Source organism: Pseudomonas khorasanensis, assembly GCF_014268505.2.
In the GTDB taxonomy this organism is placed as follows: domain Bacteria; phylum Pseudomonadota; class Gammaproteobacteria; order Pseudomonadales; family Pseudomonadaceae; genus Aquipseudomonas; species Aquipseudomonas khorasanensis.
In genome coordinates this window covers 1-219,124 of the sequence record NZ_JABWQP020000008.1, presented here as the reverse complement: position 1 = coordinate 219,124, position 219,124 = coordinate 1, and the positions used below count along the sequence as shown (strand labels likewise).

Annotated in this window: 201 protein-coding genes and 2 pseudogenes; 93 read left to right on the top strand and 110 right to left on the bottom strand. The window is 60.0% G+C overall.

The annotated features are described in order from the left end of the window. Positions 1–297, top strand: a pseudogene (locus HU727_RS18010) (RHS repeat-associated core domain-containing protein); the annotation flags it as partial. A gap of 81 nt (positions 298–378) precedes the next feature. Here the strand turns inward: HU727_RS18010 and HU727_RS18005 are convergent. After that, positions 379–1,098, bottom strand: coding sequence for a tellurite resistance TerB family protein (locus tag HU727_RS18005; RefSeq protein ID WP_186532864.1), 720 nt, complete (start codon positions 1,096–1,098; stop codon positions 379–381). Positions 1,099–1,277: 179 nt separating this feature from the next. After that, on the bottom strand, positions 1,278–1,463 hold the full coding sequence (locus HU727_RS18000) for a hypothetical protein (RefSeq protein WP_186532863.1): 186 nt from the start codon (positions 1,461–1,463) through the stop codon (positions 1,278–1,280). A gap of 404 nt (positions 1,464–1,867) precedes the next feature. On the opposite strand from HU727_RS18000, the gene HU727_RS17995 reads away from it, so the two are divergent. Next, entirely contained in the window at positions 1,868–3,496 is a 1,629-nt protein-coding gene (locus tag HU727_RS17995; RefSeq protein WP_186532862.1) for a glucan biosynthesis protein D, read from the top strand. A 177-nt stretch (positions 3,497–3,673) separates the two neighbouring features. Here the strand turns inward: HU727_RS17995 and HU727_RS17990 are convergent, their stop codons facing one another. The 3 genes from HU727_RS17990 to HU727_RS17980 form a co-directional block, all read right to left on the bottom strand. After that, the gene (locus tag HU727_RS17990; RefSeq protein ID WP_186532861.1) at positions 3,674–4,780 is read right to left on the bottom strand and encodes an NADH:flavin oxidoreductase/NADH oxidase; all 1,107 of its coding nucleotides are present in this window, start codon (positions 4,778–4,780) and stop codon (positions 3,674–3,676) included. Between the two features lie 245 nt (positions 4,781–5,025). Next, positions 5,026–6,735 (bottom strand): single-stranded-DNA-specific exonuclease RecJ, encoded by a 1,710-nt coding sequence (recJ, locus tag HU727_RS17985; RefSeq protein WP_186532860.1) that lies wholly within the window; start codon positions 6,733–6,735, stop codon positions 5,026–5,028. Positions 6,736–6,788: 53 nt separating this feature from the next. After that, entirely contained in the window at positions 6,789–7,331 is a 543-nt protein-coding gene (locus HU727_RS17980; protein ID WP_186532859.1) for a YaeQ family protein, read from the bottom strand. Positions 7,332–7,477: 146 nt separating this feature from the next. Here HU727_RS17980 and HU727_RS17975 point away from each other — a divergent pair, with 146 nt between their 5' ends. After that, positions 7,478–8,677: a CaiB/BaiF CoA transferase family protein gene (locus HU727_RS17975; RefSeq protein WP_186532858.1), complete on the top strand. Its 1,200-nt coding sequence runs from the start codon at positions 7,478–7,480 to the stop codon at positions 8,675–8,677. A gap of 1 nt (position 8,678) precedes the next feature. Next, positions 8,679–9,578, top strand: coding sequence for a TIGR02285 family protein (locus HU727_RS17970; protein ID WP_186532870.1), 900 nt, complete (start codon positions 8,679–8,681; stop codon positions 9,576–9,578). 176 nt (positions 9,579–9,754) lie between these two features. Here the strand turns inward: HU727_RS17970 and HU727_RS17965 are convergent, their stop codons facing one another. The 12 genes from HU727_RS17965 to ffh all read right to left on the bottom strand — a co-directional run bounded on the left by HU727_RS17965 (position 9,755) and on the right by ffh (position 20,811). Beyond that, the gene (locus HU727_RS17965; protein WP_186532857.1) at positions 9,755–10,036 is read right to left on the bottom strand and encodes a DUF3509 domain-containing protein; all 282 of its coding nucleotides are present in this window, start codon (positions 10,034–10,036) and stop codon (positions 9,755–9,757) included. Between the two features lie 162 nt (positions 10,037–10,198). After that, positions 10,199–10,606, bottom strand: a complete 408-nt coding sequence (locus HU727_RS17960) for a response regulator (RefSeq protein WP_186532856.1) — start codon at positions 10,604–10,606, stop codon at positions 10,199–10,201. A gap of 117 nt (positions 10,607–10,723) precedes the next feature. After that, on the bottom strand, positions 10,724–12,097 hold the full coding sequence (locus HU727_RS17955; RefSeq protein ID WP_186532855.1) for a transporter substrate-binding domain-containing protein: 1,374 nt from the start codon (positions 12,095–12,097) through the stop codon (positions 10,724–10,726). Positions 12,098–12,218: 121 nt separating this feature from the next. Then, positions 12,219–13,628, bottom strand: a complete 1,410-nt coding sequence (gene thrC, locus HU727_RS17950) for a threonine synthase (protein WP_186532854.1) — start codon at positions 13,626–13,628, stop codon at positions 12,219–12,221. 104 nt (positions 13,629–13,732) lie between these two features. Beyond that, the gene (locus HU727_RS17945; RefSeq protein ID WP_186532853.1) at positions 13,733–15,037 is read right to left on the bottom strand and encodes a homoserine dehydrogenase; all 1,305 of its coding nucleotides are present in this window, start codon (positions 15,035–15,037) and stop codon (positions 13,733–13,735) included. Positions 15,038–15,168: 131 nt separating this feature from the next. Next, the gene (dsbC, locus tag HU727_RS17940) at positions 15,169–15,900 is read right to left on the bottom strand and encodes a bifunctional protein-disulfide isomerase/oxidoreductase DsbC (RefSeq protein WP_186532852.1); all 732 of its coding nucleotides are present in this window, start codon (positions 15,898–15,900) and stop codon (positions 15,169–15,171) included. 247 nt (positions 15,901–16,147) lie between these two features. After that, positions 16,148–17,044, bottom strand: coding sequence for a site-specific tyrosine recombinase XerD (xerD, locus tag HU727_RS17935; RefSeq protein WP_186532851.1), 897 nt, complete (start codon positions 17,042–17,044; stop codon positions 16,148–16,150). Between the two features lie 135 nt (positions 17,045–17,179). Further along, the gene (rplS, locus tag HU727_RS17930; protein ID WP_003175895.1) at positions 17,180–17,530 is read right to left on the bottom strand and encodes a 50S ribosomal protein L19; all 351 of its coding nucleotides are present in this window, start codon (positions 17,528–17,530) and stop codon (positions 17,180–17,182) included. 45 nt (positions 17,531–17,575) lie between these two features. Beyond that, on the bottom strand, positions 17,576–18,328 hold the full coding sequence (gene trmD / locus HU727_RS17925) for a tRNA (guanosine(37)-N1)-methyltransferase TrmD (protein ID WP_038860625.1): 753 nt from the start codon (positions 18,326–18,328) through the stop codon (positions 17,576–17,578). 2 nt (positions 18,329–18,330) lie between these two features. Further along, the gene (gene rimM / locus HU727_RS17920) at positions 18,331–18,867 is read right to left on the bottom strand and encodes a ribosome maturation factor RimM (RefSeq protein WP_186532850.1); all 537 of its coding nucleotides are present in this window, start codon (positions 18,865–18,867) and stop codon (positions 18,331–18,333) included. 5 nt (positions 18,868–18,872) lie between these two features. Continuing rightward, positions 18,873–19,124: a 30S ribosomal protein S16 gene (rpsP, locus tag HU727_RS17915; RefSeq protein ID WP_003185073.1), complete on the bottom strand. Its 252-nt coding sequence runs from the start codon at positions 19,122–19,124 to the stop codon at positions 18,873–18,875. A 310-nt stretch (positions 19,125–19,434) separates the two neighbouring features. After that, on the bottom strand, positions 19,435–20,811 hold the full coding sequence (gene ffh / locus HU727_RS17910) for a signal recognition particle protein (protein WP_008081630.1): 1,377 nt from the start codon (positions 20,809–20,811) through the stop codon (positions 19,435–19,437). 210 nt (positions 20,812–21,021) lie between these two features. On the opposite strand from ffh, the gene HU727_RS17905 reads away from it, so the two are divergent. The 3 genes from HU727_RS17905 to HU727_RS17895 all read left to right on the top strand — a co-directional run bounded on the left by HU727_RS17905 (position 21,022) and on the right by HU727_RS17895 (position 24,772). After that, positions 21,022–21,834, top strand: a complete 813-nt coding sequence (locus tag HU727_RS17905; RefSeq protein WP_016771539.1) for a cytochrome C assembly family protein — start codon at positions 21,022–21,024, stop codon at positions 21,832–21,834. Between the two features lie 12 nt (positions 21,835–21,846). Continuing rightward, positions 21,847–23,079: a transporter associated domain-containing protein gene (locus tag HU727_RS17900; RefSeq protein WP_186532849.1), complete on the top strand. Its 1,233-nt coding sequence runs from the start codon at positions 21,847–21,849 to the stop codon at positions 23,077–23,079. Positions 23,080–23,455: 376 nt separating this feature from the next. Further along, positions 23,456–24,772 carry an MFS transporter gene (locus HU727_RS17895; protein WP_186532848.1) on the top strand — a complete coding sequence of 439 codons (1,317 nt, stop codon included), beginning with the start codon at positions 23,456–23,458 and terminating at the stop codon, positions 24,770–24,772. A 91-nt stretch (positions 24,773–24,863) separates the two neighbouring features. On the opposite strand, the gene purT is transcribed toward HU727_RS17895, so the two are convergent. The 5 genes from purT to HU727_RS17870 all read right to left on the bottom strand — a co-directional run bounded on the left by purT (position 24,864) and on the right by HU727_RS17870 (position 28,053). Next, the gene (gene purT, locus HU727_RS17890; RefSeq protein ID WP_186532847.1) at positions 24,864–26,045 is read right to left on the bottom strand and encodes a formate-dependent phosphoribosylglycinamide formyltransferase; all 1,182 of its coding nucleotides are present in this window, start codon (positions 26,043–26,045) and stop codon (positions 24,864–24,866) included. Between the two features lie 100 nt (positions 26,046–26,145). Beyond that, positions 26,146–26,613, bottom strand: coding sequence for a preQ0 transporter (locus HU727_RS17885; RefSeq protein ID WP_186532846.1), 468 nt, complete (start codon positions 26,611–26,613; stop codon positions 26,146–26,148). 56 nt (positions 26,614–26,669) lie between these two features. Then, entirely contained in the window at positions 26,670–26,885 is a 216-nt protein-coding gene (locus HU727_RS17880; RefSeq protein WP_186532845.1) for a DUF1289 domain-containing protein, read from the bottom strand. Continuing rightward, positions 26,882–27,406: a gamma carbonic anhydrase family protein gene (locus tag HU727_RS17875; protein WP_186532844.1), complete on the bottom strand. Its 525-nt coding sequence runs from the start codon at positions 27,404–27,406 to the stop codon at positions 26,882–26,884. Before HU727_RS17875 ends, HU727_RS17880 begins: the two co-directional genes overlap by 4 nt. Positions 27,407–27,453: 47 nt before the next feature. Then, positions 27,454–28,053: a CoA pyrophosphatase gene (locus HU727_RS17870; protein ID WP_186532843.1), complete on the bottom strand. Its 600-nt coding sequence runs from the start codon at positions 28,051–28,053 to the stop codon at positions 27,454–27,456. A gap of 147 nt (positions 28,054–28,200) precedes the next feature. Here HU727_RS17870 and HU727_RS17865 point away from each other — a divergent pair, with 147 nt between their 5' ends. The 7 genes from HU727_RS17865 (at position 28,201) to nagE (ending at position 36,807) form a co-directional block, all read left to right on the top strand. Further along, entirely contained in the window at positions 28,201–28,752 is a 552-nt protein-coding gene (locus HU727_RS17865) for an NUDIX hydrolase (RefSeq protein WP_186532842.1), read from the top strand. A gap of 104 nt (positions 28,753–28,856) precedes the next feature. Continuing rightward, positions 28,857–29,372 (top strand): L,D-transpeptidase family protein, encoded by a 516-nt coding sequence (locus HU727_RS17860; protein WP_186532841.1) that lies wholly within the window; start codon positions 28,857–28,859, stop codon positions 29,370–29,372. A 283-nt stretch (positions 29,373–29,655) separates the two neighbouring features. Beyond that, complete coding sequence (locus HU727_RS17855; protein ID WP_186532840.1) at positions 29,656–30,387, top strand: GntR family transcriptional regulator; 732 nt, start codon at positions 29,656–29,658, stop codon at positions 30,385–30,387. A 23-nt stretch (positions 30,388–30,410) separates the two neighbouring features. Continuing rightward, entirely contained in the window at positions 30,411–31,517 is a 1,107-nt protein-coding gene (gene nagA / locus HU727_RS17850; RefSeq protein ID WP_186532839.1) for an N-acetylglucosamine-6-phosphate deacetylase, read from the top strand. Further along, on the top strand, positions 31,498–32,520 hold the full coding sequence (locus HU727_RS17845; protein ID WP_186532838.1) for an SIS domain-containing protein: 1,023 nt from the start codon (positions 31,498–31,500) through the stop codon (positions 32,518–32,520). Before nagA ends, HU727_RS17845 begins: the two co-directional genes overlap by 20 nt. Positions 32,521–32,554: 34 nt before the next feature. Further along, positions 32,555–35,068 carry a phosphoenolpyruvate--protein phosphotransferase gene (gene ptsP, locus HU727_RS17840; RefSeq protein WP_186532837.1) on the top strand — a complete coding sequence of 838 codons (2,514 nt, stop codon included), beginning with the start codon at positions 32,555–32,557 and terminating at the stop codon, positions 35,066–35,068. A 23-nt stretch (positions 35,069–35,091) separates the two neighbouring features. Next, positions 35,092–36,807: an N-acetylglucosamine-specific PTS transporter subunit IIBC gene (gene nagE, locus HU727_RS17835; RefSeq protein WP_186532836.1), complete on the top strand. Its 1,716-nt coding sequence runs from the start codon at positions 35,092–35,094 to the stop codon at positions 36,805–36,807. 422 nt (positions 36,808–37,229) lie between these two features. Here nagE and HU727_RS17830 read toward each other — a convergent pair whose 3' ends face one another. Together HU727_RS17830 and purL are read right to left on the bottom strand one after the other, a co-directional pair. Further along, positions 37,230–37,541 carry a YqfO family protein gene (locus tag HU727_RS17830; RefSeq protein ID WP_186532835.1) on the bottom strand — a complete coding sequence of 104 codons (312 nt, stop codon included), beginning with the start codon at positions 37,539–37,541 and terminating at the stop codon, positions 37,230–37,232. Between the two features lie 5 nt (positions 37,542–37,546). Then, entirely contained in the window at positions 37,547–41,443 is a 3,897-nt protein-coding gene (gene purL / locus HU727_RS17825; RefSeq protein WP_186532834.1) for a phosphoribosylformylglycinamidine synthase, read from the bottom strand. Positions 41,444–41,728: 285 nt separating this feature from the next. Here purL and mltF point away from each other — a divergent pair, with 285 nt between their 5' ends. Beyond that, positions 41,729–43,189 (top strand): membrane-bound lytic murein transglycosylase MltF, encoded by a 1,461-nt coding sequence (mltF, locus tag HU727_RS17820; RefSeq protein ID WP_186532833.1) that lies wholly within the window; start codon positions 41,729–41,731, stop codon positions 43,187–43,189. Between the two features lie 127 nt (positions 43,190–43,316). Here the strand turns inward: mltF and pdxJ are convergent, their stop codons facing one another. The 8 genes from pdxJ to lptF all read right to left on the bottom strand — a co-directional run bounded on the left by pdxJ (position 43,317) and on the right by lptF (position 51,721). Next, entirely contained in the window at positions 43,317–44,060 is a 744-nt protein-coding gene (gene pdxJ, locus HU727_RS17815; RefSeq protein WP_186532832.1) for a pyridoxine 5'-phosphate synthase, read from the bottom strand. Positions 44,061–44,101: 41 nt separating this feature from the next. Further along, positions 44,102–44,791, bottom strand: a complete 690-nt coding sequence (recO, locus tag HU727_RS17810; RefSeq protein WP_186532831.1) for a DNA repair protein RecO — start codon at positions 44,789–44,791, stop codon at positions 44,102–44,104. 166 nt (positions 44,792–44,957) lie between these two features. Then, positions 44,958–45,860 (bottom strand): GTPase Era, encoded by a 903-nt coding sequence (gene era / locus HU727_RS17805; protein ID WP_007909024.1) that lies wholly within the window; start codon positions 45,858–45,860, stop codon positions 44,958–44,960. Next, the gene (gene rnc / locus HU727_RS17800) at positions 45,853–46,542 is read right to left on the bottom strand and encodes a ribonuclease III (RefSeq protein ID WP_024011703.1); all 690 of its coding nucleotides are present in this window, start codon (positions 46,540–46,542) and stop codon (positions 45,853–45,855) included. The genes era and rnc overlap by 8 nt, the downstream gene beginning before the upstream one ends. Before the next feature lie 169 nt (positions 46,543–46,711). After that, positions 46,712–47,566 (bottom strand): signal peptidase I, encoded by an 855-nt coding sequence (lepB, locus tag HU727_RS17795; RefSeq protein ID WP_186532830.1) that lies wholly within the window; start codon positions 47,564–47,566, stop codon positions 46,712–46,714. 9 nt (positions 47,567–47,575) lie between these two features. Then, complete coding sequence (gene lepA, locus HU727_RS17790) at positions 47,576–49,372, bottom strand: translation elongation factor 4 (RefSeq protein ID WP_186532829.1); 1,797 nt, start codon at positions 49,370–49,372, stop codon at positions 47,576–47,578. Between the two features lie 173 nt (positions 49,373–49,545). Then, on the bottom strand, positions 49,546–50,607 hold the full coding sequence (lptG, locus tag HU727_RS17785) for an LPS export ABC transporter permease LptG (RefSeq protein ID WP_186532828.1): 1,062 nt from the start codon (positions 50,605–50,607) through the stop codon (positions 49,546–49,548). Beyond that, the gene (gene lptF / locus HU727_RS17780) at positions 50,600–51,721 is read right to left on the bottom strand and encodes an LPS export ABC transporter permease LptF (protein ID WP_186532827.1); all 1,122 of its coding nucleotides are present in this window, start codon (positions 51,719–51,721) and stop codon (positions 50,600–50,602) included. The genes lptG and lptF overlap by 8 nt, the downstream gene beginning before the upstream one ends. Positions 51,722–52,027: 306 nt before the next feature. On the opposite strand from lptF, the gene HU727_RS17775 reads away from it, so the two are divergent. The 5 genes from HU727_RS17775 to rlmF all read left to right on the top strand — a co-directional run bounded on the left by HU727_RS17775 (position 52,028) and on the right by rlmF (position 58,648). Continuing rightward, positions 52,028–53,518 carry a leucyl aminopeptidase gene (locus HU727_RS17775; RefSeq protein WP_186532826.1) on the top strand — a complete coding sequence of 497 codons (1,491 nt, stop codon included), beginning with the start codon at positions 52,028–52,030 and terminating at the stop codon, positions 53,516–53,518. Positions 53,519–53,578: 60 nt separating this feature from the next. Further along, the gene (locus tag HU727_RS17770) at positions 53,579–54,007 is read left to right on the top strand and encodes a DNA polymerase III subunit chi (protein WP_186532825.1); all 429 of its coding nucleotides are present in this window, start codon (positions 53,579–53,581) and stop codon (positions 54,005–54,007) included. Positions 54,008–54,015: 8 nt separating this feature from the next. Then, on the top strand, positions 54,016–54,399 hold the full coding sequence (locus HU727_RS17765; protein WP_186532824.1) for a DNA polymerase III subunit chi: 384 nt from the start codon (positions 54,016–54,018) through the stop codon (positions 54,397–54,399). Between the two features lie 217 nt (positions 54,400–54,616). Further along, complete coding sequence (locus HU727_RS17760) at positions 54,617–57,463, top strand: valine--tRNA ligase (protein WP_186532823.1); 2,847 nt, start codon at positions 54,617–54,619, stop codon at positions 57,461–57,463. A 165-nt stretch (positions 57,464–57,628) separates the two neighbouring features. Further along, entirely contained in the window at positions 57,629–58,648 is a 1,020-nt protein-coding gene (gene rlmF, locus HU727_RS17755) for a 23S rRNA (adenine(1618)-N(6))-methyltransferase RlmF (protein WP_186532822.1), read from the top strand. A gap of 188 nt (positions 58,649–58,836) precedes the next feature. On the opposite strand, the gene HU727_RS17750 is transcribed toward rlmF, so the two are convergent. Continuing rightward, positions 58,837–59,118, bottom strand: a complete 282-nt coding sequence (locus HU727_RS17750; protein ID WP_003221909.1) for an HU family DNA-binding protein — start codon at positions 59,116–59,118, stop codon at positions 58,837–58,839. A 395-nt stretch (positions 59,119–59,513) separates the two neighbouring features. On the opposite strand from HU727_RS17750, the gene yejK reads away from it, so the two are divergent. Both yejK and HU727_RS17740 read left to right on the top strand, forming a co-directional pair. Further along, on the top strand, positions 59,514–60,518 hold the full coding sequence (gene yejK, locus HU727_RS17745; protein WP_186532821.1) for a nucleoid-associated protein YejK: 1,005 nt from the start codon (positions 59,514–59,516) through the stop codon (positions 60,516–60,518). Further along, positions 60,518–60,868, top strand: coding sequence for a glutaredoxin family protein (locus HU727_RS17740; RefSeq protein ID WP_186532820.1), 351 nt, complete (start codon positions 60,518–60,520; stop codon positions 60,866–60,868). The genes yejK and HU727_RS17740 overlap by 1 nt, the downstream gene beginning before the upstream one ends. A 138-nt stretch (positions 60,869–61,006) precedes the next feature. On the opposite strand, the gene HU727_RS17735 is transcribed toward HU727_RS17740, so the two are convergent. The 5 genes from HU727_RS17735 to HU727_RS17715 form a co-directional block, all read right to left on the bottom strand. After that, positions 61,007–61,942 carry a glutathione S-transferase family protein gene (locus tag HU727_RS17735; RefSeq protein ID WP_186532819.1) on the bottom strand — a complete coding sequence of 312 codons (936 nt, stop codon included), beginning with the start codon at positions 61,940–61,942 and terminating at the stop codon, positions 61,007–61,009. Positions 61,943–62,025: 83 nt separating this feature from the next. Next, entirely contained in the window at positions 62,026–62,328 is a 303-nt protein-coding gene (locus HU727_RS17730) for a GIY-YIG nuclease family protein (RefSeq protein ID WP_186532818.1), read from the bottom strand. Between the two features lie 39 nt (positions 62,329–62,367). Beyond that, positions 62,368–62,838, bottom strand: coding sequence for a nuclear transport factor 2 family protein (locus HU727_RS17725; protein ID WP_186532817.1), 471 nt, complete (start codon positions 62,836–62,838; stop codon positions 62,368–62,370). A 248-nt stretch (positions 62,839–63,086) separates the two neighbouring features. Beyond that, complete coding sequence (locus tag HU727_RS17720) at positions 63,087–64,391, bottom strand: CynX/NimT family MFS transporter (protein ID WP_186532816.1); 1,305 nt, start codon at positions 64,389–64,391, stop codon at positions 63,087–63,089. Further along, complete coding sequence (locus HU727_RS17715; protein ID WP_186532815.1) at positions 64,381–65,040, bottom strand: FadR/GntR family transcriptional regulator; 660 nt, start codon at positions 65,038–65,040, stop codon at positions 64,381–64,383. Before HU727_RS17715 ends, HU727_RS17720 begins: the two co-directional genes overlap by 11 nt. A gap of 166 nt (positions 65,041–65,206) precedes the next feature. Between HU727_RS17715 and HU727_RS17710 the strand changes: the two genes are divergently transcribed. Together HU727_RS17710 and HU727_RS17705 are read left to right on the top strand one after the other, a co-directional pair. Then, the gene (locus HU727_RS17710) at positions 65,207–65,518 is read left to right on the top strand and encodes a type II toxin-antitoxin system MqsR family toxin (RefSeq protein WP_186532814.1); all 312 of its coding nucleotides are present in this window, start codon (positions 65,207–65,209) and stop codon (positions 65,516–65,518) included. After that, positions 65,515–66,003, top strand: a complete 489-nt coding sequence (locus HU727_RS17705; RefSeq protein WP_186532813.1) for a type II toxin-antitoxin system MqsA family antitoxin — start codon at positions 65,515–65,517, stop codon at positions 66,001–66,003. Before HU727_RS17710 ends, HU727_RS17705 begins: the two co-directional genes overlap by 4 nt. 55 nt (positions 66,004–66,058) lie before the next feature. Here the strand turns inward: HU727_RS17705 and HU727_RS17700 are convergent, their stop codons facing one another. The 4 genes from HU727_RS17700 to HU727_RS17685 all read right to left on the bottom strand — a co-directional run bounded on the left by HU727_RS17700 (position 66,059) and on the right by HU727_RS17685 (position 70,223). Next, complete coding sequence (locus tag HU727_RS17700; RefSeq protein WP_042730176.1) at positions 66,059–66,823, bottom strand: amino acid ABC transporter ATP-binding protein; 765 nt, start codon at positions 66,821–66,823, stop codon at positions 66,059–66,061. A 12-nt stretch (positions 66,824–66,835) separates the two neighbouring features. After that, positions 66,836–67,933 carry an amino acid ABC transporter permease gene (locus HU727_RS17695; protein ID WP_186532812.1) on the bottom strand — a complete coding sequence of 366 codons (1,098 nt, stop codon included), beginning with the start codon at positions 67,931–67,933 and terminating at the stop codon, positions 66,836–66,838. 10 nt (positions 67,934–67,943) lie between these two features. After that, the gene (locus HU727_RS17690) at positions 67,944–69,125 is read right to left on the bottom strand and encodes an amino acid ABC transporter permease (RefSeq protein WP_186532811.1); all 1,182 of its coding nucleotides are present in this window, start codon (positions 69,123–69,125) and stop codon (positions 67,944–67,946) included. A 66-nt stretch (positions 69,126–69,191) separates the two neighbouring features. After that, the gene (locus HU727_RS17685; RefSeq protein WP_186532810.1) at positions 69,192–70,223 is read right to left on the bottom strand and encodes an amino acid ABC transporter substrate-binding protein; all 1,032 of its coding nucleotides are present in this window, start codon (positions 70,221–70,223) and stop codon (positions 69,192–69,194) included. A 467-nt stretch (positions 70,224–70,690) separates the two neighbouring features. Between HU727_RS17685 and HU727_RS17680 the strand changes: the two genes are divergently transcribed. The 5 genes from HU727_RS17680 (at position 70,691) to HU727_RS17660 (ending at position 75,986) form a co-directional block, all read left to right on the top strand. Then, on the top strand, positions 70,691–71,347 hold the full coding sequence (locus tag HU727_RS17680; RefSeq protein ID WP_186532809.1) for an alpha/beta hydrolase: 657 nt from the start codon (positions 70,691–70,693) through the stop codon (positions 71,345–71,347). A gap of 97 nt (positions 71,348–71,444) precedes the next feature. After that, entirely contained in the window at positions 71,445–72,929 is a 1,485-nt protein-coding gene (rhlB, locus tag HU727_RS17675) for an ATP-dependent RNA helicase RhlB (RefSeq protein ID WP_186532808.1), read from the top strand. A gap of 117 nt (positions 72,930–73,046) precedes the next feature. Then, a complete protein-coding gene (locus HU727_RS17670; protein ID WP_186532807.1) occupies positions 73,047–73,991 on the top strand; it encodes an ornithine cyclodeaminase family protein in 945 nt (314 codons plus the stop codon). Positions 73,992–74,140: 149 nt separating this feature from the next. After that, positions 74,141–75,268 (top strand): NAD(P)/FAD-dependent oxidoreductase, encoded by a 1,128-nt coding sequence (locus HU727_RS17665; protein WP_186532806.1) that lies wholly within the window; start codon positions 74,141–74,143, stop codon positions 75,266–75,268. A gap of 91 nt (positions 75,269–75,359) precedes the next feature. Next, a complete protein-coding gene (locus HU727_RS17660; RefSeq protein WP_102900621.1) occupies positions 75,360–75,986 on the top strand; it encodes a helix-turn-helix transcriptional regulator in 627 nt (208 codons plus the stop codon). Positions 75,987–76,110: 124 nt separating this feature from the next. On the opposite strand, the gene HU727_RS17655 is transcribed toward HU727_RS17660, so the two are convergent. The 6 genes from HU727_RS17655 to HU727_RS17630 all read right to left on the bottom strand — a co-directional run bounded on the left by HU727_RS17655 (position 76,111) and on the right by HU727_RS17630 (position 81,415). Further along, the gene (locus tag HU727_RS17655; protein WP_186532805.1) at positions 76,111–76,887 is read right to left on the bottom strand and encodes an ABC transporter substrate-binding protein; all 777 of its coding nucleotides are present in this window, start codon (positions 76,885–76,887) and stop codon (positions 76,111–76,113) included. A 259-nt stretch (positions 76,888–77,146) separates the two neighbouring features. Then, complete coding sequence (moaE, locus tag HU727_RS17650) at positions 77,147–77,599, bottom strand: molybdopterin synthase catalytic subunit MoaE (protein ID WP_038357637.1); 453 nt, start codon at positions 77,597–77,599, stop codon at positions 77,147–77,149. A 3-nt stretch (positions 77,600–77,602) separates the two neighbouring features. Continuing rightward, entirely contained in the window at positions 77,603–77,845 is a 243-nt protein-coding gene (locus tag HU727_RS17645) for a MoaD/ThiS family protein (protein WP_186532804.1), read from the bottom strand. Then, positions 77,842–78,315 carry a cyclic pyranopterin monophosphate synthase MoaC gene (gene moaC / locus HU727_RS17640; protein WP_095138249.1) on the bottom strand — a complete coding sequence of 158 codons (474 nt, stop codon included), beginning with the start codon at positions 78,313–78,315 and terminating at the stop codon, positions 77,842–77,844. Before moaC ends, HU727_RS17645 begins: the two co-directional genes overlap by 4 nt. Positions 78,316–78,556: 241 nt before the next feature. Further along, positions 78,557–79,951, bottom strand: coding sequence for a PhoH family protein (locus HU727_RS17635; RefSeq protein WP_186532803.1), 1,395 nt, complete (start codon positions 79,949–79,951; stop codon positions 78,557–78,559). A gap of 339 nt (positions 79,952–80,290) precedes the next feature. After that, the gene (locus HU727_RS17630) at positions 80,291–81,415 is read right to left on the bottom strand and encodes a polysaccharide deacetylase family protein (RefSeq protein WP_186532802.1); all 1,125 of its coding nucleotides are present in this window, start codon (positions 81,413–81,415) and stop codon (positions 80,291–80,293) included. 316 nt (positions 81,416–81,731) lie between these two features. On the opposite strand from HU727_RS17630, the gene yaaA reads away from it, so the two are divergent. From yaaA to HU727_RS17565, 13 genes are all read left to right on the top strand, one after another. Further along, positions 81,732–82,511, top strand: a complete 780-nt coding sequence (gene yaaA, locus HU727_RS17625) for a peroxide stress protein YaaA (protein WP_186532801.1) — start codon at positions 81,732–81,734, stop codon at positions 82,509–82,511. An 811-nt stretch (positions 82,512–83,322) separates the two neighbouring features. Further along, the gene (locus HU727_RS17620; RefSeq protein WP_186532800.1) at positions 83,323–84,639 is read left to right on the top strand and encodes a nucleotide sugar dehydrogenase; all 1,317 of its coding nucleotides are present in this window, start codon (positions 83,323–83,325) and stop codon (positions 84,637–84,639) included. 85 nt (positions 84,640–84,724) lie between these two features. Beyond that, the gene (gene alg8 / locus HU727_RS17615; protein WP_186532799.1) at positions 84,725–86,206 is read left to right on the top strand and encodes a mannuronan synthase; all 1,482 of its coding nucleotides are present in this window, start codon (positions 84,725–84,727) and stop codon (positions 86,204–86,206) included. A gap of 35 nt (positions 86,207–86,241) precedes the next feature. Continuing rightward, the gene (locus tag HU727_RS17610; RefSeq protein ID WP_186532798.1) at positions 86,242–87,411 is read left to right on the top strand and encodes an alginate biosynthesis protein Alg44; all 1,170 of its coding nucleotides are present in this window, start codon (positions 86,242–86,244) and stop codon (positions 87,409–87,411) included. 9 nt (positions 87,412–87,420) lie between these two features. Continuing rightward, the gene (gene algK, locus HU727_RS17605; protein WP_186532797.1) at positions 87,421–88,932 is read left to right on the top strand and encodes an alginate biosynthesis TPR repeat lipoprotein AlgK; all 1,512 of its coding nucleotides are present in this window, start codon (positions 87,421–87,423) and stop codon (positions 88,930–88,932) included. Next, entirely contained in the window at positions 88,929–90,416 is a 1,488-nt protein-coding gene (locus tag HU727_RS17600) for an alginate export family protein (RefSeq protein ID WP_186532796.1), read from the top strand. Before algK ends, HU727_RS17600 begins: the two co-directional genes overlap by 4 nt. Before the next feature lie 26 nt (positions 90,417–90,442). Continuing rightward, entirely contained in the window at positions 90,443–92,029 is a 1,587-nt protein-coding gene (gene algG / locus HU727_RS17595; RefSeq protein WP_186532795.1) for a mannuronan 5-epimerase AlgG, read from the top strand. Positions 92,030–92,039: 10 nt separating this feature from the next. Beyond that, positions 92,040–93,500, top strand: a complete 1,461-nt coding sequence (locus HU727_RS17590; RefSeq protein WP_186532794.1) for an alginate O-acetyltransferase — start codon at positions 92,040–92,042, stop codon at positions 93,498–93,500. An 8-nt stretch (positions 93,501–93,508) separates the two neighbouring features. Further along, positions 93,509–94,633 carry a mannuronate-specific alginate lyase gene (locus tag HU727_RS17585; protein ID WP_186532793.1) on the top strand — a complete coding sequence of 375 codons (1,125 nt, stop codon included), beginning with the start codon at positions 93,509–93,511 and terminating at the stop codon, positions 94,631–94,633. A 219-nt stretch (positions 94,634–94,852) separates the two neighbouring features. After that, on the top strand, positions 94,853–96,418 hold the full coding sequence (locus HU727_RS17580) for an MBOAT family O-acyltransferase (RefSeq protein WP_186532792.1): 1,566 nt from the start codon (positions 94,853–94,855) through the stop codon (positions 96,416–96,418). Between the two features lie 10 nt (positions 96,419–96,428). Then, the gene (locus HU727_RS17575) at positions 96,429–97,601 is read left to right on the top strand and encodes an alginate O-acetyltransferase (RefSeq protein WP_186532791.1); all 1,173 of its coding nucleotides are present in this window, start codon (positions 96,429–96,431) and stop codon (positions 97,599–97,601) included. Between the two features lie 14 nt (positions 97,602–97,615). Next, on the top strand, positions 97,616–98,272 hold the full coding sequence (locus HU727_RS17570) for an alginate O-acetyltransferase AlgF (protein WP_186532790.1): 657 nt from the start codon (positions 97,616–97,618) through the stop codon (positions 98,270–98,272). A gap of 153 nt (positions 98,273–98,425) precedes the next feature. Then, positions 98,426–99,877, top strand: a complete 1,452-nt coding sequence (locus HU727_RS17565) for a mannose-1-phosphate guanylyltransferase/mannose-6-phosphate isomerase (protein ID WP_186532789.1) — start codon at positions 98,426–98,428, stop codon at positions 99,875–99,877. Positions 99,878–99,955: 78 nt separating this feature from the next. Here HU727_RS17565 and HU727_RS17560 read toward each other — a convergent pair whose 3' ends face one another. After that, on the bottom strand, positions 99,956–102,679 hold the full coding sequence (locus HU727_RS17560; RefSeq protein WP_186532788.1) for an RHS repeat domain-containing protein: 2,724 nt from the start codon (positions 102,677–102,679) through the stop codon (positions 99,956–99,958). 170 nt (positions 102,680–102,849) lie between these two features. Between HU727_RS17560 and HU727_RS17555 the strand changes: the two genes are divergently transcribed. Both HU727_RS17555 and HU727_RS17550 read left to right on the top strand, forming a co-directional pair. Then, positions 102,850–103,314: a multidrug transporter gene (locus tag HU727_RS17555; protein WP_186532787.1), complete on the top strand. Its 465-nt coding sequence runs from the start codon at positions 102,850–102,852 to the stop codon at positions 103,312–103,314. A gap of 34 nt (positions 103,315–103,348) precedes the next feature. Next, on the top strand, positions 103,349–104,173 hold the full coding sequence (locus tag HU727_RS17550; protein WP_186532786.1) for an SDR family oxidoreductase: 825 nt from the start codon (positions 103,349–103,351) through the stop codon (positions 104,171–104,173). Positions 104,174–104,279: 106 nt separating this feature from the next. On the opposite strand, the gene HU727_RS17545 is transcribed toward HU727_RS17550, so the two are convergent. From HU727_RS17545 to HU727_RS17530, 4 genes are all read right to left on the bottom strand, one after another. Then, positions 104,280–105,146 carry an efflux RND transporter periplasmic adaptor subunit gene (locus HU727_RS17545; RefSeq protein ID WP_186532785.1) on the bottom strand — a complete coding sequence of 289 codons (867 nt, stop codon included), beginning with the start codon at positions 105,144–105,146 and terminating at the stop codon, positions 104,280–104,282. Positions 105,147–105,156: 10 nt separating this feature from the next. Beyond that, positions 105,157–105,357 carry a DUF1656 domain-containing protein gene (locus HU727_RS17540; RefSeq protein WP_041479478.1) on the bottom strand — a complete coding sequence of 67 codons (201 nt, stop codon included), beginning with the start codon at positions 105,355–105,357 and terminating at the stop codon, positions 105,157–105,159. Next, the gene (locus HU727_RS17535; RefSeq protein WP_186532784.1) at positions 105,347–107,539 is read right to left on the bottom strand and encodes an FUSC family protein; all 2,193 of its coding nucleotides are present in this window, start codon (positions 107,537–107,539) and stop codon (positions 105,347–105,349) included. The genes HU727_RS17540 and HU727_RS17535 overlap by 11 nt, the downstream gene beginning before the upstream one ends. Before the next feature lie 139 nt (positions 107,540–107,678). Continuing rightward, positions 107,679–109,178, bottom strand: coding sequence for an efflux transporter outer membrane subunit (locus HU727_RS17530; RefSeq protein WP_186532783.1), 1,500 nt, complete (start codon positions 109,176–109,178; stop codon positions 107,679–107,681). Positions 109,179–109,374: 196 nt separating this feature from the next. On the opposite strand from HU727_RS17530, the gene HU727_RS17525 reads away from it, so the two are divergent. The 3 genes from HU727_RS17525 (at position 109,375) to HU727_RS17515 (ending at position 112,614) form a co-directional block, all read left to right on the top strand. Then, on the top strand, positions 109,375–110,343 hold the full coding sequence (locus HU727_RS17525; RefSeq protein ID WP_186532782.1) for a LysR family transcriptional regulator: 969 nt from the start codon (positions 109,375–109,377) through the stop codon (positions 110,341–110,343). A gap of 638 nt (positions 110,344–110,981) precedes the next feature. Next, entirely contained in the window at positions 110,982–111,956 is a 975-nt protein-coding gene (locus tag HU727_RS17520; RefSeq protein ID WP_186532781.1) for a 2-hydroxyacid dehydrogenase, read from the top strand. A 148-nt stretch (positions 111,957–112,104) separates the two neighbouring features. Continuing rightward, a complete protein-coding gene (locus HU727_RS17515) occupies positions 112,105–112,614 on the top strand; it encodes a DUF2165 family protein (protein WP_186532780.1) in 510 nt (169 codons plus the stop codon). 18 nt (positions 112,615–112,632) lie between these two features. Here HU727_RS17515 and HU727_RS17510 read toward each other — a convergent pair whose 3' ends face one another. Continuing rightward, entirely contained in the window at positions 112,633–113,535 is a 903-nt protein-coding gene (locus HU727_RS17510; protein WP_186532779.1) for a DMT family transporter, read from the bottom strand. A gap of 140 nt (positions 113,536–113,675) precedes the next feature. Here HU727_RS17510 and HU727_RS17505 point away from each other — a divergent pair, with 140 nt between their 5' ends. Then, the gene (locus HU727_RS17505; RefSeq protein ID WP_186532778.1) at positions 113,676–114,551 is read left to right on the top strand and encodes an AraC family transcriptional regulator; all 876 of its coding nucleotides are present in this window, start codon (positions 113,676–113,678) and stop codon (positions 114,549–114,551) included. 200 nt (positions 114,552–114,751) lie between these two features. Here HU727_RS17505 and HU727_RS17500 read toward each other — a convergent pair whose 3' ends face one another. From HU727_RS17500 to HU727_RS17490, 3 genes are all read right to left on the bottom strand, one after another. After that, positions 114,752–117,181, bottom strand: a complete 2,430-nt coding sequence (locus tag HU727_RS17500; protein ID WP_186532777.1) for a TonB-dependent siderophore receptor — start codon at positions 117,179–117,181, stop codon at positions 114,752–114,754. Between the two features lie 187 nt (positions 117,182–117,368). Next, a complete protein-coding gene (locus tag HU727_RS17495) occupies positions 117,369–118,358 on the bottom strand; it encodes a FecR family protein (protein WP_186532776.1) in 990 nt (329 codons plus the stop codon). Then, the gene (locus HU727_RS17490; protein ID WP_186532775.1) at positions 118,355–118,921 is read right to left on the bottom strand and encodes an RNA polymerase sigma factor; all 567 of its coding nucleotides are present in this window, start codon (positions 118,919–118,921) and stop codon (positions 118,355–118,357) included. The genes HU727_RS17495 and HU727_RS17490 overlap by 4 nt, the downstream gene beginning before the upstream one ends. 325 nt (positions 118,922–119,246) lie before the next feature. On the opposite strand from HU727_RS17490, the gene HU727_RS17485 reads away from it, so the two are divergent. The 3 genes from HU727_RS17485 (at position 119,247) to fecA (ending at position 123,088) form a co-directional block, all read left to right on the top strand. Beyond that, the gene (locus HU727_RS17485) at positions 119,247–119,735 is read left to right on the top strand and encodes a sigma-70 family RNA polymerase sigma factor (protein ID WP_186532774.1); all 489 of its coding nucleotides are present in this window, start codon (positions 119,247–119,249) and stop codon (positions 119,733–119,735) included. Then, complete coding sequence (locus HU727_RS17480; protein WP_186532773.1) at positions 119,732–120,664, top strand: DUF4880 domain-containing protein; 933 nt, start codon at positions 119,732–119,734, stop codon at positions 120,662–120,664. Before HU727_RS17485 ends, HU727_RS17480 begins: the two co-directional genes overlap by 4 nt. Before the next feature lie 90 nt (positions 120,665–120,754). After that, positions 120,755–123,088 carry a TonB-dependent Fe(3+) dicitrate receptor FecA gene (gene fecA, locus HU727_RS17475; RefSeq protein ID WP_186532772.1) on the top strand — a complete coding sequence of 778 codons (2,334 nt, stop codon included), beginning with the start codon at positions 120,755–120,757 and terminating at the stop codon, positions 123,086–123,088. Between the two features lie 303 nt (positions 123,089–123,391). Here fecA and HU727_RS17470 read toward each other — a convergent pair whose 3' ends face one another. Then, on the bottom strand, positions 123,392–123,799 hold the full coding sequence (locus tag HU727_RS17470; protein ID WP_186532771.1) for an HPF/RaiA family ribosome-associated protein: 408 nt from the start codon (positions 123,797–123,799) through the stop codon (positions 123,392–123,394). A 199-nt stretch (positions 123,800–123,998) separates the two neighbouring features. After that, positions 123,999–124,946 carry a LysR substrate-binding domain-containing protein gene (locus HU727_RS17465; RefSeq protein WP_186532770.1) on the bottom strand — a complete coding sequence of 316 codons (948 nt, stop codon included), beginning with the start codon at positions 124,944–124,946 and terminating at the stop codon, positions 123,999–124,001. Between the two features lie 135 nt (positions 124,947–125,081). Here HU727_RS17465 and HU727_RS17460 point away from each other — a divergent pair, with 135 nt between their 5' ends. The 3 genes from HU727_RS17460 to HU727_RS17450 all read left to right on the top strand — a co-directional run bounded on the left by HU727_RS17460 (position 125,082) and on the right by HU727_RS17450 (position 128,356). Next, the gene (locus tag HU727_RS17460) at positions 125,082–126,458 is read left to right on the top strand and encodes an L-serine ammonia-lyase (RefSeq protein WP_186532769.1); all 1,377 of its coding nucleotides are present in this window, start codon (positions 125,082–125,084) and stop codon (positions 126,456–126,458) included. A gap of 62 nt (positions 126,459–126,520) precedes the next feature. Further along, positions 126,521–127,822 (top strand): serine/threonine transporter, encoded by a 1,302-nt coding sequence (locus HU727_RS17455; protein ID WP_186532768.1) that lies wholly within the window; start codon positions 126,521–126,523, stop codon positions 127,820–127,822. A gap of 216 nt (positions 127,823–128,038) precedes the next feature. Continuing rightward, the gene (locus tag HU727_RS17450; RefSeq protein ID WP_186532767.1) at positions 128,039–128,356 is read left to right on the top strand and encodes a DUF3509 domain-containing protein; all 318 of its coding nucleotides are present in this window, start codon (positions 128,039–128,041) and stop codon (positions 128,354–128,356) included. Here the strand turns inward: HU727_RS17450 and HU727_RS17445 are convergent. After that, positions 128,353–128,853, bottom strand: coding sequence for a phosphate-starvation-inducible protein PsiE (locus tag HU727_RS17445; protein ID WP_039759287.1), 501 nt, complete (start codon positions 128,851–128,853; stop codon positions 128,353–128,355). The two genes, HU727_RS17450 and HU727_RS17445, sit on opposite strands and share 4 nt — an antisense overlap. A gap of 358 nt (positions 128,854–129,211) precedes the next feature. Between HU727_RS17445 and HU727_RS17440 the strand changes: the two are divergent. Continuing rightward, positions 129,212–129,466, top strand: a pseudogene (locus HU727_RS17440) (YebG family protein); the annotation flags it as partial. A gap of 142 nt (positions 129,467–129,608) precedes the next feature. Here HU727_RS17440 and HU727_RS17435 read toward each other — a convergent pair. Then, positions 129,609–130,628, bottom strand: a complete 1,020-nt coding sequence (locus HU727_RS17435; protein WP_186532765.1) for a Glu/Leu/Phe/Val dehydrogenase family protein — start codon at positions 130,626–130,628, stop codon at positions 129,609–129,611. Positions 130,629–130,810: 182 nt separating this feature from the next. Here HU727_RS17435 and HU727_RS17430 point away from each other — a divergent pair, with 182 nt between their 5' ends. Next, on the top strand, positions 130,811–131,614 hold the full coding sequence (locus HU727_RS17430) for a SirB1 family protein (RefSeq protein ID WP_186532764.1): 804 nt from the start codon (positions 130,811–130,813) through the stop codon (positions 131,612–131,614). Positions 131,615–131,733: 119 nt separating this feature from the next. Here HU727_RS17430 and maiA read toward each other — a convergent pair whose 3' ends face one another. From maiA to hmgA, 3 genes are read right to left on the bottom strand one after another with little or no spacing between them, the layout of a single operon-like run. Beyond that, entirely contained in the window at positions 131,734–132,372 is a 639-nt protein-coding gene (gene maiA, locus HU727_RS17425; RefSeq protein WP_186532763.1) for a maleylacetoacetate isomerase, read from the bottom strand. A gap of 12 nt (positions 132,373–132,384) precedes the next feature. Further along, positions 132,385–133,689, bottom strand: coding sequence for a fumarylacetoacetase (fahA, locus tag HU727_RS17420; RefSeq protein ID WP_186532762.1), 1,305 nt, complete (start codon positions 133,687–133,689; stop codon positions 132,385–132,387). Between the two features lie 3 nt (positions 133,690–133,692). Continuing rightward, entirely contained in the window at positions 133,693–134,997 is a 1,305-nt protein-coding gene (gene hmgA, locus HU727_RS17415; protein ID WP_186532761.1) for a homogentisate 1,2-dioxygenase, read from the bottom strand. A gap of 163 nt (positions 134,998–135,160) precedes the next feature. Here hmgA and HU727_RS17410 point away from each other — a divergent pair, with 163 nt between their 5' ends. Further along, positions 135,161–135,961 (top strand): IclR family transcriptional regulator, encoded by an 801-nt coding sequence (locus tag HU727_RS17410; protein ID WP_186532760.1) that lies wholly within the window; start codon positions 135,161–135,163, stop codon positions 135,959–135,961. Here the strand turns inward: HU727_RS17410 and HU727_RS17405 are convergent. From HU727_RS17405 to HU727_RS17395, 3 genes are all read right to left on the bottom strand, one after another. Beyond that, entirely contained in the window at positions 135,958–138,513 is a 2,556-nt protein-coding gene (locus HU727_RS17405) for a helix-turn-helix transcriptional regulator (protein ID WP_186532759.1), read from the bottom strand. The genes HU727_RS17410 and HU727_RS17405 overlap by 4 nt on opposite strands. A 138-nt stretch (positions 138,514–138,651) precedes the next feature. Next, on the bottom strand, positions 138,652–140,019 hold the full coding sequence (locus tag HU727_RS17400; protein ID WP_186532758.1) for a DUF1329 domain-containing protein: 1,368 nt from the start codon (positions 140,017–140,019) through the stop codon (positions 138,652–138,654). Positions 140,020–140,042: 23 nt separating this feature from the next. Continuing rightward, positions 140,043–141,836, bottom strand: a complete 1,794-nt coding sequence (locus tag HU727_RS17395; protein WP_186532757.1) for a DUF1302 domain-containing protein — start codon at positions 141,834–141,836, stop codon at positions 140,043–140,045. A 705-nt stretch (positions 141,837–142,541) separates the two neighbouring features. On the opposite strand from HU727_RS17395, the gene HU727_RS17390 reads away from it, so the two are divergent. Further along, positions 142,542–143,042 carry a hypothetical protein gene (locus HU727_RS17390; protein WP_186532756.1) on the top strand — a complete coding sequence of 167 codons (501 nt, stop codon included), beginning with the start codon at positions 142,542–142,544 and terminating at the stop codon, positions 143,040–143,042. Continuing rightward, positions 143,039–143,299, top strand: coding sequence for a hypothetical protein (locus tag HU727_RS17385; RefSeq protein WP_186532755.1), 261 nt, complete (start codon positions 143,039–143,041; stop codon positions 143,297–143,299). The genes HU727_RS17390 and HU727_RS17385 overlap by 4 nt, the downstream gene beginning before the upstream one ends. Before the next feature lie 46 nt (positions 143,300–143,345). Here HU727_RS17385 and HU727_RS17380 read toward each other — a convergent pair whose 3' ends face one another. From HU727_RS17380 to HU727_RS17365, 4 genes are all read right to left on the bottom strand, one after another. Further along, positions 143,346–144,257, bottom strand: coding sequence for an SDR family oxidoreductase (locus tag HU727_RS17380; protein ID WP_186532754.1), 912 nt, complete (start codon positions 144,255–144,257; stop codon positions 143,346–143,348). A gap of 151 nt (positions 144,258–144,408) precedes the next feature. Next, on the bottom strand, positions 144,409–145,311 hold the full coding sequence (locus HU727_RS17375; RefSeq protein WP_186532753.1) for an alpha/beta fold hydrolase: 903 nt from the start codon (positions 145,309–145,311) through the stop codon (positions 144,409–144,411). Next, on the bottom strand, positions 145,311–146,093 hold the full coding sequence (locus HU727_RS17370; protein WP_186532752.1) for a class II aldolase/adducin family protein: 783 nt from the start codon (positions 146,091–146,093) through the stop codon (positions 145,311–145,313). The genes HU727_RS17375 and HU727_RS17370 overlap by 1 nt, the downstream gene beginning before the upstream one ends. A gap of 172 nt (positions 146,094–146,265) precedes the next feature. Further along, positions 146,266–146,721, bottom strand: coding sequence for a flavodoxin (locus HU727_RS17365; protein ID WP_186532751.1), 456 nt, complete (start codon positions 146,719–146,721; stop codon positions 146,266–146,268). A 153-nt stretch (positions 146,722–146,874) separates the two neighbouring features. Here HU727_RS17365 and HU727_RS17360 point away from each other — a divergent pair, with 153 nt between their 5' ends. Beyond that, the gene (locus tag HU727_RS17360; RefSeq protein ID WP_186532750.1) at positions 146,875–147,351 is read left to right on the top strand and encodes a PAS domain-containing protein; all 477 of its coding nucleotides are present in this window, start codon (positions 146,875–146,877) and stop codon (positions 147,349–147,351) included. 54 nt (positions 147,352–147,405) lie between these two features. Then, the gene (locus HU727_RS17355; RefSeq protein ID WP_186532749.1) at positions 147,406–148,011 is read left to right on the top strand and encodes a hypothetical protein; all 606 of its coding nucleotides are present in this window, start codon (positions 147,406–147,408) and stop codon (positions 148,009–148,011) included. A gap of 2 nt (positions 148,012–148,013) precedes the next feature. Here HU727_RS17355 and HU727_RS17350 read toward each other — a convergent pair whose 3' ends face one another. Further along, positions 148,014–148,973 (bottom strand): MerR family transcriptional regulator, encoded by a 960-nt coding sequence (locus HU727_RS17350; protein ID WP_186532748.1) that lies wholly within the window; start codon positions 148,971–148,973, stop codon positions 148,014–148,016. Between the two features lie 209 nt (positions 148,974–149,182). On the opposite strand from HU727_RS17350, the gene HU727_RS17345 reads away from it, so the two are divergent. The 5 genes from HU727_RS17345 to HU727_RS17325 all read left to right on the top strand — a co-directional run bounded on the left by HU727_RS17345 (position 149,183) and on the right by HU727_RS17325 (position 151,691). Then, complete coding sequence (locus tag HU727_RS17345; RefSeq protein WP_186532747.1) at positions 149,183–149,752, top strand: putative antibiotic biosynthesis monooxygenase; 570 nt, start codon at positions 149,183–149,185, stop codon at positions 149,750–149,752. Positions 149,753–149,811: 59 nt separating this feature from the next. Then, on the top strand, positions 149,812–150,522 hold the full coding sequence (folM, locus tag HU727_RS17340; protein WP_186532746.1) for a dihydromonapterin reductase: 711 nt from the start codon (positions 149,812–149,814) through the stop codon (positions 150,520–150,522). Between the two features lie 72 nt (positions 150,523–150,594). Further along, positions 150,595–150,966, top strand: a complete 372-nt coding sequence (gene folX, locus HU727_RS17335) for a dihydroneopterin triphosphate 2'-epimerase (RefSeq protein WP_016771653.1) — start codon at positions 150,595–150,597, stop codon at positions 150,964–150,966. 97 nt (positions 150,967–151,063) lie between these two features. Beyond that, positions 151,064–151,360: a DUF1244 domain-containing protein gene (locus HU727_RS17330; protein WP_186532745.1), complete on the top strand. Its 297-nt coding sequence runs from the start codon at positions 151,064–151,066 to the stop codon at positions 151,358–151,360. After that, positions 151,353–151,691 carry a HopJ type III effector protein gene (locus HU727_RS17325; protein WP_186532744.1) on the top strand — a complete coding sequence of 113 codons (339 nt, stop codon included), beginning with the start codon at positions 151,353–151,355 and terminating at the stop codon, positions 151,689–151,691. Before HU727_RS17330 ends, HU727_RS17325 begins: the two co-directional genes overlap by 8 nt. A 71-nt stretch (positions 151,692–151,762) precedes the next feature. Here HU727_RS17325 and trxB read toward each other — a convergent pair whose 3' ends face one another. Beyond that, positions 151,763–152,725 carry a thioredoxin-disulfide reductase gene (trxB, locus tag HU727_RS17320; RefSeq protein WP_186532743.1) on the bottom strand — a complete coding sequence of 321 codons (963 nt, stop codon included), beginning with the start codon at positions 152,723–152,725 and terminating at the stop codon, positions 151,763–151,765. 310 nt (positions 152,726–153,035) lie between these two features. Here trxB and cysZ point away from each other — a divergent pair, with 310 nt between their 5' ends. After that, on the top strand, positions 153,036–153,788 hold the full coding sequence (gene cysZ, locus HU727_RS17315) for a sulfate transporter CysZ (protein ID WP_186532742.1): 753 nt from the start codon (positions 153,036–153,038) through the stop codon (positions 153,786–153,788). Between the two features lie 40 nt (positions 153,789–153,828). Continuing rightward, positions 153,829–155,028 (top strand): glycosyltransferase family 4 protein, encoded by a 1,200-nt coding sequence (locus HU727_RS17310; protein WP_186532741.1) that lies wholly within the window; start codon positions 153,829–153,831, stop codon positions 155,026–155,028. A 134-nt stretch (positions 155,029–155,162) separates the two neighbouring features. Here the strand turns inward: HU727_RS17310 and HU727_RS17305 are convergent, their stop codons facing one another. The 3 genes from HU727_RS17305 to HU727_RS17295 form a co-directional block, all read right to left on the bottom strand. Next, positions 155,163–156,266 (bottom strand): NADH:flavin oxidoreductase, encoded by a 1,104-nt coding sequence (locus tag HU727_RS17305; protein WP_186532740.1) that lies wholly within the window; start codon positions 156,264–156,266, stop codon positions 155,163–155,165. A 210-nt stretch (positions 156,267–156,476) separates the two neighbouring features. Beyond that, the gene (locus HU727_RS17300; protein WP_367617016.1) at positions 156,477–156,974 is read right to left on the bottom strand and encodes a glutathione peroxidase; all 498 of its coding nucleotides are present in this window, start codon (positions 156,972–156,974) and stop codon (positions 156,477–156,479) included. A 108-nt stretch (positions 156,975–157,082) separates the two neighbouring features. Continuing rightward, positions 157,083–157,568, bottom strand: a complete 486-nt coding sequence (locus HU727_RS17295) for an FKBP-type peptidyl-prolyl cis-trans isomerase (RefSeq protein WP_186532738.1) — start codon at positions 157,566–157,568, stop codon at positions 157,083–157,085. On the opposite strand from HU727_RS17295, the gene HU727_RS17290 reads away from it, so the two are divergent. Genes HU727_RS17290 through yihG form a run of 3 tightly spaced genes read left to right on the top strand, consistent with a single transcriptional unit; the run spans position 157,537 to position 160,920 of the window. Then, positions 157,537–157,863 carry a DUF3565 domain-containing protein gene (locus tag HU727_RS17290; protein ID WP_186532737.1) on the top strand — a complete coding sequence of 109 codons (327 nt, stop codon included), beginning with the start codon at positions 157,537–157,539 and terminating at the stop codon, positions 157,861–157,863. The two genes, HU727_RS17295 and HU727_RS17290, sit on opposite strands and share 32 nt — an antisense overlap. Positions 157,864–157,914: 51 nt before the next feature. Then, complete coding sequence (gene pta / locus HU727_RS17285) at positions 157,915–160,014, top strand: phosphate acetyltransferase (protein ID WP_186532736.1); 2,100 nt, start codon at positions 157,915–157,917, stop codon at positions 160,012–160,014. Then, on the top strand, positions 160,015–160,920 hold the full coding sequence (gene yihG, locus HU727_RS17280; protein ID WP_186532735.1) for a 1-acylglycerol-3-phosphate O-acyltransferase, YihG family: 906 nt from the start codon (positions 160,015–160,017) through the stop codon (positions 160,918–160,920). It begins immediately after the preceding gene. Between the two features lie 194 nt (positions 160,921–161,114). Here yihG and cysN read toward each other — a convergent pair whose 3' ends face one another. The 3 genes from cysN to HU727_RS17265 form a co-directional block, all read right to left on the bottom strand. Then, positions 161,115–163,013, bottom strand: a complete 1,899-nt coding sequence (gene cysN / locus HU727_RS17275; protein ID WP_186532734.1) for a sulfate adenylyltransferase subunit CysN — start codon at positions 163,011–163,013, stop codon at positions 161,115–161,117. A gap of 9 nt (positions 163,014–163,022) precedes the next feature. Further along, positions 163,023–163,940 (bottom strand): sulfate adenylyltransferase subunit CysD, encoded by a 918-nt coding sequence (gene cysD, locus HU727_RS17270; protein ID WP_007912374.1) that lies wholly within the window; start codon positions 163,938–163,940, stop codon positions 163,023–163,025. Positions 163,941–164,190: 250 nt separating this feature from the next. Beyond that, a complete protein-coding gene (locus HU727_RS17265; protein WP_186532733.1) occupies positions 164,191–164,949 on the bottom strand; it encodes a Nif3-like dinuclear metal center hexameric protein in 759 nt (252 codons plus the stop codon). A 104-nt stretch (positions 164,950–165,053) separates the two neighbouring features. Between HU727_RS17265 and algW the strand changes: the two genes are divergently transcribed. The 3 genes from algW to HU727_RS17250 all read left to right on the top strand — a co-directional run bounded on the left by algW (position 165,054) and on the right by HU727_RS17250 (position 169,136). Beyond that, on the top strand, positions 165,054–166,211 hold the full coding sequence (gene algW, locus HU727_RS17260) for a Do family serine endopeptidase AlgW (RefSeq protein WP_186532732.1): 1,158 nt from the start codon (positions 165,054–165,056) through the stop codon (positions 166,209–166,211). Positions 166,212–166,298: 87 nt separating this feature from the next. Next, the gene (locus HU727_RS17255) at positions 166,299–168,404 is read left to right on the top strand and encodes a TonB-dependent siderophore receptor (protein WP_186532731.1); all 2,106 of its coding nucleotides are present in this window, start codon (positions 166,299–166,301) and stop codon (positions 168,402–168,404) included. A gap of 12 nt (positions 168,405–168,416) precedes the next feature. Then, positions 168,417–169,136: a DUF4198 domain-containing protein gene (locus tag HU727_RS17250; protein ID WP_186532730.1), complete on the top strand. Its 720-nt coding sequence runs from the start codon at positions 168,417–168,419 to the stop codon at positions 169,134–169,136. 146 nt (positions 169,137–169,282) lie between these two features. On the opposite strand, the gene hisC is transcribed toward HU727_RS17250, so the two are convergent. The 10 genes from hisC to HU727_RS17200 all read right to left on the bottom strand — a co-directional run bounded on the left by hisC (position 169,283) and on the right by HU727_RS17200 (position 177,248). Then, entirely contained in the window at positions 169,283–170,335 is a 1,053-nt protein-coding gene (hisC, locus tag HU727_RS17245; protein ID WP_186532729.1) for a histidinol-phosphate transaminase, read from the bottom strand. Between the two features lie 2 nt (positions 170,336–170,337). Then, entirely contained in the window at positions 170,338–171,675 is a 1,338-nt protein-coding gene (hisD, locus tag HU727_RS17240) for a histidinol dehydrogenase (protein ID WP_186532728.1), read from the bottom strand. Between the two features lie 125 nt (positions 171,676–171,800). Continuing rightward, positions 171,801–172,436, bottom strand: a complete 636-nt coding sequence (gene hisG / locus HU727_RS17235; protein WP_007912384.1) for an ATP phosphoribosyltransferase — start codon at positions 172,434–172,436, stop codon at positions 171,801–171,803. A 128-nt stretch (positions 172,437–172,564) separates the two neighbouring features. After that, positions 172,565–173,830, bottom strand: a complete 1,266-nt coding sequence (gene murA, locus HU727_RS17230) for a UDP-N-acetylglucosamine 1-carboxyvinyltransferase (RefSeq protein WP_186532727.1) — start codon at positions 173,828–173,830, stop codon at positions 172,565–172,567. 22 nt (positions 173,831–173,852) lie between these two features. Next, positions 173,853–174,092: a BolA family protein gene (locus HU727_RS17225; RefSeq protein WP_186532726.1), complete on the bottom strand. Its 240-nt coding sequence runs from the start codon at positions 174,090–174,092 to the stop codon at positions 173,853–173,855. Between the two features lie 115 nt (positions 174,093–174,207). Further along, positions 174,208–174,513, bottom strand: coding sequence for an STAS domain-containing protein (locus tag HU727_RS17220; RefSeq protein ID WP_186532725.1), 306 nt, complete (start codon positions 174,511–174,513; stop codon positions 174,208–174,210). After that, positions 174,510–175,163 (bottom strand): MlaC/ttg2D family ABC transporter substrate-binding protein, encoded by a 654-nt coding sequence (locus tag HU727_RS17215; RefSeq protein ID WP_186532724.1) that lies wholly within the window; start codon positions 175,161–175,163, stop codon positions 174,510–174,512. Before HU727_RS17215 ends, HU727_RS17220 begins: the two co-directional genes overlap by 4 nt. A gap of 11 nt (positions 175,164–175,174) precedes the next feature. Further along, positions 175,175–175,642 carry an outer membrane lipid asymmetry maintenance protein MlaD gene (gene mlaD / locus HU727_RS17210; RefSeq protein ID WP_186532723.1) on the bottom strand — a complete coding sequence of 156 codons (468 nt, stop codon included), beginning with the start codon at positions 175,640–175,642 and terminating at the stop codon, positions 175,175–175,177. Continuing rightward, on the bottom strand, positions 175,642–176,439 hold the full coding sequence (gene mlaE, locus HU727_RS17205; protein ID WP_186532722.1) for a lipid asymmetry maintenance ABC transporter permease subunit MlaE: 798 nt from the start codon (positions 176,437–176,439) through the stop codon (positions 175,642–175,644). Before mlaE ends, mlaD begins: the two co-directional genes overlap by 1 nt. Beyond that, positions 176,439–177,248 (bottom strand): ATP-binding cassette domain-containing protein, encoded by an 810-nt coding sequence (locus HU727_RS17200; RefSeq protein WP_186532721.1) that lies wholly within the window; start codon positions 177,246–177,248, stop codon positions 176,439–176,441. The genes mlaE and HU727_RS17200 overlap by 1 nt, the downstream gene beginning before the upstream one ends. Before the next feature lie 268 nt (positions 177,249–177,516). Between HU727_RS17200 and HU727_RS17195 the strand changes: the two genes are divergently transcribed. The 10 genes from HU727_RS17195 to HU727_RS17150 all read left to right on the top strand — a co-directional run bounded on the left by HU727_RS17195 (position 177,517) and on the right by HU727_RS17150 (position 184,524). Next, the gene (locus HU727_RS17195; RefSeq protein ID WP_186532720.1) at positions 177,517–178,491 is read left to right on the top strand and encodes a KpsF/GutQ family sugar-phosphate isomerase; all 975 of its coding nucleotides are present in this window, start codon (positions 177,517–177,519) and stop codon (positions 178,489–178,491) included. Beyond that, on the top strand, positions 178,491–179,015 hold the full coding sequence (locus HU727_RS17190) for a KdsC family phosphatase (RefSeq protein WP_186532719.1): 525 nt from the start codon (positions 178,491–178,493) through the stop codon (positions 179,013–179,015). Before HU727_RS17195 ends, HU727_RS17190 begins: the two co-directional genes overlap by 1 nt. Before the next feature lie 8 nt (positions 179,016–179,023). Continuing rightward, on the top strand, positions 179,024–179,596 hold the full coding sequence (gene lptC, locus HU727_RS17185; RefSeq protein WP_186532869.1) for an LPS export ABC transporter periplasmic protein LptC: 573 nt from the start codon (positions 179,024–179,026) through the stop codon (positions 179,594–179,596). After that, positions 179,583–180,128, top strand: coding sequence for a lipopolysaccharide transport periplasmic protein LptA (gene lptA, locus HU727_RS17180; RefSeq protein ID WP_186532718.1), 546 nt, complete (start codon positions 179,583–179,585; stop codon positions 180,126–180,128). Before lptC ends, lptA begins: the two co-directional genes overlap by 14 nt. Beyond that, positions 180,128–180,853, top strand: a complete 726-nt coding sequence (gene lptB, locus HU727_RS17175) for an LPS export ABC transporter ATP-binding protein (protein ID WP_008085069.1) — start codon at positions 180,128–180,130, stop codon at positions 180,851–180,853. Before lptA ends, lptB begins: the two co-directional genes overlap by 1 nt. Before the next feature lie 166 nt (positions 180,854–181,019). Further along, on the top strand, positions 181,020–182,513 hold the full coding sequence (locus HU727_RS17170; protein WP_186532717.1) for an RNA polymerase factor sigma-54: 1,494 nt from the start codon (positions 181,020–181,022) through the stop codon (positions 182,511–182,513). Positions 182,514–182,587: 74 nt separating this feature from the next. Beyond that, the gene (gene hpf, locus HU727_RS17165; protein ID WP_090281780.1) at positions 182,588–182,896 is read left to right on the top strand and encodes a ribosome hibernation-promoting factor, HPF/YfiA family; all 309 of its coding nucleotides are present in this window, start codon (positions 182,588–182,590) and stop codon (positions 182,894–182,896) included. Between the two features lie 12 nt (positions 182,897–182,908). Further along, positions 182,909–183,373: a PTS IIA-like nitrogen regulatory protein PtsN gene (gene ptsN, locus HU727_RS17160; RefSeq protein WP_186532716.1), complete on the top strand. Its 465-nt coding sequence runs from the start codon at positions 182,909–182,911 to the stop codon at positions 183,371–183,373. A 2-nt stretch (positions 183,374–183,375) separates the two neighbouring features. Next, positions 183,376–184,233, top strand: coding sequence for an RNase adapter RapZ (gene rapZ, locus HU727_RS17155; RefSeq protein ID WP_186532868.1), 858 nt, complete (start codon positions 183,376–183,378; stop codon positions 184,231–184,233). A gap of 15 nt (positions 184,234–184,248) precedes the next feature. After that, positions 184,249–184,524: an HPr family phosphocarrier protein gene (locus HU727_RS17150; RefSeq protein WP_186532715.1), complete on the top strand. Its 276-nt coding sequence runs from the start codon at positions 184,249–184,251 to the stop codon at positions 184,522–184,524. Positions 184,525–184,644: 120 nt separating this feature from the next. Here HU727_RS17150 and HU727_RS17145 read toward each other — a convergent pair whose 3' ends face one another. From HU727_RS17145 to pmbA, 4 genes are all read right to left on the bottom strand, one after another. Further along, positions 184,645–185,538 carry a ZIP family metal transporter gene (locus tag HU727_RS17145; RefSeq protein ID WP_186532714.1) on the bottom strand — a complete coding sequence of 298 codons (894 nt, stop codon included), beginning with the start codon at positions 185,536–185,538 and terminating at the stop codon, positions 184,645–184,647. A 29-nt stretch (positions 185,539–185,567) separates the two neighbouring features. Continuing rightward, positions 185,568–186,179, bottom strand: a complete 612-nt coding sequence (locus HU727_RS17140; protein ID WP_186532867.1) for a superoxide dismutase — start codon at positions 186,177–186,179, stop codon at positions 185,568–185,570. A 1-nt stretch (position 186,180) separates the two neighbouring features. Next, on the bottom strand, positions 186,181–186,621 hold the full coding sequence (locus HU727_RS17135) for a DUF2753 family protein (protein ID WP_186532713.1): 441 nt from the start codon (positions 186,619–186,621) through the stop codon (positions 186,181–186,183). A 251-nt stretch (positions 186,622–186,872) separates the two neighbouring features. After that, positions 186,873–188,219 carry a metalloprotease PmbA gene (gene pmbA / locus HU727_RS17130; RefSeq protein ID WP_437180419.1) on the bottom strand — a complete coding sequence of 449 codons (1,347 nt, stop codon included), beginning with the start codon at positions 188,217–188,219 and terminating at the stop codon, positions 186,873–186,875. A gap of 108 nt (positions 188,220–188,327) precedes the next feature. Between pmbA and yjgA the strand changes: the two genes are divergently transcribed. Beyond that, positions 188,328–188,852 carry a ribosome biogenesis factor YjgA gene (gene yjgA / locus HU727_RS17125; RefSeq protein ID WP_008085091.1) on the top strand — a complete coding sequence of 175 codons (525 nt, stop codon included), beginning with the start codon at positions 188,328–188,330 and terminating at the stop codon, positions 188,850–188,852. A 91-nt stretch (positions 188,853–188,943) separates the two neighbouring features. Here the strand turns inward: yjgA and tldD are convergent, their stop codons facing one another. The 8 genes from tldD to mreB all read right to left on the bottom strand — a co-directional run bounded on the left by tldD (position 188,944) and on the right by mreB (position 200,130). Continuing rightward, positions 188,944–190,386 carry a metalloprotease TldD gene (tldD, locus tag HU727_RS17120; protein ID WP_186532711.1) on the bottom strand — a complete coding sequence of 481 codons (1,443 nt, stop codon included), beginning with the start codon at positions 190,384–190,386 and terminating at the stop codon, positions 188,944–188,946. 4 nt (positions 190,387–190,390) lie between these two features. Next, on the bottom strand, positions 190,391–191,251 hold the full coding sequence (locus HU727_RS17115; protein WP_186532710.1) for a carbon-nitrogen hydrolase family protein: 861 nt from the start codon (positions 191,249–191,251) through the stop codon (positions 190,391–190,393). Between the two features lie 79 nt (positions 191,252–191,330). Continuing rightward, complete coding sequence (locus HU727_RS17110; RefSeq protein ID WP_186532709.1) at positions 191,331–195,134, bottom strand: YhdP family protein; 3,804 nt, start codon at positions 195,132–195,134, stop codon at positions 191,331–191,333. Positions 195,135–195,209: 75 nt separating this feature from the next. Continuing rightward, positions 195,210–196,667 carry a ribonuclease G gene (rng, locus tag HU727_RS17105; RefSeq protein ID WP_186532708.1) on the bottom strand — a complete coding sequence of 486 codons (1,458 nt, stop codon included), beginning with the start codon at positions 196,665–196,667 and terminating at the stop codon, positions 195,210–195,212. A 58-nt stretch (positions 196,668–196,725) separates the two neighbouring features. Continuing rightward, on the bottom strand, positions 196,726–197,322 hold the full coding sequence (locus tag HU727_RS17100; RefSeq protein WP_186532707.1) for a Maf family protein: 597 nt from the start codon (positions 197,320–197,322) through the stop codon (positions 196,726–196,728). Positions 197,323–197,359: 37 nt separating this feature from the next. Further along, positions 197,360–197,851: a rod shape-determining protein MreD gene (gene mreD / locus HU727_RS17095; protein WP_186532706.1), complete on the bottom strand. Its 492-nt coding sequence runs from the start codon at positions 197,849–197,851 to the stop codon at positions 197,360–197,362. Next, the gene (gene mreC, locus HU727_RS17090) at positions 197,851–198,951 is read right to left on the bottom strand and encodes a rod shape-determining protein MreC (RefSeq protein ID WP_186532866.1); all 1,101 of its coding nucleotides are present in this window, start codon (positions 198,949–198,951) and stop codon (positions 197,851–197,853) included. Before mreC ends, mreD begins: the two co-directional genes overlap by 1 nt. Positions 198,952–199,092: 141 nt before the next feature. After that, entirely contained in the window at positions 199,093–200,130 is a 1,038-nt protein-coding gene (mreB, locus tag HU727_RS17085) for a rod shape-determining protein MreB (protein ID WP_002555108.1), read from the bottom strand. 211 nt (positions 200,131–200,341) lie between these two features. Between mreB and gatC the strand changes: the two genes are divergently transcribed. From gatC to HU727_RS17055, 6 genes are all read left to right on the top strand, one after another. After that, positions 200,342–200,629 (top strand): Asp-tRNA(Asn)/Glu-tRNA(Gln) amidotransferase subunit GatC, encoded by a 288-nt coding sequence (gatC, locus tag HU727_RS17080; RefSeq protein ID WP_024011606.1) that lies wholly within the window; start codon positions 200,342–200,344, stop codon positions 200,627–200,629. A 16-nt stretch (positions 200,630–200,645) separates the two neighbouring features. Continuing rightward, positions 200,646–202,097, top strand: a complete 1,452-nt coding sequence (gene gatA, locus HU727_RS17075) for an Asp-tRNA(Asn)/Glu-tRNA(Gln) amidotransferase subunit GatA (protein WP_186532705.1) — start codon at positions 200,646–200,648, stop codon at positions 202,095–202,097. Between the two features lie 10 nt (positions 202,098–202,107). Next, entirely contained in the window at positions 202,108–203,553 is a 1,446-nt protein-coding gene (gatB, locus tag HU727_RS17070; RefSeq protein WP_186532704.1) for an Asp-tRNA(Asn)/Glu-tRNA(Gln) amidotransferase subunit GatB, read from the top strand. 154 nt (positions 203,554–203,707) lie between these two features. After that, a complete protein-coding gene (locus tag HU727_RS17065; RefSeq protein ID WP_186532703.1) occupies positions 203,708–204,079 on the top strand; it encodes a septal ring lytic transglycosylase RlpA family protein in 372 nt (123 codons plus the stop codon). Between the two features lie 46 nt (positions 204,080–204,125). Next, positions 204,126–205,187 (top strand): calcium/sodium antiporter, encoded by a 1,062-nt coding sequence (locus tag HU727_RS17060; RefSeq protein WP_186532865.1) that lies wholly within the window; start codon positions 204,126–204,128, stop codon positions 205,185–205,187. Further along, on the top strand, positions 205,184–205,564 hold the full coding sequence (locus tag HU727_RS17055) for a carboxymuconolactone decarboxylase family protein (RefSeq protein WP_186532702.1): 381 nt from the start codon (positions 205,184–205,186) through the stop codon (positions 205,562–205,564). Before HU727_RS17060 ends, HU727_RS17055 begins: the two co-directional genes overlap by 4 nt. Positions 205,565–205,665: 101 nt before the next feature. Here the strand turns inward: HU727_RS17055 and HU727_RS17050 are convergent, their stop codons facing one another. From HU727_RS17050 to kdgD, 5 genes are all read right to left on the bottom strand, one after another. Then, on the bottom strand, positions 205,666–206,607 hold the full coding sequence (locus tag HU727_RS17050; RefSeq protein WP_186532701.1) for an AEC family transporter: 942 nt from the start codon (positions 206,605–206,607) through the stop codon (positions 205,666–205,668). Between the two features lie 251 nt (positions 206,608–206,858). Continuing rightward, positions 206,859–208,412, bottom strand: a complete 1,554-nt coding sequence (gene garD / locus HU727_RS17045; protein ID WP_186532700.1) for a galactarate dehydratase — start codon at positions 208,410–208,412, stop codon at positions 206,859–206,861. A gap of 11 nt (positions 208,413–208,423) precedes the next feature. Next, complete coding sequence (locus tag HU727_RS17040) at positions 208,424–209,890, bottom strand: MFS transporter (RefSeq protein WP_367617015.1); 1,467 nt, start codon at positions 209,888–209,890, stop codon at positions 208,424–208,426. A 76-nt stretch (positions 209,891–209,966) separates the two neighbouring features. Continuing rightward, positions 209,967–211,412 carry an aldehyde dehydrogenase family protein gene (locus HU727_RS17035; RefSeq protein ID WP_186532698.1) on the bottom strand — a complete coding sequence of 482 codons (1,446 nt, stop codon included), beginning with the start codon at positions 211,410–211,412 and terminating at the stop codon, positions 209,967–209,969. Between the two features lie 71 nt (positions 211,413–211,483). Further along, entirely contained in the window at positions 211,484–212,395 is a 912-nt protein-coding gene (gene kdgD / locus HU727_RS17030) for a 5-dehydro-4-deoxyglucarate dehydratase (protein ID WP_186532697.1), read from the bottom strand. Positions 212,396–212,693: 298 nt separating this feature from the next. Between kdgD and HU727_RS17025 the strand changes: the two genes are divergently transcribed. After that, entirely contained in the window at positions 212,694–213,074 is a 381-nt protein-coding gene (locus tag HU727_RS17025) for a hypothetical protein (protein ID WP_186532696.1), read from the top strand. A 2-nt stretch (positions 213,075–213,076) separates the two neighbouring features. Here the strand turns inward: HU727_RS17025 and HU727_RS17020 are convergent, their stop codons facing one another. The 4 genes from HU727_RS17020 to HU727_RS17005 all read right to left on the bottom strand — a co-directional run bounded on the left by HU727_RS17020 (position 213,077) and on the right by HU727_RS17005 (position 217,659). Continuing rightward, positions 213,077–213,826, bottom strand: coding sequence for a FadR/GntR family transcriptional regulator (locus tag HU727_RS17020; RefSeq protein ID WP_178081198.1), 750 nt, complete (start codon positions 213,824–213,826; stop codon positions 213,077–213,079). Positions 213,827–214,013: 187 nt separating this feature from the next. Further along, a complete protein-coding gene (locus HU727_RS17015; protein WP_186532695.1) occupies positions 214,014–215,741 on the bottom strand; it encodes an ABC transporter ATP-binding protein/permease in 1,728 nt (575 codons plus the stop codon). Positions 215,742–215,837: 96 nt separating this feature from the next. After that, positions 215,838–216,404, bottom strand: coding sequence for a response regulator transcription factor (locus HU727_RS17010; RefSeq protein WP_186532694.1), 567 nt, complete (start codon positions 216,402–216,404; stop codon positions 215,838–215,840). Next, positions 216,397–217,659: an ATP-binding protein gene (locus HU727_RS17005; RefSeq protein ID WP_186532693.1), complete on the bottom strand. Its 1,263-nt coding sequence runs from the start codon at positions 217,657–217,659 to the stop codon at positions 216,397–216,399. Before HU727_RS17005 ends, HU727_RS17010 begins: the two co-directional genes overlap by 8 nt. A 252-nt stretch (positions 217,660–217,911) precedes the next feature. Here HU727_RS17005 and HU727_RS17000 point away from each other — a divergent pair, with 252 nt between their 5' ends. Continuing rightward, entirely contained in the window at positions 217,912–218,628 is a 717-nt protein-coding gene (locus tag HU727_RS17000; RefSeq protein ID WP_186532692.1) for an SIMPL domain-containing protein, read from the top strand. The last annotated feature ends 496 nt before the right edge of the window (positions 218,629–219,124 follow it).

Here is a 219,124-nt window from a genome sequence, read left to right as displayed (position 1 = left end):
CTGATGCAAGGCGACCGCCACTACGATTACGACGCCTACGGCAACCTGATTCGTGAACGTCGCGGCACCGGCCAGAAGCTCGTCACCGAATACCGCTACGACTGGCAACGTCAGCCTGCCGGGAGGCAGCACCGCGTCCTACAAATACGACGCTTTCGGCCGCCGTATCAAAAAAACCGTTGACGGCCACACCACCGAATTTCTATAGCAAGGCGAACGCCTGATCGCGGAAAGCAACGAGCACCACACCGCAGCTACGTCTGTGAACCCGGAACCTTCCGTCCGCTAGCGATGCTACACAGGGACAGTTACCACAACCAGCAAGCCGCCGGTTGTTTCCCAGACATCCACACCAGCGGCACCCGCTTAAACACGCTATCAAACCGTCGCCAACCGCACCTGCTTCTCCAACTCCACCTTCAACCCCGGCTCCAATTTCAACTGTCGCGCCAGTTCATCCAGATAGCTCTTCTCCATGAAATTCTCCTCGTCCACCAGCATCACACTGGCGATGTACATTTCTGCCGCCATTTCCGGCGTACTCGCCGCGCGGGCGACGTCGGTAGGGTCCAGGGGTTTGTTGAGTTCGGCGTGGAGCCAGTGCTGCAGTTCCTGGTCATTATCGAGTTTTGTGAACTCGCCTTCGATCAGTTCGCGCTCACGCTCATCGATGTGGCCGTCGGCTTTCGCGGCAGCAACCAACGCTTTGAGAATCGCCTGGCTGTGCTGCTCGACTTGCGCTGGTGGCAGGCGGTCGAGGGTTTGTGGTTCACGTTGTGGTGCGGTGCCTTTTTGGGCGTTGTAGTTGCCGTAAGCCTTGTAGGCCAGCACGCCCAACGCGGCGAGGCCGCCGTAGATCGCGACTTTGCCGCCGACCTTGCGTACCTTTTTATTACCGAGCAGCAACCCCATTGCGCCGGCCGCCAATGCACCACCGCCCGCGCCGGAGAGCAAGCCACCGAGGCCGCTGCCGGAAGATCCGCCGAGCAAGCCGCCCAAGCCGCCGCCGGTTGATTTGTTTTGCGCGCCGCCGGCCTTGTTTTGCAGCATTTCCTGCCCGGACTTGAGTAATTGATCGAGCAATCCACGGGTGTTCATGTTCCGCCTCCAAACAAGGTTATCGGATCTATAAGGCCCTCAGCCTAGTTCGAAAGTGCCCTTGTCCATCGAGCGAGTGTGCTTCCAGATGTTGCTCGACACCCAAAGTGGGACCGCCCTAACCGCTAAGCAAAGAAAAAAGGGCAGGCTTTACAGCCTACCCCTGCTCCGCTGAGGGTTTAAAACCTCGAAACACTCCTCATCGCGTCCACCAGATAGCGCATCGCGATTCGATCACTCTCCGACAGCTCTCGATAACGCTCCACCAATTTCAACTCCTCGGAATTGAGGCGGCGTCTTCTGCGCCCGCCGCCCAAGCAAGGAAAGATGCCCAACATTTCGGTGATGCCTTGTATTTTTGTCATGGACGATGTCCTTCTCTAATACGTCAAAGAACTGCTAAACCACCACATCGCCCTGCCCCTTTCAGCAGCGTCGTGTGCCCCACCGGCGCGAAGGCTCGCGACCGGTCATGCCTATAGAATAGAAATTAAATCGGCGCTGAAAAGGGTTATTTAGAGTAATTAGTCGAGAAAAGCAGATATGCCGTCTAAATCAGAAAGTCCTGTCGGAAAAAATACTGACATGTCTTGTTTCATTGCCACATCGAGCCTTGTAATCAATCATTTTTGCTCGACAATCGAACGGTTTAAGCTAGCCGGCATCTGTTACTAGTCCGTTGCGTTTGGCCGAAGGCATGTCCAAACCGATATTTCTGATCCAGCACGTGCCAGGAAAGGCGCGGGATTGCACACGACAGGTTGTATCTATGCACCGCAGGAATTTGCTCAAAGCGTCCATGGCCATTGCGGCTTACACCGGTTTGTCGGCGACAGGCCTTCTGGCCACTCGCGCCTGGGCTGCCAATGGCGGCGCCGCCGATGGCGCGGCGCAAGCGTTCGACTTCGAAGCGCTCAAGCGTCAGGCCAAGCAACTGGCCGGCACTGCTTATCAGGACACCAAGCAGGTATTGCCGCCGACGCTGGCGACCATGACTCCGCAAAATTTCAATGCGATTCGCTACGACGGCGACCATTCGTTGTGGAAGGAGAACAAGGGCCAACTGGACGTGCAGTTCTTCCACGTCGGCATGGGGTTCCGTCAGCCGGTGCGCATGTACAGCGTCGATCCGAAGACGCGCATGGCCCGCGAGGTGCATTTCCGCCCGGCGCTGTTCAACTATGAAAACACTTCGGTCGACACCCAGCAGCTCAAGGGCGATCTGGGTTTTGCCGGCTTCAAGCTGTTCAAGGCGCCGGAACTGGATCGTCATGACGTGGTGTCGTTCCTCGGCGCGAGCTACTTCCGCGCGGTGGATGCCACTGGCCAATATGGCCTCTCGGCACGCGGTCTGGCGATCGATACCTACGCGAAGAAGCGCGAAGAGTTTCCTGACTTCACCAAATTCTGGTTCGAAACGCCGGACAAGAACGCCACGCGTTTCGTGGTGTACGCCCTGCTCGACTCGCCAAGCGCCACCGGTGCCTATCGCTTCGACATCGATTGCCAGGCCGAGCGCGTGGTGATGGAGGTCGACGCGCACATCAATGCGCGTACCGCCATAGAACAACTGGGCATTTCGCCGATGACCAGCATGTTCAGTTGCGGCACCCACGAGCGCCGCATGTGCGACACCATCCACCCGCAGATCCACGATTCGGATCGCCTGGCGATGTGGCGTGGCAACGGCGAGTGGATCTGCCGTCCGCTGAACAACCCGGCGAAGCTGCAATTCAACGCGTTTGCCGACAAGGACCCGAAAGGCTTCGGACTGGTACAGACCGATCACGAGTTCGCCAACTATCAGGACACCGTGGACTGGTACAGCAAACGCCCGAGCCTGTGGGTAGAACCTACGACCGCGTGGGGCGAAGGCTCCATTGATTTGCTGGAAATTCCTACAACCGGCGAGACCCTCGATAACATCGTGGCGTTCTGGACACCGAAAAAACCGGTGGCGGCCGGGGATTCGCTGAACTACGGCTACAAGCTCTACTGGAGCGCCCTGCCCCCGGTCGGCACGCCATTGGCGCGGGTGCATGCGACCCGTTCCGGCATGGGCGGCTTCGTCGAAGGCTGGGCACCGGGAGAGCATTACCCGCCGGTCTGGGCGCGTCGCTTTGCCGTGGACTTCAATGGTGGCGGTCTGGAGCGTTTGCCGCAAGGAACGGGGATCGAGCCGGTGGTTACGTGCTCTCACGGCAAGGTGCAGGACTTCAGCGTGTTGGTGCTGGACGACATCAAGGGTTACCGGATTCTGTTCGACTGGTACCCGACCAGCGACAGCGTCGAGCCGGTGGAGCTGCGGTTGTTCATCCGCACCAATGACCGCACGCTGAGCGAGACGTGGTTGTACCAGTACTTCCCGCCGGCACCGGACAAGCGTAAATATCCGTGAGGGTTTGAAGTCCGCTCTGGCGTTGTTCGCGAGCAGGCTCGCTCCCACAGGGTACATATTCCAAATGTGGGAGCGAGCCTGCTCGCGAAGAGGCTTGCTCAGGCAGCGCAAATTCCATCGGGCAAAACAAAGCCCCGACCATCACTGGCCGGGGCTTTTTGTTTTCTGGCATCGCGCTCAATCGCGCAGATCAGACTCATGAATCGGCTGATCACGATGGGTCGCGCGCTGGTACTGCGCAGGCCACACCGCTTTGCGTCCTCCCAGGTCATCGTCGGCATGCAGCGGCCAGTACGGGTCACGCAGCAGCTCGCGGGCGAGGAAGATGATATCGGCCTGACACGTTCGCAAAATGTGCTCGGCCTGCGCGGGCTCGGTAATCATTCCCACAGTACCGGTGGCGATGCCTGACTCCTTGCGGACACGTTCGGCGAAGCGCGTTTGATAACCAGGCCCTACCGGAATTTCCGCATTGGCCGCGGTGCCGCCCGAAGACACATCGATGAGATCCGCGCCCAACGCGTGCAGGCGACGCGCCAGCTCTACGGTTTCGTCCGGGTTCCAGCCATCTTCTACCCAGTCGGTGGCCGAGACGCGGACGAATACCGGCAGCTCCTCAGGCCATACCGCTCGCACCGCTTCGGTGACTTCCAGCACCAGACGGATTCGGTTTTCAAATGAACCGCCGTACTGATCCCGACGCTGATTGCTCAATGGCGACAGAAACTGATGCAGCAGATAGCCGTGCGCCGCATGCACCTCAACCACACTGAAACCCGCCGTCAACGCGCGTTTGGCCGCGTCGACGAAGGCCTGAATCACATCGGCAATCTGTGCCTCATCGAGTTGCTTCGGTTGCGTGTGCTGCGGGTCGAAGGCGATTGGTGACGGGCCGACCGGGGTCCAGCCGCCATCCTCAGGCTTGACGCTGCCGTGCTTGCCGATCCATGGGCGGTGGGTGCTGGCCTTGCGTCCGGCGTGCGCGAGTTGAATGCCGGCGACGGCCCCCTGGGCAGTGATGAAGCGGGTGATGCGTTGCAGCGGGGCGATTTGTTCATCGTTCCACAGGCCGAGGTCTTCGGCGGTGATCCGCCCGTCGGCCGTGACCGCCATGGCTTCGGTGAAGACCAGACCGGCACCACCCACGGCACGGCTGCCCAAGTGCACCAGATGCCAGTCGTTGGCCAGCCCGTCAACGGCCGAATACTGGCACATGGGCGAGACGGCGATGCGGTTGGGCAGGGTCAGTTGGCGAAGGGTAAAAGGTTCAAGCAGCAGACTCATGGGGCACCTCTCGAATCAGTGGGCAGGCTCCAGGGTTCTGTTTGAAAAGTCGACGAGTGACAGTGAAAGGGCGCAGCGCCCGCCCCCGCGGGCAAAAAATTCGGCAAGACGTCACAAGGCCAATCAAGCAGTGTTTAGAGCCTAGTTGACAACCGAGGGGAAAGGAGGGTTCAAGACGTTTTCTTTGAGTGGCACCGAACCTGTGGCGAGCGAGCTTGCTCCCTCGCCACAAAAGCAATCAGGGTTCAGCGCGGTTCGATATGGGCAATCATCAATTGCACCGTCTCGTTGCCGCGGAATTCGTTGACGTCGAGTTTGTAAGCCAGCTCAACCCATTGAATGGTCGGGTTCGGCCAGATATCCCGGTCGATACCGAACGCAATGCCGTCGAGTTTCACTGAGCCACATTCGCTTTTCAGCACCACTTTGAGGTGGCGTTCGCCAACCACCCTCTGCTCGACCAACTGGAACACGCCATGGAACAGCGGCTCCGGAAAGTGCTGCCCCCATGGCCCGGCGTGGCGCAGAGCGCGAGCGAGTTCAAGGTGGAACTCCTCGACCGCCAGCGTGCCGTCCGAGAGCATGCGCCCAGTGAGGTCTTCCTCGCGAAGTTGCCTACGCACCTCAGCGTCAAACGCCTCGGCAAACAGCGCAAAGTTCTCCTGCGGCAAAGTCAGACCGGCCGCCATCGCGTGGCCCCCGTACTTGGCGATCAGATTCGGATGCTGCGCTGCCACTACGCTCAACGCGTCACGAATATGGAAGCCCTGCACCGAACGCCCGGAACCCTTGAGCAGACCATCACCGGCATCGGCGAAGGCGATAGTCGGACGGAAATAGCGCTCTTTCATGCGCGACGCGAGGATGCCGATAACGCCCTGATGCCATTCCGGATCAAACAGGCACAGGCCGAACGGCATCGACTCAACCGGCAAGTCCTTGAGCTGGGCCAGCGCTTCACGCTGCATGCCCTGTTCGATGGATTTGCGGTCCTGGTTCATGCCGTCCAGTTGCGCGGCCATCTCCCGGGCCATGTTGGCGTCTGCCGTGAGCAGGCACTCGATGCCCAGACTCATGTCGTCCAGACGCCCCGCCGCGTTCAGACGCGGGCCGACGATAAAACCGAGATCGGTGGAGGTAATCCGCGCAGCGTCACGCTTGGCCACTTCAAGGATTGCTTTGATGCCCGGCCGCGCCCGTCCTGCACGAATCCGCTCCAGGCCCTGGTGTACGAGGATGCGATTGTTGGCATCCAGCGGCACCACGTCGGCCACGCTGCCCAGCGCGACCAGATCCAGCAGTTCACCGATGTTCGGCTGCGGCCTGCTCTCGTACCAGCCGAGGCTGCGCAGGCGCGCGCGCAACGCCATCAATACATAGAAAATCACCCCGACACCGGCCAGCGCCTTGCTCGGAAATTCGCAGCCCGGCTGGTTTGGATTGACCAGCGCATCGGCCTGCGGCAGCTCATCGCCGGGCAAGTGATGGTCGGTGATCAGCACTTTGAGCCCCGCACGCTTTGCCGCCGCGACGCCTTCAACGCTGGAGATGCCGTTGTCGACCGTGATCAGCAACTGCGGCTCGCGGGTGAGCGCCACTTCGACGATTTCCGGGGTCAGGCCATAGCCATATTCGAAGCGGTTTGGCACCAGATAATCGACATGGGCCGCGCCCAGCAGGCGTAAACCGAGCACCCCGACGGTGCTGGCGGTGGCGCCGTCCGCATCGAAGTCGCCCACGATCAAAATGCGCTGGCGCTGCTCCAATGCTGTCACCAGCAAATCCACTGCCGCATCGATGCCCTTGAGCTGCTGAAACGGAATCAGCCGCGCCAGACTCTTGTCCAGTTCCGCCTCCGATTGCACGCCCCGCGCCGCGTAAAGGCGGGTCAGGAGCGGCGGCAGATCACCGAGGAATGGCAGCGTGGCAGGCAGTTGGCGAGGTTCGATACGCATGGGGTGACGGAGACTTCTCTTCAATACGTGGGAAATATCAGCAGTGCCGCGACTCAGCCGCGTTCACCTTGCAACCATTGCAACTGGACTTCGTGCTGACCACGATCATCAGTGACGAAGATTGTCCCTTCACTGATCATCACGTCCCACTTGATGACGCGGGGCATGTCCTTGGCGAGGGTTTCCAGCACTTCCTGCGGGACCGAAGCGATGTTGACGTTCTTCAGGTTCTTGATCGCCGGGATCACCTTGGTTTCCCACACGCGCAGGCTGCCGTAGGCCAGCAGACTGGTACGCTCGGTGCGACGCGAGCACCAGGTCAGGCGATCGGCGTCAGGCTGGCCGACTTCGATCCAGTGCAGGACACGGTCGTCCAGGCTTTTTTCCCACAGGGCAGGTTCATCCACATCCGACAGACCACGGCCAAACGACAACTGCTCGTTGTACCAGAGCGCGTAGGCCAGCAGCCGCACGGTCATGCGTTCTTCGGTCTCCGAAGGATGACGGGCGATGGTCTGCTTTACGCTCTCGTAGACACTGCGATCGAGGTCGGTGAGGTTCAGTTCGAATTTATAGGTAGTGGACGGCTGGGCCATGAACGGGCTTCTTGATACGAGGAAAGTCGGCAAGTCTAACCGATGCGGCAGGCAATCATCGAATTGATGGCGATCAACGTAGGGCGCCTGACGGCCGGCTATGTTAAAACCCAGTATCCGTTCAGCCGCGTCTTACAGGATTCAATATGCCGTTCGCCAACAAGCCGCTCAGCGGCGTGAAAGTCATTGAATTGGGTACGTTGATCGCCGGGCCGTTTGCCTCGCGAATCTGCGGTGAGTTCGGCGCTGACGTGATCAAGATCGAATCGCCGGACGGCGGTGATCCCTTGCGCAAGTGGCGCAAATTGTACGAAGGCACGTCTCTGTGGTGGTTCGTCCAGGCGCGCAATAAAAAGTCCCTGACGCTGAACCTCAAACACCCCGACGGTTTGGCAATTCTGAAAAAACTGCTCGGTGAAGCCGACATCCTGATCGAGAATTTCCGTCCCGGCGTGCTGGAAAAACTCGGGCTGAGCTGGGAAGTCCTGCATGCGCTGAACCCCAAACTGGTGATGGTGCGCCTGTCCGGTTTCGGCCAGACGGGACCGATGAAGGATCAACCGGGTTTCGGCGCGGTCGGTGAATCCATGGGCGGCCTGCGTTACATCACGGGCTTCGAGGATCGGCCACCGGTGCGTACCGGGATCTCCATCGGCGACTCGATTGCCGCGCTCTGGGGTGTAATCGGCGCGCTGATGGCGCTGCGTCATCGCGAGGTCAACGGCGGGCTGGGCCAGGTGGTTGACGTCGCGCTGTACGAAGCCATCTTCGCGATGATGGAAAGTATGGTGCCGGAGTTTGATGTCTTCGGATTCATCCGCGAGCGCACCGGCAACATCATGCCGGGTATCACGCCTTCATCGATCCACACCAGCGCGGATGGCAAGCACGTGCAGATCGGCGCCAATGGCGATGCGATCTTCAAACGTTTCATGCTGATCATCGGACGTGAGGATCTCGCCACTGACCCGATGCTGGCCAGCAACGACGGGCGCGACAGTCGTCGTGACGAGCTGTACGGCGTCATCGATCGCTGGGTCAATTCGCTGCCGTTGCAAACGGTGCTCGATCTCCTGAATCAGGCCGAGGTGCCAGTCAGCCGGATCTTCAGCGCCGAAGACATGTTCAACGACCCGCAATACCTCGCCCGGGAAATGTTCCTGCACGCCAAGCTGCCGGACGGCAAGGACTTCAAGATGCCCGGTATCGTCCCGAAACTTTCCGAGACCCCGGGTTCGTCCGAATGGGTCGGGCCGCAGCTTGGCGAGCACAACGCGCAGATCCTCGGCGGTCTGGGCTACGACGCGCAACAGATCGCACGGCTGCGCGAAGACGGAGCCATCTAAGCTGAAGCGTCGGCAGATATCAGGTACTGACCTCGCCTCTCACCGGTGGAGGTTGTTTGGTCTGCTGCTTCTGCTTGCGTTGCCGATAACGACCCAGGCAAAACCGACGCTGATCTGGCTGCTACGCGACATACCGCCGTTGACGATTCTTGAAGGCCCGAAAAAAGGCCTGGGTGTGATCGATCAGTTGATGCCGCAGTTGATCGCCGGCATGCCGCAATACGACCACACGATGATGCGGGTCAACCGCGCCCGTGGCCTGCAAATGCTGCAGGACAACCCGCTTGCCTGCGATCCGGCGTTGTTGTGGAGCGAGGCCCGTGCGCGGTCGGTCGCCTATTCGATACCGGCCATTCGCGCCGTGAGCAATGGGCTTGTGGTGCGTCGGCCTGATCGCGCTGTGCTTGAGCCTTATTTGATCGCGGGTGAGGTTGATCTTGCGGCGCTGCTGGCCGGTGGCAAACAGCACGTCGGCGTCGTTGCCGAACGCAGTTATGGCGAGTACATCGATAACATTCTGCAGCGGGCGCCCAGCGACGCACTGACCCCACATTACGGCAACGACGCGGTGACCAATTTATTGTCCATGCAGCGTCTTGGCAGGCTGCAAGTGGTTCTGGGTTATTGGCCGGAAATCCGCTATCAGGCCAGACAGGCACTGATTGCAGAAGATGAGCTGACGTTCTATCCGGTCAAGGGCGCCGAAAAATATATCTCCGGGTACATCGCCTGCTCCGGCACAGTGCAAGGGCGCCAAGCCGTCAGCGAAATCAACCAGCTTCTGCGAACCCTGCCCCGCGAACACCTGAACCAGCTTTATGCTCACTGGCTGGATCCGGAACGACAGACTGATTACCTGACCCAGGCCCGAGCTTTTTTCGAACATCAGTCCAGGCAGTAAGCAAACGCCAGACAAAAAGAAACCCCGAGGAGTGGGGAGACAACTCGGGGTTAAACGCGGTCTTCATCAGACCCGTAGCAGCAAGCGACAAGCACCGGAGCACAATGCTTGATCCTGCTGTTACGGAGTCTGACTGACAGGGATGCATGAAGGTTCCCACAAAAAATATTTCATCTTTACAGCACCGGACGCTTGTCCAGAGCCGCATTGCGCAACGCTGCGATGACGCACGGTTCCAGTCGTCCTTCAGCGATCATCACGTCACGGTGGAGGCCGTCCACCACGTCTGTCAGCAAGCGCTTGTCGCTCAACTGGGCATGATTGAATTCACGTTCCACCACAATTGCGCCGCTGCTGTTCTTCAGCGTCACCAGACATTCACCATGGCTGCCGCGAGGGGTCAGCGTCACCTGATACGGGCTCAGAGCCTCACCGAGCAATAGACTGATACTTTCCATCTCGATCTCCACTCAATAGTCCGAAAACACAGTGCCTGGGGCGTGTTCACAATAAATGACCACCGGCCCGAGAAGAAAGTTCTGCCTGTCGCGGCCCAATCTCTCAAGGCCGCGCCTGATAGAGCATGCACGGCGAAGATGACAGAAAAATAACCGCAGGCTTCAGGCCCCGGCGAGTTCCGGCGGTGAGATCAGATAGTTGTCCAGCAGGCCCCTCATCAACACCGCCGAGACCGGCGTTTGCAGACGACCCAGCAGGCGCAGGCGCTCTTGGCGGAGCATCGAGTCGAGGTCATTCAACAGACTCTGCGCGACCGAGCCCAGCAGTATCAGCGCGCGCGCTTCATGGTGCGTCGCAAGGTGGTGGATCAAGGCCAGTCCATCCCCACCTTTGAGTTGCGGATCGCAAATGGCAATATCGACCGCGCCGCGATGCCCCAGTGAACACAAAGCCTGGGCTAACGAAGGAGCGGTCAATACGTCGTAGATGCCGACAGCATTGAGCATCTGGTGCAATGCCATCAGCTGGAAGGGGTTGGGTTCAAGAATCAGGACTTTAAGCGAGCGCATGGGCGACCTCTGAAGCGATCATCGCGGACTCTCACCGCAGTTATCGTTCACTTTAGGGCAGGCGTCTTAAGCCTCCCATCAGAAAAGTAGCCGCGTCTTGCAGGACGTTTCCTTTCTTTATTGAAGACATCGGCACCCGCTCTCGGTCCGGCGTTGAGTGATGTCAGTCCAGCCCCCCAATAAGCCGCGCAATTTACCGTCACCGCTGTAAAACGGCACCGTCCACTGATAGACCTCTCGAGGCCCGCCATTGAACAACAACTGGCGCTTGCTGAAGCGCGACTTGCGGGTTTGCAACTGTGCGACGAACTCGTCATGCAGCATGCGCGCGGTGGCTTCGGGAAACGCATCGACCTCGATCAGCAAACGCCCCTGCATTTGATCCAGCCGCACCGATAGCGCCTCCTCGTAACTGCGATTGCAGATAATCAGGCGTCCTTGCAAATCACGAACGAATACCGGATCGGGCATGGAATCAATCAGGGCGTGCTGAAAGGCCAATTGATCGCCCAACTCCTTTTGCGCTTCGCAGCGTAACTTGATCACGGCCGCCAGACGCCTGTTCCACACCAACGACAGTATTGCGAAAGCGCCGATCACGCCCGTTCCCCAGCATGTCCACTCGATAAACCGCTGCCAGATGGACGGCACAGGCGTCGGCGAAATGCCTTCCAGCCATTTAAGACGAATCGCCCGCAACTCCGCAGCAGGGAAAGCTTCCAGCGCTTTGTTAAGAATACTCAGCAGCTCCGGCATGCCTTTTCGTACAGCCAGGTGATCAGCTTCCCACTTCCCCTCCACCAGGCCCCCGACCTGGAGCATGCCCAACGGATACAATTGCGCACCGATCTCATTTTCTACAGTTGCGTAGGCTTCTCCGCTCTCGACCAGCGCTCGTGCTTCGGCATAGGTCTTCACCGAGCGTATTTCAATCGAGGGGAAATCGCGCCGAATCATATCCTCCAGCGCATGCCGGGCCGGCAGCACCACGACACGTTTCGCCAACTGATCGAAAGATTCCACCCTGGGCGCGTTGGCATGCCCGACAAATACCCAACCGGCCCCACCGAAGGCGTGGCTGAAATCCAGAAACACCTTGCGATCGTCGCTCATCGCCAACGTCGTACTGATGTCCGCGGCGCCACTCTGCAGTCGCTCGAGCATGTGGTGGGTAGAAAACGATTCCTGATGTTCAAACTGCAGACCGGTCATCGCGCTGATGCGCTTGAGAACGTCGGTGTTCAGACCGCTCCAATGTCCATGTTCGTCCTGGAACAGGTAAAGCGGATATTGCACCGACGCCACCGTCACCTTGGGGTTGTCGAGAATCCATTGTCGCTCGTGCGCGTTCAGCGCCACAGGCTGGATACTCTCTGACGCATCCATGTGTTCCATTGCCATTTGCGCAGCCACGCCGCTGTGTCCCCACCCAAGCACCGCCGACAAAAACAACCAGCCCAGTACCGGTTTCAAAGCTCTGTAAAACAGCATTGCCATTTTCCTTCGTGATCGACTCACCCGTCCTTCATGGGTGATAACCCGAGCAGTGTGGCAGCAGAAACAAAAAAGCCCGTCAGGAGACGGGCTTCAAAATGTGACAGCTTTTGCAGGCTTAAAGCGGCTTGCCGCGGTTGCCATGCTGGCTGACAAAGGCTTGCACGGCTTTCAGGTCGTTTGGCAAAACCGTGCAGCGCTCGTTTCGCTCAAACAAATCAGAAAGATGTGTAGGCAGCTCGAGCGCTTTTCCTACACCCGCCTTCTCCACTGCATCCGGGAATTTCACCGGATGGGCAGTGCCGAGGATCACCATCGGGATGTCCAGGCTGCGACGGCACTCACGCGCGGCCTTCACGCCGATGGCGGTGTGCGGGTCGAGAACTTCACCGGTCTGCTCGTAAACCTCGGCGATGGTTTCGCAGGTCTGCGCATCGTCCACCGCCAGCGAGTCGAAAAGCTTGCGCGCTTCTGTCCAGCGCTCTTGTTCGACGCTGAAACTGCCGTCCTTTTTGAACGAGTCCATCAGCCCGGCAATCGCCGCACCGTTGCGACCGTGCAGGTCGAACAGCAGGCGCTCGAAGTTCGACGAGACCATGATGTCCATCGACGGCGACAACGTCGCGTGCAGGGTTTCCTTGACGTATTGATTGCCGCTCATGAAGCGGTGCAGGATGTCGTTGCGGTTGGTCGCGACGATCAACTGATTGATCGGCAGACCCATGTTGCGCGCCAGGTAGCCAGCGAAGATGTCGCCGAAGTTGCCGGTCGGCACCGAGAACGACACCGAACGCGCCGGGCCACCCAACTGCAAGGCTGCATGGAAGTAGTAAACGATCTGGGCCATGATCCGCGCCCAATTGATAGAGTTCACGGCCACCAGGCGTGTGCCCTTGAGGAAGCTCTGGTCAGCGAAGCTGTTCTTGACCATCTCCTGACAGTCGTCGAAGTTGCCTTCGATGGCGATGTTATGGATGTTCTCGCCGAAAATTGTCGTCATCTGGCGACGCTGCACTTCGGACACACGGTTGTGCGGGTGCAGGATGAAGATGTCGACGTTTTCGCAGTGCTTGCAGCCTTCAATGGCAGCCGAACCGGTATCACCGGACGTGGCACCGACAATCACTACGCGCTCGCCGCGCTTTTCCAGCACGTAATCAAGCAAACGACCGAGCAGTTGCAAGGCGAAGTCCTTGAACGCGAGGGTTGGGCCATGGAACAGCTCCAGCACCCACTCGTTGCCATTCAACTGACGCAGTGGCGCCACGGCGCTGTGCGAGAACACGCCGTAAGTTTCTTCAAGGATCTTTTTGAAATCGGCATCAGGAATGCTGCCGGTCACGAACGGGCGCATCACTCGGAAGGCCAGCTCGTGATACGGCAGGCCGGCCCACGAAGCGATTTCTTCATGGGTGAAGCGTGGCAGGTTTTCCGGAACGTACAGACCGCCGTCGGTGGCAAGACCGGCCAGCAGGACGTCTTCGAAATTCAGGGCCGGGGCCTGGCCGCGAGTACTGATATAACGCATAAGGGCAAACCTTTGGTTTGAGCGGCAAGCCTCAAGCTGCAAGCTGCAAGTAAAAGCCGAACCGCTTTGTCTTGCCGCTTGTAGCTTGCAGCTTGCCGCTGCTGTTAATTCAAATGTTCGACGCGGATCCGGACAACCGGACCGTCGACGCCTGCCAGCGCTTCAAGCGCGGTGATCGCATCGTTGATGCGCTGTTCCACCACGCGGTGGGTCAGCAGAATCATCGGCACCAGACCGTCGTGTTCTTCGACCTCCTTCTGCATGATCGATTCGATATTGATGCCGCGCTCCGACAGGATGCTCGCCACCTGGGCCAGTACACCCGGATGGTCCTTGGCGTGAATGCGCAGGTAATAAGCGCTTTCGCAGGCTTCGATCGGCAGGATCGGATGAGCCGACAGCGAATCCGGCTGGAATGCCAGATGCGGTACACGGTTTTCCGGGTCCGAGGTCATGGCGCGGACCACGTCCACCAGGTCGGCGATCACCGACGAAGCGGTCGGCTCCATGCCGGCGCCGGCACCGTAGAACAGCGTCGAACCCGCCGCGTCACCGTTGACCATTACCGCGTTCATCACGCCGTTGACGTTGGCGATCAGACGATCGGCCGGGATCAACGTCGGGTGTACGCGCAACTCGATGCCGGCGTCAGTGCTGCGCGCGACGCCCAGGTGCTTGATGCGGTAGCCCAACGCTTCGGCGTAATTGACGTCGGCAGTGGTCAGCCTGGTGATGCCTTCGGTGTAAGCCTTGTCGAACTGCAGCGGAATACCGAAGGCAATCGAAGCCAGGATCGTCAGCTTGTGCGCCGCATCGATACCTTCGACGTCGAAGGTCGGGTCGGCTTCGGCATAACCCAGCGCTTGTGCTTCGGCCAGCACGTCTTCGAACGTACGACCTTTCTCACGCATCTCGGTGAGGATGAAGTTGCCAGTGCCGTTGATGATCCCGGCAACCCAGTTGATGCGGTTGGCAGACAGGCCTTCGCGGATCGCCTTGATCACCGGAATGCCACCGGCCACAGCCGCTTCGAACGCGACGATCACGCCTTTCTCGCGTGCCCGGGCGAAAATTTCATTACCGTGAACGGCAATCAGCGCCTTGTTCGCGGTGACCACATGCTTGCCATTCTCGATGGCCTTGAGTACCAGCTCGCGGGCAACGGTGTAGCCGCCCATCAGCTCTATGACGATGTCGATCTCAGGGTTCGTGGCCACTTCGAAGACATCGTTGGTAATCGCAATACCGGTCGTCTGGAACTGAGGCTTTGGCGTGCGCATGGCAATTTGTGCCACTTCGATCCCACGCCCGGCACGACGAGCAATTTCCTCGGCGTTGCGCTGAAGTACGTTGAAGGTACCGCCACCGACGGTCCCTAACCCACAGATGCCTACTTTGACCGGATTCACTGTGAACTCCCCATGAAACGGCCGACGCAGGGTCGGCCGGAAAACAACCGCGTGCTCGCGGTTCTCTATTAATGGCCCGGCGATGTTGCCACCGGACCATGATCGTCAACGGCTGACCGTGACGATGCGAATTACTTCGCGCCCAGCGCCAGTTTGGCGACTTGTGGCGCAGGCTGATAGCCCGGAATGACTTGTCCGTCGGCCAAAACGATGGCCGGTGTGCCGTTCACGCCGATCGACTGACCGAGGGCGAACTGTTTGGAAACCGGGTTCTCGCACTTGGCGGCCTTGATTTCCTTTCCGTCGACCATTTTGTCCATGGCGGCTTTCTTGTCCTTCGAGCACCACACGGCTTGCAGCTGCTCGTCACCCGGCGAATTCAGGCCCTGGCGCGGGAATGCCACGTAGCGCACTTCAATGCCGCGCTTGTTCAGCTCAGGCACTTCGGCATGCAGTTTGTGACAGTACGGGCAGGTGGTGTCGGTGAACACAGTGATGTGCGATTTGGTTTCGCCCACTGCCGGATAAACCACGGTTTCGGCAACGGGAATGGCGTTGACCAGTTTGGAGACGCCCAGGCGTTCGGTCTTCTCGGTCAGGTTGACCGGTTTGCCGTCCTTGAGCTGGAACAGGTAGCCCTGAACGATGTACTGGCCATCGGCACTGGCATACAGAACGCGGCTGCCCTTGAGCTTGACTTCGTACATGCCTGGCAGCGGGCTGGCATTGATGCTTTCGACCGGAACCTCGAGTTCGAGTTTTTCCAGGCTTTGACGAATCGCTTTGTCGGCCGCGTCATCGGCGACGGCAAAGGTGCTGGCCAACGCAATGGCTGCGGCGGCGAAAATCTGGGTCAGACGCATGAGTACTCCTGAGGGCGGGCAAATGGAACGGTCAGAACGCCCGTGAAACACCGGGTCATAACCGTCCATCGTGCAAACCGGCAAAGCCTAACACATAAGGTCACGGTGGCCGAATGCGCCTGACACAAGACACAGAACTGATCTGTAGGAGCTGCCGAAGGCTGCGATCTTTTGATCTTTCTTTTGATTCGAAGAAATCAAAATCAGAATATCGCAGCCTGCGGCCGCTCCTGCCAAGGGGCTTTGTTCAACCTCGGGGATGGTGTTTGGCGTGAAGATCCTGCAGCCGTGCCCGAGCGACATGTGTATAGATCTGGGTCGTGGACAAGTCACTGTGACCGAGCAACATCTGCACCACCCGCAAGTCTGCGCCATGGTTGAGCAGGTGCGTTGCAAAGGCGTGTCGCAAGGTGTGCGGTGACAGCGACTTGCTGATTCCGGCAACCTTGGCCTGATGCTTTATCCGGTGCCAGAATGTCTGCCGCGTCATCTGCTCGCCGCGCAGGCTGGGGAACAGTACATCGCTGGGGCGGCCACCGAGCAATTCGTGGCGAGCATCGCGCATGTAGCGCTCAACCCAGACAATCGCCTCTTCCCCCATCGGCACCAGGCGCTCCTTGCTGCCCTTGCCCATCACTCGCAAGACACCCTGACGCAGATTGACCTGTTCCAGTGTCAAGCTGATCAGCTCAGTTACGCGTAAACCGCAGGCGTACAGCACTTCGAGCATGGCGCGGTCACGCTGACCAATGGCTTCGCTCAGATCAGGCGCCTTCAGCAGCGCTTCGACGTCGGCTTCTGACAACGATTTTGGCAACGGCCTGCCCAGTTGCGGCATGTCGACGCGCAATGTCGGGTCGACACTGATCAGCTTTTCTCGCAGCAGATAGCGATAAAAGCCACGCACGCCGGAGAGAAATCTTGCAGTGGAGCGCGGTTTGTAACCGTGCTCCAGACGCCAGGCCAGATGGTCGAGGATCAACTCACGCCCGGCGTCGATCAGCTCAAGGTTTTTCTCCAGCAGCCAGCCGTTGAACAGCGCCAGATCGCTGCGGTAGGCATCGCGGGTATTGTCCGACAGGCCCTTCTCCAGCCACAAGGCGTCGAGGAATTGATCAATCAGTGGATGGTCGATGGCAGGCATGGGCGCTCAGGTCAGGCAGTCTCGCAGACTGTCTGCAGATGTAGGGTTAACCGTAAGAATGGGCACTAGTGTAGTGAATTACAGGCAACAAAAAAGCAGCCCGTAGGCTGCTTTTTTCTGCATCGGAAGCTGGACTTAAGCCAGTTTTTCCTTGATGCGAGCTGCTTTACCCGACAGGTCGCGCAGGTAGTACAGCTTGGCTTTACGTACGTCACCGCGACGTTTGACAGCCATGCTGTCGATCTGCGGGGAGTAAGTCTGGAAAGTACGCTCTACGCCAACACCGTTGGAGATTTTACGTACGGTGAACGCACTGTTCACGCCGCGGTTACGCTTGGCGATTACAACGCCTTCGAACGCTTGCAGACGGGAACGATCGCCTTCCTTCACTTTCACCTGAACGACAATGGTGTCGCCTGGGGCAAAGGTAGGGATTTCTTTGGTCATCTGCTCTGCTTCGAGTGCAAGGATGATTTTGTTGGTCATGCTGTGCTCCTAAGGTAAATCAACTGATCTACCATCGATACGTTGTTAACTATCGTCCCGCTCGCGGATGTATTCCTCGAGCAGCTTCTTCTCTTCTCCAGAAAGCGAGCGGCTTTCCAGAAGATCGGCGCGTCGTTCATAGGTCCGACCAAGGGACTGCTGTAAACGCCAACGCCGGATATGCGCGTGATTGCCACTTAGCAACACGTCGGGAACACGCTGATCCGCATACACCTCCGGTCGGGTGTAGTGCGGGCAATCCAGCAGACCATCCGTAAAGGAATCTTCCTCAGCGGAATCCGCATGCCCTAAAGCTCCAGGCAGCAGTCGTGTAACCGCATCGATCAGGACCATGGCCGGCAGCTCACCGCCAGACAGTACATAGTCGCCAATCGACCACTCTTCATCGACATGAGCTTCAATAAAACGCTCGTCAATGCCTTCGTAGCGGCCGGCAATCAGGATCAATGCATCCGATTGTGCCAGCTCGCGTACCGCCGACTGAGTCAGCTGACGGCCTTGGGGGGACAGGTAAATAACCTTCGCCGCCTCCCCGGCTGCTGCCTTGGCCTGAGCCAGAGCATCTTCCAGGGGCTTGATCTTCATCACCATGCCCGGACCACCGCCAAACGGGCGATCGTCCACAGTGTGATGCCGATCCGTCGTGTAATCTCGCGGATTCCAACAGGTCAGCTGCAACAGCCCCTGTTTGACCGCACGACTGGTGATGCCGTAGTCGCCGATGGCGGAAAACATCTCGGGAAACAGACTGATCACTTCTACGCGCAAATTAGCCACGTTTAGAAGTCCGCGTCCCAATCCACCTTCATCTCGCCCGCTGCGAGGTCGACGGCCAACACGCATTGCTCGGTATAGGGCAACAGGCGTTCGCGATCATCCAGGCTGCCAGCGCAAGGCTTGACTACCATTACATCATTGGCGCCGGTTTCCAGAAGATGATCGATTTTCCCGAGCAACTGCCCGAGTTGATCAATGACCTTCAGACCTTCCAGCTGGTACCAGTAGTACTCGCCTTCAGTCAATTCAGCGAACATGTTGCGCGGCACACAGATCTCATAACCGGCGAGAAGACGGGCTTCTTCGCGATCATCAAGACCCTTGAGCTTTGCGACCAGGAACTTGTCGTTCCCGCGTCCACTGACCAGCTCGACCTGTTTCACATTGCCTTCGCGTTTGAGCGTCCAGGTTTTGTACTGCAACAGGTTTTCAGTCGGATCAGTAAAGGAATACACCTTCACTTCGCCGCGAACGCCATGAACAGAATAAATTTTGCCAATAACGATCAAATCATCGGCAACAGCAGGCGTCGCGTTCATATTGCTCAGGCCGCAGCCTTTGCAGATTCCTTCAACAACTGAGCAACGCGCTCAGAAGGTTGTGCACCAACGCTCAGCCAGTAGGCAACGCGCTCTTGGTTCACGGACAGACGGATTTCCTGACCACGGGCAACAGGGTTGAAGAAACCAACCTGTTCTTTGTGGGAGCCGTCACGCGGGTTACGCGAGTCGGTTACGGTCAGGTGGTAAAACGGGCGCTTTTTGGAGCCGCCAAGGGCAAGACGGATTGTTAGCATGTGAACATCGTTCCTGTAGTCGGTGCTGCAAATCTAAATGCACAGCGGGCATGGGTGCCCGAAAGGCCGCATATTCTAAGGAATATCCGGACTTTTGCAAATGACTTTTTCCGGCGCCTGTGGCATGCCGTGCAGATTTGCATAGAGAGCCGTCGGTTAAAACGGCCAGTCAGCTCCCGCCAAGTGCGGGTTTGCTGTTGATCCCGCATCCTTGCGGGGCCTGCGCCGGTGCGACGACCGGCGAGATTACAGTGTCCTGCCTCACCCATTTCACTGCCACAAGTGAGCAGAATGGGTGAGACGGGACACCTTACATTTTTGGCATGCCACCGCCGGGCAACATACCGCCCATGCCGCGCATCATTTTCGCCATGCCGCCTTTGGCGGTGAATTTCTTCATCATCTTCTGCATCTGCTTGTGCTGCTTGATCAAGCGGCCGATGTCCTGCACCTGGGTGCCCGAACCCATGGCGATCCGGCGTTTGCGCGAACCGCTGATCAGCTCAGGGTCGCGGCGCTCGGCCGGGGTCATGGAATTGATGATGGCTTCCATCTGCTTGAACTGCTTTTCTGCGGCATTCTGGGCGTTACCCATTTGCGACAGGTTGACGCCGCCGATGCTCGGCAGCTTGTCCATGAGCCCGCCGAGACCGCCCATGTTCTTCATCTGTTGCAGCTGATCACGGAAGTCTTCGAGGTCGAAGCCCTTGCCCTTCTTCAGCTTTTTGGCCAGTTTATCGGCCTTGTCCTTGTCGAGCGTCGCTTCAGCCTGCTCGATCAGGCTGAGCACATCGCCCATGCCGAGGATTCGCGAAGCGATCCGCTCAGGGTGGAACGGATCGAGCGCTTCGCTCTTCTCGCCCATACCGATGAACTTGATTGGCTTGCCGGTGATGGCGCGCACCGACAGCGCAGCACCACCACGGGCGTCGCCGTCGACCTTGGTCAGGATCACACCGGTCAGGGGCAGCGCATCGCCAAAGGCCTTGGCCGTGTTGGCGGCATCCTGACCGGTCATGGCATCGACCACGAACAGCGTCTCGACCGGGTTGATCGCGGCGTGCAATGCCTTGATCTCGCCCATCATCTCTTCGTCGATGTGCAGACGACCGGCAGTGTCGACGATGACCACATCGATGAACTTCAGCTTCGCTTCTTTAATAGCAGCGGTGGCGATGTCGACCGGCTTCTGGCTCAGGTCGGACGGAAAGAACGTCACGCCGATGTCGTTGGCCAGGGTTTCCAGCTGTTTGATCGCCGCCGGACGGTAGACGTCCGCGGACACCACCATGACCGACTTCTTCTTGCGCTCTTTGAGAAAGCGCGCCAGCTTGCCGGCGGTGGTGGTTTTACCAGCACCCTGCAGACCAGCCATCAGAATGACAGCGGGCGGCACGGCGCTCAGGTTCAAATCTTCGTTGGCCGCGCCCATCAGGCTTTCGAGTTCGGCCTGGACGATCTTCACGAACGCCTGGCCCGGCGTCAGGCTGCGCGACACCTCGGTGCCGACGGCGCGTTCCTTGACCGAATTGACGAAGTCCTTGACCACCGGCAGAGCGACGTCGGCTTCGAGCAACGCCATGCGCACTTCGCGCAGGGTGTCTTTGATATTGTCCTCGGTCAGCTTCGCCTTGCCGGTGACATGGCGCAGCGTCTGCGAGAGACGGTCGGTTAAGTTTTCAAACATTGCGCGATCCTTTCAGGCCCTGTACAGACCGGGATAATGGCGGCCCAGACCGGAATCAACATGTGCTCGGCGAGCCTGCGGCGTGGGCAGGTCGCGGATTATAGCGAAGACTGCGGCTGGCGGACACCTCGCCGTCAGCCTGCTGAGTCTTTCGTGCTGTGGCGGTTCTATGCCAAACTCAGCGCCTTTCGGGCTCGCCTAACAGGATTTATGCTCCCCTTGTCACCCAGTTTGCTGACCACCCTCGCCGCCGCCCTGCTCTACGCCGCTGCGACCGTCTATCAAAGCACCCGCCTGGCCACCGGCGCCAAGGCGAACAAACGCCTGCTGGTCAGCCTCGGCGTCTTCGCCGTGCTCGCCCACGGAGCCAGTCTGCTCACGCACCTGTTGACCCCGATCGGCCTGGGCCTGGACTTTTTCAGCGCCTCGAGTCTGATCGCAGCAGCGGTGATTGCCCTTACGCTGCTCGCCTGCTCGCGGATACCCGTGGAAAACCTGCTGGTGCTGTTGTTCCCGCTGGGCGCCATCACGGTGCTGCTGGCGCAGTTTGCTCCGACCGGCACGGTGCAGATCATTGATGAAGAGCCGGGCATCCTCGCCCACATTCTTTTATCGATCCTCGCCTACGGCATGTTCACCATCGCCGTGTTCCAGGCTTTGCTGCTATTGGTTCAAGACCACCAGCTCAAGCACAAGCACCCGTCCGGCCTGATCAAGAACTTTCCGCCACTGCAAACCATGGAAAGCCTTCTGTTCGGCTTTCTCTGGGCCGGCTGGACCTTGCTGTCGCTGTCGCTGATTTCCGGCTGGCTGTTTGTCGAGAACCTGTTTGCCCAGCATCTGGTGCATAAAACCCTGCTGGCGTGCCTCGCCTGGATCGTGTTCAGCGTACTGCTGTGGGGCCGCAATCGTCTTGGCTGGCGCGGCCACAAGGCGATTCGCTGGACGCTTGCCGGTTTCTGCCTGCTGATGCTGGCGTATTTCGGCAGCAAGCTGGTTCGCGAATACATTCTGCACATCTGACAGGCGGCTAAAATGGACGCTTTGCCCTTAGGGCCGATGCTTGCGGTATTTGTCCTGCTGATTTTATGGTCGGGGCTGTTTACTGCCGTCGAAATCGCACAGCAGCATTTGCTCGCACAACGCACCGCCTCGCGCGCCAGCGATAAACCGCTGGCAAAGCTGAGCTTCCCGCTCGACAGCCTGATCCTCTGCAACACGCTGTGCCGGGCGCTGGCGGTGATCATCGCAACGCTGCTGGCGATTTTCCTTTGTGAAGAAAACGGCCCGTGGGCAGCGTGCCTCGGTGCAGGCGCGATCCTCTTGGTGTTTGCCGATTATTTCCCGCGCGCCATTGCCCGACGCTATCCCGATGCCGTGTTGGCTTTCGGCAACTCACTGCTGGCCGTGCCGCTGAAGATCGTCTACCCGTTTGCCTGGATCTTCAGCCGCGTCAGTGGCTTGCTGATGAGCCCACTCGTGCGTAAGGCTCAGGTGGTCCGCCAGAGTGAAGATGACCTGCCGCCCGACCATCACGATGGCCCGGAGCATCCGGTCCACGCCCACCCGGTGTCGGGTATCCACGCGCTGGACAAGATCACGGTCAACGATATCCTGGTGCCGCGCAGCGATGTCGACGGCATCAACCTCGATGACCCGATCGAAGCGATCATCGAGCAACTGCGCGTCAACAAGCGTACCCGCCTCCCGGTATTTCACAGCGATATCAATCAGGTCGAAGCGGTACTCAACACCCGACAGATCGGCCATCTGCTCGACAGCGGCGGACTGACTCGTGAAGCCCTGCTCGCCGCCAGTTACGAGCCGTACTTTGTGCCGGAAAGCACGCCGCTGCAGCTGCAGCTGCTGAACTTCCACAAGCAGCAGCGTCGCCTGGGCATGGTGGTCGATGAGTATGGCGAAGTACTCGGCATCGTCACCCTGGAAGACATTCTCGAAGAAATCGTCGGCGAATTCGAAAGCGAGCACAGCCTCGATAATCCGCACATCCATCCACAGGCCGACGGGCGCATGGTGATCGATGGCGCCGCCTCGATCCGCGATCTGAACAAATGCCTGGGCTGGCATCTCCCGAGCGACGGGCCGAAAACCCTCAACGGGTTGGTGACCGAAGCGCTGGAGACGATTCCCGAGAGCGCGGTGTGCCTGAAGATCGGCCGCTATCGCCTGGAAATTCTCGAGACCGAGGACAACCGGGTGAGCAAGGTGATGATCTGGCATACGAGCTCAGTGCCCGCCAAAGTCTGAGCTTGGTGGCGAGGGAGCTTGCTCCCGCCCGGGCGCGCAGCGACCGCCAAATAATGGCAGCGCATCAATTACTGGGGGCTGCTTCGCAACCCAGCGGGAGCAAGCTCCCTCGCCACAGGGTATCGGTCGACTTCAGATTTCCGTTGCGCTTACATCCCCCCTTGTTTGATCGTTAGCCCCCTTCCTATAATCGAGGCGCTTACCCAAGCGCCGTCGATCCCTGTGCTTACCCGGCACTTCACGGATCCCGACTGTTTCCGCTGCAAACCGACGACTGTTCCTACTCGAAACAGCGCTCGCGCCCTACCCCACATCCCTGGGTGTTCAACCATAATAATTCGCTCCATTGGAGCTCATGACTGTCAGGGATCACCGCATGACGACCAGTACCGCTTACAGCGAAACCGCGCCTGCCCAGCCGACCAACTCCGCCACTCGCGTGGCGACGGCAAGTTTTATCGGCACCGCCATCGAATTCTACGATTTCTACGTCTACGCCACCGCCGCCGCGCTGGTGATCGGGCCGGTGTTCTTTCCGCAGACCTCGGGCACGGCGCAGATGCTTTCGGCATTTCTCACCTTTGGTATCGCCTTCCTCGCCCGACCGCTGGGCTCGGCCTTGTTTGGCCACTTCGGCGACCGCATCGGCCGAAAATCAACACTGGTCGCGTCGCTGTTGCTGATGGGCGTGTGTACAACCCTGATTGGCGTATTGCCGGGTTACGACAGCATTGGCGCCTGGGCACCGATTCTTCTGTGTGTGCTGCGCTTCGGGCAGGGGTTGGGTCTGGGGGGCGAATGGGGGGGTGCCGCGTTGCTGGCCACGGAAAACGCACCAAAGGGCAAACGCGCCTGGTTCGGCATGTTCCCGCAACTCGGCCCTTCGATCGGTTTTCTGGCCGCCAACGGTTTGTTCCTGGCCCTGGCCATGACCCTCGATGACGAGCAATTCCGTAGCTGGGGCTGGAGGATTCCGTTCCTGCTCAGCGCCGCGCTGGTGATGGTCGGCCTGTATGTGCGCCTGAAACTCCATGAAACCCCGGTATTCGCCAATGCTGTCGCTCGTCAGGAACGAGTGAAAGTGCCGCTGGTCGAGCTCTTCACCCAGTACTGGGTACCTACGCTGTTGGGGGCTGCGGCGATGGTGGTGTGCTATGCGCTGTTCTATATCTCGACGGTGTTTTCACTGAGCTACGGCGTCTCGACGCTGGGCTATAGCCGTGAAACCTTCCTCGGCCTGCTATGCTTTGCGGTGTTGTTCATGGCGGCTGCCACGCCGCTGTCCGCATGGGCGAGCGACCGTTACGGGCGCAAACCGGTGCTGATTATCGGTGGCGTACTGGCGGTGTTGTCCGGGTTTCTGATGGAGCCGTTGCTGACTCAGGGCTCGACCTGGGGCGTCGCGCTGTTCCTGTGCATAGAATTGTTCTTGATGGGCGTGACGTTCGCACCGATGGGCGCGCTATTGCCAGAGCTGTTCCCGACCCATGTGCGGTATACCGGCGCATCGGCGGCCTACAACCTGGGCGGCATTGTCGGTGCCTCGGCGGCGCCGTTCTTCGCCCAGAAACTGGTGGCGATGGGAGGTTTGAGCTATGTCGGCGGGTATGTTTCGGTGGCGGCGGTGCTGAGTTTGATTGCGGTGCTGTGTCTGAAGGAGACGCGCAATAACGATCTGAATCAGGTTACCTGACAGATCGCTATCGCGGGCAAGCCCGCTCCCACAGGGAAAGCGTTCCAGATGTGGGAGCGAGCCTGCTCGCGAATGGATGCCGCGGCTCGGTTTACAGCTCTACAACAACCGCCTGCGATGCACGAGTCGCCTTCGCACGAGCGGCCTCGATCGACTCATCCCGCGCCAGCGCCACGCCCATGCGGCGTTGGCCGTTGACCTCAGGCTTGCCGAACAGACGCAGCGCAGTGTCCGGCTCGCTCAACGCAGCACCTAGATTGGCAAATGCGGTCTGGGTCGATTGCCCCTCCACCAGGATCACCGCCGAAGCCGATGGTCCGAATTGACGAATCAGCGGTACCGGCAGCCCCAGAATCGCCCGAGCGTGCAGGGCGAACTGCGACAGATCCTGAGAAATCAGTGTCACCAGACCGGTGTCATGCGGCCGCGGCGACACCTCACTGAACCACACCTGATCGCCCTTGATGAACAGCTCAACGCCGAACAGGCCGCGACCGCCCAGCGCTTCGGTGACGGCTTTGGCCACGCGCTCCGACTCAGCCAGCGCAACCGGGCTCATGGTCTGTGGCTGCCAGGATTCCTGATAGTCGCCCTTTTCCTGACGGTGGCCGACCGGCGCACAGAAGGTGGTGCCGCCAACGTGGCGTACGGTCAACAACGTGATTTCGTAGTCGAAATCGATGAACCCTTCGATGATCACCCGACCTTTGCCGGCGCGACCGCCCTCTTGGGCGTAATCCCAGGCCTTTTGCACGTCATCAGCGCTGCGCAGCAGGCTCTGGCCCTTGCCCGACGAACTCATCACTGGCTTGACCACGCACGGGAACCCCAGATCCTCAACGGCTTTGCTGTAATCCTCGAAGGTGTCGGCGAAGTGGTAAGGAGAGGTCGGCAGGTCCAGCTCTTCAGCGGCCAGACGACGGATGCCTTCGCGGTTCATGGTCAGTTGAGCTGCGCGGGCGGTCGGGATCACGGTGAAGCCTTCGGCTTCCAGCTCGACCAGCGTGGCGGTGGCGATGGCTTCGATTTCCGGCACGATGAAGTGCGGCTTCTCGGCCTCGATCACGGCGCGCAGGGCGGCGCCATCGAGCATGTTGATCACGTGGCTGCGATGAGCAACTTGCATGGCCGGAGCGTTGGCGTAGCGGTCAACGGCAATCACTTCGACGCCCAGACGCTGCAGTTCGATTACCACTTCCTTGCCCAACTCACCACAGCCACACAGCAATACGCGGGTCGCGGTTGGCGACAATGGAGTTCCGATACGGGTCATCTCAGGTCCTCAAAGAAGCGGATCATCGAGGAAAGCGTCGCCAGGCGCACTTTCCATGGGGAGAAAGCGCGGCATTTTACATGAACCCGAGGGTTTGGCTTCAGCTGGCGACAGCCTGTTTGCGATCACGCCATGCCATGATCAGCCAGACGGCCGTGACGCCGGCGAACTTCGAGGCCAGCGCGGTGATGATTACCGGAGGTGTCAGCGCGTCGATCATGCCGAAAAAGATGAAAGTATCGAGAGGGATGCTCAGCGCCGAACTGATCCACAAGCGATCGCGCAAGGGTCGCCTGGTAATGCTGAACACCAGCCAATCGATGCACTCGGACACGGCGAACGCGGTGGCGCTGGCCAGCGCAATGGAAGGGTCGGAGGTGACATACGACAGCACCAGCGCGGCCAGCATCGCGACGATCGCGCCGTGGCCGAAACGTGTTTGCACCATGTCGCGCAGCACGAACACGAGACCACCCCAGGCCGACCAGATGATATCCAGGTGGGGCGCCGTGGAGAAGGCAAAGTTGATCAGCACGACGCTGCTGATGTAGGCGATGAGGAAAATCATGGAGGAGGCCTGTCGAATTGGCGCACAGATTACTCGAGTGTCCTGAAAAGCAAAATCTATTGGCTCGGCGTCTTGCCAATCATCCAGACTAATCCACTCGCCTTCGCCCGCTCATGACACAACCCCAGTACAACCCGGCGCTCTTCATTGGTCATGCGGCTCCAGCGCGTGATCTCCTCGACCGTGCGCTGACATCCGGTGCAGATATCTGCCTCATCCAGCGCACAGATGCTCACGCACGGCGAGGCGACGGGGCGTTCAGTCGGAGTCATTCTTCCTGCTCTTCCAGATCGCGCGCGTAACGCTGCGAGTTATGCACGTAATGTGCGGCACTGGCTTCGAGCATTTTCTTCTGCGGCTCCGTCAACTCGCGGACGACTTTGCCCGGCGAGCCCATCACCAGCGAACCATCCGGGATGTCCTTGCCTTCGCCGATCAGCGAATTGGCGCCGATGATGCAGTTCTTGCCGATCTTCGCGCCGTTGAGGATCACGGCATTGATACCGATCAGGCTGTAATCACCGACCGTGCAACCGTGAAGCATCGCGTTGTGGCCGATGGTCACGCCGGTGCCGATCGTCAGCGGATAACCCATGTCGGTGTGCATCACGGTTCCGTCCTGAACGTTACTGTTCTTGCCGATCAGGATCAGTTCATTGTCGCCACGCAGCACGGCGTTGAACCAGACGTTGGCGCCCTCTTCCAGCCGAACCTTGCCGACCAGCACGGCATTGGGGGCGACCCAGCTCTGTGGATGAGTGTCGACACGGGCGTCGCCCAGGCGGTATTTCATCTTGTTTTCCTCAGGGCAAACGGTGACAAGCCATTCGATTGATGGCTTCAGGTGTCGATAAAGCGTTTCGGCGGCCGATGCAGGCTGATTTTGGCGTCATAGAGCAGGTTGATCAACTCGACGATCATGATCGCCGTGAGTCCCCAGATCTTGTATTCGCCGAAGCGATAGCTTGGCACGTACCAACTGCGGCCCTGATAATCGATGCGGTGGGTATGTTCACGCGGGTCTTTGCGGAAGAATTCCAGCGGAACGCTGAAGACAGCGGCGATTTCGGCATCGTTTGGCTGGTATTCAACGAAGTCGGGGATCACGCCGACATAGGGCGTTACCTTGATGCCATGCAGGGAGATCAAGGGACTGAGCGGACCGATGACTTCGACAAGGCCTGGCGGCAGGCCGATCTCTTCCTCGGCTTCACGCAGCGCGGTGAAGATCAGATCAGGGTCTTCAGGATCGCGCCGCCCACCGGGGAAAGCGACTTCGCCACCATGAGTCGAGAGCCCGCTGGCACGCAGGGTCAGGACCAATTCTGGTTCGTCACCGCGGGTGATCGGCACCAGGACGGCGGCCTCGGGGAACCGTGCGTCGGTCTCCAGCGTGCGCGGTGTGTGGTTGCTTACCCTATGCAGTAGCTCGTCCAGCATGAGTGTTCTCGATCTGTGCCTTACTCCGCATCATGCACCAATCAAAGCGAGCACCCAAGCCCCCGAAACCCGTCATGTCGCGAAACGACAACTTGCCGACCGCCCCTGCTGCACGCCAAGATAGGCGCAGCATTCAGGAACCCCAGCATGAAATTTTGCAGCCACTGCGGTAACCCGGTCACCCAGCGCATTCCCGAAGGCGATTCGCGGCTGCGATTTGTCTGCGACAGCTGTCAGACCATTCACTACCAGAACCCCAATATCGTCGCCGGTTGCGTGCCGACCTGGGGCACCAAAGTGTTGCTCTGCCGCCGTGCCATCGAGCCGCGCTTCGGATACTGGACCTTGCCCGCCGGCTTCATGGAGAACGGCGAGACCATCGAACAGGCCGCCGTCCGCGAAACTGCCGAAGAAGCCTGCGCCCGAGTGCGCAACCTGAGCATCTATACGCTGATCGACGTGCCGCACATCAGTCAGGTGCATGTGTTCTTTCGCGCCGAGCTCGCCGATGTGGATTTCGCCGCAGGCCCTGAGAGCCTTGAAGTGCAGCTATTCGACGAAGCGGACATCCCCTGGGACGAACTCGCTTTCCGTACGGTAGGGCGTACCCTAGAATATTTCTTCGCTGATCGGCGTGCCGATGTGTATCCGGTCCGGTCCGAGTCGATACCGCCGCTGGTGCAGCCGGTCATCACCTGACAGCCGCACGACAGGCATTAAAAAAAGATCAAAAGATCGTCCGAACGCGGCCCGAACCTTCGGCAGCTACTACAATTTTGTGTCGTCCCTGGGGAATCGTTTCAATGCGCTGGTTGCTTGCCCTGCTTTGCCTGTCGTTCATCAGCGTTTCGCAAGCGTCATTCGTGACCACGGTGACGCCATCGAATACTCCGCTTATCGAAAAAGTCCTGGTGCTCAAGTCGATCCATCAACTGCAGTTGATCGCCGACGGCAAGCCGCTCAAGACCTATCGCATTTCCTTGGGCAAGGGCGCGAAAAAAGGGCCAAAGCTGATCGAGGGCGATAAGCGCACGCCGGAAGGGTTCTATTGGATCGACTGGCGCAAGACCAGCGAGAAATTCAACCTGTCGATGCACATTTCTTACCCGAACATCAGCGATGCCGCTCGTGCACGCCGTGAAGGCGTGGAACCCGGCGGCATGATCATGATTCACGGCACGCCGGACTCCGAAGACAATCCGGAGCAACTGTTCCACACCCTGGACTGGACCGACGGCTGCATCGCCATGCGCAACGTCGACATGCGCGAAGTATGGAATCTGGTGCCGGACGGCACGATGATTGAGATCCGCCCCTAATCCCTGACCACTGGTCACCTGCAAAAAAATAAATCAAAAGATCGCAGCCTGCGGCAGCTCCTACACGGGTGATACCACTCCCGATTGTAGGCGCTGCCGCAGACTGCGATCTTTTGCGTTGCACAGCCGACGTCTAATACCACTTCAAACCAGCCCTTCTGCAACCCTCGATTTCATTGGCCTGATGGCGATTTCACCGCGTTGACATGGTATTCAAGTGGTATTAGCTTCTGCCCCACAAGCGAGCCACAACAATCCTATACTCGCGGCGGAAACGGCCTACATGAACGACCTCCAAACCCTACGTCCCGACGACTCCCAGCCGACGCCGCTGTACCTGCAACTGGCGCGCAATCTGGAAGCGGCGATCCATTCCGGCCAATGGAAAGCTGAACAGGCGATGCCGTCGGAGCGCAATCTCAGCGACCAGCTCGGGATCTCGCGCGTCACTGCGCGCAAGGCACTGGAAGTCTTGCTCGATCAAGGTCTGATCCGCCGCCTGCAAGGTTCCGGCACGTTCATTACACCGCGTCTGGAACAACCGCTGTCGCGCCTGTCAGGTTTCAGCGAAATGCTGCGTCTCAAGGGCTTCGTGCCCAGCTCGCAGTGGCTGGAGCGGGACATCACCCTGCCAACCCACGAAGAACTGATCCGCCTCGGCCTGTCGCCAAACGACAAGGTGGCGCGCATGAAACGCCTGCGCAAAGCCGACGACACCGTCATGGCCATCGAGATGAGCACCCTGCCCGCCTCGATCATGCCCAAGCCGCAAGCGGTGGGCGATTCTCTGTACGAATACCTCGACGGTATCGGCAAACCCATCGTCCGCGCCTTGCAGCACATCCAGGCCATCAACGCCTCGGACGAATTTGCCGCGCTGGTCGGTATCGCCCCCGGCACCGCCATGTTGCTGATGACCCGGGTCGGCTATCTGGAAGACAACACGCCAATCGAAGTCACCGACACCTATTGCCGCAACGACTATTACGACTTTGTTGCAGAGCTGCGTCGGTAGGCAGCCACAAGCGAGAACCGAAAATGTCCGAAGACAACATCCTCACCGCCAGCGGCTGGGTTCGCGGCCGGCTGATTCACGAACACGGCAAGGTCGTGTCGATCGAAGGCGTGCCCTGCGATCCGGCCGGCAACGATCTGCCATATCTGCTGCCGGGCTTCATCGACCTGCACGTTCATGGCGGCGGCGGTAAAGACATCATGGAAGGCGCCGACGCCTTCGAAACCATCACCCGAACCCATGTGCGTTTCGGCACCACATCGCTGCTGGCCACGACCATGACCGCGCCGAGTGCCGAGATCTCCAGCGTGCTGAAGGACGTAGGCGAATTCTGCGAACAGCGTCCGAAAGGCACCGCGCGGGTTCTCGGCGTGCACCTGGAAGGTCCGTACATCAACCCCGGAAAACTCGGCGCCCAACCGAACTTCGCCCACACCGCGTTGATGGCCGAAGTCGAAGACTATCTGGCGCTGGCGCCGATCCGCGTCATTACCATCGCTCCGGAAATCGCCGGTCACGCTGGGTTGATCCGTGAACTGAGCAGCCGTGGCATCCGCATGCAAATCGGCCACACCCTGGGCAGCTACGAAGAAGGCGTTGCGGCACTGGATGCCGGAGCGACCAGTTTCACGCACCTCTATAACGCGATGAGCCCGCTGCATCACCGCGAGCCGGGCATCGTCGGGGCGGCGCTGGCTCATGCGAAATTTGCCGAACTGATTCCCGATCTGCTGCATGTCCATCCGGGTGCAATCCGCGTGGCCCTGCGCTCGATCCCGTGCCTGTATTGCGTCACCGATTCCACCGCCGCCGCCGGCATGCCCGACGGTGAATACAAGCTCGGCAGCCACACCGTGACCAAATGCCTGGGCGGCGTGCGCTTGCCCGACGGCACATTGGCCGGCAGCACCCTGACCATGGATCAGGCCCTGCGTAATCTGGTGAAGATCGGTCTGCCGATCGCCGAGGCTTCGCAACGGCTGTCGCAATTTCCCGCCGATTACCTCGGCATCAACGAACGTGGGCGCCTCGCCCCCGGCGCCTGGGCCGACTGCGTGCGGCTGGATCGCTCACTCACACTGACCGCCGTCATGGTCGAAGGAGAAGACATTGACTTCAAAAATGCTTGAAGAGGCGCTGTCCTCTTTCGAGGCCGTGCAAGCCCAACTGCAGCAGCTCGATCCACAAATAATCGAGATCGCCGGTCGCCTGCGCCGCCAGCCACCGCAGGTTGCAATGACCGTGGCGCGGGGCAGTTCCGACCATGCGGCGAGCTACTTCGCCTACCTGACCATGCAACATCTGGGCGTGCCGGTGGCGTCGTTGCCGATGTCGGTGGTGACCATGCAACAGGCGCCGCTGAAGGTCAGCGGTCAGGTGGCATTTGCGTTTTCGCAATCGGGCCAGAGCCCGGATCTGGTCAACAGCCTGCGCTTGTTGCGCAAGCGTGGCGCGCTCAGTGTGTCGATGGTCAACGCCGCCGACTCGCCACTGGAGGCGGCATGTGAATTCAGCGTACCGCTGCTGGCCGGTACCGAAAGCAGCGTCGCCGCGACCAAAAGTTTTATTGCCACGCTCAGCGCCAGCGCCCGTCTGATTGCGCACTGGAAAGAAGACGGCGAACTGCTCGAAGCCGGCAACGCGCTGCCCGAAGGCTTGCGCGACGCGGCAAAACAGGACTGGAGCGTGGCCATCGAGGCCCTGCGCGACTGCGAACGCCTGATGGTCATCGGCCGTGGCGCAGGCTTTGCCATCGCTCAGGAAGCGGCGCTGAAATTCAAGGAAACCTCGGCGATTCAGGCCGAAGCCTTCAGCAGCGCCGAAGTCCGTCACGGCCCGATGGCGCTGATCGATGAACACTATCCGCTCCTGGTCTTCGCTCCACGCGGCGCCGAACAGGCCGGGCTGCTGAGCCTGGCGGCAGAAATGCGCCAGCGCGGCGCCCGCGTCTTGCTCGCTGCGCCGGACGATGTCACTGAACGCGACCTGACCCTGACCCGCGCCGAGCACCCGGCTCTCGATCCGATCCTGGCCATCCAGAGCTTCTACGTGATGGCCGCGGGTCTCGCCGTTGCCCGCGGCATGGACCCGGATCAGCCGCGCCATCTGAGCAAAGTAACTCGCACGCATTAAGCCCGACTGACTGCACACCTGATGAGACCCAGCCATGCCCGACAACAATAAAGAGCTGACCCTCAGCGCCCCGCTCAGCGGCCCGGTGCTCACGCTTGCCAAGGTGCCGGACGCGGTGTTTGCCAGCGGCGCAATGGGCGATGGCATTGCCATCGATCCCATCAACGACACGCTGTATTCGCCCTGCGCCGGCGTGATCATCCACGTCGCACGCAGCAGCCACGCCGTCACCGTACGCGCCGACAACGGCGCGGAAATCCTCCTGCATCTGGGCCTCGACACCGTTGAGCTCAACGGCGAAGGTTTCGCGATGCTGGTCAAGGAAGGTGACCGCGTCAGCCAGAGCCAGCCGCTGTTGCGCTACGACCTCGACAAAGTCGGTCAGCAGTGCAAAAGCCTGATCAGTCTGTTGATTCTGACTAACAGTGCGGACTTTCATCTGCGCCCGATCACGCTCAAAGCGGTGAAAGTCGGCGAGCCGTTGCTGCACATCGTCGCCCGCAACGCTGAGGCGGCGAATGCCGAAGCTGTCGCCGGTCCCGAGATTCATGGCCAGGTGCGCGTGGCTCATCGCGGCGGTTTGCACGCACGCCCCGCCGCGCTGATTCGCCAGACGGCACAAGGCTTCAAAAGCCAGGCGCATCTGCACTTCGCCGGCAAATCCGCACCGTGCAACAGCCTGATCGGATTGATGGGGCTCGCGGTTGGCGAGCAGGATGAAGTGCAGGTCAGCTGTCAGGGGCCGGATGCCGAGGCTGCGTTGCAAGCGCTGCTTGCAGCGTTGGCTACCGCGCTGCCCGATGATCATCACGCTGCGGCGCCGGTCTGCGTTGCAGCACCAGAACGGCCTGTCGAGGCCGGCACGCTGCACGGCGTTTGCGCAGCGCCGGGACTGGTCGGTGGGCCACTGTTTCGCTTGAGCACGATCAGTCTGCCGACGGACGCTGGCAACAATGATCCCCTTGAGCAAATGCCTGCACTCGAAGCGGCGTTGAATCATGTGCGTTGCGAAATCGACGGCACGCTCACCCAGGCAAAAAAGCAGAAAAACGCCGATGAAGAAGCAATCTTCGCCGCGCATCTTGCATTGCTCGAAGATCCGGCCCTGCTCGACGCCGCCCGGCAATCCATCGCCCAAGGCACCGCCGCGACCCACGCCTGGAATCAATCGATCGAGGCGCAATGCACCGTGCTGCAAGATACCGGCAGTGCGCTGCTGGCCGAGCGCGCCAACGACCTGCGCGACCTCAAGCAACGCGTATTGCGCGCCCTGCTTGGCGAGGCCTGGCATTACGATGTACCAGCCGGCGCCATCGTCGCTGCGCATGAACTGACCCCGTCGGATCTGCTGCAACTCAGCGCGCAGGGAGTCGCCGGGTTGTGCATGGCCGAGGGCGGCGCAACGTCGCACGTGGCGATCCTGGCGCGCGGCAAAGGTCTGCCGTGCCTCGTTGCCCTGGGCTCGGCATTACTCGATCAGCCGCAAGGTCACGCGGTGGTGCTCGATGCTGACGGTGGTCGCCTCGAACTGACGCCAAATGACGAGCGTCTGGCCGAGGTCAATCAAGCGCAAATAGATCGCCAACAACGGCGCGATGCACAGCAAGCCAACGCTCATCTGCCTGCCGAAACCCGCAATGGCGTGGCCATTGAAGTCGTCGCCAATGTCGCCTCAAGCCATGAAGCGGCGGACGCTTTTGCCAACGGTGCCGATGGCGTCGGCCTGTTGCGCACGGAGTTTCTGTTCGTCGACCGCCAGACTGCGCCGGACGTCGAAGAGCAGCGCCTCGCCTATCAAGGCGTGCTCGATGCCATGGGTGAAAAATCAGTGATCATCCGCACCATCGACGTCGGTGGCGACAAACAGCTCGACTACCTGCCGCTGCCCGCCGAAGCCAACCCAGTGCTCGGCCTGCGCGGCATTCGTCTGGCCCAGGCGCGACCGGAAATCCTCGATCAGCAACTGCGCGCGCTGCTGCAAATCCGCCCGCTTCAACGTTGCCGGATCCTGTTGCCGATGGTCACCGAAGTCGGCGAACTGCTGCAGATTCGCCAGCGCGTCGAAGCCCTGTGCCTTCAGCTCGGCATTGCTCAGCGTCCGGAAATCGGCGTGATGATCGAGGTCCCCGCCGCCGCGCTGCAAGCCGAGCAACTGGCCGAACACGCCGACTTTCTCTCGATCGGTACCAACGATCTCTCGCAATACACCCTGGCCATGGACCGCGACCACGCAGGTCTGGCCGCGCGGGTCGACGCCTTGCACCCGGCGCTGCTGCGACTGATCGCCATGACTTGCGAAGGCGCGGCGGTGCACAAGCGCTGGGTCGGCGTCTGCGGCGCCCTCGCCTCCGACCCGCTGGCGACGCCGGTGCTGATCGGCCTGGGCGTGACCGAACTGTCGGTGAGCCCGGTGCAGATCGGTGAAATCAAGGACCGCGTGCGCCAGTTGCACGAAGCCGAATGCCAGCGCCTCGCCCGCGACCTGCTCAAGCTGAGCAGCGCCGCAGCGGTGCGTGAGGCCTGTCATCAACATTGGCCACTGCGCTAACAAAAACAACAAGGACAAACGCCATGTATCAACTCTTCATCGAAGGCCTGCAACGCCTCGGCCGCGCACTGATGCTGCCCATCGCGATTCTGCCGATTGCCGGTCTGCTGCTGCGCCTGGGCGACACCGACCTGCTCGACATCGCGATCATTCACGACGCCGGCCAAGTGATCTTTGCCAACCTGGCGATGATTTTCGCCATCGGCATCGCCGTCGGTTTCGCCAAGGACAACAATGGCACCGCCGGCCTGGCCGGGGTCATCGGATACCTGGTGATGATCTCGACCCTCAAGGTGCTCGACTCGACCATCAACATGGGCATGCTCGCCGGGATCGTCAGCGGCCTGATGGCCGGCGCGCTGTACAACCGCTTCAAGGACATCAAGCTGCCGGAGTACCTGGCGTTCTTCGGCGGCCGGCGTTTCGTGCCGATCGTCACCGGCTTCGCAGCGGTCGGGCTGGGCGTGGTCTTCGGCTACATCTGGCCGCCGATCCAACACGGCATCAACGCCTTCGGCGCGCTGATGATGGAAAGCGGCAGCCTCGGCGCGTTCGTCTTCGGCGTGTTCAATCGTCTGCTGATCGTCACCGGGCTGCACCACATCCTCAACAACATGGCGTGGTTCGTGTTCGGCAACTTCACTGACCCGACTACGGGTGCGTTGGTGACCGGAGACCTGTCGCGCTACTTCGCCGGCGATCCAAAGGGCGGCCAGTTCATGACCGGCATGTTCCCGATGATGATCTTCGGCCTGCCCGCTGCCTGCCTGGCGATGTATCGCAACGCCCTGCCGGAACGGCGCAAGGTCATGGGCGGGATATTCCTGTCGATGGCGCTGACCTCATTTCTGACCGGCGTGACCGAGCCGATCGAATTCGCCTTTATGTTTCTCGCGCCGTTGTTGTACCTGCTGCATGCATTGCTGACCGGACTGTCGATGGCGATTACCAATGGCTTGGACATCCATCTGGGTTTCACTTTCTCGGGCGGTTTCATCGATATGATCCTCGGCTGGGGCAAGTCCACCAATGGCTGGCTGGTGATTCCGGTGGGCCTCGCCTATGCAGTGATCTATTACCTGGTTTTCGACTTCTGTATCCGTCGTTTCAACCTGAAGACACCGGGGCGTGAGGACGTGGCGACGGCGCAGAAAGCGGTTTTTGCGGAGAACGAACGTGCCGGGGCTTACATCAAGGCCCTCGGTGGCGCGGAGAATCTGCTCACCGTGGGCGCCTGCACCACGCGGTTGCGGCTGGAGATGGTCGATCGCAACAAGGCCTCCGATGCTGATCTGAAAGCGCTGGGTGCGATGGCCGTTGTGCGCCCCGGCAAGGGCGGGAGTCTGCAAGTGGTGGTCGGGCCGCTGGCGGACAGCATCGCTGACGAAATTCGCCTGGCGATGCCGGCATTGGGGCGTGCGGTGCTTGCTGAATCCGCTGCAATTGTCGACGAGCCAAAAGCGCTGGTGATCGCGGCTTCGCAAGCGCAGCAATGGTTGAAAGCGTTGGGCGGCGGCGACAATGTGCTGCAACTCGATTGCATTGCCATGAGCCGGATCCGCTTGCAGTTGGCGGATGGCAAAGCGTTGTCCGAAGCGCAGTTAATGGCGCTGGGTTGCAAGGGCGTCAGCCAGTTGGAGGGTGGCGTCTGGCACCTGTTGGTGGGCGACAAGGCTGCCAGTTTGAGCGGAGCACTTTTGGCACTGGTCAAACGCAGCGAAGTCAGCGCCAAGGCCTGACCTGGAGCTCCTACACGGGAATGACGACACCTCAATAATTCGTCGGCTGTCAGGCTGCCTTCGCGAGCAGGCTCGCTCCCACAAGAGTAAAGCAAAGCAAAGCAAAATCAGCCTGGCCCCACGCGGCGAAGCCGCCCCGCTCAGACAATGAGCGTTAGCTCGAGTACCGCTTGATCCTGATCGCAGCGACCGTTTGGCGCAGCCAAACACATCGAAAGGAGGTGCAGCGAAACAAACCGGCGGCGATGCGCCCGGATCGATTCCGGAACGAAGGAACCCCGAGCTCCAGCGAGCGGGCCGAACGTTGGGGCACAGACCTTTGCTTCCTTTGGGCCGTTAAATGAGTCAGGCAAGAAACCGTGGCCAACAAAAAACCCGCTGAAATCACTCTCAGCGGGTTCCCTGTCTCAGCAGCAGAAAGATCAGAAATCCTCCAACCGCCATACCTCATAAGCCGGCGTCTCATACGGATGGCTAAGCTTCAACGCCGCCACAACAGCAACGATCAACTCATCCGCCACGACAAGCTCCACCTTCCATTCCTCAACCTGCTCGACCCGCCCCGCCTCACCCATGAACGGCTGACTCCCGTCCAAAGGTCGAAACTGACCAGACCCGAGCACCTGCCAGGCGCAGTGGTCATAGTCACCGATCCGCCCACCACCGGCAGCGAACACGGCACCCTTGACCACCTCGACATGACTGTCAGGAACAAAAAACGCGAGCTTGTACACAGGCCTTAGTTAACCCAGACACGTGCGTTACGGAACATACGCATCCAAGGTGCATCTTCGTTCCACTCTTCCGAACGCCACGAGTTCTGCACCGCACGAAACACACGCTCCGGGTGCGGCATCATGATCGTCACGCGCCCGTCACGGCTGGTGAGACCGGTAATCCCGCGCGGCGAACCGTTCGGGTTGGCCGGATACGCCTCGGTGACCTTGCCGTGGTTGTCGACAAAACGCATCGCCACACAACCGGACAGATCGGCTTCCAGCAATGCCTCTTCGCTGGCGAACTCGGCATGACCTTCACCGTGAGCAATGGCGATCGGCATACGCGAACCGGCCATGCCCTGCAGGAAGATCGAATTCGACTCCTGAACCTGAACCATCGCCACCCGCGCCTCGAACTGCTCGGAGCGGTTGCGCACGAAGTGCGGCCAGAACTCGCTGCCCGGGATCAGCTCGTGCAGGTTGGACATCATCTGGCAACCGTTGCACACGCCGAGGGTGAAGCTGTCGTTGCGCTCGAAGAAGCCCTGGAACGCATCGCGAGCGCGGCTGTTGAACAGCGCCGACTTGGCCCAGCCTTCACCGGCACCTAGCACGTCGCCGTAGGAAAAACCGCCGCACGCCACCAGGCCCTTGAACTCGTTCAGATCAACACGGCCGGCCAGAATGTCGCTCATGTGCACGTCGATCGCACTGAAACCGGCGCGGTCGAATGCGGCGGCCATTTCCACCTGACCGTTGACGCCCTGCTCACGCAGTACGGCAACCTGTGGGCGGATGCCTTTCTTGATGTAAGGCGCGGCGACGTCCTGATTCACGTCGTAGCTCAGTTTGACGCTGAGGCCCGGGTTGTCTTCTTCCAGCAGCGCATCGAACTCTTGCTCGGCGCAGTCGGCGTTGTCGCGCAGACGCTGGATCCGGTAGCTGGTCTCGGCCCACTGACGTTGCAGCAGACGACGCTGGCCTTCGAACACGGTGTCACCGTTGAAGGTGATGTTGATCTGGCCATTGTTGATCGGCTGACCGATCACCGACACGCAGTCGCCCAGGCCGGCCGCGCTGAACTGCGCGAGAATATCCGGCGTGGCGTCCTGACGAACCTGGATCACGGCGCCCAGTTCTTCGTTGAACAGGATCGCGGCGATTTCCGCAGAGCTCTCCGCCACGCTGTCCAGGTTCAGGCTCAGACCGCAGTGGCCGGCAAACGCCATTTCCACCACGGAGGTCAGCAGACCACCGTCGGAACGGTCGTGGTACGCCAACAAATGACCGTCAGCGTTGAGGCCTTGAATGACGGCGAAGAAGGCTTTCAGGTCTTCGGCATCGTCAACATCCGGAGCGTGCTTGCCGAGTTTGCCGTGCACCTGTGCAAGGATCGAAGCACCCATGCGATTCTGGCCGCGACCGAGGTCGATCAGGATCAGGTCGGTGGTGCCCTTGTCCATGCGCAGTTCCGGGGTCAGGGTCTGACGGATGTCAGCCACTGGCGCGAAACCGGTCACGATCAGCGACATCGGCGAAGTCACGGTTTTTTCTTCGCCGTTGTCGTTCCAGCGAGTGGCCATGGACATCGAGTCCTTGCCCACCGGAATGGTGATGCCCAGCTCGGGGCACAGCTCCATGCCGACTGCCTTCACGGTGTCGTACAGACGCGCGTCTTCGCCCGGGTGGCCAGCGGCGGACATCCAGTTTGCCGACAGTTTGATGTCGGAAAGCTTGTTGATGCGCGAAGCGGCAATGTTGGTCAGGGTTTCGCCGATAGCCATGCGGCCCGACGCCGGCGCGTCCAGCAATGCCAGCGGAGTACGCTCGCCCATCGCCATGGCTTCACCGGTGTACACGTCGAAACTGGTGGCGGTGACGGCAACGTCGGCCACCGGCACTTGCCATGGGCCGACCATCTGGTCACGGGCCACGAGGCCGGTGATGGTGCGGTCGCCGATGGTGATCAGGAAGCTTTTGCTCGCCACGGCCGGGTGATGCAGAACGCGTTCGATGCAGTCGCTGATGTCGAGGTTCGACGGATCGAAATCATCGCCCAGTTCAGCTTCGCGAACCACCGAACGGTGCATGCGTGGCGCCTTGCCCAGCAACACTTCCAGTGGCATGTCCACCGGATTGTTGCCGAAGTGGCTGTCAGTCACGGTCAGTTGCGGCTCGGCAGTGGCTTCGCCGACCACGGCAAACGGGCAGCGCTCACGTTCGCAGATGGCCTGGAAGCGCTCGAAATCTTCAGGGCCGACGGCCAGGACGTAACGTTCCTGGGATTCGTTGGACCAGATTTCGTGCGGGGCCATGCCCGGTTCGTCGTTTGGAATGTTGCGCAGTTCGAAACGGCCACCGCGCTCACCGTCGTTGACCAGCTCCGGGAAGGCGTTGGACAGACCGCCCGCGCCCACGTCGTGGATGAAGCTGATCGGGTTCTTGTCACCCAGTTGCCAGCAACGGTCGATGACTTCCTGGCAGCGACGTTCCATCTCAGGGTTTTCACGCTGCACGGAAGCAAAGTCCAGATCCGCCGAGCTGGTGCCGGTGGCCATGGAGGAAGCCGCGCCGCCGCCCAGGCCGATCAGCATTGCCGGGCCGCCGAGAACGATCAGCTTGGAGCCTACGACGATATCGCCTTTCTTGACGTGTTCTTCGCGGATGTTACCCATGCCGCCAGCGAGCATGATCGGCTTGTGGTAGCCACGCACTTCATCACCGTGCGGGGTGGTGATCGATTGTTCGAAGGTACGGAAATAGCCGGTCAGTGCCGGACGACCGAATTCGTTGTTGAACGCAGCGCCGCCGAGCGGGCCTTCGATCATGATGTCCAGTGCGGTAACGATGCGCTCAGGCTTGCCGTATGGCACTTCCCATGGCTGTTCGAAACCCGGGATCTGCAGGTTGGACACGGTGAAACCGGTCAGGCCAGCTTTTGGCTTGGCGCCACGACCGGTTGCACCTTCGTCGCGAATCTCGCCACCGGAACCGGTGGACGCGCCCGGGAACGGGGCAATCGCGGTCGGGTGGTTGTGAGTCTCGACTTTCATCAGGATGTGCACCGGCTCCTGCACCGCGCCGTACTGGCGGGTTTCAGGGTTCGGGAAGAAGCGGCCGGCGACATTACCGACAATTACCGAAGCGTTGTCCTTGTAAGCCGACAGCACGCCTTCGCTGTGCATCACGTAGGTGTTCTTGATCATGCCGAACAGGCTTTTTTCCTGGCTCTGGCCATCAATATCCCAACTGGCGTTGAAGATCTTGTGGCGGCAGTGCTCGGAGTTGGCCTGGGCGAACATCATCAATTCGATGTCGTGCGGGTTGCGCTTGAGGCCGTTGAAAGCGTTGACCAGATAATCGATCTCGTCTTCGGCAAGAGCCAGACCCAGTTCGGTGTTGGCCTTTTCCAACGCAGCGCGACCACCGCCGAGGATGTCGATGGCCGTCAGCGGCTTCGGCTCGGCGTGACTGAACAGGCCGGCAGCCTGTTCGAGGTTGGCCAGAACGATCTGCGTCATGCGGTCATGCAGGGCGTCCGAAACCAACTGGGCTTCGGCTTCGCTGAACTGGCCGGCCACGTAGAACGCGATACCGCGCTCCAGGCGCTGGATCTTGCTCAGGCCGCAATTGCGTGCGATGTCGCTGGCCTTGCTCGACCATGGCGAGATGGTGCCGAAACGCGGCAACACCAGAAACAGACGGCCGGTCGGCTCTTGTACCGGAACACTTGGGCCGTACTTCAGAAGGCGCGCAAGCACCTGCTGTTCGTCGCCGGTCAGGACGCCGGTGACTTCGGCGAAGTGAGCGAATTCAGCATACAGGCCACTGACAGCTGGAACCTTCTGGCTCAGTTGCTCAAGGAGTTTGCTGTGGCGAAAGGCAGAAAGGGCAGGAGCGCCGCGCAGGATCAACATCTTCGGGACAGCCTCGGGAAGGGGTGTGCTTTGAGGCCGTGCATTCTAGCCTAAACCGCCCTCAACATCACCCGAAACGCTACGCACGGTTGCACTCGAACACCGATCTGTGTTTCTGCCTCGGGAGTCAGATAAATCGGCAGCCGGAGAGCAGCTTATTTTTACTGTAACAAAATGCCCGCACCCCCTGATTTTTCGGCGTTTCGTGCGATTTTGTGATCGCTAGCAGACTCGCCCTGCACTGTCGAGATATGGCGCCCGTGGCCGTTTGCGTATACTGCGCAGATGTTTTTCCCAACGGCTTTGCGTCCGCGGTACGCCAAATGGCTGATCGCAACCGGACTCTTCCTGGTGCTCGGCGGCTGTGTTGATAAACCCAACACACTCGAGCGCGTAAAGGAGGATGGTGTGCTGCGGGTGATTACCCGTAACAGCCCCGCCACCTACTTTCAGGATCGCAGCGGTGAAACCGGCTTCGAATACGAGCTGGTGAAGCGCTTCGCCGACGATTTGGGCGTCGAGCTGAAGATCGAGACCGCTGACAACCTCGATGACCTCTTCAACCAGGTCGGCAAGCCGAATGGCCCGGTGCTCGCCGCGGCCGGCCTGGTCAGCAGCGATGGGCGTAAAAAGCAGGTGCGGTTCTCCCACTCCTACCTTGAAGTCACTCCGCAGATCATCTATCGCAACGGCCAGTCACGGCCTACCGATCCGGCCGACCTGGTCGGCAAGAAGATCACCGTGCTCAAGGGCAGCACCCACGCCGAGCAACTGGCCGAGCTGAAACAGAAATTTCCCGGCATCGAATATGAAGAGTCCGACGCCGTCGAGGTGGTTGACCTGTTGCGCATGGTCGATGAAGGGCAGATTGACCTGACCCTGGTCGATTCCAATGAAGTGGCGATGAATCAGGTGTATTTCACTAACATCCGCGTGGCCTTCGATCTTGGCGATGCGCGCAGCCAGAGCTGGGCCGTCGGGCCGGGCGAAGACAACAGCCTGCTCAACGAAATCAATGACTATCTGGACAAGGTTCAGAAGAACGGCACCCTGCAACGTTTGAAAGACCGCTACTACGGCCATGTCGATGTTCTCGGTTATATGGGCGCCACCACCTTCGCCCAGCATTTGCAGCAGCGCCTGCCGAAGTACGAACAACACTTCAAGAACTACGCAAAGAAAGAGAAAGTCGATTGGCGCCTGCTCGCCGCCATCGGCTATCAGGAATCGCTCTGGCAGCCGACGGTGACCTCGAAAACCGGCGTGCGCGGCCTGATGATGCTGACCCAGAACACCGCTCAGGCGATGGGCGTGTCCAACCGCCTCGATCCCAGACAGAGCATCATGGGCGGCGCCAAGTACCTGGCTTATATGAAGGACCAGCTCGACGACTCCATCAAGGAACCGGACCGCACCTGGTTCGCGTTGGCGGCTTACAACGTCGGCAGCGGGCATCTGGACGACGCGCGCAAATTGACGGCCAAGGAAGGGTTGAATCCGGACAAGTGGCTGGATGTGAAAAAGATCCTGCCCCGGCTGTCGCAGAAACAGTGGTACAGCAAAACCCGCTACGGCTACGCCCGCGGCGGCGAGCCGGTGCATTTCGTGGCGAACATCCGTCGCTATTACGACATTCTGACCTGGGTGACCCAGCCGCAGCTTGAAGGCGATCAGGTGGCTGAAGGCAATTTGCATGTGCCAGCCATCGACAAGTCAAAACCCGCGCAAGAACCCGCCCCGCTTTAACCCACACCTCAAATCCAACTGTAGGAGCGAGCCTGCTCGCGAAAGCGTCGTGTCAGTCGACATCATCTTTGACTGATACATCGTTTTCGCGAGCAGGCTCGCTCCCACAGGGGTTTTGTGTAGCTGCTCAGGATTTGGCAGCCGCCAGAATCAGCGCTTTCATCTCCGACACCGCAGACTTGAACCCGACAAACAACGCGTGCGCCACCAGCGCATGGCCGATGTTCAACTCGTTGATGCCCTTGATCGCTGCGACCGCTTCCACGTTGTGATAATGCAGACCATGGCCGGCATTGACGATGAGCCCCTGCGCCAGACCAAACGCCACACCATCGGCCACGCGCTTCAGTTCTTCAGCCACTTGAGTTGGCGTTTCAGCATCGGCATAACGCCCGGTGTGCAGCTCGATCGCCGGAGCGCCGACGCGCTTCGACGCCGCAATCTGGCGCTCATCGGCATCGATAAACAGCGAGACTTCGCTGCCCATCTTCGACAGACGCTCGACCGCAGCCCTGATTCGTTCTTCCTGCCCAGCCACATCCAGTCCACCTTCAGTGGTCAGCTCCTGGCGGGTTTCCGGTACCAGGCAGATGTGCGCCGGGCGAATGCGCTCAGCGAACGCCATCATTTCTTCGGTAACGCCCATCTCGAAGTTCATGCGGGTTTGCAGCACGTCTTTAAGCAAGAGCACGTCGCGCTCCTGAATGTGCCGGCGGTCTTCACGCAGGTGCACCGTGATGCCGTCGGCGCCCGCCTCTTCCGCGTCCAGCGCTGCCTTGACCGGATCAGGGTAGCGCGTGCCACGGGCCTGACGCAGGGTGGCGACGTGGTCGATGTTCACGCCAAGAAGAATGCGGTTGCTGGTGGTCACGGGTGCGCGCTCCTGAAGAGAAAGATTCGGCGCACAGCATATCAGGGCTTGCGAAACAGCTCGCGGCTTACAAGGGGCCGCCCGCCCAAATGAACGGCCAGTGCCTGACGCATCAGACGCTTGGCCGCCGACAGCGCACCGGGCGCTGACCAGTCGGCTTCGGCCATGGCCAACAATTCAGCGCCATTGAACAGGCCCGGCTGCAACAGGTAAACGCGCTCGAGGCCGGCATCCACTTGCAATCGATAAAGACCGTCAGGCGCAACAGGCTCGCCGTGAATGTCGGTGTTCATGGAAAAGCCATAGCCGAGATCGTCCAGCAGCCGCCATTCGAAGGATCGCAACAAGGGTTCCAGCGGCCGGCCTTCAGCCAGGGCCAGCAGCGTCGCGGCGTAGTGATCGAAAACCGCAGGATGCGGATCTTCGGCGGGTAACAGGCGAATCAACAATTCATTGAGGTAAAGACCGCTGAACAGCGCCTCGCCGTTGAGCCAGGCCGAGGTACCGGAACTCTCCATGCGCCCGACATTCTTCAGCTCACCCTTGCCACGAAACTCCACTTCCAGCGATACAAACGGCCGCGCCAATGTCCCGGCCTTACCCCGCGCACTGCGCAGCACTGCCCGCAGCCGACCTTGCGGCGTGAGGAAATCGACCAGCGCGCTGGTTTCGCGGTAGGCGCGCGAGTGCAGGACGTAGGCAGGTTGGGCGGGGGGTGGGTTTTGCGACATTGAGTTCTCGATGAAGAAACGCGGTTTTACATACAACCCAAAACCACTGTGGGAACGAGCCTGCTCGCGAAAGCGGAGTGACAGTCAACATCAATGCTGAATGTTACATCCTCTTCGCGAGCAGGCTCGCTCCCACAGTGAGTATCGGTGTTTTCGAGATCGCTACTTACAGGTCGCCGTAACCCAGCGAACGCAGCGCGCGCTCGTCATCGGACCAGCCGCCCTTCACCTTGACCCACAGGTTGAGCATGATCTTGGAGTCGAACAACAGCTCCATGTCCTTGCGCGCCTCCGTGCCGATGCGTTTGATGCGCTCGCCCTTGTCGCCAATGATGATCTTCTTCTGGCCGTCACGTTCGACGAGAATCAGCGCGTGAATATGCAGGGTTTTGCCCTGCTGCTTGAACTCTTCGATCTCGACGGTGATCTGGTACGGCAGCTCGGCGCCCATCTGGCGCATGATTTTCTCGCGCACCAGTTCGGCGGCAAGAAAACGGCTGCTGCGGTCTGTGATCTGGTCTTCCGGAAAGAAGTGATCGTTCTCCGGCAGATGATCGGCGATGACCTTCTCCAGCGCGTCGAGGTTATGCCCATGCTGCGCGGAAATCGGGATGATCTGCGCGTTCGGCAGTTGCTCTTGCAACCAGCTGAGGTGCGGCATCAGCTCGGCTTTGTCTTCAATGCGATCAGTCTTGTTCAGCGCGACGATCAGCGGGCCGGTCACGTATTGCACGCGTTCCAGAACCATCTGGTCTTCGTCGGTCCACTTGGTGCGATCGACCACGAAGATCACCACGTCGACGTCTTTCAACGCGGCCGACGCGGTTTTGTTCATGTAACGGTTCAGGGCCTTTTCGCCCCCCTTGTGCATGCCGGGTGTGTCGACGTAAATCGCCTGCACGTCACCCTCGGTCTTGATTCCGAGCATGTTGTGACGGGTGGTTTGCGGCTTGCGCGAGGTGATCGCCAGCTTCTGTCCCAGGATATGGTTCAGCAGCGTAGACTTGCCCACGTTGGGACGGCCGACGATGGCAACGTAGCCACAGCGAGTTGCGTTTGTATCAGTCATTGCCATTCTCCACGCCCAGGGCAATCAGTGCTGCGGCGGCCGCTACCTGTTCGGCAATACGACGGCTCACACCCTGACCTCGGCTTTTTTCATTCAGTAAGACCACTTCGCATTCGACGAAGAAGGTTCGGCAGTGCGGCTCACCCTGGATGTCCACGACCTCGTAACGAGGCAGTTCGCAACCGCGCGATTGCAGATGTTCCTGCAGACGGGTTTTGGGGTCCTTGTTGGTGTCGACCAGCGTCAGGCCTTCGAACTCGCCGGCCAGCCAGGCCAGCACACGCTCGCGAGCGACATCCATGCCAGCGTCGAGGTAGATCGCACCGATCAACGCTTCGAGGGCATCAGCCAAAATCGATTCACGACGGAAGCCGCCGCTTTTCAGTTCACCGGAACCCAGACGCAGGTAATCGCCAAGGTCGAAACCGCGAGCCAGAACGGCCAGCGTCTCACCTTTCACCAATCGCGCGCGCAGACGCGACAACTGGCCTTCGCGGGCCAGCGGGAAGCGATCGAACAGCGCCTCGCCAGCGACGAAGTTGAGGATGGCATCACCGAGGAATTCCAGACGCTCGTTGTTGCGCCCGGCAAAACTACGGTGCGTGAGGGCCAGCAGCATCAGCTCCTGGTCCTTGAAGGTGTAACCGAGCTGGCGCTCGAGACGGCTCAAAGAAACGCTCACGGTTTACCCACGCTGAGTTCGTGGCTGGATTCCGCTGCCATCGCCGGGGTACGGCGCAGGCCTGGGACAATTAACGCTGTGTTCAAAAAAAAGATCCTGGCGATTGCGAAGCCGATTGTGCCGGCTCCAGAAATGCATTCGGCGCTGTGGTCAACAGCGCCGTGTTTGATTACTTGATCAGGCCGACCCGCGAGAAATTAGGCAGGTGGCTGAGTTTCGGCTCTGGCCAGCTCATCCAGACCGCGAAGGCCTTGCCGACAATGTTCTTGTCGGGAACCATGCCGAGCAGATTTTTCGGAATGTTCGGGTCATCCCAATAGCGACTGTCGTTCGAGTTGTCGCGGTTGTCGCCCATCATGAAGTAGTGCCCGGCAGGCACTGTCCACGAGCGATCAGGGGTGGCGCGGTAGCGGCTCATTTCCTTGCGGATCAGGTGTTCGGCCGCGCCGAGTTTTTCCTGATAGAGCTCCGCGCTGCCCAGCGAACCCGCCTCGGCGCCGGCCATCTTCTCGGCGATCGACTCACCATTGACGAATAGACGCTTGTCGGCGGTGTACCGCACCGTGTCGCCCGGCAGGCCGACCACACGTTTGATGTAGTTGACATTCGGGTCGCTTGGGAAGCGGAACACCATGACATCGCCGCGCTGCGGGTCACCGACTTCGATGATCTTCTTGTCGATCACCGGCAAACGGATCCCGTAGGAAAACTTGTTCACCAGGATGAAATCGCCGACGTCCAGGGTTGGTTTCATCGAACCCGAAGGAATCTGGAACGGCTCCACAAGGAACGAACGCAGCACCAGCACGATGAACAACACCGGGAAGAACGACTTGCCGTATTCAACCAGCAGCGGCTCTTTGTTCAGTTTCTCGACGACCACGGCTTCGGGCTGACTGACACTGCCTTGATAAGAGGCAATGGCGGCACGGCGACGTGGCGCCAGGAACAGCAGATCAAGCAACGCCAACAGGCCGCAGACGAACACGGCGATGACCAGCAACAGCGGGAAATTTAGTGACATAGGACCTGACTATTCCAACCTGAGCACGGCAAGGAAGGCTTCTTGTGGAATTTCCACGTTGCCGACCTGCTTCATGCGTTTCTTACCGGCCTTTTGCTTCTCGAGCAGCTTCTTCTTACGGCTGACGTCACCGCCATAGCATTTGGCCAATACGTTCTTTCTGAGTGCCTTGACGGTTGTCCGCGCAACGATCTGACCACCGATGGCGGCCTGAATGGCTACGTCGAACATCTGACGAGGAATCAGTTCTTTCATTTTCTCGGTCAACTGGCGACCTTTGTAGTGCGAATTGTCACGGTGCACGATCAACGCCAGGGCATCGACCTTGTCGCCGTTGATCAGCACATCCAGTTTCACCAGATTAGCCGATTGGTAACGATCGAAATGGTAGTCCAGCGAAGCATAGCCGCGGCTGGTGGATTTGAGACGATCGAAGAAGTCCAGGACCACTTCGTTCATCGGCAGGTCATAGGTGACTTGCACCTGATTGCCGAGGAACAGCATGTCGACCTGAACGCCGCGCTTCTCGATGCACAGGGTGATGACGTTGCCCAGGTGCTCTTGCGGTACGAGGATATTGGCGCGAACGATCGGCTCGCGCATGTCTTCGATGGCCGAGACGTCCGGAAGCTTCGACGGGTTGTCGACGTAAATCGTTTCACCGGTTTTCAGCACCAGCTCAAAGATTACCGTCGGCGCCGTGGTGATCAGGTCCAGGTCGTACTCGCGCTCGAGGCGCTCCTGGATGATTTCCATGTGCAGCATGCCGAGGAAGCCGCAACGGAAGCCGAAGCCCAGCGCGTCGGAACTTTCCGGGGTGTATTGCAGCGACGAGTCGTTGAGAGTCAGCTTCTGCAGCGCTTCGCGGAAATCCTCGAAATCGTCGGAGCTGACCGGGAACAGACCGGCGTAAACCTGCGGCTGGATGCGCTTGAAGCCCGGCAGCACTGGAACATCGGGCGTCGAGCTCAGGGTCAGGGTGTCACCGACCGGCGCACCGTGAATGTCCTTGATGCTGGCGATGATGAAGCCCACTTCGCCGGCTTTCAGGTCAACGGTGGCAGTGTGTTTCGGGTTGAACACGCCAACGCTGTCGACCAGGTGCACCTTGCCGGTGGACTTGACCAGAATCTTGTCGCCCTTCTTCACGCGGCCGTGACGAACACGCACAAGGGAAACGACGCCCAGGTAGTTGTCGAACCAGGAGTCGATGATCAACGCTTGCAGCGGATCTTCGATGTTGCCGGTCGGCGCAGGGATGGTCTTGACCAGACGCTCGAGCACTTCGTCGACGCCCAGGCCGGTCTTGGCGCTGCACGTAACGGCGTCGGCGGCGTCGATGCCGATGATCTTCTCGATCTCCTCCTTGACGCGATCCGGCTCGGCCTGCGGCAAGTCGATCTTGTTCAGCACCGGCATGACCTCAAGGCCCTGCTCGATAGCGGTGTAGCAGTTGGCCACGGACTGGGCTTCAACGCCCTGCCCCGCATCGACCACCAGCAAGGCACCTTCGCACGCGGCCAGGGAACGGCTGACTTCGTAGGTGAAGTCGACGTGGCCCGGGGTGTCAATGAAGTTCAACTGGTAGGTGATGCCGTCGCGGGCCTTGTAATAGAGAGTGACGCTGTGGGCCTTGATGGTGATCCCGCGTTCACGCTCAAGGTCCATGGAGTCCAGAACCTGGGCTTCCATTTCGCGCTCGGCCAGGCCGCCGCACATCTGGATGAAGCGATCGGCCAGCGTCGACTTGCCATGGTCAATGTGGGCGATGATGGAGAAATTGCGGATATGACTCAAATCACTCACGGATCAACACTCAAAAAGGCTGCAGGCTTGGCCCGCCGAAAAATAGCCGGGAATTGTACCTGATACACGGCGCAAGCGTCACGTTCGCCTGTCACCCGGATTGCATGCAAAAACGCCCCGATCTGTCGACCGAGGCGTTTTCAGGGTTCAAGCGCTGGATGAAAGCTTGTTCATCAACCCGCTCGCCTGAGCAACCAGACACCCGCCAGCGCACAGACTGCGGCAGGGACCAGCACCGCGAAGAGTGGCGAGAAACCGAACATCAGGCTCGACGGGCCAAGCAGATCCTGGACGATGCGGAAGGTAAAGCCCACCAGCACACCGGTGAAGACACGCTGCCCCAGGGTCACCGAACGTAACGGACCGAAGATGAACGAGATGGCCATCAGCACCAGCGCCGCGGTCACCAGCGGCTGCAACACCTTGACCCAAAAGGCCAGCCAGTAACGACCGTTGCTCAGGCCCTGATCGGCCAGATAGTGGATATAACCCCACAAACCGCTGATCGACAGCGATTCCGGCGCCATGACCACGGTACTCAAAAGTTGCGGGCTCAGCGATACGTCCCAGCGTTCGGTCGGCGTATTCACCACTTCGGTGCTGCGCTCTTTGAACAGCGTGGTGGACACCTCGCTGAGCTGCCAGTGATCAACGTCGAACTCCGCTTTTTTGGCGAAGCTGGAGCTGAGCAGATGGCGCTCTTTATCGAAGTGATAGCGCGTCACGCCGTACAACAGACCGTTTGGCTGAACGGCGTTGATGTGAATGAATTCCTCACCCTGGCGGTGCCACATGCCGTGCTTGGCGCTTTGCGCATCGCCGCTGCCTTGGGCCAGCGAGCGGTTGGCCTGGGCCATGCTTTCGGTGGCTGGTGCGACGTATTCGCCGATCAGCACGCCTGCCAGCATCAGCACCAACATCGGTTTCATGACGGCCCAGACGATACGGCCGATCGAAACACCCGCAGCGCGCATGACGGTCAGTTCACTGCTGCTGGCCAGACTGCCGAGGCCGATCAGACAGCCAATCAATGCCGCCATCGGCAACATCTCGTAGAGACGGCGCGGCGCGGTCAGCACTACAAAACCGAGCACATCAACCAGGGTATAGGTGTCGCTGACGTCGCCCATTTCATCGATGAAGGCAAACAGGGTCGCCAGACCGAGGATGATCGCCAGCACGGCGATGATTGCCATGAACACGCTGCTGCCGATGTAGCGGTCGAGTTTAACCACGGGCCACCTCCAGCGCGGCGGAACGACGGCTGGCCATCTTCAGACGCAACGGCTCCCAGTACAGCAGGCCGAGGCCGATGATCAGGAAGATCGCATGCACCCACCACAAGCCCAGGGCCGGCGGGATCTTGCCTTTTTCAAGGGCGCCGCGCGCGGCAATCAGGATGGTCAGGTAAGCCATATAAAGAAGAATCGCCGGCAGCAGCTTGAGGAAACGCCCCTGACGCGGATTCACCCGCGACAGCGGCACCGCCATCAGGGTCACGATGAAGACCAGCAACGGCAGGGACATGCGCCATTGGAGCTCGGTTCTCGAACGGATGTCATCACTGCCCCACAAGGACGAAGTCGGCATCGCGTCGCGGTCGGTGACTTCTTCGCTGACGTCCGGCTTGGGCAGCAGCACGCCATACGTTTCGTAGTGGATGGCACGGTAATCCGCCTGTCCCGGGCTTCCGTCATAGCGGTAGCCGTTGTCGAGAATCAGGTAGCGATTGCCGTCGGGGCGTATTTCCTGGCGGCCAGACTCGGCCACCAACACGGAAATCCCGCGATCTTTTTGATCGGCGCCGAGGTTTTTCTGCGAAATGAAGACGCCGCCGAGATTGACTCGATCGTCCGTCAGGGTTTCGGTGTAAGTCACCCGCGTACCGTCACGCAGCGCCTGGAAACGTCCCGGCTCAAGCGTATCGAATTCGGTCAGCGCGTCCTGCTTGTTCAGCAGCAACTGGAACTGGTTGGCGCCCTGCGGAGCTAGGCCCAGGCTCAGCCAGGCCACCACCAGCGCGACCAGCGTTGCCGGAAACAGGGTCATGCGAAAGAGCTTCTGCTGGCTCATGCCGGTGGCCGACAGCACGGTCATCTCGCTTTCGAGATACAGGCGGCCGTAAGCCAGCAGGATACCGAGGAACAGGCCCAGCGGCAGAATCAGCTGCAGGAAACCCGGCAGACGAAAGCCCATGATCAGGAACAGCGAGCCCGGATCAAGCTGGCCGGCCGCAGCCTGCGCCAGGTATTTGATGAAGCGACCGCTCATGATGATGACCAGCAGCACGGCACTTACGGCGCTGAGGGTCAACAGGACTTCGCGGGACAGATAACGGAAGACGATCAAACCAGACACTCCAGGGTTGTCAGGCTAAGGCGGCCAAACAAGCAAACACATCGACCGGCCCGCTACGCAGAGCCGCCGAAAAAGATGCGGCATTATCCTGTGATTGTGTGCGCCTGTCACTGCGCACACTCATCCATCTCTGTAATCCTTTGCCGATCGCATAACCGAGGGTTGTCAGGCGCGGGGAGCGAGGTTCAAACTGCGGCCCTTGTCGCAGGCTTTGGCCTGCGCCTCTTCTATCTATAAAGCAGGCGACTGCGAACCGTCGAACGCCTGCGTGTTGACCATTCATTCAGGGATCCGGACATGGAACTGGTTGTAAAAAGCGTTAGCCCAGAAACGTTGAAAACCGCCACCCTGGTGGTTGCCGTCGGCGAAGGCCGCAAACTCGGTGTCGCCGCCAGACTGGTCGACGAGCTGAGCGGCGGTGCGATCAGCGCCGTACTCAAGCGTGGCGACCTGGCCGGCAAGGTCGGTCAGAGCCTGCTGTTGCACAGCCTGCCGAATCTGAAAGCCGAACGCGTGCTGTTGGTCGGCGTGGGCAAGGACGAAGAACTGGGCGACCGTCCGTTCCGCAAAACTGTCGCCGGCATCCTCAATACCCTTAAAGGTCTGGGCGGCACTGACGCCGTGCTGGCGCTCGACGACGTGATCGTCAAGGGACGCGACAGCTACGGCAAAACCCGTCTGCTGGCTGAAACGCTGGTCGACGGCGGCTACACCTTTGACCAGTTCAAGAGCCAGAAAGCCGAGCCGCGTGCGCTGAAGAAAATCACCCTCGTCACTATCAAAGCTGCGCAGGCCGAAGTGCAACGCGCCGTGAACCACGCCACGGCGATCGCCAACGGCATGGCGTTCACCCGCGACCTTGGCAACCTGCCGCCGAACATCTGCCACCCGACGTTCATGGGCGAACAAGCCAAGAACCTGGGCAAGGAATTCAAGGATCTTAAAGTCGAAGTGCTCGACGAGAAGAAGATCAAATCCTTGGGCATGGGGTCTTTCTACGCCGTTGGCCAGGGCAGCGCGCAACCGCCACGCCTGATCGTCATGCAGTACAACGGCGGCAAGAAATCCGAAAAGCCGTACGCACTGGTCGGCAAGGGCATCACCTTCGACACCGGCGGCATCAGCCTCAAGCCGGGCGCCGGCATGGATGAAATGAAGTACGACATGGGCGGTGCCGCGAGCGTGTTCGGCACTTTGCGTGCGGTGCTTGAGCTGAAGCTGCCAATCAATCTTGTGTGCATCCTTGCCTGCGCGGAAAACATGCCGAGCGGCAACGCTTCGCGTCCTGGCGACATCGTCACCACCATGAGCGGCCAGACCGTGGAAATCCTCAACACCGACGCCGAAGGCCGTCTGGTGCTGTGCGACGCGCTGACTTACGCCGAGCGTTTCAAGCCGCAAGCGGTGATCGATATCGCCACGCTGACCGGCGCTTGCGTCGTGGCACTGGGCGCTCACACGTCGGGCCTGCTGGGCAATAACGACGAACTGATCGACCAACTGCTCAGCGCCGGCAAAGCCGCCGACGACCGTGCCTGGCAGCTGCCGCTGTTCGACGAATATCAAGAACAACTGGACAGCCCGTTCGCCGACATCGCGAACATCGGCGGGCCAAAGGCCGGCACCATCACCGCCGCGTGCTTCCTGTCGCGCTTCACCAAGAACCTCAACTGGGCGCACCTGGACATCGCAGGCACCGCGTGGACCAGCGGCGGTAAGGACAAAGGCGCAACCGGCCGTCCGGTACCGTTGCTGACCCAATACTTGCTCGATCGCGCTAAAGCCTGAAACCGATGACGGCCGGCGGCGTCATTTCACGGTGACGCCGCCGTTCGTTCTGGAACCGCAATGACCAAAGTCGACTTCTATATCCTGCCCAGTGCCGATCCGTCGGCGCGGCTGGATTTTGCCTGCAAGCTCACCGAAAAGGCCTGGCGCATGGGCCATCGCATCTACCTGCACTGCAGCGATGCCGCTCAACGCGAAGATCTGGATGCACGCCTGTGGGCCTTCAAAGGTGAAAGCTTCGTACCCCACGGTCCTGCCGACAGCGAACCCGAGGGGTTGATTGTGCTGGGACTGGGCGATGACTGCGGTCAGCATCAGGATCTGCTGGTCAATCTCGACCTGAAAGTCCCGGCCTTCGCCAGCAAATTTGCCCGAGTGGCGGAAGTTGTGGTGGAAGATCCGACGATTCGAGCCGCCGCGCGGGAGAGTTTCCGTTTCTACCGCGAACAGGGCTATCCTCTGCAAGACCACCGTTTACAGCGACTCTGAGCACGCCAATGGACACGCCGAAACCGCAACAAAAGTCCGCACACCTGCTGGACGATCTCGAATCGATCCGCCAGTTGCTCGGCGACGACAACCTGCAACCGCCGCTGCTGACCGATACGGTCGACGACACTGAGCAGGAACAGATTCCCATGCTGTTCGATTCGGTTGGCGCCGAGCCATCCACTGTCGAACCGCAGCCCGCACCTCCCCCAGCCGCTGTTGCGCCTGTGGATAAAGGCCCGGACGCCCTATTGCATCTGGACAGCGAACTGCGCGCCGCCGCGCAACTGATCCTGCAGGACGTCATCGACGACTTCGCACCGCACATCGAAACCGAAATCAAGCGCCGCCTCGATGCAAGGATGGAGCGGCTCCTCGGCCAATACGAATAACCCCCGATCCCCTGTAGGAGCTTCCGCAGGCTGCGATCTTTTGACTTTGGTTTTAAAAAACAGGATCAAAAGATCGCAGCCTGCGGCCCCTCCTTCAGGGAAATCGTCGAACCGTAAGACTGATCGACGCATTGTCCTCCCCCGCTCGCCCTCGGCCCCCTGCCCCGCTATACTTGCCGGCTTTTCCTGAATAAATGCCTATAGGGTCCCGCCGCGCATGGATAAGACCTACCAGCCGCACGCCATTGAAACTTCCTGGTACAAGACCTGGGAGTCCGAGAACTACTTCGCACCGCAAGGCGCGGGCGATTCCTACACCATCATGATCCCGCCGCCGAACGTCACCGGCAGCCTGCACATGGGTCACGGCTTCAACAACGCGATCATGGACGCCCTGATCCGTTTCCGCCGCATGCAGGGTCGCGACACCCTGTGGCAGCCGGGCACCGACCACGCCGGTATCGCTACGCAAATGCTGGTGGAGCGTCAACTCGAAGCCCAGGGCCAGAGCCGTCACGATCTGGGCCGCGAGAAATTCCTCGAGAAAGTCTGGGAGTGGAAGGATCAGTCCGGCGGCAACATCAGCCGTCAGATCCGCCGTCTCGGCTCGTCCGTCGACTGGAGCCGCGAGCGCTTCACCATGGACGACGGCCTCTCCGAAGCGGTCAAGGAAGCCTTCGTGCGCCTGCATGAAGACGGCCTGATCTACCGCGGCAAGCGCCTGGTCAACTGGGACACCAAACTGCACACGGCGATTTCCGACCTCGAAGTGGAAAACCATGACGAGAAAGGTTTCCTGTGGAACCTGAAATACCCGCTGGCCGACGGCGCCAAAACGGCTGAAGGCAACGATTTCCTGATCGTCGCGACCACACGTCCGGAAACCATGCTCGGCGATTCCGCCGTCGCGGTTAACCCGAACGATGAGCGCTACAAAGCCCTGATCGGCCAGTTTGTCGAGCTGCCACTGGTTGGCCGCCGCATCCCGATCATCGCCGACGATTACTGCGATCCCGAATTCGGCACCGGCTGCGTGAAAATCACCCCGGCTCACGATTTCAACGACTACGAAGTCGGCAAGCGCCACAACCTGCCGCTGCTGAACATCTTCGACAAGAACGCCCACGTGCTGTCCGCAGCGCAGGCATTCAACCTCGACGGCACGCTGAACGACAGCATCGACGGCGTGATTCCGGCCGAGTTTGCCGGTCTTGAGCGTTTTGAAGCGCGCAAGCAGATCGTCGCGGCATTCGACGCCGCCGGCCTGCTGGTCAGCGTTGACGATCACAACCTGAAAGTGCCGAAAGGCGACCGCTCCGGCACCGTTATCGAGCCGTGGCTGACCGACCAGTGGTACGTGTCGACCAAGCCGTTGGCCGAGCCTGCGATTGCCGCCGTGGAAGACGGTCGCATCCAGTTCGTGCCTAAACAGTACGAAAACATGTACTTCTCGTGGATGCGCGACATCCAGGACTGGTGCATCAGCCGTCAGCTGTGGTGGGGCCACCGGATTCCGGCCTGGTACGACGAGTCGGGCAAGGTCTACGTCGGTCGCGACGAAGCCGAAGTGCGCGCCAGGCACAATCTCGGGCCGGACGTTGCGCTGCTGCAGGACAACGACGTGCTCGACACCTGGTTCAGCTCCGGCCTGTGGACGTTCTCCACGCTGGGCTGGCCTGAACAGACCGAATTCCTGAAGAAATTCCATTCCACCGACGTGCTGGTGACCGGTTTCGACATCATCTTCTTCTGGGTTGCCCGGATGATCATGTTGACCATGCACCTGATCAAGAACGAGGACGGTACCCCGCAGGTTCCGTTCAAGACCGTTTACGTTCACGGTCTGGTGCGTGACGGCCAGGGCCAGAAAATGTCCAAGTCCAAGGGCAACGTCCTTGACCCGCTGGACATCATCGACGGTATCGAGCTGGAAGCCCTGGTGCAAAAACGCACTTCCGGCATGATGCAGCCAAAACTGGCGAAGAAGATCGAGAAGCAGACCCGCGACGAGTTCGCCGACGGTATCGCCAGCTATGGCACCGATGCCCTGCGTTTCACCTTCTGCTCGCTGGCCTCGACCGGTCGCGACATCAAGTTCGACATGGGCCGCGTCGAAGGCTATCGCAACTTCTGCAACAAGATCTGGAACGCCGCGCGCTACGTTCTGGACAAGGGCGAAGATTGCGGCCAGACCGGTGAAGCCTACGAGCTGTCGCTGGCCGATCGCTGGATCATCTCGCAGCTGCAACGCACCGAAGCCGAAGTGACCCGTCAACTCGATCAGTTCCGTTTCGACCTCGCCGCGCAAGCGCTGTACGAGTTCATCTGGAACCAGTACTGCGACTGGTATCTGGAATTGTCCAAGCCTGTGCTGTGGGACGAGAACGCGCCGGTCGAACGTCAGCGCGGCACTCGCCGTACGCTGGTGCGCGTGCTGGAAGTGGCGCTGCGTCTGGCGCATCCGTTCATGCCGTTCATCACTGAAGAAATCTGGCAGCGCATCGCGCCGCTGGCCGGCACTCAGGGCAAGACGATCATGCTGCAACCGTGGCCGGTGGCTAACGAGGAGCGCATCGATCCAGCCGCCGAGGACGATATCGAATGGCTCAAGGGCTTGATGCTCGGCACGCGTAACATTCGCGGCGAGATGAACATCGGCCCGGGCAAACCGTTACCGATCTACCTGAAGAACGTCAGCGCTGAAGACCAGCGCCGTCTGACCGAGAACGAGGCACTGCTGAAGAAGCTGGCGCGTCTGGAATCGATCACCGTTCTGGCTGCCGGGGAAGATGCGCCGCTGTCCGCCACCGCACTGGTCGGCGAGATGGAAGTGCTGGTGCCGATGGCCGGCCTGATCGACAAGGGCGTGGAACTGGCGCGTCTGGACAAGGAAATCCTGCGTCTGCAGGGCGAAGTCCAGCGCGTTGGCGGCAAACTGTCCAACGCCGGTTTCGTCGATAAGGCCCCGGCCGAAGTCATCGAGAAGGAGCGCGCCAAACTGGCCGAGGCCGAACAGGCCCTGGGCAAGCTGGCCGAGCAGCACGCGCGGATTGCCAGCCTGTAACGGCACATCGCAATGAAAAAGGGAGGCCCAAGTGGCTTCCCTTTTTTATTCCCACCAAATTCCCCGTGCAGGAGCTGCCGAAGGCTCCTACATGGGATCGGCGTATACGTCGTCAATGTGGGACAATACCCGCCACTTTCAGCCATACCCGAATCGACCACACCCATGAATGCCCCCCGCCCCCCCAAACCTGCGCGCAAGAAGCCTGACGCCGCGACCCCGACCAAAGCCGTCGAGCCGCGTGAAAAGGCCAGCCTGCACCCGCGCAACCGCCATCAGGGTCGTTACGACTTCCCGGCGCTGATCAAGACCACGCCGGAACTGGCCAAGTACGTGATCACCAACCCGTACGGCAAGGAAAGCATCGACTTCGCCAGCCCCGACGCGGTGCGCGTGTTCAACCGGGCGCTGCTCAAGTCGTTCTACGGCATCCAGCACTGGGACATCCCGGCGGATTACCTCTGCCCTCCGGTGCCGGGCCGTGCCGATTACGTGCATTTTCTGGCGGATCTGCTGGCGAGCATGAACGACGGCAAGGTGCCGCGCGGGGCGATCGTCAATGTGCTGGACATCGGCATGGGCGCCAACTGCGTTTATCCGCTGATCGGCAACAGCGAATACCGCTGGCACTTCCTCGGCTCGGAGATCGATCCGACCGCCGTTGCAGCTGCCAAGGCTATCGTCCAGTCCAACGACCTGAGCAAGGTTATCCAGTTGCGCCTGCAGGAAAACCGCAAGCACATCCTGATTGGCCTGCTGGAGCCGGGCGAGCGTTTCGACCTGACCATGTGCAACCCGCCGTTCCACGCTTCCATGGACGAAGCAACCAAGGGCAGCGAGCGCAAATGGCGCGCACTGGGCCGGGCCGATCCGAAACGCAAACTGCCGGTGCTGAACTTTGGCGGGCAGTCAGCCGAATTGTGGTGTGAGGGTGGCGAAGCACGTTTCGTGACGCAACTGATCGCAGAGAGCGCCAACTTTCAGCACAAGGTGTTGTGGTTCAGCACGCTGGTGTCGAAAGCGTCGAATCTGCCGGCCATCGAGACTGCACTGAAGAAAGCTGGCGTGCTCGAGAGCCAAGTAGTGGAGATGTCGCAGGGACAGAAGCAGAGCCGCTTCGTGGCCTGGACGTTCCAGACCAAGTCCGAGCAGGAGATCTGGCGGCGCGAGCGCTGGGTGCGCTGAACCTGTAGGAGCTGCGAAACGCTGCGATCTTTTGATCTCGATCCTGATTTTCAAAAACAAGATTAAAAGATCGCAGCCTCGTTTCACTCGTCAGCTCCTACAGAGCGGCGTAACGCCTCGCCAAATCGCAGCCACAAAAAAACCGTGCCCGGATCGCTCCGGCGCACGGTTTTTTTTATCGCTGCGTCTTACTTGTTCACAGCGTCGGTCAGGCCTTTGGCCACAACCAGCTTGATCACTTTCTTGGCAGGGATTTCGATGGCAGCGCCAGTCGAAGGGTTACGGCCAGTGCGGGCAGGACGCTCGGTGACTTTCAGCTTGCCGATACCTGGCAAGGTGATTTCGCCGCCGTTTTCCAGCTGATCGGCAACGATTTGACCCAGTTGGTCCAGAGCGTTACGCGCGGTGGTTTTCGGCGCGTCGATAGCTTCAGCGATGTCGGCGATCAGTTGGTCTTTAGTAAGAGCCATGTAGTGTTCCTTCCCTATCAAATTCATATGGATTGCAGAGTGCAGTGTCAGCCATCGAGCCCGATCTTCTGGATCTGGCACCCTCGGCGATAACCGCGACGAGTCGGGTTATAGATGCCGAAATCAGGGTTTGGTTCGACCTGACAAATGCTGATTGCACGCTTAACGCAGTGACTTCGCGTAAGACCGGGCAAAACTAGCACAGCGACAAGGAAATATCCGCCTCTAGCTACCCATTTGGTCAGCTTTATTGCGCTAAATCGGTAAAAAACTGCATAAGGGCTCCCGAGGGCCGCGGATTTGCCCCTCACCCGGCGCCAAAACCAGTGTTTGCGGTACACTGAGCGCTTTTTCGGGGGAGCCTGCCCTCCTCCCTTCCAACAGCCGAGAAGCCCATGCCGATCCGTCATTGCATCGTCCACCTGATCGACAAAAAACCCGACGGCACACCCGCAGTTTTGCACGCGCGCGATTCCGAACTGGCCGAGTCAGCCGCCATCGAAAACATGCTTGCCGACCTCAACGAGAGCTACAACGCCAAACAGGGCAAAGCCTGGGGTCTGTTCCATCCCGAGTCCGGCGCATTCCCGTTCAGCGGCTGGTTGAAGGAGTACATGGAGGGCGGCAGGGACTTCACCGCGTTCAGCAAAGTCGCGGTCGAGCATCTGCAGAAACTGATGGAAGAGTCGAACCTGTCGGTGGGTGGTCACGTGCTGTTCGCTCACTACCAGCAGGGCATGACCGATTACCTTGCGATTGCCCTGCTGCATCACAGCGAAGGCGTGGCGGTGACAGATGAGCTGGACGTCACCCCGTCGCGCCATCTTGACCTTGGCCAATTGCATCTGGCAGCGCGGATCAACGTCTCCGAATGGCAGAACAACAAGCAGTCCAAGCAGTACATTTCGTTCATCAAAGGCAAGAACGGCAAGAAAGTTTCGGAATACTTCCGCGACTTCATCGGCTGTCAGGAAGGCGTCGACGGCCCCGGCGAGACGCGCACGCTGCTCAAGGCGTTCAGTGACTTCGTTGAAAGCGAAGACCTGCCGGAAGAGTCCGCGCGCGAGAAAACCAAGACGTTGGTGGATTACGCCAGCAGCCAGGCCAAGCTCGGCGAACCGATGGGCCTTGAAGAGCTGTCGGAACTGATCGACGAAGAACGCCCGAAAGCCTTCTACGATCACATTCGCAACAAGGACTACGGCCTGTCGCCGGAAATTCCGGCGGACAAACGCACCCTCAATCAATTCCGGCGCTTCACCGGCCGCGCCGAAGGCTTGTCGATCAGCTTCGAAGCGCATCTGCTGGGTTCGAAGATCGAGTATGACGAAGAGAATGGCACCCTGATCATCAAAGGCCTGCCGACGTCGCTCACCGATCAGTTGAAGCGGCGTAACTGATGCTCGGCAATGTGCTGAAGAAGGTCGCGCTGGTTCTGCTGGTGGTTGTGGTTTACCAGAACTGGGGCAAGATCGAGCGGCTGTTCAACCCGTCGCAAACGGTCTCTGAGCAGACAAGGGCGCAGGCCAACGTCGTGCTCTACGCCACAGACTGGTGCGGCTACTGCAAGCAAACCAAGCGTTTTCTCGACAGCAAGGGCATACCGTTCAAAGAGTTTGATATCGAGAAGGATGCCGAAGCGCGCAAGGCGTATGAGGCATTGGGCGGGCGCGGGATTCCGCTGATCGATGTGAACGGCACGCTGATTCGCGGATTCGATCAGGACGAGATCCTCGCTGCCCTGAAGTAACGCATAACCTGTGGCGAGGGAGCTTGCTCCCGCTCGGCTGCGCAGCAGTCGTAAAACCTGCAAACGTGCTCTCGCCTGAAAGCGAGGGCCGCTTCGCCGCCCAGCGGGAGCAAGCTCCCTCGCCACAATAGTTGTCAATCACTTGGCTTCGATACGGAAACCAAAGCGCGGGAAGTGCACATGCACCACGCCGCCACGTTCGTCTTCTCGACGGATGATCAACTCCTCGCTCCCGGCAAACAGCAACTCCCCCATCACCGGATCAACACCATAATCTGTCGCGCAAATCGCCACCTGCTGGCCGACCGTGAAGCCGTTCGGTTCAACAAATGTCTCAACCGGCAATGCCGCAGGCGTCGAGCTACGAGCCACTTCCAGCGCCTCTTCGGAAGACATCTCGCTCGCCGCGCCATGACCGAACCCCAGCACCCGACCCAACCATGCCGCAACCGCAGGATATTCATCCACCAACGGCGCCGTCACGTGCGTCGCCTTAAGGAACCACAGCGGATGTGCCAATGCGAAGTCGGCAATCGATGGCGCACCGAACAGAAAGTCGCCCTGCTCGCGCTGCAACTGTTGCTCGAGTCGCGCCATGATCGTCGGCCATTGATGCTTGGCCTGCTCGGCTGACAGACGCGTGGCGCTGCCGCCGCTGAACAACCCGGCGCGGTCGGTCAGAAACGCCTTGATCGCTTCCGGCGGCAACTTGCCGAAACGCACCGCCACCGACTCCGGTTGAAACACCAGACTCACCGCATGTTGAAACACCACCGAATCGGCCCACGTCGCGAAGCTGGCACTGGTCATTTCCTGGCCTTCGGGAAAAAACGCAGGCAGGGCTTTTTCCTGCTCAAGGCGGCGCGCAATGAGCGAAGTGTCGCAATAGATATCGGCGCCGATCTGCAGCACCGGCGTCTTGCGGTAGCCACCGGTCAGAGCGGTCAGATCCGGTTTTGGCATTACCGGGGAAATATGCACCGAACGCCAGGACAAACCTTTGAAGCCCAGCAGCAGACGGGCCTTTTCGGCAAAAGGAGAGGTCGGATAATGGTGCAGAATCAACTCGGACATGCTCGGCTCCGCCGCTGGAAAGTGAATCCGCAGCTTAACGCGCATTGCGTGACAGGCCTACAGATCCGCCTGATGGGAACCAATCAGTCAGATTGATAAGACGCGACGAGACATTCCTTGGCGCTTTTCCTGAGCTTTTTGATCAACCGCTCCTGACGCAGCGCGTCGCTTTTGTCGCGGCAGCGCTCGGTATAGACCAACGCCATCGCCGGACTGGAGAGAAAAAAACGCGCTCCTTTACCGCTCTGATGCTTGGCGAAGCGGCGTACCGGATCGTCACTGATCCCACAATACAACGAACCGTTGGCGGCGCGGACGAGGTAGACGAACCAAGGTTTGCTCACCGGTTCGGCAACATCGACAGATTTTTCGCTGAGGCTGGTCACTTCGGGATCAAGGCACGTAGGAAACAGGACGCGATCTTATCAGCGACCGGCCTGAAATGCCTTCAGTCCCTTGCGCGCCTGAGCCCGCAAGGCGTTGCGCACCAGCGGCGTCCAGCCCAGCAACAAACCTTTGAAACCGAGCGCCTGACGCGACCAGCGCCAAAGATCGAAATGATCGTGGTGCTCACAGATCTTGCCGTCCCGGAACACGAAGCGCGCCTGGATATCGTTGACCACGGTGTTGCCGGTCTGACTGAACAGGTAAGTCGCCACCCAATGGGCGCCGCCGCTGCGTTCATCGGCGCGGATGTTGTCGAAGGTCAGCGAGAAATCCTTGGCGCGTGTGGTAAGCATGCGCCACATGTCGCCGGCGTCGCGACCGCGCAGTTCGCCGAAGGCCGGATCGCTGAAGACCACGTCGTCCGTATAGCAGGCCGCCATGGCTTCGGCATCCAGACGCTGGAAAGCTTCGTAGAACCGGGTGATCATCGCGCTGTGGGCTTCGCTCAAGGCAATCTCCAAGGAAAAGAGTTACAGATTGCCAGCACCATAATCTGCCGAGCGCAGAAACACTATCGGCATTCGGTCAAGCTTCTAACTGATCGTTCTCACGCTCTGCGTGGTGACGCCTCTCCCGACGCTCTGGTCGGCTCGGGGACGCAGAGCGTCCCTTGCTGCATTCCCACGCAGAGCGTGGGAACGATCGTACACACCCGCATTCGCGAGCAGGCTCGCTCCCACATTTGCCATCGTCGCATTCAGATTTTTTCGCTCTCGACCTGCACGTACAGCGCGCGCCCGGCGCCGAGGCCGGCAATGATTGCACCGGTACCGACAATCCCGAATATCCAGCCCACGGCATTCCAGCCACCCGTCCAGTCATGCACGATACCGACCGCGAACGGCCCCATCGACGCCAGGGTGTAGCCGAAGCCCTGGGACATGCTCGACAGGTTCGCCGCCACGTGTGAATCCCGCGAGCGCAGCACGATCAGTGTCAATGCCAGACTGAACGTGCCGCCCTGCCCCAGACCCAGCAGAATTGCCCAGCCCCACAGGCCTTCGATCGGTGCATAGAGGCAACCGAACAGACCGCCAAGGGTCAGCGCCATGACCACGACGATCGCCAGACGCTGATCCTTGCCGCGCGTTGCCAGCCACGGCGCGGCAAGGGAACTGGCGAGCTGGACGATCACCGAACCGGACAGCACCAGCCCGGCCTGTGTCGGCGTCAGGCCACGACCGATGAGGATCGATGGCAACCAGCCAAACACAATGTAGGCCAGCGACGATTGCAGCCCCATGTACAACGTTACTTGCCAGGCCAGCGGATCACGCAGCAGGCCACGCACGCGGTAGGCCACGTTGTGCGAACCGTGCTGCTTGCCGACCTGCGGCAGCCAGAACACCGCGGCCACTAATGCAGGAATCACCCAGAAACCCAGGCCCATCGCCCAACTGTTATCGAAGTGCTCGCTCAATGGCACGGTCGAGCCCGCGGCCATCGCAGCGCCCAGGCACAGGGCCATGGTGTAGACGCCGGTCATGGTGCCGGCGTGTTTGGCGAAATCGCGTTTGACGATGCCCGGCAGAAGCACGCCGACGATGCCGATGCTGGCGCCGCCCAGCACGCTGCCGGCGAACAGGCCGATCTCGCCGAAGTTGCTGCGCAGGATGATGCCACCAGCCAACGTCAGCAGGATGCCAAGCACCACTCGCTCGGCGCCGAAACGACGAGCCAGGATCGGCGCCAGCGGTGCGAACAAACCGAGGCAGAGCACCGGCAGCGTGGTCAGCAATCCGGCCTGCGCGGCAGAAAGGCCGAGGCTTTTTGATACATCGCTGAGCAGCGGCGCCATGCTCGACAGCGCCGGACGCAGGTTAAGCGCCACCAGAATCAATCCCAGCAATAACAACCATGGTCGCCGAACCAGCGGATGGCTTTGTTGCACTTGCTCGTCGTCTGCCTCCGCATCAATCAGCAGCTCTTCGAGCTCTGCCGTGCGTTTCGCGGATGTGGATATCTCGTTGCGGGGCATGGATTTCTCGGTTTCAAGGTTCATTGATCAACTGCCTCGACAAGGCTTTGGCCCGTTCCGGGTCGCGTTGTTCGACGGCATCGAGCAATTCGATGTGCAGGTCGAACACTTCCTGACGGCGCGGGGAGATGTTCAGGGTCTGACGCAATTGCGCGCCGACGATGCTGGAGAAGTAGCGATACAACTCGCTGAGGGTCGGATTGTGCGCGGCGTCGACCAGCCGGCGGTGGAACACCAGATCGCAAGCGATGTAGGTATCGAGATCGCCGTGGTAATGGCTGCCACTCGTACCGAGCGCTTCGCGCAAGGCGATCAGGTCTTCGTCCGTGCGGCGCAATGCCGCCAGACCAATAGCCTCGACTTCAAGGATGTGCCGGGTCTCCCGGGCCTGCTCCAGCGAACAACGGGACAGCGCCTTGAGCGTGTCCAGCGGATCGACCAGCGCGCGCAGATAACTGCCGTCGCCCTGACGAATCTCAATCAACCCGGAAAACGCCAACACGCGCATGGCTTCACGCACGGTGTTACGACTGATACCCAGCTCGGCGCACAGCTCAGGCTCGGTCGGCAGTTTCTCACCGACTTGCCAGGCACCGCTGTTGATGCGCTGGCGTAACTGTTCCAGGGCCTGATCGACCAGGGACCGCTTAACAAGTGGAGATATGTCTGACATGCGACTCGCCTTTTCATCCAATCATAGGATGAATTTTCTGACATGTTAGTCAGACCCGTGTAGGACGGCAACCACCTAGGGTCAATCGGAGACACATGGAGCGGTATTTTCGATTGGTCAAAATTACCCTTTAAGGGTAATTTCAGGGACGGGGTCTTGGTTTCTTATGGAAAAGAACACACCCCATTACGACTTGGCGGTGATAAAGGCTGAAGTCAGGCGACTTGGAAGAAGAGCCTTTACCAGAAGCTCGGCAGAGTCCGGCGATCTTCTGGGCTTTAGCATCAGAGAGATGCAAGAAATCGTTTTCGGGCTGCAGAACAAGATGTTGTACAAGTCGATGACCAGCTACGACGATCATCGAATCTGGCAGGACGTGTATCACACCCATTCACAAGATCTGGAGATTTACATCAAGGTGACATACCGCCCCACCGGCGGCGCACCGGTAATCTCCTTCAAGGAGAAAAACCCATGAAAACCCGGCAATGTTTCAGCTGTGGTGCCCGTGAGGGAATGAGGCATTTCGAGGGCCGCGGCGAAACCCTGAGTGTCAAAGGCATGGAGCGCCGTGTAAATGATCTTGCTGGCTGGGAATGCCAACAGTGCGGGGAAGTAGAGTGGGATGAAAACACCGATAGCGCGGAACGCTATACGGAAGCAGGCGATGATCTGGTTATCGCTGCCAGGCAGATGATCGGCGCAGAGATGAAACGTATTCGACGCAAATTGCACCTGACGCAAAAGGAGACGGTGCAACTACTCTCCGGTGGCGGGCATAACGCGCTCTCTCGTTACGAGCGGGGTGAATTACTTCCACCAAAAGCGTTGGTGCTGCTGATGCGCCTGCTGGATCGATACCCCTACATGCTCGCCGATATCCAGACCCTGGCAGAAGGCGCAGACCTACGAGGTTTCAAGCACATCGTCCACAAAGAACACGAATCCCTTTCCGTCTCCTGACCCCCCCCAAAAAACAACCCGGCACAGGGCCGGGTTGGTTTTTACTCATCAACAATCAATGCAAAATCTGACTCAAGAACAGCTTCGTCCGGTCATTCTGCGGATTATCGAAGAAGTCATTCGGCGCCGCCTGTTCAACGATCTCGCCCTTGTCCATGAAGATGACGCGGTTGGCCACGGTACGGGCGAAGCCCATTTCGTGGGTCACGCAGAGCATCGTCATGCCGTCTTCGGCCAGGCCGATCATGGTGTCCAGAACTTCCTTCACCATCTCTGGATCGAGGGCTGAAGTCGGTTCATCGAACAGCATGATTTTCGGCTTCATGCACAGGGCACGGGCGATGGCCACGCGCTGTTGCTGACCACCGGACAATTGGCCTGGATATTTGTGCGCCTGCTCCGGAATGCGTACGCGTTCCAGGTAATGCATGGCGATTTCCTCGGCCTTGCGCTTGGGCATCTTGCGCACCCACATCGGCGCCAGCGTGCAGTTCTGCAAAATGGTCAGGTGCGGGAACAGGTTGAAATGCTGGAACACCATGCCGACTTCGCGGCGGATCGCTTCGATCTGCTTGAGGTCGTTGGTCAGTTCCACGCCATCGACGACGATGCGGCCCTGCTGGTGCTCTTCCAGACGGTTGAGGCAGCGAATAGTGGTCGACTTGCCGGAGCCCGACGGGCCGCACAACACGATTCGCTCGCCCTGCTTGACGTTGAGGTTGATGTCTTTCAGCACGTGGAACTGGCCGTACCACTTGTTGACGCCCTGCATCTGGATGATGCCTTCAGGGCTCACAGGCTTTTTGATTGCTTCGCTCATTACAGAGAACTCCTAACGCTTGTGGCCAGTGTCGAGCTTGCGTTCCAGATGCATGGAATAGCGCGACATACCAAAACAGAAAATCCAGAACACCAGGGCGGCGAACACGTAGCCTTCGGTGGCCATGCCCAGCCATTTCGGATCGGCAGCGGCTTGCTTGACGCTGTTGAGCAGGTCAAAGAGGCCGATGATGATCACAAGACTGGTGTCCTTGAACAGCGCAATGAACGTGTTGACGATGCCGGGGATCACCATTTTCAGGGCTTGCGGCAGAATCACCAGGCCCATCGAACGCCAGTAACCCAGGCCCATCGCTGCGGCCGCTTCGTACTGACCTTTGGGAATCGCTTGCAGACCGCCGCGCACCACTTCGGCCACGTAGGCCGACTGGAACAGGATCACGCCAATCAGCGCCCGCAGCAGCTTGTCGAAGTTCATGCCTTCAGGCAGGAACAGCGGCAGCATCACCGAGGACATGAACAGCACGGTGATCAACGGCACGCCGCGCCAGAATTCGATGAAGGTCACGCAGACCACACGAATCGCCGGCATGTTCGAACGTCGTCCCAGCGCCAGCACGATGCCCAACGGCAAGGCTCCGGCGATACCGACAGTGGCGATCACCAGCGTCAGCATCAGACCGCCCCACTGGCTGGTCGACACTTGGGCCAGGCCGAATACGCCGCCATGCAACAGGCACCAGGCCACGATCGGATACACCACCAGAAAGCTCAGACCGTACACCGCTTTACGCGGGAAGCGCGAGATGAACAGGGGCGCCACGCCGATCACCGCCAGCCACACGGTCAGGTCCACGCGCCAGCGCAGATCCGCCGGGTAGTAACCGTACATGAACTGGCCGAAACGCTGCTGAATGAACACCCAGCAGGCGCCTTCCTTGGTGCAGTCGGCGCGGGTGGTGCCGACCCAGTTGGCATCCAGAATCGCCCAGCTCAGGATTGGCGGGACCACCAGATAGATCAGGTAAAACGCAAACAGGGTCAGCAGGGTGTTGAGCCAGCTGGAGAACATGTTCGCGCGCATCCACGCGACCACGCCGATGCTGCTGCTCGGTGGAGGCATGTCAGGTTTGAAAGTATGAGTACTCATGCGCTTTTCCTTACCGCTCGATCAGCGCAATGCGCTTGTTGTACCAGTTCATCAGCAGGGAAATGCTGATACTGATCGCCAGGTACACGCTCATGGTGATGGCAATCACCTCGATCGCCTGACCGGTCTGGTTGAGCACCGTGCCGGCGAACAGCGAAACCATTTCCGGGTAACCGATACCGGCCGCCAGCGAGGAGTTCTTCGCCAGGTTCAGGTATTGGCTGGTCAGCGGTGGAATGATCACGCGCAGGGCTTGCGGGATGATCACCTTGCGCAGCGTCGGACCGTTGCGCAGGCCGAGGGAACGGGCGGCTTCGGTCTGGCCATGGCTGACCGACTTGATCCCCGAACGCACGATCTCGGCGATAAACGCCGCGGTGTATACGGTCAGGGCCAGGGTCAACGCCAGCAGTTCCGGGATCAATACCCAGCCGCCGACAAAGTTGAAGCCCTTGAGCTCAGGCATTTCCCAGTGCAGCGGAGCGCCGAAGATCAGCGCGCACAGGGTCGGAATCACCAGCGCAATCGCCAGGCCCACCCAGAACTTGTGAAACGGCACCCCGGTTTCTTCAAAGCGCTTGTTGGCCCAGCGGCACATCAGCACGATGCCGACGATCGCCACCGCGACGCTGATCGCGAACGCTGCGAAGCCGTCCGCAGCCAGGGCGGCCGGCATGTTCAGGCCACGGCTGCTGACGAAGAAGGTGTCGCCGAAGTTGTGGCTGTTGCGCGGTCCCGGCATCGTCAGGAATACCGCGAAGTACCAGAACAGAATCTGCAGCAGTGGCGGAATGTTGCGGAATACTTCCACGTACACCGTCGCCAGTTTGGCGATGATCCAGTTCTGCGACAGCCGCGCCACACCGATGATAAAGCCGAGAATCGTCGCCAGAATCACGCCGATAAAGGTCACCAGCAGGGTGTTGAGCAAGCCGATGACAAACACCCGGGCATAACTGTCCGCTTCGGTGTAGTCGATCAGGTGTTGAGCGATGCCAAACCCGGCACTGCGCTCCAGAAAGCTGAAACCGGAGGTAATGCCCCGGTGCTGAAGGTTGGTTTGTGTGTTGTCGAACAGGTACCAGCCAAGCGAGACCACCGCCACAACGGTGATGATCTGGAATAGCCACGCACGCACTCGTGGATCGCTGAGGCTGAGCCTCTGCTTTGGTGCGCCGATTGAATTTTGCATGAAGTGCCCCGGAAGAAATGGAACAAGAACATCACCCGGCGGTTGGCCCGCCGGGTGATAGAACCATTAGCGCACTGGTGGTGCGTACTGAATGCCGCCGTTGTTCCACAGGGCGTTCAGGCCACGGTCGATTTCCAGCGGAGTGCTCTTGCCGAGGTTTTTCTCGAAGATTTCACCGTAGTTGCCGACTTGCTTGACGATCTGAACAACCCAGTCTTTCGGCAGTTTCAGGTCTTTACCGTACTCACCGTCAGCGCCGAGCATACGGGCCACGTCAGGATTCTTGGTCGACTTGGCTTCAGCTTCGACGTTCTTGGAAGTGATGCCTGCCTCTTCAGCGTTGAGCAGCGCGTAGCCGACCCAACGGACAACGGCCAGCCACTCGTCGTCGCCGTTACGCACGACCGGACCCAGCGGCTCCTTGGAAATGGTTTCCGGCAGAACCACGTAATCTTTCGGCGAGGCCAGCTTGCTGCGCTGGGCGAACAGCTGGGACTTGTCGGAGGTCAGCACGTCGCAACGACCGGATTCCAGCGACTTGGCGCTTTCATCGGAGGTGTCGAAAGTGATCGGGGTGTATTTCAGACCGTTGCCACGGAAGTAGTCGGAAACGTTCAGCTCGGTGGTGGTACCGGCCTGGATGCAGATGGTTGCACCGTCCAGTTCCTTGGCGCTTTTCACGCCCAGCTTGTTGTTTACCAGGAAACCGATGCCGTCGTAGTAGGTGATGAAGCCCGGGAATTTCAAGCCCATGCCCGCGTCACGGGAGCTGGTCATGGTGGTGTTGCGCGACAGGATGTCGATCTCGCCCGATTGCAGCGCGGTGAAACGCTCCTTGGCGTTCAACTGGCTGAACTTGACCTTGGTCGCGTCGCCGAAAACGGCAGCGGCCACAGCGCGGCAGACGTCGGCGTCGATGCCTAGGATCTTGCCGGTCGCATCCGGTACCGAGAAGCCCGGCAGACCGTCGCTCACGCCACACTGCACGAAACCTTTCTTCTGTACCGCATCCAGGGTTGCACCCGCCTGAGCGAACCCGCTGACACCGAGTACTGCTGCTGCAGTCACGATCGCCAGAGTGGATTTCAACATCTTCATTCAAACCTCCAGTTTTGCTCTTGTTGTGTCGGAGCTTGAGTCCAGTCGCACCCTTTTGAGGCGTTGTCGACCCGTGTTGGCTTTTTTTGGGGTCAACCGACGCTGGACCTTCGCTATGAGTTTTACAGGCGGCTCTCCGTTAACCGCAGATCCGCCTCTCACCAATCGGCCGAACGGGCTGTAGCCCTTTCACGTTCGCAAAGCCCGTAGCGGCCATTGGCGAACATCCATCACCGGATTCGTTGCCATCCCCTCGCGAGTCGTACACTGATAGTGTTACCGCCACACGTAGGACGCTTCGTACAGAGTCCTCCATAGCAAAGCCCGTACCACACCGGTCGCCGAAGGGTTTGTGCGACAGGTCAATAGCAAAACTTGTAACCTTGCGACATCTTCTTAACGGATCAACCGGGCGCGCACCGTCGTCACGCACTTATTAAGAGCGCCCGCACATTTTTGGAGCAGACATGACCGAGCCCTTGATTCTTCAGCCTGTTAAGCCCGCAGACGCCTGCGTGATCTGGCTGCACGGCCTCGGCGCCGACCGCTATGACTTCCTGCCGGTGGCCGAGGCATTGCAGGAAACCCTGCTGAGCACACGTTTTGTCTTGCCACAGGCGCCGACACGTCCAGTGACGATAAATGGCGGTTATGCCATGCCCAGCTGGTACGACATCAAGGCAATGAGCCCGGCGCGAGCGATTGACCTTGACGAACTGGACGGGTCGGCGCAACGCATCATCGAACTGATCGAAAGCGAGCGCGCCAGCGGAATAGACGCTTCGCGGATCTTCCTGGCCGGATTTTCCCAAGGGGGCGCCGTGGTGTTACACACCGCTTTCTTGAAATGGCAGGGGCCGTTGGGTGGTGTACTGGCGCTGTCGACCTACGCGCCGACTTTCAGCGAAGACTTGGAGTTATCCGCCAGTCAGCAGCGCATTCCCGTGCTGTCACTGCACGGTCAGTTCGATAACGTGGTGCAGAACTCGATGGGGCGCACGGCGTATGAGTACCTGAAGGCCCATGGTGTCACCGTGACATGGCAGGAATACCCAATGGAGCACGAAGTGTTACCTGAAGAGATTCGCGACATCGGTGCCTGGTTGAGCGATCGCCTGCGCTGATTTTGCAGCCAATGCCTGCCCATTGATCCCTCCTACTACGCCGCGCCCGTTTCTTGCATTACACTGGCCGGCGTACATTCCTTAATCAATTGATGAGATGACCGTGCTCAAAGCACTCAAGAAAATGTTCGGTAAAAGCGAGGCTGAGCAGCTCGCGCCAGTTCCCAGCGCGCCGTCGCACGCCCCCGGTCATCGCAACGATGCCCCTCCGGCCGACCGCCCCGCTCCCGTCGCAACGCCGAAACAGCCTCCAAAACCTGCCGCTGCCGAGTCAATCGCAGCCGAGCCCGCACGCAGCGAAGCGCCGGCACCGGCACCGGCCAGACCGCGTCGCGAACCGAAGCCCAAGGCCCCGGTGATTCCGTGGAAACTCGAAGACTTTGTCGTCGAGCCACAGGAAGGCAAAACCCGCTTTCATGATTTCAATCTGTCTCCTGAACTGATGCATGCCATTCAGGACCTGGGCTTCCCGTATTGCACACCGATCCAGGCGCAGGTGCTGGGCTTCACGCTCGCCGGCAAAGATGCCATCGGTCGCGCGCAGACCGGCACCGGCAAGACCGCCGCGTTCCTGATTTCCATCATCACGCAGCTGTTGCAGACTCCGCCGCCGAAAGAACGCTACATGGGCGAGCCCCGTGCGCTGATCATCGCGCCGACCCGCGAGCTGGTGGTGCAAATCGCCAAGGACGCTGCCGACCTGACCAAGTACACCGGCCTGAATGTGATGACCTTTGTGGGCGGCATGGATTTCGACAAGCAGCTCAAGCACCTCGAAGCGCGCCATTGCGACATCCTCGTCGCCACACCGGGCCGTTTGCTCGACTTCAACCAGCGCGGCGACGTGCACCTGGACATGGTCGAAGTGATGGTGCTGGACGAAGCCGACCGCATGCTCGACATGGGTTTCATCCCGCAGGTGCGCCAGATCATTCGCCAGACTCCGCCGAAGTCCGAGCGCCAGACCCTGCTGTTCTCCGCGACCTTCACCGAAGACGTGATGAACCTGGCCAAGCAATGGACCACCGACCCGTCCATTGTCGAAATCGAATCACTCAACGTCGCCAGCGACAACGTCGAGCAACACATCTACGCCGTAGCCGGTGCCGACAAGTACAAGCTGCTCTACAACCTGATCAACGACAACGGTTGGGAGCGCGTCATGGTGTTCGCCAACCGCAAGGACGAAGTGCGCCGTATCGAAGAGCGCCTGGTGCGTGACGGTGTGAACGCCGCGCAACTGTCCGGCGACGTACCGCAACACAAGCGCATCAAGACCCTGGAAGGTTTCCGCGAAGGCAAGATTCGTGTGCTGGTGGCCACCGATGTGGCCGGTCGCGGCATTCACATTGACGGCATCAGCCACGTGATCAACTTCACTCTGCCGGAAGTACCGGACGATTACGTGCACCGCATCGGCCGTACAGGTCGCGCAGGCGCCGATGGCGTGTCGATCAGCTTTGCCGGCGAAGACGACTCCTATCAGTTGCCGTCCATCGAAGAAAAGCTCGGCCGTAAGATCAGCTGTGAAACGCCGCCGACGCATCTGTTGCGCGCGGTTGAGCGCAAGCGTCCGCAGTAAGCACCGCGAAATGAAAAAGCGCAGCCGGAAACGAACTGCGCTTTTTTTTCGTCCGGCAGTTGCTCGCCAGAACTAAAAGTCCATAATGGAAAAATAAGTTTAGTTTTGGAGTCCGACATGTCCAGCGCGCCTTACGTGATCGATCAAGCCCAGGCCCGTGAGCTACTGGCCCGCGTCGATGTGCCACAGATCCTGAGAAAGCTGTTCCGCGATCTGGCGGCAGGCAACGCTGTCCAGCCGGCACAGCAATGGGTGGAATTCCCGCAGGGTGCCGGCGACTTCATCAATTATCTGGGTGTGCTGGCAGAGGACGGTGTCTACGGCGTGAAGACTTCGCCGTACATCGTTCGCGAGCAAGGCCCGCTGGTGACGGCGTGGACATTGTTGATGTCGATGAAAACCGGCCAACCGCTGTTGCTTTGTGATGCAGGCGAACTGACAACCGCCCGCACCGCCGCGACCACGGCCGTAGCGATCGATGCCCTCGCGCCATCGAATGCCCAACGACTGGCGATCATCGGCAGCGGCAAGATTGCCCAGGCGCATCTGCATTACGTGAAATCTTTGCGCGACTGGCAGAGCATCAGCCTGTATTCGCCGTCTCTGCGCGAAGACACTGAAACACGGGCCGTGTTGAAAACCATCGCCCCCGAATTGAACATCACCGACAGTCGCGAAACGGCCATCGCCGAGGCTGACGTGATCATGCTCTGCACGTCTTCCGCCGGGCCCGTGATCGATCCGGTGCAATTGCGCAAACCGGCGCTGATCACCTCGATTAGCACCAATGCCCCCCGTGCCCACGAAGTGCCGCCGCAGAGCCTGAACGGCATGCAGGTGTTCTGCGATTATCGTCTGACCACGCCGGGATCGGCGGGTGAGATGTTGATTGCCGCCGAACAGCACGGCTGGAGCCAGGATTCGATTGTGGGTGATCTGGCGGAATTACTCAGCGAAAAAGTGCAGCGCCCGGGTTACGACCGTCACGTGTTCTTCCGTTCAATCGGCTTGGGCCTGGAAGACATTGCCCTCGCCAATGCGGTTTATCACTTAACCCACTAACGCCAAAAATCCCCTGTGGGAGCGAGCCTGCTCGCGAATGCGGTCTGACATTCACCGAAGATGTCGACTGATACACCGCTTCGCGAGCAGGCTCGCTCCCACAACGGACTAGCGAACGCCTTGATATTGCGTACCCACTGGAGACCTACATGACCCACGCAGATTTCATCATCATCGGCGGCGGGATTGCCGGCGCTTCTACCGGGTTCTGGCTGGCGCCGCACGGCAAAGTGATCGTGCTCGAGCGTGAAACCCATCCCGGCTATCACTCCACCGGTCGCTCCGCCGCGCTTTACACCGCCGCCTACGGCACCGCACAGGTCCGTGCATTGACTCAGGCCAGCCGCGATTTTTTCGACAACCCTCCCAGCGGTTTCTGCGAGCACCCGTTACTGACCCCGCGCGGCGAGATGACCGTGGACTTCATCGGCGACCCTGCCGAACTGAACAACCAATACCTCAGCGCCAAAGCCACCGTACCGCAGATGCAACTGCTCAGCGCCGACGAAGCCTGCGCGCGCCTGCCGATCCTGCGCCGGGAAAAAGTCCACGGCGCGATCTACGACCCTTCGGCCTGCGACATCGACACTGACGCGCTGCACCAGGGTTACCTGCGCGGCATCCGTCGCAACAACGGCGAAGTGCACACCGATTGCGAAGTGCTCGGCCTGAGCCGCGATCCCGATGGCCTCTGGCAGGTGCAAACCAACGGTCAGACATTCAGCGCCCCTGTCATCATTAACGCCGCTGGCGCCTGGGCCGACAGGATCGGCACTCTGGCCGGGGCGCAACCATTGGGCCTGCAACCGAAACGCCGCGCCGCGTTTATCTTCGCCGGCCCTGAAGGCGTGGACATTCATCACTGGCCGATGCTGGTCAGCCTCGACGAATCGTTCTACATGAAGCCCGACGCCGGCATGTTCCTCGGCTCGCCGGCCAATGCCGACCCGGTCGAGCCTCACGATGTACAGCCGGAAGAACTCGACATCGCCATGGGCATCTACCAGATCGAAGAGGCCACCACATTAACCATCCGCCGTCCGACCCGCACCTGGGCCGGATTGCGCAGTTTCGTTGCTGATGGTGATTTGCTGAGCGGTTTTGACCCACAGGTGCCGGGGCTGTTCTGGGTCGCCGCGCAAGGGGGTTACGGCATCCAGACGTCGCCGGCGATGGGTCAGGCCAGTGCGGCGCTGGTGCGCGGCGAGCCGTTGCCCGAGCACCTGCATGAGTTCGGCCTGGACAGCGCCATGCTCTCCCCTGCCCGACTTGCTTGAACGCTTGTCGGGGTGACTCGTCCAAAAGATTGCGGCACACTCGCGGCGCCCCGGTACAAGGGGCGCTGACGCTGCCTGGAGCTCCACTGTCATGACTGCCCCTGAATTCGACCCGGCGCTGGATAACTTTCGCGCCATCGCCGACGCCATCGCCACGTTGTTCTTTCCCCATGCCGAAGTGGTGCTGCACGACCTGCGCACGCAAAAAGTCGATTACATCGCCAACAACCTTTCCAAACGCGAGATCGGCGACGATTCGTCGCTGGAGGACATGCTCAGCGAGGACGTCAGCGACCGCAACATCGGCCCGTACGAAAAGCTCAATTGGGATGGCCAGAAGATTCGCAGCCTGAGCAGCGTGCTGCGCGACAGCGAAGGTTTGCCGCTGGCGGTACTGTGCATCAATTTGAATATCTCGCTGTTCGAGAACGCCAAGGCTGCGCTGGACCTATTCCTCTCACCGAGCAAACTGATCCCGCAACCGGATTCACTGTTTCGCGATGACTGGCAGGAACGCATCAACACGTTCCTCCACGCCTGGTTGCGCGAGCGCCAACTGAGCCTGAACCTGCTGACCCGCGATCACAAACGTGAACTGGTGCTGGCCTTGCACGCCGAGGGCGCGTTCAAGGGCAAGAGTGCCTCGAACTACGTGGCTAACGTGCTGAACATGGGCAGGGCGACGGTGTACAAGCACCTGAAGGAATTGAAGGGCTAGACATTGGCGGTGATAGATATGGCCCCATCGCTGGCACGCCAGCTCCCACAGTAGTTGCGTCACACACAAAATTAGTGTCGACCGCCGAACCTGTGGGAGCTGGCTTGCCAGCGATAGCTAACTATCAGTCGCCGTAGATATCAGACTTGAAATACTTCTCGGAAATCTTCTGATATTCGCCGCTCGCGCGAATGCCGTCGATGGCGCTGTTCAACTGGCTGACCAGCTCTCCATTACCTTTGCGCACCGCAATCCCCGCGCCTTCGCCGACATACTTCGGATCCTTCAATTCCGGCCCCACAAACGCATAACCCTGGCCGCGCGGCATCGACAGAAAGTCGTTCAATGGAATGGTGTCGGCGAAAATCGCATCCAGACGCCCTGCCGCCAAATCCATGTAGATCTCTTCATTGTTGCTGTAGCGCTTGACGTTGATGCCCTTGGGTTCAAACACCTCAGTGGCGTAACGGTCAGTGGTGGTTGCGCGTTGTACGCCGACATTCTTGCCTTTGAGGCTGGCGTACTGGTCGTCGACGCTGGCGCCTTGCTTCATCACCAGTCGCGATGACGTGAAGTAGTACTTGTGGCTGAAATCCACCGACTTCTTGCGGTCTTCGTTGATGGTCATCGACGACAGCGCCATGTCGATCTTCTTCACTTTCAAAGAAGGAATGAGACCGTCGAACTCCCCTTCCACCCACACGCACTTGACCTTCATTTGCGCGCACAGGGCATTGCCGATGTCGTAGTCGAAACCGACGATCTCGCCCTTGTCGGTTTTTGAGGCAAACGGTGGATACGCGGCTTCGATGCCGATGCGCAGGGTTTTCTCGGCGGCGAACACACAGGTCGACGCCAACAGGCTAAGGGCCAGGCCGGTGATGAGGGGGAGTTTCTTCATGTTCGTTCTCTCGCAAAGTTGTTGTTGGTTTGGCAAGAAGAGCAGCTACGAGCGGCAAGCTTTAAGCGCTAAGAAAGACGCCTTTTCGTACTGTTAAATCCATACTGGACTTATATGTACATACCGTCAATCGCGCAAGAAGGGAGATCTTTGTGCTGCAAATGGCGTCTTCGCGAGCAGGCTCGCTCCCACAGGGGAACGCATTTCAACTGTGGGAGCGAGCCTGCTCGCGAAGACTGACTGCAGAGCGCTACCGGGATTATTTCTTCCAGCGATCCGCAGCCGCATGATCACTGTCCCGCCCTTCGACCCAGCGTGGCCCGTCGCTGGTGTTTTCTTTCTTCCAGAACGGCGCGCGGGTTTTCAGGTAGTCCATGACGAAGGCGCAGGCATCGAACGCTGCCTGGCGATGAGCGCTGGCGGCGCCGACAAACACGATCGGCTCGCCCGGCTCCAGCGCGCCGATGCGGTGCAGCACTTCCAGTTTCAGCAACGGCCAGCGCTGCTCGGCTTCGATGGCAATCTTGCCCAGGGCTTTCTCGGTCATGCCGGGATAGTGCTCGAGAAACATGCCGGCTACATCGAGGCCATCATTGAAGTCGCGCACGTAGCCGACAAAACTCACCACCGCACCGACACCGACATTGGCCGCGTGCATCGCATTGACTTCAGCGCCCGGATCGAACGGCGTGGCCTGCACGCGAATGGCCATCGCTCAGCCTCCGGTCACGGTCGGGAAAAACGCTACTTCATCGCCATCGACCACCGGCTCGTCGAGCTGGCAGAGGTCTTCGTTGCGCGCGCACATCAGGTTCTGCTCGCTCAACACGTCGGCGCCGTCACGTTGCGCCAGTAGCGTCCGGACATCATCGACCGTTGCGAAATCACCTTCAACCGTCACCGAATCCACGCCGAGCGCTTCACGGTAGCGGGCGAAAAACTTCACAGTCAGTTTCATGGCTGCTCCGCCTGAAAATGGCCGCTCTTGCCGCCGACTTTTTCCAGCAGACGCACGCTTTCGATGACCATGCCGCGGTCAACGGCCTTGCACATGTCGTAGATGGTGAGCGCGGCGACGCTGGCAGCGGTCAACGCTTCCATTTCGACGCCGGTCTGCCCGGACAGTTTGCAGCGGGCAACGATGCGCACGCTGTCATCCCCTTCGGCGCTGAGTTCGACCTTGACGCCGGTCAGCATGAGCGGGTGGCACAGAGGAATCAGATCGCTGGTTTTCTTCGCCGCCTGGATTCCGGCGATGCGTGCCACGGCGAATACGTCACCCTTGGGGTGACCGCCGCTGACAATCATCTGCAGGGTTTCGGGGAGCATGCGCACCAGCGCCTGGGCCGTCGCTTCACGGAACGTCACGGCTTTTTCAGTGACGTCGACCATGTTGGCGCGACCTTGGGAATCGAGATGAGTCAGCACGGGGGTTACTCCTGATCAGGAGCGTGGATTGTAAACCTGTGGGTCAGATATCCGCATCACTGATTATGAAATCACCGTTGCCCCCTGTGGGAGCGAGCCTGCTCGCGAAAGCGGATTCAGATTCACTATAGATGTCGACTGATACGCCGCATTCGCGAGCAGGCTCGCTCCCACAGGAGATATGCATTTATCCATAAAAAAACCGGGCGGCTTTAAGGGCCGCCCGGTCTTGTGGGAAGGGTTACAGATGCGACTCTGCGTATTCAGCCAGAATCGAGCGAGGCACCCCTTGCAGGGTGATGTGCACACCGTTGGGGAAATCCTTGAAGCGTTCGGTCAGGTAGGTCAGCCCGGAACTGGTCGCGGACAGGTAAGGGGTGTCGATCTGTGCGAGGTTGCCCAGGCACACCACTTTGGAACCGGCACCAGCACGGGTGATGATGGTTTTCATCTGGTGCGGCGTGAGGTTCTGACATTCGTCGATCAGGATCAGGCTCTGCTGGAAACTGCGGCCACGAATGTAGTTGAGCGATTTGAATTGCAAAGGCACTTTGCTGAGGATGTAGTCGACGCTGCCATGGGTGTTTTCGTCATCCATGTGCAAGGCTTCGAGGTTGTCGGTGATGGCGCCCAGCCAGGGCTCCATTTTTTCCGCTTCGGTGCCGGGCAGGAAACCGATCTCCTGGTCCAGGCCCTGCACGCTGCGGGTCGCGATGATGCGGCGATAACGCTTGCTGACCATGGTCTGCTCGATCGCAGCAGCCAGCGCCAGAATGGTTTTCCCGGAACCGGCGGCCCCGGACAGATTAACCAGATGAATGTCCGGATCGAGCAGCGCATACAGGGCCAGACTCTGATAGATGTCGCGCGGCTTGAGGCCCCACGCCTCCTGGTGCAGCAGCGGTTCCTGATGCAGATCGAGAATCAGCAAGCGGTCTTCTTCAATCTCCTTGATCCAGCCAACAAAGCCCTGTTCGTCAATGATGAACTCGTTGATGTGCACGGCCGGCAAGTTGTCGATCAGTTGCACCTGATGCCAGGTGCGGCCGTGGTCCTGACGGGTTTCGACCTTGCTCACACGGTCCCAGAACGAGCCGGTCATGTTGTGGTAGCCGTTGGGCAGCAGGGAGACGTCGTCGACCAGTTGGTCGGTGCTGTAGTCCTCGGCAGCGATGCCGCAGGCGCGCGCCTTGAGGCGCATGTTGATGTCTTTGGTGACCAGCACCACCGGTTTTTGCGGGTCGCGGGTGTGCAGGTCAATGAGCTGATTGATGATTTTGTTGTCGTTCAGGTGCTCGGGCAGAATCAGGTTCGACTCGGCCTGTTTGCTCATCAGAATCGACAGCAAGCCTTTCGGCCCGCCCTTGCCGCGCTGGATCGGCACGCCCAGTTCGACGTCTTCGGGTGACGCATCGCCCAGGGTCTTGTCGATCAGGCGAATTGCCTGACGGCATTCCGCGGCCACGCTGTGATGGCCGCTCTTGAGCTTGTCCAGCTCTTCCAGCACGGTCATCGGGATGGCGACGTGGTGTTCTTCGAAATTCAGCAGGGCATTTGGATCGTGAATCAATACGTTGGTATCGAGTACATACAGGATTGGCTGGTTGGAGGAAGGGCTGCGTCCGTGATCATCCATACTCGGTCACCTTTTTGGGAGCCATTCGACGCAATACCGTGACAGTGCTGCGCCTCGAAGTGACTGCCGAATTCATCCACGAGGGCCTGGATGAACTGCACACAAAAGGAGTCTGGGAAGACGCCACCTGTGTTGCAGGTTTCGGCGGTCTGTCTTCGTAATACTCCAAAACCGATGACATAAAAAAGTACTTTGACGGTTTTTTTAAGTTTATTTTGCAGAGTGACGAAAAGCCCTTGGCGGACTGCCCGGACCCCGCTAAAGTCGGAAGTCCGCCTGCATCCGATTCCTTTTGAAAATCACCCCAAACCCAATGTTTCCGGGCTTTTCTGTCGTCTCTCAACGAAATCCGTCCTGACAGTCTTCCCAGCCGATGCCGCTCTGCGCAGTCTGGGTAATCAGCCACGGCAATGACGTCTTGACCGCATCCTGTTTCATGTTGAAATTGATCACTCCGTGGCGCCACAACAACATCAGTGTCAGCACCCGCTGCGCGCTTGCCGGGCCCTTCAGTTTGCCCGCGCCGTCCTGGGCATCGATGTCCCACAGGGCCACTTGCAGGCCCTGGGTGTTGAAGAAACCTTTCGCGTCGCTGCGACGTTGGCCCTCTGGCGGGCGGAACAGCGGTACGTAGTTTTCCGGCAGTTTGTTCTTCACCAGATCAGCGCTGCGGCGCACTGAATCCTGCCAGTCCTGCCAATGGCTATGGGAGCGGAACTCCCAGCCCTGCACGCCGACGCACTGCTGTGAAAACGCCGCTTGCAGGCTGCTGACCGAACGCCCGGAAAGTCGCGCCTGAATATCCTTGCCCAGCACAAAGAAAGTCCCGCTCAGATTCGCCTTGCGCAAGTACTCCGTCAGCCAGTCGGTGTTGTCCGGCTGAACGTTGGCGGCGCTGTCGAAGGTCAGCAAAAACAGCCGATCATGCATGGCCTCCCCGTTGCGCTCATAGTCGCCGAAACGATCGATTTCGCTGCTGGTCTGCGGGAACAGCGCGGCCTTGCGCATCAGCTCGTCCAGGTACTGCAAATGGAAGATCCGGCTCGGCTCGGCCCATCGGGTGTAATAACTGTCGTCGCTGACCACGAACTTGGCAGCCTGCTCACGCAGGGTCGGCAGGTCTTCGACAAGAAAGCAGAACGAGGCGTCCTGATCACAGCTTTGCTGGGCGTGGTTGTAGTTGGCCAACAAGCGCTGCCAGAGGCGCTGGCGCAGCTGATTGATCGCATCGATGTTGACCGTGCGCAGGCCCAGACGCTGGGAAAGCGCAGCCTCGTCAATGGACTCGGTGCCGAGCAGGCCGCGGGCAAACATGAGAATCTCCGCCCGCGACGCGACGTCGAACAGGGTCGGGTTGTCGAGCTGCTCCGGCCAGGTGCTGCGATCCAGCGTCGCCACATCACCCGGCGCCGCCACGGCTCCGGCGCTCAGCAGCCACGCGGTGAATAAAAGAACAATGCGCAAAGGGATGTCTCCATAACAAAACCCGCGCGGCACTATAGCTGATAAGACACCCAAACCTGCTGGCGGATGGCGCATTCTGTGGCGAGGGAGCTTGCTCCCGCTGGGTTGCGCAGCAGCCCCAAATGCAGCCATTGCATTGCTCCAACGCGGGCGCGTCTACCGAATTTGCGAGCGCTGCGCACTCGAGCGGAAGCAAGCTCCCTCGCCAAAGGGTAGGCGCAGGTTGCTACCGCCGTCGATCACCTATGGGCTTGATAGCTGGAGTCAACAACGCCAACCCCCTAGAATCGCTCTCACGATTAAAGGAGACGACTTCATGCTGATGGTGATTTCCCCCGCCAAGACCCTCGATTACGAAACACCGCCGGCGACCCAGCGCTTCACCCAGCCACAATACCTCGACCATTCCCAGGAACTGATTCAGCAACTGCGCGAGCTGAGCCCGGCGCAGATCAGCGAGTTGATGCACGTATCCGACAAGATCGGCGGGCTCAATGCCGCGCGCTTCGGCAGCTGGACGCCAGCGTTCACGCCGCGAAACGCCAAGCAGGCCTTGCTCGCGTTCAAAGGTGACGTCTACACCGGTCTCGATGCGCAGTCGTTCGGCGAAGCGGATTTCGACTACGCACAAAAGCACCTGCGCATGCTCTCCGGCCTCTATGGCCTGTTACGCCCGCTGGACCTGATGCAACCTTATCGCCTGGAGATGGGCACCAAACTGGCCAACGCCCGAGGCAAGGACTTGTATGCGTTCTGGGGCACGCGCATCAGTGAATGGCTGAATGAAGCGCTGGCGCATCAGGGTGATGATGTGCTGCTCAATCTGGCGTCCAATGAGTACTTCTCGGCGGTCAAGCGCAGCGCCCTGAACGCACGAATCATCAACACCGAATTCAAGGATCAGAAGAACGGCCAGTACAAGATCATCAGCTTCTACGCGAAAAAAGCGCGGGGTTTGATGAGCCGCTTCGTGATTCAGGAACGCATCAACGACCCCGCCCAGCTCAAGCATTTCGATGCACAGGGATATCGCTACAGCGCCGAACAGTCGAAACCCGACAATCTGGTGTTTTTACGCGACCACGCCCCGGAATAATGCATGCCCTTTGCACGACTCTTTTCTTTGAGAGTCGTGCAGTCCGCCCGAACTAAGAATTCCCCTGCCGCTTATCGCCAAATTCATGGCGCCAATAAAACCACGCTCTGTTTTCTAATTTTAGTTTCACTCGACACTGAAGTTTTTTTTCAGTAGTGGCACCTAAATTTTTTACCCGTAGTGGCACAAAACTATCGACACCGATAAACCCCCGGCCACTAAAGGGCGAAAAGGAGAGTGCTATCAAATTGAAACCAGTGCCATCTTTCTCAATATTTCAAAAAATTTCTGATGGCACGATGAGCGGCCTGGAACTATGTCTAAATGCGTAGCTCATACCACCGGTAACGATTCTCGCCGAGTTTGTACGAGATAACTTACGAAGAGCAGATAGCCATGTAACCCGGTTGTCACAGCAACTTGGCTAGATGACAAACTAGTCTCAAAACAACCGTAAGACAGGAGATACGCACCATTAATATCCCCTACAAAGGCCATGACCGCGCCCCTATAAACGTGCTCGCCTGAGCACCTAACTGTTTGATTTACGGGCTCCCTACCCGACTTCGAGCAGGCTACACGACTGCACAAGAGTCTTCCCGCACGGAAGATCGGCTGCATAACAGGGCACGTCAAAAGAACAAGGCCTAGTTGCGCACATCTTGAGTGCACTTATTTAGACACTCGAAACTTATTATGCCTGCACACGGCATTGTGGCGCCTGTAAGCCGCACTTTCGAGTGCACTAGTGACCGCTGAACACCATTAACTCCGGCCTTCTAACGGCCTGATATATACAGAGGTAATTGCGATGCGCATCAGCATATTTGGTTTGGGTTACGTTGGCGCAGTATGTGCCGGTTGCCTGTCTGCACGGGGCCATGACGTAGTTGGCGTCGATGTTGCCAAAGACAAGATCGACATGATCAACGCCGGCAAATCGCCGATTGTTGAACCAGGCCTGGGCGAACTCCTGCAACAGGGTATCCAGACCGGTCGTCTGCGCGGCACGACCAACTTCGCCGAGGCGATTCGTGATACCGATCTGTCGATGATCTGCGTCGGTACGCCAAGCAAGAAGAACGGCGACCTGGAACTGAACTACATCGAAGCGGTGTGCCGCGAGATCGGTTTTGTCCTGCGTGAAAAATCCACCCGCCACACCATCGTCGTGCGCAGCACCGTACTGCCGGGCACCGTAGCGAACGTGGTAATCCCGATTCTGGAAGATTGCTCGGGCAAGAAGGCTGGCGTCGATTTCGGCGTTGCGGTCAACCCTGAGTTCCTGCGTGAATCCACCGCCATCGCCGACTACGATCAGCCACCGATGACCGTCATCGGCGAATTCGACACCGCGTCGGGCGACGTTCTGCAATCGCTGTACGAAGAACTCGACGCGCCGATCATCCGCAAGGACATCGCCGTTGCCGAGATGATCAAGTACACCTGCAACGTCTGGCACGCGACCAAAGTGACCTTCGCCAACGAGATCGGCAACATCGCCAAAGCGGTCGGCGTCGATGGCCGTGAAGTGATGGACGTGGTCTGCCAGGACAAGACCCTCAACCTGTCCCAGTACTACATGCGCCCGGGCTTTGCGTTCGGCGGTTCGTGCCTGCCAAAAGACGTGCGCGCCCTGACCTACCGCGCCGGTTCCCTGGACGTCGAAGCGCCGCTGCTGAACTCGCTGATGCGCAGCAACGAATCGCAAGTGCAGAACGCCTTCGACATCGTTGAAAGCCATGACAAACGCAAAGTCGCCCTGCTCGGTCTGAGCTTCAAGGCCGGCACCGACGACCTGCGCGAAAGCCCGCTGGTCGAACTGGCCGAAATGCTGATCGGCAAGGGCTACGACCTGAGCATCTACGACAGCAACGTGGAGTACGCCCGTGTCCACGGTGCGAACAAGGACTACATCGAGTCGAAGATTCCGCACGTTTCGTCCCTGCTCAACTCGGACTTCGATTCGGTGATCGACAACTCCGACGTGATCATCCTCGGCAACCGCGACGAGAAATTCCGCGCGCTGGCCCAGGAAGCACCGGAAGGCAAACAAGTCATCGACCTGGTGGGCTTCATGTCCAAGGCCACCAGCGCCGGTAGCCGCACCGAAGGGATCTGCTGGTAAGGCAGCAGCAAGCCTCAAGCTTCAAGCCGCAAGCAAAAGCACCTCGCTTGCGGCTTGAAGCCTCCATCACCTTCGGATGACGCTGATGAGCAAGCTCAAACATTTTTTTCTGCAATCAGCCGGCTGGCTTTTTTATCTCAGTCTGCTGATGGGCCTGGCCTTGATGCTGCCCACGTCCACATTCGACGCCGAGTCGAAGGACTTCATTTTCCTGATTGGCGCCGTCGGTATCTGGCGCTACTCGATGGGTGCCACGCACTTCGTGCGCGGCATGATTTTTCTGTACATCGTTTACCCGCACCTGCGCCGCAAAGTGCGCAAGCTGGGTAAAGCGGCCGACCCGTCGCATGTGTTTCTGATGGTCACCAGCTTTCGTATTGACGCGCTCACCACGGCGCAGGTCTACAGCTCGGTGATTCGCGAAGCCATCGACTGCGAACTGCCGACCACCATTGTCTGCTCGATCGTGGAAATGTCCGACGAGTTGCTGGTCAAGGCGATGTGGGCCCGGATGAATCCGCCCGATCGCGTCAAGCTCGACTTCGTGCGCATTCCCGGTACCGGCAAGCGCGATGGCCTGGCGTTCGGTTTCCGCGCGATTTCCCGTCACCTGCCGGACGACCGTGCGGTGGTGGCCGTGATCGACGGCGACACCGTGCTCGGCGAAGGCGTCGTGCGCAAGACCGTGCCGTGGTTCCAGCTGTTCGGCAACGTCGGCGGCCTGACCACCAACGAATTCTGCGAAGTGCGCGGCGGCTACATCATGAGCGAATGGCACAAGCTGCGTTTCGCCCAACGCCACATCAACATGTGCTCGATGGCCCTGTCCAAGCGCGTGCTGACCATGACCGGGCGCATGTCGGTATTCAAAGCTTCCGTGGTTACCAATCCGGAATTCATCGCCGACGTTGAAAGCGACTCGCTGCAACACTGGCGCCTGGGCCGATTCAAGTTCCTGACCGGCGACGACAAGTCGAGCTGGTTCAGCCTGATGCGCCTAGGTTACGACACCTTCTACGTACCGGATGCGGCGATCAATACCGTTGAGCACCCGCCGGAAAAGAGCTTCATCAAGGCCAGCCGCAAACTGATGTTCCGCTGGTACGGCAACAACCTGCGCCAGAACTCCCGCGCACTCGGCCTGGGTATCCGCCGCCTCGGCGCGTTCACCTCGGTGGTGCTGTTTGACCAGCGCGTGTCGATGTGGACCTCGCTGCTCGGCCTGACCGTCGCGATCATCGCCAGCTTCAAGTACGGCACCGCGTTCATCCTGGTGTACCTGCTGTGGATCGGCATCACGCGCCTGATTCTGACGCTGCTGCTGTCATGTTCCGGCCACCGCATCGGCCCGGCTTACCCGGCGATTCTGTATTACAACCAGATCGTTGGCGCACTGGTGAAGATCTACGTGTTCTTCCGCCTTGACCAACAATCCTGGACTCGCCAACCGACATCCCTGACCCGTGATCTCGCCAGCTTTCAACGTTGGTTCAACACCTGGTCGTCTCGGACCATGACCTTCTCCGCCGGCAGCATTTTCGTCGCCGTGTTGCTGATGATGGTCTGAACCGCCCCTATTGAATTAACAAGGAAATCGCCCCTATGAATACCGCCGTCAACGTCAACGTAGTGCATGAATCCGAAGCCCAGCGCCAGCACGCTCGCGTGAAAATCCCGGCCAAGCTGCGTTTCTTCGGCCCTGACCGGACCCCGGTCGAAGCGCGGGTACTGGACCTGTCAGCCGGTGGTCTGGCGTTCAATGCCGGGCAGATGCCGCTGACCGTCGGTGAGGTGTACAAGGCGCGCCTGCAATTTGTCATCGACAACCTCGGCCTGGCCATGGACGTTGAACTGCAGGTGCGCTCCTACGACCGCCAGACCGGCCGCGCCGGTTGCCAGTTCCAGAACCTGGAGCCGCAGGACATTTCCACCCTGCGCCACCTGATCACTTCGCACCTGGCCGGCGACATTGTCAGCATCGGCGAAGTGCTGGCGACCCTGCAGCGCGACAACTTCACCAAGGCGCGCAAGAACAAGGACAGCGGCAACGGCATGACCGCATTCGGCCGCCTGAAAGCCGTGACGTTCAGCGCCGGCATTTTCGCCGTCGGCCTGGTTGCAGCGGGTTTCATTTTCAAATCGGTATACGGCATGTACTTCGTCAGCCACGCCCAGGCCGGCCTGGTCAGCGTGCCGGGGATGAACATCACCATGCCGCGCGATGGCACGGTGCAGAGCCTGGTCAAGTCCGACGGCGTCGCCGCCAAAGGCGCCCCGCTGGCGACGTTCAGCACCAGCATGCTCGACGTGCTCAAGGGTCATCTGGCAGAAGACCAACTGGCCCCGGCCAAGGTTGAAGAACTGTTCGGCAAGCAAATGACCGGCACCCTGACCTCGCCGTGCGATTGCACCGTGGCCCAGCAACTGGTGGCTGACGGTCAGTACGCAAGCAAGGGCGACGTGATCTTCCAGCTGGTGCCGCGCAACACTCAAGCGACTGTTGATGCGCGCTTCTCCTATCGCCAGTTCGGCGACGTGCGTCCGGGCACCCCGGTGAGCTTCCAGATCGCCGGCGAAGACAAGACCCGCACGGGCAAGATCGTCAGCAGCACGAGCCTGAAGAGCGCCGACCTGTCTTCCGACATCCGCGTGCAGATCCAGCCTGACGAGCCGCTCGACAGCAGCCTCGCCGGCCGCCCGGTGGAAGTGAACAGCGACCGTGGCCCGAACCTGAACTGGCTGATCGACAAAGCCATGGCTGCCGGTCTTTAAGTCGAGGACATGCCTGTGACTATCATCAGTCTCTTGAGAACACCGCGATCCCTGTGGGAGCTGGCTTGCCAGCGATCGGATCAATGCGGTCCCTCTGATACACCGAGTCGTCTGAATCGCTGGCAAGCCAGCTCCCACAGAGGTCATATGGTGTGCTCGCTGGCGCTGGCTGTTTCCCTGGCCGGTTGTGCCGGCCTGCCCGATCAGCGTCTGGCCAACGAAGCGCTCAAGCGTGGCGACACCGCCACCGCCGCGCAGAACTATCAGCAACTGGCCGATCTGGGTTACAGCGAGGCGCAAGTGGGCCTGGCGGATATCCAGGTCGACAGCCGCGACCCTGCGCAAATGAAACAGGCCGAAGCGACCTATCGCGCAGCGGCCAGTGTGTCGCCGCGTGCCCAGGCACGCCTGGGTCGCCTGCTGGTTGCCAAGCCAGGCTCCACCGAAGCCGAGCACCACGAAGCGCAAACCCTGCTGAAAAAAGCTGCCGCCAGTGGCGAAGGCAATACCTTGATTCCGCTGGCGATGCTCTACCTGCAATACCCGCACAGCTTCCCGGACATCAACGCCCAGCAGCAGATCGATCAGTGGCGCAAATCCGGCTACCCCGAAGCGGGTCTGGCGCAGGTGCTGCTGTATCGCACCCAGGGCACTTACGACCAGCATCTGGATGACGTGGAAAAGATCTGCAAGGCCGCGATCAACACCACCGACATCTGCTATGTCGAACTGGCCACGGTCTATCAGAAGCGTGCGCAGCCCGAGCAACAGGCCGAGCTGATCAAGCAGATGCAGGCCGGTTACAGCCGTGGCACCGTCACTGCTCAGCGTGTCGATTCGGTGGCCCGCGTGCTGGCCGATTCGACCCTGGGCAAGACTGACGAAAAAACCGCGCAGTCGTTGCTCGAACCGATTGCTCCGGGCTACCCGGCTTCCTGGGTGACCCTGGCGCAACTGCTTTACGACTTCCCTGAACTGGGCGACGTCGATCAGATGATGAAGTACCTGGACAACGGCCGCGCCGCTGACCAGCCGCGCGCCGAACTGCTGCTGGGCAAGGTCTACTACGAAGGGAAAGTGGTGCCGGCGGACGCGAAAGTCGCCGAGGAACATTTCCAGAAAGCCGTCGGCCGCGAAGTCGCCGCCGATTACTACCTCGGCCAGATCTATCGTCGCGGTTACCTGGGCAAGGTCTATCCGCAAAAAGCTCTCGACCATCTGCTGACCGCTGCGCGCAACGGCCAGAACAGTGCCGACTTTGCCATTGCCCAACTGTTTTCCCAAGGCAAGGGCACCAAGCCTGACCCGCTGAATGCGTACGTCTTCAGCCAACTGGCGAAGGCGCAAAACACCCCGCAAGCCGATGAACTGGCGGCGACCCTTGAGGCGCAATTGCCGCCCGAGCGCCTTTCCGAAGCCCGCCGCCTGTTGCAACAGGAACAGGCCAGCCGTGGCGCCCTGAACCCGAACACGCTGCAACTGCACGCCCTGCAAGAAGAAGACGGCGAGGAAAAATTATGAAGTTGAATCCATTTGTGAAGGCCGGCATTGGCCTCACGTTCGCGCTGATCTGGTCTTGCCCGACGCTGGCGGCGATGACTGAATCGAAGAACTTCGGCCTGGAAGTGAAGCTCACCGGCCAGTCCGAAGACGATCGCGACCTGGGCACCGCCCGTGGCGGCGATGTCAACGGCATCGGCCTTGACCTGCGCCCGTGGGTCTACGGCGAAAGCGGGGCGTGGAGCGCCTACGCCATGGGTCAGGCCGTGACTTCGACCGACATCATCGAGACCGACACCCTGCAGCAGTCCGACAGTGAAGGCACGCAGACCACCGACAACAGCGATCGCAAGACCAAGAAAAACTACCTGGCGATGCGCGAGTTCTGGGTCGGCTACAGCGGCCTTACCCCCTACCCGGGCGAGATGCTCAAGTTCGGTCGCCAGCGCCTGCGCAATGACGACGGCCAGTGGCGCGACACCAACATCGAAGCGCTGAACTGGACATTCGACACCACCCTGTTGCGCGCCAACGCTGGTGTTGCCGAACGCTTCAGCGAATACCGCACCGACCTCAAGGAGCTGGCGCCCAAAGACAAGGATCGCCTGCACGCCTACGCCGATGCGGCTTATCAGTGGACGCCGGGCAACTGGGTCGGCATTCGCGGCCACCATACGCACGACGACGGCAAACTCGACTATCCCGAGCCGGGCGTCGCCGCTGATTCGCTGGACAAGAAAGAGAACGGTGACATCAGCTGGCTCGGCCTGACCGCCGACAGCGACGCCTACAACTGGCGCAACACCAACACCGTCAACTACTGGGGCAGCATCACCGGCATGAGCGGCGACCGCGACACGGTCAATGCGCTGAATGCCGACGGTTCGCGCCCGGCACAGGCCAAGCGCAGCGACAACGTCGATGGCTGGGCAACCGACGTCGGTGTGCGTCTGCGCCTCGATCCGCAGTGGCAGGTGGGTGCTGCATATGCCCGCGCGAGCGCCGATTACGAACAGAACGGCCTGGAAAGCAACCGCTCGAACTACACCGGTACCCGTTCGCGCGTGCACCGTTTCGGCGAAGCCTTCCGTGGCGAAATGAACAACATGCAGACCGCCACCCTGTTCGGTTCGTGGATGCTCAACGACGAATACGACGCGAGCCTGATCTACCACAAGTTCTGGCGTGTCGACGGCAACAAGCCGGTGGGCAGCAACGGCATCAACGCCGTGGAAAACAACACCGACGACGTGACCGGCGCGATCCTGTCCAGCACCTCGCTGCCGCTTCAGGACGGCAACAAGGATCTGGGCCAGGAAATGGATCTGGTCGTCACCAAATACTTCAAGCAAGGCCTGCTGCCGGCAGCGTTGAGCCAGTCGATCGACGAACCGTCAGCCCTCGTGCGTTTCCGTGGCGGTGTGTTCAAGCCGGGCGACGCTTATGGCAGCCAGGTCGATTCGTACATGCACCGCGCGTTCATCGACGTGATCTGGCGCTTCTGATGCAAACCGCGAAGGGAGTGCCCGACATGAATCATGCAAGGAAAGGCTCGCTCAGCCTGTTGGCCGGCGCAATGCTGCTGGCTACGGCTGGCGCCTTCGCCAATGTGGAGCCGGCCGTGCCTCAACCGGGCAAGCCGGTCACCACCACCAAGGAACTGCAACAAGCCAAGACCTACACCGTCAGCAGCGCGCCTACCGAGGCGCTGCAACTGGCCAAGCCGACCCTGCCCGACCTTTCCGGCTTCACCGCCGAAGCCGCTGCCGCGAAAATCGTGCGCAGCAAGGCGGGCAAGATCAGCGTGCGCCGGATGATGCAGGAAAACGCCCTGAAGGACTTCATCGGCGGTGACAACAAGATGGCCGAATGGGTGGTGCGTCAGCACGGCATCCCGCAGGCGATCTTCATCGACGATGGCTACATGAACCTCAAGTATCTGGCGAAAAAACTGCCCAAGCAGTATTTCAGCGAGACCGCGCCGGGCGTGTACCTGGCCAGATTGCCGATCGTGGTCGGCGAGAAAGGCATCCTTGAAATCGACGGTCAGACCCAGGAATTGCGCCTGTCTCAGGAGGCCGGTTCGTTCCTGGTCAACGACGGCAAGCTGTTTGTACGTGACACCAAAGTCACCGGCTGGCGCGAAAAGGAAAACGGCCCGGCCACCTTCCGTTCGCCGAAGGAATTCCGTCCGTTCCTGCTCGCCTGGGGCGGCACCGAAACCTATATCGTCAACAGCAAAATGGCGAGTTTCGGCTACGCCAACAGTAAGTCGTACGGGGTGAGTATTTCCCAGTACACGCCGAACATGGCCAAGGTCCTCAAGCGTCCCGAGCCGACTGGCTGGATCGTCGGCTCCGAGTTCTCGGACATGTGGTACGGCTTCTACTGCTACGAAACCAGCGACTTCGTGGTCAAGGGCAGCACCTACAAAGACAACATCGTCTACGGCATCGACCCGCATGACCGTTCGCACCGTCTGATCATTGCCGAGAACACCGTTTACGGCACGAAGAAGAAGCACGGGATCATTATTTCCCGTGAGGTCAACGACAGCTTCATCTTCAACAACAAGAGTTTTGACAACAAGTTGTCGGGCCTGGTGATCGACCGTAACAGCGTCAACAACATCATTGCCTACAACGAGATCTACAAGAACCACACAGACGGCATCACGCTCTACGAGTCCGCCGACAACCTGCTGTGGGGCAACAAGGTCATCAGCAACCAGCGCCACGGTATCCGTATTCGTAACAGCGTGAACATCCGCCTCTACGAAAACATTGCCATGGCCAACGGCCTGACCGGCGTCTATGGCCACATCAAGGACCTGACCGACACCGACCGTGACATCAAGCTCGACCCGTTCGACGCCCAGGTGTCGCTGATCGTCGTGGGCGGTGAGCTGGCCGCCAATGGCAGCGGCCCGCTGTCGATCGACTCGCCCTTGAGCGTCGAGCTGTATCGCGTGTCGATGCTGGCGCCGACCAAATCCAGCGGCATCAGCTTCAACGGCATCCTCGGTGAGCGCCAGGATGAAATTCTCGACTTGCTGGTACGCCAGCAGAAAGCCGTGCTGATCGACCCTGTCGAACGCCAGACCGAAATGCGGGACTGAGGATAATTTTATGCACCCACACATGATCAAACTGCTCAGCCTCTCGGCCCTGACCCTTGGCATTCTCGCCGCCGGCACTGCGCGTGCCGACGCTGGCGGTGAAACGGTCGCCCCGCCGAAATTCACTGCCGAGCCTTGCTGCAACCTGTGCCCGGCAGCCCATGACGCGAAAAACTACACCACGCGTTATCAGCAGAACTTCACCACGCTGGTGCAGGCTCAGGGCGACTGGCTGTTCCGTACCCAGGAAGACCTGCGCACCGAGTTCAACACCACGCCGGCCGGCTACAAGCGCCTGCAACAGTTGCACGATGCGTTCAAGAGCAAAGGCGTCGAGCTGGTCATCGTTTATCAGCCGACCCGTGGCCTGGTGAACCGCAACAAGCTCAACCCGCAGGAAAAAGCCGCGTTCGATTACGAGAAAGCGCTGGGCAACTACAAGACCATGCTCGGCCGTTTCGCCAAGATGGGTTACGTGGTGCCGGACCTGTCGCCGCTGACCAACGAATCGCTGCCGGATACCCTGCCCGCCCACGATTTCTATTTCCGCGGTGACCAGCACTGGACGCCATACGGCGCCCAGCGCACGGCCAAAATTGTCGCCGAGAAGGTCAAGCAGATCCCGGCCTTCGCCGACATTCCCAAGCGCGAATTCGAGACCAAGCGCTCCGGGCGCATGGGCAAGACCGGCACCCTGCACAACATGGCCGGGCAACTGTGCGGCACCAGTTACGCGATCCAGTACATGGACCAATTCACCACCGAGCCGAAAGGTGAGGCAGGCGACGGCGATCTGTTCGGTGATTCCGGCAACCCGCAAATCACCCTGGTCGGCACCTCGCACAGCGGCAAGAACTACAACTTCGCCGGTTTCCTGGAAGAAGCCATCGGCGCCGACATTCTCAACGTCGCCTTCCCGGGCGGCGGTTTCGAAGGTTCGATGCTGCAGTACCTGGGCAGCGAAGAATTCCAGAAGACACCGCCGAAAATTCTCATCTGGGAATTCTCGCCGCTGTATCGCCTCGATCAGGAAACCATCTACCGCCAGATGATGGCGCTGCTCGATAACGGCTGCGAAGGCAAAGATGCACAGATGGCCGGCAGCGCCACGCTGAAGCCGGGCACCAAACAGGAACTGATGGTCAACAGCAAGAACCTGAACCTGCAGAACGGCAACCATCAGGTCGACATCCGCTTCGCCGACACTTCGGTGAAAACCCTGCAAGCCACCCTCTGGTACATGAACGGTCGCCACGAGGACATCAAGATCGAAAAACCGGAAACCTCCGACACCGACGGTCGTTTCGCCTTTGAGCTGCGCACGGACGAAGACTGGGCCTCGCAAAACCTGCTGGCCGTCGAAGTCCAGGGCCCTGAAGCCGGCGCCGCGCCGCAGAAAGTCGAAGCGAAAATCTGCAAACGCAACGTATTCCCGGGCGCAGGTCAACAGACCGCGCAGCTCGGGCAATGAGGTCTGCTATGCGAAATCGAACGATCAAACACCTGCTTGCGCCATCCCTGCTGACCCTGGCGATGTTCGCCGGGGCAACCCAGGCCGCCGCGCCACTGCGTCCACCGCAGGGCTACTTTGCGCCGGTGGATAAATTCAAGACCGGCGACAAGAGCGAAGGCTGCGATGCGATGCCGACGCCCTACACCGGCCCGCTGCAATTTCGCAGCAAATACGAAGGCTCGGACAAGGCCCGCGCAACGCTGAACGTGCAGTCGGAAAAAGCCTTTCGCGACACCACCAAGGACATCACCACGCTGGAGCGCGGCACGGCCAAACGGGTCATGCAGTTCATGCGCGACGGTCGCCCGGAGCAGCTCGAATGCACGCTCGACTGGCTGACGGCCTGGGCCAAGGCGGATGCGTTGATGTCCAAGGACTTCAACCACACCGGCAAGTCGATGCGCAAATGGGCGCTGGGCAGCATGGCGTCTTCGTACATTCGCCTGAAATTCTCCGATTCGCGCCCACTGGCTCAGCATCAGCAGGAAGCGCAACTGATCGAAGCCTGGTTCAGCAAAATGGCCGATCAGGTGGTCAGCGACTGGGACAACCTGCCGCTGGAAAAAACCAACAACCACTCGTACTGGGCCGCCTGGTCGGTGATGGCGACCGCCGTCGCGACCAACCGCCGCGACCTGTTTGACTGGGCCGTGAAGGAATACAAGGTCGGCGTCAATCAAGTCGATGCCGACGGCTACCTGCCGAACGAACTCAAGCGCCAGCAACGCGCCCTCGCCTATCACAACTATGCCCTGCCGCCGCTGGCGATGATCGCCAGTTTCGCCCAGGTCAACGGTGTCGATCTGCGTCAGGAAAACAACGGTGGGCTCAAACGTCTGGCTGATCGCGTGCTGTCCGGGGTCAAGGATCCGGATGCGTTCGAAGAGAAAAACGGCAAGAAACAGGACATGACCGATCTGAAAGAGGACATGAAATTTGCCTGGCTCGAACCGTACTGCACCCTCTACACCTGCGCGCCGGATGTCCTTGAGAAGAAGCACGACATGCAACCGTTCAAGACCTTCCGCCTTGGCGGGGATCTGACCAGGGTCTACGACCCGTCGCATGAAAAGGGCAACAAGGGTTCGTAAGAAAAAAGCAAAACCTGTCGCTGATCGTTCCCACGCTCCGCGTGGGAACGCAGCCCGGGACGCTCCGCGTCCCATGCCGAAGCGGACGCAGAGCGTCCATTGAGGCATTCCCACGCAGAGCGTGGGAACGAGCGCATGACTGATTTGCCCCTCCACTACCACGGGGGGTTTGGGGGGGCCTTGGCCCTTGACTGTTGATTCAAACATGGAGAGATCGGGATGGTATTTTCATCCAACGTGTTCCTGTTTCTGTTCTTGCCGATCTTTCTCGGCTTGTACTACTTGAGCGGGCAACGCTATCGCAACTTGCTGCTGCTGATCGCCAGCTACGTGTTCTACGCCTGGTGGCGGGTGGACTTCCTTGCGCTGTTCGCAGCCGTCACGCTGTGGAACTACTGGATCGGCCTGAAAGTCGGTGCCGCGGGCGTCAGAACCAAACCGGCCCAGCGCTGGCTGCTGCTCGGCGTGGGGGTGGATCTGTGCATCCTCGGCTACTTCAAGTACGCCAACTTCGGCGTCGACAGCATCAACGCGATGATGACGTCGGTGGGTCTTGAGCCGTTCATCCTCACCCACGTGCTGTTGCCGATCGGTATTTCGTTCTACATCTTCGAATCGATCAGCTACATCATCGACGTGTACCGCGGCGACACTCCGGCCACACGCAACCTGATCGACTTCGCAGCGTTCGTGGCGATTTTCCCGCACCTGATCGCCGGCCCGGTTCTGCGTTTCCGTGACCTGGCCGATCAGTTCAACAACCGCACCCACACCCTCGACAAGTTCTCCGAGGGCTGCACGCGGTTCATGCAGGGTTTCATCAAGAAGGTCTTTATCGCCGACACCCTCGCGGTGGTGGCCGACCATTGCTTCGCCCTGCAGAACCCGACCACGGGCGATGCCTGGCTGGGCGCACTGGCTTACACCGCGCAGCTGTATTTCGACTTCTCCGGTTACAGCGACATGGCAATCGGCCTGGGCTTGATGATGGGTTTCCGCTTCATGGAAAACTTCAAGCAGCCGTACATCAGTCAATCGATCACCGAGTTCTGGCGGCGCTGGCACATCAGCCTGTCGACCTGGCTGCGTGACTACCTCTACATCACCTTGGGCGGTAACCGTAAAGGCACGCTGATGACCTATCGCAACCTGTTCCTGACCATGCTGCTCGGTGGTCTGTGGCACGGCGCGAACATCACTTACGTCATCTGGGGTGCATGGCACGGCATGTGGCTGGCGATCGAAAAAGCGCTGGGCCTGAACACGTCGCCGCGCAGTCTGAATCCGATCCGCTGGGCACTGACTTTCCTGCTCGTGGTCATGGGTTGGGTGATCTTCCGCGCTGAAAACCTGCACGTTGCCGGACGCATGTACGGCGCGATGTTCAGCTTCGGCGACTGGTCGCTGTCGGAACTCAATCAGGCCAGCCTCACCGGTCTGCAAGTGGCGACCCTGGTGGTGGCTTACGTGACGCTGGCGTTCTTCGGCCTGCGTGACCTCTACACCAATCAACCGCCAGCCAAGACCAAACCCGACGTCAACGTTGAGGCAGATGGCCCTGCCACCGCGACTCCGGGAATGATCAAGGCAGCCCCTGGCGAAAACCCGGCGAGCATCCACGAGCCTGGCTACACCGTCGGCGTAGAAGCCCAGGTGCAACCGGCCTACTGGACCGCTGACTGGTCCCGCTACGTGATGCGCGGCCTGATCCTGCTGCTGTTCATCGCCTCGATTCTCAAACTCTCGGCGCAAAGCTTCTCGCCGTTCCTTTACTTCCAGTTCTGAGGGATCTGACATGACCCGCTCATTACGCATCTTCTACATTGCCCTGTTCCTGGTGACGCTACTCGTCCTGGGCCTGTGGTCGGTACGCAGCTTCTTCGGCTTCAGCACCAACGCCGACGCGACGGTGCTCAACGGCCGCTGGACCAAGGCTGTGGAAACTCACTACGACGAGGAATTCCCGATCAAGCGTCTGGGCACCAATCTCTGGGCCGCGCTGGATTTCAAACTGTTCAACGAAGGTCGTCCGGGCGTCGTGCTCGGCCGCGACCAGTGGCTGTACAGCGATGAGGAATTCAACCCGATCGTCAATGAAGAGCTGAATCTGCAAGGTAACTACGCGCTGGTCGAAGGCGTGCGCCAGACCCTGAAAGACAAAGGCGTGAAACTGGTGATGGCGATCGTGCCGGCCAAGGTTCGCCTGTATCCGGAACATCTGGATGAGGTGAAGCCGTCGAGCATTCACCAGAATCTGTATCAGGATTTCCATGCCCGTGTCGCAGCCGACAAGATCATCGCGCCCGACCTGCTCGCGCCGTTGCAACAGGCCAAGCAGAACGGTCAGCAAGTGTTCCTGCGCACCGACACTCACTGGACGCCGGAAGGTGCCGAGATCGCGGCGAACACCCTGGCGAAAACCATCGCCGAGCAATCCCCGCTGAGCGGCGAGCCGCAGCGCTTCGTCACCACGCCGGCCGAGCAGGTCACGCACAAGGGCGATCTGCGTCTGTTCCTGCCGCTGGATCCGCTGTTCGAAAACATGATGCCGGCGCCTGAGCCACTGCTCAAACGCAACACCGTCGCGGCCGAGCAACCTGCGGGTGACGATGCCCTGTTCGCCAACAGCGAAGTACCGGTCGCACTGATCGGCACCAGCTATAGCGCCAACCCCAATTGGAACTTCGTCGGTGCGCTGAAACAGGCGCTGCACAGCGACGTCGTCAACTACGCCGAAGACGGTCACGGCCCGATTCTGCCGATGCTCAGCTACCTGAAAAGCGATGACTTCAAGAACAGCCCGCCACAAGTGCTGATCTGGGAGTTTCCTGAACGATATCTGCCTGTGAACAACGAAATCGGCGACGCCGACCCGCAGTGGGTCGCAGAGCTTAAACAAGCCGGCGCCCGCCAACAAAACGTAGCCATCAACACTAAATCCGAGACGCCCGATCGGGCGCAAAACTGAAAGAGAGGTACACCATGACTTTCACTACTACTCCTCGTCGTCTCGCTAAAAGCTTCGCACTGGTTGCTGGCCTCAGCGTACTTTCCGTCCCGGCCTTCGCCGGCGGCGACGCCGCACTTTACGGCCCGACCGCACCGAAAGGTTCGACCTTCGTGCGTATCTACAACGCCAGCAACACTGAAGTCAGCGCTACCGTCGGCAGCACCAATCTGAGCGACGTTGCGCCACTGGCCAGCAGCGACTTCAGCTTCATGCCGGGCGGCGACTACAGCGCCAAAGTCGGTAGCCAGACCCTGCCGGTCAAACTGGCCGGTGACCACTATTACACTCTGGTCAACAACGCCTCCGGCGCACCGCAACTGATTGAAGAGCCACCGTTCAAGAACAAGCAAAAATCCCTGGTACGCGTGCAGAACCTCAGCGACAAGTCGCTGACCCTGAAAACCGCCGACGGCAAGACCGAAGTGGTGCCGAACGTGGCCGCCAAGGGCCGTGGCGAGCGTGAAATCAACCCGGTGAAAGTCAGCCTGGCGCTGTACGAAGGCGACAAGAAAGTCGGCGACGTGAAGCCGGTCGCCCTGGAGCGCGGTGAAGCCGCCGTGCTGTACGTCACCGGCAACGGCAGCAACCTGTCGCCAGTCTGGGTGAAACGCCCGGTGTCGACGCGCTAATCCTTTTGTGAACTGACGCAGTAACCCTGTGGGAGCGAGCTTGCTCGCGAATACGGTCTGACATTCAACATCAATGTCGACTGGTCCATCGCCTTCGCGAGCAAGCTCGCTCCCACAGGGCTCTAACCAAATTGATTTTATGGAGTAAACATTATGATTCCGGTGATCTTGTCAGGTGGTAGCGGTTCGCGTCTGTGGCCTCTTTCGCGCAAGCAATTCCCTAAACAATTCCTCGCCCTGACCGGCGAGCACACGCTGTTCCAGCAAACTCTGGAGCGCCTGGTGTTCGAAGGCATGGACACCCCGATCGTGGTCTGCAACAAGGAACACCGTTTCATCGTCAACGAGCAGTTGGCCAGCCGCAATCTCGAATGCCAGCGCATCCTGATGGAACCGTTCGGCCGCAACACCTCGCCGGCCGTTGCCCTGACCGCGATGATGCTGGTCAATGAAGGTCGCGACGAGTTGATGCTGGTACTGCCGGCAGACCATGTGCTGGAAGACCAGAAAGCCCTGCAACGTGCTCTGGCCCTGGCCACTGTTGCCGCCGAAAACGGCGAAATGGTCCTGTTCGGCGTGCCAGCGACCAAACCGGAAACCGGCTACGGCTACATCAAATCCACCGCCGATTCGCTGCTGCCAGAAGGCGTCAGCCGCGTCTCGCATTTCGTGGAAAAACCAGACGTCAAACGCGCCACCGAGTACGTCGAGTCCGGCGGTTACTACTGGAACAGCGGCATGTTCCTGTTCCGCGCCAGCCGCTTCCTCGAAGAACTGAAGAAGCACGATCCAGACATCTACGACACCTGCCTGCTGACCCTTGAGCGCAGCCAGCACGACGCCGACACCATCACTTTCGACGAAGCCACTTTCGCCTGCTGCCCGGACAATTCCATCGACTACTCGGTGATGGAAAAAACCCAGCGCGCCTGCGTCGTGCCGCTGACCGCCGGCTGGAGCGATGTCGGCTGCTGGGCGTCGCTGTGGGAAGTCAACGAAAAAGACGCCAACGGCAACGTCAGCAAAGGCGATGTGGTCATTCAGGACAGCAAGAACTGCATGATCCATGGCAACGGCAAACTGGTGTCGGTGATCGGCCTGGAAAACATCGTCGTGGTCGAAACCAAGGACGCAATGATGATTGCCCACAAGGACAAGGTCCAGGGCGTCAAGCAGATGGTCAACACCCTTAACGCACAGGGCCGCAGCGAGACCCAGAACCACTGCGAAGTGTATCGTCCGTGGGGCTCGTACGACTCGGTGGACATGGGCGGGCGTTTCCAGGTCAAGCATATCTCGGTCAAACCGGGCGCTTGCCTGTCGCTGCAGATGCACCACCACCGCGCCGAACACTGGATCGTGGTCAGCGGCACTGCTGAAGTAACCTGCGATGAAAACGTGTTCCTGCTCACCGAAAACCAGTCGACCTACATCCCGATTGCCTCGGTGCATCGCCTGCGCAACCCGGGCAAGATCCCGCTGGAAATCATCGAAGTGCAATCGGGTTCGTACCTGGGTGAAGACGATATCGAACGCTTCGAAGATATCTATGGCCGCTCCACCCCGATCGAACGCGGCGTGTCGGTGAAAACCATCGCGCAGTAAATCGATCAGCAAGACACGAAGTCCTCGCCCAACCTGCTGCGTCCCCTATCCGCAGCAGGTTGGGCTTTTTTACGATCTTCAGGCCGCCTTACGATGTCCAGTCGTAGCGTTCGTATGCCACTTACCAACTTTCACTGCCCCTGGGATTTTGATTTCAAGTGTTCCGTGGAACGTCTTGTCGAGACTGTCCAGCATTGTCCGTGCATCCATTCTTCCTACTTGCACCGGACTGATTCCCGAATTGCCTAACAGCACTGCCTTTAACTCTTTCAAGCGACCTTTTACCATCGGAACTGCGCTCATATCGGATGAATGTTTCGGATCGAGCACATCCGGAGAAGCAAAAAACTCAAGGCTGTCGAAGCTGCCGCCAAATGCTTCCTTGAGCGCCTTGTCGTCCTCAAGATCATACTCAGCGAAATGCGTCATGCCCGCGAGGAATCTGCGCTCGTTCACCTCTCCATTTATGGCCAATAGGAAAAAGGTAAACCCCATATTTCCCGCCTTGGTCCAATCCTTCTCGCTGGTATTGCCACCTTTTCCGCCCAACTTCATCGTCTGACTATTGACCAGAGAAAAATTTGACCTGATCTCCATATGCGCCGGGATCGCTCCTTTGTTGTCGCGATTATAGGAGTAGTGGCGCAAGGTGAATCGCAGAGGAGTGGTTTTTTCAAGTACCGCAAGTGATGCCTTCGCTGTTTTGAACTGCAGTTTGCCCTGGGTGATTTCGCTCATCATTGTGTAAGGCAGCACTCTGTCGGTGTCACTGTATTTGCCCTTGAACGACTCAAATATTTCGATTGCACTGCCTACCGCCGATTTGGATACGGGCTTCTCTCCGTATTCGTCAGCAAACGTCAGCGGATTATTGCGAACCATTCGAAAAAGATTGAGGCCATCTGCCTCCACTCCCGCCGGATCGGGGTTGAGCCACCGTTGCAACCAAGGCACGTAATAACGATATCCGTAGTAATACAGCCCCGTCGCATCCCGCTCCTTGCCTGAATATCGAATGGTTCGGTAACTGACCTCGGTCTCCGCGCGCCATGCGGTCTCGCCGAACGGATAAAAGTTTTCCTGGCTGATGATTTGCGCGTCCTCGGCCAGTTCCAGGCTTGCAGAGCCAAGGTGATCAGTGAAGAGGTAGCAACAGCGATTATTACCTCCCGGTGGTGGCGCAGCATCCCAATGCAAGACGTTGACGTGGTTGACTCCGGATTCTGCGGCGATGACCTGAAGAACCTTACCGCCACTGTCAATGCGCAACTCAAGCCCTGGCAGATAGCGCACTTCGCTGATGGCGGTACGGGCCCGGCTGTTCAACGAACGGAGTTTGCGCACTCGCCGACCACCGGCGTCATACAGGTAGATTTCCTGATCGTTGCGCTCGCCGGCCCGTTCCACCGGACTGATTGATTGCAACTGGTTACTCAGGTTCCACTGCACGAAACGCCCCTGATCCAGCGCCAGTAAATTGCCTCGCCCATCGAAGGCCGCCGCAATCTGCGCTTCGCTGGGCGGTACCCCGTTTTGCCAGGGCAGACCGCGATTGCTGTATAGCGCGGTCTTGAACTGGCGTCCGTGCGCCTGAGCGCCAACATGCGTCAACTCGAGCAGGTTGCCGCCCGGATCGTAGTGGTAGGTTTGTCGATAGTTGCTGAACGCTGCGGGATCGATGCGACCGACAGACGCCGGCCCCTGGCTCGTCGCCCCCGCCTCCCAACCGGTTGCCTCACTCAATTGATAAAGACTGTCGTAGGTGTATCGGCTGATGGGCTCGATGCGCTGATTGGCGAAATAGCGCACGTGCAGTGACTGATCTTCGATACTCTTTACATTGCCCATCGGGTCATAGTCATACAGCAAGTGTTGCAACACTTTGCCCTGCCGATCCTGCGCACGCCGCGTGATCAACCGGTTGTCTTCGGGACGATAGGTCAGTGCTGTCAGGACTCCGTTACCCGCCAGTTCCTGCGTGACTTGCCCTTGCGCGTTGTAGTGAATATCGCTGACTACCGGGTGGCGCTCGGCCTGAAGCTTGAGCTGAAGATCAACCGCGCGTAATCGGCCATCCAGTGTCCGTGTGAATGCCTGCCGGTGACCACAGGCATCCACTTGTTCGAGCACGGATCCCAGCGGGGCATAGCGCCATTGCGTGGTTGCCCCTGCTCCAGGTTCGAGGAGTTTTTGCCGACCAACCAGGGCTGGCGGCCAATCCGGAGTGACTGGTTCAAGCGTGAAATGACGGGTGTTTTCGCTGCACTGCCCGGTGATTGCAAATTGCTCGAACAGAACGCTGCCGGCCGGATCGTCATGCCGGATCAATTGACCGAACTGATTGCGCAGCGGATCGCCCGCGCCGGGGCGGCCATAGGCCAACTGTTCTGCACTGCGCCGAGGCACACCCGTGCCTTCTTCAAACACGGCGATTGGCCGCAGCAAGTCATCGTATTCAATCTCACGGCTTGTGCCACGGCTGTCCCAGCTGAACAGCATTTCGCCCGCCAAACCCTGCAACTGGATTTGATTTCCCGCATCGGTGCTGTCCGAGCGCAGCACGCTGTCATTCAGGGAGTACACCGATGCGAGATTGGGTGGCGTCAACGGATCATGTTCCTGCAGCGCCCACAATCGCGCATCCCATTGTTTGACCGCACGCCCCGCAGCGTCGCGCAGGGTTCGTTCGATCCTGGACTCGCTTGCCAGGGATGCATCGGCGCGCCAGTAATTCACGGCGAGGATGGCCATCCCGCGCGGATCGTTCACGGCAAGCGTTGGCGTTTTGCTGTGGATGCCCATGGTTGCGTCGACTGCCCGGTGTGCCATTGCTCATAAGAACAAACGTATGGCGCAACGCCTACTGTCAGAAATTACAGTTCCGACCAGCGGTGTGTTTGTGAACCTCACGAATATCCATCGTGCGACGCCTTCGGTAGGATGTGGGCTACTCATCCACGGAGCGTTCGAGCATGTTCATCGGCATTGTGCTGGTCATCACCTGGCTGATCCTGCTGCTGCGCTATCCGGCCAGGGCCTTGCCGGTGTCGGTGGCGGCAGCTATCGGCCTGGGCGTCGTGGCCATGTGGGTAGTGTGGGCAGACAACCGCGAGATCAAGCAGCTGGCGCGCCTGGAATTGCGCATTGCCTACGCGCCTGACCAATGCCCCGCCGATCGCCCGCTGCAACTGAAAATGAACAACGGCAACAACGTGCCGCTGACCGAGCTGCGCTGGCGCATCGCGGCGTATGCACCGGGCGACACGGTCAATCTGGCCGACAATCAGTACACCGCCCCACGTTATCGCGGCCCCGGCGAATTGCAGCCCGGCGGCAGTTGGGAAGACTGCTTGCCACTGCCGCCGCTGCGCCCCGGCTATCGTCCGCAAACCCTGGAGTTTCGCGCCGAGCATTTGCAAGGTAGTTTCTCCGACTGATGCCTCCTCACAATGTTTGCACAAGGAATGCGCCATGCCCGTTGCGTTGATCACCGGTTGTTCCAGCGGCATCGGCCGCGCCTTGGCCGATGCGTTCAAATCGGCCGGATACGAAGTCTGGGCCAGTGCGCGCAAGGCTGAAGACGTCACTGCGCTCAGCGCCGCCGGTTTCACCGCAATCCAGCTGGACGTCAACGATGGCACCGCGCTGGAGCAACTCGCCGAGCGCCTCAACCAGCAACATGGCGGCCTCGACGTGCTGATCAACAATGCCGGTTACGGCGCCATGGGGCCGTTGCTCGATGGCGGCGTGCCGGCGATGCAGCGACAGTTTGAAACCAATGTGTTTTCGGTCATCGGAGTAACCCGGGCACTGTTTCCGCTGCTGCGCAGGGCAAAAGGCCTGGTGGTCAATATCGGCAGCGTTTCAGGCGTATTGGTCACGCCATTCGCCGGCGCCTACTGCGCCTCGAAAGCGGCGGTGCATGCCTTGAGTGATGCCCTGCGCATGGAGCTGGCGCCGTTCGGCATTCGCGTGATGGAAGTCCAGCCGGGAGCCATCGAATCGAGCTTCGCGAAAAACGCCGGGCAACAAGCCGAACAATTGATCAACGAGCAGTCGCCGTGGTTTCCCCTGCGTGAAGGGATTCGCGCGCGGGCCAAGGCGTCGCAGGACAAACCGACCCCGACGGTTGCGTTTGCTGCGCAGTTGTTGAAGGCCGTGCAGCAGCACCAGCCGCCACGGCTGATCCGCATTGGCAATGGCAGCCGGGCACTGCCGTTGTTGGCTACGTTGTTGCCAAAAGGGCTGCTGGAAACGACTTTGATGAAGCGCTTCGGCCTTCGCGCAAAGCTCTAAGACCCAGTCGGCCCCTTCGCGAGCAGGCTCGCTCCCACAGGGATATCAGCGACCTTGAGATCCAGTGTGGGAGCGAGCCTGCTCGCGAAGGAGGCGACTCGGTCTCTCAGAGGTTCGCAGCGTCCTGATTCACCACCACCGTACACGTCATACCCGCCGCCAGCAGCACGCCCTCGGGCACTTCATCAATGTGAATGCGCACCGGCACTCGCTGCGCCAGCCGCACCCAGTTGAACGTCGGGTTCACGTCGGCGATCAGTTCGCGACTTTCCGGGTTGTCCCGGTCGTAGATGCCGCGCGAAATACTTTCCACATGCCCCTTGAGCACTTCGCCGCTCATCAACTGCAGGTCGGCTTTGTCACCGACTTTAACGTGCGGCAATTTGGTCTCTTCGAAGAAGCCGTAAACCCAAAACGAGTGCATGTCGACCACGGCCATCTTCGCCTCACCGATGCGCGCATAGTCGCCGCGATGCACATTGAGATTGGTCACGTAGCCGTCCACCGCGGCGCGCACTTCGGTGCGTTTGAGGTTGAGTTCGGCGGCTTCCAGTTGTGCCTGCGCATGTTGGTAATCGGCCAGCGCGGCGTCGGCGATGTTGCTGGCGTCATCGCGGTTTTCCCTGGAGATCACCAGGTTGTCGAGGTCGGCGCGGCGATGGGCGTTGACCTTGCGCATCTCCCAGGTCGACTTGCGTGAAGCGACCAGCGACTGCGCCTGTTTGACCGCGATCCGGTAGTGCTCCGGATCGATGCGCATCAGCAGATCGCCCCTCCTCACCAACTGGTTGTCACGCACCGGCACCTCGACCACTTCGCCAGTGACGTCGGCGGCGACGTTGATAATGTCGGCGCGAACGCGTCCGTCGCGGGTCCACGGTGTATTCATGTAGTGCTGCCACAACGTACGGCCGATCCACAGCGCCAGGGCCAGCACCAGCAGGGTCGCGAGCAGGCTGAAAAACTTTTTCATCGAAACGTTCTCAACGGTAGACAGTCAGCGCCATGGCGCCGAACAGACAGGTAAACAGGCTCAGACGCAGCAACGCCGGGTGCCAGAAAAATCGGTACAGGTCGAACCCGGAAAGGAACCGGTCCAGCGCCCAGGCCAATCCTGCTGCAACGAAAAACATCAGGGTCATGGTCGGCATGTACACGCCGTGGAAGGCGATCTCACGAGGCATGGGCAAGTCCTTCGGGCTGGGCCTGGGCGAACGCGGCCAGCGGTGATTGCGGGTCGAGCAATGAAGTGCGGATGAAGTGCAGATAGCTTTTCACCCGGCGTAACGCTGAGGTGTCAAAGTGCAGTGCGAACGGCTCGTCGGTGGCCGCGACCCGGCTGATCGCGTGGTCGACCGCGACCAGTGCGCGCTCAAGATTGCTTGCGTTCGGCTGCAGAAACAGCCGCACCAGCGCGCGCCCCATCACGCGAATTGCCTGCCGCCACGGCTGCGATTGCGCATAAGCCGGGTGCACCGGCAGGATCGCCTGCTCCTTGCGCAGTTCGATGATCGCGTGGCCGACTTCCAGCACCACGAACATCCAGCGCAGCAGGTTCTTCTGCACCTTCGGCTCGCCGGCCGCGAGACCGTAAGCCTGATGCAGCAGATCCCGGGTACGGCTCTCGAAACTCGACCCCAGCCCCTTCAGTCTGCCGCTGATTGCATAAACCACTTGCCCGCGCAGATCCTGCTCCAGCCGCTGCCATAACCAGCGGCTGTTCGGCGGCAGAATAATCGCTCCGGCAGCGGCACACACCAGCATGCCCATGACCATGGCGATGTAGTCGTTGATGAAGGTGTAGGGGTTGTAGATCGTCAGGTTGTCCGGCACCGATCCGGTGCTGAAAAAGATCAGCAAACCGAGGCCCACACCGGCGTATTGCGGGCGGGAGGCGAGGAACGAACCGAGCACGATCACCGGCGCGAGCATCACGCACAGCAAGGGGAAACCATCGATCCAGGGGAAGATGAAAAACATCTCGACGAAACCGATCAGTGCCCCGAGAAAAGTGCCGCAAGCCATTTGAAACGCCATGCGTTTGGGGTTCGGCGTGGCAGCCGAAAGGCCCACGGTGGCGGCGGCAATCAGGGTCATGGTCGCCCCGCTCGGCCACGCGGTGGCGACCCAGTAACTGCCCAGCACGACCAGGATAAACGCGGCGCGAATCCCCGAAGCGGCCGCCGCCCACCAGTTGGTTTGCGGGGTGAAAGGCTCGTCCCAGCGCTCGCGTTCGTGACGGTGATCTGCCAGCGACGCGTGGGTCTGTGCATAACTGTGCAGATCTTCGACGAAGCGATAAAGCAATTCGTAGGCGGTGTGAAAATCCAGCTGCTCGGCCTCGCTCGGCTCGCTCTGCTGAAAAATCCCGCGCAAGGTCCGAACCCGCGTTGGCAAGCCTTCCTTGTAGGCCGCCAATGCCGCCACCAGGCGCGCCGCGTCGGGACTGGTCAGAGCACGCCCGCTAAAGCCGTCGAGCACCTCGGCGAGATCCTGCAAACCGGGTCTGATCGCTGCGACCACGTGTTCTTCGCCGTGACCGCGCAGGCGTTCGAGCAACTGATGCAAGGCGTTGAACCGTGTGGTGACGCCCATGAATTCGCTGTTCAGCCGGCTCAGCCGCCCGTTGCGCCGGCGCATGTGCGGGTCTTCGAAAACGGTCACGCTGCGCAGCCCTTCCAGGCCCACCGCTTCGGCGATGAAGCGTACGTTGCTGGCCTCGAACGCCTCGGCTTTGCTGCGCCCGCGCAAACCGTCGGTGACGAACAACGCAAACACGCCGAAGCGCTGATACAGGGCGTTGCGCATCGCCGCGCTGGCGGTCTGCGGCAGGATCGCGGCGCTGATCAGCGTCGCGCAGAGAATCCCCAGCGAGATCTCCAGCACTCGCCACACCGCCGCCATGAACGCGCCGTCCGGATGCGCCAGCGCCGGCAAGCCGACCATCGCTGCGGTGTAACCGGCCAGCACAAAACCGTAGGCGCGAAAGTTGCGACAGCGCGCAGCACCGGCCGAGCAGATACCGACCCAGATCGCCAGCGAGCCAAGAAACAGCTCGGTGTTTTGCGCAAACAAGGCGATCAGCGTGACCATCATCGCCGACCCGGCCAGCGTGCCCAGGAGCCGATAGAAACTCTTGGCGAACACCTGACCGCTCTGCGGCTGCATGACGATAAACACGGTGATCATCGCCGTGCGCGGTTGCGGCAACTCCAGGCGCATCGCCAGCCACAGGGTGAGGAACGCGGCGAGCAATACCTTGAAGATATAGACCCAGGTCACGCCATCGCTGCGTGCCCAGTCGAAAAAACCGCGGCGCCATTCCAGGGAGTAAAGCCAGCGTAGGGGTGCGGGCAGAGAGGTCATTGAAAATACTCAGGCATGCAATCCGGACTCGAAACCTGTGGGAGCGAGCCTGCTCGCGAAAGCGCAGTCTCAGGCAGCATGTTCATTGGCTGATACGCCCTCTTCGCGAGCAGGCTCGCTCCCACATTGGATGCTGCGTTCAACGCAGCAGCGCCGGGGTTTGCGGGGCTTGGGTTTGCGCGGCGTTCGGCACGTCATTACCGGCACCGAGGCCGCCGCCCAAAGCCGTCACCAGTTCGGCATGCGCACTCAAGCGCGCCGCCTGCACCTGTTGCTGCACTTGCTGCTGCTTGAACAGCAACGTCTGCGCATTCAACACATTGAGGTAATCGGTCAGGCCTCGTTGATAAGCGATCATTGCAATGTCGTAAGTCTTCTGCGCCGCCGCCACGGATTCGGCGGCGAAGGCCTGCTGCTTGTCCATCGATTCGCGACGGATCAACTGATCGGAAATGTTCTTCAGCGCGTTGATCAGGGTCTGGTTGTAATGCGCCACGGCGATGTCGTAACCGGCCGCTGCTTCACCCAGTTCGCCACGCAGTCTTCCGCCATCGAAGATCGGCAGGGAGATTGCCGGGCCGACGTTGTAGTTGAGTTTCTTGCCGGTCAGAAACTCCAGAGCTCCGCCACCGGTGGCCATGTAGCCGAGACTGCCGACCAGATCGACGTTGGGGTAAAAACCGCCGTGGGCCACGTCGATCCCGCGCGCCTGCGCCGCCACTTGCCAGCGACTGGCGACCACGTCCGGACGCTGCCCGAGCAGTTCGGCGGGCAATGCCGACGGCAACGTCAACGGCGCCGCGAGCGATAACGTCGGCCGTTGCAACTGCGCACCGGCGCCCGGCCCTTTGCCGGCGAGCGCGGCGATCTGATTGCGACTCAAGGCGATTTCTTCGTCCAGCGCATCAAGCTGCCGATGGGTTTCCGGCAGCGGTGTTTCGGCCTGACTGACTTCGAAGTGCGTGCCGATCCCGCCGTCCAGGCGTTTCTGCGCCAGATCGAGAATCTGCTGTTGCTGCTTGAGCGTCGCCGCAACGATGTCGCGCCGGGCGTAATGCAGCGATAGCTCGATGTAGGCGCGAACGATGTTGCTCTGCAATTCCAGCTGCGCCAGCCGTGCTTCGGCCACGCTCACGTGCGCCAGGTCTACCGCGCGTTCGCTGGCATTGCGCTCCCGGCCCCAGAGGTCGAGGGCGTAGCTGAAGCCCAGCGCAGCGTTGTTGTCCCACGTCGTGGTATTGGCCAGATCGCCCGGACCGTAGAACGGATCGGTCGGCCAATTGTGGCGCTTGAGGGTCGATTCGCCGCTTACTTGCAATGATTCGGCAGCCTCTGTGACACCGGCCATGGCCTTGGCCTGACGCACGCGCGCAGCGGCCATGGCCATGCTCGGGCTGCCCTGCAGGGCAATGTCGATCCAGCGATTGAGCTGCGCATCGCCAAACGCTTGCCACCATTGTGCGGTGGGCCAGCGGGCGTCCTTGGCGGCCTCGGCAATGGCTTCGTCGGTGGCCAGTGAATTGGCCGCGAGCGTCTCGCCGTGTGGGGCAATGCCTTGGGTTGAGATGCAGCCGCCGAGAGCCAGGGTAAAAGCCAGAACACTGAGCGGCAAAAGCGCTCTGTTGATGCGACGCGGCACAGCTGCGAATTCCTGACAGAAGGATAGGTTGGGACGTGTTTGGGTAGGAACGGCGCAATTCTATGGAGGTGCCGTGACGGCGATAAGCTGGGTTTTCTGTGAATCTTTGTTACGGTTAACGAGATAATCCCTTGGTCGGGGGTCTCAGCCCCTGAAACTTCGTGTCACAATTTGCCATCTCCCTTGAGAGCACCCCATGGACACTTTGCAAAACATGCGCGCCTTCAGTTGCGTCGCCGAAGCCGGCAGCTTCACCGCCGCCGCCGTGCAACTCGACACCACCACCGCCAACGTCTCGCGCGCGGTTTCCAACCTCGAAGCCCACCTGCAAACCCGCCTGCTCAATCGCACGACCCGGCGCATCGCCCTGACCGAGGCCGGCAAACGCTACCTGCTGCGCTGCGAACAGATCCTCGCCTACGTCGAAGAAGCCGAAGCGGAAGCCAGCGACGCCCATGCGCGCCCGGCCGGGCAACTGAAAGTGCACACCATGACCGGCATCGGGCAGCACTTCGTCATCGACGCCATTGCCCGCTACCGCAAGACCCACCCCGACGTGACCTTCGACCTGACGCTGGCCAACCGCGTGCCGGACCTGCTCGACGAGGGCTACGACGTCTCCATCGTGCTCGCCAGCGAATTGCCCGACTCGGGTTTCGTCTCGCAGCGCCTGGGCATCACCTACAGCATCGTCTGCGCCTCGCCGGCCTACGTGAAAGCCAACGGCGCCGCGCAGAAACCCGGCGACCTGCTCAACCACGCCTGCCTGCGCCTCGTCAGCCCGGTGATCCCGCTGGAGAAATGGACCTTCGACGGCCCGGATGGCCAGGAAATGGTCACCATCAACAGCTCGCCGTTTCTGGTGAACTCCGCTGATGCAATGAAAACCGCAATCACCAGCGGCATGGGCGTCGGCGTCCTGCCGGTCTACGCCGCCATCGAAGGCCTGCGCAACGGCACACTGGTGCGGGTCATGCCGAACTACCGCTCGCAGGAACTCAACCTGTACGCAATCTATCCATCGCGTCAGTACCTGGATGCGAAAATCAAAACGTGGGTCGAATACCTGCGCGGATCATTGCCCGAGATATTGGCGGCGCATCAGGCGGAACTGGTGGCGTATGAATTGACGGGGAGCCTGGCCGGCGCCCGCGTCGCGACCTGACTTTTAAACACCAGCAGGTTCCGTGTAGGAGCTGACGAGTGCAACGAGGCTGCGATCTTTAGATCTTGCTGTTTAAAAATCAAAAGATCGCAGCCTACGGCAGCTCCAGTTTGAACGGCATACTTCAGCAGGAACCAGGTCGGCTGTCAGGCCGCCTTCGCGAGCAGGCTCGCTCCCAGACAAAAGCAAAGCAGCGCAGCTGCCCGCGGCGAAGCCGCCCCACTCAACAATGAGCGCAAGCTCGAGTGCTTTTGATCTTGATCTTGATCCACCGGCGACGTCGGAAGGCTGAGTGGAGGGATTGATCCGGGCGTGGGAGCGCAGCGACCGTCTGGCGCAGCCAGACACAGCGGAAGGAGGTGCAGCGAAGCAAACCGGAGCCGCTGCGCCCGGATCAGTCCCGGAGCGAAGGAACCCGAGCCTGCGAGGGCCGAACGCAGGAGCAAGCCTTTTTGGGTACTTTTTCGGCGTCTGGAAAAAGTGCCTCGCCGTAAGGGCGAAACCGCCATCAGCAACCCCCAAAGAAACGGATATTCACACCAACCAAACCCAAAGCCTGGCCGGCCCAGAGGCCGCCAAGACAACCCAGGCGAGAAAATGTTAGCGTGCTTGCAATCAAGCCCGACGAGCCCTGAGCAATGAAAAAAACAGTCCTGGCCTTCAGCCGCATCACCCCGCCCATGATCGAACGCCTGCAAGAAGAGTTCGACGTCATCGTCCCCAACCCGAAGAACGGTGACATCAACGCCCAGTTCAACGACGCCCTCCCCCACGCCCACGGCCTCATCGGCGTAGGCCGCAAACTTGGCCGCGCACAACTCGAAACGGCGACAAAACTCGAAGTGGTCTCCAGCGTCTCGGTCGGCTACGACAACTACGACCTCGATTACTTCAACGAACGCGCGATCATGCTCACCAACACGCCGGACGTGCTCACCGAAAGCACCGCCGACCTTGCCTTCGCCCTGATCATGAGCAGCGCCCGCCGCGTTGCCGAACTCGACGCCTGGACCAAGGCCGGCCAATGGCAAGCCAGTGTCGGCGCCCCGCTGTTTGGCAGCGATGTGCACGGCAAAACCCTCGGCATCGTCGGCATGGGCAATATCGGCGCGGCCGTCGCCCGTCGTGGTCGCTTCGGCTTCAACATGCCGATCATCTACAGCGGCAACAGCCGCAAGACCGAACTGGAACAGGAACTCGGCGCGCAGTTTCGCAGCCTTGATCAACTGCTCGCCGAAGCCGATTTCGTCTGCCTGGTCGTGCCCCTCAGCGAAAAGACTCGCCACCTGATCAGCCACCGCGAATTGGCGCTGATGAAGCCAGGTGCGATTCTGGTCAACATCTCTCGCGGCCCGGTCGTTGACGAGCCGGCGCTGATCGAAGCGTTGCAGAACAACCGCATCCGCGGTGCCGGACTGGACGTTTACGAAAAAGAACCGCTGGCAGAATCGCCGCTGTTCCAGCTGAAAAACGCCGTGACCCTGCCGCACATCGGCTCGGCTACCCATGAAACTCGTGAGGCCATGGCCAACCGCGCATTGGCCAATCTGCGCAGCGCACTGCTCGGCGCACGGCCGCAGGATCTGGTCAATCCGCAAGTCTGGCGCGGCTAGAAAAAACGGGGCAGCGTACTGTTGCGCTGGCCCGTTCACTTATTCTTCTTACATAACTTGCAACCGTACGAAAAAGCCAAACCGGGCAGCCGCACTATAAGCTCTCGCAACTATCAACTTTCTGATTGATTGCCAAGAGAGCAACCCCGTGAACACCCTGACCACCGATAAACTCATTCGCTACAGCAAAGTCATCCTCATGGCTTATATAAGCTTCTTCGGCCTGCTGGTAATGTTCCAGAACTTCACTGACTACCAGGCCAATTACAATTACGTTGCGCACGTACTGAGCATGGACACCACCAACGCCAGTAAAAACGTCATGTACCGATCGATTGAATCGCCCATGATCCATCACCGGATCTACTGGTTCATCCTCACCATGGAAGTCACCTACACGGTGCTCTGCCTGATCGGAGCTTATCAGTTATATCGCCACGTCGATGCATCGGCTGAGGCATTTCATGAAGCCAAGAAGTATTCGATCATGGGCATCCTGGTCGCCATATTTATCTATTACGTATGTTTGCAAACCGTTGGTGTCGAGTGGTTCAACATGGACACTTCGCAATCATGGAATGCCAAGGACTGGTCGCGACATATTGTTGATTTCGTCTTCCCGGTTATGATTTACATCACATTGAAAGTTGAGCGCTGAACATCAGCGCTCGTTTAATCAAGCCAACTTTCCCTGCCCCGCTGACAGTGCAGCTTTGGGTTTACGAAACACCAACACATTGCCCAGCATCACCAACACCAGCCCGACCAGCGCCGGCGCGGTCCATTGATAACCCTCGGCAAAAGCCGACACATTCAATGCCACCACCGGAAACAACACGGTGCAGTACGCCGCTCGCTCCGGCCCCATGCGCCCGACCAGCGTGAGGTACGCAGTGAAACCGATCACCGAGCCGGGGATCACCAGATACAACAACGCACCGACATAACGCGGCGACCAATCCATGTCGAAGGGGATGCCTTTGATCAGACACCACACCGTCAACATCGCCGCACCATCGGCCATCCCCCAGGCGTTGGTGGTCAGCGGCCTGAGGCCTGCCTTCTGCTGCAAACTCGACAGCATATTGCCCGCCGAGAAACACAGGGTTCCGCACAGCGCCAGACCAAGCCCCAGCAGCGTTTGCGGACTTGCCTGATGCCCGGCCAACTGCGGCCAGAACAACAGCCCGAGACCGAACAGCCCCAACGCGCCGCCCATCAACACGTTGCGAGCGATGCGCTGGCCGAAGAACACCCGCGCGTTCAGCGCATTCCAAAGCGTTGCCGTCGAAAACACCACGGCCACCAGCCCGCTGGGAATCCACTGGCTGGCCGTCAAAAAGCACATGAAATTAACGCAAAACAGACACAAGCCTTGAGCTACACAGATCAAATGACCACGGCGGTTCATCGGTTGCAGACGCCGACTGAGCAGCAGCAACGCAAACAACACCAGCGCGGCGAGGCCGAAGCGATAGACGATCGACACCGGAATTTCGACCACGCCCAATTGCCATTTCAAGGCGATCCAGGTGGTTCCCCAGATCAGCACGGTCAGCAGATACAACGACAGGTTCATGGCAAGCACTCCTCAAGCAGGCCTTGAGTGTCTGCCTCGGCTGCACCTGCACGCTTGCAGATTCTTGCGCTTTTGTCCGCCGCCGGGCTGGCAGTGCGACGTCTACGGAGTAGGATGCAAGGCGTTGGAGAGAACCGAACATGGCCGCGATCGATACCCTGCAAGTCTTCCAGGCGCTTAACCGCTCGGCGAATGCACGCCTTGTGCACAGCGCCGAACTCGGTGACGGCTTGTCTGCGGCTTTGTGGACCAATCACCACGACGCCCAGGAATACGAAGCGCCCAGTCATCACACGCTCTCGTGTTACGTCGCCGGCGGCACCGGCACATTCCGTCGCGGCCAGCCGGGCCATAAGGGCGGGCCGGACAAGCTGTGCATTTTGCCGGCCGATCATGAATCGGGTTGGGTGATCAACGGCGATATCCGTCTCGCGCACCTGTATTTCAGCGCCGAACAATTCGCCCTTGGTTGCGTCACCTTGCTCGACCGCGAACCGCGCGAGATGCAGTTGCGCGAACAGACCTTCCTCGAAGATCCCCAGCAGGCGCAGCGCTTTCGGCAATTGTTGAGCCTGAACTGGCAAGAGCCGGCCGAGCGCTTGCTGACCAGCAGCCTCGCCCACGAATTGATCAGCCACACCCTGCTCAGCCAGGTCGGCGTGCGACAGGGCCTGCGCTTGAAAGGCGGACTGGCGCCGCATCAGCGCCGACAACTGGTGGAATTCATCGACAACCAATTGGCCGAACCGATCAGCCTCGGCGAACTGGCCGGGTTATGCGCGCTGTCGGAATACCACTTTGCGCGAATGTTTCGCGTGAGTTTCGGGCTGCCGCCGCATCAATATGTGCTGGCGCGCCGCTTGAGTCGCGCGCGGGAATTGCTGCGCGGGACGGCGCTGCCGGTGGGCGAGATTGCGCTGGCGTGCGGGTTTGCCAGTGCCAGTCATTTCACCAATCGATTCAGGCAGGTTCTGGGCGGGACGCCGGGAGAATATCGGCAGGCGTTTTTGCGTTGAGCCCGAGTCCCCTCACCCCAGCCCTCTCCCAAAGGGAGAGGGGGCCGACCGTGGGAGATTGAAGAGTTGCGGCGACCTGAAAGTGCTTCACCGAATCCATAATCGGCTCGATATTTCAGGTCCACATATAGCGCGAGACACCGCGGTCAGTCCCCTCTTCCTCCGGGAGAGGGCTAGGGTGAGGGGCTTTTGACCTTATCTCAAAACTCCAGAGTGCTGGAAAGCGACACCTGCCGCGAATCCCCCATCGACACAAAGAACCGGCTCGCCGACGAGGTGTAATAGGTGCGATCGAACAGGTTCTTCACGTTCAACTGAAACTTGACCTTCTGCCCCTCGATCCTGGTGTCGTAGGTCGCAAACGCATCAGCCACGGTGTAGCTCGGCAGATCAAAATCATTCACGGCATTACCGGCGCGCTCACCGACATAACGCGCCCCGGCGCCGACCCGCAATTGATCGCCACCCAACACATTGCCGAAGTCGTACACCGCCGACAGCGAGCCGGAATTCTTTGCCACGTTTTGCAGACGCTTGCCTTTGTATTCCGGGTCTTCGGTGACCTCGGCATCGGTATAGGCGTAGCTGCCGATCAGGTTCCAGCGCTCGCTGAGCTGGCCGCTCACATCCACTTCCAGCCCGCGTGAACGCACCTCGCCCGCCGCGCTGTAAATCGTCGTCGGCCCTTCGGAGTTGGCCACCAGCACATTGCGTTTCCTGATGTCGAACAGCGCGATATTGCCGGTGATGCTGCCCGGCACGTCCAGCCGCGCGCCGAGCTCCCAGGATTTGGCCTCTTCCGGCGCAATGCTGCCGTCGAGCACGGTGCTGCTGCCGCTCAGCGGGGCGATGGTCGAGTTGGGTTTGAACGATTCGGTGTAGCTGCCGTAAAACGACAACGCGTCGGTGTAGCGATACACCAGCCCTGCGCGAGGCACCCATTTCTGGCCGTTGCTGTCGGTGTTGGCCTTGAACGGCACGCCTTTGCCGGCGTACTGGTCGTATTCCTGAAAGCGCCCGCCGGCCACCAGAATCCATTGATCGTTGAGGTGGATCGAGTCCTGCAGGAACACCGAGTCGCTGCGCAGTTCATCGGTCTGTGCGCTGTCGGGCGCGCTGACGGTGGTGCCCATCACTTCGCGCCCGTAAACCGGATTGAGGTAGCTGAAGGTGGTCAGGCTTTTCTGGCGGATCAGATCCTCGCGATAGATCTTGCGGTACTCGTCGTCGACACCCAACACCAGGTCGTGCTGCATGCCCAGCACCTTGACCTTGCCTTCGAGGCTGGCGGTGGTGAAACGATCGGTGCTGATCGCATTCTGCGTACCGTCCATGCTGCGTGTCAGTGTGCCGTTGCGGGTGTTGATGGCGGTCACGCGGACCTGGCTGGCATCGTACGTTTCGCGGTTCCAGCTATAGCCGAAGTGGGCTTTCCAGTCGTCGTTGAGTTCGTGATCGGCTTCGAAGTGGTACAGATCCGAGCGCCCTTCCATGTCGTTGAACGGCTCGTCGAGTCGTTCCTTTCGCGAGATATCCAGAGGGTCGTTGGTGCGCGGATCGATCAAGGTGCCACGGTCGAACGGGGTGAGAAATTCGCGGTGCTCGTAGGCGAACAGCAGCGTGGTGCGCTCGCCGTACCAGGCCAGCGACGGCGCGATCAAGGTCTCGCGGTGAGTGCCGAAGTTGCGCCAGTAATCTTCGTCTTCGTGATCAAGGACCATGCGATAGGCGAAGCCGGAATCGCCCAGCGCGCCGGTGCTGTCGAAGGCGCCGCCGCTACCGTTCTTGCCGTCACCGTAGGTCGAGCCGCGCAGGGTCAGGGCGTTGTACTGAGTGAGTTCTGGCTTCTTGCTGACCAGATTGACCACGCCGCCCGGATCCTGAATCCCGTAGAGCAACGACGCCGGGCCCTTGAGCACTTCGACACGTTCCACCGTGGCGTTCATGCCACGGCCCTGCACGATCGGCATGCCGTCGCGCATGATCGAACCGTTGCGGTTGTCACCGAAACCGCGGGTCATGACCGAATCCTGCGTGCTGCCCAGGGTGTTGCCCTGAGTGATGCCGCTGACGTTGGCCAGTGCGTCATCGAGATTGCGCGGCGCCTGATCGCGAATGACCTGCGCCGGGATGACGTTGACGGTCTGCGGCGTTTCTTGCAGCGACGCCGAGGAGCGCATCACCGAGCTGTTTGGCGGCGGCTGATAGCTCATCGATTCGTCGCGCATCGACGTGATCGTCGTGGCGCCAAGATTGAGTGCGCCTTCAGTAGGCGTCGGCTCAAGCGCCAGGGTGTGGCTGTCGGTGCGACGAAAGCTCAGGCCGGAGTTGCCGAGCAAGCGTTGCAGCGCTTGTTCGGCACTCATCCGGCCATTGACCGCCGAAGCATTGAGGCCGTAAGGCGCTTCATCGGTGTAGACCACGCTTTGCCCGGTGACGCGACTGAAGTCGCTCAACGCTTGCGGCAGCGGTTTGGCGACCAAGGCGAAATCGAACTGCCGCTGCGGCTGATTGCTCACCGCTTCCGCCGCCAGCGCCACACTCATCGGCAGCAGCGCCAACGCGGTAAAACTTAACGCCGATACGCCCAACCACTGTTTGACCAAACCCGATTTTGCCCTGGACTTCATTGCTCGATGACCTGTGTAGAACCGCAACGGATGCGAATGGATCGCAGTTTCAGTCACTACACGGATGGGGCTTGGGGTTACCTCACCACAAACTCGAAAATATTCCTGAAGATCAAAAGATCGCAGCCTTCGTCAGCTCCTACATTGGACCCGATCCCTGCCGAAGGCTGCGATTTATTGCTCTGCATCACCGCAGAATAATCAGACTACCCAACACCCGATGCTGCTCAAACCCCAACACGCCCTGCAGCGAATTGAGCACTGCCTGCGGGTCCTTGCTTGGAAAACTGCCACTGACCCTGCGCGCCGCCAGCGCGTCATTGAGCACAACAATCCGCCCCGGGTAATAGCGGCGCAAATCCGCCACCACGTCGGCCAGCGTCGTTTTGTAGTAGGTCAGCCAACCCTGACGCCACGCCAGCTGCGCCTCACTGTCCACGGCATGCAGTTTTTCCGCCTTGCCGTCGGCGTAGGCAACTTGCTGGCCGGCGGTGAGGATCTGCTGTTGGCGATCCAGATCCGCGATCACGCCGACACGCCCGGACAATACCGTCACCTGCGCGCCGTGAGGTTGCAGGCGCACTTCGAACTGTGTGCCCAGCACCCGCGCCTCGCCCTGCTCGGCCGCGACCACAAACGGATCGCCGGTGTGGCTGACGTTAAAGAAACCAGCCCCACGAATCAGTTGCACACGCCGCTGGCCCTGGCCGAAATCCACAGCAATCGCACTGTCGGCATCCAGGGTCACTTGTGTTTGATCGGCCAGGGTCACGGTGCGGATTTCGCCGGGCGCAGAGACGTAATCGGCGCCCAGATCATCGATCCAGCGTTGCGGCTGCCACCCGCTGCCGAGGCTGACCATCAACAGCAGGCACGCCGCCATCGCCAGCGCTGCGGACCAACGCCGCAACGATGAGCGACGCGGGCGTTCCATCGCCTGCAGAAAACCTTGCAGGGCGACTGCCTCCTCATCGGCCAGCGTGCGCGCCGGGCCTTCGCTCAATTCCCAGAGCACCTGCGCCCGCGCATACGCCTCGGCATGGGCAGGATCGGCGCGCAACCATTGACTGAACGTCAGCTGGTCGCCGGTGCTCGGCTGGTCATGCAACAGGCTCAGCCAGGCCAGCGCGGCCTGCTCCTGAGCGGGCGTCGGAGTGATCGGATGTGAGGGCTTCACGGTGCTTTCCCTGGCAGGCGTGGCGTGGGTTCGCGCAGGCTGGCCTTGCAGGCCTCGAGGGCGCGCATCATATGTTTTTCCACGGCACTTTGGGACAGGCCCATGGCCTTGGCGATCTCGGCGTACTTGCGCCCGTGAATGCGATTGAGCAAAAAAATCTGCCGGGTACGTTCGGGCAACGCGCGCAACGCCGCTTCGACATGGCGCAGATCATTCCCCGCTTCGAGCGCTGCCTGGGGTCCGCTGCCATGGCTGTCGGGTTCGTCCGGCTGCCAGCCTTCGTTGACCCGGCTGCGCGCACCTTCGCTGCGCAAATGGTCGATGGCGATGTTGCCGGCGCAGCGCAACAGGTAAGTGCTGAGCTCTTCGACCTGCACCAGCGGCCGGCGCCAGAAACGCAGGAAAAGATCCTGCACCAGATCCGCCGCCGTCGCCCGGCAACCGACGCGCCGATTCACCAGTGCTTCCATTTGCGAACGCTGGGACAGAAATACCTGCAGAAAATGTGCACGCGCGCCACGCGCTTCGCCATCGCGCGACTCCGGTGGCAGCTCAGTCAGCATCTCAGCACTGCGCCCAGGCGTGCCGCCAGGCCATTGCGCGACGAAAACCCTCTTTCATGCCAGCCCCAGGCCGCGCGCGACGCCGGGGACCGTGGCCAGACGATAGGACATGGGAAGCGTGGCGAGTTTGCCTTTCATGGATTGACCCGAAACGAAGAATGCCCGGCCGACAAGCCGAACCAGCAAGCGAGCAATATTAATGATAAATATTCTCATACGCAAAAGCATCTGATTGCCTGACACTGTTGCCAAGCCCTACAATGCGAACCGTTCTTGTTCTCTAACGCACGTTCTCTACGCAAGCAATGCGTCCGGAGTCTTATCGTTGCCGCCCGCCCATTCCGTCGACTCGCTCTACCAGGCCCATCACAGCTGGCTCACCGGTTGGCTGCGGCGCAAACTCGGCTGCCCGGACAGCGCGGCGGATCTGGCTCAGGACACGTTCATCAAGGTCCTGACCGCCCGTGAGCCAACGGTAATCATCGAACCACGCGCTTTTCTCACCACCCTTGCCAAGCGCGTGTTGTTCAATCATTACCGGCGACAGGATCTGGAGCGCGCCTACCTCGACACGCTGGCGCAAATGCCCGAGATGGTCGCTCCGTCGGAAGAACACAAAGCGATCATCTTGCAGACGCTCACGGAGCTTGATGAACTGCTCGATGGTTTGCCGCGTCAGGTCAAAGGCGCCTTCCTGCTCGCACAGGTCGATGGCCTGACTTATCCACAGATCGCTGCAGAACTGGGTATTTCCGTGGCCACGGTCAAACGCCATCTGAACAAAGCGGCGATGCGCTGCTACTTCGCGCTATGAACCGCACGCCGGATTTTTCCTCACACGTTGCCGAACAGGCTGTGCATTGGTTGCTGGAAATGCAGCAAGGCACGCTTTCCCCGCGCCAGCAAATTGCCTGGCAGCAATGGCTGGACGCGCACACCGAACATCGCCGGGCGTGGGAACACATGCAACGGGTCAACCAGCGCCTGCGCGGCGTGTCTTCGCCTTTGGCCCATGCGGCACTGAACGGGCCGAAGTCCGACAGCCGTCGGCAGGCGCTGAAACTGTTGCTGATTCTGGGCGCCGGTTCGGCGCTGACCTGGGGCCTGCGCGAGCACACGCCGCTGCCGTCGCTGCTCGCCGATTACCGCACGCCGGTCGGGCAACGACGCAAGGTTTCGCTGGGCGGCGTCGATTCGTTGCAACTCAACACCGCCAGCGCTGCCGATGTCGATGGCGCGCAACGGCTGATTCGTCTGCTGGAAGGCGAGGCACTCCTGAGCGCTGCAAATCCTTTCGTCATACGAACGGCGCAAGGCACACTGAAGACTCAAGGCGCACGCCTCAATGTGCGCCAGTTCGCCGATCGAACGCAGGTTGCACTGTTTGAAGGGCGGGTCGAACTGACCGCCAATTACCGCGCGCCGATGCTGCTGCCCGCTGCGCGTCAGCTGAGTTTCACCGCAAGCTCCGTCAGCGAGGCCAAGCCATTGGACGCCAACAGCGGCGCCTGGACGGACGGCATGCTGGTGGCCGCGCACATGCGCCTGGGCGACTTTCTCGAAGAGCTTGGGCGCTACCGTCGCGGCCAGTTGAGTTGCGACAGCGCCGTCGCCGACCTGCTGATTTCCGGAACGTATCCACTGGATGACAGCGAGCGGATTCTCGACCTGCTGCAAATCAGTCTGCCGGTCAGAGTGAAGCGGTTTACGCGTTATTGGGTGAGCGTCGAAGCCCGGGCTTAAAAAGAACGCAAAATAAATGAGCCGTTTTTCAGATCTGGCGTGACAGAGAAGGAAAGCCCCCTTGATTCCACCTTCTCAGGATCATCCGACATGCAGCCCACTCGCCTCACGCCGCTGGCCCGCAGCCTGCGCAACCTTGTGCTCGGCGCTAGCCTGAGCCTCACTGCCCTGCCCGCCGCGCTGGCCGCCGACGCCAAGGCTTACCACATCGCCCCGGCGTCGCTGGAAACCGCACTGAACCAGTTCGGCCGTGAAGCCGGCGTGCTGATTTCATTCGGTTCGCAAGTCACCGGCGGCGTGCAAAGCCGAGGCCTGGAAGGCAATTACACGCCAGAACAGGGCCTCAATGCCCTGCTCGAAGGCACCGGCCTGCAGGCCCGCGCCGAAGGCAACAATGCGTTCAGCCTGCAACCGGTGGATGATGCGGCACTTGAGTTGGACACCTCGACGGTGGTCGGCGATTGGCTTGGCGATGCGGCGCAGATCAACGTCTTCGAACACCCCGGCGCACGCGATGTGATCCGTCGCGAAGCATTCGAGCGTCAGGGCGCGACTCAGGCCCGCGACGTGCTCAACCGCATCCCTGGCGTTAATGCGCCCGAGAACAACGGCACTGGCAGTCATGACATGGCGCTGAACTTCGGCATTCGCGGTTTGAATCCGCGCCTGGCCGCCCGCTCGACGGTTTTGATGGACGGCATCCCGGTGCCTTTCGCGCCTTACGGTCAGCCGCAGTTGTCGTTCGCGCCGATCAGCATGGGCAACATGGACGCCGTGGACGTGGTGCGCGGCGGTGGGGCGGTGCGTTATGGCCCGCAGAACGTCGGCGGTGTGGTCAATTTCGTGACCCGTGCGATCCCCGACGAGCCAACGGTCAAGGGCGGTTTCCAGACGGAAACCAGCCCGTCATCGAGCCACGACGGCTTCAAGACCAGCGCCAACCTGTTGGCCGGCGGCACCAACGCCAACGGTATGGGCGGCGCGTTGCTGTACTCCGGCACGCGCGGCGGCGACTGGCGTGAACACAGCGATACCGAAATCGACGACCTGATCCTCAAGGGCAAATACCAGCTCGACGAGGCCAACAGCTTCAACGCCATGGCCCAGTATTACGAAGGCAAGGCCGACATGCCCGGCGGTCTGAACGTTGCCGATTACGATGCTGACCCTTATCAGTCAACGCGCCCCAAAGACCAATTCTGGGGACGCCGCACGATGTTCAACTTCGGCTATCGCTATCAGGAAGATCGCCGCGAATTCACCGCCAACACTTTCTTCACCAAAACCCTGCGCAGCGGTTATCTGGATCAGGGCACCTTTCTCTCGCTGTCGCCGCGCGAGTATTGGGTGCGCGGGCTGGAAACCCGTTTCGCCCAGGGCTTCGACCTCGGCCCGACCAGCCACGAAGTCGGCGTCGGCTACCGTTACATCAACGAGGCCGGCCATGAACTGCGCTATCGCACCCCCATCGCCAGTAACGAATACCCGACTACCAACAGCCGCAACGACCGCGACACACGTGGCGGTACCGAGGCGAATGCGTTCTTCGTCGACGACCGCATCGACATTGGCAAATGGACCATCACCCCGGGCGTGCGCTACGAGATGATCGAGTCGCAACAGACCAACAATCTGACCAACGTCAAATACAAGGGTGATTACAACACCGCACTGCCGGCGCTGAACGTGCTTTACCACCTGACCGATAGCTGGAATCTGTACGCCAACACCGAGGGCTCGTTCGGCAGCGTGCAGTACAGCCAGATGCCCAACCGCGTGACCAGCGGCGAAGTGAAACCGGAGAAGGCGCGCACCTGGGAAGTCGGCACACGTTACGACAACGGTGCATTGCGCGCGGAAATCGGCGCGTTCCTGATCAACTTCGACAACCAGTACGAAAGCAACCAGACCAACGATTCGGTGATCGCCCGAGGCGAAACCCGCCATCAGGGCATCGAGACCAGCGTCAACTACGCACTGGATGACTTGAGCCCGGCGCTGGCCGGTTTCGATGTGTACGCCTCGTACGCCTATGTCGATGCGACCATTCGCGAAGACGGGCCGAACAAGGGAAACCGCGTGCCGTTCTCCTCGAAACACAAGGGCACGCTAGGCGTCGGCTATACCGAAGGCCCGTGGAAGCTCAATCTGGACAGCAGTTTCCAGAGCGACCAGTTCGCCGACAACGCCAATACGTCAAAGGAAAGCGCTGATGGCAGCACCGGCAAGATCCCGGGTTACATGCTCTTCAGCAGCCGTGCGGGGTATGACTTCGGGCCGCAGTTGTCGGATTTGAACGTGGCGATGGGGGTGAAGAACATCTTCAACACCCAGTACTTCACTCGCTCGTTTGATGACAACAACAAGGGCAAGTACGTGGGCGAGCCGCGCACGGTTTATGTGCAGACGTCGGTCGCGTTCTGACGCCTCCCCTTTGAAAGTCAAAAGCCCCTCACCCTAACCCTCTCCCGGAGGGAGAGGGGACTGATTGGGGGATGCTTGATAATTACATCCACCTGAAAGTGTTCTACGGAATCCATAATCGACTCGAACTTTCAGGTCGACGTGCTTCTTCAGACAACTCGGTCGGCCCCCTCTCCCTCGGGAGAGGGCTGGGGTGAGGGGCTATGCTCTGAAAACCTGCCGGGAAACAACCAACACCACAAACAAAAAAACGGGCCTGCTTCAGCAGGCCCGTTCCCATTGGTGAATTAAAGGATCAACGCATCAACTGTTGATCGCCGCCTGTTCATTCTCGAGAAATTCTTCCTCCAGCAACGAGTCGTTGGCTTTACCGGTAAAGGGCACAATGGCGGCGCGTGGTTTGCCGCGCAGTTTGCCGAAGAGATGCTCCAGCTTGTGCTCCAGTTTTTCCGCCGCACCGTCGATCGCCTGTTCCAGCGAGTCGGCTTTGTGGGTCACGGAAATCGGTTGGTGGCCTTTTGGCCGCGCTTCCAGCTGGCAGCGCATGTCATGGGGACCTGGCTTCTCGCCGTTCTCGTCGCTGAGGTGGACTTCGACACGGGTCAGGTCTTCTTCATAACGTTCGAGCGTGCTCTCAATAGTTGTACGTACCCACTCCTCCAGTCGCTTACTGCTTTGAATATGGTTATTGCTGTTGACTTGGATTTGCATAGTTCATCCCTTATTTCAGCTAGCTCGTCAGAGGTCGCAGACAGAATTCCTGACCTCCTGGTTACAACAATCGGCCCGGCGACCGAACATTTCAACCCCCGAAAAAAGATAAATATTCATTCGCAAAAAAAGCCGGACAACCGAGCGAAGCGCTGGTAAGGTCGGGAGTTGGGTCGCCTCGCCTGTTTGCAAAATCCGCTCACAATTGCCCATCATTCAGCGGGTGCAGGCTACGAAATATCCCCGCCTCTTCCACCAGCCAGTCATGCACGGCGCGTACGCCCGGATGGCTCAATGCCCCCGGCGAATACAGCAACACGTAGCGTTTGTGATTGGGCACTGACAGGCCGAATGGCACGATCAGGGTGCCGCGCTCAAGCTCATCGTTGAGCAGCGTGCGCCGCGCAATCGCCACGCCCATGCCGGCAATCGCTGCTTCGATGGTCAGGTGATTGCGATTGAAGGTATGCCCGCGTCGGACATCGGCGCCTTCGAAGCCGATCGCATTCAAATAAAATTCCCATTCCGCGTATTCGTAACTGCCGCGCCAGGCGGTGATGTCGTGCAACAGTGGAAAATGCACCAGATCCGCCGGCCCGTGCAGCGGCGGCCGACCGCGCAACAGGCTTGGCGCGCACACCGGAAAAATCTGCTCGTCGAGCAAGGCTGTGGATAACAATCCGGGGTAACTGCCATCGTTCAAGTCGATCGCCAGATCGAAGTCTCCTTCGTGCAAGGGCACGCTGCTGTCCTCCGCCACCAGCCGCAACTGGATGTCCGGGTAGCGTTGTTGCAGGCGCGGCAAGCGCGGGGTCAGCCACTTGCTGAGGAATGAAGGAATCGAACGCAGCCGCAAAATCCCGCTGATCATTCCCGCGTCCAGACGACGCAGTTCGGCATCGATGCTGCCGTAGGCTTCGTTGACGGTAATTGCCAACCGCTGCCCTTCCGCACTCAACTCCACACCGCGTGCGCGGCGATGAAAAAGACGGAAGCCGAGGCGTTCTTCCAACTGGCGAATCTGCTGGCTGACCGCGCCCGGAGTGATGTGCAGTTCTTCTGCGCAGCGGGTGAACGACAGGTGCCGCGCGGCGCAGGCAAACACCTGCAGCCAGACGTACGTCTGGGCATGCAATTGACGACTCATTGTTTAGTCCTGCTAAAGGCTGTCTTAGGAAGTTTCGTTGGTCACGTCGGACCGAGGCAGGCAGTATCGCCGACATTGCGCTTGTCCTACAAAAAATGGCAGCGATTCCTACTCCATCGCTTGTAAGGGTTTAGCATGGCTATCAGTGTTTTCGATCTGTTCAAAGTCGGCATCGGCCCGTCCAGCTCGCATACCGTCGGTCCGATGCGCGCGGCGGCCACGTTTGCCCAGGCTCTGATCGACCAGCATTTGCTCGACAATGTGGTACGCGTCGAGATCCGCCTGTACGGCTCGCTGTCAGCCACCGGTGTCGGCCACGCCACCGACCGCGCCACAGTCATGGGCCTGATGAGTGAATGGCCGGACAGCATCGATCCGTCGACTATCGATCCACGCATCGAGCAATTGCGCGAAACCGGGCAACTGTCCCTGGCCGGCCAGAGCTCGATCGCCTTCAACTGGGCAAGCGATTTGCTGCTGCTCGACGAGAGCCTGCCCTACCACCCCAATGCCATGTCGCTGACAGCCTTCGGCGAAACCGGCGAGCTGTTCGAGCAAACGTACTACTCGGTGGGCGGCGGTTTCATTATCGAAGCGGCGGAAGCCGAGTCTGGCGTGGCGCCGGCCAGTGACGTGGTCCTGCCGTACGATTTTTCCAGCGCTGCCGAGCTTCTGGCCTTGTGCAAAAAACACAACCTGCGCGTGTCCGAACTGATGATGGCCAACGAACGCGCATGGCGCAGCGACGCCGAAATCCGCCAGGGCCTTTTGCACATCTGGTCAGTGATGCGTGAGTGCGTCGAGCAAGGCCTGCGCCACGAAGGCATCCTGCCCGGCGGCCTGAACGTCCCGCGTCGCGCGGCGAAACTGCACCGCAGCCTGCTGGAAATAGGCAAACCGAATGTGATCAGTTCAACCCTGTCGGCGATGGAGTGGGTCAACCTGTTCGCGCTTGCCGTCAACGAAGAAAACGCCGCTGGGGGGCGCATGGTCACGGCACCCACCAACGGCGCCGCCGGGATCATCCCGGCCGTTCTGCACTACTACATGAAATTCAATCCGGAGGCGTCTGACGATGACGTCGTCGCATTCTTTCTGGGCGCAGCCGCCGTCGGCATTCTGTGTAAGAAAAATGCCTCGATCTCCGGCGCCGAAGTTGGCTGCCAGGGCGAAGTCGGCTCAGCGTGTGCGATGGCAGCGGCAGGCCTGGCCGATGTGCTCGGCGCGACTCCCGAGCAACTGGAGAACGCCGCCGAAATCGGCCTGGAACATAACCTCGGCCTGACCTGCGATCCGGTCGGCGGCCTGGTGCAAGTGCCGTGCATCGAACGCAACGCGATCGCTGCGGTGAAGGCGATCAATGCCACGCAAATGGCCCTGCGTGGCGACGGCAATCACTTCATTTCCCTCGACCGGGTGATCCGCACCATGCGCGACACCGGCGCCGACATGCATGACAAATACAAAGAAACTTCACGGGGCGGCCTGGCCGTGAACTGGGTGGAGTGCTGAGCAGCCTCCCCTGCCGCCCGTAACACGTGAGCCCGAGCAAGAATAATAACGAGGCAAAAACGATGACCGATGTACGTACACCTGCTGCCGAAAATCCCGCTGTAGACCTGACACGCAACGCAGAAACAGCCCACAAGGGCTGGAGTAAATTCGACACCACCTGGATGCTGGGCCTTTACGGCACAGCGATTGGTGCCGGCACCCTGTTCCTGCCCATCAACGCTGGTGTCGGCGGTTTCTGGCCACTGCTGATACTGGCCGTGCTGGCCTTCCCGATGACATTTTTCGCCCACCGTGGCCTGACCCGGTTTGTGTTGTCCGGGCGCTCCGGGAACATCACCGAAGTAGTCGAGGAGCACTTCGGCATCGGCGCTGGCAAGCTGATCACGCTGCTGTATTTCTTCGCGATCTTCCCCATCCTTCTGGTCTACAGCGTGGCGTTGACCAATACCCTGAGCAGCTTCCTCGAACACCAATTGCACATCGCACCGCCGCCCAGGGCGATTTTGTCCCTGGGACTGATCCTCGGCTTGATGGCGATTGTCCGCTGCGGTCAAAGCGTCATCGTCAAAGCCATGAGCGTGCTGGTCTATCCGTTTGTCGCCGCGTTGCTGCTGCTCGCAATCAGCCTGATCCCCAACTGGAACGGCGCGTTCTTCGCCAGCGCCCAAGAGGCTATGCCCGCCTCGGCATTCTTCAATACCCTGTGGCTGGCGATCCCCGTCATGGTGTTCTCGTTCAACCACTCGCCCATCATTTCCGCCTTCGCCGTCGAGCAGAAACAACGCTATGGCGAGCAGGCCGAACGCAAGAGCAGCGGCATTCTCGCCATGGCCCACGCAATGATGGTCGTGACGGTGATGTTTTTCTGTTTCAGCTGCGTACTGGCGCTGTCACCGGCGGACCTGGCCGCAGCCAAGGCACAGAACATTTCGATCCTTTCGTATCTGGCCAACCACTTCCAGACCCCGGTCATCGCTTACGCCGCACCGCTGATTGCGCTCGTGGCAATCACCAAATCCTTCCTCGGCCACTACATCGGTGCCAGTGAAGGCTTTCAGGGCATCATCGTCAAAAGCCTGCGCAGCCGTGGCCGGGTGGTTTCGGCGAACTGGCTGAACAAGGTCACCGCGCTGTTCATGATCCTCAGTTGCTGGGCGGTCGCGACCTTCAACCCAAGCATCCTGGGCATGATCGAAACCCTCGGCGGCCCGGTGATTGCCTGTTTGTTGTTCCTGATGCCGATGTACGCCATCCGCCGCGTGCCAGCCTTGCGCCAGTATTCAGGCCAGGCGTCCAACGTGTTCGTGGTGCTGATCGGACTGATTGCACTGTCAGCGATCATCTATTCATTCCTGCCCTGAAAACGCGCCATAAAAAAAGGCGAGCGCCCTGGCTCGCCTTTTTCATCGCCGCGTTCATTGTTCGACAATTTTTCCGGCATGCCCCTTGCTACGTCCCCCTTGAGGCAAAAGGAAATTGCAAACCTCAGCGAACGAGATGCCAGTGGTCTGGTATGGCGAACCAAATCAGATCATGGCCGGTCAACAACTGCACGTTCAATCAGGCGGTGACGCATCATGGACAACCCGTTTCAGATCATTACCGATGCCTTCGCGCCGGACTATCAGATCAATTTGAGCATTCAGGGCCTGGACGGCAGCATCATGCTGACCCTGTCCAACGCTGGCCGTGTCGTGGCCAAACGCATGATCAGCGCCGAACAGCGCAACGATCCCGAGCGTTTGAAACGGCTGGTGCAAAGCATTCAATTCGGCATCGCCATCGAACAGGGCCACAGCGCCATGTCGATCCTCGAAGCCATGACCAGCGGCGCCGGGCTCACCCCGCCACCGCCACGCGTCCAAAACCCGCCCGGCCAGACGGCGGGCCTTTAGAGCTCGCCCTTCTCCACTTCAGGATGTTCACTGGAACCCGTACCGAGCTTGCGCTGCGGGTTCTCGATCTTCACTGACGGGAATTGCGACGAAGCGTATCGCACCACCAGAATGGCGAACGCGAGCAACAGAATGCCGCCGCACAGATAGATGATGCCCATGTCTGGCGGGTTGTGGTGCGAGACATTGGAGATCAGCAACCGCGTCAGCGCGGTGATTGCCACGTAGATCAGGAAGCGCACCGGCATGTGGTTGGTCTTGAAATAAATCCCGACCATTGCCCCCAGTTCCAGATAGATGAACAGCAGCAGAATGTCATCGATCTTGATGTGCCCGACCTCGAGCATTCCGAGAAACTCCATCACCGCCGCCCACGCCGTCACCGCACCGATGGCGAACAGCGCCAGGTAGTGAAAGGTCTCGACGAACAGGTTGCCCAGGGACTCGGCCAGTTGATGCACGTTTCGCCGCAGTTTCTCGGCCCAGTTGATTTTCACGATGATGTTCCTTAGCCCGTTTCGGGCGGATGATGCGTGTTGGACGTGACGGTTTCCCGCACGCGCCCTTTTGCAGAATATCTTCATGCAGGTTCAGGGCCACGCATCATGGCAATCCGCCGCAAAACCCGCGCCGTGGCGTTTGGTCGCACCATCATGCTTTTTGTGGGAGCGAGCCTGCTCGCCAATAGGGGTCGCACCTGCGATCACTGGCAGCAGCGCGGGCCCTGACAAACCCCAAATCCGGTCTACATTGAAAAGCCACTACCCATCGCGCAAGGATTCGCTTATCCTTTTCGCTGTATATGGATACAGTAGTCGTCGAGACAACTTAATGTGAAGGCATGTGAGGTGGTGAATGGCCGTCGAAGTGGTATACCGCAGCAGCCGAGATCTGGAGCGCTTGTTCATGGATAAAGCCGAAGCTGATCGTCATGACAAAATGCTCGAACTGGCCGAATATCTGGCCGATGTGCTGCAAAAAGCCGTTCCGTCCCTGACCGAACAGCAAGTAGAAGAAGCCGGGATCTACATGGCGAAGAATCGCGATGTGTTCGCCCGGGCATTCAAGAGCCAGCCTGATGCACTGTCAGAGCTGATCAACGCACCGGCCGAGCCGGTCGAGAAGGCTGATGAGGCTGAGCCTGCAGAGGCGCCGGTGAAACCGGTCAAAGCGGCGAAGGCAGCGAAGTAATCGAAGCCCGAATTGAACAGGCCCTGAGTCGTAGGCTCAGGGCCTTTTTGATGCATGACATTTACCGATACAAAACTTTCTCTGCCAATTCATCCGCCACCCGCGCCGGTGAACGTTTTTCCGCCTGCGCGTGGGCAAATACTTCGGTCAGCCGTGAACTGATTTTCGACAGGTGCGCAGTAATCGTCGGCAACTCTTCGCCACGGTGCTTCAGCGAAACGTAGATCAGTCCGCCAGCATTGATCACGTAATCCGGCGCATAAAGAATGCCGCGCCGCTCCAGTTGATCGGCGACATCCAGATGGCTCAATTGATTGTTCGCCGAACCGGCCACTGCCGAACAGCGCAGCTGGGCGACCGAGTGACTGTTGAGCACCCCGCCCAATCCGCACGGCGCGAGAATATCGCAGGGCGTGCTGAGCAATGCGTCGTTGGCGATCGGGTGGGCATTGAGTTGTTCCATCGCCAGTTGCACTTTGCCGTGGTCGATGTCACTGACCAGCAGTTCGGCGCCCGCAGCGTGCAGTTGCTCGGCCAGCGCGTAACCGACATTGCCAAGCCCCTGGATCGCAATGCGCAGCCCCTCGAGGTTGTCGCTTCCCAGTCGTGCCATCGCTGTCGCGCGAATGCCGGTGAACACCCCCATAGCCGCGTGCGGCGCCGGGTCACCCGCCGAGGTGGTGCTGGTGACATGCTGGGTCTGCTGAGCGATGCAGTCCATGTCCGCCACAGACGTACCGCTGTCGATGGCGGTAATGTAGCGGCCGTCGAGTTGTTCAATGCAACGACCTAAGGCTTCGAACAACGCGCCGCGATTTTCGACATGGGCCGGACGCACGATCACCGCAACGCCGCCGCCCTGCGCAAGACCGGCCAGCGCCGCTTTGTAGCTCATGTTTTGCGCCAGGCGAATGGCATCCTCGACAGCGGATTCGTCGTTGGGATAGGCAAGATAACGGCATCCGCCCAGGGCTGGCCCGAGACGGCTGTTATGAATGGCAATGACCGCCTTCAACCCGGTAACCGGGTCAACGCTCAGGTGCAGCGATTCCAGGCGAGTGCTTTGCATGAGAGCGAACATCGACGGGCTCCCGAATCACTTCTTGTAGAACGCCAGTATAGGCTTGCCCCTGAAAATTGCTGGCGCGCGCCGGAATAAGCCGCCGAGCGGACAACGACTTGCCGATATATTCCATCCCCTGCGTCAGCTACTGGACGAATATCCCGGACGGGGCTAAAACGAGGCATTGGAGGAAGATGTCGATGAGTCCGCGCCAACATTTTTTTGAGTGCCTGCACCGTTCACCGCCAGCCCTGCTGGAAGCTGCGCTGTGGATAAGCGCCGAGCACGACAAAACCCTCGCGCCCGAGGCGTTGCTGCGCACCTTCAACGACCTGCAGCAACGGGTCAGCTACGGCTTGCCGATGCTGCCGGTCAGCGAACTGGCGCAACCGCTGTTGCGACGCATGGTCGATCTGGGCTTCGCTCAGGACGATTTTTTGCCGCTGCGCCCACAAGCTGCGTTGCTGCATCGCGTGTTGCAGACCCAACGCGGTCAGCCATTGGCGCTGGCGCTGATCGCACTGGAATTGGCGCACGGCCTGGAGATTCCATTGGTCGGCGTAAATTTTCCGGGGCATTTCCTGCTCCGCGTGCCTGGCGCCGATCACTTGCTCGACCCTTGCGGCGGGCGGCGTCTTTACCCCAATGACTGCCGCGAATTGTTGCAGCGCCAGTATGGGCCGAACATGAAGCTCAGCGCCGAACATCTGCTGACCGCGACGCCCGTGCAGATGCTCCAGCGTCTGTCACGCAACTTGCGCCAATTGCACCTGACTCACGACGACTACATCGCCGCGCTGATCGACGCTGAACGGGTGCTCGAGCTGGGTGGCGCCAAGGCCGCCGATTACATGGCGCGGGCGAGCCTGTACCAGCGGCTGGATTGCCCGAACGCCGAACGCTTTGATCTGGAGCATGCGCTGTTGCTCAGCGAAGACCCGATCCAGCGCTTGCGCCTGACCGAACGACTCGGCCACCTGCCGCCAGACGCTGTCGTTCACTGAAATACTTTGTGGGCCCCGACATAAATCCATGTGGAGCGAACCTGCCCGCGAAGCAGACGCCTCGGCCTGACTGGCAGACCGCGTTATCGTTCTTCGCGAGCAGGCTCACTCCCACTGGGTCATCTCGGCGTGTCCGGCTGATTGGCCGGATGCGCCTTGATAAACGCGGGGTGCTCTGCGGCGAGCGCGGCGACGCGGCGGATTTTCGGGTAGCCGTCGAGGCTGACGTCAAAGCGCTCAGCCGCGTACAACTGCGGGATCAGGTACACATCGGCCACACACGGCCATTCACCAAAACAGAATCCGCTGTCGCCGATCAACTGTTCAACCGTCGCCAGCCCTTGAGCGATCCAGTGACTGATCCACTCCACAACCTGTGCCTCGTCATGCCCATACTGGCGCAGTCGATTAAGCACGCTGACGTTGTGCAGAGGATGCACATCGCAACCGACAACCGCCGCGACACCACGCACTTGAGCGCGTGCCACGAGATCAACCGGCAGCAACGGCACCTGTGGATAGCGTTCCTCCAGGTACTCGATGATCGCCGGTGACTGAATCAGTAACGCCCCTTCATCGGTGCGCAAGGCCGGCACGCGGCCCTGCGGATTGATCGCCAGATACGCCGCTTGCCGATGCTCGCCACCGGTCAGCGCGATCAGGTTGACCGGCAATGCCTGGTAATCCAGCCCCTTCAACGCCAGCGCAATGCGCACCCGATACGACGAAGTGGAACGGTAATAGGTATAGAGATCCATGAGCTGCTCCCCTCAGCGCGCCGCGACTACTGTGCCGCGACATTCGCCGAAGCCGATCGAGGCAAAGCCCTCACGGGCGCAGCGGGCGCGCAGGATGATTTCGTCGCCGTCCTCAAGGAATTTGCGCACTTCGCCGGAGGCCAGCTCGATCGGCTTTTTACCGCCCTCGGTGATTTCCAGCAAGCTGCCGAACTGGCCGTTTTCCGGGCCGGACAAGGTGCCCGAACCGAACAGGTCGCCGGCCTGCAGCTGGCAGCCGTTGACGCTGTGGTGCGCGACCATTTGCGCGACGGTCCAGTACATGTAACGGGTGTTGCTCAGGGTCAGGCGATGGGCCGGCAGATTCTGTTCGCGCATGGTTTCGGTGAGCAGCAGCACTTCCAGTTCGATGTCAAAGGCACCGCCGTCCTGATCGCGCTTATCGAACAGATACGGCAGCGGCTGTGGATCGCCTTCAGGGCGCGCCGGTTGCGCGGTACGGAATGGCGCCAGCGCTTCGGCCGTGACGACCCAAGGCGAGACGCTGGTGATGAAACTCTTCGACAGAAACGGGCCGAGCGGCTGGTATTCCCAAGCCTGGATGTCGCGAGCCGACCAATCGTTGAGCAGGCAGAAACCGGCGATGTGTTCGGCAGCGTCACCGATGGCAATCGGTTCGCCCATCTCGTTGCCCTGGCCAATCCAGATGCCGAGTTCCAGTTCGTAGTCCAGGCGTGCGCAAGGGCCAAACACCGGCTCGCTCGCGCCGGCCGGCAGGGTCTGGCCTTTCGGACGGCGCACGTCGGTACCGGATGCTCGCACCGTCGACGCGCGACCGTGATAGCCGATCGGCACGTGCTTGTAGTTGGGCAGCAACGGATTATCCGGGCGAAAGAGCTTGCCGACGTTCTGCGCATGCTCGATGCCGACGTAGAAGTCGGTGTAATCGCTGATGCGCGCTGGCAGGTGCATCTGGCAATCGGCAGCCAGCGGCAACAGCGTTGCGCCTTGGGCTTCGATGCTGCCGCGATGGATGCTGCCTTCGCTGAAGAGTTCGAGCAAACGCTCGCGCAAGGCGACACGGGCTTCGCGGCCCAGTTCGAAGAATGCGTTCAGCTGGCCGCCGCGCATCGCTTCGACCGCATTGCGCGCGACGCCGTCAAACAGCCCGGCATCAAGCGCGACTTGTAGATCGAAGATGTATTCGCCGATAGCCACACCGCTGCGCGGCGCTGAATCGTTGATGCTGAACACGCCAAGCGGTAGGTTTTGCAAGGGGAAGTCGGCGTGACCGTTGGCCGAAGCGACCCAGCTGCGGGTGATGGAAGTCTGCGTCATGGGTTATCTCCGGGTCGGGTCGAACGTGGCGGGCAATGTCGCCCAGCAGGCGTCGTAATTGGGTTGCAGTTGCGGGCATTCGAGGGCGAAGCGGCTCGGGCGCAGCACCTGGCTGGTTTCGAACATGAAGGCCATGGTGTTATCGATTTTCGTTGGCTTGAGTTCGGCGTTGATGGCTTTGGTGCAGGTCTCGCCGTCCGGCCCGTGGGCGCTCATGCAGCTGTGCAGGGAGGCACCGCCGGGCACGAAGCCTTCGGCCTTGGCGTCGTATTCACCCTGGATCAGGCCCATGAATTCGTTCATCAGGTTGCGGTGAAACCACGGCGGCCGGAAGGTGCTCTCGGCGACCATCCAGCGCGGCGGGAAGATCACGAAGTCGAGATTGGCCAGACCGTGCACGCTGGTCGGTGAGGTCAATACGGTGAAAATCGACGGATCGGGATGATCGAAGCTCACGGTGCCAATGGTGTTGAATCGACGCAGATCATATTTATACGGCACGTTATTGCCGTGCCAGGCGACCACGTTGAGCGGCGAATGATTAAGTTCGGTGGCCCACAACTGGCCAAGGAATTTCTGCACCAGCGTGGTCGGTTGCTGGAGGTTTTCGTAAGCGGCAACCGGCGCGAGAAAATCCCTTGGATTGGCCAGGCCGTTGCTGCCGATCGGCCCGAGGTCCGGCAGGCGCAGCGGCGCGCCATGGTTTTCGGCGATGTAGCCCCGTGCCTGCGAATCGAGCAATTCGACGCGGAACTTCAGACCGCGTGGCAGCACGGCGATCTCCAAAGGCGCGACGTCCAGCACACCCAGCTCGGTTGCGATGCGCAGGCGGCCGAGTTGCGGCACCAGCAGCATTTCGCCGTCGGCATTGAAGAACACGCGCTCCATCGAACGGTTGGCGGTGTAGTTGTAAATGCTGATGCCGCAAGGTTTCTCAGCGCCCGAGTTGGCCGCCATGCTCACCAGCCCATCGATGAAATCCGTCGGCTCGGCGGGAATGTCCAGCGCGTTCCAGCGCAGCCGGTTGGGGGTCACTTCGCCCAACGGACCGCCGGCCAGTTGCCGTTCCAGTTTGACGAATGCCGGATGATTGGCCGACGGCTGAATCCGGTACATCCAGGTGCGCCGCGCTTCACTGCGGGCCATGGTGAACGCCGTGCCGGAGAACAATTCGGTGTAGAGGCCGTACGGGTTTTTTTGCGGGGAGTTCTGGCCAACGGGCAGCGCGCCGGGCAACGCTTCAGTGCTGAATTCGTTGCCGAAGCCAGACTGGTAAACCAGGGCCTGCGCGGTTGAATCGAGGTTCATGGAGCCTCCTGAACAGGGAGTCGGCAATGGCCCATCGCTCTGCCTGAGAGGTCCTGGCACGCCGGGGTTGTTATTATCGTAATCTGATTACGCATAACGTAATTTGCTCGCTATCCAGCGTCAAGCTATAAAGACGCCCATTCGAACCGGAACCGCCAGCCCCATGGAAAAAACCAGCGACAGCAACGGCAAACAGAAAGTCCGCTCCGCCGAAGTCGGCACCGACATCCTCAAGGCGTTGGCCGAGCTGTCGCCCTCCACCTCACTGTCGCGTCTGGCCGAGCACGTGCAGATGCCGGCGAGCAAGGTGCACCGCTATTTGCAGGCGTTGATTGCCTCAGGGTTTGCCGAGCAAAACGCTGCGACCAACCACTACGGTCTCGGTCGTGAAGCGCTGCGCGTGGGCCTGGCGGCGCTCAACAGTATGGACGTGCTGAAAGTCGCCGCCCTGCCGCTGTCGGAACTGCGCGACGAACTCAACGAAACCTGCTTCCTCGCGGTGTGGGGCAATCAGGGCGCGACCGTGGTGCACATCGAACCGGCGGTGCGCGCGGTGACGGTCGTGACGCAGTTAGGATCGGTGCTGCCGCTGCTCAGCTCGTCAACGGGACTGGTGTTCAGCGCGTATCTGCCACACCGCGAAACCGATGAATTGCGCGAGCGGGAAATTTGCGTCGCCGACCATCCGCTCAAGGACGAAAAAGCTTACGCAACATTGTGTGAACAGATCCGCGAACGCGGCCTGCATCATGTCCATGGTTTGTTGATGCCGGGCGTGGATGCGCTCTCTGCGCCAGTGTTCAATGCCGTCGGGCAGATCGCTGCGGTGTTGACCATCGTCGGCCCGACTTCACTATTCCACGCCGACGAGGATGGCCCGGCGGCGCAGCGACTGCTGGCGGCGACGCGGGCCGTGAGCTGGCGGATGGGGTATGAAATACCCGCAATCGTCAGCAATGACTAAACCAGTATCCCCATCGACTTTGCTTTTGCCACGGCCTGGGTTCTGCGCTTCACGTCCAACTTCCCGTTGATTCGTCTTGCGTGAGTTTTCACGGTATGCAGCGAAATGAACAATTTTTCGGCAACTTGCTGATTAGAAGCACCTTGAGCAATCAACGTCAGCACTTCGCGTTCCCGCCGACTGAGGCCCGGCGCATGATCACCGTTGTCGCATTGCAACGCAGGAACCTGCGTGCCAGACACTGCGCAGGCGCTGCCTCGGCGTAACGCCCACTCGCGCAAGGCTTGCTGCAACTGGCAGCGTTCCACCAGCATCCCGGCTCGCTGGAACGCTTGCTGCGCTGCCACACTGTCGCCATTCGCTTCGGCCAGTTGCGCGAAGGCCAGCAGCAACTCCGTTTGCGCCGTAAGCAGGCCTTTGGTCTGGGCCTGCTGCAACAATTGTTCAAGGGCTGGCAGACAGTTTTCATCGGGGTTCAATTGTGCATGCGCACAGGCCAACAGATATTCGATGCGAGTAATCAGTTCGAACGTCGCAGGAGGCGCCTGCAAAGCAGACGGGCCACGATAATGTCGTAACAGCCTGCCCAGCGTTTCATGTGCCAGTTGCGGTCGGCCCTGCTGCAACCAGAACTGGCTGCTGACCTGCAGCACGACGCCGCGATAGACCGTATCGGGAATCTGCCGCTGCTGCATGATCCTTTCAGCCTCGCGCAAGCGCTCGAATGCGCAGGCATAATCGCCTCGATTGCCGGCCAGTTGCGCCTGCCCCAGATAGCCATACAAGACCTGCTTGTCTTCGCTGCGCAGACAGTCTTCAAGACCCCGGTTGAAAAGATCCGCCGCCTGCTCTTCAAGCCCCATGCACAGCGCCAGCCGTCCTCGCCGCAATGCAATTCGGCCCAGCAGCGGCGTGGGCGCGATGGTGCGCTGGCGCAGCAGATGCTCAATGTCCGCCAACCGACCTTCAGCACGCGCGGGCGCCCCTCGCTGCTCGAGCCATTGCGCGTGATCAAGCTCAAGCACGCCTTCGAACAGCAAGGAGCCATGAGCGCGCGCCAGGCACAGGGCCTCGCGGTTGATGGCATGGGCCTGGTCGAGTTCACCGCACAGTAACGCCTGCTGAGTCAGCCCCGACAGGCACAACAAACGCTCCTGCCAGGCATCGGCAGCCAGCGCAGTCAACGCAGCCTGAAAACAGACGTGCGCTGGCTCCATCTGCCCTTGCAGGTGGCAGAGCCAACCTTGTTGCGCCTGCCAACGCGCAAGGAGTTGCTGCTCCAGGTGCGCTGTCGGCTGCGGCATGAAGCGGGAGAAATGGGCCATGCATTGCGCGGCCTGTTCGAATCGTCCGGCAAAAAGCAGTGCGGCCGTCATCAACCCGATCAACTGGGGCGTCATCAGGGTCAGCTCCTGGCTTTGCTGCTCATGCAAGCGCAACAACAGGACGACCGTCTGATCTTCAAACAAGTCCTCGAAGCTTAAATGCTGCAACAGGCTCACGGCGGTTTCGTATTCTTCGGCCAACAACGCCTGCTCGAACGCAGCTCGCCAATCCTGCGCCGTGGTGAACCATTGGCAGGCGCGCCGATGCCAGGAGCGCGCGCACGGCCAATGTGACTGCTGCATGATGCGCGACAACGGCCGCAAGATCTGCAGCCAATCGGCGGACTCCTGCCATGGCTCGATAAAGCAGCCCAGCACTTGCAGATCATGCAGAAGCCGGGCGCCCTCGCCGGCGCCAAACAGATGCTCGCATAATTGCGCGTTGAACCGTGGCAGGTGGGCCAGAACGCGCCATGCCTCGTCCTGCTCTGGCGTCAGGCTGCTGAACAGTTCGTGCTGCAGATAATCGAGCAGGGTGTCGACACGCTGCTGCGCCAGCAGATTTTGCGACCAGTCGCACTTTTGCAGGAGCGCCATGCGCGCACCCGCGCACCACCCACCGGTACGCTGGATAATGCGGCCGGCGACACGGTCTGCCTGGTCTGGCGGCAAATGACGCAACGCCGAAACAACCTCATCGTGGGTCAGCGCCAGGCTGGCGCGCTCGGGCTCGTAGAGTTCATCATCAAGCAACAGGCGCGGCCAGTTGCACTGTGGCCGGCGACGAGTGCTGATCCACCATGTGAGCGCCAGGCTGCTGACCGCCAGCAAACGATCGAGCAAAGCATCCAGAGCTGCGTCAGGCAGACGGCTGTAATCGTCGATAAACAGCGAAGTGGGCCTGGACCAACGCGCCAGCGCCGCCATTAAGCCCGTCTCGCCAAGGCCTTCGACCAGGCCCAGTGCGCGGGTCAGACGCAGGCAAAATTCCTCGCCGCTGAGTGCGGCTCCCGCCAGCGGCAACCAGATCGTGTCGCAGTCTGCAGGCACCTGAAGCAGGCACTCGGTGAGCAAAGCGGTTTTGCCACTGCCTGCGGGGGCACACACCAGCCTGACACGCGCCGTCGACGCCAGCAGCGGTGCGCTCAAGCGACTGCGAGGCTGATGATGCGAAGAAAGCCGCGGCAAAAATCCGGGTCGATCCAGGCACGGGGTCATGGCGGTCATTGGCTGAGCCTTCTTATCGTTGTGCGCTCACCCTAGCCCTCTCCCGCGTACTTGTTGATAAGTATTCAGCACGCTGATTGACGGCCATAAAAAAGGCGACCGTGCGGTCGCCTTTTGTCCAGCTACGTGACAGAACAGTTACCGCACACCCTCGGCACGCAGGGCCGATGGCGTGTAATCGGCGGCCTTGGCTTCGAAGCCGAACTGGAAGCTGTGCTTCTCCTCGTTCTTCATGCCCAAGGCAAGGTAGCGGCCGGCAATGATGTCGTAGAGGGCTTCGAGCGTGTAGGCCTGAGTCTGGTGATCGTAGTAATACTGAGCGTGACCTTCGGCGACCCGCCACAGTTGCCCGCGACCGTCGTAGTGATCGGCCAGTGCCACTTGCCAGCTGTCCTCATCGATGTACATGTGGCGTTTGGCGTAGATGTGGCGCTCGTTCGGTTTGACCGTGCCGATCACTTCCCACACGCGGTGCAGTTCATAACGGGTCAGGTCCTGATTGATGTGCCCCGCTTTGACGATATCGTCGTACTTGAGTTTCGGCGAATCGAGTTTGTAGCTGTTGTACGGAATGTACATTTCTTTCTTGCCGACCAGTTTCCAGTCGTAGCGATCCGGGGCACCGGAGAACATGTCGAAGTTGTCGGAAGTACGCAAACCGTCGGCCGCCGTGCCTGGGCCGTCGTACGCCACTTGCGGGGCACGTCGAACCCGGCGCTGACCGGCGTTGTAAATCCACGCCAGGCGCGGTTCCTTCACCTGATCAAGCGTCTCGTGCACCAGCAGCACGTTGCCGGCCAGTCGCGCTGGCGCCGTCACCGACTGCTTGAAAAACGTCAGCACGTTGGCCGCTTTTTCCGGGTCGATTTCTTTCATCAGTTGCGGCACGGCGACCTCTTCTTCGAAGCGGATCGGCGTGTAGCTGCCGTTGGTCTGCGGCGTGACCTGGATGATGGTCCGGCGCAGGTTGCCACCGTGATAACGGGTGATGTGATTCCACAGCACCTCGACACCGTTCTTGGGAATCGGAAAGGCGTAGTAGCGATTGCCGGTGAAATTGGCCAGGCCGTTACCGTCGTTGATGCTGTTGACGTTGAGCGCGCTGCGCTTGGCCGACTCGTAGATTTCCGGCGGCGCCGCCACCGTGCGGTGGGTCGGATACACCGGGATCCTGTAGGTTTCCGGGTAGCGTTTGAACATCGCCACCTGGCCCTCGGACAGCTTGCTTTTGTACTGCTCGACATTCGCCGCCGTGATGGTGAACAGCGGTTTTTCATTGGCAAACGGGTCGGCCAGAAAACCCTTGCTGTCCACTGCACCGGCGTTTTTGGGGATGCCGCCGCTCCACGCCGGAATCGAGCCATCGGCGTTGCCGGCCTTCTCGGCACCCAGCGGAGTCAGGCTGGTGCCCAGTTTATTCGCCTCGTCCGGCGACACCGCCGCCATCACGTTGGCCGCCAGCAGACTCAAGGCCAGCACGCCACATTGCAGAATCATTTTGCGCATTGCAGTCATCCTTCTCGGGCAGATCAGAAGTTCACGCCGAAGCTCAGGGCCACGAAGTCACGGTCTTCGAGGACGTTGTAATCGCCACCAAAAAAGTCGGTGTAGCTGAGGCTTGCGGTGTAGGTGTTGCGGTAGTCGGCATCAACGCCGACGCTGATGGCTTTGGCGCCCTCGTTGAACAGGCCGTTGGGACCGTAACCGGCGACGTCGTGCGACCACGACAGGTTGGGCTTGAGGTTGACCCCGCCGATCACGTTGGCGTAATCAAGAATCGCCCTGGCGCGATAACCCCACGAGGTCGAGGTGACGAAACCGTCGGTGTCACCGCCGAAACCGTACTGGCCGTAGACCGAGTCGCGGCCATAACGCAGCTGGCTGCGCGACTCCAGGCCACCGACCCGCACCACGGCGGCTTCACCGACCACGGTCAGGCGTTCGGCGCCCAGCACTTGATCGAAGAAGTGCGTGAGGGTGCTCTGGATTTGTGTGACTTCCTTGCGCCGGTAGCCTTTGTTATCCGCACCCGGCGATGTCGCGAGCGGCGACGCGGTGCCGCCGGCAATCGGGTTGACCAGCGCCAGGGTCAGGTCGTTGGTGTTGACTTGCACCGGCGCGTTGGGGCGGTAGCTGATCTCGCCGGTCCACGCGGTGCCGGTTGGCAGCGTGGTGGAGAAACTGGCGCCGTACAGGCGGATGTCCTCCGGGTATTCGAGGTAATACTGACCGCGTCCCAGCATCACGCTTTGCGCCAGCCCCGCGCCGCTGCCGGGCGCCAGGCCGTTGGCGATACCGACCATGCCGGGCAACGCCGCCAGCGTCGACAGCCCCGCTGTGGTGGTGCCGACCGTCGGCGTGCGGCTGTGATAATTCATGAAGTAGAGGCCGTATTCGGTGTCTTCGCCGAGCCAGCGCAGCGCAGTGCCCCACTGCCCCGAGTCCCGCGCATCGCGGTCACCGCCACGCGGGACGACCACACCTTCGCGCGTCACTTGAATACCCTGGCCGAACGCTGTGGTCAGCGGCACCAGAGGCGCGACTGCCGGACTGCCGACGGTGTAGCCGTTATTGCAGCCGTCGGCCGCCACATCGACGCCGAAAAAGGTGCCGCAGTTGTCGAGGACGGTCTGGTCCCACTCCAGTTGGTAAAAACCTTCGACCGAGAATTTGTCGGTCAGGCTCTGGGAGCCGAACAGCATGTTCACCGGGATCAGGCCTTCCTTGATCTCCGCACCGGGGCGGCGAAACGCTGACACGTCGATCGGGTTGATGCTGTTGATCGAGTTGCCGATGAAGGTGCTCTCGCCCCAACTCACCACCTGCTTGCCCGCCCGCACGGTGCCGGGCAAATCGGCGATGGCGTAGTTGTGATAGACGAAGGCATCGAGAATCTGCGCGCCGGAAGATTTCGCACCTTCCTTGCGGCCACTGTCGCTGATCTGCTTGAACTCGCGGTCTTCATCCTTGAGTTCGAAGTCGTACCAGTATTTGCCGCGCACGAACACACCGGTATCGCCGTACTTCAGTTCAAGGTCATGAATGCCCTTGACGATTTTCGAGAAGGTTTCACCTTTCTTGAAATTCAGGCGCCCGTCATCACCGGTCGAGGACTGCCCGCTGCCACCATTGACTGTGCTGACCAGCGAATTGTCGGCATCGCGCATGCCCCAACTTGCACCGACCGACAGTGACGAATCGAACGTGCCTTCGATTTCGCCAATGTTGAAGGCAACCGCATGCGCCTCGACGCAGCTACCCAAAGCGACCGCGGCGGCGAGCGCCTGCGGTGTGAAGATGGCGCGCATTGTTGTTTTTGTCATGCGTCTTCCCCGGTGAGTGACAGAAGGCCCCACCCTACTGCCGGGCGATGCGCTCGATAAGCGCACCAAGGAGGTATTCGCATTGTCGCTCGAAAGGATGAATGACCTTATCTGGCGGGGCTTTGAGCCATCCATGGATTGGCTGGATGACGAATCATCAGCGCAACGCATCGGCACGCGACTGTTGCGCGCCCCGTAACAGTGCATGTCTCGAAACGGTATTTTTCCTACACGTTCAAACCCTTATCCTGCACGTGCTTTCCGGAAACATGCGCAAAGCACAAGGCCCGCTGCGCTGAGTACAGGAGCGATTGGCTAAAGTTTTGGATAGATCGACGTGTTCGGTTTATCGCCCGGTGTTCACTGACGTTGATTTGTAGCTCCTTGATCCAACGTCTTACCTTGGCCGCTGCGTTTGCAGCGGCCTTTTTTATGGCTGTTGAAATTATCTTAAGTTTACTCCTACGACGGTTTCCGAGACCGCTATCGGATATTTCCTTTCCCGAGAAAGAATTCTGCGCTCGCCGTTGAAAGTCTGCGAAAGACCTTTCAATCAAACGCCCTGCTACTCACAGCCTTCTCAGATTCATTACCCCTCGCTTTGTTGTAACTTGAAACGCATAAAACATTCACTTACTACACACTTGACCGCGATTGGTTCTTGCGCCTTCAGCGACTTACAAGCACATTCAAAAGGATATGAATATGCAAAGACCTCCTCCGTGGGAGTTAACCGAACCTGTTCACACGAAAGGTATCGCGCCCGATCACATTATTCCCGCAAGACCTTCAATAAACAGCTACCGCTATAACGGCACTTTTAGTACCACTCGCAATTCCGCTCGCTATCAACCGATTTTGCAAAGCCACATCGGGACTCTGGAAAGAGAATTCCAGGCCAGTACAGCGAATATTCCCCAGACAATTGAAACGCAGTTAGCCGCAACACGTCAGGAAGAATCGACTCATCCACTCCCCCCCGCCGCCGCGATACTTCGCGAGATTGGAATACGCAACAAACTAATCCAGCGCCTGGGTGGAGAACTGCAACATCAGACAAGTCTGTCTCACAGCTTTTATGGCAGCGACCCCACCAATAAAAGTAAAGACGACCCCACTCTTCTACATACCCCCGAAGCACTGAGTGCCGCACTCGAGCAGGAAGAACGTAATTATCAAAAACTGTTAAAGGAGATGTGGCAATGAGCACCATCGAGATGATTGTTAAAAATGAACCTCTAGATGATATCGTCACCGTGTTTGCGCTAATTAAAGCAACGCCGCATCTAGACATGATGATAAGAATTCACAATCGCGAACTTCTCAAGGAATATGGTGCGCTTGAAAACGCCTATACGCGACTTTTCAACGCTGGTGTGCTTGCTAACGGGGAAAACGGCCTGGCAATAAAAGGCCCTAACTGGGCCCCTCCCGCCTATATGACAGAAAAAAGATACATTTGAAATCGGGAGCCACCAAGCGCGAAAGTCTTGGTGGCTCCGCACACGTTCAAAGTGAATACTTCTGCAAATTCGCCATCATTTCCTTCAGCGCTTCAATATTGTCCTTCGGATGCGCCGCCCCCTCGAAGTCGCAAATCTGCTGCCAGTGCGCTGCCACGTCTTCCGGTGAAAACCCCTCACGCGGATCAAACCCGGCACCGAGGCTGCGTTCCCAGCGCACCTTGCCCATCCAGCCGCCGCCGACTTCGAACAGACCAGACGTTTCCTGGCATTGTTCGCTGGCGAGGTACACCACCAACGGGCTGACCAGTTCCGGCTTCAGTTGCTCAAATACCTGCGGCGGGATCAGGCCTTCGGTCATGCGTGTACCGCCGGTGGGAGCGATGGCGTTGACCAGAATGTTGTGCTTGCGACCTTCGATGGCCAGGGTTCGGGTCAAGCCGTAGAGACCAAGTTTGGCCATGCCGTAGTTCGACTGGCCGAAGTTGCCGTAAATGCCTGAGGTCGAGGCGGTGAAAATCACCCGTCCGTAGTTTTGTTCACGCAGATGCGGCCAGGCAGCGCGGGTGACTTTGTAGGCGCCTTCGACGTGAACGCGATAAACCAGATCCCAGTCAGCATCGTCCATCTTGTGGAACGTCTTGTCGCGCAGGATGCCAGCGTTGTTGACCACCACATCGACGCGGCCGAAGGCATCAAGGGCGTTCTGCACGAGTTTGTCGCCGTCGGTGACCGAGTCATGGTTGGCTTGCGCGATGCCACCGGCTGCGCGAATTTCCGCCACCACGCGGTCGGCGGCCGAAGCATTGGCGCCCTCGCCCTGAGTCGACCCGCCGAGGTCGTTGACCAGCACCTTGGCGCCCTGCTTTGCGAAAAGCAGCGCGTGGGCGCGTCCCAGGCCTCCACCGGCTCCAGTGACGATCACGACTTTATCTTCGAAACGCACAGGCTCATTCATCGCGGTAACTCCAGCAGGCCAAGGGAATATGTCCCGAGTGTCAGGCACGGCGCTTTTGGTCACAACGAACACGGCAGAGGCTGAATGGTGCGCGATAAGGCGGGGGGATGATCGAGTGTTTCGGTCAAGGGGAGCGAATGCTCCCGTGAAGTCAGGAATACGCCACTTTGCGCGGAGGCAATACCAGCCGATCGCGGAAAGCCAGATAGTGTTTGAGCACCTGCACCGGCGCTTCGGTCTGCGGATAATGGCCGATGCCCGGCAGCAGTACCGTATCAGCGCCGGGGATCAGTTCGCGATAGCGTTCGACCATGTGCGCACCGGAGATCGGATCGGCTGCGCCATCGATTACCCGCAACGGAATGTCACCACGCTGCATGGCCGTCACCCAGCGATCACGTTGTACCCGGCGTTCGGGGATATAGGTGATCAGTTTGTGCAGGATCCGCGGGCCACGATTGCTGTCAACCAGACTCCAGAAATCGTCCAGTTCGCTTTCGCTCGGCTGGGTGTTCGGGCCAAAGATCTGCCGGAAACCTTTGACCAGCGCCTCACGACTGAATGCGCGACCGAGCAGCCAGCCCAGCGGGCTGAGCAGCAACTTCTGCATCAGCAACGGACGATGGGTTTCCGGAAACAGACCGCCGTTGAGGAACACACAACTGCCCACCTCGATCTGCTTATCGTAATGCCGGGCGAGCAGCTCCTGGGCGACGCTGTCGCCATAATCGTGAGCGAGGATGTGCACCGGTTGTTCGACCTGCAAGTGGGCCAGCAGCGCCTGCTGCAGATCGGCCTGCTCCAGCAGGCTGTACTCGTGGTTGAGGGGTTTCGCCGAATCGCCGAAACCCAGCATGTCGCAGGCGATCACCCGATAACGCTGGGCCAGTGGTTGCCAAAGGTAATGCCAATCCCAGCTGGCGGTCGGAAAACCATGGATCAACAGCATCGGTTCCCCCTGCCCCACGACCCAGTAACGGATCGACTGACCACGAAAAACAAAGGTCTGGCTGCGTTTGCGCCAGACACACAAAGGAATCTCGGCAAGCGGCATTAGAGTTTATACCCCGGGTCTTGTTGATCGAGTTTGCGCAGCAGCGCCGGCCAGGCCAGCGCGCCACCCATGCCCTGGGCGCTCTTGGTGACGCCGGCGATCATCGCTTTGGCGCCAGCGAGGATCTGCGGTTCGATGGCAATCAGTTGCGCACCGCCGGTCTGCGCCATGACTTGGATGTCACAGGCACGCTGGAAGGTGAACATCATCAGAAAGGTATCGGCGATGGTGCTGCCACAGGTCAGCAGACCGTGGTTGTGCAGCATGAGGAAATTGTTCTCACCCAGATCGGCCTGCAGCCGGGCTTTCTCTTCATGATTCAGCGCCACGCCTTCGTAAGCGTGATAAGCCAGGCTCGACAATACGAACAGCGACTGTTGACTGATCGGCAAAACTCCCTGCTTTTGTGCCGACACTGCCACACCCGAGGCCGTGTGCGTATGCAGCACGCAAACCACATCGTGCCGCACTTCGTGGACGGCGCTGTGGATGGTGTAGCCGGCGGGGTTGATCTCGTAGGGGCTGTCCATGAGTTTGTTGCCGGCCTGATCGACCTTCACCAGGCTTGAGGCGGTGATCTCATGGAACATCAGGCCAAACGGATTGATCAGAAAATCTTCGGTGCCCGGCACCTTGGCGGAAATGTGCGTGAAGATCAGATCGTCCCAGCCATGCAGTGCGACCAGACGATAACAGGCGGCAAGATCGACGCGGGTCTGCCACTCGGCGGCGCTGACCAGGTCTCTGACATTCGGCGAGGATTGGATAGGGGCTACGCTCACTGTGTGCACCTCTGCGTTCTTCTTGTTCTGCTCGTGTCAGCAGTCTAGTCAGGCGCAGGCCATCGCGTAGTTGCATTGGCAGCCAGCTTGATGACTGAACGAGTCAGCCTGCAAACAGCCCAGGTCCGGTCAATGCAACAACGCTGTTGATCAAGGTGCAACGGCTGACGAATCAGCCCTTGAACACGTCGATCAATTTCGCTAGCCAAGGCTCCGCGTCGGTCTCCGGCGTTACGCTCTCGCTGGCGTCGATGCGCAGCATCTCCTGCACTTCTTTCACGCCCAGTTCGGCGAACAACTCACGCATCTGCTCGCCGCCGCCGCAAAAGGTATCGCCGTAACTGGCATCGCCGAGAGCAATTACCGCGCCTGGCAGACCGCGCCAGGCTGCTGGCAGCTGGTCACGAATGGCCGAATACAAGGGTTGCAGGTTGTCCGGCAGTTCGCCCATGCCGGTAGTTGAAGTCACGGCAAGAAAGGCCTCAGGGCCGAAGGCTTGAATGTCGGGCAGCGTGGCGCGCGCGTTGTAGAAGGTTTCAAAGCCAGCGTCTTTCAACAAAGTCTGGGCGTGGCGGGCGACTTCTTCGGCGGTGCCGTAGACCGAACCGGAGAGGATGGCGACTTTCATCAATCTGATCCTGAATCTATAAAAAAGAGCCGCGATAGTAACAGCCCGCGCCTGGAAGTTGCGATTGGCTCTCAATGGGCGCTGACGTTCTATAGACAGCCCACGCCTTTCTTCTAGAATGCCTGCCACTGACAACACTGAAGGGATTCTCGGATGATCAATGCCAATCTGCTGCAAATGGTGATCAACGCCTCGAACGACGGGATCGTGGTCGCTGAAAAAGAGGGTGAACAGGACAACATCCTTATCTACGTCAACCCTGCCTTCGAGCGATTGACCGGCTACACGAGCGAAGAGATTCTTTACCAGGACTGCCGCTTCCTTCAGGCCGGGGACCGTGATCAACCGAGCCTGCAACGTGTTCGCGACACGTTGAGAGATGGAGGGGCATGCCGTGAAATCCTGCGTAACTACCGCAAGGATGGCACGCCGTTCTGGAACGAGTTGTCACTTTCGACAGTGAGAAATGCCGACGACGGGCAGACCTACATTGTTGGCGTACAAAAAGATGTGACGCTTCAGGTGAAGGCACAACAACGGGTTGCTCAGCTGGAAGCGCAGGTCGCCGCGCTGCAAACCGAACTGGCAGCACTGAAAGCGACGAACGGTGTAAACAAAACCGCGAACTGATGGTCATTAACTACAATCACCAAAGAATTTGTAATTATTCACTTCGAGTTAGCCATGCAACGCGACGCCCTTCTGACCCAGGACGAGCTGGATTTCATCCAGACCATGCAGCACAACCCGCAACTGAACGTGCGGGATGCAACCTCGAGTCTGTTGGTTAACGGCGGTTCGCAGATTCGTGATTTGCTGACGCGCCTGGCCGCACACGAGCAAGTGACCATCCAGGCCAACTTCGAAAATCAGCAGATGACCTTCCCGTTGCACCTGGTGGAGGACGAGTTTCACGCGCTGCATCTGCGGCTTGGCGTGCCGAGCATTTACGAAGACGGCCCGATGGTGCGCCCATGGCGCCTGGTGCTTGAAGAGCCGGTGGCGCTGGAAAATGCCAAGGGTCAACCTGGCACGCTGTGGGTCCACGAGGTCTCGCACAAAGGTGTGCTGCTGGAAGTGCGCAACAAGACCAAACCACCAAAACATTTCGCCCTGTGGTTCAGCCCTTCCGGTTACGAGCGGATTCCACTACGCGGCCATTTCGAGCGTGAAACCGAGCAAGGTTTTTATGCCTACGAACTGAGCCAGTCCGATGCCGATGAAACCGAACGCCTGCGTCAGTTCATCCTGCAACAACATCGCCTGACCCACCCCGCCCTGCACGCCTGAGCTCAGGTATCCAGTTTGCCCGCGATGAACTGCTTCATGCGCTGGCGCATCGTCGCGCCTTCGTTACCCAGGCACGCCACCGATGTACCTGCCAGGCTGTCTTGCGCCAGATCAGACGCATCGCCGGCCAGCATCAACTGACAATCCAGACTTAAAGCCAGTCGCTTCAGACGCCGAGGCAATTCGCTACTTGGCGCATGGTTTGAAAACAGTACAAGCGCTTCGGGCCTGACTTTTTCGCAGACCAGCGTCAACTCGTCGAAAGGCTGGCCGGTGGTCAACACCCGCACGCCGGAATCGTTGCCACTGAGAAACAGTGCGGCCACCAGCAATTCCAGCTCCCGACACTGCCCGGCCAGCGCACTGACGATCACACGGCGCGGTTGAGTACCACGCAGCATGACGATGCGCTGCAGCACACGTGCTCTGAGGAAGCCGTCGAGAAATAACCATTCGCTGGTTTGCCCGAAGGCGTCCTGGCGCTGCAACAATTGCAGCCACAGCGGCATGAGGATGTCTTCGAATACGACGGGCAGTGCATACGACGAGAAAATCTGGCCGTAGACCCGGTCCAGTTGCTGATCATCAAACGAACTCACCGCCTGCTGAATCTGCGCTCGCCATTGTTGATAGTCAGCCTGGACATGATCATCGGGAATGAAGCCCGCCAGCACCTTGCCCGGCTCAGTCTTCGCGAGAATCTTGCCGACCTTGCTGACGGCAACGCCGCGATCGATCCAGTCCACAATGCTGCGCACACGATCGATGTCGCTCATTGAATACAAGCGATGCCCGCTTTCGGTGCGCGTCGGCTGGATCAGACCATAACGGCGCTCCCAAGCGCGCAGGGTTACCGGATTGACACCGGTGACACGCGCCACTTCACGAATCGGAAAGAGATCTTCGCGTTCAAGCGCGAGGGAGGCCGCCGAAGCTGGGCGAATGTCCGTCATCACAGGCATTTGGCATCAACTTCCATGTCGGTTCTTGGATCCCATTTTAAACATGATGACCTGCAAACGTTCAAGTGGTGATCTACGACAAAAGTGTCTGGTTTAATCGACGAAATCAGGAATAATCCTTGCTTGTTGCAACACGCAGGCCTCTACCCCGGCCTGCGTCTGGCGAAACTCTTACCCGGAGCGACGCACTCGAAACATGGAGATACAAAATGTCTACTTCCCCCGTCACGCTGATGGTAGCGCGCCGCGTCGCCGATGGCCGTTATCACGATCTGATCGCCTGGCTGCGCGAAGGCGAACAATTGGCCACCGATTTCCCCGGCTATCTCGGCTCCGGCGTTCTTGCGCCACCGCCCGGCGATAACGAATTCCAGATCATCTTCCGCTTTGTCGATGAGCAGACTCTGCATGCCTGGGAATATTCTGCGTCGCGCACCGCCTGGCTGAACCGTGGCAGCGATTTATTCGAACATCCCAAAGAACATCGGGTCAGTGGCATAGAAGGCTGGTTTGGCGCTGTCGGGCAGCGTCCACCGCGGTGGAAGCAGGCCGTGGCAATCTGGCTGGCGTTTTTTCCGGTATCGCTGCTGTTCAACTTTGTCCTCGGCCCGTTGCTCGAGGAGCTGAGTCTGCTGCCACGAGTATTGATCAGCACAGCGTGCCTGACGCCGTTGATGGTGTATCTGTTTATTCCGCTGTCGACACACTTGCTGGCGAACTGGTTGAACAGCACGCCGACAAGCCGGTTACCGGCCACACCCTCCGCGCAGAATCGATGATCTCTCAGGGGGGAGCGAGCCTGTTATAGTTTTCGCCTCAACCGCGAGACGAGCCGCTCATGCCAGATTCCGCAGCCCCGATCCTCATCACCGGCGCCGGCCAGCGTGTCGGCCTGCACTGCGCGCAGCGCTTGATTGAGGATGGTCATCGAGTCATCTTCACTTACCGGACCGAGCGCCCTGGTGTCCAGGCACTGCGCGATCTGGGCGCCATTGGTCTGTTCGCGGACTTTTCCAGCGAGGCCGGGATTCTAGCCTTTATCAGCGAATTGAAAGCCCATACCGACAGCTTGCGCGCCATCGTGCACAACGCCTCCGAATGGCTGACCGAAACCGCTGGAAACGAAGCTGAAGCCTTCAACCGAATGTTCAACATTCATATGCTTGCGCCTTACCTGATCAACCTGCACTGCGCCGAACTTTTGCAGCGCTCTGCACCAGCCGACATCATTCACATCAGCGACGATGTCACCCGCAAAGGCAGCAGTAAACATATCGGTTACTGCGCCAGCAAGGCCGGGCTCGACAGCCTGACCCTGTCGTTTGCAGCCCGCTTTGCGCCAGACATCAAGGTCAATGGCATTGCACCGGCCCTGTTGTTGTTCAATCCGGAAGACGACGCGACGTACCGCGCCAAGGCACTGGCCAAATCCGCACTGGGCTTCGAACCCGGTAGCGAAGTGATCTACCAAAGCCTGCGTTATCTGCTCGACAATCCGTATGTCACCGGTACGACGCTGACCGTCAACGGCGGACGCCACGTCAAATAAGCCGTCCCGCTCCTGCCGCGAGTCGAGTAAGATTTCACCAGAACGCCTGCAATGATTGGACGGAGCAATTCAATGCCACAACTTCAACCAGGAATGGCGCGCATCCGGGTCAAGGATCTGCGCCTGCGCACTTTTATCGGCATCAACGAGGACGAGATCCTCAACAAACAGGATGTGCTGATCAACCTGACCATTCTGTACGCAGCTCAGGAGGCGGTGCGCGACAACGACATCGACCACGCGCTGAATTATCGGACCATCACCAAGGCGATCATCGCTCACGTCGAGGGCAACCGTTTCGCGCTGCTCGAACGCTTGACGCAAGAGCTGCTCGATCTGGTGATGACCAATGCTTCGGTGCTGTACGCCGAAGTCGAAGTCGACAAACCGCACGCGCTGCGCTTCGCCGAGTCGGTTTCAATTACGCTCGCGGCAAGCCGCTAAGCTTCAAGCTTGAAGCCGCAAGCGTTAAGCTACAGGCCCACCATCGCAATCTTGCAACTTGAAGCTCGCCCCTTGAAGCTGTCTGGAAGAGACTTTTATGACCGCGCAACAACGCCTCGAACTCGAAGCCGCCGCCTTTCGCCGACTGGTTGCCCACCTCGACAGCCGCAAGGACGTGCAGAACATCGACTTGATGAACCTCGCCGGGTTCTGCCGCAACTGCCTGTCCAAGTGGTACAAGGCCGAAGCTGACGAACGCCAGATCGAGGTCAGCCTTGATGACGCTCGCGAGGTGGTTTACGGCATGCCGTACGCCGAGTGGAAAGCCCAATACCAGCAAGAAGCCAGCGCCGACCAACAAGCGGCGTTTGCCCAAGGAAAACCCAATGAGTGACCTCAACACCTTGCGTGCCAGCCTCAAGAGCGGCGAACACCTTTTCGCCGATACTCTGGCGTTCATCGCCGCCGGCTACGACTACCAGCCTCAGGCCTTCAACAACGGCGGCGTGGAAAACGCCGCCGGGCAGAACGAAGGCTCGTGCAAAACGCTAGGCCTGGCATTGCTGGAAGGCCTAAGCGATGAGGAAGCGCTGCTGGCGTTTGGCGAACACTACCGTTCGGTGGCGGCCACGCCCGAGGGCAGCGATCACGGCAACATTCGCGCATTGATCCAGCACGGTCTGGCCGGCGTGAAATTCAACGTCCAGCCCCTGTCCCGCCGCTGACTCAACTGCACGCCTACAAGGGGCACAAAAAAACCGGCCAATCTCTGGCCGGTTTTTTTATGCCTGGAATCCTAGAACGAAGCGTTCTGCAGACCGTCCAGGTAACGCTCGGTATCCAATGCCGCCATGCAGCCAGCGCCGGCCGAAGTAATGGCCTGACGGTAAACGTGGTCAGCCACGTCACCGGCAGCGAAAATGCCTTCGACGCTGGTCGCGGTAGCGTTGCCTTCACGACCGCCGTGGACGACCAGATAACCATCTTTCAAAGTCAGCTGGCCCTCGAACAGCGAAGTGTTCGGCGTGTGGCCAATGGCGATAAACACGCCGTCGACTTTGATTTCGTCGAAGCTGCCGTCGTTGTTGCGCAGACGCGCACCGGTCACGCCCATGTTGTCGCCCAGCACTTCATCGAGGTTGGCGTTCAACTTGAGGATGATCTTGCCTTCGGCCACTCGGGCGTTGAGCTTGTCGATCAGAATCTTCTCGGCGCGGAAGGTTTCACGACGGTGGATCAGGGTCACGGTGCTGGCGATGTTGGCCAGGTACAGCGCTTCTTCAACAGCAGTGTTACCGCCACCCACCACTGCAACCGGCTTGTTGCGGTAGAAGAAACCGTCGCAGGTCGCGCAAGCGGAAACGCCTTTGCCCATGAACGCTTCTTCCGAAGGCAGGCCCAGATAACGGGCGCTGGCGCCAGTCGCGATGATCAAGGCATCACAGGTGTAGACGGCGCTGTCACCGGTCAGGGTGTATGGCTTGGAAGCAAAGTCCACAGCGTTGATGTGATCGAACACGATCTCGGTTTCAAAGCGCTCGGCGTGCTCGCGCATACGGTCCATCAGCACCGGGCCGGTCAACCCGTGAACGTCGCCTGGCCAGTTGTCGACTTCGGTGGTGGTGGTCAGTTGACCGCCAGCCTGCATGCCGGTGATCAGCAGTGGCTTGAGGTTGGCGCGGGCGGCATAGACCGCGGCGCTGTAACCGGCAGGGCCGGAACCAAGAATAATCACTCGCGAATGACGGACTTCAGACATGACGTGCTCCTGTTGACCGGGCCGAACAACTGGCGCGGAACGCCGGGCTGCCGGCGGGAATAAAAAAGGACTGTGGATAACCTTGGGGAAGGCTGGACTCGACAGTCCTGTAAAAAGTTGGGTGCAGCGTATCGAGGGGGGCAAGATTAAGGAAATACGGTTTAACAATCCAGCTCATAGGTGGTCTCTATGCCCATACCGCGATGAGATAGACCTGTTTGTTACAGTGCATGTCGATCACTCTGCCGCGCTTTCGCAGGTTGCGCAAAGCCGGTAAGGTCGGCGCGTTTTCCTTTGCTCGGAGCTTCATATGCCCGCCCCCGTTCTGTCTGGCCCGCAATACCTGCGCGAAGGTCTCAAACTCGTCCTGAGCCCCGGCCTGCGCCTGTTTGTCTTGCTGCCGCTGGCCATCAATCTGGTGCTGTTCGTCGGACTGGTCTATCTGGCCGGCCATCAGTTCAGCCTGTGGGTCGATACGCTGATGCCGTCGCTGCCCGAATGGCTCAGTTTTCTCAGCTACATCCTGTGGCCGCTGTTTGTAGTACTCGTGGCACTCATGATTTTCTTCACCTTTACGATGCTCGCGAACATCATCGCCGCGCCGTTCAACGGCTTCCTCGCGGAAAAAGTCGAAGTGGTGGTACGTGGCACCGACGATTTCCCGGCATTCAGTTGGGCCGAACTGATTGCGATGATCCCGCGTACTTTCGCCCGGGAAATGCGCAAACTCGGCTATTTCCTGCCGCGCGCGATCGGCCTGTTCATCCTGTCGTTCATTCCCGTGGTGAACATTGTCGCCGCACCGCTGTGGCTGCTGTTCGGCGTATGGATGATGGCGATCCAGTACATCGACTACCCGGCGGACAACCACAAACTGGGCTGGAACGAGATGCTCGCCTGGTTGCGCCAGAAGCGCTGGCAGAGCATGAGCTTCGGCGGCAGCGTGTATCTGGTGTTGCTGATCCCTGTGGTCAACATCCTGATGATGCCGGCCGCCGTGGCCGGGGCGACGCTGTTCTGGGTGCGTGAGCGTGGTGCCGAGAATCTAGTGACGCAACGCTGACCTCGTCACAAATCCATCATCCGAATGCCACAAAGTCGACATGGCCTCAGCCGACACTGAGGTCATGACGACAACTTTGCACATCACCCTGATCAGCGAAACCTTCCCACCGGAAATCAACGGCGTGGCCAATACCCTTGGCCGCTTGTGCGAGGGCTTGCGCGCGCGCGGCCATCAAGTAGAGCTGGTGCGCCCGCGCCAGGCCGGCGACCCGCAGCGCAGCGAAGACGATGCCTTGTTGCTGTGTCGGGGATGGCCACTGCCGGGATATGCGGGACTGCAATGGGGCCAGTCGTCGATGCACAAGCTGCTGCGCCGCTGGAAACGCCAGCGTCCGGATGTGCTTTACATCGCCACCGAGGGCCCGCTCGGCTTGTCAGCGCTACGGGCGGCACGGCGTCTGGGGATTGCAGTCGTCAGCGGTTTCCACACCAACTTTCAGCAGTACACCAGCCAGTATGGCCTCGGCCTGCTGACCCGGATGCTCACCCATTACCTGCGCTGGTTTCACAATCGTTCGGCGATGACCCTGGTGCCTAGCGTCAGTCAGCGCCTGGAACTGGAGCGTCGCCATTTCGAGCGTCTGGCGCTGTTGTCCCGGGGGGTGGACAGCCAGCTGTTTCATCCGAGCAAACGTCAAAATGCGTTGCGTGAGCAATGGGGACTGGGCGAACAGGACATCGCCGTGATTCACGTAGGGCGGCTCGCCCCGGAGAAGAACCTGGGTTTGCTCAAGCGCTGCTTTGAAAACCTGCGTGAGACTTATCCACAACGCAATCTGAAACTCATCGTGGTCGGTGACGGGCCACAGCGCACTGCGCTGGAAAAGGATCTGCCCGAAGCCGTTTTCTGCGGCGCACAGCGTGGTGAAGCCTTGGCCGCGCACTACGCCTGCGGGGATGTATTTGTGTTTCCCAGCCTGACCGAAACCTTCGGCAACGTGGTGCTGGAAGCGCTGGCCTCGGGACTAGGTGTGGTGGCTTATGACCAGGCTGCAGCGGCGCAGCACATTCGTCATGGCTATAACGGCGTTTCAGCGATGCCCGGCGATGAGCAGGCGTTTTGCGAAGCGGCGGTGTGGTTGCTGGAAGAGGATGAGCGTTTGCGTTGTGTGCGGCTGAATGCGCGACAACATGGCAGCCGCCAGGGTTGGGGGGCGATTATCGAGCAGTTCGAAGGGTATTTGCGGGGGGCATGTCTGGGGGAACAAGTGGTGCCGAACGCGCAGACATTGCCTTGATTTTATGCTGGCCTCAGAACTGCCTTCGCGAGCAGGCTTCGCTCCCACAGAATATCTCCTGTGAACACAAATCTTGTGAACATCAGAACCTGTGGGAGCGAGCCTGCTCGCGAAGGGGCCAGTGAAAGCGCCGCTTAAACCAGCGTCATCAACGCCTCACGGCTGAACGGCAGAATGTCCTGCTCACGGCCTTCGCGGACTTTCTGCGCCCAGTCCGGATCAACCAGCAGCGCGCGCCCGACCGCCACCAAATCGAATTCCTCCTTGTTCAGGCGCTCCAGCAGGTTTTCCAGACTGGCCGGTTGCGCGACCTTGTCGGTGTTGACCATGAACTGCAGAAACTCGCCGTCCAGCCCCACGCTACCAACGGTAATGGTCGGTTTGCCGGTCAGCTTGCGGGTCCAGCCCGCCAGATTCAGATCCGAGCCGTCGAACTCCGGCTCCCAGAAACGCCGCGTCGAGCAGTGGAAAATATCCACGCCGGCGTCAGACAGTGGCTTGAGGAACTCGCCCAGCGCTTCAGGGGTTTGCACCAGACGTGCGGTGTAATCCTGCTGTTTCCATTGCGAGAAGCGGAAAATGATCGGGAAGCCTTCGCCGACCGCCGCGCGAACGGCTTGAATCAGTTCGATGGCAAAACGCGAACGGTTGGCCAGGCTGCCACCGTATTCGTCAGTACGCTGGTTGCTGCCCTCCCAGAAAAACTGGTCGACCAGATAACCGTGGGCACCGTGGATTTCCACGCCGTCCATGCCGATGCTCTGGGCATCTTTGGCCGCTTGAGCGAACGCGGCGATCACGTCCTGGATGTCCTGCTTGCTCATGCCGTGCACCACGACCTGACCATCCTTGAGCTTTTCCGACGGCCCGTAACCCGGCACGCTGGCGTCCGGTTCAGTGCCGAGTCGGCGAACGCTGCCGACATGCCACAGTTGCGGAACGATCTTGCCACCCTCTGCGTGCACCGCATCGACCACTTTCTTCCAGCCGGCCAGCGGCGCGTCACCGAAAAACTGCGGCACGTTCGGGTAACCGTTGGAAGCGATATGGCCGACCGTGGTGCCTTCGGTGATGATCAAGCCGACGCCAGCGGCCGCGCGACGGCGGTAGTATTCGATGACTTTGGAATTGGGTACGCCGCCCGGCGAGAACGAGCGGGTCATCGGCGCCATGACGACGCGAGTCGGTAGCTCGAGGGCGCCGAGGTGGAACGGTTTGAACAAGGCTTGCACGGGCATCGAGAGGCTCCACGAAATGTTGGCGACAGACATTAATCGATATGACGGCGATAATATGAAGCGCCGATCCTGATGAACAGCATTATTGATTTTGGTGATTAAGGATTAAAAGATTGAAAAGCAAAAGATCGCAGCCTCCGGCAGCTCCTACATGGGGTTTGTGGATCCCCTGTGGAGCTGCCGGAGGCTGCGATCTTTTGATTCTGCTCTTCAGCTCAGCGCTTTTTCAATCGCGTGCACGATCGTGGGATCGTCCGGCGCCGTACGCGGCGAGAAGCGCGCCAACACCCGGCCGTCTTTGCCAAGCAGGAACTTCTCGAAATTCCAGGTAATGTCACCAGGAAATTCTGCGCCCTCGCCTGCCAGTAATTTATACAGCTGATGACGGTCGTGACCGTTGACCTCGAGCTTGCTCGACAGCGGGAACGTCACGCCATAGTTCAGGCTGCAGAAGTCCTGGATTTCCTGTTCGGAACCCGGTTCCTGACCGGCAAACTGATTGCACGGCAGGCCCAGCACACTGAAGCCTTTATCCTTGAATTGTTGATAGAGGTTTTCCAGTGCCGCGTACTGTGGGGTCAAGCCACATTTGGAGGCGACATTGACCACCAGCACGACTTGCCCCTTGAAGGGCGCCAGCGGTAGCTCCTGACCATTCAGGGCTGTCAACTTAAGGTCGTGAAAAGCACTCATGACGAACTCCGGGATTCTCGTGTTCTACTCGAAACAGCCACTTGGCGAGGCCACCAAGGACAGCCGCGGACTAAAAAGGCGCCCACAGGCGCCTCTCCAGTACTCGAAGCTTAGCGCAGAAAATCAGTGCTGATGGCCACCTTCGCCATGGACGTGACCATGAGCGATTTCTTCCTGGCTGGCATCACGAATGCCAACGATCTTCACTTCGAAGTTCAGACGCTGACCGGCCAGCGGGTGGTTGCCGTCAACGGTCACGTCGTCGCCGTCCAGATCACGGATGGTGACGATTTGCATCTGGCCGTCCGGCGCCGAAGCGTGGAACTGCATGCCAACTTCCAGCTCGTCAACGCCTTCGAACATGCTGCGGCTCAGGGTGCTGACCAGTTCGGCAGCGTATTCACCGTAAGCATCTTCCGGCTCAACGGCAACCTTCAGCTCGTCGCCGACAGTTTTGCCTTCGAGGGCTTTTTCCAGACCCGGGATGATGTTGCCTGCGCCTTGCAGGTAAACCAGCGGAGCGCCGCCGGCGGAGCTGTCGATGACCTCACCAGCGTCGTTGGTCAGGGTATAGTCGATGGAGACAGCCTTATTGGCGGCGATCAGCATGGGGCGAGACCTTTTGCATAAGAATATAGAAAGGCCAAGTTTAGCGAAGCAATCGCGTGAAAGCGACCATAACCCGGACAAACGGGTTTCGACGATCACAGGCTTCCATCAGGACGAAGAGGGCCATTGGGTCGTCGAGCTTTCCTGCGGCCACACCCAACATCTGCGTCACCAGCCGCCCTGGCAAACGCGGGCCTGGGTTCTGGACCCGGCGCAACGTATTGAAAAAACAGGCCAACCGTTTGCCTGCGGTTGGTGCGCACAGGGCCCGGTTAGCGATAACCTTGGCGACTGAATTTCGGTAGTCAGCCAGACATAGGCCGACACCCTTGCATAGAGAATTCGCATGCAAACTTTTTTTATCGCACCCACCGATTTTGGCGTGGGCCTGACCTCCATCAGCCTGGGGCTGGTGCGCACGCTTGAGCGCGCCGGACTGAAAGTCGGTTTTTTCAAACCGATCGCACAGCCGCATCCAGGCGACACCGGCCCTGAGCGCTCCACCGAACTGATGGCCCGCACGCACGGCCTGAAACCGCCGCAGCCACTGGGCCTGGCGCATGTCGAGCGCATGCTCGGCGACGGTCAGCTTGATGAACTGCTCGAAGAAATCATCGCCCTGTATCAGCAAGCGGCCATCGGCAAAGACGTGCTGGTGGTTGAAGGCATGGTGCCGACCCGCAGCGCCAGTTACGCCGCGCGCGTCAATCTTCATTTGGCCAAAAGCCTGGATGCCGAGGTCATTCTGGTGTCGGCTCCGGAAAACGAAGTGCTGGCTGAACTCTCTGGCCGCGTCGAGTTGCAGGCGCAATTATTCGGTGGCCCGAAAGACCCGAAGGTCCTCGGCGTAATCCTCAACAAGGTCAAGACAGACGAGAGCATGGACGCCTTTGCCACGCGCCTGAAGGAGCATTCGCCCTTACTGCGCAGCGGCGATTTCCGCCTGCTCGGCTGCATCCCGTTTCAACCTGAACTCAATGCACCCCGCACCCGCGACGTCGCCGACCTGATGGGCGCCCAGGTGCTGAATGCCGGCGATTATGAAACCCGGCGCATGACCAAAATCATCATTTGCGCCCGAACCATGCGCAACACCGTTGAGCTGCTCAAGCCCGGCGTGCTGGTGGTGACCCCCGGCGATCGCGACGACATCATCCTCGCCGTCAGCCTTGCGGCGATCAACGGCGTGCCGCTGGCCGGCCTGCTGCTGACCAGCGACACCCTGCCCGATTCGCGCATCATGGATTTGTGTCGTGGCGCCTTGCAGGCCGGTTTGCCGGTGTTGTCGGTGAGTACTGGCTCTTACGACACCGCCAACCTGCTCAACGGCCTGAACAAGGAAATCCCGATCGATGACCGCGAGCGCGCGGAAATCATCACGGATTTCGTCGCCGGCCACCTCGATGCCAACTGGTTGCACCAGCGCTGCGGGACTCCGCGAGAAATGCGCCTGTCGCCCGCAGTGTTTCGCTATCAGTTGATCCAGCGCGCGCAAGCGGCGAACAAACGCATTGTCCTGCCCGAGGGCAGCGAGCCGTTCACCGTGCAAGCGGCGGCGATCTGCCAGGAACGCGGGATAGCCCGGTGCGTGCTGCTGGCCAAACCTGAAGACGTCGAAGCGGTGGCCCGCGCGCAAGGTATCGTGTTGCCGCCGGGGCTGGAGATTCTCGACCCGGATCACATCCGCGAGCGCTACGTCGAGCCAATGGTCGCCCTGCGCAAGAGCAAAAGCCTTAACGCGCCGATGGCCGAGCAGCAACTGGAAGACACCGTGGTGATCGGCACCATGATGCTGGCGCTGGATGAGGTCGACGGTCTGGTGTCCGGCGTGATCAACACCACCGCCAATACCATCCGTCCGGCCCTGCAACTGATTAAAACCGCGCCGGGCTGCACGCTGGTGTCCTCGGTCTTCTTCATGCTGTTTCCGGAAGAAGTGCTGGTCTACGGCGACTGCGTGATGAATCCGCATCCAAGCGCTGCGGAACTGGCCGAGATCGCCCTGCAAAGCGCCGACTCGGCAGCGGCGTTCGGCATCACGCCACGGGTGGCGATGATCAGCTACTCCAGCGGCGAATCGGCCAGCGGTGAAGAGGTCGAGAAAGTGCGCGAGGCCACCCTGCTCGCCCACGAGCAACAGGATTCATTGCTTATCGACGGCCCGCTGCAATACGACGCCGCCGCCAACGCTGACGTCGCCCGCCAACTGGCGCCAGACAGTCAGGTGGCCGGCCGCGCCACGGTGTTCGTCTTCCCCGACTTGAACACCGGCAACACCACGCACAAAGCCGTCCAGCGCAGCGCCGATTGCGTCAGCCTCGGGCCGATGCTGCAAGGCTTGCGCAAACCAGTGAACGACCTGCCGCGCGGTGCGCAAGTCGATGACATCGTCTACACCATCGCGCTCACCGCGATCCAAGCCGCCAACCGACCTATGGATGTGTAAATGCTGGACTTTCTCCCTGCACCGCTGCGCGGCGTGATTGCTTCGCTGCTGTTGGCGCTCAATACGATTGTGCTCTGCTCGTTTTTGTTCTGCGTGGCGCTGATCAAGGCGCTGCCGTTCGCCCTCACCCAGCGCATCGCCGGCTGGCTGATGAGCCACACCCATGAGGCGTGGATCAGCAATAACAAGGGCTGGATGAATCTGGTGCGCCGCACACGCTGGCACCTCAGCGGCCTGCAAGGCCTGGATTATCAACACTCGTATCTGATCACCAGCAACCACCAGAGCTGGGTCGACATTCTGGTGCTGCAATACGTGCTCAACCGTCGAATCCAGCCACTGAAGTTCTTTCTCAAGCAGGAACTGATCTGGGTGCCGGTGATCGGCCTGGCCTGGTGGGCGCTGGGCTTTCCGTTCATGAAGCGTTACTCCAAGGCCTATCTGGAAAAGCACCCGGAAAAGAAAGGCAAAGACCTGGAAACCACACGCAAGACTTGCGCGAAGTTTCGCCATAACCCGGTAGGGATTTTCAACTTTGTCGAAGGCACGCGGTTTACTGAAGGCAAGCATGCTCAGCAGAAATCACCGTTCAAATACTTGCTCAAGCCCAAGGCTGGCGGGATCGCGTTTGTGCTGGACGCGATGGGCGAACAGCTGGAGTCGATCGTCAACGTGACGATCCACTATCCGGGCGGGCGTCCCGGGTTTTGGGACTTGCTGTGCGGCAATGTGCGGGATGTGGTGGTGCACTTTGAAGAGCTGAAAATTCCACCGGAATTTATCGGCAAGAACTACGACCAGGACGGCGAATATCGCCTGCAGTTTCAGGGTTGGATCAATCAGCTGTGGCTGGACAAGGATGCGTTGCTGGAGCAGATGCACAGTGAATATCCGCCCAAACACTGAGCCCCCTGTGGGAGCGAGCTTGCTCGCGAAGGCGGCAGGTCATCAACATTGATGCAAGCTGATCCACCGTATTCGCGAGCAGGCTCGCTCCCACAGTTTTGATCCCAGCGCGCCCAATAAAAAGCCCGCCGATGATTGCTCACCGGCGGGCTTTTTATTGCAGCTTGAAGCTTAAAGCTCGCAGCTGTTGTTGCTTATATCGCCCCACGCTGACGCAGCAGATCCAGCACTTGCTTGACGCTTTCTTCCAGACTCAGCGACTGAGTGTCGATCACCAGATCGGCATTGAGCGGCACGTCGTAAGGGAAGGATTCGCCCGGGATGTTATCGCCGCCAGCGGCGTACAGACCTTGCGGATCACGCTCGGCGCACACGGTCGGCGAAGCCTGCACGTACACCGTCAGCAGGCGATCCTTGCCGATCAGATCCCTGGCCTGCTCGCGACCTTCGGCACTCGGTGCCACAAACGCGGCCAGGGTCAGCAGACCCGCCTCGTTGAACTGACGCGCCACATGTGCGGCACGACGCCAGTTCTCGGTGCGCCCGGCGCGGTCCTGCGGCAAACCTTTATTAAGGTCTTGACGCAAGTTCTGCCCATCCAGCACAAACACCGCACGGCCCATGTCGAACAGCTTGCGCTCGACCGCATAGGCCAGCGTGCTCTTGCCTGCGCCCGACAGACCGCTGAACAACACGGTAGCCGGTTGTTGGCCGAAACGCTGGGCACGTTCTTCGGTGGCAACGTGAGCCAGTTTGCCGTGATGGGTGGCGGTGCCGTGAGTCACAGGCTGGGCGACGATCATGCCGGCGCCAACGGTGCCGTTGGTCAACCGATCAATGACGATGAACGCGCCGGTGGTGCGATTGCTCTCGTAACCGTCGAGGGCGATTGGCGCGTCGAGCGCGATCTTCACCTTGCCGATTTCGTTGAGCTGCAGCGCGCTCGCCGGGCCTTCTTCCAACGTGTTCACGTCCACCTTGTTGACGATGCTGGCGATGGAGCCCGGCACGTAACTGGTGGCGCGTTTGATGTCGTATTTCTTGCCCGGCAGCATCGGCTCTTCAGCCATCCACACCAGCATTGCTTCAAAGCTGTCGGTGACCGGCGGCACGTTGTCGGCATGCACCAACAGGTCACCCCGGGAGATGTCGATCTCATCTTCCATGGTCAGCGTCACGGCCTGACCGGGACCGGCGTGCTCCAGTTCACCTTCGAAGGTAACGATGGATTTGACCCGGCTGCTCTTGCCCGACGGCAGCACGACGACTTCGTCGCCCTTGTGCACGATGCCGCTGGCGAGGGTGCCGGCGAAACCACGGAAGTTCAGGTTCGGCCGGTTGACGTACTGCACCGGGAAACGCAGGTCGGTGAAGTTGCGATCGCCCGCCACTTCAACGGTCTCGAGAATTTCCATCAGCGACTGCCCGGTGTACCACGGCGAGCGCTCGGACTTGTTCACCACGTTGTCGCCTTTAAGGGCAGACATCGGCACGAAGTGCATGCTGGTCGGCTTCATCTTCAAGCCTTCGGCGAACTTCAGGTAGTCGGCCTTGATCGACTCGAACACACCTTCGTCGAAGTCCTTCAGGTCCATTTTGTTGATGGCCACGACGATGTGTTTGATGCCCAGCAACGAAGCAATGAAGCTGTGGCGGCGGGTCTGGGTCTGCACGCCGTAACGGGCATCAACCAGAATGATCGCCAGGTCACAGGTGGACGCACCGGTGGCCATGTTGCGGGTGTACTGCTCATGGCCGGGGGTGTCGGCGATGATGAATTTACGCTTGGCGGTGGAGAAATAGCGGTAGGCGACATCGATGGTGATGCCCTGCTCACGCTCGGCCTGCAGCCCGTCGACCAGCAACGCCAGGTCGATATCGTCACCGGTGGTGCCGACTTTTTTTGAGTCGCGGGTAATCGCTTCAAGGTGATCTTCGTAGATCATCTTCGAGTCATGCAGCAGGCGCCCGATCAGGGTGCTCTTGCCGTCATCGACGTTACCGCAGGTCAAAAAGCGCAGCAGTTCTTTCCGTTCGTGCTGGCCCAGGTAGGCGAGGATGTCCTCGCTGATCAAATCAGATTGATGCGACATGACAACCCCTTAGAAATAACCCTGACGTTTTTTGTCTTCCATCGAGCCTGCGCCATCGTGGTCGATGACCCGGCCCTGGCGCTCGGAAGTTCGCGTCAGGAGCATTTCCTGAATGATGTCCGTCAGGCTTTCGGCCTCGGACTCCACCGCGCCCGTCAACGGGTAGCAGCCAAGGGTGCGGAAACGCACTTTCTTTTTGACGATGCGCGCTTTGTCTTCGTCGGACAGGTGCTCGAGGATGCGCTCGTCGTCGATCATGATCAGTGTGCCATTCTTCTCGATCACTTCGCGCTCAGCGGCGAAGTACAGCGGCACAATCGGGATGCCTTCGAGGTAGATGTACTGCCAGATGTCCAGTTCGGTCCAGTTCGACAGCGGGAATACACGAATGGATTCGCCCTTGTTGACCTTGCCGTTGTAGACATTCCACAGTTCCGGGCGCTGGTTCTTCGGATCCCAACGGTGCTTGCTGTCGCGGAATGAGTACACGCGCTCTTTGGCGCGGGACTTCTCTTCATCGCGACGGGCGCCACCAAAAGCTGCGTCGAAACCATGCTTGTCGAGTGCCTGCTTCAGGCCTTCGGTTTTCATGATGTCGGTGTGCTTGGCGCTGCCGTGGGTGAACGGGTTGATGTTCTGCGCCACGCCGTCCGGGTTGATATGGGTGATCAGGTCCAGGCCCAGCTCTTCGACCATCTTGTCGCGGAACTTGTACATCTCCTGGAATTTCCAGCGGGTGTCGACGTGCATCACCGGAAACGGCAGTTTGCCCGGGAAGAACGCCTTGCGTGCCAGGTGGAGCATCACGGCGGAGTCTTTACCGATGGAGTACAGCATCACCGGGTTATCGAACTCGGCGGCTACCTCGCGGATGATGTGGATGCTTTCCGCCTCCAGCTGTTTCAGATGCGTCAGTTTGTCGACCATGGCTACTCACGAAAGCTTTCTTATGAACGGCCAGCGGGCCGTGTTCGAGCGGGGAATCCTAGCACAGCGACCTCTTCTAATCAGGGCGCCAACTAGATCGAAACAGCATATGGATATGCCTGCCAGTTCGGCCAATGAAGACCAATGTGGGAGCGAGCCTGCTCGCGAAAGCGGTGCGTCAGTCAGCGCTGTATTGAAGCGTAAATCGTATTCGCGAGCAGGCTCGCTCCCACAGGAACCGGTGATCGCTTCAGATCGGATTAGGGCAATCGATGAAGATGTGCTCAACCGCAAAGCGCTTCGCCAGATAGTCCCCCAGCGCCTGGACGCCGTAGCGCTCGGTGGCGTGGTGGCCGGCGGCGATGAAGCTGATGTCGTTTTCCCGGGCGCTGTGGAAGGTCTGCTCCGAGGCCTCGCCGCTGATGAACAGATCGACGCCCGCCGCCACGCCATGATCGATATAACCCTGGCCACCACCGGTGCACCAGCCGACCCGGCGAATCATGCCACTGCCTTCGATCAACAGCGGTTCACGCCCCATGACTTCCTGCACCTTGCGCGAGAAATCCCGCGCGGTCATCGGTTCACTGAGCGAGCCGACGAGACCGACGATTTTCGGATCAACCGGGTCCAGCGGCCCCTCGACCGTAATGTCGAGCTGACGCGCCAGTTGCACGTTATTGCCAACGTCGGGGTGCACATCCAGCGGCAAGTGGTAGGCGAGCAAACTGATGTCGTGCTTGAGCAGAGTCTTCAACCTGCGCTGCTTCATGCCGGTGACGCAAGGGTTTTCACCCTTCCAGAAATAACCGTGGTGCACCAGGATCAGGTCCGCCCCGGCTTCGACGGCGGCATCGAGCAACGCCTGGCTGGCGGTGACGCCGCTGACGATGCGCATCACCTGCGGACGGCCTTCGACCTGCAAACCGTTAGGGCAATAATCGGCAATTTTTGCACTGGCAAGGTAACGGTCGGCTTCTTCGACGAGGGTGCTGAGGGCAACGGCCATGAAAGACTCCTAAATATCCCGTTCAGAGGCACGCGCGGCCTCGTATAATGCGCGACATTATGGGCGGTCTGACCTCGCCTGCAACCTTTCCAGGAACGTGCTTAATGCTCAAGGCGCTGCGTTTTTTTGGCTGGCCGCTGTTGGCCGGTGTGCTTATCGCTCTGTTGATTATTCAGCGTTACCCCGAGTGGGTCGGGCTGCCGAGCCTCGACGTCAATCTGCAGCAGGCTCCGCAGACTACCACGGTGCAACAGGGGCCGGTGTCTTACGCGGACGCGGTGGGCATCGCCGCGCCGTCGGTGGTCAATCTCTACACCACCAAGGTCATCAACAAACCGGCGCATCCTTTATTCGAGGATCCGCAGTTTCGCCGCTTCTTCGGCGACAACTCGCCGAAGCAGAAGCGCATGGAATCGAGCCTCGGGTCCGGCGTGATCATGAGCCCGGAAGGCTACATCCTCACCAACAACCACGTCACCAGCGGTGCCGACCAGATTGTTGTCGCCCTCAAAGACGGCCGCGAGACCCTCGCCCGCGTGATCGGCAGCGACCCGGAAACCGACCTCGCGGTCCTGAAAATCGACCTGAAAAATCTGCCGGCGATCACCGTTGGCCGCTCCGACAGCATTCGTATCGGCGACGTCGCGCTGGCCATCGGCAACCCGTTCGGTGTCGGCCAGACCGTGACCATGGGCATCATCAGCGCCACCGGGCGCAACCAGTTGGGCCTGAACAACTACGAAGATTTCATCCAGACCGACGCGGCCATCAACCCGGGCAACTCCGGCGGCGCGCTGGTCGATGCAAACGGCAACCTCACCGGCATCAACACGGCGATCTTTTCCAAGTCCGGCGGCTCGCAGGGCATTGGTTTCGCAATTCCGGTAAAGCTTGCGATGGAGGTGATGAAGTCGATCATCGAACACGGCCAGGTGATTCGTGGCTGGCTGGGCATCGAAGTGCAGCCGCTGACTCAGGAATTGGCCGAGTCGTTTGGCCTGTCCGGGCGTCCGGGGATTGTGGTGGCGGGGATCTTCCGCGACGGTCCGGCGCAGAAGGCCGGGCTGCAACTGGGCGACGTGATTCTGAGCATTGATGGCGAGCCGGCCGGCGATGGCCGCCGTTCGATGAACCAGGTCGCGCGGATCAAACCGACCGACAAAGTAACGATTCAGGTCATGCGCAACGGCAAAGAGCTGAAGCTCACGGCAGAAATCGGCCTGCGACCACCGCCAGCACCGGTCAAAGAAAAAGAAGAATAAAATGTATTCGCGCCAGTGGCGCGAATAACAGACATTCTCAACAGGCATGTTATATTGTTTCAATTCTGACAATTGGAACAACATAACATGTCGTCTCGTAAAAAGGCCTCACTGCTGGGCCTGACCCTCGGTTTACTCTGCGATCCCGCCTTTGCCGATGAGCCTTTGCCCCTCGAGCTCGACGCCATCAGCGTCACCTCCGATTACGAATCTCCCACCGGACCTGTCCAGGGCTATCGCGCTACGCGCTCTGCCAGTGCGACCAAAACCGACACCGCGATTCGGGACATTCCCCAAGCCATCAGCGTGATACCGGCCAGTGTGCTCACGGATCTGGGCAGCAGTAGCGTCGAGCGTGCGCTGGATTTCGCCGGCGGGGTTTCGAAGCAAAATAACTTCGGCGGCCTGACCCTCTACGAATACAGCGTGCGCGGCTTCACCACCTCGGAGTTCTACAAGGACGGCTTCAGCGCCAATCGAGGCTATCCAAGCACACCGGATGCCGCCAACATCGAACGCATCGAAGTGCTCAAAGGCCCGGCCGCCAGTCTGTATGGCCGCGGTGATCCGGGCGGCACGGTGAACATCGTCAGCAAAAAACCGCAGCCCGAAGCCTTCACCACGTTGCAGACCAGCGCCGGTAGCTGGGATCGCTATCGCACCGCACTGGACATCAACACGCCGCTCGACGAACAGGGCGATGTGCTCTCGCGCTTCAACTTTGCGGTGGAAGACAACAACAGCTTTCGCGATCACGTCGACAGCAAGCGCGTCTTTGTTGCCCCCTCGATCAGTTGGCAGTTGAACCCCGACACGTCGCTGCTGGTGGAAAGCGAGATCGTTCGTCACAGCTCGACGTTCGACCGCGGCGTCGTTGCGCCGAACAACACATGGAGCGGCGTTTCGCGTTCGACCTTCCTGGGCGAACCGAACGACGGCGATATCGATAACCACAACAACATGCTTCAGGCGACGCTGGAGCATCACCTCAACGACAACTGGAAACTGCGTCTTGCCAGCCATTACAAGGAGGGCAAACTCTGGGGCGATGCTTCCGAAGCGCGGCCGTTGAACGCCGATGGCCGGACCGTCAATCGCCGCTTGCGCGAGCGCGATACCAGTTGGCACGACAGCATCACCCAACTGGAACTGCGCGGTCTGTTTGATCTCGGCCCATGGCAGCACGAACTGCTGGTCGGCACCGAATACGAGAATTACCGCAAGAACGAGCGCGTCACGACCATCGCCGGCGGCCCCTACGCCATCGATATCTATAAGCCGGTCTACGGCCAGCCGAAGCCCAACGGCGCGCGCTCGGGGACCGACTTTTTCGAACACGTCGAAAGTCACGCCGTCAATCTGCAGGACCAAATCGTCTTCACCGACAAACTGCGCGGGATGGTCGGCGCGCGCTTCGAGCATTTCGATCAGCACATCGACGACAACAGCCGTAACGCCAAAAGCCAACAGCGCCACGACGCGCTCACCCAGCGCGCCGGCCTCCTATATCAACTGACTCCAAACACGGGCCTGTTCGCCAACGCATCGACTTCGTTCAAACCGAACAACGGCCTCGACGCCGGTGGCAAAACTTTCGATCCGGAAGAGGGCGTCGGCTATGAGGTGGGGATCAAGAACGAGCTGTTCGACGATCGTGTGAGCAGCACCCTCGCCTTCTTTCATATCGACAAGGAAAACGTCCTGGCCCTCGATCCGGGCACTGACACCAGCCGCGCCATGGGCAAGGCGCGCAGCCAGGGTTTCGATTGGCAGGTCAGCGGGCAAGTCACCGACGCCGTGCGCGTGATCGGCGCTTTCGCCTACATCGACGCCGAAGTGACCAAGGGTGACGCAACCATCCCCACCGGCAGCCGGATCCTCGGCGTGGCCAAACGCAGCGGCAGTCTGCTGGGCGTTTATGAATTTCAGGACGGCCATTTGCGCGGGTCCGACGTTGGTGCAGCGTTCACCTATGTCGGCGATCGCTCCGGCGAGTCAGGCAGCGATTTCGAGTTGCCGGCCTATCAGACCGTCGACCTGTTAGCCCATTACAAGGCCAGCGAGAACGTCACGGTCGGCCTGAACCTGAACAATATCTTCGACGAAAAATACTACGAGCGCTCCTACAGCAACTACTGGGTCAACCCCGGCGAGCCGCGCAACTTCACCGTCAGCCTGTCACTCAACCTGTAAAAGGACGTCACCATGCATCACGGCAAATCCCTTCTGCTCATCGCTGCGCTGTTCACCGGCCAGGTGTCGGCCCACGGCCTGTGGACAGAGCAACGGCGCGGCAACATCGAAGTGGTCTACGGTCACGGCGCGGAAGACAACGCCTTCAAGGCGCAGAAAATCAGCGGTGCCTGGGCTTACGATGCGGGCGGCAAGATGATCCCGGTCAGCGTCGAGCGCCTGGCGGATCACGCACGCCTGAAACCGTTAAAGGCCCCGGCGGTAATGGCTGTGGCGTTGAACAATGGCATGTGGTCGCAGACGGCGGACAAGAAGTGGGTCAATGAAGGGCGCAGCAAAGTACCGGGCGCCACCGAGGCCACGCAGACCTTCAAGTACAGCCTGGCGATCTATCAGCCGGGGGCGAAGTTGCCGAAGCTCGATCAGATCAAACTGCTGATTCTGCCGGAGGTCGATCCGCTCACGGTTGGCCCGGGCAATTCGTTGCCGGTGCGGGTGTTGCTCGATGGCAAACCGGCGGCGGGTGTGAAGCTGGTGGGCGACTATCGCAGCGCACCCAACACCTTGAGCACCGAAACCGACAAGGACGGCCGCGCCAGGGTGCTGGTGCGTAATGAAGGACTGAATGTGATTGCGGCGCAGGTTGAGGTGCCGGTGAAAGGCAGCGCGGATGTGGACAGTCGGGGGCTGTTCACCTCACTGACGTTCCTTGGCGAGCCGCATCACGAATAACCAGGGCTTTTGACTGATCGTTCCCACGCCCTGCGTCGGCTACTGAACGCAGAGCGTCCCATGCTGCGTTCCCACGCGGAGCGTGGGAACGATCAATGTCCCTCCGCTATCGCGAGCAGGCTCACTCCCACAGGGAGCAGTGCAGCTCAGAGGTCGCCCAGGCCGTCGATCAACGCCTGATTCTGCTCCGGTGTGCCAATCGAGATCCGCAGGAACTGCGCGATCCGCTCCTGTTTGAAGTGGCGCACGATCACGCCCTGCTCGCGAAGCTTGGCCGCCAGCCCTGCCGCGTCATGTTGCGGATGGCGGGCAAAGATGAAGTTCGCCGCAGAAGGCAGCACTTCGAAGCCCTTGGCCTGCAACTGCCCGACCACCCATTCACGGTGCTCGATGACCAGACGGCAGGTCTTGTCGAAGTAGGCGCGATCTTCAAACGCTGCCGCCGCCCCGACATTTGCCAGACGATCCAGCGGATAAGAGTTGAAGCTGTTCTTGATGCGCTCCAGCGCCTCGATCAGATCCGGATGCCCTACCGCCAGGCCAACCCGCAGACCCGCGAGTGAGCGCGATTTCGACAAAGTTTGAGTCACAAGCAGATTCGGATAACGATCCACCAGACTGATCGCCGTCTCGCCACCAAAGTCGATATAGGCCTCGTCCACCACCACGACCGAATCCGGGCTGGCTTGCAGAGTTCGCTCGATGGCGTCCAGCGCCAGCAGGCAACCGGTCGGGGCGTTCGGGTTGGGGAAAATGATGCCGCCGTTCGGTTTGGCGTAATCGGCCGGGTTGATCCGGAATTGCGCATCCAGCGGTATCGCGTCGAACTGAATGCCGTACAACCCGCAATACACCGGATAGAAGCTGTAGCTAATGTCTGGAAACAGCAGTGGCTGATCATGCTGGAACAGACCGTGGAAGATGTGCGCGAGCACTTCGTCCGAACCGTTGCCGAGGAATACCCGACTGGTTTTCACACCGTAATAATCGGCGACGGCGCTCTTCAGCAGATCGCTGTTCGGGTCCGGATAAAGACGCAGATTGTCGTTGAGCTCGGCCTGTATTGCCGCCAGCGCTTTTGGCGACGGCCCGTAGGGGTTTTCATTGGTGTTGAGTTTGACCAGCCTGGTCAGTTTCGGCTGTTCGCCCGGTACGTATGGCACCAGGTCCTTGACAAACGGGCTCCAGAATTTACTCATGGTCATTCCCCCTGCCCTTTCAGAAAGTCTTCGTCTTTGATGCGATATTCGGCGCTGCGGGCGTGAGCGCTGAGCGATTCGCCGCGTGCCAGGACGGAAGCGGTTTTGCCCAGCTCGGACGCACCCGCCTCGGAGCAGAAGATAATCGAAGAACGCTTTTGGAAGTCGTAGACCCCCAGCGGCGAGGAGAATCGCGCGGTGCCGGAGGTCGGCAGAACGTGGTTCGGGCCTGCGCAGTAGTCGCCCAACGCTTCAGATGTGTGGCGGCCCATGAAGATCGCGCCGGCATGGCGGATCTGCGGCAGCCAGGCTTGCGGGTCGGCGACCGACAACTCCAGGTGTTCCGGCGCGATGCGGTTGGCGACTTCGATGGCCTGGGCCATGTCATTCACCAAGATCAGCGCACCGCGACCATTGATCGAGGTTTCGATGATGGTGGCGCGATCCATGGTCGGCAGCAGCTTGTCGATGCTGGCGGCGACCTTGTCGAGAAACTCGGCGTCCGGGCTGACCAGAATGGCTTGCGCATCTTCGTCGTGCTCGGCCTGGGAGAACAGGTCCATGGCGATCCAGTCCGGATCGGTCTTGCCGTCACACACCACCAGGATCTCCGAAGGGCCGGCGATCATGTCGATGCCGACCTGCCCGAACACGTGACGCTTGGCCGTGGCGACATAGATGTTGCCCGGGCCGACGACCTTGTCCACTTTCGGCACGCTTTCGGTGCCGTAAGCCAGCGCGGCAACCGCTTGTGCGCCACCGATGGTGAACACCCGGTCGACCCCGGCGATGCACGCGGCCGCGAGTACCAGCTCGTTGAGCTCACCACGCGGCGTCGGCACGACCATGACCACTTCGGTCACGCCCGCGACCTTGGCCGGAATCGCGTTCATCAGCACCGACGATGGGTACGATGCCTTGCCGCCCGGCACGTACAAACCAGCGCGATCCAGCGGTGTGACTTTCTGGCCCAGCACGGTGCCATCGGCTTCGGTGTAGCTCCAGGAATCCTGCTTCTGTTTTTCGTGGTAGCTGCGCACCCGGGCCGCGGCTTTTTCCAGCGCCTCGCGCTGCGGCACAGTGATGCGGGTCAGCGCCAACTCCAGACGCTCGCGCGGCAGGATCAGGTCAGCCATCGAAGCGACTTCGAGGCCATCGAATTTCTGCGTGAACTCGACCAGCGCCGCGTCGCCGCGCTCGCGCACAGCCTTGATGATGTCCAGCACCCGCTGATTGACCGAGTCGTCAGACACACTTTCCCAGCTCAGCAGATGATCCAGATGATGCGCGAAATCCGGGTCAGCAGCGTTGAGTCGGCGAATTGCAGTGGTTGCGGTCATAGCGAGAGCCTCATAGGAATGGCAAAAACTCAGGCGCCCGAAACTATCATTCGATCCGCTTGGGCACCTGAGAATTCTGGCTATGAGGCGGATAGACGGCGCGACCCAAGGGTCACGCAGATGAATCAGCCGCGGTGTCGAGACTCCACTGCGTTGCGCAGGGTGTCGATCAACGCCTGGATCCGGGCGTGTTGCATTTTCATCGAAGCCTTGTTGACCACCAGGCGCGAGCTGATCGTGGCGATCAGTTCCTGGGGCTCCAGGCCGTTGGCGCGCAGGGTGTTGCCGGTGTCGACCACGTCGATGATCTTGTCGGCGAGACCGATCAGCGGCGCCAGCTCCATCGAGCCGTACAGCTTGATGATGTCGACCTGACGGCCCTGCTCGGCGTAGTAACGCTTGGCGACGTTGACGAACTTGGTCGCCACACGCAGACGGCCCTTGGGCTCGGGTGCGCCGATCTTGCCAGCGGTCATCAGTTTGCACTGCGCAATCTGCAGGTCCAGTGGCTCGTAGAGACCCTGGCCGGTGTATTCCATCAGCACGTCTTTACCGGCAACGCCGAGGTCGGCCGCGCCATGCTCGACGTAGGTCGGCACGTCGGTGGCCCGCACGATCAGCAGACGAACATCGTCCTGGGTCGTGGGGATGATCAGCTTGCGGCTCTTGTCCGGATTCTCGGTCGGCACGATGCCCGCTTCGGCGAGAAGCGGCAGGGTGTCGTCAAGGATGCGGCCCTTGGACAGTGCGATGGTCAACATGGGAAACGTCAGTCCTTATCAAGGTACTCATGTCCGGTCGCAATTGGCGCCGGACACACATCGAGGGTGCGCACACCCTCGACTCGAAACGAATTCAGTGGACACGTCCCTGTGTCCCGATGCGGCAATCAGCCCGGAACGCGACGGATCTTGGCACCCAGCATCTGCAGCTTTTCTTCGATGCACTCGTAACCACGGTCTATGTGGTAGATGCGGTCGATCAATGTGTCGCCTTCGGCCACCAGCGCCGAGATCACCAGACTGGCCGAAGCCCGCAGGTCGGTCGCCATCACTGGCGCGCCCTTGAGTTTTTCGATGCCGGTGACGATGGCGGTGTTGCCTTCAACCTGGATATGCGCACCCATGCGGTGCAGCTCGTAGACGTGCATGAAACGGTTTTCGAAGATCGTCTCGATCACCGCACCGGTGCCTTCGGCAATGGCGTTGAGCGAGATGAACTGCGCCTGCATGTCGGTCGGGAAAGCCGGGTACGGCGCGGTGCGCACGTTCACTGCTTTCGGACGCTTGCCGTGCATGTTCAGCTCGATCCAGTCCTCACCGCAGGTGATTTCTGCGCCAGCTTCACGCAGTTTCTCCAGCACTGCTTCAAGGATGGTCGGATCGGTGTCCTTGACCTTGACGCGGCCACCGGTCACGGCAGCGGCAACCAGGTAGGTGCCGGTTTCGATACGGTCAGGCATGACCTTGTAGAAAGCCGAACCCAGACGCTCGACGCCATCGATGGTGATGGTGTCGGTGCCGGCACCGGAAACCTTGGCGCCCATGGCGTTGAGGAAGTTCGCCAGGTCGACCACTTCAGGTTCGCGCGCGGCGTTCTGCAGGACGCTGCGGCCCTTGGCCAATGCGGCAGCCATCATGATGTTCTCGGTACCGGTTACGCTGACGGTATCGAAGAAGAATTGCGCACCGCGCAGGCCACCCTCAGGCGCCTTGGCCTTGATGTAGCCGCCTTCGACGTCGATGATCGCGCCCATGGCTTCCAGACCGCGGATGTGCAGGTCGACCGGACGCGAGCCAATGGCGCAACCGCCAGGCAGCGCGACTTCGGCTTCACCGAAACGGGCAACCATCGGGCCAAGTACCAGAATCGACGCACGCATGGTTTTCACCAGTTCGTACGGCGCGATCAAGGTCTTGATGGTGCGCGGGTCGATTTCGACGCTGAGTTTCTCGTCGATGACCGGTTCGATGCCCATGCGACCGAACAGCTCGATCATGGTGGTGATGTCGTGCAGGTGCGGCAGATTGGCAACGGTCACCGGGCCATCGCACAGCAGGGTGGCGGCCAGGATCGGCAGGGCGGAGTTTTTCGCGCCGGAAATGCGGATCTCGCCATCAAGACGAGCGCCACCGGTAATAATCAATTTATCCATAAGTATCTCGACGCCCTAGGGCTCAGGTGCGCTCGGCCCAGGCCGCGCGGCTGAAAAATTTCATAGTGACCGCGTGGATGCTGCCATCAGCGATCCATGGGTTCAAATGGGCATAGATGCTCTGCTGACGCTTCACCGGGCTCAACGCCGCCAGTTCATCGCTAATCACGTTAAGCTGAAAGTTGCAGCCTTCGCCTTCAACTTCCACCTGAACTTCCGGCAGCTTTCCTTCAAGGAAGCTCTTCACTTCTACGGCCTGCATGCTCAACCTCAATCGGCGCCCTGTGCGCACGGGTCGGACATCATACAAAAAAGCCCCGCGCCTGCGAACCCCGCAACACAGGACTCTGACGGGGGGCTTGGTTATAGATGAGGGTTCAGGGGTGCGCCAACAGTTCGGTCAGCTCACTGACCTGAGCGATTTCACGCATGTCTTCCGGCATCGCGCGAATGCTGACGGCCTTGCCGGCCGCCTGCGCGTCACGCATGAAGCACAGCAGCAACGACAAGCCGACGCTGCTGGACTTCTTCACTGCCGAACAATCGATGACCAGCGCTGACGCCTTGCTGGACTTGATCAGCGCCTGGCCTTCCTTGCGCAGGTCAGGCCCGGTGCGGTAATCCAGCACGCCACTGAGCAGAAGCTCGTCGACATCATTCATACGCACTGCCGCCTCACTCATTGCGCTGGCTTCGCGGCAGCTTTGTCGGTTTCTTCCTTGGCCTTGGCCACTTCACCGGCCCAACCATTGATGGTTTTGTCCAGATCGTTGCCATTGCGCTGCATCGCATCAGCGAACTGATCACGGAACAGCTTGCCAATGTTGATGCCGTTGATGATCACGTTGCGCAGTTTCCACTCGCCGTTGATCTTCTCCAGCGTGTACTGCACAGGATAGACCGAGCCGCTGCTGCCCTTGACCGTCATGTTGACGCTGGTGCGGTCGCCCGACTCATCCTTGGCAGGATCGACGGTAATGCCCTGGTTGTCGTATTCGAGCAGAGCGTTGCCATAAAACTGAAACAGGCCCTTCTTGAAGTTTTCCTGAAAGGTTTGCATCTGCGCCGGCGTGGCCTTGCGCGAATACTTGACCGTCATGATGCTTTTGGAAATGCCTTCGGCGTCCACCACAGGGCCGACGATGCTGTTGAGCGCTGCGTAGAAATCGCTCGGGTCCTGCTTGTATTTCTGTTTGTTGGCCGCCAGGTCAGCCAGCAACCGGTTGGTGGTGTCCTCAACCAGAGCGTGTGCCGATTGCCCCGGTGCAGCGTTAGCCATCAGCGGCAGCGCCGCCAGTAACACCAACAGGCCACGTCGCAAGATAGAGATCATTCAAAAGCTCCTCATTTGGCGTCTTTGCTAACGGTATTGAGCAGGAATTTACCGATCAGGTCTTCCAGTACCAGTGACGACTGCGTGTCATGGATGGTTCCACCGTCTTTCAACTGGGTGTCTTCGCCGCCGACACTGATACCGATGTACTTCTCGCCCAGCAGACCCGCGGTGAGGATAGACGCAGTGGAATCAGTCGGCAGGTTGTCGACCTTTTTATCCACTTGCAGCGTGACCCGACCGGTGAAGCTGTCGCGATCCAGATCGATTGCAGTGACCTTGCCGATGGTCACACCGGCCATGGTCACTTTGGCTCTGACCGTCAAACCGGCGATATTGTCAAAGTAGGCATAAAGTTTATAGCTGTCGGTGGACGAAGTCGCAGACAGGCCACTGACACGCAATGCGAGCAGCAGCAAAGCCAGGATTCCTGCCAGCAGGAACAGGCCGACACCGATTTCCAGGGTGCGGTTTTGCATCAGAAATCTCCAAACATCAAAGCGGTCAGAATAAAGTCCAGGCCGAGCACTGCCAGCGAGGCAAACACCACGGTCTTGGTGGTGGCACGACTGATTCCCTCGGAAGTGGGTTCACAGTCATAGCCTTGGAATACGGCAATCCAGGTCACGACGAAGGCGAAAACGATACTTTTGATCACGCCATTGAGCACGTCGCTGGTGAAGTTCACGCTGTTCTGCATGTTTGCCCAGTACGAGCCTTCATAAACGCCCAGCCAGTCGACAGCCACCCACGAACCGCCCCAGATGCCCACGACACTGAAGATCATCGCCAGCACCGGCAGGGAAATGAAACCGGCCCACAGGCGGGGGGCAATGATGTACTTGAGCGGATCGACACCGATCATTTCCAGGCTGGACAGCTGTTCGGTGGATTTCATGTTGCCGATCTCGGCGGTCAGCGCCGACCCGGCGCGCCCGGCAAACAGCAACGCCGTGACCACCGGCCCGAGTTCACGCAGCAACGTCAGGGCGACCATCTGCCCCACCGCCTGCTCTGAACCATAGCTGGACAGAATGCTGAAGCCCTGCAGCGCCAGGACCATGCCGATGAAAATGCCGGAGACCACGATGATCACCAGCGACATGACGCCTACCGAATGCAGCTGTTTGATCAGCAGGCCGAAACCGCCGCTGATACCGCCACGGCCAATCAAGGCATGAAACAGGAACAGTGTTGCGCGACCGAACACGGCGACCGCATCGATGGCCGATTCGCCAAAGCGACGCACGCGCTCTATTAATGAAATTCTGCGCATCAGCGCTTCCCCAGAAGATCTGCGCGGTAATCCGTCGCTGGAAAATGGTAAGGCACCGGACCGTCGGGATCGCCCGTCATGAACTGGCGGATACGCGGCTCATCCGAATTCATCAGTTCATCCGGCGTGCCCTGCCCCAATACCTGACCATCGCCCACTACATAGATGTAGTCGGCAATGCTCGCGGTTTCCGCAAGATCATGGGACACAACGATGCTGGTAATGCCCAGCGCGTCGTTAAGCAGACGGATCAGTCGTACGAGTACACCCATCGCGATCGGGTCCTGGCCCACGAACGGCTCGTCATACATGAGAATCTGTGGATCAAGGGCAATCGCCCGCGCCAGCGCCACGCGGCGCTTCATGCCGCCGGACAGTTCATCAGGCATCAAATCGATCGCCCCGCGCAAACCCACAGCCTGCAACTTGAGCAGGACGATGTCGCGGATCATTTCTTCCGGCAACCGGGTATGGACGCGCAGGGGAAATGCGACGTTCTCGAAGACATCCAGATCGGTGAACAGCGCGCCGCTCTGAAACAGCACGCCCATGTGCTTGCGGGCATCGAACAGATCACTGCGCGACAACGTCGGCAGGTTCTGGCCGTTGACCCAGACTTCGCCGCTGGAAGGGCGCAACTGTGCGCCCATCATGCGCAACAGCGTGGTCTTGCCGCAGCCGGAGGGCCCCATGATGCCGGTGACCTTCCCGCGCGGGATGCGAATATCGACGTTATTGAAAATGCTCCGCGCGCCGCGCTTGAAGGAGACTCCCTTCAGCTCGACCGCGTAGGCGTTATCGGCACTCATCTAAACTCCTTGCGATGCAGCCTCTCACTGGATGCCGGGCTTTCCTCGGAAAGCGCCTGCATCTCGGGCCGAACTGGCGGCGAACTATATCACTGCAAAGGCTGAGCGCCCAAGCGAGAACCCGGCCAAGATCGGCGACAGATGAGGGCCGGAGCGACTTTCGCGGTGTTTTGGTAACCAGTAATGACAAAGCACGACGAACTTGCGTGAGGCTTTGCCACATAACCGCTATAATCGCCGCCTTTTCATCGGGCCATACGATTCTGACATGAGCAAAACCCGCGACCTGATTCAATCGGCACAACGCACCATCCGCCTCGAAGTGGAAGCCGTCCAAGGCTTGATGGCCCATATCGACGCCGATTTCGTACGCGCTTGCGAGATGATTCTGGCCAGCAAGGGCCGCGTGGTCGTGGTCGGCATGGGCAAATCCGGGCACATCGGCAACAAGATTGCCGCGACCCTGGCCAGCACCGGCACCCCGGCGTTTTTTGTTCATCCGGCCGAAGCCAGCCATGGCGACATGGGCATGATCACCCGCGACGACGTGATTCTGGCCCTGTCAAACTCTGGCTCGACCAACGAGATCGTAACGTTGCTGCCACTGATCAAACGCCTGGGCATCCAGTTGATCAGCGTCACCGGCAATCCTGCATCGCCTCTGGCCAAGGCTGCCGAAGTAAACCTCAACGTTCACGTCGAGCACGAAGCCTGCCCGCTGAACCTGGCGCCGACTTCTTCGACCACCGCCGCCCTGGTCATGGGCGACGCCCTGGCCGTGGCCCTGCTGGAAGCGCGCGGCTTTACCGCCGAAGACTTTGCGTTCTCGCATCCGGGCGGAGCCCTTGGCCGTCGACTGCTGCTGAAAGTGGAAAACGTCATGCACGCAGGGCAGGAGCTGCCGCAGGTGCAGCGCGGCACCCTGCTCAAGGACGCGCTGATGGAAATGACCCGCAAGGGCCTCGGCATGACCGCCATTCTTGAAGCCGACGGCAAACTCGCCGGGATTTTCACCGATGGCGATTTGCGCCGCACCCTGGATCGCGCCATTGACATCCGCAGCGCCACCATCGATCAGGTGATGACCGCACACGGCAAGACCGCCCGGCCCGACATGCTCGCCGCCGAAGCCCTGAAAATCATGGAAGACCACCGAATCAACGCCCTGGTAGTCGTCGACGAGGAGGATCGCCCGATCGGCGCCTTCAACCTCTCCGACCTGCTGCGCGCAGGAGTCATGTAATGAGCAACGATCTGCTGCAACGCGGCAAAGCGATCAAACTGGCCGTTTTCGACGTCGATGGCGTTCTCACCGACGGCCGTCTGTATTTCCTCGAAGACGGCAGCGAATTCAAGACTTTCAATACGCTCGACGGGCAGGGCATCAAGATGCTGATGAACGCCGGCGTACAAACGGCGATCATCAGTGGCCGCAAGACCCCGGTGGTCGAGCGTCGCGCGAAAAACCTCGGTATACCGCACCTGTTCCAGGGCCGGGAGGATAAATTGGTGGTTCTGGACGGCTTGCTTGAACAACTGGGCCTAAGCTATGAACAGGTCGCCTACCTCGGTGACGACTTGCCTGACCTGCCGGTCATTCGCCGCGTAGGCCTCGGCATGGCTGTCGCCAACGCCGCCGATTTCGTCCGCGAACACGCTCACGGCGTCACCCGCGCCCGTGGCGGTGAAGGTGCCGCCCGCGAATTTTGTGAATTGATCCTGCGCGCTCAGGGCCGCCTCGAAGCGGCCCACGCCGCGTATCTGTGAGCCAGACCATGTTTAGCAAAAAGTTTCGCAACTTCCTGGTGTTCGGCTGCATCGCTGCTATTTTCGCAGCGGTCGGCTACTGGAATATCAGCCCGGAGCGCTTCCTCGACAAGCCGCCGGTGTCGACCGCCGAGAACCCGATCGACTGGTACGCGACCAACACGCATACGATTCAGTACCTGCCCGACGGCAAGGTGCAGTACGAGATGACCTCCGACAAGGCCGAGCACGTCAAGGCGACCGATATCACTCTGGTCACCAAGCCTGACCTGAACATGTATCGCGGCACCGACTTCCCTTGGCACGTGACCAGTGAGCGCGGCGAAGTGAATTCGGGTGGCACTGAAGTTGAATTGATCGATTCGGTACGCGTGCAGCGCACTGATGAAAAGAAGCGCGGCACCCTGATCACCAGCACCCGCATGACCGTGTTCCCACAGCAAGAATATGCGCAGACCGAGCAACCCGTTAGAATCGAGGGCGCTGGCGGTGTATCGACTGGCGTCGGAATGAAAGCGTACCTGAAGGAAAGCAGGATACACCTGCAATCGAACGTAAGAGGACAGTATGAGGCTCGTTAAAACCCTCCCTATTTTGCTCAGTCTGGGCGCAGCACTGGGAAGCGTGAGCGCCTGGTCCCTGCCGAACGATCAGCAGCAACCTATCCGCATTCAGGCCGACGACGCCCAACTGGATGACAAGAATGGCATCGCCACCTATAAAGGTGATGTGATCATCACCCAGGGTTCGATGATCGTTAAAGGCAACACCGTGACCATGACTCGCGCACCTAATGGCGATATCGACGTGGTGACCTCAGTGGGCAATCTGGCTTACTTCGAGCAATTGCAGACCCAGGGTGATGCCAAACCGGTGCAAGGCTATGGCGTGACGATTCAATACCACGCCCAGCAAAACCGCGTCGTGCTGATCGACAAGGCCAAGGTCGTCGACAAAGACGGCAACGTCACCCAAGGCGAAAAAATCGTCTACGACACCGTGAAGAAACTGGCCAGCGCCGGTCGCGCCACGGGCAGCAAAGTCACCGAAGCGCGTCCGCGCATCGACATGGTGATCCAGCCGAAGAAGAAAACCGAAGAGAAATCCCAGTAATGGCAACTCTGAAAGCTCAGCACCTGGCCAAGGCCTATAAAAGCCGCCAGGTCGTGCGCGACGTCAGCCTGTCGATCGACAGCGGCCAGATCGTCGGTTTGCTCGGCCCGAACGGCGCCGGCAAGACCACGTGCTTCTATATGATCGTCGGCCTGGTACAGGCGGATCAGGGCCGTGTACTGATCGATGATCTGGACGTCAGCCACCAGCCAATGCACGGTCGCGCGAAGGCTGGTATCGGCTATCTTCCGCAGGAAGCGTCGATCTTCCGCAAACTGTCGGTCGCCGATAACATCATGGCGATCCTGGAGACCCGCCAGGAGCTCGACAAGGCCGGCCGTCGCAAGGAACTGGAAAGCCTGCTGCAGGAATTCCACATCAGCCACATCCGCGACAACCTCGGCATGAGCCTGTCGGGCGGCGAGCGCCGCCGGGTGGAAATCGCCCGAGCGCTGGCCACCGCACCAAAATTCATCCTGCTCGACGAGCCGTTTGCCGGCGTAGACCCGATCTCGGTCGGCGACATCAAGCAGATCATCCATCACCTCAAGGCCAAGGGCATCGGTGTACTGATCACCGACCACAACGTCCGCGAGACGCTGGATATCTGCGAAACCGCTTACATCGTCAACGACGGTCAACTGATCGCTGAAGGCGATGCCGAGACCATCCTGGCCAACGATCTGGTCAAGGAAGTGTATCTGGGTCACGAGTTCCGCCTGTAAGCGCGACAGCGCCGTATCGATTCAAGCAGGAATTAATCCGCTTAATTGTTACAGCGCTCTAGGCAAACACTTCAGTTTCAGGCATATAATTTGCTTAAGTTTGGCGCTTCGGCGCCCTGTAGTGGATGGCGCACAGCGCCGGCGAATAAGGTGTTAAGCCCCTGCCATGAAACCATCGCTAGTCTTGAGAATGGGCCAGCAGCTGACGATGACACCGCAGCTGCAACAGGCCATCCGCCTGCTCCAATTGTCGACCCTGGATCTGCAACAGGAAATCCAGGAGGCACTGGAATCCAACCCGATGCTCGAACGTCAGGAAGAAGGCGAGGACTTCGACAATTCCGATCCCCTGGCCGACAACGCCGAGCTGAAGCCCAACACCGAAATCCAGGAACCCTCTTACCAGGAAGCCGCTCCGACGGTCGATAACCTCGAAGAAGGCGACTGGAGCGAGCGCATCCCCAACGAACTTCCAGTCGACACTGCCTGGGAAGACGTCTACCAGACCAGCGCCAGCAGCCTGCCCAGCAGCGATGACGACGAGTGGGATTTCACCACCCGGACTTCCGTTGGCGAAAGCCTGCAAAGCCATCTGCTCTGGCAACTCAACCTGGCGCCCATGTCCGACACCGATCGCCTGATCGCCGTCACCCTGATCGATTGCATCAACAATCAGGGGTATCTGGACGAGACGCTCGAAGAGATTCTGGAAGCGTTCGATCCGGAACTGGACATCGAACTCGACGAAATCGAAGCCGTCCTCCATCGTATCCAGCAATTCGAACCCGCCGGCATTGGCGCCCGCAACCTCAGCGAATGCCTGCTGCTGCAACTGCGCCAGTTGCCGGCGAAGACGCCCTGGCTGGTTGAAGCCAAACGCCTGGTCGCCGATTACATCGACCTGCTGGGCGGCCGCGACTACAGCCAATTGATGCGCCGGATGAAGCTCAAGGAAGATGAACTGCGCCAGGTCATCGAGCTGGTGCAGAGCCTCAACCCGCGTCCGGGCTCGCAGATCGAGTCGACCGAAGCCGAATACGTCATCCCCGACGTCATTGTGCGCAAGGACAACGAACGCTGGCTCGTCGAGCTGAATCAGGAATCGGTGCCACGGCTACGCGTCAATGCCCAGTACGCCGGTTTCGTGCGCCGCGCCGACACCAGCGCCGACAACACTTTCATGCGCAACCAGTTGCAGGAAGCCCGCTGGTTCATCAAGAGCCTGCAGAGCCGCAACGAAACCCTGATGAAAGTGGCCACCCAGATCGTCGAGCATCAGCGCGGTTTTCTGGAATACGGCGACGAAGCCATGAAGCCGCTGGTACTGCATGACATCGCGGAAGCGGTCGGCATGCACGAATCGACGATTTCCCGGGTGACGACGCAGAAATTCATGCATACCCCACGCGGTATTTATGAGCTGAAATACTTTTTCTCCAGCCACGTCAGTACCTCCGAAGGCGGCGAATGCTCGTCCACGGCGATCCGCGCGATCATCAAAAAACTGGTTGCCGCTGAAAATCAGAAAAAGCCGTTGAGTGACAGCAAGATCGCTGGTTTACTGGAGGCACAAGGCATTCAGGTGGCACGCCGCACCGTCGCCAAGTACCGCGAATCCCTCGGGATCGCGCCTTCGAGCGAACGCAAGCGGTTGATGTAAGCCACGTTACAGCGTTCCAGTGGCAGGCTTTTTCGGCCTGCCGCTTTATGCACTGGCAACGAAGGAGAAGCTGTATGCAAGTCAACATCAGTGGACACCAACTGGAAGTAACCGAACCTCTGCGCACCTACATCGGCGAGAAACTCGACCGACTGGAGCGGCATTTCGACAAGATCACCAATGTTCAGGTGATCCTGAACGTCGAAAAGCTGAAGCAGAAGATCGAAGCCACGCTGCATATTCCCGGCGGAGAAGTGGTTGCCAATGCCGAGCATGACGACATGTATGCCGCCATTGACCTGCTGACCGACAAGCTGGATCGCCAACTCAAAAAGCATAAGGAAAAGACCCAGAGCCTCCTCCAGGGCGCGACCGGTCGTTAACACCCCTATCCCATGATCCGACTTGAAACCATCCTGACCCCCGGCCGTTCCCAAGTGAACGCGCCGGGCGGCAGCAAGAAAAAAGCCCTCGAACAGATTGCCAACCTGATCCATCGCGAAGTGCCGGATCTGGCGATGCAAGATGTCTTCGAGGCTCTGGTCGCCCGTGAAAAACTCGGTTCGACGGGTTTTGGCAACGGCATCGCCATCCCTCACTGCCGTCTCAAGGGCTGCGCGGGGCCTGTCAGCGCCTTGGTGCACCTTGAAGCCCCGATCGACTTCGACGCCATTGATGGCGCCCCGGTTGACCTGCTGTTCGTGTTGCTGGTGCCGGAAGCCGCGACCGATGCGCATCTGGAGCTGCTGCGCCAGATCGCCAGCATGCTGGACCGCAAGGAAGTACGCGAAAAACTGCGTAACGCTCCCACTAACGAGGCCTTGTACCAGGTCGTCGTGGACGAACAGAACGGGCATTAATGATGCGCTTGATCATCGTCAGCGGGCGTTCCGGCTCGGGCAAGAGTACTGCCCTCAATGTTCTTGAGGACAACGGTTTTTACTGCATCGACAATTTGCCGGCCGGCCTGCTGCCGGAACTGGCCGAGCGTGCGCTGGTCCACACCGAGCTGGCCCAGCCGCTGGTTGCGGTGTCGATTGATGCGCGCAACCTGCCAAGTCATCTGTCGCGCTTCCCGGAGTTGCTCGAAGATGTCCGCGCAAAGCATATTCAGTGCGATGTGCTGTATCTGGACGCCGACGAGGAAACCCTGCTCAAGCGTTTCTCCGAAACGCGACGTCGCCACCCGCTGAGCAACGCCAATCGCTCACTGGCCGAGGCGATCCACGATGAAACCGCCCTGCTCGGCCCGATCGCCGATCTCGCCGACCTGAAGATCAACACCACCAGCCTGAATCTGTATCAACTGCGCGACACCTTGAAGTTGCGCCTGTTGAGTCAGCCGGAGCCCGGTACCGCGTTTCTGGTCGAGTCGTTTGGCTTCAAGCGCGGCATGCCGGTCGATGCAGATCTGGTATTCGACGTGCGGTGCCTACCCAATCCTTACTGGAAACCGGAACTGCGAGCCCAGTCCGGTCTTGACGCACCCGTGGCCGAGTATCTGGCGGAGCAGCCGGATGTCGAGGACATGTATCAGGACATCTACGCCTACCTGAACAAATGGCTCCCGCGCTTTGCAGCCAGCAACCGCGCCTACGTCACTGTTGCCATCGGCTGCACCGGCGGGCACCACCGCTCCGTCTACCTGACCGAGCGCCTGGGTCAGGCCTTGCAAAAAACCCTGAAGAACGTCCAGGTTCGCCACCGCGACCTCACCTAAAGGATTCACACCGCGATGCCTGCTCGTGAAATCGAAATCATCAATAAACTGGGTTTACACGCTCGCGCGTCGGCGAAATTTGTCGGCGTAGCCGGGAAGTTTCCCGAGACCACGATCAGAGTGGGCCGCACGCCCGAGAATACGGTGGATGGTAAAAGCATCATGGCGATGATGATGCTCGCGGCGGGCAAGGGCACCAAAATCCATTTGAGCACCGAAGGCGAACAAGCTCAGGAAGCCATGGATGCCTTGGTGGAGCTGATCAGCAACTACTTCGATGAAGGCGAGTGATCCTGTGGCGAGGGAGCTTGCTCCCGCCGGGCTGCGAAGCGGCCCCGCTGGATTTCTCCCAGTTGCAACGTACTGACGACTGCTGCGCAGCCGAGCGGGAGCAAGCTCCCTCCCAACAGTTCAACCCAGCGCCGTGTCCATGACCATCATCAGACAAAACCCGATCAACAAACCGAGGCTCGCCAGCTTGTCATGACCATGACGTCGCGACTCCGGGATCACTTCGTGAGTCACTACCAGCAACATCGCCCCCGCCGCCAACGCCAGCCCCAATGGCAATAACACCTGCGCGAGACTGACCAGCCACGCGCAGAGCAGCGCGAACACCGGTTCGACCAGACCTGACGCCGCGCCGATCAGAAATGCCCTGGCCCGCGACATCCCCGCCCCGGCCAGCACCAGAGCGATCACCAGGCCTTCCGGCACATCCTGTAATGCGATGCCCATCGCCAAGCTATCGGCGTCCGCCATGCCGCCACCGGCAGACACGCCGACCGCCATCCCTTCCGGAATGTTGTGCGCAATGATCGCGAACACGAACAGCCAGATTCGCGGTGGAATCACCGGATGCTCAAGTGAGCCGACGAGCATTTCCGGCGAGGCACCGGAAACGCGCCGATCCACCAGATACAGACCAAATGCGCCGAGCAGGATGCCGAAGCAGATCAGGCCACTGGCGGCCCACGGCGTAAGACCAAGACTCTCCGCCGCAGCTATGCCCGGCACGATCAGCGAAAATGCCGTCGCCGCCAGCATTACCCCGGCACCAAATCCCAGCAAAGTGTCGCTGAGTGCCTGCGGCATGCGCCGGATCACCAGCACCGGCACCGCGCCGAGCGCCGTGCCCAATGCGCAGATGGCACCGCCCTGCAAGGCGCGCAACAGCCTCGGTTCCAGATTCAGCCATTGCAAACCGTGGGCGACCAGTAAAGTCATACCCGCCAACAGCAACAGCGAACCCACCGCGTAACGAAACATACGCCCGCTGCCAATCGCCAGTGTTTCCGTGCCCATAGTCAGCCCTGATTGTTTTTATGGAAGGCTTAAACCAGTGCGGCCTGATAGCGCGCAGCCACTTGCGGCCAGTTGATCACGTTATAAAACGCGTTAATGTATTCCGGGCGACGGTTCTGGTAACGCAGGTAATAGGCGTGTTCCCAAACGTCCAGGCCGAGTATCGGCGTGTTGCCATTCATCAATGGGCTGTCCTGATTACCGCTGCTTTCCACGATCAGCTTCTTCTGCGGGGTCACGCTGAGCCACGCCCAGCCACTGCCGAAACGGGTCAAGGCGGCTTTGGTGAACGCTTCCTTGAAACTGTCGAGACCGCCCAACTGCTCATCGATCGCCCTGGCCAAAGCGCCGTCCGGTTTACCGCCGCCGTTGGGCACCATCACTTCCCAGAACAGGGAATGGTTGGCGTGACCACCGCCCTGATTGATCACCGCAGCGCGTAGCTTCTCCGGTAATTGCTGGACGCTGGCGACGAGTTTTTCCACGGGCCACTCCGCGTACTCGGTGCCCTCTACTGCTGCGTTGAGGTTATTGATGTAGGTCTGATGATGTTTGGTGTAATGGATCTCCATGGTCTGCGCGTCAATGTGGGGTTCCAGTGCGTCGTACGCGTACGGCAAGGCAGGCAAGGTAAAAGCCATTTCAATGAACTCCATGGTAATGGTGGGCAGAGGCGCGACGTGCATTGCCGGTATCCGGATGCAGCAGGCGCTGGGTGCGCGGGTATTCGCCGTGTTCGCTGATGAAATTCAGCAGTTCGACGTAGGTCTTGCTGCTCTGGCGCAACGCCGCTTCGCGCAGCGCCGGGCGCAGGCGCTCGTCCTGCATTGTCTGCAACAGCCGCTGATGTATGGCGCAGAGATATTCTGCGCTCTCTTCCGGTTGATTCAGGCGCAGGTGCAGGTCGGCGAGGTTGTGATGGGAGACAACACAGGCCGCCACCGCTTCGTCGGCGTCCGCCCAGCGTTCGAATAACACTTGCGCCAGCGCCAGCGCTTGCAAATAAGCCTCGCGGGCGTCGATCAGTTCGCCCAACATGAAGCAGCGATTGGCCCGTTCGATCGTGCGTTTCCAGTGCTCCATGGTGAACCTCCAAAGCGGTAAGGCGGTTTACTCGCCGTCGGTGAATTTCTGAGGTTGGCAACTCTTCCAGCGGGCTGCGAAAAGATCGGTGTACCGGGACCCACCCAGAAATGAGATCAATTATTAAATGATAATGAGAACCAAAACAAGAGCGCACGTTTAGGAGCTGCCGAGGCTCCTACACTGTGGGCATAAAAAAGGCGCGCCATCCAGATCGGATGGCGCGCCTTTTGGCTCAGCGGAATCGGGGCTTAGCTGCCAGCGACCGTCATCCGCTCGATCAACACCGAACCGGTGCGAATGTTGCTGCGCAGCTCCAGGTCGTTACCCACCGCTACAATCTGCTTGAACATGTCGCGCATGTTGCCGGCGATGGTCACTTCCTGAACCGCGAACTGGATCTCACCATTCTCGACCCAGAAACCCGCCGCACCGCGTGAATAGTCGCCCGTCACCATGTTCAGACCGTGGCCCATCAGTTCCGTGACCAACAGCCCCCGGCCCATGCGTTTCAACAGCGCAGCCTGGTCCTCATCGCCATGCGTGACGAACAGGTTGTGCACGCCGCCCGCGTTGGCGGTGCTCGGCATGCCCAGTTTGCGCCCCGAGTAGGTCCCCAGGATGTACGAGACCAATTCGCCCTTTTCGACGAACGGTTTGGCGTAAGTCGCCAAGCCATCGCCATCGTACGAAGCACTGCCCATGGCACGCATCAGGTGTGGACGCTCGTCGATGGTCAGCCACTCAGGGAAGAGCTTCTGCCCCAGCGTGCCTTCCAGGAACGAAGATTTGCGGTAAAGGCTGCCGCCGGACACGGCCGACAGGAAACTGCCGAACAAGCCGCCGGCAAGCTCCGCGGAAAACAGCACCGGGACCTCGCAAGTCGGCACCGGGCGCGCGCCCAGACGGCTCGCCGCCCGTTGCGCGGCGCGCTGGCCGATGCTCACCGGATCAGCCAGCAAGGAGCCCTGCCGACTCACGTCGTACCAGTAATCGCGCTGCATCTGCCCGTCCGCTTCGGCAATCATCACGCAGCTCAGACTGTGCCGCGTCGATGCATAACCACCAATGAAACCGTGGCTGTTGCCGTAAACGCGGCAACCCTGGTGCGTGCTGAGGGTTGTGCCGTCAGCGTTCTTGATCCGCGCGTCAGCATCGAACGCCGCCGCCTCGCAGAGCAACGCTTTTTCGATGGCCTGCTCTGGCGTGATATCCCATTCGTGGAACAGATCAAAGTCTTGCTGCTCCCTGGCCATCAATGCCGCATCGGCCAGACCCGACGCTTCGTCTTCGGAGGTGTGTTTGGCGATGGCCAGCGCGGCAGCAACGGTTTCGCGAATCGCATCCGGGCCGGTCGCCGATGTGCTGGCCGAGCCTTTGCGCTGACCGACATACAGCGTGATGCCAAATCCCTGATCACGATTGAATTCGACGGTTTCGACCTCGCGCTGACGTACCGACGTCGACAGACCCTGCTCCAGCGACACCGCGACTTCACAGGCGCTGGCGCCCTGACGCCTGGCTTCGGCGATGATCTGCTCGACCTGTTCCTGCAGTGCCGGCAATGCCTGCGGGCCGACGCTTTGAACTGCACTCATGCTCATCTCCACTCAAATTCTGCTTTCGGCTGGGGCCATCGAGCGACCGGGCCGGACAAGCGGCCCCCGACTGGTTATCATGGCGGCGTTTCTTTGCGGACTGCCACCATGGTTGATTCTTACGACGACTCCCTCGATACGGGAGAAAAAAGCAAATCTCAGGTCAAACGCGAGTTGCATGCGCTGGTTGACCTTGGCGAGCGCCTTACAACACTCAAGCCTGACTTGGTTGCAAAACTGCCGCTGACCGACGCCATGCGCCGTGCATTGGCTGATGCGCCCAAGCACACCGCGAACATCGCGCGTAAACGGCACCTTCAGTTCATCGGCAAATTGATGCGCGACCAGGACACTGACGCGATTCTGACCTTGCTCGATCAACTCGATGCCTCCACCCGTCAGTACAACGAGCGTTTCCACAATCTCGAACGCTGGCGTGACCGTCTCATCGCCGGTGACGACGCCGTGCTGGAGAAATTCGTCGTCGAATACCCGGACGCCGATCGCCAGCAACTGCGCTCCCTGATCCGGCAGGCTCAGCATGAGGTTGCGCAAAACAAACCGCCTGCTTCCAGCCGCAAGATCTTCAAATACATCCGTGAGCTGGACGAGACTCAACGCGGCCTGCGTTGATATCTCGGCCCTTGCAGGAGCTGCCGCAGGCTGCGATCTTTTGGCTTGAAAGCAAAAATCGCAGCCTGCGGCAGCCCCTGCACACCTCTCTTTATGCGCCCGTGCCACCCACGGTGATCGCATCGATTTTCAGCGTCGGCTGACCCACGCCCACCGGCACCGACTGCCCGTCCTTGCCGCACGTGCCCACACCGCTGTCCAGCGCCAGATCGTTACCGACCATCGACACCCGGCTCATCGCTTCGGGGCCATTGCCGATCAATGTCGCACCCTTGACCGGCGCGGTGATCTTGCCGTCTTCGATCAGATAGGCCTCACTGGTGGAAAACACAAACTTGCCGCTGGTGATGTCGACCTGACCGCCGCCAAGGTTGGCGCAGTAGATGCCCTTCTTCACCGAGGCGATGATTTCCGCCGGATCGCTTTCGCCACCGAGCATGTAGGTGTTGGTCATGCGTGGCATCGGCAGATGCGCGTAGGATTCGCGACGACCGTTACCGGTACGGGCCACGCCCATCAGGCGAGCGTTGAGCTTGTCCTGCATGTAACCCTTCAGCACGCCGTTTTCGATCAGCGTAGTGCACTCGGTCGGCGTGCCTTCGTCATCGACGCTCAGCGAACCGCGACGGCCGCTCAAGGTACCGTCATCGACGATGGTGCAGAGCTTCGACGCAACCATTTCGCCCATGCGCCCACTGTAGGCAGAGCTGCCCTTGCGGTTGAAATCGCCTTCCAGGCCGTGGCCGACCGCTTCGTGCAACAGCACGCCGGACCAGCCCGAACCCAGCACCACCGGCAAGGTACCGGCCGGGGCCGGAATCGCTTCCAGATTCACCAGCGCCTGACGCAGCGCTTCGCGGGCGTAGCCCATGGCGCGATCTTCGGCGAGGAAGTAACGGTAGTCGGTGCGCCCGCCACCGCCATGTCCACCGCGTTCGCGACGGCCATTCTGCTCCACGATCACGCTGACGTTGAAGCGCACCAGCGGTCGCACATCAGCCGCCAGGCCACCGTCGGTGGACGCCACCAGAATCCGCTCCCAAACGCCGGCCATGCTCACGCTGACTTGCTGGATGCGTGGATCAAGTGCGCGCGTGGCGACGTCGATGCGCTTGAGCAGTTCGACTTTCTCGGCGCGGCTCAGCACTTCCAGCGGATTATCCGGTGCGTACAACTGCGCGACATCCTGCGTGGTGAATGCCTGCACCGTGCCATTTTGCCCGGCGCGGGAGATTGAACGCGCGGCACGGGCGGCTGCACCGAGGGCTTCCAGGGTGATTGCGTTGCTGTAGGCGAAGCCGGTCTTTTCACCGGATTGCGCACGCACGCCTACCCCTTGGTCGAGGTTGAAACTGCCTTCTTTGACGATGCCATCTTCCAGCGACCACGACTCGGAAATCTGGCCCTGGAAATACAGGTCGGCGGCATCGATGCCCGGCCCGGCAAGATCGCCAAGCACGCCTTGCAGGCTCTCGATCGTCACACGGCCGGGTGCCAACAGGTGATCGCTGACTGAGGACAACAACTCGCTCATAGGTTTACGCCTTAAATTCGTGTTCTGAAGCAGGCCGCTGGGCGCCCTGCGAGAAAAACCGCCGATGACGCGTCACCGGCATTCGCGCCCTGACAGACGCCTGTTCATCGCTATCGCGTGCGGCCAACAACACCGCCTCGCCTTGATCCTGCTGGGCCAGCACGCGCCCCCATGGGTCGACAATCGCCGCATGCCCGAAGGTCTCGCGCGGCCCTGGGTGGCTACCGCCCTGTGCGGCCGCCAGCACATAACATTGTGTCTCGATGGCCCGCGCGCGGATGAGTACATCCCAATGCGCGGCGCCGGTTACGGCCGTAAACGCCGACGGCGCGGTAATCAGCTCGGCTCCGGCGGCGCGCAGTTCGCTGTACAGCTCAGGGAAGCGCAAGTCATAACACACCGTCAGACCGACACGCCCCACCGGCGTGTCCGCCACCACCACATGACTGCCATAAGCATAGTCATCGGACTCGCGGTATCGGCCACGATTGTCCGCCACATCGACATCGAACAAATGCAGCTTGTCATAGCGCGCGACGATTTCGCCAAATTCATCGACCAGCAGCGAGCAGGCATGTGGCCTGGCGGTCGGTTGATCCACTGGCGGCAACGGCAACGTGCCTGCCACTATCCATAATCTGAGGGCGCGTGCGGTCTGTTTCAACCATGGCAGGATAGGTCCTTCGCCCAAGGCTTCGGCGCGGCCGATGTCAGCGACGTCGCGACGGCCCATGGCGGCGAAGTTTTCCGGCAGCACCGCGAGTTTCGCCCCGCCGGCGGCCGCCTGTTCGAGCAGGCGCCGGGCCTGGGCAAGATTGGCCGGCACGTCGCTCTGGCTGACCATTTGAATCACCGCTAAAGACATGGCCGCTCCTCGGGATTTACTCAGAACTGTGTAGGAGCTGCCGCAGGCTGCTCCTACAAGGGAGATAGCGTCATGCTACTCAAAAAGGCTTGTCGAAAGTGATTTTCGGCTCTTTCCAAGGGCCTGTAACGGTGTACTTGACGCTGGCAAAGCGCGCCACGCGGTCACCGATCAGCTTGTCGATCAGAAACAGCGCGCCGCCGACCGCCGGTGCGCCGACGATCAGCGCGGCGATCGGAAGATTGTTGGTCACCGGCAGCGTCACCAGCAACTTGGCATCGACCTTGTCGTCCACCAGATCCAGCGTGCCGTCCAGCTCAAGGTTGCTTGAAGGCCCGGTCAGGCGAATCGGCTCACGGGTGACGTAAACACCGTTGTTCGCCACCAACAGGCCTTTGACCCGGTCATAGCTCAAGCCTTTGCCGAACAGGTCAGAGAAATCCAGGCGCAAACGGCGGCCGATCGAGTTGAAGTTGAGCAGACCGAAGACCCGCAACGCCTGGGCGCCGCCCTCCACTTCAACGAACTGGCCCTTGTTCAGCGATGCATCGAGGGTACCGGAGAACCGCTTGGTCGCCAGCCATGCCGGCGAGCCCGGCCAACGGCCATCGACGTCCATGTGAAATTCCTGACTGGTGACGCTCGGCGCGAAACCCCAACCCTTCAGTACATCAGCGAGGTTCTTGCCGCCGATGCGGCCCTTGTACCAACTGCTGGTCGAGCCCGGCGCGCCCTCCCAGCCACCGTTGCCTTGCAGGAGGATGCCTTTGAGGCCCATATCCAGGTTGTTCAGGGCAATGCCTTTGGCGGTCGGCCGCACTTTCAACGACCAGCCACCGACCAGGTCTGGGCCGAGGAACAGCTGATTGAGGGTGATATCCAGCGCCGGGATTTTCGTCGGGTCCACCGACGCCAGCGGATCGGGCGCATTCTCGTCAGCCTGCACCGCCGGGTCCGGTGCGGGCAGCTTCACATATTGCAGATTCACCGCAATCGGCACGCCCTTGGCATCCGGCAGGCTGGCGGTGCCCTTGGCCTGTTGGCTGTCGAGGGCCAGATTCCAGGCAGCGGGTTTGCGATTGATCTGCACCGAGGCCTGATCCAGCGTCGTGCCAAACGCGGTCAGCTTGCCGACCTTGAAATCAGCACTGCTGAGCAATTGCCTCGCGCTGTCGCCAGAACCCTGCCCGGCATATTTGGCGGCCAGATCCTGCCAGGGAGCCACGTCCAGTTCCGACAGTACCCCACGGATCCGCAAGCCCCTGGCGCCCGGCAATACCGCTTCTCCCGTACCTAGAAACAGCTCGCCACGGCCATCGGCGAAACGAGCCGGCGGAGCGGCAAAAGTGAAATTGGCCAGTTGATCGTAGTTGACCCAATACCGCCGCTCCTGGCCCTGCAGAGTCATGCGGAACACCGTGTCACGCCCGACATCTGCCGCCATGCCAAACGGCGCCGGAAGGTCGACCGCCACGCCCTTCAGGCTCGAGCTGACCATCAACTGGCTGTCGGCACCGTCCAGATTCAACTGCAACTGATAGGGAATGGTGCCGGACACCGGCAACGGCTGTGTCACGCCCAGCCAGTCGGTGAGTTTTTTGACTTCGACCTGCCCCGACGCAGCGACACGGGTCTTGAGTTTGTTGGGGCTGCCTTCGGCGAAAATCTGCGCGGTAACCGGTTTGTCAAAAGCCCGCGCGGCGATGTTCTGCCCGCTCAAACCTTTGGCACTGTCAAAGCGGAAATCGCCCTTGAGTTGCGTCAGTTCCAGTGTCGGTTCGGCCAGTTTCAGGCGCGCATTGGCGGTTTTGAAATCGACAAGTATTTTTGGCTCCTCGCCCTTGGCCAAGGGTATGTCCAGCTTGAGCTTGCCGGTCAGATCGCCAGCGCCTTCCCAACCCGTGAAGGTTTCCGCCGTGCCGATCGGCGCTTGCTGCAGAATTTTCAGGCCGTCGCCCAGGCCACCGGCAAACGCGCCATCAAGCAGCAGATGCGTGTTTTTCCCGGCCGGTGCGTGGGGAATATTGACGAAAACATCGCTGACCTGGGTATCGAGCAACTGGCCCTTGCTGGCCCAGATGCGCACGCCGCTGTCTTCGATGAACACATCGCCGCTGACCTTGTTCACGTGCGGCCAGCCCGGCTGGAACGCCAACTCGGCGTCATGCACCTTGAAGAACAGGCTGATGCTGCGGTCAGCTTCGCCGGCATTCTTGCTCAGCGAACCCTGATACTGGAAGAAGCCCTGATCCACCGCGCCTTTGAGGATCGCCGTGCGCAACCATTCATCGAGCGCCGGACTCAAGATTGCCGGCAGGTATTTGGCGGTGTAGCGCCCGTCGCCCTCGACCAGACCGACGCGCAGGTCCATGTAGTCCTCCTGACTGTGATCGAAGTGCAGGCGAATCAGGAAGTCACCGGCAATCTTGCCCTCCTCGCCCAGCACTTTCAGGTACGGCGCGATCAGGGTGAAGCCGTCCTTGTCGAGTTTCCAGGTCAGGCGTGCGTTGGCCTGCAGGTACTGCCACGGCTTGGCGAAAATCGGATCGAGGTGCAGGACGAAGTCCTTGCTGTCCAGACGCAACTCGCCACCGTCGAGGTTGCCACTGAGGCTGCCGCTGACATTTCGTGCCGCCGGAGCGCCGCGGTAAGCATCGAAGCCGACGTTGTCGAGGTTGGCGGCAAAGCCGAATTTGGTACCGTCGGTGGCGTTCGGCAGAAAGTCCAGCAGGACATTGCGCAAGCCGCCGGTCACTTTCAATCGTTCGACCACCGTGGCAAAGCTTTGCGGCAACGGGCCCAGCGCATTGAGCAGAGGAGTGATCGGCCTGAGATCAAGGCGATCGGCCTGCAAATGCCAGCGCTCTTCGACCTTGTCGCTGGCGCGAGTATGTTGCACCTGCACGCGAGACTCCCAGCGGGTTTCGCCGAAGCTCATTGCCAGCGAATCCAGACTGACGGTCGCCCCCTCGGCGCTGTTGCGGTAGTAGGCGTTCAGCGCCAGATTGTTGATCTGGATCGGTTTGCGCTCGGCATAGGCGCCGGTCAGTTGAGGTGCATTCAAGCGCAGCGCGGCGCTTTGCAGTGTACCGTCGGCCCAATTGACCCACAGCTCGCCGCCGGCCTTGATTTCGGAAAAATTCCATTGCTGGGTCAGGCGCTCGGGCAGCCACTTCGACCAGTCGCTCTGCGGCAGGCTGACGTAACCATCAATGCTGCTGTTCTGCCATTGCTCGGGACGAAGCCGGGTGCGCAGATTGAGCGCGACAGGCTGGCCGTCAGGCAAGGTCAAACGGGCATCGAGACGTTGGCGGCTGGCGCCGGTCTGCAGATTGAGCCCGACATAAGTGAGTGTCATGGGCGGGTGATCGAGCGGTTGCAGGGTCACCTGGCTGTCCAGCACCGACAGTTGCCTGATCATTTGCGAGCGCTGGAACAGTTGCGCCGCATCGAACGGTTGATCCTTCTTCACTGGCAAGCCTTCCAGTGCCCAGGTCCCGTCCTGCGCCTCCTTGAGGCTGATCTTCAATCCGTTGAGCTCGATATGAGCCAGGCGCACTTCGCGGGCCAGCACACTGGCCCATAGATCCGGCACTACCCGCACACGGTCCAGACGCAGCGCGTTGGCGCCATCGCCGACCATCACGTCATGGGCCAGCAGGATAGGCGCGAACCCGCTCCAGTTGCCTTCCAGCTCACCGATCTGCAAGGGCATGCCAAGGGCGGCACTGGCCTTGTCCTCGATGTCGGCACGGTATTCAGCGACCAGCGGGGTCAGCTCGCGACCGAGGCTGACGTACAACGCCATCAACACCAGCACCAACGCGCACAGGCCCAGCCCCCAACGGGTGAGTGCGGCCAATATGCGTGTCAGACGGTCCATGTCAGGTGGCTCCCATGGCAAAAATACTGCGAAAAGCTGAGGCCAGCCGCGTTGAGTGAAAGGCGATGCGGGGCTTCAGAGCAGCACCACGTCATATTGTTCCTGGGAATACATGGTTTCCACCTGGAACCTTATGGTGCGGCCGATAAACCCTTCAAGCTCGGCCACGTTACCGGACTCTTCGTCGAGCAGGCGATCGACCACTTTCTGATTGGCCAGCACCCGATAACCCTCGGCCTGGTAGGCCCGGGCCTCGCGCAGGATCTCGCGGAAGATCTCGTAACAGATGGTTTCCGCAGTCTTCAGCTTGCCGCGTCCCTGGCAACAGCTGCACGGTTCACACAACACTTGCTCAAGGCTTTCGCGGGTGCGCTTGCGGGTCATCTGCACCAGACCCAACTCGGTGATGCCGATGATGTTGGTCTTGGCGTGATCGCGCTCCAGCTGTTTTTCCAGCGTGCGCAACACCTGGCGCTGGTGTTCTTCATCTTCCATGTCGATGAAATCGATGATGATGATCCCGCCGAGGTTGCGCAGGCGCATTTGCCGGGCGATCGCGGTGGCCGCTTCCAGATTGGTCTTGAAGATGGTTTCTTCGAGATTGCGATGGCCGACGAACGCACCGGTGTTGACGTCGATGGTGGTCATGGCTTCCGCCGGATCGATCACCAGATAGCCACCGGACTTCAGCGGGACCTTGCGCTCCAGCGCTCGCTGGATTTCGTCTTCGACGCCGTACAGGTCGAAGATCGGCCGTTCGCCCGGGTAATGTTCCAGGCGATCGGCGATTTCCGGCATCAGTTCGGCGACGAACTGTGTGGTTTTCTGGAAGGTTTCCCGCGAATCGATACGGATCTTCTCGATCTTCGGATTGACCAGGTCACGCAGGGTGCGCAACGCCAGACCGAGGTCTTCATAAATCACGCTCGGCGCGGCGATGGTCTTGATCTGGTCGTTGATCTGGTCCCACAAGCGGCGCAGGTAGCGGATGTCCATGAGGATTTCGTCAGCGCCGGCGCCTTCAGCGGCCGTACGCAAAATGAAACCGCCCGCCTCCTTGATCCCTTCTTTGGCCACGCAGTCGCTGACCACCTGCTTGAGGCGTTCGCGCTCGGATTCGTCTTCGATTTTCAGGGAAATGCCGACGTGAGCGGTGCGCGGCATGTACACCAGATAACGCGATGGGATCGACAGTTGCGTGGTCAGGCGTGCGCCTTTGGAGCCGATCGGGTCCTTGGTGACTTGCACCACCAGGCTTTGGCCCTCGTGCACCAGCGAACTGATGCTTTCGACCGCCGGGCCTTCGCGCAGGGAGATTTCAGCGGCGTGGATGAAGGCGGCGCGATCGAGGCCGATGTCGACGAATGCAGCCTGCATGCCCGGCAAAACGCGGACAATCTTGCCTTTATAGATGTTGCCGACGATCCCGCGTTTTTGCGTGCGCTCGACGTGGACTTCTTGCAGCACACCGTTTTCGACCACCGCCACGCGCGATTCCATCGGCGTTATGTTGATCAGAATCTCTTCACTCATGGCAGGATCTCGTTCAGGCATGTTCACGATAGTGGCCGCATCTGGATTCGTACGACGCTCAGGGCGTGTTCAGGTGTTGCCAACAGGGTATGCCGAAATGGCCCAACACTTCGAAGGTTTCGCACAGTGGCAAGCCGACCACGGCCGAATAGCTGCCATCGAGCCCCGCGACAAAAACCGCGCCGAGTCCCTGAATACCGTAGCCCCCGGCCTTGTCCCGAGGCTCGCCGCTGGCCCAGTAGGCCGCAGCTTCGTCGCGGCCGATCGGCCGGAACCGCACCCGACTGCGCACCACCCGCGACTCACAACGTTCGCCTTCGAGCACGGCAATGGCGGTCAGCACTTCGTGCTCTTTGCCGGACAACATCATCAGCATGGCGCATGCGTCGGCTTCGTCCACCGGTTTGCCGAGAATTTTGTCGTCGAGCACCACGGCGGTGTCGGCGCCCAGCACGCAAAACGGTTGGTCGGAAACGACCATGCGACGACCGGCCTCGGCCTTGCCGCGCGCCAGGCGCTCGACGTATGCCGAAGGGGATTCTTCAGGGAGCGGGGTTTCGTCAATGTCCGCGCTGACAACGGAGAATCGCACGCCTATTTGCGTGAGCAGCTCACGGCGACGCGGCGATCCGGAGGCGAGGTAAAGCAGTTTCATCAAAACATCTCCCTGTTCAGTGTCCTGCTTCACCGGCTCAATAGATTCTGTAGCGTCGGCACATTCCGCGCAGGGCGAAGCTGACCCACGGCCACAGCAAGGCACTGACCAACGCCGGTAGAACCAGCGCCAGGGTTGGCTGGCGGTTGCCGGTCAGGGCACTGAGCCACAATTGCGCCAGTTGCGCGAGGCCGAAGATCACCAGGATCACCAGGCACTGCTGCCACATCGGGAACATGCGCAGACGCTGCTGCAACGACAATACGAGGAAGGTAATCAGGGTCAGGATCAACGCGTTTTGCCCCAGCAGGTCGCCCTGCAGGACATCTTCGGCCAGCCCCAGACAGAACGCCGTGACCATGCCGACCGTGTGCGGCATGTACAACGCCCAGAAGGTCACGAGCAAGGCCAGCCACAGCGGACGGAGGATTTCCATGAAAATGGGCAACGGTGAAACACTGAGCAGGATGCCGACGATGAACGTCAGCCAGATCATCCAGCCGTTTCCGGAAGTTTTAGCGCGGACCATTATTCTCGTCCCCCGGTAGTCGCTGGCGGTTTCGCCGGTGGTTTGCTGGCGGCCGGTGGTTTGGCTGCGGCCGGCGGTTTGCTCGCCGCAGGCTTGACCGGTGCGGCGGCAGGCGCGGCAGCAGGCGCTTCGGCGGCCGGCGCGGCAGCTGCGGCGGTCGACGGCGTCGCAGGCATGATCAACGGTCTCGGCACGCTGGCCGGCAACATCGGGCCGCCGCCATGCGCGTCGAGCGCTTCCTGCGCCTGGGCCGCGTCATTGGCGCGTTCTTCGGCGGTGCGGCTGTCGCTGAACACCAGCAGCAGGTAGCGGCTGCGGTTCAAGGCGGCAGTTGGCACGGCGCGGACGATGGCGAACGGCTGGCCGGAATCGTGAATGACTTCCTTGACCGTCGCCACCGGGTAACCGGCCGGGAAACGCTGGCCGAGGCCGGAGCTGACCAGCAGATCGCCCTCCTTGATGTCCGCCGTATCCGCGACATGACGCAATTCGAGACGCTCCGGATTGCCGGTGCCGCTGGCAATCGCGCGCAGACCGTTGCGGTTCACCTGAACGGGAATGCTGTGGGTGGTATCGGTCAGCAGCAGCACACGCGAGGTGTACGGCATCAATTCGACCACCTGGCCCATCAGCCCGCGTGCATCGAGCACCGGTTGACCGAGCACCACACCGTCGCGCTCGCCTTTGTTGATGATGATGCGATGGGTGAAGGGGTTGGGGTCCATGCCGATCAACTCGGCCACTTCGACCTTTTCGTTGACCAGCGCAGAGGAATTGAGCAACTCGCGCAGCCGAACGTTCTGCTCGGTCAGGGCGGCAAGCTTTTGCATGCGTCCCTGCAACAGCAGGTTTTCGGTCTTGAGTTTTTCGTTTTCGGCGACGAGCTCGGTGCGGCTGCCGAACTGACTGGCGACCCCTTCCCACAATCTGCCGGGCAGGTCAGTGATCCAGTAGGCATCCATCAGCACCAGCGACGCTTGTTTGCGCGCGGGCTTGAGCAGGTCGAAACGGGCATCGACCACCATCAGCGCGACCGACAGCACGGCCAGCACCAACAGGCGCACACCCAACGAGGGGCCTTTGGCGAAAAGCGGTTTAATAAGCCGCTCCTCCCAGGCAAATGTTCTGTTTATTCATACGGCATCAAACCGGCCTGGATGAAGATTGACAGAAGATAAACGCCAACAGGCAGCACTGCAAAGTGCTGCCTGTGCGTTCACCCACGTATTGCGATCGGCGACTTACTCGCTCGAAAGCAGATCCATGGTGTGCTTGTCCATCATTTCCAATGCACGGCCACCGCCGCGAGCTACACAGGTCAGCGGATCTTCGGCAACGATCACCGGCAGACCGGTTTCCTGAGCCAGCAACTTGTCGAGGTCACGCAGCAGCGCGCCACCACCGGTCAGCACCAGGCCACGCTCGGCGATGTCGGAAGCCAGTTCCGGCGGCGATTGCTCCAGGGCGCTTTTCACGGCCTGAACGATGGTTGCCAGCGACTCTTGCAGAGCTTCCAGCACTTCGTTGGAGTTCAGGGTGAATGCGCGTGGAACGCCTTCGGCCAGGTTGCGACCGCGAACGTCGACTTCGCGAACTTCGCCGCCCGGGTAGGCCGTGCCGATTTCCTGCTTGATGCGCTCGGCGGTGGATTCACCGATCAGGCTGCCGTAGTTGCGGCGCACGTAGGTGATGATGGCTTCGTCGAAACGGTCACCGCCAACACGTACGGATTCGGCGTAGACCACGCCGTTCAGCGAGATCAGGGCGATTTCAGTGGTACCACCACCGATATCGACAACCATCGAACCGCGCGCTTCTTCAACCGGCAGACCGGCACCGATCGCAGCGGCCATTGGCTCTTCGATCAGGAACACTTCACGGGCACCGGCACCAAGGGCCGATTCACGGATGGCACGACGCTCGACCTGGGTCGATTTGCATGGAACGCAGATCAGCACACGAGGACTGGGCTGCAGAAAACTGTTTTCGTGAACCTTGTTGATAAAGTACTGCAGCATCTTTTCGCAGACGCTGAAGTCAGCGATCACGCCGTCCTTCATCGGACGAATGGCGGCAATGTTGCCCGGTGTACGGCCGAGCATGCGCTTGGCCTCGGTGCCGACAGCAACGACACTTTTCTGGTTACCGTGTGTCCGAATGGCCACAACCGATGGCTCATTCAGGACGATGCCGCGCTCGCGCACGTAAATAAGGGTGTTGGCAGTGCCCAGGTCAATGGAAAGATCGCTGGAAAACATGCCACGCAGTTTCTTGAACATGGGAAAGGGACCCTAGGCAACGCGTGGGTAAAAAAGTGCGGCAAACTCTAACAACGACAGGGATTTTGGGCAAGGCGCCAATATGTTAAATTGGCCGCTTTTCTGTGCACCAAGCCCCACAATCGCGGCCTTATGACCGTAGAAGTGCGGTAGTGTTCCGACAATCTAACACACGGACGCCGTCCGTTCTGTTTTCCACTGGAGAATCCCGATGGCGCTAGAACGCTCCGACGTGGAAAAAATCGCGCATCTGGCCTGCCTTGGCCTCAACGATGCCGATCTTCCGCACATTACTTCCGCCCTCAACAGCATTCTCGGGCTGGTCGACGAAATGCAGGCCGTTGATACCGACGGTATCGAGCCGCTGGCCCACCCCCTGGAAGCCAGTCAGCGCCTGCGCGCCGACGTGGTGACCGAGACGAATAATCGCGAGGCCTACCAGTCCATCGCACCAGCGGTCGAAAACGGCCTGTATCTGGTTCCGAAAGTCATCGACTAAAGGGAAAGAGCCTGCAATGCATCAAATGACTCTGGCCGAGATCGCCCGCGGTCTCGCCGATAAAAAGTTTTCTTCCGAAGAGCTGACCAAAGTCCTGCTGGCGCGTATTACCCAGCTCGATCCGCAGCTCAACAGTTTCATCAGCCTCACCGAGGATCTGGCCATCGAGCAGGCGAAAGCCGCCGATGCGCGCCGGTCCAACGGTGAGAGCGGCGCCCTGCTCGGCGCGCCGATCGCTCACAAAGACCTGTTCTGCACCCAGGGCATCCGCACCAGCTGCGGCTCGAAGATGCTCGACAACTTCAAAGCGCCGTACGACGCCACCGTGGTTGCGAAGCTGGCCGCTGCCGGCGCCGTGACGCTGGGCAAGACCAACATGGACGAATTCGCCATGGGTTCGGCCAACGAGTCGAGCTGGTACGGCGCGGTGAAAAACCCGTGGAACCTTGAACACGTACCGGGCGGTTCGTCCGGTGGTTCGGCTGCCGCAGTTGCTGCGCGCCTGCTGCCAGCGGCCACCGCCACCGACACGGGCGGCTCGATCCGCCAGCCGGCGGCGTTCACCAACCTCACCGGCCTGAAGCCGACCTATGGTCGTGTTTCGCGCTGGGGCATGATCGCCTACGCCTCCAGCCTCGATCAGGGCGGCCCCCTGGCGCGCACTGCCGAAGACTGCGCCATCCTGCTGCAAGGCATGGCCGGATTCGATCAGAACGACTCCACCAGCATCGACGAGCCGGTCCCGGATTACTCCGCCAGCCTCAACGATTCGCTGCAGGGCCTGCGCATCGGCGTACCGAAGGAATACTTCAGCGCCGGCCTCGACCCGCGCATCGCCGAACTGATCCAGAACAGCATCCAGCAATTGCAGAAGCTCGGTGCCGTGATCAAGGAAATCAGCCTGCCGAACATGCAGCACGCGATTCCCGCGTACTACGTGATCGCGCCAGCCGAGGCATCTTCAAACCTGTCGCGCTTCGACGGTGTGCGTTTCGGCCATCGCTGCGAGAACCCGGAAAACCTCATCGACCTGTACAAGCGTTCCCGTGGCGAAGGCTTCGGCGCGGAAGTGCAGCGCCGGATCATGGTCGGTGCGTACGCGCTGTCCGCCGGTTACTACGACGCTTATTACCTGAAAGCGCAGAAGATCCGCCGTCTGGTGAAGAACGATTTCATGGCCGCCTTCAACGAGGTCGACATCATCCTCGGCCCGACCACGCCGAACCCGGCCTGGAAGCTCGGCGCCAAGAACAGCGACCCGGTCGCCGCCTATCTGGAAGACGTCTACACCATCACTGCCAACCTCGCCGGCCTGCCGGGCCTGTCGATGCCGGCCGGTTTTGTCGACGGTCTTCCGGTGGGCGTGCAATTGCTCGCGCCGTATTTCCACGAAGGTCGCCTGTTGAACGTTGCCCATCAGTATCAATTGAATACCGATTGGCACACCCGCACCCCAACCGGCTTCTGAGGAGAAACACATGCAATGGGAAGTCGTGATCGGGCTGGAGATTCACACTCAGCTCACCACCCGGTCGAAAATCTTTTCCGGTAGTTCCACCACGTTCGGCTCCGAGCCGAACACGCAGGCGAGCCTGATCGACCTGGGCATGCCCGGCGTGTTGCCGGTGCTCAACCAGGAAGCCGTGCGGATGGCGGTGATGTTCGGTCTGGCGATTGACGCCGAGATCGGTCAGCACAACGTGTTTGCCCGTAAAAACTATTTCTACCCGGACCTGCCGAAGGGCTACCAGATCAGCCAGATGGAATTGCCGATTGTTGGCAAGGGCCATCTGGACATCGCCCTGGAAGACGGCACAGTCAAACGCGTCGGCATCACGCGCGCGCACCTGGAAGAAGACGCCGGCAAGAGCCTGCACGAAGAATTCAACGGTGCCACCGGCATCGACCTGAACCGTGCCGGCACACCGCTGCTCGAAATCGTCTCCGAGCCGGACATGCGCAGCGCCAAGGAAGCCGTGGCTTACGTCAAGGCGATCCACGCGTTGGTGCGTTACCTGGGCATCTGCGACGGCAACATGGCTGAGGGCTCGCTGCGTTGCGACTGCAACGTGTCGATCCGTCCGAAAGGCCAGGTTGAATTCGGCACGCGCTGCGAGATCAAGAACGTCAACTCGTTCCGGTTCATCGAGAAGGCCATCAACTCCGAGATCCAGCGTCAGATCGAGCTGATCGAAGACGGCGGCAAGGTGATTCAGCAGACTCGCCTGTACGATCCGAACAAGGACGAGACCCGTCCGATGCGTTCGAAAGAGGAAGCCAACGACTACCGTTACTTCCCCGATCCGGATCTGTTGCCGGTGATCATCGAAGAGTCGTTCCTGGGCGAAGTGCGCGCCACTCTGCCGGAACTGCCGCCGCAAAAGCGCGAACGCTTCCAGAGCCAATTCGGCCTGTCGGCCTACGACGCCAACGTGCTGGCCACCAGCCGTGAACAAGCGGATTACTTCGAGAAGGTCGCAGCCATTGGTGGCGACGCCAAACTGGCGGCCAACTGGGTGATGGTCGAGTTGGGCAGCCTGCTCAACAAACAAGGCCTGGACATCGACGAGTCGCCGGTTTCCGCCGAGCAATTGGGCGGCATGCTGCAGCGCATCAAGGACAACACCATCTCCGGCAAGATCGCCAAGGTTGTGTTCGAGGCGATGGCCAACGGCGAAGGTAGCGCTGACGAGATCATCGAAAAGCGTGGCCTGAAGCAGGTGACCGACAGCGGCGCAATCTCGGCGGTGCTGGACGAAATGCTTGCGGCCAACGCCGAGCAGGTCGAGCAATACCGCGCGGCAGACGAAGCCAAGCGCGGCAAGATGTTCGGCTTCTTCGTCGGCCAGGCCATGAAAGCGTCCAAAGGCAAGGCCAACCCGCAGCAGGTGAACGAACTGCTGAAAAGCAAGCTCGAAGGCTGATTCTCGCCCCGCGCTCGGGGATCGTTCCCACGCTCCGCGTGGGAATGCCGCCCCGGACGCTCTGCGTCCATGGTGTGACGCAGAGCGTCACGGGATGCATTCCCACGCAGGAGCGTGGGAACGATCACTTGGGATTGTTATTGGGAGCTTTCGAATGAAACGTTTGCTCGGCGCCTGCGCCCTGCTCTCTTTACTGGCCGGTTGCGCCAGCAGCGGCACCGTCGACCCGCACGGTTACGACCAGACCGGCGTCGCCTCTTATTACGGTGCAAAGCACCACGGTAAACGCACCGCCAGCGGCGAAGCGTTCAACCAGCATTCCCTGACCGCCGCCCACCGCCAGTTGCCGTTCGGTACCCGGGTGAAGGTCACCAACCTGAAAAACGATGAATCTGTCGTGGTTCGCATCAATGATCGCGGCCCGCACACTCGTGGCCGGATCATTGATTTGTCGCGCGGGGCCGCCGAGGAAATCGGCATGCTGCGCAGCGGCACCGCACGGGTTCGTGTGCAGGCCCTCGACTGATGGAGCATCGACCATTTTCGGATTAGCCGATTTACCGTTGATCAACGTGATCGAGCTGCTCAGCGGCCTGGGCCTGTTGATCATTGGTGCCGAGCTGATGGTGCGCGCCGCCGTGCGCCTGGCTGAGCGTCTGCATGTGCGCCCACTGATCATCGGTCTGACCATCGTTGCCCTCGGCAGCAGCGCGCCGCAAATGACAGTAAGCCTGCAGGCGGCATTGACGCATAACCCGGATATCGCCGTCGGCAGCGTGGTCGGCAGCGGCATTTTCAATATCCTTGTAACCCTTGGCCTGGCGGCGTTGATCATTCCGCTGCGCGTGTCGCGGCAGCTGGTACGCCTGGACATTCCGCTGATGATCGGCGCCAGCCTGCTGGTGTTCATCCTGGCCTGGAATAAAGACATCGGACGCTTCGACGGCGTCCTCCTGCTCGCAGCCTTGGCGCTGTATCTCGGCCTGCTGTTGCGCCAGTCACGACACTCGACCCGCCCCCACACAGAGCGACCGCAGGAAACGCAGCAATCGTGGCTAGTCAGTGTGCTGATGATTCTCGCCGGCCTGGCTCTGCTGGTGTTCGCCGGCCGTTTGTTGCTCGGCGCCGCCGTGAGCGTGGCAACCGACCTTGGGCTGTCGGAACGGGTGATCGGCCTGACCGTGGTTGCAATCGGCACCTCGCTGCCAGAACTGGCGACCTCGCTGATCGCTGCTCTGCGCGGGCAACGGGACATTGCGGTGGGCAACGTGATCGGCGCCAACCTGTTCAACCTGCTCGGCGTGCTGGGACTGACCGCGTTGATCGCGCCGGCACCGCTGTCGGTGTCGCCCAACGCACTGGATTTCGACTTGCCGGTGATGCTCGGCGTCGCCGCGCTTTGCTTGCCGGTGTTTTACTCCGGCTACCGCGTGACCCGCGCTGAAGGTCTGTTGCTGTTGGGTTTGTATCTGGTCTATGGGCTGCACGTGGTGTCGTTCACCACCGGCATGCCGCTGGCCGGCAAGCTCGAGCGGCTGATGCTGTTTTATGTCCTGCCGGCGCTGCTGACGTTTCTGCTGCTCACGTCGATCCGCGCCTGGCGTCGTCAACACCACAAGGGGGATGTGCCATGAGCGAATCGAAGCAATCGGGGATTGAGATCCGCCGTCAGGTAATGGGCGATGCGTTTGTCGACCGGGCGCTGGGCAACGCCACCGAGTTCACTCAGCCGCTGCAGGATTTCGTCAATGAGCATGCCTGGGGCGGCGTATGGAATCGGGAAGGATTGCCGCTCAAGACCCGCAGCCTCATTACCCTCGCGGCGCTGACCGCATTGAAGTGCCCGCAGGAGTTGAAGGGTCACGTGCGCGGCGCGCTGAACAATGGCTGCACGGTAGAAGAGATTCGCGAGGCGCTATTGCATTGCGCGGTGTATGCCGGTGTGCCGGCGGCGATCGATGCGTTTCGGGCGGCACAGGAAGTGATTGATAGCTACCAAAAGCCAGAGTGACCGCCTTCGCGAGCAGGCTCGCTGCCACATTTGGAATGCGTTTCCCTGTGGGAGCGAGCCTGCTCGCGAAGAGGCCCTGAGCAACACCACAACATTCAAAATCAGATCCACCCACCCCACTGCAACACAAATATCCCGACATTGGTGGTAATGGCCGCCATCAATGTGGTCAACACAATAATCGCCGCTGCCAGCTCATGATTACCCTGCGCCGCCCGGGCCATGACGAAGCTGGCCGCCGCCGTCGGGCTGCCGAAATACAGAAACAGAATCCCCAGCTCCGCACCGCGAAACCCCCACAGCCACGCCCCCAGCGTTGCCAGCACGGGCAGACCGATCATCTTCACCAGACTGGAACTGAGCGCCATCTTGCCGCTCTTGCGCAGCGCCGCCAGCGACAGCGTGCCGCCGATGCAGATCAGTGCCAGCGGCAATGTGGTCTGTGCCAGATACTGACCGGAGGTTTCCAGCCAGCCCGGCAGGCCGATCTTGAAATACGCGAACGGCGCCGCCGCAATCACGCTGATGATCAGCGGGTTGCTGAACACGCTTTTGCAGATGCTCCACGGATCGGACTTGATCACCGGGCTGTACACCGCCAGCACAATCGTCGACAGCGTGTTGTAAAACAGGATCACCAGCGCCGCGAGAATCGCGCCAAGGGAAATCCCGTAATCGCCGTACATGCTGGCCGCGAGCGCCAGACCGATCACCCCGTTGTTGCCGCGAAAGGCGCCTTGGGTATAGATGCCGCGGTCTTCGCGCGGGCAGCGCAAAATCGCCCAGCCCCACGCCACGGCGAAACTCACCAGCGTGGCGAGGGAAAAGTAGATCAGCAAAGAAGGTTGCAGGGCGGCATGCAGGTCAGCGTGCAAGATGCCGAGAAACAGCAGCGCCGGCATGGTGACGTTGAACACCAGCGACGACGCGGTGTGGATGAAGTTGTCGTTGATCCAGTCGATGCGCTTGAGCAGCACACCGAGAAACAGCATGGCAAACACCGGCGCGGTGATGTTCAGGGTTTCGAGGAAGATTGCCAGCATGCCGGAGAGCCTTGGGTGCGCTTAGTCAGGGGGGCAATGATAAAGCAAAAGCCCCTCACCCTAGCCCTCTCCCAAAGGGAGAGGGAACCGATCGGGGGATATTTAAACAATCCACCGACCTGAAATGACATCGTCGAATCCATAATCGACCCGATTTGTCAGGTCGATGTATAGCGCAAAACAACTCGGTCGGCCCCCTCTCCCTCCGGGAGAGGGCTGGGGTAAGGGGCTTTTGATCTTCCATGAAACGATCAGGTAATCGGCGCCGGGTTGAACAGCGTGATGTCGTTGTGCAGTTTGTGCTTCTCCGCCCAGGTCTGCTGCTTGCCGCTCGCAACATCCAGGTAATAGTGAAACAACTCCCAGCCCAACTCCTCTATGGTCGCGCGCCCGGTGGCGATGCGCCCGGCGTCGATGTCGATCAGATCCGGCCAGCGCTGCGCCAATTCCGTGCGGGTCGAAACCTTCACCACCGGCGCCATCGCCAAGCCATAAGGCGTGCCACGCCCGGTGGTGAATACGTGCAGATTCATCCCGGCCGCCAATTGCAAGGCTCCGCAAACAAAGTCACTTGCCGGCGTCGCGCAGAAGATCAGCCCTTTGTGCTTGAAACGCTCGCCGGGGCCGAGCACGCCATTGATCGCGCTGCTGCCGGACTTGACGATCGAACCCAACGATTTCTCGACAATGTTCGACAGGCCACCCTTCTTGTTGCCCGGCGTGGTGTTGGCACTGCGATCCGCTTCGCCCTTCGCGAGGTAGCGATCGTACCAGTCCATTTCGCGCACCAGTTCCTCGGCCACGGTTTGCGTTTGCGCCCGAGACGTCAGCAGATAGATCGCGTCGCGCACTTCGGTGACTTCGGAAAACATCACGGTCGCCCCGGCGCGCAGCAGCAAGTCCGAGGCATAACCCAGTGCCGGGTTGGCGGTGATCCCGGAGAATGCATCGCTGCCTCCGCACTGCATGCCCAGAATCAGCTCGGACGCCGGCACCGTTTCGCGGCGGCGTTGGTCGAGTTTCTTCAGGCGCACTTCGGCCAGGTCCATGATCTGCTCGATCATTTCGGTGAAACCGTGACTGGAGTCCTGCAAGCGATACAGCCATGGATCGCTGAGATCGACGGACGCGTCGTCCTCGTGCATCACCTGCCCGGCCTGCAGTTTTTCGCAGCCCAGGCTGATCACCAGGGCTTCGCCGCCCAGGTTCGGATTGCGCGCCAGATTGCGCACGGTGCGAATCGGAATGTAGGCGTCGGTGGCGGTGATCGCCACGCCACAGCCGTAACTGTGGGTCAGCGCCACCACATCATCAACGTGCGGATACTTGGGCAGCAGCTCGTCCTTGATGCGCTTGACCGCGTGATCAAGCACGCCGGTCACGCACTGCACCGTCGTGGTGATGCCAAGAATATTGCGCGTGCCGACGGTGCCGTCGGCATTGCGATAACCCTCGAACGTAAAGCCTTCCAGCGGAGCCTGCGCGTCCGGCACATCGGTGCACAGCGGCAAGCTGTCCAGCGGCGGCGCGGTCGGCATGCGCAGTTGATCTTCCTTGACCCAACTGCCGCGAGGGATCGGCTGCAACGCGTAGCCAATGATCTGCCCGTAGCGAATCACCGGGCCACCTTCAGCAATGTCCTCAAGGTTGACTTTGTGGCTCTGCGGGACGAAATCCAGCGTCACCAGCCCGTCGGCAAACTCAGTACCGGCCGGTACGCCCTGATCGTTCACCACCACTACAACGTTGTCCCGCTCGTGCAGGCGGATGTAGCGCGGCGAGTCGGAATGTTCAATCAACTGCATGACGCCGCTCCTCAGGAATGCGCTTGGGACAGATTGCCGGTGACTTCATCACCACCCTTGGCTGGCGGCTCTTTCAAGACCACGCGCTTGATCGGGCCGACGATCACCAGATAGCTGAATACCGCCACCAGCGCATTGGCGCCAACAAACACCAGTGCCCACTTGAACGAACCGGTGGAGCTGATGATGTAACCGATGACGATCGGCGTGGTAATCGACGCGATGTTGCCGAAGGTGTTGAACAGGCCGCCACTCAGACCGGCAATCTGTTTCGGCGAGGTGTCGGAGACCACCGCCCAGCCCAGTGCGCCAACGCCTTTGCCGAAGAATGCCAGGGCCATGAAGCCGACAACCATCCATTCCACGTCAACATAGTTGCACGCCACGATGCTGCTGGAGACCAGCAAACCGGCAATGATCGGTGCCTTGCGGGCGAAGGTGAGCGAGTGGCCCTTGCGCAGCAGGTAGTCGGAAATCACCCCGCCGAGCACGCCACCGATGAAGCCGCAGATCGCCGGCAACGAGGCGATGAAACCGGCCTTGAGAATGGTCATGCCGCGCTCTTGCACCAGGTACACCGGGAACCAGGTCAGGAAGAAATAAGTGATGCCGTTAATGCAGTACTGGCCCAGATACACGCCGAGCATCATGCGGTTGGTCAGCAGCTGACGGATGTAATCCCACTTCGGACCGTCGGACTTCTTGCCCTTCTGATCCATGTCGACCATGCCGCCGTTATCGGCGATGTGCTTGAACTCGGCGTCATTGATGCGTGGATGTTCGCGCGGGCTGTAGATGACTTTCAGCCAGACCAGCGAGAACACGATGCCGAGGATCCCCATGACGATAAACACGTGCTCCCAGCCGAAGCTGTAGACGATCCAGCCCATCAGCGGCGCGAACAACACGGTGGCAAAGTATTGCGCCGAGTTGAAGATCGCCGAAGCGGTGCCGCGTTCTGCGGTCGGGAACCACGCGGCGACAATGCGCGCGTTGCCGGGGAACGATGGCGCTTCGGCCAGGCCGACGAGGAAGCGCAGCATGAACAGCGCAACCACCGCCGTGGACATGCCGAATTCACCGACGAAGCCTTGCAGCACGGTGAACAGCGACCAGGTGAAAATGCTCAGGGCATAGACTTTTTTCGAGCCGAAGCGATCAAGCAACCAGCCACCGGGAATTTGCCCGGCCACATAGGCCCAACCGAATGCAGAGAAGATGTAGCCGAGGGTGACGGCGTCGATGCCGAGGTCTTTTTGCAGGCTGGAACCAGCGATGGCAATAGTCGCGCGGTCCGCGTAGTTGATCGTGGTCACCAGAAACAGCATGAGCAGGATCAAATAGCGGACGTGCGTCGGCTTTTGAGTCAGTTGCATGTGGATGTACTCCCACTGATTATTTTTATGCGGGTAAAACATTCTTTGGTCTTGCATTTTCCCCGTAGGAGCTGCCGAAGGCTCGGGCCGCGTTCGGACGATCTTTTGATCTTGTTTTTTTTCAAGATCAAGATCAAAGATCGCAGCCTTCGCAGCTCCTACAGGGGGTATTGCTGTATCAGGAACCGATGTAACTGGTCTTCACGACCGTGTATAACTCTTGCGCATAGCGGCCCTGCTCGCGGGAGCCGTAGGATGAGCCTTTACGGCCACCGAACGGAACGTGGTAATCGACGCCGGCGGTTGGCAGGTTGACCATGACCATCCCGGCCTGGGAGTGGCGCTTGAAGTGGTTGGCGTACTTCAAGGAGGTGGTCGCGATGCCGGCCGAAAGCCCGAACTCGGTGTCGTTGGCCATTGCCAGCGCGGCTTCGTAATCAGCGACGCGAACGATGTTGGCCACGGGGCCGAAGATCTCTTCGCGGCTGATGCGCATCGACGCTTCGCTGTCGGCGAACAGCGTTGGAGCAAGGTAGTAACCTTCGGTTTCGCAGGTCACCAGTTCACCGCCGCTGACCAGTCGCGCGCCTTCGGACTGACCGATGCCGATGTACTTCATGTCCTGATCAAGCTGCGCCTGGGACACCACCGGACCGATGTCAGTGCCGGACTTCAGCGCGTGGCCGACCTTGATCGACTTCATGCGCTCGGCCATGGCTTCAACGAACTTGTCGTGAATCCCGGCAGTGACGATCAGACGGCTGGACGCTGTGCAGCGCTGGCCAGTGGAGTAGAACGCGCTCTGCACCGACAGCTCGACCGCTTGTTTGAGGTCGGCATCGTCGAGAATGATCTGCGGGTTCTTGCCGCCCATTTCCAGCTGCACTTTGGCCTGACGCGACACACAGTTGACCGCAATCTGACGGCCAACGCCGACGGAACCGGTAAAGCTGATGCCATCGACTTTCGGGCTCTGTACCAGGGCATCGCCGACTACGCGACCGCTGCCCATCACCAGGTTGAACACGCCGGCAGGGAAGCCTGCGCGGGAGATGATTTCGGCCAGCGCCCAGGCGCAACCCGGCACCAGATCGGCCGGTTTCAATACCACGCAGTTGCCGTAGGCCAGGGCCGGGGCGATTTTCCATGCAGGGATGGCGATCGGAAAGTTCCACGGAGTGATCAGACCGACCACGCCCAGCGCTTCACGGGTCACTTCTACGTTGACGCCCGGGCGTACCGACGGCACGTAGTCACCGGACAGACGCAGGCATTCACCGGCGAAGAACTTGAAAATGTTGCCGGCGCGGGTCACTTCGCCGATGGCCTCAGGCAAGGTCTTGCCTTCTTCCCGGGCCAGGAGCATGCCGAGCTCATCACGGCGGGCCAGGATTTCCGTGCCGACTTTGTCCAGCGAATCGTGACGGGCCTGAATGCCCGAGGTCGACCAGGCCGGGAACGCCGCGCGGGCGGCGTCGATGGCGGCGTTGACCTGAGTCAGGTCAGCCTTGGCGTAGTCGCCGATGTTGTCGCTCAATTCGGACGGGTTGATATTGGCCGAATAATCGGCACCGGCGACCCATTCGCCGTTGATGAAGTTGTCGTAGCGTTTTGCAGTTGTCACAGGGCAGCCCTCAACTCTAAAAGCCTTTACGCAAAAAGCCGCTGATTGCTCAGCGGCTTCGCTCTTCTCGTTTATTGCGCGCCTTGCTTGTCGATCAGCGCGGCGAGCATTTCGTACTCTTCGCCGGTCAGGTCGGTCAGCGGCGCACGCACCGGACCTGCGTCATAGCCGGAGATTTTTGCACCCGCCTTGACGATGCTCACAGCGTAACCGGCCTTGCGGTTGCGGATGTCGAGGTACGGCAGGAAGAAGTCGTCAATGATCTTGCCGACGGTGGCGTGATCTTCGCGAGCGATCGCGTGGTAGAAGTCCATCGCGGTTTTCGGAATGAAGTTGAAAACGGCCGAGGAGTAAACCGGCACGCCCAGCGCCTTGTAAGCAGCCGCGTAGACTTCGGCGGTCGGCAGACCACCCAGGTAGCTGAAGCGATCACCGAGGCGGCGACGGATCGACACCATCAGCTCGATATCGCCCAGGCCATCCTTGTAGCCGATCAGGTTCGGGCAGCGTTCAGCCAGGCGCTCGAGCAGCGGCGCAGTGAGGCGGCAAACGTTGCGGTTGTAAACGACCACGCCGATTTTCACCGATTTGCACACGGCTTCAACGTGATCGGCAACGCCGTCCTGGCTCGCTTCGGTCAGGTAGTGCGGCAGCAGCAACAGACCTTTGGCGCCCAGACGCTCGGCTTCCTGAGCGTATTCGATGGCCTGGCGGGTCGAACCACCCACGCCGGCGAGAATCGGCACGCTGGTGGCGCAGGTGTCGACGGCAGTCTTGATGATTTCCGAGTACTCGCTGGCAGCCAGGGAGAAGAACTCACCGGTGCCGCCCGCTGCGAACAGGGCCGAAGCGCCATACGGAGCCAGCCATTCCAGGCGTTTGATGTAGCCCGCGCGGTTGAAATCGCCCTGCGCGTTAAAATCGGTCACCGGGAAAGACAACAGGCCGGCAGAGAGGATGGACTTCAGTTCTTGTGGATTCATTATTCGAACACCCTGGTAGCAACGTTTTATTGTGAGTGGACCGTTCAGCCTTAGCCGAAGTTGTAGGTCATCGTACAACTTAAAAAGTAACCGTCAACTGCATTTCATCGTTGGCGGCACATTTTTGTCAGACAAGATTGGCTTTGGCGCTAGCTGAAATCGCTACGAGGCTCGCCCTTGGCGCTTTCGCTGGCGGAAATATTTGGTCTGGATTCGTTTAACCACCACGGGACGAGCCGCTCGTAAAGTACGGCGACTGCCATGAAGGATCGTGGCGGACCACTCAAGGGAAGCCGATATGCCAATGCACTTTGCCGCACCCACCCTCGCCCACGTCGCACCCGCACAGCACGACCGCATTACGCTCCAGCTCTCGCAACTGCCGGACATCCTGACCGTGGAGGTCCCTGATTCCAGCGATTTATCGGCGAGCTGGAGCGTCTACGCGATTCTGGGCAGCGATGCCGAAGAACCCGAATGGGAGGGTGACGAAGTGGACACCGGCGCCTGGGATGACGCCGGGGATGAGATGGAAAAACTGTTCGACATCGAGGTGCAGTTGCCGAAGGAGGCCCTGCAGCCGTACCTGAACCGCGAGGTGGAGTTGCGGTACAAGTTTCGTGACGAGTCGAGCATGGAGCCGTATTCCCAGGCGCTCAGATTGTGGATCGAGGCCTGATCCTAGCCTCGCTGCGCCTGCGCCTCTTCATGGGCCTGGCGCAGTCTTTCGCGGCTGTTGGTCAAATGCAGGCGCATCGCGGCACGCGCGGCATCGGAATCCTGACGGGCAATCGCGTCGTAGATTTCTTCGTGCTCGCGGCTCAGACGCCCCATGTAGTGCTGCTGATCATCGTGAGCCAGTCGCGCCGAATTCAGACGCGTACGCGGAATGATGCTGGTGCCCAGGTGGGTCATGATGTCTGTGAAATAGCGGTTGCCGGTGGACAACGCGATTTCCAGGTGGAAAGCAAAGTCCGACGATACGGCGTCGCTGGCATGGGATGCACTTTCGTTCAATGCGTCCAGGGCGGCGCGCATGGTCGCCAGTTGCTCGGGACTGCGGCGCTGCGCGGCGAGGCCGGCGGATTCCACTTCAAGGCTGATGCGCAATTCGAGAATGGCCAGCACGTCACGCAACGTGACGACGGTGGCCGGGTCGATGCGGAAACCGCTCGGGCTTGGCGTGTCGAGGACGAAAGTGCCGATGCCGTGACGGGTTTCCACTTGGCCGGCGGCCTGCAAACGGGAAATCGCCTCACGCACCACGGTGCGGCTGACGCCATGGGCTTCCATGATCGCCGACTCGGTGGGCAATTTGTCACCGCGCTTGAGCAGCCCATCGCGGATCTGTTCGCTCAACACCGTCACCAATTCCTGGGCGAGGCTGCGGCGCTTGCGGGGGAGGCGCGGGGTGTCGATCAGCTTTTCCATGGTCTGCATCTTGTCTCGAAAGTTCGGCTTGTGGGCATGATAGCTCAAGCGAGTTGTACGATCACCGCCCAGATCACATTGCCCTATTGTGGGAGCGAGCCTGCTCGCGAAAGCGGTACTTCAGGCGACAGATTTGTCAACCGGTACGACACCTTCGCGAGCAGGCTCGCTCCCACAGATAAAGTGCTCAGACGATTATTGCCTGCTCCACCAAATGCCCGCCATCGATCCGAACATGCCGAGGATGGAATCGTTTCAAACTGCTTCGATGGCCGACGCTGACAATGCTCAACCCCGGAATCTGATCGATCAGCGCCTGATACAACGTCGCCTCGTCTTCTTCATCCATCGCCGAGGTGGCTTCGTCCATGTACAGCCATTGCGGCGCATAAAGAAGCGCGCGGGCAAAAGCCAGGCGCTGCTGCTCACCGGGTGAAAGCATGCGTTGCCAGTGATTGGCTTCGTCCAGCCGCGCAACCAAATGCGGCAAGCGGCAGGTTTCCAGTACCTGTGCATAACGCTTCGGCGTATAGGTGTCGCCCGGCTGTGGATAACTCAGTGCTTCACGCAAAGTGCCGATCGGCAGATAAGGCTTTTGCGGCAAGAACAGATAACGCGCCGCCGGTAGCCGAATATTGCCGTGGCCTTTCGGCCATAAGTGTCCCATCGCCCGCAGCAGAGTGGATTTACCGCTGCCGGAACGCCCGCTGAGCATCACCCGCTCGCCCGGTTCAACGGTCATGTCGGCGCTGGTCAGCAAATGACGGCCATCGGCCAGGTCAAGCCCAAGGTTATGCACCTGCAATTCGCTGCCCTGGTTCTGTACGTCGATGGCCGGGGTGCGCTGTTCGTTGTCGGTCATGGCCTGACGAAAACTCAGCAGACGATCACAGGTGGCGCGCCATGCGGCCAGATCAGAATAGGCGGTGATGAACCAGCTGAAATTCTCTTGCACGTTGCCGAAGGCCGAGTTGATTTGCATCAGCTCGCCCAATTCGATTTTGCCGGACAGGTAGCGCGGCGCCGCGACGATAAACGGGAAAATAATTGCGATCTGGCCGTAGCCGGACGTGAAAAACGTCAGGCGCTTGGATACGCGCATGATGTCCCAGAAGTTGTGCCAGACCAGCCCGAAGCGGCTGCTCAAACGGCGATTTTCGTTCGGTTCGCCGTTGTACAACGCGATGCTTTCAGCGTTTTCACGCACGCGGACCATCGAGAAACGCAGGTCAGCTTCGAAGCGTTGCTGCTGGTTGTTCAGGCCGATCAGCCGCCGACCGATCAGGTGCGTCAGCCAGCTACCGACCGCCGCGTATAACAGCGCACACCAGAACATGTACCCGGGAATCTCGATGCCGAACACTTCGATACTGCCCGACACGCCCCATAAAATAATCGAGAACGACACCAGGCTGACAATCGTACGCAGCAGCCCGAGCCCCAGGCTCAGGGTGTTGGCCGTGTAGGTGTTGAGGTCTTCGGAAATCCGCTGATCGGGGTTATCGGTGTAACCGCCCTGCTCCAGCTGATAATAGTTTTTGTGGTCGAGCCAGCGTTTGAAGTGTTTTTCGGTCAGCCACGCCCGCCAGCGGATGGTCAGCATCTGCGTCAGGTACAGGCGATACACCGCGCCAAGAATCGCCACCGTAGCAATGCCGCAGAAATACAGGATCAACTTCCAGAACGCCGCTTCATCCTTTTTCTGCAGGGCGTTATAGAAATCCTTGTACCAACTGTTGATCCACACCGAAATCGCCACGCTGAACAGCGTCAGCGCAATCACGGCAATCAGCAACGTCCAGGCCTTGCCCTTCTCTTCACTGCGCCAGTAAGGCGTGGTCATCGCCCAGACCTTGCGAAAAAACTGCCCGCGCACAGCATCGTTGACCGCGGAATATTCAGCGTTCTGATTCATGGATAAGGCTCGATATAGAAAAGAACAGATACGCGCCGATCATAGATGATCGACGCGTTTTATCGCGAGGGTTGGCGATAGTCGTTCAGCGCAGGTTCAGCGACGGACCGGACGCTTCTGCAGTTTGCGCTGCAGGGTGCGGCGGTGCATGCCCAGCGCGCGGGCCGTGGCGGAGATATTGCCTTCGTGCTCGGTCAGCACGCGCTGGATGTGTTCCCACTGCAGGCGATCGACCGACATCGGATTTTCCGGCACCAGACTGTCGAGGTCAGCGTGCTCGGAGAGCAACGCGGCCAGCACGTCGTCGGCATCGGCCGGTTTGCACAGGTAGTTGCAGGCACCGCGCTTGATCGCCTCGACGGCCGTGGCAATGCTCGAATAGCCGGTGAGGATCACCACGCGCATTTCCGGGTCAAGTTCCAGCAGCTTCGGCAGCAGCACGAGACCGGAATCGCCGTCCATTTTCAGGTCGAGCGCGGCATAGTCCGGCAGATCGGCCTGAGCAATGGTCAGGCCTTCCTCGGCGGAACCTGCGGTGCTGACGCGAAAGCCACGGCGAGCCATGGCGCGGGCCATGACGCGGGTGAAGGTCGCGTCGTCGTCGACCAGCAGCAGATGCGGCAGTTCTTCGCCTTCGCCTTCGACTTGGATTTCGTCACTCATGTTGGTCTCCTCGGGCGCCATGGGGCAGGCGCAGCTCGGTGAGCGTGCCGCCTTCCTCATGACTATAGAGTTTCACTGAGCCGCCGGCGCGTGTCACGCTGGCCTTGCTCAAAAACAGGCCCAGGCCGAAACCTTTGCCCTTGGTGGTAAAAAACGGTTTGCCGATCTGCTCGGCGATGGCCAGCGGCACACCGGCGCCGTGGTCACGAATGCTGATGGTCAGGGTTTCCGAATCCCAGTCGAGCGTGACTTGCAGATTGTCCGGACAGGCATCGGCGGCGTTGTTGAGCAGATTCAGCAGTGCCTGGGTCAAGTCCGGCGGCGGCGCCATGCGTGGCACGGCGCCCTGGCCCAGGCGCTGGAAGCGGTAACTGGCCTCCGGGCGCATCAGGTGCCAGCGGTTCAGCGCTTCGTCGAGCCAGTCGGTGACATCCTGCATTTCCACCGCCAGACGCCGGTTGGCCTCGGCAGCGCGAACCAGTTGCTGCAATGTTTCCTTGCAGAGTTTGACCTGATCCTGCAGCACTTTCAGATCGTCCTGCAGCATCGGATCGGGATGATCCTGCTGCATCTCCTTGAGCAGCACGCTCATGGTCGCCAGCGGCGTACCCAGCTCATGCGCCGCGCCAGCAGCTTGCGTGGCGACGGCGAGTAACTGCTGATCACGCAGGCCTTCTTCACGACGAATAGCCCGCAGCTCTTCCTGCCGACGCAGCTCTTCAGCCATGCGCGCGGCGAAGAACGTAATGACCGCCGCCGCCAGGGCGAAACTCAACCACATGCCGTAGATCTGCAGATTTTCACGGGCCACCGGCAAGGTTTCCAACGGATAGAACCGCGTCAGCATCACGGTGTACAGCGCCAGCGCAATGCCCGACAGAATCACCGAATAACGCCAAGGCAACGTCACCGCCGCGATGGTCAGTGGCACCAGATAATAGGAAACGAAAGGGTTGGTCGAACCGCCGGAGAAATACAGCAGCGCGCTGTGAATCACCAGATCGCAGGCCAGTTGCAGCGCATATTCAAGCTCGGTCACCGGCCACGACGTGCGCAGCCGCACGGCGGTGAACACGCAGAGCAGAATCGAGCATCCCAGCGTCATCGCCAGTTGCACCCACGGCAACGGCAATAATTGCAGCCAGTAGGCCAGGCCCACAGACCCGGCCTGTGCGGCCAGCACCAGGGTGCGGATAAAAGTCAGCCGCCAAAGGTTCTGGCGAGTGGCGGAAGTCAATTGTACGGGGGCGAGCATGAGCTCTCCTGATGAGCGCTCCAGGCGGATCACACGGAGTATAACCAAGGCGCGGGGTCCAGAGGCGAAAGTGCGGCAAACGACCACAGGTCTTGCCGGGCAACAGGGTTAGCGCGCCACAAAAGCACTGCCGCCCTACCAGGCTGATCTGTATCGAAGTTGTAACTGGGCGAACCGGATCATAAAAGTTAGAGTCTGATGGTTCACGCAGGCTTTTCGAACCATCACCTGCGCCCTCATCAAGGAGCTTTCATGCACACATTTCGCCGCAGCGCCGCCCTTCTCGCCCTGACCGTCGGCAGCGTCGCCAGCCTTCCGGCGCTCGCCGCCGATGAGCTGCATTACAACCAGATTTCCCTGCGCGCCGAAGTCAGCCAGGAAGTGGCCCGCGACCAGATGATCGTGACGCTCTACACCGAAGAGCAAAACACCGACCCGGCCAAACTCGCCGCCGCCGTCAGCACCACCATGAACAAGGCAACGGCCCAGGCCAAACAGGTCAAAGACATCACGCTGCGCACGGGCAGCCGCAACAGCTACCCGATCTACGACACCAAGGGCCAGAAAATCACCGGCTGGCGCGAACGCGCCGAACTGCGCCTGGAAAGCACCGACTTCGCCGCCCTGTCCAAACTCACCGGCGAACTGTTGACCGACCTGAAAATGGGCGGCATGGACTTCGCCATCGCCGACCCGACCCGGAAGGCCAGCGAAGACCAACTGCTGAAAGAAGCCGTCACCGCCTTCAAGACCCGCGCTCAACTGGCCACCGACGCCTTGGGCGGCAAGGGCTACAAAATCGTCAACCTGAACCTCAACAGCAACGGCTACCCACAACCGTACCTGCGCGCCCCGATGATGATGAAAGCGGCCGCCATGGATTCCGCGCCGGTCACACCGGAAGTTGAAGCGGGCACCAGCCAGGTCAGCATGACCGCCGATGGCTCGATTGAAGTGTTGATGCAGTGACTTGAATGGGTCTGAGTAGAGAGCCGGCAATCCGTGAAGGGTTGCCGGCTTTTTTGTGCTCGGGATTTGTGGTGAATGATCAAGCTTTCGCGAGCAGGCTCGCTCCCACAGAAAAGCAAAGCAGCGCAGCTGCCCGCGGCGAAGCCGCCCCATTCAACAATGAGCGCAAGCTCGAGTACCGCTCTTGATCCACAGGCGACGTCGGAAGGCTGAGTGGAGGGATTGATCCGGGCGTGGGAGCGCAGCGACCGTACGACGCAGTCGTGCACAGCGAGTGTAGGTGCAGCGAAGCAAACCGGAGCCGCTGCGCCCGGATCAGTCCCGGAGCGAAGGAACCCGAGCCTGCGAGGGCCGAACGCAGGAGCAAGCCTTTTGGGTTACCTTTTTGGCGTTTGAAAAAGGTGACTCGCCGTAAGGGCGAAACCGCCAGCCGCAACACCGCAAAAACGGATATTCACCCAAAAACCAAAGAGCCTGGTCGGCCCAAAGGCCGCCA

Bases quoted from the DNA above. Each gene is read 5' to 3' on its own strand.
- HU727_RS17470 (WP_186532771.1), bottom strand. From the start codon at position 123,799: ATGCAAATCCAAGTCAACAGCAATAACCATATTCAAAGCAGTAAGCGA.
- kdgD (WP_186532697.1), bottom strand. From the start codon at position 212,395: ATGAATCCACAAGAACTGAAGTCCATCCTCTCTGCCGGCCTGTTGTCT.
- HU727_RS17965 (WP_186532857.1), bottom strand. From the start codon at position 10,036: ATGGAAAGTATCAGTCTATTGCTCGGTGAGGCTCTGAGCCCGTATCAG.
- HU727_RS17355 (WP_186532749.1), top strand. From the start codon at position 147,406: ATGCAACGCGACGCCCTTCTGACCCAGGACGAGCTGGATTTCATCCAG.
- HU727_RS17400 (WP_186532758.1), bottom strand. From the start codon at position 140,019: ATGCGCAAAATGATTCTGCAATGTGGCGTGCTGGCCTTGAGTCTGCTG.
- hisD (WP_186532728.1), bottom strand. From the start codon at position 171,675: ATGACCGCAACCACTGCAATTCGCCGACTCAACGCTGCTGACCCGGAT.
- HU727_RS17590 (WP_186532794.1), top strand. From the start codon at position 92,040: ATGCACCCACACATGATCAAACTGCTCAGCCTCTCGGCCCTGACCCTT.
- maiA (WP_186532763.1), bottom strand. From the start codon at position 132,372: ATGGATCTCTATACCTATTACCGTTCCACTTCGTCGTATCGGGTGCGC.
- HU727_RS17645 (WP_186532804.1), bottom strand. From the start codon at position 77,845: ATGAAACTGACTGTGAAGTTTTTCGCCCGCTACCGTGAAGCGCTCGGC.
- algK (WP_186532797.1), top strand. From the start codon at position 87,421: ATGCCTGTGACTATCATCAGTCTCTTGAGAACACCGCGATCCCTGTGG.
- HU727_RS17050 (WP_186532701.1), bottom strand. From the start codon at position 206,607: ATGCTGGCAATCTTCCTCGAAACCCTGAACATCACCGCGCCGGTGTTT.
- HU727_RS17705 (WP_186532813.1), top strand. From the start codon at position 65,515: ATGAAAACCCGGCAATGTTTCAGCTGTGGTGCCCGTGAGGGAATGAGG.
- yejK (WP_186532821.1), top strand. From the start codon at position 59,514: ATGCCGATCCGTCATTGCATCGTCCACCTGATCGACAAAAAACCCGAC.
- HU727_RS17550 (WP_186532786.1), top strand. From the start codon at position 103,349: ATGCCCGTTGCGTTGATCACCGGTTGTTCCAGCGGCATCGGCCGCGCC.
- HU727_RS17295 (WP_186532738.1), bottom strand. From the start codon at position 157,568: ATGCTGATCGCCGCCAATAAGGCTGTCTCCATCGACTATACCCTGACC.
- HU727_RS17555 (WP_186532787.1), top strand. From the start codon at position 102,850: ATGTTCATCGGCATTGTGCTGGTCATCACCTGGCTGATCCTGCTGCTG.
- HU727_RS17520 (WP_186532781.1), top strand. From the start codon at position 110,982: ATGAAAAAAACAGTCCTGGCCTTCAGCCGCATCACCCCGCCCATGATC.
- HU727_RS17600 (WP_186532796.1), top strand. From the start codon at position 88,929: ATGAAGTTGAATCCATTTGTGAAGGCCGGCATTGGCCTCACGTTCGCG.
- HU727_RS17740 (WP_186532820.1), top strand. From the start codon at position 60,518: ATGCTCGGCAATGTGCTGAAGAAGGTCGCGCTGGTTCTGCTGGTGGTT.
- HU727_RS17430 (WP_186532764.1), top strand. From the start codon at position 130,811: ATGAGTCCGCGCCAACATTTTTTTGAGTGCCTGCACCGTTCACCGCCA.
- lptC (WP_186532869.1), top strand. From the start codon at position 179,024: ATGTTTAGCAAAAAGTTTCGCAACTTCCTGGTGTTCGGCTGCATCGCT.
- HU727_RS17715 (WP_186532815.1), bottom strand. From the start codon at position 65,040: ATGTCAGACATATCTCCACTTGTTAAGCGGTCCCTGGTCGATCAGGCC.
- HU727_RS17435 (WP_186532765.1), bottom strand. From the start codon at position 130,628: ATGTTCGCTCTCATGCAAAGCACTCGCCTGGAATCGCTGCACCTGAGC.
- HU727_RS17775 (WP_186532826.1), top strand. From the start codon at position 52,028: ATGGAACTGGTTGTAAAAAGCGTTAGCCCAGAAACGTTGAAAACCGCC.
- HU727_RS17195 (WP_186532720.1), top strand. From the start codon at position 177,517: ATGAGCAAAACCCGCGACCTGATTCAATCGGCACAACGCACCATCCGC.
- mltF (WP_186532833.1), top strand. From the start codon at position 41,729: ATGTTTTTCCCAACGGCTTTGCGTCCGCGGTACGCCAAATGGCTGATC.
- HU727_RS17395 (WP_186532757.1), bottom strand. From the start codon at position 141,836: ATGACAAAAACAACAATGCGCGCCATCTTCACACCGCAGGCGCTCGCC.
- HU727_RS17505 (WP_186532778.1), top strand. From the start codon at position 113,676: ATGGCCGCGATCGATACCCTGCAAGTCTTCCAGGCGCTTAACCGCTCG.
- HU727_RS17535 (WP_186532784.1), bottom strand. From the start codon at position 107,539: ATGACCTCTCTGCCCGCACCCCTACGCTGGCTTTACTCCCTGGAATGG.
- HU727_RS17875 (WP_186532844.1), bottom strand. From the start codon at position 27,406: ATGAAATACCGCCTGGGCGACGCCCGTGTCGACACTCATCCACAGAGC.
- HU727_RS17055 (WP_186532702.1), top strand. From the start codon at position 205,184: ATGAGCGAATCGAAGCAATCGGGGATTGAGATCCGCCGTCAGGTAATG.
- cysN (WP_186532734.1), bottom strand. From the start codon at position 163,013: ATGTCGCATCAATCTGATTTGATCAGCGAGGACATCCTCGCCTACCTG.
- HU727_RS17250 (WP_186532730.1), top strand. From the start codon at position 168,417: ATGCATCACGGCAAATCCCTTCTGCTCATCGCTGCGCTGTTCACCGGC.
- HU727_RS17880 (WP_186532845.1), bottom strand. From the start codon at position 26,885: ATGACTCCGACTGAACGCCCCGTCGCCTCGCCGTGCGTGAGCATCTGT.
- HU727_RS17450 (WP_186532767.1), top strand. From the start codon at position 128,039: ATGGACAACCCGTTTCAGATCATTACCGATGCCTTCGCGCCGGACTAT.
- algG (WP_186532795.1), top strand. From the start codon at position 90,443: ATGAATCATGCAAGGAAAGGCTCGCTCAGCCTGTTGGCCGGCGCAATG.
- HU727_RS17575 (WP_186532791.1), top strand. From the start codon at position 96,429: ATGACCCGCTCATTACGCATCTTCTACATTGCCCTGTTCCTGGTGACG.
- tldD (WP_186532711.1), bottom strand. From the start codon at position 190,386: ATGAGCGAGTTGTTGTCCTCAGTCAGCGATCACCTGTTGGCACCCGGC.
- HU727_RS17490 (WP_186532775.1), bottom strand. From the start codon at position 118,921: ATGCTGACTGAGCTGCCACCGGAGTCGCGCGATGGCGAAGCGCGTGGC.
- ffh (WP_008081630.1), bottom strand. From the start codon at position 20,811: ATGTTTGAAAACTTAACCGACCGTCTCTCGCAGACGCTGCGCCATGTC.
- HU727_RS17620 (WP_186532800.1), top strand. From the start codon at position 83,323: ATGCGCATCAGCATATTTGGTTTGGGTTACGTTGGCGCAGTATGTGCC.
- folX (WP_016771653.1), top strand. From the start codon at position 150,595: ATGCCACAACTTCAACCAGGAATGGCGCGCATCCGGGTCAAGGATCTG.
- HU727_RS17255 (WP_186532731.1), top strand. From the start codon at position 166,299: ATGTCGTCTCGTAAAAAGGCCTCACTGCTGGGCCTGACCCTCGGTTTA.
- gatB (WP_186532704.1), top strand. From the start codon at position 202,108: ATGCAATGGGAAGTCGTGATCGGGCTGGAGATTCACACTCAGCTCACC.
- HU727_RS17325 (WP_186532744.1), top strand. From the start codon at position 151,353: ATGAGTGACCTCAACACCTTGCGTGCCAGCCTCAAGAGCGGCGAACAC.
- algW (WP_186532732.1), top strand. From the start codon at position 165,054: ATGCTCAAGGCGCTGCGTTTTTTTGGCTGGCCGCTGTTGGCCGGTGTG.
- HU727_RS17670 (WP_186532807.1), top strand. From the start codon at position 73,047: ATGTCCAGCGCGCCTTACGTGATCGATCAAGCCCAGGCCCGTGAGCTA.
- yjgA (WP_008085091.1), top strand. From the start codon at position 188,328: ATGGTTGATTCTTACGACGACTCCCTCGATACGGGAGAAAAAAGCAAA.
- HU727_RS17765 (WP_186532824.1), top strand. From the start codon at position 54,016: ATGGACACGCCGAAACCGCAACAAAAGTCCGCACACCTGCTGGACGAT.
- HU727_RS17865 (WP_186532842.1), top strand. From the start codon at position 28,201: ATGAAATTTTGCAGCCACTGCGGTAACCCGGTCACCCAGCGCATTCCC.
- HU727_RS17580 (WP_186532792.1), top strand. From the start codon at position 94,853: ATGGTATTTTCATCCAACGTGTTCCTGTTTCTGTTCTTGCCGATCTTT.
- HU727_RS17720 (WP_186532816.1), bottom strand. From the start codon at position 64,391: ATGAACCTTGAAACCGAGAAATCCATGCCCCGCAACGAGATATCCACA.
- era (WP_007909024.1), bottom strand. From the start codon at position 45,860: ATGACTGATACAAACGCAACTCGCTGTGGCTACGTTGCCATCGTCGGC.
- HU727_RS17860 (WP_186532841.1), top strand. From the start codon at position 28,857: ATGCGCTGGTTGCTTGCCCTGCTTTGCCTGTCGTTCATCAGCGTTTCG.
- hmgA (WP_186532761.1), bottom strand. From the start codon at position 134,997: ATGAACCTCGATTCAACCGCGCAGGCCCTGGTTTACCAGTCTGGCTTC.
- HU727_RS17760 (WP_186532823.1), top strand. From the start codon at position 54,617: ATGGATAAGACCTACCAGCCGCACGCCATTGAAACTTCCTGGTACAAG.
- HU727_RS17360 (WP_186532750.1), top strand. From the start codon at position 146,875: ATGATCAATGCCAATCTGCTGCAAATGGTGATCAACGCCTCGAACGAC.
- mreD (WP_186532706.1), bottom strand. From the start codon at position 197,851: ATGGTCCGCGCTAAAACTTCCGGAAACGGCTGGATGATCTGGCTGACG.
- HU727_RS17540 (WP_041479478.1), bottom strand. From the start codon at position 105,357: ATGCCTCGTGAGATCGCCTTCCACGGCGTGTACATGCCGACCATGACC.
- cysZ (WP_186532742.1), top strand. From the start codon at position 153,036: ATGCCCGCCCCCGTTCTGTCTGGCCCGCAATACCTGCGCGAAGGTCTC.
- rlmF (WP_186532822.1), top strand. From the start codon at position 57,629: ATGAATGCCCCCCGCCCCCCCAAACCTGCGCGCAAGAAGCCTGACGCC.
- HU727_RS17690 (WP_186532811.1), bottom strand. From the start codon at position 69,125: ATGCAAAATTCAATCGGCGCACCAAAGCAGAGGCTCAGCCTCAGCGAT.
- HU727_RS17405 (WP_186532759.1), bottom strand. From the start codon at position 138,513: ATGACCGCCATGACCCCGTGCCTGGATCGACCCGGATTTTTGCCGCGG.
- HU727_RS17700 (WP_042730176.1), bottom strand. From the start codon at position 66,823: ATGAGCGAAGCAATCAAAAAGCCTGTGAGCCCTGAAGGCATCATCCAG.
- HU727_RS17455 (WP_186532768.1), top strand. From the start codon at position 126,521: ATGACCGATGTACGTACACCTGCTGCCGAAAATCCCGCTGTAGACCTG.
- HU727_RS17350 (WP_186532748.1), bottom strand. From the start codon at position 148,973: ATGCCTGTGATGACGGACATTCGCCCAGCTTCGGCGGCCTCCCTCGCG.
- HU727_RS17570 (WP_186532790.1), top strand. From the start codon at position 97,616: ATGACTTTCACTACTACTCCTCGTCGTCTCGCTAAAAGCTTCGCACTG.
- HU727_RS17980 (WP_186532859.1), bottom strand. From the start codon at position 7,331: ATGGCCCAGCCGTCCACTACCTATAAATTCGAACTGAACCTCACCGAC.
- HU727_RS17110 (WP_186532709.1), bottom strand. From the start codon at position 195,134: ATGGACCGTCTGACACGCATATTGGCCGCACTCACCCGTTGGGGGCTG.
- HU727_RS17170 (WP_186532717.1), top strand. From the start codon at position 181,020: ATGAAACCATCGCTAGTCTTGAGAATGGGCCAGCAGCTGACGATGACA.
- gatA (WP_186532705.1), top strand. From the start codon at position 200,646: ATGCATCAAATGACTCTGGCCGAGATCGCCCGCGGTCTCGCCGATAAA.
- HU727_RS17565 (WP_186532789.1), top strand. From the start codon at position 98,426: ATGATTCCGGTGATCTTGTCAGGTGGTAGCGGTTCGCGTCTGTGGCCT.
- HU727_RS17365 (WP_186532751.1), bottom strand. From the start codon at position 146,721: ATGAAAGTCGCCATCCTCTCCGGTTCGGTCTACGGCACCGCCGAAGAA.
- HU727_RS17635 (WP_186532803.1), bottom strand. From the start codon at position 79,951: ATGGATGATCACGGACGCAGCCCTTCCTCCAACCAGCCAATCCTGTAT.
- HU727_RS18000 (WP_186532863.1), bottom strand. From the start codon at position 1,463: ATGACAAAAATACAAGGCATCACCGAAATGTTGGGCATCTTTCCTTGC.
- HU727_RS17870 (WP_186532843.1), bottom strand. From the start codon at position 28,053: ATGCTGGACGAGCTACTGCATAGGGTAAGCAACCACACACCGCGCACG.
- HU727_RS17265 (WP_186532733.1), bottom strand. From the start codon at position 164,949: ATGGCCGTTGCCCTCAGCACCCTCGTCGAAGAAGCCGACCGTTACCTT.
- HU727_RS17020 (WP_178081198.1), bottom strand. From the start codon at position 213,826: ATGGAAAAGCTGATCGACACCCCGCGCCTCCCCCGCAAGCGCCGCAGC.
- HU727_RS17660 (WP_102900621.1), top strand. From the start codon at position 75,360: ATGACTGCCCCTGAATTCGACCCGGCGCTGGATAACTTTCGCGCCATC.
- ptsP (WP_186532837.1), top strand. From the start codon at position 32,555: ATGCCCGACAACAATAAAGAGCTGACCCTCAGCGCCCCGCTCAGCGGC.
- purL (WP_186532834.1), bottom strand. From the start codon at position 41,443: ATGTTGATCCTGCGCGGCGCTCCTGCCCTTTCTGCCTTTCGCCACAGC.
- HU727_RS17010 (WP_186532694.1), bottom strand. From the start codon at position 216,404: ATGAGTGACGAAATCCAAGTCGAAGGCGAAGGCGAAGAACTGCCGCAT.
- yaaA (WP_186532801.1), top strand. From the start codon at position 81,732: ATGCTGATGGTGATTTCCCCCGCCAAGACCCTCGATTACGAAACACCG.
- thrC (WP_186532854.1), bottom strand. From the start codon at position 13,628: ATGCGTTATATCAGTACTCGCGGCCAGGCCCCGGCCCTGAATTTCGAA.
- HU727_RS17305 (WP_186532740.1), bottom strand. From the start codon at position 156,266: ATGCCCGTGCAAGCCTTGTTCAAACCGTTCCACCTCGGCGCCCTCGAG.
- HU727_RS17290 (WP_186532737.1), top strand. From the start codon at position 157,537: ATGGAGACAGCCTTATTGGCGGCGATCAGCATGGGGCGAGACCTTTTG.
- HU727_RS17460 (WP_186532769.1), top strand. From the start codon at position 125,082: ATGGCTATCAGTGTTTTCGATCTGTTCAAAGTCGGCATCGGCCCGTCC.
- HU727_RS17975 (WP_186532858.1), top strand. From the start codon at position 7,478: ATGCCGTTCGCCAACAAGCCGCTCAGCGGCGTGAAAGTCATTGAATTG.
- HU727_RS17005 (WP_186532693.1), bottom strand. From the start codon at position 217,659: ATGCTCGCCCCCGTACAATTGACTTCCGCCACTCGCCAGAACCTTTGG.
- nagE (WP_186532836.1), top strand. From the start codon at position 35,092: ATGTATCAACTCTTCATCGAAGGCCTGCAACGCCTCGGCCGCGCACTG.
- rimM (WP_186532850.1), bottom strand. From the start codon at position 18,867: ATGAACGCGACGCCTGCTGTTGCCGATGATTTGATCGTTATTGGCAAA.
- HU727_RS17685 (WP_186532810.1), bottom strand. From the start codon at position 70,223: ATGAAGATGTTGAAATCCACTCTGGCGATCGTGACTGCAGCAGCAGTA.
- moaE (WP_038357637.1), bottom strand. From the start codon at position 77,599: ATGGCCATTCGCGTGCAGGCCACGCCGTTCGATCCGGGCGCTGAAGTC.
- HU727_RS17885 (WP_186532846.1), bottom strand. From the start codon at position 26,613: ATGATTTTCCTCATCGCCTACATCAGCAGCGTCGTGCTGATCAACTTT.
- HU727_RS17465 (WP_186532770.1), bottom strand. From the start codon at position 124,946: ATGAGTCGTCAATTGCATGCCCAGACGTACGTCTGGCTGCAGGTGTTT.
- recJ (WP_186532860.1), bottom strand. From the start codon at position 6,735: ATGCGTATCGAACCTCGCCAACTGCCTGCCACGCTGCCATTCCTCGGT.
- rhlB (WP_186532808.1), top strand. From the start codon at position 71,445: ATGACCGTGCTCAAAGCACTCAAGAAAATGTTCGGTAAAAGCGAGGCT.
- purT (WP_186532847.1), bottom strand. From the start codon at position 26,045: ATGACCCGTATCGGAACTCCATTGTCGCCAACCGCGACCCGCGTATTG.
- HU727_RS17310 (WP_186532741.1), top strand. From the start codon at position 153,829: ATGGCCTCAGCCGACACTGAGGTCATGACGACAACTTTGCACATCACC.
- HU727_RS17480 (WP_186532773.1), top strand. From the start codon at position 119,732: ATGAACCGCACGCCGGATTTTTCCTCACACGTTGCCGAACAGGCTGTG.
- HU727_RS17145 (WP_186532714.1), bottom strand. From the start codon at position 185,538: ATGGGCACGGAAACACTGGCGATTGGCAGCGGGCGTATGTTTCGTTAC.
- folM (WP_186532746.1), top strand. From the start codon at position 149,812: ATGCCAGATTCCGCAGCCCCGATCCTCATCACCGGCGCCGGCCAGCGT.
- HU727_RS17150 (WP_186532715.1), top strand. From the start codon at position 184,249: ATGCCTGCTCGTGAAATCGAAATCATCAATAAACTGGGTTTACACGCT.
- yihG (WP_186532735.1), top strand. From the start codon at position 160,015: ATGCTGGACTTTCTCCCTGCACCGCTGCGCGGCGTGATTGCTTCGCTG.
- rapZ (WP_186532868.1), top strand. From the start codon at position 183,376: ATGCGCTTGATCATCGTCAGCGGGCGTTCCGGCTCGGGCAAGAGTACT.
- dsbC (WP_186532852.1), bottom strand. From the start codon at position 15,900: ATGCGTCTGACCCAGATTTTCGCCGCCGCAGCCATTGCGTTGGCCAGC.
- HU727_RS17200 (WP_186532721.1), bottom strand. From the start codon at position 177,248: ATGAGTGCCGATAACGCCTACGCGGTCGAGCTGAAGGGAGTCTCCTTC.
- xerD (WP_186532851.1), bottom strand. From the start codon at position 17,044: ATGCCTGCCATCGACCATCCACTGATTGATCAATTCCTCGACGCCTTG.
- HU727_RS17390 (WP_186532756.1), top strand. From the start codon at position 142,542: ATGCAAAGACCTCCTCCGTGGGAGTTAACCGAACCTGTTCACACGAAA.
- HU727_RS17560 (WP_186532788.1), bottom strand. From the start codon at position 102,679: ATGGGCATCCACAGCAAAACGCCAACGCTTGCCGTGAACGATCCGCGC.
- HU727_RS17345 (WP_186532747.1), top strand. From the start codon at position 149,183: ATGTCTACTTCCCCCGTCACGCTGATGGTAGCGCGCCGCGTCGCCGAT.
- alg8 (WP_186532799.1), top strand. From the start codon at position 84,725: ATGAGCAAGCTCAAACATTTTTTTCTGCAATCAGCCGGCTGGCTTTTT.
- garD (WP_186532700.1), bottom strand. From the start codon at position 208,412: ATGCAGTTGATTGAACATTCCGACTCGCCGCGCTACATCCGCCTGCAC.
- HU727_RS17655 (WP_186532805.1), bottom strand. From the start codon at position 76,887: ATGAAGAAACTCCCCCTCATCACCGGCCTGGCCCTTAGCCTGTTGGCG.
- hisC (WP_186532729.1), bottom strand. From the start codon at position 170,335: ATGAGTAAATTCTGGAGCCCGTTTGTCAAGGACCTGGTGCCATACGTA.
- HU727_RS17000 (WP_186532692.1), top strand. From the start codon at position 217,912: ATGCACACATTTCGCCGCAGCGCCGCCCTTCTCGCCCTGACCGTCGGC.
- HU727_RS17585 (WP_186532793.1), top strand. From the start codon at position 93,509: ATGCGAAATCGAACGATCAAACACCTGCTTGCGCCATCCCTGCTGACC.
- lptB (WP_008085069.1), top strand. From the start codon at position 180,128: ATGGCAACTCTGAAAGCTCAGCACCTGGCCAAGGCCTATAAAAGCCGC.
- HU727_RS17115 (WP_186532710.1), bottom strand. From the start codon at position 191,251: ATGTCTTTAGCGGTGATTCAAATGGTCAGCCAGAGCGACGTGCCGGCC.
- murA (WP_186532727.1), bottom strand. From the start codon at position 173,830: ATGGATAAATTGATTATTACCGGTGGCGCTCGTCTTGATGGCGAGATC.
- HU727_RS17215 (WP_186532724.1), bottom strand. From the start codon at position 175,163: ATGATCTCTATCTTGCGACGTGGCCTGTTGGTGTTACTGGCGGCGCTG.
- nagA (WP_186532839.1), top strand. From the start codon at position 30,411: ATGTCCGAAGACAACATCCTCACCGCCAGCGGCTGGGTTCGCGGCCGG.
- HU727_RS17015 (WP_186532695.1), bottom strand. From the start codon at position 215,741: ATGAATCAGAACGCTGAATATTCCGCGGTCAACGATGCTGTGCGCGGG.
- HU727_RS17375 (WP_186532753.1), bottom strand. From the start codon at position 145,311: ATGCCGCTTGCCGAGATTCCTTTGTGTGTCTGGCGCAAACGCAGCCAG.
- HU727_RS17960 (WP_186532856.1), bottom strand. From the start codon at position 10,606: ATGCGCTCGCTTAAAGTCCTGATTCTTGAACCCAACCCCTTCCAGCTG.
- HU727_RS17190 (WP_186532719.1), top strand. From the start codon at position 178,491: ATGAGCAACGATCTGCTGCAACGCGGCAAAGCGATCAAACTGGCCGTT.
- trxB (WP_186532743.1), bottom strand. From the start codon at position 152,725: ATGTCTGAAGTCCGTCATTCGCGAGTGATTATTCTTGGTTCCGGCCCT.
- hpf (WP_090281780.1), top strand. From the start codon at position 182,588: ATGCAAGTCAACATCAGTGGACACCAACTGGAAGTAACCGAACCTCTG.
- fecA (WP_186532772.1), top strand. From the start codon at position 120,755: ATGCAGCCCACTCGCCTCACGCCGCTGGCCCGCAGCCTGCGCAACCTT.
- HU727_RS17770 (WP_186532825.1), top strand. From the start codon at position 53,579: ATGACCAAAGTCGACTTCTATATCCTGCCCAGTGCCGATCCGTCGGCG.
- HU727_RS17680 (WP_186532809.1), top strand. From the start codon at position 70,691: ATGACCGAGCCCTTGATTCTTCAGCCTGTTAAGCCCGCAGACGCCTGC.
- HU727_RS17900 (WP_186532849.1), top strand. From the start codon at position 21,847: ATGGACGCTTTGCCCTTAGGGCCGATGCTTGCGGTATTTGTCCTGCTG.
- lptA (WP_186532718.1), top strand. From the start codon at position 179,583: ATGAGGCTCGTTAAAACCCTCCCTATTTTGCTCAGTCTGGGCGCAGCA.
- HU727_RS17380 (WP_186532754.1), bottom strand. From the start codon at position 144,257: ATGAATGAGCCTGTGCGTTTCGAAGATAAAGTCGTGATCGTCACTGGA.
- HU727_RS17750 (WP_003221909.1), bottom strand. From the start codon at position 59,118: ATGGCTCTTACTAAAGACCAACTGATCGCCGACATCGCTGAAGCTATC.
- HU727_RS17995 (WP_186532862.1), top strand. From the start codon at position 1,868: ATGCACCGCAGGAATTTGCTCAAAGCGTCCATGGCCATTGCGGCTTAC.
- HU727_RS17990 (WP_186532861.1), bottom strand. From the start codon at position 4,780: ATGAGTCTGCTGCTTGAACCTTTTACCCTTCGCCAACTGACCCTGCCC.
- HU727_RS17025 (WP_186532696.1), top strand. From the start codon at position 212,694: ATGCCAATGCACTTTGCCGCACCCACCCTCGCCCACGTCGCACCCGCA.
- HU727_RS17225 (WP_186532726.1), bottom strand. From the start codon at position 174,092: ATGCAGGCCGTAGAAGTGAAGAGCTTCCTTGAAGGAAAGCTGCCGGAA.
- HU727_RS17330 (WP_186532745.1), top strand. From the start codon at position 151,064: ATGACCGCGCAACAACGCCTCGAACTCGAAGCCGCCGCCTTTCGCCGA.
- lepB (WP_186532830.1), bottom strand. From the start codon at position 47,566: ATGTCACTAAATTTCCCGCTGTTGCTGGTCATCGCCGTGTTCGTCTGC.
- cysD (WP_007912374.1), bottom strand. From the start codon at position 163,940: ATGGTCGACAAACTGACGCATCTGAAACAGCTGGAGGCGGAAAGCATC.
- HU727_RS17525 (WP_186532782.1), top strand. From the start codon at position 109,375: ATGGACACTTTGCAAAACATGCGCGCCTTCAGTTGCGTCGCCGAAGCC.
- HU727_RS17905 (WP_016771539.1), top strand. From the start codon at position 21,022: ATGCTCCCCTTGTCACCCAGTTTGCTGACCACCCTCGCCGCCGCCCTG.
- HU727_RS17385 (WP_186532755.1), top strand. From the start codon at position 143,039: ATGAGCACCATCGAGATGATTGTTAAAAATGAACCTCTAGATGATATC.
- HU727_RS17735 (WP_186532819.1), bottom strand. From the start codon at position 61,942: ATGTCCGAGTTGATTCTGCACCATTATCCGACCTCTCCTTTTGCCGAA.
- HU727_RS17665 (WP_186532806.1), top strand. From the start codon at position 74,141: ATGACCCACGCAGATTTCATCATCATCGGCGGCGGGATTGCCGGCGCT.
- mreB (WP_002555108.1), bottom strand. From the start codon at position 200,130: ATGTTCAAGAAACTGCGTGGCATGTTTTCCAGCGATCTTTCCATTGAC.
- rng (WP_186532708.1), bottom strand. From the start codon at position 196,667: ATGAGTGAAGAGATTCTGATCAACATAACGCCGATGGAATCGCGCGTG.
- HU727_RS17695 (WP_186532812.1), bottom strand. From the start codon at position 67,933: ATGAGTACTCATACTTTCAAACCTGACATGCCTCCACCGAGCAGCAGC.
- HU727_RS17710 (WP_186532814.1), top strand. From the start codon at position 65,207: ATGGAAAAGAACACACCCCATTACGACTTGGCGGTGATAAAGGCTGAA.
- HU727_RS18005 (WP_186532864.1), bottom strand. From the start codon at position 1,098: ATGAACACCCGTGGATTGCTCGATCAATTACTCAAGTCCGGGCAGGAA.
- rplS (WP_003175895.1), bottom strand. From the start codon at position 17,530: ATGACCAACAAAATCATCCTTGCACTCGAAGCAGAGCAGATGACCAAA.
- HU727_RS17545 (WP_186532785.1), bottom strand. From the start codon at position 105,146: ATGAAAAAGTTTTTCAGCCTGCTCGCGACCCTGCTGGTGCTGGCCCTG.
- HU727_RS17220 (WP_186532725.1), bottom strand. From the start codon at position 174,513: ATGAGTGAGGCGGCAGTGCGTATGAATGATGTCGACGAGCTTCTGCTC.
- HU727_RS17895 (WP_186532848.1), top strand. From the start codon at position 23,456: ATGACGACCAGTACCGCTTACAGCGAAACCGCGCCTGCCCAGCCGACC.
- HU727_RS17500 (WP_186532777.1), bottom strand. From the start codon at position 117,181: ATGAAGTCCAGGGCAAAATCGGGTTTGGTCAAACAGTGGTTGGGCGTA.
- recO (WP_186532831.1), bottom strand. From the start codon at position 44,791: ATGTCGCAAAACCCACCCCCCGCCCAACCTGCCTACGTCCTGCACTCG.
- HU727_RS17510 (WP_186532779.1), bottom strand. From the start codon at position 113,535: ATGAACCTGTCGTTGTATCTGCTGACCGTGCTGATCTGGGGAACCACC.
- fahA (WP_186532762.1), bottom strand. From the start codon at position 133,689: ATGACGCAGACTTCCATCACCCGCAGCTGGGTCGCTTCGGCCAACGGT.
- mlaE (WP_186532722.1), bottom strand. From the start codon at position 176,439: ATGCGCAGAATTTCATTAATAGAGCGCGTGCGTCGCTTTGGCGAATCG.
- gatC (WP_024011606.1), top strand. From the start codon at position 200,342: ATGGCGCTAGAACGCTCCGACGTGGAAAAAATCGCGCATCTGGCCTGC.
- HU727_RS17135 (WP_186532713.1), bottom strand. From the start codon at position 186,621: ATGGAGCACTGGAAACGCACGATCGAACGGGCCAATCGCTGCTTCATG.
- mlaD (WP_186532723.1), bottom strand. From the start codon at position 175,642: ATGCAAAACCGCACCCTGGAAATCGGTGTCGGCCTGTTCCTGCTGGCA.
- HU727_RS17140 (WP_186532867.1), bottom strand. From the start codon at position 186,179: ATGGCTTTTACCTTGCCTGCCTTGCCGTACGCGTACGACGCACTGGAA.
- HU727_RS17610 (WP_186532798.1), top strand. From the start codon at position 86,242: ATGAATACCGCCGTCAACGTCAACGTAGTGCATGAATCCGAAGCCCAG.
- HU727_RS17410 (WP_186532760.1), top strand. From the start codon at position 135,161: ATGGAAAAAACCAGCGACAGCAACGGCAAACAGAAAGTCCGCTCCGCC.
- ptsN (WP_186532716.1), top strand. From the start codon at position 182,909: ATGATCCGACTTGAAACCATCCTGACCCCCGGCCGTTCCCAAGTGAAC.
- hisG (WP_007912384.1), bottom strand. From the start codon at position 172,436: ATGTTGACCATCGCACTGTCCAAGGGCCGCATCCTTGACGACACCCTG.
- pmbA (WP_437180419.1), bottom strand. From the start codon at position 188,219: ATGAGTGCAGTTCAAAGCGTCGGCCCGCAGGCATTGCCGGCACTGCAG.
- HU727_RS17855 (WP_186532840.1), top strand. From the start codon at position 29,656: ATGAACGACCTCCAAACCCTACGTCCCGACGACTCCCAGCCGACGCCG.
- HU727_RS17955 (WP_186532855.1), bottom strand. From the start codon at position 12,097: ATGCTGTTTTACAGAGCTTTGAAACCGGTACTGGGCTGGTTGTTTTTG.
- rpsP (WP_003185073.1), bottom strand. From the start codon at position 19,124: ATGCTAACAATCCGTCTTGCCCTTGGCGGCTCCAAAAAGCGCCCGTTT.
- pta (WP_186532736.1), top strand. From the start codon at position 157,915: ATGCAAACTTTTTTTATCGCACCCACCGATTTTGGCGTGGGCCTGACC.
- HU727_RS17100 (WP_186532707.1), bottom strand. From the start codon at position 197,322: ATGAAACTGCTTTACCTCGCCTCCGGATCGCCGCGTCGCCGTGAGCTG.
- HU727_RS17065 (WP_186532703.1), top strand. From the start codon at position 203,708: ATGAAACGTTTGCTCGGCGCCTGCGCCCTGCTCTCTTTACTGGCCGGT.